This window comes from Thiothrix fructosivorans, from assembly GCF_017349355.1.
Lineage (GTDB): Bacteria > Pseudomonadota > Gammaproteobacteria > Thiotrichales > Thiotrichaceae > Thiothrix > Thiothrix fructosivorans.
Window position 1 is genome coordinate 922129 of sequence record NZ_JAFMPM010000008.1, and the last position, 230686, is coordinate 1152814.

Below are 230686 nucleotides of genomic sequence, written 5' to 3' on the forward strand. Positions count from 1 at the left end.
CAATAACCTAGTCGAAAACAATGTTCAGCGGGTACGTAATGGCATGACCGCTTACGGTTTGTTGTTGAAACTGCGCTCAGGTACGGCGACTGATGCCGAGAAAGCAACGTTTGCTGAACTCCGCACAGATTTGGGTTACGGCTTATTGCTGAAGCGTTATACGCAGAATGTGACCGATGCGAGCGAAGCGCAAATCCAGCAAGCCGCTAAAGATACAGTGCCGAACGTTGCATCGCTGTTCTGGACATTCCGTGTAATGGTGGCAGCGGGTGCTGCTATGTTGCTCATTTTTGCCTTGTCGTTCTTCTACACCGCGAAAAAGACTGCGTATGAGAAGCGTTGGTTGATGCGCTTGGCGGTCTTGGGTTTGCCGTTGCCGTGGATTGCGATTGAGTGCGGTTGGTTTGTGGCGGAAACCGGGCGTCAACCGTGGGCAATTGGTGAAATATTACCGACCTTCATGGGGACTTCGACGCTGACCGAGTGGGATTTGATCGGGTCAATTGCTGGGTTTGTGTTCTTCTACACCGTCTTGTTGGTGGTGGAAATGTACTTGATGATCAAGTTTGCAAGGCAAGGGCCTAGCAGTTTGCACACCGGACGCTATCACTTTGAGAAGCACGGTGGCGGTCATGCTGGCGCGGTTTACGCTGACAAAATGAACGATCAGGTCTAAGGAGCAAACCATGATTTTTGATTACGAAACGTTTAAGTTGATCTGGTGGGCATTGGTCGGCGTGCTGTTTATTGGCTTTGCTTTGACCGATGGCTTCGATATGGGCGTGGGCGCGTTATTGCGCTATGTCGGCAGAAATGACGAGGAGCGCCGCGTGGCGATTAATGCGATTGCACCGCATTGGGATGGCAATCAGGTGTGGTTGATTCTGGCGGCAGGGGCGATTTTTGCGGCTTGGCCGATTACCTTTGGTGCGTCGTTTTCGACATTCTATTGGGCGTTGGTGTTGACCTTGTTCTCGCTGTTTTTCCGTCCGGTAGGGTTTGATTACCGTTCCAAGATTGCGGATATGCGCTGGCGGAATACGTGGGATTGGGGCTTGGTCATTGCGGGGGTTGTGCCGCCTTTGGTCATCGGCGTGGCGTTTGGCAATTTGTTGCTGGGCGTGCCGTTTGCGTTTGATGAGTTCCTGCGGATTTCGACCTATGGCTCATTCTTTAAGCTGTTCCATCCGTTTGCGGTGTTGGTGGGCTTGGTGAGTTTGCTGATGTTTACCATGCAGGGTGCGACCTATTTGATGCTGCGTACCGATGAAGCGGTGTATGCGCGTTCACGCAAAGCAGCGCAATGGACGGCGGCTGGGGTGATTATCACCTTCGGGCTGGCGGGTATTTGGCTGTGGCTGGGGATTGATGGGTATGCGATTACGCAGGAACCACCGCATGATTCCTTGCCGAATCCGATTGCGAAAACGGTTGTGCCGATGGTGGGCGCGTGGTTGACGAATTACAGCACCTATCCACTGGCGATTATGGCACCGATTGCGGGTTTCCTTGGCGCATTTGGTGTGTTGCTTTTGGCGGGGAAAGATCGTCCGGTATTGAGTTTTCTGAATAGCTCCTTGTGCTTGATTGGGGTGATTATGACGGCAGGTGTTTCCCTGTTCCCGTTCGTGATGCCTTCCAGCTTGAACCCGAACCACAGTTTGACGATTTGGGATTCGGCTTCCAGCCATTTGACGCTGGCGATTATGTTCTGGGCAGCGATGATTTTTGTCCCGATTATTCTGTTCTACACCATTTGGTGCTACAAGCAGATGTGGGGCAAAATTACCGTTAAATTCATCCGTGAAAACGATCACTCAGTCTATTAAGGAGATTTTACCATGTGGTATTTTGCTTGGTTACTCGGCGTATTGCTGGCGTGTTCCTTCGGTATCATCAACGTGATGTGGCTGGAGTTTCATGGTGGGTTGGACGCAGATGATTAATAGACTATTCTAGGGACGTATTCTATACGCCATCGTTAAAAGGGGAGTGCTGTATGCGCTCCCTTTTTCGTTACGCTCGAGGATCAATAACATGGAACAAGCCCTGCATTTACAACCCATCCTTATCCTGTTGCTTATCGGCATTCTGGCGGTGGTGTTGATGCGCCCTCTGCACATGAGCCCGATTGTTGGCTACCTGCTGGCCGGGATGCTGATTGGGGAACACGGGTTCGGTTTGATTGCGGAAAGCGAAACGACCCAATTGCTGGCGGAGCTTGGGGTCGTGTTCCTGCTGTTCGACATCGGACTTCATTTTTCCATTGCACATATCTGGGACGCGCGGCGTGACATCCTTGGGCTGGGGCCGTTGCAAATCGTGCTGACGGCAATTTTTCTGGCATTGTTTGCGGTGTTGTTTGCGGGTGTCAGCCTGGAAATTGCGATTGTGGTGGGGGCAACGCTGGCACTGTCCTCAACAGCAGTCGCCGCACAAATACTGGCAGACAATCAGCAGAACAGTTGCCCTGTATCGGTTTCTGCCACTGCTGTGCTGATTTTTCAGGATATTTGTGCGATCTTCCTGCTGATTCTGGTCAATTCTATGGGGGGCAATGAGGCTGCACTGCTCAGTACCATCGGTATGGCAGCACTAAAAGCTTTCGCCGCGTTCGCCGCTGCCATTCTGATGGGGCGCTTCCTGATTAGTCCGTTGTTCCAGTGGATTGCCAGTTACAAGGATGATGAGATTTTCACGGCTACCGCTCTGCTCATTGTTTTGGCAACCGCTGCTGCCACCGGAATGCTGGGGCTTTCCCTGACGCTGGGTGCGTTTCTGGCGGGCATGATTATTGCGGAAACCCGTTATCGGCATCTTATCCAGACGGAGGTTAAACCATTTCGGGGACTGTTACTGGGGTTCTTTTTCGTCACGGTGGGGATGACGCTGAATCTTGATGTGCTGTTTGGGCATTGGGTGGAAATTATCCTGATTGCCCTTGGCTTGGTGGCGCTTAAAGCTGTGCTGATTTTTATGGCAGCAAGGTTGTTGGGTACTCCGGCACGTAGCGCCCTGCAAATGGGCATTTTGCTGTCACAGGGCAGCGAGTTTGCTTTCGTCATTTTTGCCATACCCGTTGTCAAGCAGGGATTGGGCGCTGAATATGCCGCTATTCTGATTATCAGTGTTGCCTTGAGCATGGCGCTTACCCCCAGTTTGGTGAGGTTGGGCAGAAAGCTTGCCCGCAAGTGGGCTGACGAGGATTGGAATAACAGCCGTACTCAGGTCGACAATACAACTACTGATACGCCTGTCATTATTGTTGGTATGGCCGAGGTAGGTCGGCGGGTTGCTAGTGCACTGGATGCCCATGACTTGCCCTACCGTTCCATTGAGGTCAATCATGACTGTTTCATGGATGCCTGTACTAATGGCTATAACGTCGGTTTCGGCGATGCTACCGATTTGCGCTTGATGGATACCATCAAGATGTCACACGCCCGGACCATTGTGATTACCTTCAGCGATTACGAAGTTGCCCACCAGTTGGCACCGCTGGTACTGGAAAAATACCCCGGTCTGAATCTTATGGTGGCAGTAAAAGATGACGCTGCAAAAATACGCTTCGATGCCCTTGGTATGCAGGCGGTTATACAACGGAGTTTTCCGCGCGGCTTGGATATGGCAATGGCGGTACTGGCGAGGCATGAGGTTGAGCCGAAGAAAATCCATAACTGGATGCGGCGTCAGCAAAGCCATGAATTGACGGATATGTTTTCGCCGTCACCGTTGGAAGTAACTGATGAGGGAAGTGTGCTGTAAGTTAACGCTTTTAAGGGCGTTGCATCTGTTTACATTAGAATATTATTATATTATTATTTTCTAATATTCAAGTGCTAGGAGCGAATGGATGAACTTTCAAGTATTGAGGTATGTGGTAGCAGCGACACAAGTCCGGCATTTTGGACAAGCGGCAGAGGTCTGCCATGTGACACAGCCGAGTTTGTCCGAGCAAATCATAAAATTTGAAGAATATTTGGGAGTGGCTCTTTTTATTCGGGCGAGAAATGGGGTTATTCCCACCCAAGCCGGGTTAAAGATCTCAGCACTTGCACAAGATGCGCTTGAAATAGAAAGAAAAATCAAGGCATTGAGTCCTCGTTTGGGAGTAGGAGGGGCTTGACTGCCTTGTTCATAGGCGTTTCCGATGGCTAAGGTTATGGCTAAAGCCTATAGTGAAGCGCAGTGTTTATTTTACCCATCATATACAGTGATTGCCCTACATTCGCTTCAGTATTTTAATATACGAATATTCAAATATATTAACATATCATAATATACTAACTTATTGAATTCTAAATGGTTTTTTGACTTTTTTCACTTGATGTGGTTTCATGCCATTCAGATAAAAAAACCGCTTTAGGAGTTGAATATGGCCCACGTTGTCGTTCTTGGTGCTGGTACAGGCGGGATGCCTGCTGCTTATGAGTTGCGTGAAATTCTTGGTAAAGGGCATGACATCACTGTCATCAATGAACGGGACTATTTCCAGTTTATTCCCTCTAACCCGTGGATTGCGGTGGGTTGGCGTACTCGTTCCGACATTTCCTTCCCGATTGAGAAATATTTGAGCCGCAAGAAAATCAAATTCATTGCCAGCCGTTGCAACAAGATTGATGCCACGGGCAGCAAGCTGCACTTGGACAATGGCGAAGTGGTCAGTTACGACTACCTGATTATTGCCACCGGCCCTAAACTGTTTTTTGATGAAGTGGAAGGCTCTGGCCCACACGGTGGTCATACCCAGTCGGTTTGCGATGTTATCCACGCTGAACAGGCTTACGAGGCTTACCAGAAATTGCTGGAAAAAGGCAGCGGTCATATCGTCGTGGGCGCGATGCCTGCCGCTAGTTGTTTTGGCCCAGCTTACGAATTTGCCTTTATCCTCGATGCCGATATGCGCAAGCGCAAGGTGCGTGACAAGTTCAAGATGACTTACGTGACGTCGGAGCCTTACATCGGGCATCTGGGGCTGGGTGGGGTAGGTGACTCGAAAGGGATGCTGGAATCCGAACTGCGTAACCATCACATCAACTGGATTACCAACGCCAAGACCCACAAGGTCGAAGCAGGCAAGCTGTTTACCACGGAACTGACTGCCAAGGGTGAAGTGGAAAAAGAGCATGAAATTGCCTTCGACTTTGCGATGATGCTGCCTGCTTTCAAAGGTGTTGAAGCCGTTGCTGCGGTGGAAGGTCTGTGCAACCCGCGTGGTTTCGTGATTGTGGATGAATTGCACCGTAGCCCGAAATACAAAAACATCTACTCTGCGGGCGTGTGTATCGCCATTCCGCCACTCGAAGCGACCCCGGTTGCTACCGGTATGCCGAAAACCGGCTATATGATTGAGTCAATGGTCACTTCTGCCGTTCATAATATTGCCGATGAAATCGCAGGCAAGGAACCGCATACCACCGGCACATGGAGTACGATCTGTCTGGCAGACTTCGGTGATAGCGGTGCTGCGTTCGTTGCCATTCCGCAAATTCCGCCACGTAACATGGTATGGGCGAAGAAAGGCAAGTGGGTGCATCTCGCCAAGATTGCCTTTGAAAAATACTTCATCCGCAAAATGAAGAAAGGCAGTTCTGAGCCGTTCTATGAAAAGTCCATCATGAAGATGCTGGGGATTACCCGCCTTAACGACTAGCCTGAGCCGGGCAGGCGGCCTGTGTTGCTTGCCCGTTATGTATTTCGGTGAAATCGTGGTGTTTTGAGGAGGGCATCGTGATGGATAGTAAAAAATCCGTGTTTATAGGGTTTGTGGGTGTGGTATTGGGTATTGGTTTACCTGCTGTTGGGCAATCTGCCGACATTATTCCCGTTGAAGTTTCCAAGACCCAAAGTCAATCAGTGCTGGGTAGTACCGTTGTGCCTTACAAGGAAGTGACCTTGACGGCACAAATACCGGGGATAGTGAAGCGGGTGGCGGGAGGCGTTGGCTCTTCTTTCGCAGCGGGCAATACCCTTGTCCAGATTGATGACTCACAGTTGCAGGCCAAGCGCAATGCCGTGGCTGCCCAGATTGGCACTGCCCAGTCCGGGGTCACGAATGCCCAAGCACAATACAATCGTGAGCAGATTTCACCCCGCAGCAAGGATATTGGTGCGATGCCGGGTTTCGGTATGCCTGCCATATTCGACAGGTTGGGGACACGCCAGTTTGCCGAGACATTCATGGGGGGGTATGACGAGCAGACCATCCGTCAGGCAGATTTGGAGAATAGCCGGTCGGCTGTTTTACAGGCACAAGGTGGCCTCCAGCAAGCCAATGCCCAGCTACAGGAACTGGATTCCGCTATCAGTAATGCAACATCAACCGCTCCGTTTGAAGGCATGATCCTGTCAAAACAGGTTGAAGTCGGCGATACCGTACAACCTGGTCAACCTCTCCTCACTTACGGTTACGTCAAAAACAAACGTCTGGAATCGGACGTACCATCTGGCTTGGTGGCAGGTTTGAAGGTGGGGATGGTTGTTGAGGCGAGGATTAACAATAGTCTCAATACAACGGCTAAAATTGCTGAAATTTACCCGCTGGCTGACCCCACCCGCCATACGGTGACAGTCAAATTTGACCTTCCGGTCGGTATTGAGGCAACCCCCGGTAATTATGCCGAAGTGCATTTGCCAGAGGGACAAAGCGGAACCAGCATTTTTATCCCCAAAACAGCCTTGTTCAAAGGCGGCACATTACCTAGCGTTCTGGTTGTCAAAGACGGCAAGTCAGAATTGCGCATGGTGCGCCTTGGAACCGATCAGAGTGGAGAAAAGCTGGAAGTGGTATCCGGTCTGGATGCCAATGAACACATCATCAATGATCCACCCGTTGGCGTCGTTTCTGGCTGGATACCACCTGCGAAATAATGCCCTTTACTGTCAGGCTCGTTACACATGAATGATTTCCCAAAAGACGCTGATCCGGCTGAAACAGAGCACCCTAATTTGGGGTTGGCAGGCGTTACGGCTAAAGCCTTTATTACCTCGCCGCTCTCCCTGTTGTTGCTACTGGCCTTTTTTGCCGTGGGTGTGTTGGGGATGTGGGTCACGCCGCGTCAGGAAGACCCACAAATATCCGTACCGATGGTGGATATTTTTGTGCGCTATCCCGGCGCGTCGGCGCAGGAAGTCGAAAACCTGATTTCCCGCCCAATGGAAAGTATCCTCTCGGAAATGACCGGGGTGGATCATGTCTACTCGGTTTCCATGCATGAACAGTCGATGGTCACGGTACAGTTTATCGTGGGTCAAGAACTGGAATCTTCACTGGTCAAGCTGTACGACAAGCTAGCCTCCAATCAAGACAAGATTCCCCAGCAAGCCTCAACGCCCAGCGTAAAACCCAAAGGGGCGGATGATGTCCCGCTGGTCACGCTGACCTTGTGGTCGAATAAAGTCGCCGATACCAACCTGCGTCTGATTGGGCTGGATGTCTTGCAAAGCCTGCGCGAAGTGGAAAACACCAGCCAAAGTTTCATGGTGGAAGGCCGTCATGAAGCATTGAAAGTTGAAATATTACCCGAACGTCTAGCGACCTTTGGGGTATCGCTGGAACAGGTAGCCAATGCTATCCGCATGGCGAATTCGGAACGCAGCACTGGCACGGTTGAACCTAACCAAAAAGTCTTCAAGATCTACAGCGGTATTTTCCTCAATTCTGCCGCCGACATTCAGCGTCTGATTGTCACGGTGGCGGGGGGCAGGCCGGTCTATGTACGTGATGTCGCGACGGTGACGGAAGAGGCGATGGAAGCAGATCATGCTGTTGCTTACTTTACTGGCCCTGCGGCACAGGATGTGCAGGAAACTGCCGATAATGCCGCTGCGGTCACGCTGGCGATTGCCAAGAAAAAGAACACCAATGGCGTCGATGTGGCTAATGCGATACTGGCGAAACTGGAAGTGCTCAAAGGCCGCATTATTCCCGACAACGTGCATGTCGAAGTGACCCGCAATTACGGGGAAACCGCCAAAGAAAAGGTCAATGAGCTGATCTTCAAGCTGTTTGTTGCCACCGGTATCGTGACGCTGCTGGTGTGGTTCTTCCTCGGCTGGCGGGCGGCGACGGTGGTGCTGATTGTGATTCCGGCGGTGATTACTACCACGGTGTTTGCTGCTTGGCTGATGGGCATGACGATTGACCGGGTGAGTCTGTTTGCGCTGATCTTCTCCATTGGTATTCTGGTCGATGATGCTATTGTGGTGGTGGAAAATATTTACCGGCGCTGGTTAATGGACAGCAGTACTAAAATCAGTGTGGCGGTTGATGCAGTGCGTGAGGTGGGCAACCCGACTATTCTGGCAACGGGTACGGTGATTGCGGCCTTGCTGCCCATGGGATTTGTCAGTGGCATGATGGGGCCTTATATGCGCCCGATTCCAGTACTGGGTTCGGTGGCAATGGTGATTTCTTTGTTTGCAGCGTTTGCCTTTACTCCCTGGCTGACGAATCGCTTTAGACCTTCCCTGAAAAGTTTGCAGGCGGCGGCGGAGAAAGAACACAAGCAAGCGGCGATGATGGAAAAGTTCTTCCGTGGCGTCATCACACCCTTGGTTAATAGTCGTCTGAAGGGCTTTACTTTTCTGGTGGGCATTATCGCGACCTTCTTCGTGTTTATGCTGATGTTCTACCCGTTCACGGGCGTCAGGGTGAAAATGCTGCCGCTGGATAACAAGCCGGAATTCAATGTGGTGGTCAATATGCCGGAAGGCACGGCAATTCCCGTGACCGCTAATCTGGTGTATCAACTGGCGGGCAAGCTCAAAACCTTGCCGGAAGTGACTGCTCTGCAAACCTATACTGGCACAGCCTCGCCTTTCAATTTCAACGGGTTGGTGCGCCACTATTATTTACGCCAGCAACCTTGGCAGGCGGATATACAGGTACAGCTTTCCCCCAAACACGATCGTAAACGCAGCAGCCACGAGATTGCGGTGGAGGCGCGGGAAATCCTGCAACCTTTGCTGGGCAATACCGGTGCGAAACTTCAGGTTGTCGAAATGCCGCCGGGACCACCCGTACTGCAATCTGTAGTCGCCGAGATTTATGGGCCGGATGCGAATACCCGCCGTCAGGTCGCGGCTGATCTAACCCGTTTCTTTGGGCAGGCGGAAAACCTTGGGGACGTGGATAACCTGATGGAAGACGATCATGAGGTACTGCACTTCATCGTGGATTCGGACAAGGCGCAACGTAATGGCATTACCGCCGAAGCCATCAATCGCACACTGGAAATGGCGATGGGTGGTTATGTGTTGGGTGACATCAAGAAAAACGCCCTGATCGACCCGACCCGTATTGTCATGCAGATTCCGCTGGAAGCCCGTTCGCAAATTTACCGCTTGTCACAATTGCCCGTGACCAACCCGACAGGGCAGACTGTGCCGTTGCAGGAATTAGGCACCTTCGTGTTCGAGAAGCAGGACAAGCCGATTTACCGCAAGGATTTGCGCCCGGTTGAATTTGTGACGGCTGAAACCACCGGGCGTTTGGCTGCGCCGGTTTATGGGCAAAGTCAGGTGGAAAATTTGCTGAAGGCTGCCAACAATGGCGAAGGCTATCGCAGCCCGGATGGCACGTTGTTACATGAACAGGCTTACTGGCTCAAGACCCCGCAAGGTGTTGAGAGTAAATCCGCTTTCGAGTGGGGCGGCGAATGGACAGTAACGTGGGAAACCTTCCGCGACATGGGGATTGCGTTTGCCGCAGCACTGGTATTGATTTACATGCTGATCGTGGCGCAGTTCGGTAATTTCATCCTGCCTGCCATCATCATGGCACCGATTCCGCTGACGCTGATTGGCATTGTGCCGGGGCATTGGCTGATGAATGCAGAGTTTACCGCAACGTCGATGATCGGTTTCATTGCACTGGCGGGGATTATTGTGCGCAATTCCATCCTGCTGGTGGACTTTGCCCGAGGTGAAGTGGTTAAAGGTATGCCGGTGCTGGATGCGGTTATCCATTCCTGTGAAGCGCGTACCCGACCGATTTTAATTACAGCATTGGCCTTGTTTGGTGGCTCGATGGTGATTCTCTCTGACCCGATTTTTCAGGGGATGGCGGTATCACTGATCTTTGGCGGTGCTGTGGCAACCTTATTGACCCTGCTGATTATTCCGCTGGGTTGCATCAGTGCCGGAAAGTCACTGTGAGTAGACTCCTTCTATTTATCCTAACGTAGAAGGTTTTTTGGCTCCGTGTCTTGTGTACGGAGCTATTTTTTATTGGTAAGGAGGTGGTTGGATAAAAATTGTATCGAACGATAAACGCTAAATATCTTAGAGAGGATGGATGAAAATGAAACTACCTATTATGGTTTTCGCCAGTCTGTTGGCCTTGTCAACAGCGGCATCGGCTGAGTTTTTCGATGGCTTTAATAATGGTTCAGGAACCGGCAGTGGTCAGGGCTCTGGTGCTGCCAATACCTCTGGAACCGGGCAAGGTTATGGCACAGGTACTGGTGATGCCAATGGCTGGGGACGTGGCCAGGGCACGGCTGATGGTGATGTTGATTTCACCATATCACTCAAAGGCAAAGGCAAGACCGATATGGCTTCTGATGCTGCCGGTAGCGGTCGTGGGAATACTGCCAGCAACCTGCAAGGTAATGGTTATGGTTACGGTAATGGCTATAACAATATGCAGGGTTACAGCAATGCATCAGGCGCTAATGGTGGCAACCCATGGGGTGGTAACAGTAGTCCTTGGGGTGGTTTCCCGTGGGGTAACAATAACGGCGGTGGTTTTCCGTGGGGCAACAATAATGGTGGGGGTATGCCCAACATGCAGATGCCGATGATGCCACAGCAGAATTACTACGGTATGCCCAATATGCAGCAGATGCCAATGCAACAGCCAACGATGATGGTGCCTCCGGGTTATATGCTGGTGCCAATACCCGCAGCAGCTCCGGCAGCTAACGCCAGTGCAAGTAATACCGCTCAACCAGCAGCACCAGCAGCACCAGCAGCATCCAGTGCCGCAGCACCGGCAAAGAGCCAGTAAAAGACCGTCATGCAACATCTTCTGTAGGAGCTTGCCTGCAAGCGATTCGCCAGCAGGCTGGCTCCTACAAAGATCGAAATCTATAAAGATTGGTGGTAGCTTGTGAAAAATTACCAAAATATTGGCAAAATCCTGGAGCAGCTGGGCAATCTGGCTGTCGAGGCGTTTCATATTCTGGGGTTGTTCGTGATTGGTGGGACTATTGTCTGGTCGGCAATCCATACCTATCAGCACGAGATAATGGCAAAGCCTTATGCAACCCTAGATGACATTCTCCTGCTGTTCATTTACCTGGAACTGGGGGCAATGGTCGGGATCTTTTTTCGCACGCACCGCTTGCCGGTCATCTTTCTCCTGTTCATTTCCATGACGGCATTGACACGTTATCTGGCCATAGACCTCAAGGATTTCGACAATATGAAAATCCTGACAATTGTTTCGGCTATTCTGATACTGTCATTGTCGGCTGTGGTATTACGTTTTTCTGAAAGCCGCTTTACTAATTCTGACGAAAACTGTTCAAAGCGCCAAGAAGAAAGTGATCACGAGAAGGTAAGCATTTCCTAGGTTTTGATTTCAAAACTTGTATTAGTGTTTGATTTTTTGAATGTTTTAGGGAGGTAACATGATTACGGATGAAGTCGTCGATCTATCGAGGTTGCAATTTGCAACCGTCGCCCTTTACCATTTTTTGTTTGTCCCGCTAACGCTGGGTATGACTTTTATGCTGGCCATTATGGAATCAGTGTATGTCATGACTGGCAAGCAGATTTACAAGGATATGGTGAAGTTCTGGGGTAAGTTGTTTGGTATCAACTTTGCGCTCGGTGTCACCACCGGTCTGACGATGGAATTTCAGTTCGGCACGAACTGGGCTTATTACTCACACTATGTCGGTGACGTGTTTGGCGCACCGCTCGCGATTGAAGGTTTAATGGCCTTCTTCCTCGAATCGACCTTCGTCGGCTTGTTCTTCTTCGGTTGGGATCGTTTAAGCAAAGTGCAACATTTGTCTGTCACTTGGTTGATGGCGATTGGCACGAACCTGTCTGCCTTATGGATTCTGATTGCGAATGGTTGGATGCAAAACCCCATCGGTGCCGAATTCAGCTATGAAACCATGCGCATGGAAATGGTGGATTTCGCCGCCGTGTTGCTGAATCCAGTCGCACAGGTGAAGTTTATTCACACCGTGGCGGCGGGTTACGTGACAGGTGCAATGTTCGTGTTGTCGATCAGCGCCTGGTACATCCTCAAAGGACGTGACCTTGGGTTTGCACGGCGTTCGTTCGCGGTCGCAGCGGGTTTCGGGATGGCATCTATCCTATCCGTTATCTTGTTGGGTGACGAAAGCGGTTATGAAGCCGGTGACGTGCAAAAGATGAAGCTGGCGGCGATTGAAGCAGAATGGCATACCGAACCCGCTCCGGCAGGTTTCAATGTCATTGCTTTCCCTGATCAGGAAAAGGGTGAAAACAGTTTTGCCATCAAGATTCCTTACGCGCTAGGGTTAATTGCGACGCGCTCGCTGACCGAGGAAGTCAAGGGCATCAATGACTTGGTTGCCGAAAATGTGCAGCGGATTCGCAACGGGATGACGGCTTACAGCTTGTTACTGAAATTGCGGGCAGGGACAGCGACTGAAGCGGACAAAACTGCGTTTGCAGACATACGTAAAGATTTGGGTTACGGCTTATTGCTGAAGCGTTATACCCCGAACGTGGTGGATGCGACTGAGGAACAAATCCAGCTAGCTTCTAGAGATACCGTGCCGCACGTTGCGCCATTGTTCTGGGCATTCCGTATCATGGTGGCTTCGGGTGTGGCGATGTTGTTTATTTTTGCCTTGGCGTTTTATTACACCGCGAAAAAGAGCGCGTGCAGCAAGCGTTGGTTGATGCGTTTGGCGGTACTCGGTTTGCCGTTGCCGTGGATTGCGATTGAATCCGGTTGGTTTGTGGCGGAATACGGTCGTCAACCGTGGGCGGTGGGTGAAATATTGCCGACGTTCTTGGGGACTTCCACCCTGACGGCAGGTGATTTGATCGGCAGTTTGGCTGGGTTTGTGTTCTTCTACACCATTCTCTTGATTGTGGAAATGTACTTGATGATCAAGTTTGCGAAACAAGGCCCTAGCAGCCTGCATACCGGACGCTACTACTTTGAGAAGCACGGTGGCGGTCATGCTGGCGCGGTTTACGCTGACAAAATGAACGATCAGGTCTAAGGAGCAAACCATGATTTTTGATTACGAAACGTTTAAGTTGATCTGGTGGGCATTGGTCGGCGTGCTGTTTATTGGCTTTGCTTTGACCGATGGCTTCGATATGGGCGTGGGCGCGTTATTGCGCATCGTGGGTAAAACCGATGAGGAACGCCGCGTGGCAATCAATGCGATTGCACCGCATTGGGATGGCAATCAGGTATGGTTGATCTTGGCGGCGGGGGCGATTTTTGCGGCTTGGCCGATTACCTTTGGTGCGTCGTTTTCGACGTTTTATTGGGCGTTGGTATTGACGTTGTTTTCGCTGTTTTTCCGTCCGGTAGGGTTTGACTACCGTTCCAAGATTGCGGATATGCGCTGGCGCAATACGTGGGATTGGGGCTTGGTCATTGCGGGGGTTGTGCCGCCATTGGTCATCGGTGTGGCGTTTGGCAATTTGTTGCTGGGTGTGCCGTTTGCGTTTGATGAGTTCTTGCGGATTTCGACCTATGGTTCATTCTTTAAGCTGTTCCATCCGTTTGCGGTGCTGGTGGGTTTGGTGAGTTTGCTGATGTTTACTATGCAGGGCGCGACGTATTTGATGCTGCGTACCGATGAAGCGGTGTATGCGCGTTCACGCAAAGCAGCGCAATGGACGGCGGCTGGGGTGATTATCACCTTCGGGCTGGCGGGCATTTGGTTGTGGGCGGGGATTGATGGGTATGTGATTACCCAAGCACCACCGCATGATTCCTTACCGAATCCGATTGCGAAAACGGTTGTGCCAATGGCAGGCGCGTGGTTGACGAATTACAGCACCTATCCGCTGGCGATTATGGCTCCGATTGCGGGGTTCCTTGGCGCGTTTGGCGTGTTGGTTTTGGCGGGTGGTAAAGGTCGTCCAGTATTGAGCTTTATTCACAGCTCTTTGTGCTTGATTGGGGTGATTATGACGGCTGGCGTTTCCCTGTTCCCGTTTGTGATGCCTTCTAGCTTGAACCCGAACCACAGTTTGACGATTTGGGATTCGGCTTCCAGCCATTTGACACTGGCGATTATGTTCTGGGCGGCGATGATTTTTGTCCCGATTATTCTGTTCTACACCATTTGGTGCTACAAGCAGATGTGGGGCAAGATTACTGTTAAATTCATCCGTGAAAATGATCACTCAGTCTATTAAGGAGATTTTACCATGTGGTATTTTGCTTGGTTGCTCGGCGTATTGCTGGCGTGTTCCTTCGGTATCATCAACGTGATGTGGCTGGAGTTTCATGGCGGGTTGGATACGGATGATGAGAAGTAAGGTGTAAACTGCGTCTGAGTTGAAAAAAGGGAGTGTTTTGGCACTCCCTTTGCTTATGGGGAATCCCGCTTTGAGTAATGAAAATAAATCGAAACCACACAAACCTGATCCGGCGATTACTGCCGCGCTCAAAGGCTGGAAAACCCATTCCGGTTTCTGGCTAAAAGCCGCTGTTGCGATTGGTTTGACTTCCGGTTTGCTGCTGATTGCGCAGGCGTGGTTGCTGGCAAATATCGTCAATGCCGTAGTATTTGCCAAAGCCGCTTTGGCGGATGTGATGCCCAGTCTGTGGGGCTTGCTGGCACTGTTTCTGCTGCGGGCAGGTTTGGCGTGGGCATCCGAACAAGCCGCGTTTCATGCTGCCGTGCAGGTCAAGCTCGCCATTCGCGCCCAGCTTTACCAAAAAGTGCAGCAACTCGGCCCCGCATGGCTGACGGGTGAGCGCAGTGGCGATTTGCTCAATACCCTCAGCGATGGGGTGGAGGCACTCGAAGCCTATTACGCCCGCTACATTCCCGCGATGTCGCTGATGGCACTCGTGCCGTTGGCGATATTGGTGTTCGTGCTCGCTAATGATTGGCTTTCGGCAGTGGTGATGCTAGTGACAGCCCCGCTGATTCCGGCGTTCATGATCCTGATCGGCAAAGGCACGGAAAAGCGTAACCAGCAGCAATGGCAACAACTGGCGCGGATGAGTGCGCATTTTCTCGACGTGATTCAAGGTTTAACTACCCTGAAACTGTTCAATGCCAGCCGCCGCGAAGCGCAAGTGGTGGCGCAAATTTCCGACCAATACCGCCAAAGTACCATGTCGGTATTGCGGGTCGCGTTCCTGTCTTCGTTTGTGCTGGAATTTTTTGGCACGGTTAGCATTGCCATTATTGCGGTGTTGATCGGCTTCCGCCTGTTCTGGGGCGAACTGGATTTTCTGTACGGCTTCTTTGTACTGCTGCTTGCGCCCGAATTCTACCTGCCGCTACGGAATATGGGGACGCAGTATCATGCGCGGATGGCGGCGATAGGGGCGGCGGAGAAGATGGTGGGGATATTGGAAGAGAAGGGAGGGGAGGAGGGAGAGGTAATGTGTGTGCCGGAGTTGCGTACTCATTCCCTTGTTCTGCAAAATCTTTCCTTCACCTACCCCGACGCTAGAACCGCCCTAACCAACTTTTCGCTGGACATCCACCCCAACGAAACCTTAGCTATCGTCGGCGCAAGTGGCGCAGGCAAAACTACGCTAATCAATCTGCTAATGGGTTTCCTGCAACCCCAAAGCGGACAAATTCTCATCGGTGATACCCCGCTAACCGCCATTGCCCCCGACGCATGGCGCAAGCAATTGGCATGGCTACCGCAAAAGCCGCAATTGTTCCCCGGCACGGTTGCCGACAATATCCGCCTCGGCAACCCCAGTGCGACGCTGGAACAAGTGCAAGCCGCTGCTGAACAAGCCTACGCCGCCGAATTCATCGTCAAATTACCGCAAGGTTACGACACGTTGATTGGCGAAGCGGGGCAGGGGCTTTCCGGTGGGCAAGTGCAACGTATTGCATTGGCACGGGCGTTCCTCAAGGATGCGCCGTTGGTGATCCTCGACGAAGCCACCGCCAACCTTGATCGTGCCAGCGAAACCTTGGTGCAAGCCGGAGTCGAACGTTTGGCGCAAGGGCGCACGCTGGTGATGATTGCGCATCGTCTACGCACCGTGCAAACCGCTGACCGGATTGTGGTGCTGGATCAGGGGACGGTGAGCGCTATCGGAGCGCACGCCGAATTGCTGGTCAGTTCCCCGCTCTACCAGCAAATGCAAGCGGCTTACGGGGGTGAAGCATGAACGATTTACTGCGATTATTGCGCTTGTTCAAGCCGTATTGGGGCTGGGCAGCGTTGGGCATGGGCTTGTCATTCATCACCTTGCTGGCCAATGTGGGGCTGATGGCGGTGTCGGGCTGGTTCATTACCGCGATGGCAATGGCGGGTGTCGCGGGGGTGTCGATGAATTATTTCACCCCGGCGGCGTTGATTCGGCTGGCGGCAATTGTGCGCACGGCGGGGCGTTATGGTGAACGCTTGGTCACGCACGAAGCTACGTTTCGGATGTTGGCGGAATTGCGGGTGTGGTTTTATGAGCGTATCGAGCCGCTGGCTCCGGCGGTGTTGGAACAATATCGCAGCGGCGACGTGTTGAGCCGCATCCGCGCTGACATTGATACGCTGAATAATGTGTACTTGCGCCTGCTAGTGCCGGTGGTAGTGGCAGGGTTGGCGACGCTGGTATTCGTGGTGGCATTGCTGTTTTATCACCCGTTGTTGGCGTTGCTGGAGTTGAGCTTGTTGTTGGTGGCAGGCATGCTGATTCCCTGGTTGATGAACCGTTTGGGGCATGACGCAGGACAGCAATCGGTGGAAACTGCCGCGCAATTGCGCTCGGCTTTGGTGAATGATTTGCAGGGCATGGGCGAATTGCTGGTGTATGGTGCGGCGGATGCTCATGCCGCGCACGTTCAACAGTTGTCGCAAACCTTGGCGGCACAACAGCAAACCCTAAGCCGCTTGAATGGCGTGGCGCAAGGCGCGTTGGGGTTGTGTGCGAATCTGGCGATGTGGGGCATGTTGGTGCTGGCGATTCCGTTGGTGCGTGATCATGCGATAGCCCCGCCGGAATTGGCGATGTTGGCATTGTTCGCGCTGGCAAGTTTTGAAGCGGTGTTGCCCTTGCCGCTGGCGTTCCAGTCCTTGGGAGAAACCTTGGCGGCGGCGCGGCGTATTTTTAGCCTTGCGGATCAGGCGGCGGCGGTGAGTGAGCCAGCGCATCCGTTGCCTGTGCCGGAGCGTTTGGATTTTGCATTGCGGGAAGTGGGGTTTCGCTATCAGTTGCAGGGCGATGCGGTATTGGAGGGGTTGACGCTGGATTTCCCGCAAGGTCACAAGCTCGCTATTGTCGGCGTAACGGGCGCGGGCAAAAGTACCCTGACCAGTTTGCTGCTACGTTTCCGCGAACCGAGCAGTGGTGAATTGCTATTGGGTGGTCAAACTATTGCTCAATACAGTGGTGAAACTTTGCGTCAGCACATCGCGGTTGTGCCGCAGCAAACGCATTTGTTTAATACCACCTTGCGCGAAAACCTGTTGCTGGCAAAACGTGATGCGACGGATGCGGAGCTGGAGGCGGTGTGCCGCACTGCGCTGATCCACGACTTCATTACGCAACAGCCGGAAGGCTATGCAACGTGGGTGGGCGAAACTGGGGTGCGTTTGTCCGGCGGGCAAGCCAAGCGCGTGGCGATTGCGCGTGCCTTGCTGAAACCCGCGCGGCTGTTGATTCTCGATGAACCTACCGAAGGGCTAGACCCAGAAACCGCAACACAAGTGATGGCGAATATCCTCGCACATGTGGAACATAATGGGCAAAGTTTGTTGCTGATTACCCACCGATCGCATGGCTTGGAAGCGATGGATCAGGTGCTGCATCTGCCTTGAGGGATGCGGTATGATGGCGGCGATTTTTAACCATAAACAGGAAATGCACCATGACAATCACTCGTGTAGCAGGCAACGGCGGCTTGCCAATGATCAACGTTAGCAACGACCATGCCGATGCCGTGATTTCGGTTTACGCAGGGCAAGTCTTGTCTTTCACCCCCAAAGGCGCGGCGGATGTGCTGTTTGTCAGCGACAAAGCCTATTACGCCGAAGGCAAGGCAATCAAAGGCGGCGTACCGATTTGCTGGCCTTGGTTTGGCGCAGACCCCGAAGGCAAAGGCCGCCCCGCGCACGGTTTCATGCGCAACCGCATGTGGAGCGAGTGGGAAACCCGCGACAATGCCGATGGTTCAACCACGGTAATTTTGGGCGTGGAATCCTCCCCCGAAACCTTGGCTATCTGGCCTAATGCCTTCCGTTTGGCGATGGAAATTACCGTTGGCAAAACCTTGCAGCTAGCACTGGTGACGCGTAATACCGGTGATGCAGCGTTCACTATTACCCAAGCCTTGCACACCTATTTTGCGGTGGGCGATATTGCGCAAACCACCGTGACAGGCTTGGAAGGCACGCAATACCTCGATAAAGCGGCAGATGGCAATGGCGCAACCAAGCAGCAAGACGGTGCCATCAGCATTGCGAGCGAAGTTGACCGCATTTACCTTGGCGTTCCGGCGGAACAAGCGATTGTCGATGGCGCGTTGAATCGCACGATTCGCATTACGTCCAGCGGTAATAAAACGGCAGTGGTGTGGAATCCGTGGGCAAAAATCGCGGCAGGTATGGCGGATTTGCAGGACGATGATTACACCCGTTTCGTGTGCGTGGAAACGACTAACGCGGCGGATGATGTGGTCAGTGTTGCAGCAGGCAGCGAATTTCGCTTGACCGCAGAGTACAGTGTGTAGCTTAGGTTTTCAGCATTGCCCGTGTGATTGCGCACGGGCAATGTGCGATTCGCACAAAATCAGTGCCACCCCCCGCCTTTTTTGGGTTATCGTTTGCCAACTGTAAATTCAACCGGCATAGGTAGCTTTTCATGCAAATTCAGGTCAGTCAACTCATCGTTAAATTCCTGCAACAGTTGGGGGTGGAAACGATTTTCGGAATGCCCGGTGCGCACATTTTGCCGGTGTATGACGACCTCTACGATTCCGGTATCCAGACCGTATTGGTCAAACACGAGCAAGGCGCGGCCTTTATGGCGGGCGGTTATGCGCGGGTTAGTGGGCGCATTGGTGCGTGCATTACCACCGCAGGCCCCGGCGCAAGCAACCTGATTACTGGTATTGCCAATGCCTACGCCGACAAATTGCCGATGCTGGTGATTACCGGCGAAGCGCCCACCCACATTTTCGGGCGCGGCGGTTTGCAGGAAAGTTCGGGGGAGGGCGGTAGCATCAACCAGACGGCGTTATTTTCCGGCGTGACCCGTTATCACAAGCTGATTGAACGTACCGATTACCTCGTGAATGTGCTGAATCAGGCAGCACGCCACTTGAGGGCGGATGTGCCCGGCCCCGTGGTATTGAGTATTCCGGTGAATGTGCAAAAAGAGTTGGTGGATGTGGCAATCCTCAGCAAATTACCATGCCTGAACCCGTTGCCCAAATTGAAAATTACCCCGCAAATGTTGGAGCAATGCGGCGAGATGATCCGCGCCGCCGAACGCCCGGTGGTATTGGCGGGTTATGGCTGTATTCAATCCGCGCAAGCTCACGAGATATTGTGCGAATTGAGTGACCGTTTGAATATGCCAGTGGCCTCCAGTTTAAAAGGCAAGGGCGCTATTGATGAACGTCTGGATTTATCGCTGGGCAGTTTGGGGGTAACGTCGGGCGGTTATGCCCTGCATTATCTGTTGCACGAAGCTGATCTGATTATTATGCTCGGTGCTGGTTTCAATGAACGTACCAGTTATGTGTGGAAAACTGACCTGTTAGAGGGCAAAAAGATTATTCAGGTTGACCGTAATGTAGCGCAACTCGAAAAGGTATTTAAAGCCGATTTAGCGATTCAATCTGATCTTGGGGATTTTTTGGAGTCGATTAATAACTATTGTGTGCAGAAATGGGTTGAACCTAAAGTTTGCCAAGATTTGACACTCTACAAGCGCAGCATCGACCGCCAACTCGAAAAAGACAATGCGGTGATCTTCGGTGAAAAATTCAATTTGGTAAAACGGTTTTTTACCTTGCTGGAACAACAGTTCGACGATGGCATTGTGTTGGTGGATGATAATATTATTTTCTCGCAGAACTTTTATCGGGTTACCAGTCACGACCATTTTGTGCCGAATACCGGGGTTTCATCGTTGGGTCATGCGATACCGGCGGCGATTGGTTCACGTTTTGTCGTGGATAAACCAACCTTTGCTATACTGGGAGATGGTGGTTTCCAAATGTGCTGCATGGAAATCATGACGGCAGTGAATTACAACATTCCGCTGAATATTGTGTTGTTCAACAACCAGACCTTGGGGTTGATCCGCAAAAACCAGCATCAGCAATATCAGGAACGCTTTTTGGATTGTGATTTCAAAAACCCGGATTATGCGTTGCTGGCACAATCGTTTGGTATTACGCATTTTAAGATTGCGTCGCTTGAGGATTGTCGGCAAGTGTTTGATCAAGCGGATTTTTATCATGGCATTAACCTGATCGAACTGATGATTGATCGGGATGCTTACCCTAATTATTCTTCACGGCGTTGAGATGTCCATGCAGAGTGAGGGGTATGCTATGATAACCAATAAGTTTGTGATCCATCTGGATTGATAGGAGAAGCCATGCTGGAACGCTTAAGTGTTGAAAATTTTACTGTTTTTTCCAAAGCCAGCTTTGAGTTCGCAGCGGGTCTGAACGTCATCGTCGGCGAAAATGGCACGGGTAAAACGCATGTGTTGAAGCTGGCGTATGCCGTAATTGCTGAGAATCGCTCACAAGCTAATAAACAGAAAAGTGTGGTGGATGTTGCTGCTGAAATACAATCAAGAGCAAATGATTATGTTATTAAAATAGTAGATGTCTTCAAAGCTGAATCAATAGATAATTTCATAAAAAACAAAGCTTATGGTGCTAATGAAGTGGGTTTTCAGTTTGAGTTAAGTGGTAATAACCCTTCGTTTTTATTCAATTCAAAATACAGTGCTAATGGTTTGGAAACTAAATTCCCTAAGCCCTTAAAAGGTCATCAATCAGCTAAAGCTGTTTTTTTACCGGCTCGTGAGTTACTAACGATCTATCCGGGTTTTGTTTCTTTGTATGAAGGGCGTTATCTTGAGTTTGACGAAACCTACCGCGACACTTGTTTGTTATTGGGAGAACCACTTTTAAAAAAACCAATGACCGACTTGTTGCTTGTTTTAGAAGAGGCAATGGGTGGTAAGGTTTTGCTGGAGAGAGGGCGTTTTTACCTTGTTTGTGATTTTGGAAAAGTAGAAATGCCAATGGTGGCAGAAGGTATTCGCAAGCTGGCGATGTTGGCACAACTGATTGCTGTGGGGGCATTACAAAAAGGTAGTTATTTGTTCTGGGATGAACCAGAAGCTAACTTAAATCCACGTCTGGTCAAAGTTGTTGCGCGTGTGATTCTGCAATTGGCAAAGACAGGAATTCAAATATTTGTCGCTACTCACTCCCTATTTCTATTACGTGAATTTGAAGTGCTGCAAACCGCAGAGAAAAAGCCAGTGCCACAACGCTACTTTGCTTTGAAGCAGGGTGCTGACGGAGTTGAAGTTGAGCAGGGCAATGCCATTGATGACCTGAAAACCTTAGTATTGCTGGATGAAGAATTGCTGCAATCTGATCGTTATATGGCTTTGGAGTCGTAACGATGCCGCAAGTCATTACCGAAGATCGTTTGTGCTTCACTTTTCCTGATAATACTGTCGCTAGCAAATATGATGAATGGACATTTTATCGTAAACGTTTCAACAATGCGTTTTGTGGTACAAAAGCGGTTGATATTGTGCATGTGGATACCCATAAAACGGCATGGTTGATCGAAGTAAAAGATTATCGCACCAATCGCCGTACCAAGCCGTCTGATTTGGGGGATGAGATTGCTCTCAAAGTTCGGGATACGCTAGCAGGTCTGGCTACTGCTTGTTTTGGGGCAGAGGATGCTACTGAGAAAAGTACCGCCAAAAAGTTCTTGCAGGCTAAGCATCTGAAAGTGGTACTGCATCTGGAGCAACCGCAAAAAAACAGCCGATTATTTCCACAAGTCGTCAATCCTGCCGATCTTAAGTTGCGTCTGAAAATGTTATTGAAAGCAGTGGATGCTCACCCGCAGGTTGTGAACCGCAACACTCTTAAATCCACCATGAGTTGGTCGGTGGAATGAATCAGCAAAGCTTTAATACCATGCCTGATACCTTTGATTTCATCCTTAGTATCCCCGTCGCCGATCGCCCGCCGCATTTGCGTAACTGTCTGGAAAGTATTTACCATCAGCAAGTACGTTATAACTACGGTGGCAAACTCACTATTGTGGTTGCTGAAGATAGCCGCGAGCCGCAACATATTGAGGCGCATAAAGCCTTGGTGGCGGAATATTGCGGTAAAGGGCTGGCGGTTATTCATTTCGACTTGCCCGAACAATATCAGGTATTGCAAAGCATCCCCGCCGCGCAACGCGAAGCGTTGGGGAATTTGCTTACTACGCAACCTGCCGAGCGTTTTTACCGTAAAGGGCAGGCGGCTAACCGCAATCTCAGCTACCTGAAAATGTTGCAACTGACGCAGAATAAAGACCGCACTTTGTATTATTTGGTGGATAGCGACCAGTTGTTTTTGCCGGAACTGGATTACTTTCATCACATTAATCAGCTTTTCCAAACCCACGACATTACGATGTTGACGGGGAAATTAGTGGGTGATCCGCCGGTATCGCCTTCGGTGATGGCCGCTAATTTTCTGGATGATGTGAGCGCGTTTTTGCATGAAATTGCGGGTTATGATGCGCATGGGGCGTGTCAATTTCACCGGGATACGCCGTTGCCGGGGGATGCGGCGTATCATGATATGGCGAAAATGTTTGGCTTTGAGCAACAGGTGACGCATTTTGATTACCGTTGCCCTTTAGTGGGGGAACATGATCATGCGGCTTGTCTGGCGCATTTTAGCGAGCGTTTGGCGTCGTTTTTTTCCGGCGAACATTTGACGCGCAAGACGGCATTTCAAGCCGATACGGATGTGCTAAAACTGACACCTGCCCGCACGATTTATCCCGGTAATTACATCGTGAATTTCGATGGGTTGAAATACATTATTCCGTTTGGGCATTTACGGCTGCGCATGTCGGGGCCGACGGCGGGGCGGTTGATTCAGGCGGAAATTGGTGAACGTTTTGCGTCGGCGAATCTGCCGATGTTGCACAAACGTACCACCGATGAAGAAGACGGTTTTCGCCCCGGTGTCGAGCAAACGCAGGATGCGGCGATTGATATTTCGGACGAATTCGAGCGCCAGTTTTTCGGCGATTTGATGTTGTTTTCGGTGGTGGAATGGCTCAAGCACTACGATTTGGCGCAATTGACGGATGCAGAACGCTTGCAGCAGGTAGTGGATAAGGTGGAAGCCGAGATGCTGACGTTGTATCAGGCGAAACACGCCGCAGTGAACCAGCGTCGCCACGCGCTTGAGACTTGGCTTGCGTCACAACAGGCTTGGGCTGCAACAGCGGCTTGGCAGCAAATCACGCAATTTCTGCGAAATATCGAGCGGAATTTTGGTGAAGAAGCGACGGCATGGCAGCAAATACAATCTGCTGCTCACCGTGAAAGACGCAAGCAGCAGATTATCGTAGCGTTGACGCATTATCGCGGGGAGCGCGAGGTGTGGGATCAATTATTCACGCGTTAAGGGTGTCAATTTGTTGAACGAGTTCTCGATATTGGGTTTCGGTAATACCTAAACGCTTTAACCAATTACGGAAATATTGGGCAAGAATTGCTGAGTTTTGGTGGGAGTCTAAGTGATGAATCTCAAAATCTTTGCGGTTCTGTACCTTGTCGGCAATTAGCATGTCGTTCACTTCTTTAGACACGCTTAAATCAATGTGGTCATCTGCACTTTGAAAATGGTGTGACAGATAGGCATTGGCAACGTGTCGGTACTCCATTGCGACCAGCACAGTTGAGGGATTTAGTGCCCATTTGTTGAAGACTGAATTATGTTCAAGTGATTCACTGAGTGCCGTATCATCTTGGAGCATCGGATGAATGCAGAATGCCTCCTTAGCTCTGGTAGAACTACTAATCGCATCCAATATTTGTAACCCTTCGTTGATGTGAGCAATCAAAGGCACTTGAGAACGTTTGGCACACTGCGTGCCGTAGAATTCCGAAATCGCGAGATAGTGTTTGTTGTTACGCATATCGTTACCTAATGGCTTTATTAAATTAGGGCGTGAAAAGTCGATTAGCCATGTTGCTTGGCGTATTGCAGCAATAAAGCACGGCTGCTTTGATAAGCCTGTTCTGCCTGTTGTAATAACGCCGCATCCAGTTCCACATCATCCAGCGCTTCCTGAAAATTAGGTAATATTTTGCCGGTGTGAATGAGCGGTGAGGTATCCCCCGCACCGGCTACGCCTGTTTTGGCAAAGCTACCGTATTCACGCGATAACGGTTCAGCCACGCCTATCCATTGCTGTAACTGGCTTAATAAACCGTCGGTGTCAGTACAGACTTTTTCGGTATCAAAATAGTAATAACGTTGTGGGTGTTGCTGGGCGAAGTCGCTAAGGGTTTGCAGCCGTTCAAGGTAATAGTTGGTTGCCCCAGTGGGTTGCGCATACAAATCATCGGTGGATTTTTGCCGAAATAACTTAATGATGCTTTTAATGGTTGGCTCAGGTTGGCGCAACGCAATAAAAATGACAGCATCTTGTAATGCGGGCAGGCTTAAATTCAGCCGATAATCGTTGTGCAGCAGTTTATCAAACTGATAGTGACTGTCGGGTTTTAAGCTATCGTGTTGGCTGTAATCCGCGATTTGCTGGGCTAAATCAGCGTCGCTGAGGTAGCTTTGGTGCATTTCGTAATAGCCATTGATATGTGGGTGTGAGCCGATAATATGCCCTAGCAAACTGCTGTAGGCTCGCATGTGGCTGAGTAGGAAGATTCGGGAATAGGGTTGATTCATGAGTTAGGTGTTCCAATCAAATTTTCGTGGGATTTACCTGATTTGCTTAATCCGGTAGTCCAGTGGATTAAGGGTTTCTGTCCGCTTAACTGACTGCGTTCGGCTTTGATTAAGCGGTTTTATAGCTCCAACATCGAGGTGACGGACGCGGCTGGGAGTAATCAAATCGGAGTCGTAGTCTGTCACTGCGTCCGTCGTCGAGAATCTTGTTAATATTTTTAGATTCAATGCTAATGTATTTAATTCTTGTTATTTAAGCTTTGGTATAACGGGCTGGTATAGTAATTCCGAATTTTCTTTTGAATTGAAAATTTCTGCCAAAGTATCACGTTTTTCATGAAAACATATTGCAACTGGCTCAGAGCTTCCGCTGATAGCTTTTTTTACTTGATCGTTTGACCATTTCCGAAAAACCTCTAAGCTATTATCATACTTAATTTTTCCTTCCTTTATTAAATGATTAGCTAGTTGGAACTTTCCATATCTATCACATAGTTGTGCTTCTATATATAGAGCTTTTGGCAATAAGTTAAACATTAATGTAACAAAGTCTAGCATATGTGATAAATGCTTATTAGTTAAGTTGTGGGAATAACCAATTAGATTATCCATTAAAGACATAATCTCATTTCGTTTGATTGATAATGCTACTATAAGTTGATTTGATATTTCGGTTGTTTCATTGACTAACGCTTTATCTAAAAGCAGCGTTCTTGATGCTTCTACAATCCCAAAATATTCAGATAGCTTCCCCATAAAATAAATAATATTTTGCGAGTTAATATCCTGAGAAACCATGTCGATTTTTTCTTGAAGCTTATCAATTTTTCTAGATAAATATACAGTTTGTATTATTATTGCTCCAAGTATGATGCTTGTACTCAAACCAATAGCAGCCAATTGAGTTGCATGAGCTGTCTGAGTTAACTTTATTAAATCTGTTACTTTTTCTGGGTCAAAATCTAAATTCTTTAATGGCATATGCTGAAGTATGCCTTTTTTCCCAGAGCCTTCCGCCCAATACGCTACACCATCACGTATTGTAACAGTTCCATTCTTTAAACCATTTATTACTTCAGGAATTACTTTTCCCCAATCGAAAGTAAAAACTGTATCCATTTATCACCTCAAAAATAATCTTTTTCTAACATTTGTTGTCTAATTGCTGAAATTTGAATCACACATGGCAAAGTTACTCTGAAAGCTGGACCTGATATTGCTGGAATAGTCAATAATCCAACAATAGCCCACCCTATTGGTCCAGTAAATATTCCCAGTAAGCGAGTAGCTCCAATCTCTGCCGCAGTAGAAAAACTTGTACCTATAAGTGCCTGAGCAACCGCTCTAGCAAGTAGTAACGATATTTCTCGTGATATTATCCCTGACGATATTGATGCAAGTATGGAAGCGAGAAGTGCTCCACCCGTAAGTGTTGGATCAATCCCTAATCTATTCTTGATGTCATCTTTTTCTTGTTGAGACATTTCAGACCATGCTTTTTCAAAAAGTTTAGATAATAAATTCTGTTCTATATTTATGGTTGTCTGTGAATCATTAAGCTCAACATTTATTTTTTTACAAACATCTATTAGTATCTCTCTGTAAAGAATACCTGAGCCTCTAAATAGGTTTACAAATGTGTCTCCTCCAAAGTATTGGAGTTCTGCGGCTATTTCTTTCCATGCTTGTTTAAAATCGCCATTGGATTTTTTAAAATTTTCGTTGTCTAGTAATTCTTCAGTTAAGCGAATATTTCCATTTTCATCTTTAGTCAGATATGCCACAAGGAATTTAAGCATTTCATTATCAGCATATCTAAGTATTTCAAGATCCTTATCTTCTCTATATTTATTTGCCATATTTATCTCTATTTTTCAGTATATGATCTTTTATTAACCCTAACAGGATATTAAGCTATCTATGCTACGTAGCAACTAGTTGTCATCATGGTACATTTCCCCATTTGCTAATCAATTGCACAGGATTATACAGCCGACGAACGGTATGCGCATTATTTTTTATGGGCATCGTCTTCGTTGGTGGCAACGCCGCCCGACTCACTGCAATATGCTATCATCTGCCACATCACCACCGTGCAGGACGTGCCATGAAAATCCCCTACGGCTTGAGCAATTTCAAGAAAGTCATCACCGAAGGCTTTGTCTATGTCGATAAAACCGCCTACATCGCCGCGTTAGAAACCGATGGGCAGTACCACTTTCTGTTGCGCCCGCGCCGTTTCGGTAAAAGCCTGTTCATCTCGGCACTGGAGTATTACTACGACGTAAAACACCAAGCGGATTTCGCCGCGATTTTTTCCCAACTCCACATCGGGCAACACCCCACCCCGACGCGCAGCAGCTATCAGGTGCTGTTCATGGAGTTCAGCGGGATTGCCACGGATAGCGCGGAATCGGTCGAGCGTTCGTTTACGCATAAAGTCGATGTGGCTTTGAAAAGTACGCTGGAACGCTACGCTTACCCAGCCGCAGCTATCGCCAGCGTTGATAAAAGCTATTCTTCCTACGAAAAAATGGAAGCCTTTTTCAGTGCGACCCGTGGGCAAAAAATATTCCTGTTGATCGACGAATACGATCATTTCGCCAATTCGATGCTGGCGGATGACCCGAAGCTGTTTCAAAGCGTGATGGGGAAGGGCGGTTTCGTGCGCAGTTTTTACGAAACTATCAAGGCAGCCACTCAGCGCGGCACAGTAGACCGTTTGTTCATCACAGGTGTTACCCCGTTGATGCTCGACAGCATGACCAGCGGGTTCAATATCGCCAGAAACCTGTCGCTGCACCGGGATTTCAACGCTGCAATGGGCTTCACTCAAACAGAAGTCGCGGCTTTGATTCAGCCATTGATTGAAACCTGCCAGTTGGATACCAACGTTTTGTTGGATGACATGGCACACTGGTACAACGGCTACCGTTTTCACCCCAAAGCAACCGAAACGGTATACAACGCCAATATGGTGCTGTATTTCCTTGATAATTTCCGCTTGGAAGAATGCGCTTACCCTGAACAAATGCTGGACGAGAATATCGCCTCCGATTACCGCAAAATCATGGCATTGTTTGGCATCGGCGATCGTGAAGCTAACTACCAAGTGCTGGATGAGTTGGTCACGACTGGCACGGTAAAAGCCCAACAGCAACGCAAGTTTGAGCTGGATAAAAACTTCAGCCGTGACGATTTCATCAGCCTGCTGGCTTACATGGGGTTTGTGACCATTAGCGGCAGCACCCTGACGCAGACGGTGTTTGCCATTCCCAACCATGTGATCCGCGAACTCTATTTCCACTACTTCAAGGTAGAACTGGAACGCCGCAACCAAATCAGCATTCCCAACCAATCCTTGACGCAAGCCATTGAACTGTTGGCATTGCAAGACGACATCCAGCCATTGCTGAATGAAATGCAGCGCGTACTACAAGTGCTTTCCAACCGCGATTTCATGAAGATGGATGAAAAGCACATTAAAACCTTGCTGCTGACGCTGCTCTACCATTCTCCGGTGTATTTCATCCAGAGCGAGCGCGAAATGAATCACCGTTACCCTGACATCCTGCTGTTGGAACGCAGCCCGTATGCCGTGCCACACCAGCATCTGATCGAACTGAAATACGCCAAAAAATCTGAGGGTGTAAAAGGCTGGGAAGCCAAGCGGGAAGAGGGTATCACGCAAGTGCAAGGCTATTTGTCTGTGCCCGAAATCGCCGCATTGCCCAAACTCAGCGCGTGGGTGGTGCTGACGGATAGCGAGCAACTTGACGTGGTGAAAGTACAATAAAGCCATTCGTTTTTATGCTATGATAAAAACCTCTATTTCAGTGGAATCCAGTAATTATTACGTACAACGGGCAACGCCGTTTGCCCTAACGACCACCCATTAATTACCTCGGAGTACAAGATCATGAGTAAAGAACAAAAAAGTAATAAAGAAACCAAAAAGCAGCCTGTTATGACCGCCAAAGAGAGAAAAGTGGCGAAGCAGGTCAAAAAAGAGACCAAAGGTTTGCTAACACCGAATATGTAGCATTACCTTGATAAAGCGCAATGCTTCTGTATCAGCTATCTCTAATACTGGAGGCTGATACAGAAAGGATTGAATCATGGAATCACCGCACAGCAATGGGGCGCTCAAATCATGCCCCATTCACGAATTCCCTGCTTTTGCCGCGTTGGGTGAAAAACTCACCTCTGCCTTGAAAGCAGTGGAAAGCGATACCGTCGAATACACGGCGGCCGACACCATCTACACGGCTGGTGTAAACGCGCAACACATTTATTTATTGCGTGAAGGTCACGTTAAGCTCTTCAAAACGACACCCGCAGGCAAAGATCAGATCATCCGCATCGTTAAAGCGGGCGAGATTTTCGGCTTCGATGGGCTAGTCGACATCCGCTATAATCACAGTGCCTTGCCGTTGAAACAAGCATCCGTCTGCCGCATTGCGGTCGAAAAACTGGCTGCCTTGGGTGAACGTCGCCCCGAAGTCGAACGGCTCATCATGGTACGTTGCATCAAAGAATTGCAACACGCCGATGAACGTTTGTTGGAACTCGGCGCAAAACGGTCAGGCGAACGCCTCGCCTCGTTTTTACTCGCATGGTGTTGTGACGCACAGACGTGGACACCGTTGGTGCTTTCCCGCCTTGAAATCGCGCAATTGTTAGGGCTAACCATCGAAACGGTTAGCCGTTTGTTTGCGCAATGGAAACGCGACGGCTTGGTACAAGAAAAGCGCCAAGCCATCCAAATCATGGATCGCAAGCAGATGGTCACGGTAGCGGGTAGCCACTGTTAACGTTGGGGGTGGCGTTACGCGCCATAGCCTCCGCCGCCCGGCGTAGCGACCGTTAGCACATCACCCGCCTTTACTTCCACTTGCGCGACGCCTGCCAGCGTTTCCAGATAGCCATCGGCTCGCAACACGCGATTCACCCCGCATTGCCCATTGCGCCCACCCGCCATGCCATACGGCGCAACCTTGCGATGCCCTGACACAAGGCTGACCGTCATCGGTTCGAGGAAGCGGGTTTTGCGCACCACGCCATCACCGCCGCGCTGTTTGCCTTTGCCGCCGGAATGCGGGCGGATGTGGAATGCTTCCAGCCGTACCGGAAAGCGCGTTTCGAGGATTTCGGGGTCGGTCAAACGCGAATTGGTCATGTGGGTATGTACCGCACTTGCGCCATTCGCCTGTGCCGTTGCTCCCGCGCCGCCGCACAGGGTTTCGTAATACTGGTGTTGCGCATTGCCCCACGTCACGTTGTTCATTGTGCCTTGCGCTGCGCCCATGATGCCGAGTGCGCCGAACAGCGCGTCTACCACGTACTGCGAGGTTTCCACATTGCCTGCCACCACGGCTGCCGGATATTGCGGGTTCAACATCGAGCCGGGTGGAATAATGATGTGCAAGGGCTTGAGGCAACCTTCGTTGAGCGGGATGTTGTCCGCTACCAAACAGCGGAACACGTACAGCACGGCAGCGCGAGTAATCGCGGTGGGCGCATTCAAATTACCCGCGTGTTGTGAGCTAGTTCCCGTGAAATCCAACGTGGCGGCACGTTGCGCCGTATCCACCGTAATCGTTACGCAAATCCGGCTACCATCGTCCATGTCATATTGGAAACTGCCATCTTTGAGGCTGCTAATCACACGGCGCACGGAAGCCTCCGCGTTGTCTTGGACGTGGCGCATATAGGCTTGCACCGTTGTCAGTCCCATTTGCGCAATCATGCGGGTGAGTTCGGTTTCGCCTCGCGTACAAGCGGCAAGTTGTGCTTTTAAATCGGCAATGTTGTAGTCGATATTCCGCGCAGGGTACACGCCTGATGCCAGTAACGCCCGCATTTCAGCTTCACGAAAACGCCCGCGTTCCACCAGTTTAACATTAGTGAGCAAGATGCCTTCTTCAGCAATCGTGCGGCTTTGTGGGGGAATCGAGCCGGGGGTAATGCCGCCTATATCCGCATGATGCCCCCGCGTGGCGACGTAGAAAATGATGCTATTGCCCGCATCGTCAAACACGGGTTTGACCACGGTAATGTCGGGTAAATGCGTGCCGCCGTGGTAGGGGTCGTTAAGCACATACACATCACCTGCCTGCATCTGCCCCGCGTTAGCATGGATCACCGCTTTGATACTTTCACTCATGCTGCCCAGATGCACGGGCATGTGCGGCGCATTCGCCACCAGATTGCCTTCGGGATCGAAGATGGCGCAGGAAAAGTCCAAGCGTTCCTTGATATTCACCGACACGGCGGTTTGTTCCAGCACAAAACCCATTTGCTCAGCGATGGACATGAACAGGTTATTGAAGATTTCTAGGCGGATGGGATCGGGGGAGGCTGCCGTCTCCTTACCCCCCATCCCCGACCCTTCCCCCGCAAGGGGTGAAGGGAGTGAAGATGAAGAGGGGAGTTGTTCCATCACCAAATTGCCCTGATCGGTCAGTTGGACTTTCCAATCCGGTTCAATGACCACTGTCCCGGTACTTTCCAGAATAACCGCAGGGCCGGTAATTGTTTGTCCAACAGCTAAACCATCCCGCTGATAAAACGGCGTATCCCACCATTCCCCGCGCATAAACACCGGATGCCGCGTTTCCCCCTCTTCGCTCCCTTCACCCCTTGCGGGGGAAGGGCTGGGGATGGGGGGAAGTCGGGCTGAAGCCCGACCTACAGCAATCCCCTCCACCTCAACACTAGCAACAACAACCCCTTTTTCCGCCGTCACAAACCCAAAGCGCTGCCGATGCACTCCCTCAAACGCCACCCGAATTCCCGCCGCATCTTCCCCAGCCCAAGCCAGCAGCAAGCTCGAATCCGATCCCGTATAACGACAATGCAAGCGTGTTTCATACCGCATGTGTGCCGTACTGACACCTTGGTTACGAATATGTGCCGCCGTTTCTGCGACCAGTTTTGCCTGTTGTTGCTGCAAACTTACCAGCAACGCATCATCCAACGCCACCTCCACACTGCGTGTCACAATATGGCGCACATCCGCCAACCCCATTCCATACGCCGACAGCACCCCCGCGAACGGATGCAAAAATACCTTGCGCATCCCCAACGCTTCCGCCACCAGACACGCATGTTGCCCACTCGCGCCGCCAAAGCAGCACAGCGCATACTCACTCACATCATAGCCGCGCTGCACCGAAATCTTTTTGATCGCATTCGCCATATTCTCGACGGCAACGCTGATAAAACCTTCGGCGACTTGTTCAGGGGTGAGGTTTCGGCTGCGCTCAGCTAACGCGGTGAATTTTTCCCGCACCACCTCCACATCCAACGGCTCATTCCCCTCACCCCCGAAAATGGCAGGGAAATAATCCGCCTGCAATTTCCCCAGCAAGACATTGCAATCAGTGATCGTTAGTTCACCGCCACGCCGATACGCCGCAGGCCCTGGATTCGCTCCGGCAGAATCAGGCCCCACCCGAAAACGTTGCCCATCAAAATGCAGGATTGAGCCACCACCCGCCGCCACGGTATGAATCAACATCATTGGCGCACGAATCCGCGCCCCAGCAATGTGGCTTTCCAGCGTGCGTTCGTATTCACCCGCAAAATGGCACACATCAGTTGACGTGCCACCCATATCAAAGCCAATCAACTTGTCGAAACCCGCTGCCAGCGCGGTTTGCACCATGCCGACCACGCCACCGGCGGGCCCTGACAGAATCGCATCCTTACCCGCAAAGTGATTCGCGTGCGTCAAACCGCCGTTGGATTGCATGAAAAACAGCTTGGTATTCGGCAGTTCCCGTGCCACTTGCTCGACATAACGGCGCAATACGGGCGAGAGATACGCATCCACCGCCGTGGTATCGCCGCGCCCGACGAATTTGATCAGTGGGCTAACCGCGTGGCTGGTAGAAATCTGGGTGAAACCCACTTCGCGGGCAATGTCTGCGACCAGCATTTCGTGTTGCGGGTAGCGATAAGCGTGCATGAACAAAATGGCTACCGAGCGCAAACCTTTAGCGTAAGCGGCTTGCAGGGCAGGGCGAATGTGATCTGCATCGGGCGCTTGCAAAATTTCACCATCCGCTGCAATACGTTCCTCCACTTCCAACACATCGCTGTACAGCATCTGCGGCAATTCGATGTCGAGCGCGAACAGATAGGGGCGTTGCTGGTAGCCAATCCGCAAGGCATCGCCGAAACCGTGCGTTGTCACCAGCAATACGGGTGCACCTTTGTGTTCCAGCAAGGCGTTGGTGGCGACGGTTGTACCCATACGTACCGTGTCGATGCATTCGGTGGGAAGCGCTTGCCCCGTCGCTATACCGAGCAGATCACGGATGCCTTGTAATGCCGCGTCGGGATAGCGTTCTGGGTTTTCCGACAGCAATTTGTGAGTGTGTAGCGTGCCGTCGGGGGCTTGCGCCACGATGTCCGTGAACGTGCCGCCTCGGTCGATCCAGAATTGCCAGCGTGCTTGTTTATTCATCCCAATTGTAACCGTTGTCGTTGCAGAGTTTTTCGCAGAGGGCTTCGAGTGCGGCGAGGAAGGCTTCTTCATCGTCTGGGGTGACTTCAAAGGTAGAAAAATCGACGTAAGTGCCGTTTTCGTCCTCGCTTTCTTCCCATTCGATGCTGTAGTCGTCATCGGTGGTGTGTTTGGAACACAACTTTTCGATTTTTGCCGCAACGGCTTCCGTATCGTCGGTATAAACGTAAAAACCGGTTAGTGTGACCGTGGCCGTTTCCGTATCATCTTCTTCAGTTTCGTCGTCTTCAGCTTCGGCGTCATCATAGCCTTCTACGCTGTAGTCGTAGTTTTCATCTTCTGCCCATTCGTTGCACAGCGCATCAAGTGCTTCCATAAACGCATCCGGCTCATCCAGTGATAGGTCGAAGTTGGTAATGCTGGCGTAAGTCATGCCGTCTTCTTCGCTTTCTTCGTAATCAAAATAGAACGAGTCTTCGTTTTCGTACTCTTCACACAAGGCTTCGAGGGACGTGGCAAAACCTTCTACGTCATCGGTGGCAACATAGAAATCAAATAACTGGATCGAACCTTCAGCGGCAAAGTAAGAGCTATCATCCTCGGATTCGAGGTCAGCACTGAAATCCAAATCTTCCACCGCTTTCACCACCCAAGTATCGTGCCCATTGAGTTCATCATGAATCACGTATTTGTAAGGGATGTAGCAGTAACCTTGGTCGCCCCACGCGTTTCCCCACGAATTGCGCACAATAAACATCTGATCTTTATCCAAATAACCGACGCACAGCATGGCGTGCCAGCCGTGTTCTTCGCGCACTTGTTCGGCTTTTTTCGGGATGGGCACGCGCCCACGGTTATCCGTGGCATCATCAAACGAGGTGAAGGTATTCAAGCAAAACGCGATAGGGTAGCCATCCGCCAAGGTGTGGCGATATAAATCCAGCTCGGTGGCGACGTATTCTGCCTCGGCAATTTTGAAACGGGCGGCGTGTTCGTAAGCGCTGCTATCGGGTTCGGTGGTAATCGCGTCTTCGTCGTTAGGCCATAAATCTTCATGGCACGCACCGTATTTTTTCAAACCTTCAATCGCAGCTTGCATACTCGTGCCTGCGTCTTCGTCCGCATCGCCTTCTTCGTACCGTGCATTGAAATAGATAAACAGGCGGCTGACATCGCCCGCTTCTTCGCCCAATTGGCGCTTGGCAAGGTATTCATACGCACCCGCGCAAGCATTCGCCACGCAGCTAGAGCCGACTTGTTCTTCGACTGCGGTTAGATACGGGCGTAAATCGACTTTGGGGGGCAACGGTTTTGCGGCGGAACGCCCGATTTTGCGCCGTGGTGCATCCGCAGGAACAGCGCCAACGCGACAGCCGCCAATTTTGTTATTACGTGATTGCATTATGAAGCACCGATTAATGTTATGAGGCATGAATGTGCTTGAATGTATGAGAGCAGCGTGGGGTGGTCAAGTAAAACCGAGGCTGTTTGTGTTTGCAGCAACACCTGCTTATGATCAGGTGCATTTGGAAAACGTTAGTCAGGGATGCCGATGAATACACCACCGCGTTTGATACCTGTTGATTTGCTGCAACATCAGCAGGCGTTACGCCAATGCACGCTGTGTCCGCAGATGATTCGCCCCGTCATTACAGGCGATCCCGTGTTATCGCCCGTCATGTCCATCGGGCAAGCGCCGGGGATTCACGAAGCCAAAGTCATGCGCCCGTTTGGTTGGACAGCCGGTAAAACCTTGTTCAAATGGTTTGAGGGTATTGGTTTGGATGAGGAGGCGTTTCGCCAACGGGTGTACATGTCTGCCGTCTGTCGATCGCTGCCGCATCCGTCTGGTTTATCAACGTGGCCTCGTACCGAACCGGGCAAAACTTTGTTGCAAGATGCACTGCAAGCGATGGCAGCGCATCCCGCATGGCAGCGTTTGTTAGAGACTGAACGCCGAGAGTAAGCCGTTTTTGCCCAAGGTATACACCGTGTTGCCGTCTTTGACGGGGGCAACAGTGTAACCGGCTTTGTCACCTTGTACGCGTGCGGCAATTTGCCCATTGCTGGTATTGACCCAATGCACATAGCCTTGGTAATCACCGATCACGAGGTATTGCCCCAGCAAGGTTGGGGCGGTGGGCTGACGGCGTTGTAGATCGTCCATTTTCCAGACAGGTGTGCCGCTGAGGGGGGCAAGTTTCCACAAATCCCCCGTATCGCTGCTGGTGTATAACCCGTTCGGATCAGCATCCACGCCGGTATAGCTAGAGTAGGGCGCTGCCCACGCCATTTCACCGTTACGCATATTGATGCCAGCAATACGCCCGTTGTAGCTGGTGGCAAACAGGGCTTCACCCAAGGCTTTCATTTCGCCATCCACGTCGGTCATGCGGTCAAGATCACTCTTGCCACGCGGTTCGGATAGGGTAATTTCCCACAGACCTTTACCGGATTGCATATCAAAAGCGGTGACGACCCCGCTGTCAAAGCCTGCAATCACCATGCCGCCAACCACTAGCGGGGTGCTTGCACCGCGTAAGGAGAGCGTGGGGTTTTTGCGTTCTTGCTGCCAGATGACTTGCCCACTTTGCAGCGCTAAGCCGTGCAAACCGCCGTTGCTGGTGCGGAAGACGACGATCCCGTTTTTGGGTGGGGAAACGGCTAAGACTTCGCTACCCAGCGGGGTTTTCCAGACGATTTTGCCGGTTTGGCGATCCAGTGCGAGGGCGTTGCCCTTGCCTGTGCCAAGAAAGACACCGCCTTCACCACTGCTGACACCGCCCGTGACATCGCCATCCAACGCGGTTTTCCAGAGAAGACTGCCGTTGACTTTGCTCCATGCACTGGCGGCGCTGCCTCCAGCAACCAAGACTGCACTGGCATCCACTTGTGGGTGAATGCGCACGTAGTCTTTGCCTGCGCCGCTGCCCGTGCTGACTTGCCAGAGAGTGCGTACCGTTGCGGTGGGCTTGAGGTCTTTCAAGGTTTTGGGCAGCGTAGCACTGTCGGTTTTAGTCGGCATGACGGCTGACGTCATTTGCGAGAAGGTGCTGCACCCCGTGAGGGCAACAGCAATCAGTACGGCGGCAGTGGTATTTTTCATGGCATCCTTGATTAAGTTCCCGTACCGAGGTTGTCACGCTTCAGCTTGATCACCTCGCTGGCGTTACCCGCCGCGCCGACCATGGCTTTGTCATAAGCGGCGCGTGCTTCGGTAGGTTTATTTTGAGCGACATAAATATCGCCTTGCAATTCGTCAAGCAGCGCTTGATAAGCGGCTGGATAGGTTTGCTTGGTGAGCGTCAGGGCTTCGTCGACTTTTTTCATCGCCAGCAGCACGCGTGCTAAACGAATACTCGCCAAGTGTTTGTAATCGTCTTCCTTGCTGTTGTCGATAACCCAGCGCAAAGCAGTGGCAGCAGGTTCGTATTCACCTTTTTCTGCGTATTGCTGGGCTGCTTTTAGGCTAGCAATCGCTGCATACGGAGTGGATGCGTAGTCGTTTTGCAGCGTCTGGATGTTGATTTTGGCTTGATCCATTGACGTTGCACTGGCTTTATCGACTTTAGCATACAGTGCTGAGGCTTCTGTAGCGGTATTGGCTTGATAATCTTGCCAATATTGCCAGCCAAACAGCCCGCCAATCGCGAGTGCAATCCCCGCCATGACGGAGGTGCCGTTTTCTTTCCACCAATTTTTAAGGTCTTCGACTTTTTCGTCGTCGGTTTTGTAATCAGACATCAGTTTGCCCCTGAGTGAGAGTATTTAAGGTTAATTTATTGTGTTTTTTCAAGCAAAACGGCAAGTTGCTGCGCTACTTGGTTGAGGGAAAGGGTAATCTGCTCACTGCCATCGCGCAAGGGTTTGAGACCGATTTCACCCCGTTCCACTTCGTTTTCGCCCAGAATCAGCGCGAAACGGGCAGTGGATTTGTCGGCGCGTTTCATTTGTGTTTTGAAACTGCCTTCGCCGCCATTGCTGATCAAGCGTAAGTTTGGCAACGCATCCCGCACGGTTTCAGCGAGTGCCAAACCCGCTTGAATGGCGGTTTTGCCAGCCATAATGAGGAACACATCTGGTGCGGTAACAGGAATGGCAATGCCTTGGGTTTCCAGCAATAGAATCAAGCGTTCCATGCCCATGCCGAAGCCGACACCGGGGGTGGGTTTGCCGCCGAGTTGTTCTACCAAGCCATCGTAACGCCCGCCAGCACACACGGTGCTTTGTGCGCCAAGATCATCTGTTACCCACTCGAACACCATGTGAGTGTAATAATCCAGCCCACGTACCAGCCGTTGGTTGACTTCATAAGCAATGCCCATGCTATCCAACAACGAACGCAAGGTCGCAAAATGTTCGCGGGAAACCGCATCCAGATGATCGTGCAAGCTCGGTGCGCCTGCCACGATGTCTTTCAGATCGGGGTTTTTGGTATCCAAAATGCGCAGCGGATTGGTGTGCAAGCGGCGTTTGGAATCGTCATCCAAATGCGCTTCATGCGCCGTGAAATAGTCCACCAGTAATGCACGGTAGGCGTGGCGTGATTCGGGCGTGCCGAGTGTGTTCAGTTCCAAGCGTAGGTTGCGGATACCGAGGGTTTTCCACAAGCGAGCGGTCATGGCGATGAGCTCAGCATCAATATCGGGACCAGCCATACCGAACGCTTCCACACCGATTTGGTGGAATTGACGGTAACGCCCTTTTTGCGGACGTTCGTGGCGGAACATAGGGCCGGTATACCACAGGCGTTGCTGTTGGTTGTGGAAAAGTCCGTGCTGAATACCTGCGCGAATGCAACCGGCTGTGCCTTCCGGGCGCAAGCTCAAGCTGTCGTCGTTACGGTCGGCAAAGGTGTACATTTCCTTTTCGACAATATCGGTGACTTCGCCGACGGCGCGTGAAAACAGGTCAGTTTGCTCGACGATGGGCATCCGAATTTCGCTGTAGCCGTAGCGGTTCAGCAAGGTGCGGGCGGTATTTTCAAGGTATTGCCATGCGGGCGTAGCCTCCGGAAGAATGTCATTCATGCCTCGGATGGATTGGATATTTTTGCTCATGCTTACTCGACTCGGAAACGGGCAACACTGCCTTTGGTGTGAGGGGCTAAATCAAAGGGCTGACCGTTGACGAAAATTTTCACGCCGGGTGCATTGCCGATTTTCACATTCAATGGCGGAGTGGCTTTGAATTCTTTGATATTGCCTGAAGTGTTGAGTGATTCAAACAGGGTTTTTTTATCATCACCTTTGATCTGCATCCATACTTCTTCAGTAAATTCCATTTTAATGCTGATTTCACCCGCCACTAGCGGAGCAGCCGCATCCGCCGCAGCGGTTGCCACCGTCGCGGGTGGAGTGGTGGTGGTAGCGCTTGGTGTCGCCGTTGTTTCTGGTGTTGTCGCAGCAGGTGTCGTGGCTGCTGTTGCAGGTGGTGTTACGCTGTTTGCCACAGGAGCGCTGGTCGGGGTGACAACCGTGGTATCCGCTGTTGGGGTTGCTGCAACGTCAGTGCTAGGTGTTGCAGCGGTTTTGGTTTCCACAGTGGCTTTTTCTGCTTCAGGTGTTGCCACGGTAGGTGCTACGGGCGCAGCAACAGGCGGAGTTACTAACGTTGGTGTTGCCGGTGTCGCTGCCGCCAGTGTTGCGGCTTGCTGTTGTTGGAGTTGTTGCGCGGCTTGATCTTTTTCGCGTTCCATTGCTTCTTTTTGCGCAACGTAAGCATCCATTGCCGACGGTGGACGCGGTACATCGGGCGGGTTGGTTTGTGCCGAGAACGCTGACCAAGTGTGGTTAGCCCAGTCACGTACCCCCGGAATCATGGAAAATAGCCCCAGCAATAACACCAATGCCCCAAAGCCAATGAACTTCAGGGTCGAGCTGGACATCGCTGGCTGTGCCACTTTGTTCAACGGGCGGGCAGGCGCAAAGTGATGTGCAATTTCATCCGGTTTTGCACCGCGCAAGGCTTCATAGACACGAATCAACTCTTTCGCGTCAATATCCGCCAGTTTGGAATAGCCGCGCAGATAGCCGCGCACATACGGTGGCTCTGGCAAATGGGCAAAGTCTTCGGCTTCTAATGCCCGCAAAATATGGGTGGACAGGTGCAATTCTTCCGCTGCCTGTTCGATGTCAAGCCCCGCTTTTTCACGGCATTGCACGAGTTGTGCAGTCAAATCGCCGGGCTGTACCGTTGAAGATGTCCTTTCTTCGACTGAGGTGGCTGTCTCTGTCACATGTCCTCCAATTTTTTATCAATCAATTTGGCTGGCGGCAGGGCTGTCTGGAAATTTTGCCCGTAGCTCGGTCGCACAGGCATCCGCTTTTTCCGTTTCATTTAAACGCGTTTGCACCTGATAACACAGCCATAGGCTGTCCGGCGTTGCTGGTGCATTGTCATTATAGCGGTAAAGGAAGGCTTCTGCTTTGGCAGACTCACCTTTTTCATGGTGGAGTTTGCCCATCTGGTAGAGGGCTTCCGAGAAACGGTTATTTTTTTCCAATGCTTGCCGGAAATAGGTTTCGGCTTGCACAATATTGCCCGCTTTTTTGGTGCAAATACCGGCATTGGTGTAGGCAAATTCGGGCGTTTTATACAGCGGGTCGCGCACCGCTGCCATAAATGCCTTATCCGCGTCGGCGTATTTGCCAGTACGGCACAGGTAAGAGCCGTAATTATTCAGCAAATCCGAATCTTGCGGGGTCAGGCTCATGGCTTCACGGAAGTGCTTGCCCGCTTTAGCATCGTTACCTAAACGCTCTTGCAGCAAAGCGTAATAGTGGTGCGCAGGTGCTGAACTGTCATCTTGCGCGAGGGCTTTTTCCAGATTCATATTGGCTAAATCCAAACGCCCTTTTTGCAAATAGCCGACACCAAGCTGGGTGTAATAACTCCCTGCTTTGTCGCTTTCAGATGAGGATGTCGTGGAGCAGCCCCCTATAATGCTGCTCATTAACAGGAGAAAAAACGTCTGTTTTATTGTTTTCATTGCTATTATCTACCGTTCTATGCGGGCGAAATGAATCTCTCTGCGGCTTTTGTCGTTGACTTGACCGGCCAGTTGGCCACAGGCAGCGTCAATATCGTCGCCGCGTGTTTTTCTGGTGATTACAGTATAACCAGCTTCGGACAGAATATCACGGAAGCGGTGTATCCGGTTGTTACTAGAGCGTTTATAGCGCGTTTCAGGAAACGGGTTGAACGGAATCAGGTTGATTTTCGAGGGAATGCCCTTGAGTATTTTTGCCAGTTGAATGGCATGTTCGTCACGGTCGTTGATGCCATCCAGCATCACGTATTCCCACGTAATGTGATTGCGCTCGGTGGTTTTTTTGTCCAAGAACTGGCGGCACATGGCGAGCAAGTCCTTGATCGGGTATTTGCGGTTCAGCGGAACCAGTTGGTCACGCAATGCGTCATTCGGTGCGTGCAAGGAAACGGCGAGTGAAACATCCAGCGTATCGGCTAATCGATCCAATGCAGGTAATACGCCAGAGGTGCTGAGGGTGACACGGCGTTTGCTCAGACCGTAAGCATTATCATCCATCATCAGGCGCAAGGCATTGATGACGTTATCGAAATTCAGCAAGGGTTCGCCCATGCCCATCATCACCACATTGCTGACGACGCGAGCGCCTTTGGGATCAGCTTGCAAGGTGCGTTTGGCAACCCACAATTGCCCGATGATTTCCGCCGTCGTTAAATTACGGTTGAAACCTTGGCGAGCGGTGGAGCAGAAGGTGCAATCCAGCGCACAACCGACTTGCGAGGAAATGCATAGCGTTCCCCGGTCGTCTTCTGGGATGAATACGGTTTCAATGGCATTGCCATCGTCCAGCCGCAGTAGCCACTTGTGTGTGCCATCAGCGGATTGTTGATCCATCACGATTTCCGGGGCGCGAATCACGGCATTATCCGTTAAAAATTGGCGCAGCGGTTTGCTGATATTGGTCATCTGGTCAACACTGTCGACATTAAGCTGGTGCAGCCATTTGATGATTTGTGTGGCACGAAACGGCTTTTCACCGATGGAGGTGAAATACGCTTTCAGCCCTTCATGGCTAAAATCCAGCAGATTGACTTTCTTAACAGTGTCAGACACAGATGACGTTTACCTTAAATTAACGAGTACGTGGGCACAGACCGTCTGTACCGAAGAAGTAAGCGATTTCAATCGCAGCATTTTCTGCGCTGTCAGAACCGTGAACGGCATTTTCGTCAATGGAATCAGCGAAGTCTGCACGGATTGTACCAGCGTCTGCATTCTTAGGGTTAGTAGCACCCATCAATTCGCGGTTTTTAGTGACAGCGTTTTCGCCTTCCAGTACTTGTACCATAACAGGGCCAGACGTCATGAATGCAACCAAATCACCAAAGAAAGGGCGCTCTTTGTGTACCGCGTAGAAACCTTCAGCGCGTTCTTGGCTCAGGTGAACCATTTTCGCAGCAACGATTTTCAGACCAGCGTTTTCAAAACGGCTGTAGATCTGACCGATCACGTTTTTAGCTACTGCGTCAGGTTTGATAATGGAAATAGTTTGTTCAACTGCCATGCGGAATACTCCAATAAAAGGTTAAGGCTATAATGAGGGCGCAATTGTAATGGGTGTGCATCATGCAGGCAAAGCATATTCATCGCATCCTGCGTAAACCCCGTGCTAGACTCCCTATCTACTGGTAAATCACAAGCAAAAATTGACTAAAGGACTAACTATGCTGGCTAAATTGACCCAATTGGTCGTGATGGGCGGAATTCTGTCGTTAGGTGTTAGCGGCTGCGGTACACCGACAGGCAAGACGGCAACGGATACGGCAGGCAGCGCGTCAACCACGACGTTAGCCGCCAGAGGCGCATTATCAACCAATAACGCCGCCTCACCCATCGGTATGAATACCAATGAAGTAATGGAAAGCGACGCGAGTATGCCGTTTATCGACCTGATGCGTGCGGCAATGCCGTTTGAAGAAGCCAGCCCGTGGTTGACCAAGGGCAATGTCACGTATGATGCAAACGGTTGGCCTAGTAATCTGAATGGCGGTCAAGCCGGTACGCGTTTCCTCTCCAATCTGCCCGCCGCAGTAATTCCCGAAGGCACGTATACCGTGCTCTATGACGGCGAAGGCGAAATTCAGTACATGAACGATGCCACGCTGGTCGAGCGCAAAGCAGGCGTTGATACCATTACCATCGCTGCGGGTAGCGACAATATGCTGAATACCTCGCTGCTGATTACTCGCAGTAACCCGCAAAATTACGTGCGTAATATTCGCATTTTGCCCCCTGGCGGTATTTGCTCCAGCAACCCGTTCCAGCGTGTTGCCTCAGCCGCAGCCTGTGGTGGCAATTACCAATCATTCGTGGAAAACGCGGGCAGCATCGTATTTAACCCCGATTTCATGAACTTCATGAAAGATTTCCGTGCCATCCGTTTCATGAACATGAGCGGTGTGACGCGCAGTACCGAGCGTGCATGGTCAGACCGCAACACCCTCAGTAAAGCCGCGTGGGGTGGTAAAGAAGGTTCACGCGGTGCGCCGTTGGAAATTCAAGTTGAATTGGCGAACCGTTTGAACGCTGATCCGTGGTTCACACTGCCTCATGCTGCCGATGATAATTACGTGCGCGAATTTGCGTCTTACGTGAAGCAGCATTTGAATAGCAACCTCAAGCCGCATATCGAATACAGCAACGAAGCGTGGAACACGATTTTCACTCAAGCCAACTACATGATCGACATGGGTATGAAACTGGGGCTGGATACCAACGCCCAACGTGCTGGCAATCGTTATTACTCGCAACGTTCGGTCGAGATTTTCACTATTTGGGAAGGTGTTTACGGCGGTTCACAGCGTTTGGTGCGTATCCTCGCGGGCTGGACGGTGAATGATAAACTGAGTGAAACCCTTTTGACGCACAAAGATGCCTACAAGCATGTGGATGCCTTGGCGATTGGCCCGTATGTGTTTGGGGGTCATGCGGAATTACGCACGGTGGGCAGCGTTGATCAGGCGTTTGATTTGATCAATAACCCCGTTTACCGTCATTCTCTTGAGAAAGAATTGGGGTATGTACGGATGCAAAAGGCGATTACCGATAAATACGGGATTCGCTTGATTGCGTATGAAGCAGGTCAAGGTTTGGCGGATTTCAAAACCAAAACGGATGAAGAAATGCCGAACCCGATGTTATTTGCGGCGAATCGTGACCCACGGATGCGTGATGTTTACGCCCGTTTGTTGAGCGGTTGGAAGGCTGAAGGCGGTACATTATTCATGCACTACACTGCACCGCGCACGTTTACCAAGCATGGCCCGTGGGGTACGAAGGAATACATTACCCAACCCGCTAGCCAAGCACCGAAGTATCAGGCATTGCTGGACTTCATCGGTAGCACGCCGTGCTGGTGGGATGGTTGCAAGCGTTAAGGGGAACGCCATGTTTACACAAGAAAAACCAGAAAACTCAGTGGGTATTTACCCGCTGATGCCACAGACGTGGGAAGCCGTCAGGGTTTCCCTGCCTGATGCTGAACGGGAATGGGCAAAATTGCACGATTTCAACGCGAAAGCAGGGCAGCTTTGCCTGTTACCGAATGGGCAGGGTGGAATTAGCAAAGTGCTGGCGGGTTACGATGCCGCTGAGGGGGTGCGTTGGGCAGTGGCAGCATTGCCTAACAAATTGCCGCGTGGGCATTACCACCTGTGCAGCGATTGGTCAGATGCCGAGGTGTTGCAAGCCAGTATTGGTTGGGGGTTAGGGTATTACCGCTTTGAGCATTACACCAAGCCGGATAATAAAGCTCGCCCCGTGTTGTATTTGGCAAGCGCCCAGCAAGAACGTGCCAAAGCCTTCGTGCAAGCGGTGGCGTTGGTGCGTGATTTGATCAATCAGCCTGCGAATCACATGATGCCGGAGCAATTGTCCGTTGCGACGGCACATTTGGCGCGTGCTTTTGACGCTGATTTCAGCGAGGTTGTCGGGGATGACTTGCTGGCGCAAAACTACCCCGCAATTCATGCCGTCGGGCGGGCTAGTGCGCATGTGCCGCGCTTACTGACACTGCGTTGGGGAAATCCCGATCACCCAGCGGTGACGTTGGTGGGCAAAGGCGTGTGTTTTGATACGGGCGGGTTGGATATTAAACCCTCACAATTCATGCGTCTGATGAAAAAGGACATGGGCGGCGCGGCGCACGTCTTGGGTTTGGCGCAATTGATTATGCAGTTGCAACTGCCGGTGCAGTTACGCGTACTGATTGCGGCGGTGGATAATGCCATTGGTGGGGATGCGTTCCGTCCCGGTGATATTTTAGCGACACGGGCAGGCAAGTCTGTCGAAGTGGATAACACCGATGCGGAAGGGCGTTTGGTATTGTGCGATGCGCTTGCCGAAGCAGCGACACATAAACCTGATGTGTTGATGGATTTTGCCACGTTAACGGGTGCAGCACGGGTGGCACTGGGGACGGAAATTCCGGTGTTTTTCAGCAATAACAAGGCATTGACGGTGAAACTTCAAGAGGCTTCAGCAAGCTCGGAAGAGTTGATCTGGAATTTGCCGCTGCATCGCGCTTACTTCGAGCAATTAAACAGCCGTTGCGCGGACTTCACCAACAGTGGCGGTAGCTACGGTGGGGCGATCACCGCAGCCTTGTTCCTCAATGAATTCGTGCCGGACACGATTCCTTGGGTGCATTTCGATGTGATGGCATGGAATAACCGTGATCGTGCGGGTCGTCCAACTGGTGGGGAGGCGATGGGATTGTTTGCCGTTTACGACTATTTAGATACCGTTTATCGGAGCAAGTGAGCTTTATGACGCACTCTCGTTCAGTTTCAATTCATTTTTCTTATTGTGGTCTATAATCAAAATATTCGAGTGTTAGAAAGGTTGGAACTGAAATGCAACGATGGTTCGAGGCAAAGCACCCTATTGCCCGTCATTTTGCCCTAGGCATTGCGCTAACAGGGTTGATGCTGACATTGTTGGCAGCCACCCTGTTGGTGTTCCCCTACAAATTGGCAGCCAACCCCGAAGTACAGGGCGAGTTACTGTACGATGTGTTAGGGAATCTAGAATACAGCGCCAATGGTCGCTTCGAGCCAATTGACGATCCGGTGCTACGGCAACGCTTAGCTGACTTGGTGGTGGAAAATCGTTTGAATGGTCGTGGCGGCATGGCGTATATCGTGAATCTTCGGGATGGCGTAACGGTGTGGAGCGCAGCGATGGCAATGTCATTCGGTGTCGATATGCCGAAGGTGCGTGATGGTTATACGATGCAATTCCTCCAAACGGCTACCCACCAATTGGCGGTGCAGAATTTTTGGCTAAAAGATGCGGGTAACGCTCGTCTGGAATTCAGAATGGTCGTGGCGTTGCCAGTGCATTGATTGACACTGGGAATCCACGTTCATGGTCGATTTTTACGACGAACTGACTTACGAAACCAATCCTTTTCCTGAAACCCATCCCAGTAATCTGGCTGCCTTAGGGCGTTTGTTTGGCATCCAAACCACCTCACCGCAACACTGTCGGGTGCTGGAACTCGGTTCTGCCACTGGCGGAAATCTCATTCCGATGGCGTGGCATTTACCGCACAGCGAATTTGTCGGGGTAGAGCTTTCTGCACCACAAGTTAGCATTGGTCAGCAAGTGGTGAGTGCCTTGAACTTGACTAATATCCGGCTCGACGTAGGCGACATCCTTGCGCTGCAAGCGGCGGACATTGGGCAATTTGATTACATCATTGCGCATGGGGTGTATTCGTGGGTGCCGATGGTCGTTCGTGAAAAAATCCTGCAACTGGCGCGACAGTGTTTGACCCCGCATGGGCTGGCTTACATCAGTTACAATTTGTTGCCCGGTTGGCGAATGCGCGGCAGTTTGCGCGATTTATTGCTACACGCGACCCGCGACGTTGCTGGTGCTGAAGCGAAATACCGCACCGCGATAGCAGCGTTGGAACGTTTGCAACACGCCTTGCAAGGTGCAGCAGCAGATAGCCAGCATTACGTGCAAAAAGAAATCACCTATTTGCTTGGTTCGCACCCCAGCTATTTGTTGCACGAATATTTGGCGGGTGAAAACAACGCGTTTCTGTTCAGTGAGTTTTTGGCGGATGCGCAACGGCATGACTTGCAGTATGTGTGTGAAACCGATTTGTATACCTTGTTTGATACCACCTTGAGTACGCCTGCACAAACGGCTTTGGCGGATATTGATGACCCCTTAGAGCATGAACAGTGGATGGATTTTGTGCAGATGCGGGCATTCCGCAAGAGCGTATTGTGCCGTGCGGATGTGCCGTTGGAACGAGCGGTGGATGTGGATGTGTTTACTACGTTTTTTTACAGCGCAAACCTGCGACTCAAGGGCAAAGAAAACCTCAATAACCTCAAGCCAGTGATTTTTTTGACTCCCGATAATACGGAGTTGAATGTGGTACACCCCTTAAGCAAGGCGGCATTGCTGTATTTGCAGGAAGTACACCCGTACACCCCGAATTTTGACGAATTGTATGCCCATGCCGCTGCCCGCGTGGCACAAGCGGGTGGCAAAGCCTTTGCGCAAGCTCGTAGCGAATTCGTGAGCGAGTTATTCAGTCTGTACAGTTATCGCGGTGTTTATGGGCATTTGTCTCCTTGTTTGCAACGTCCAACGGTGTCCGAGCGTCCGCAAGCGAATGCCTTGGCGCGTTTACAAGCCGAGCAAGGTTGGGAAAGTGTTGCCAGTATTCGTCATCAGGCGTTGAGTTTGGACCGTTTTTCCAGCCGCTTGCTGCGTGAATTAGATGGCAGTCGTACCGTGTCGGCGTTGGTGGCGTATTTGTGCGCCGAAGTCAGCGTCGGAAACGTCACGATTCCCAGTGGTAAACAAGCACAAGCGACGGGTAAAGGTTTGGAAGCCGAAATCAGCAAGAACGTTAAGCACTTGCTGACGGTCTTTGCTCGCCACGGTTTGTTAGTGCAGGTTTAACAAGCTATTTAGTAGCCACGGTGACGGCGGTGTTTCTTGCAGCGGGTGGAAAATCCCTTGTTTATCCGCTGGCTTAGCTTTCAGATTACGTGCTTCGCTCCAACTGCGTCCCCAGTCGTTGGTGGCGTATTGATACCAGTGTTTCACTTCGGCATTGCCAGCAGGGACATTGGCAGCGGTAATCAGCGTGCCGCGTCCTTGCGTATCCATATTAAAATCGTGCAAACCGGGGTAGCGGTTGCTCCAATCGGGGCGATCTAATTCGGCGGGAAAATGCACGGTTGCACAACCAAACTCACTGAGCTGATTTTTGCCTTGCAGCACGAGGTAATCATTGCCCAGCCCTTCGCGCCCGCCTGTGGCAAACAATGTGATGCGGTTGAAAGCCGATGTGCTGTATGCGGCTAATACCACGCTGCCATCGGCAATCGGGTACGCCTGCCAGATACCGTCATGCTTGGCGAATAAGATTGCGCCCGATTGCTCAGGATTTTGCCCCAGCAAAATAGGCAGCGGCACACCGTTTAAAGCATAGCCCTGCAAGGTATGACTGTTGGCTAAATGACGCACAAAATCGGGATTCACCCGCGTTGCTTGTCCACATGCCCAGCCCGGTTGCCACAGTGTGGCGAAAGTATTCGCTGGCGCTGGTGTGGGTTTGCCTGCGGCGTAACTGCACGCTGGTAATAAACTGACCATTGCTAGCAGCCCTGCTAACACGGTGTGATGGAATAAGCGCATAGAGTGTTCCCCTGTTGTTATGCCTGATGTTATCGCCCTAGTATCAGACTGTTATGGGTGTGAAATGTTCAGTGCCGTGCTGCTTGTAATAATTCTCGTGTGTACGGGTGTTGTGGTTGCTGGAAAATACGCAGCATTTCCCCCATTTCCACGATATTGCCATGCCGCATCACTGCCACGCGATCACACAAACCACCCGCGAGTGGCAGGTCATGCGTAATCAGCACCACTGCCATGTCGCGTTCAGCGCGAATAACGTTCAATAACGCCATGATTTCCGATTGCACGGTCACGTCTAAGGCAGTGGTCGGCTCATCCGCAATCAAGAGCGCCGGTTCACACAGCAATGCCATTGCAATCATGACGCGTTGGCGCATTCCCCCCGATAATTCGTGCGGGTAACTGTGTAAACGGCGCGGCGCATCGGGAATACGTACCTGTTCTAGCATGGCGATAGTGCGGCTTTGTGCGGTTTGGCTGCTCATGCCTTGATGCACTTCCAGCACTTCGGTGAGTTGTCGCCCGATGGTGAGTAACGGGTTCAATGCCGTCATCGGGTCTTGGAAAATCATCGCCATACGTTTGCCGCGAAACTGGTTGAGTACGTGCGGTGCTTGTTTCAGTAATTCCGTACCCGCGAATTGTACCGAACCGCTGGTGTGGGCATTGCGTGGCAATAAACCCATCACCGCGTGGAATAATTGGCTTTTGCCTGCACCGGATTCGCCCACGACGGCGAGGGTTTCGCCAGCGGCTAGCTGCAAGTCCACACCACGCACGGCTTCTACCTGACCTTCGGGGGTGTGAAAAGCGACGTGCAGGGCTTGGATGGATAATAACGGCATCACGGAATGTTGGTGTCCACTAGGCTATAATCAGATCATCATAACCTGTGGGGCGTAATAACATGAATACTGATGATCGACAAAGTGGCTTGGGTGCATTTTTAAATATGCGTCAAGAAGCGATTTCGGGGGTGACAGAACCGGCGTTAAAACGCTTGACCGAAGCGGCGAGTGGTGACGTGAAGGAAATTGCTGCCTCGCAAATTGAATTGCTGTCGCGCTTCTATGATTTGTCGTTATCGCAGGCGGGGCGCAGTTTTCGTTGGGCATTGATTGCTAGCGTAATCGGCTTATTGTTTTTCCTCGCTGCGATTGGATTTATGGTGAGCCAGCAAGGGGATGTGGCGCTGATCAGCGTGATTGGTGGGGCGATGGTGCAATTCATTGCTGGGGTGAATTTTTTCCTGTACGGCAAAACGCTGTCACAACTCACGTTGTTTCAGGGGCGGTTGGAAGTGACGCAACGCTTTTTGCTGGCGAATAGCTTGTGCGAAAGTCTGGAAGGCAAAGTTAAACATTACACTCGCGCTCGCCTGATTGGGGCATTAGCGGGCGTGACCGGTAGCGACATTACCAAGGATTTGGTGGGTGTCGATTTGGGGCAAATGCCGCCAGTGTTTGAGCAGCCGCAGGAAGTGCCGCAAACGACACTACCGGAAGCGGATCACCAAGCCGAGGTGGCGGGGCGTTAAACCCACCGATACCACTTCTCCATCCCCAGATTCCTAGCCCACGAGTCAATCAAGGCGCGGTCAGTCGTGCCGTCGAAAATCTGCTGCATACATGGCTCAAGCAATAGGGCGGCAGCGGCTTCCATGCCCACCGTGCGGTACGGATCGAACAAACCCTGCATGTCGAATAATTCCGCGACCAGCAGCGCTTGTGCCGCATTCATGACCTGATTGGCTCGCACCAAAGTACGTGGAAACATCTCTGGGGTCAGTTGCAAGCAAGCGATGTGTTCCACGACTTGCTGGGTCAGCGATTTTTGCTGGACAGCGTGCAGTTCTGCGTATTCGCGGTGTAGCTGAATATCAATCAGTAGCCCAACGGGTACAGAGCGTAATTGCGTCAAGACACCGCCGATGACGTGATCGGTGAAGGCTTCGCGTTGTGACAGGGGAATGCTGGGGTGCATCGACAGTAGTTCATTTTTGACGCTGGCAAGGTAAGCCGCATTCGGTTGCAAATTGGTGCGTTCGGTTTCGGGTGTACGGTACTGATGCAGCACGAATGCCGCTTGCCACGCGATCAGGTAGTTGTTTTCATCACCCGGTTGGCGCAGCACAATTTCATGATGGTCACGCCCTTCGCGTCCACCCATGCGCACGCTGGAATCCACGGGGGAATTGGCATCAAACACAATGTCGAAACCACGTCCGGTAAAGGTCGTCGCTTCGTCAAGTAGGCTTTGAGTACTGGCGGGATAAAGTAGCACGGGGCAGTCCTTGTGGGGTAATAGGGTAAATATTATATACTTTTCGGGTCTAACGCATCCCGTAAGCCATCGCCTAAAAAGTTGAGGCAAAATAACGTGACTGCTAAAAATCCGGCGGGGAACAGCAACATCCACGGCGCAGTTTCCATTTGCGCAGCCCCTTCTGCAATCAGCACGCCCCAACTGGTCAGCGGTTCTTGCACACCCAGCCCCAAAAAGCTCAGGAATGACTCAAACAAAATCACCTGAGGCACGGTCAACGTCGCATACACAATCACCGACCCCAGCGTATTCGGCACAATATGACGGCGAATAATCCCGAAATGACGCACCCCGCTGACCTGTGCTGCTTCTACAAAGCTGCGTCCTTTCAACGATAAGGCTTGCCCGCGCACAATCCGCGCCATCGTCAGCCATTCCACCGCACCAATCGCTACGAAGATCAGAAAAATGCTGCGTCCGAAATATACCATCAATAAAATTACGAAAAACATAAAGGGCAGGGCATACAACACATCCACGAAACGCATCATGAAAGCATCAGTGCGCCCACCTAGATACCCAGCGGTTGCGCCATACAAGACGCCGATCAACAAACTCACCGAAGTAGCTGCCAACCCGACCATCAGAGAAATCTGTCCGCCCATCAAAGTGCGCACGAATAAATCGCGCCCATTCGCATCCGTGCCGAACCAGAAACCTTGTGCCGCATCTGGTGGTATGCCCATTGCGTCCCAGTAAATTTCATCGTAAGGATGCGGGCTGAATAATGGCCCTAGTACACACAGCACGGTGATTGCCAGCAATACCAACGCACTGCCAACCGCCATTTTATTGCGTAACAACCGTCGCCACGCTTTGCCCCACAAACTATTCATAGCTAACCCTTGGGTCTAACAGCCCGTAAATCACATCCACCAACAAATTCATCAAAATAATCAACGCGCCGTAAAACACCACCACACCCATGACCAGCGTGTAATCGCGATTCAACGCACCTTGCACAAAATGCCGCCCGATGCCTGGAATTCCAAAAATCTGCTCAATCACCACCGAGCCAGTAATAATTGCCGCCGTTGCAGGCCCTAGCCACGAAATAATGGGCAGCAACGCCGCTTTCAATACATGCCGCCGTAAGATCAACGGCAACGGCAAGCCTTTCGCAAATGCCGTGCGGATATGCGGGCTGGACAGCGTTTCCAGCATACTGGCACGCATCAGCCGTGCTGCATACGCGATTTGTGGCAAGGCCAACGCAATCACGGGTAACACCGCTGATTTCCAACCTGCATCCCAACCCGCCACGGGTAGCCAATGCAAAAACACCCCAAACACCAACGCAAGCAGCGGTGCCATCACAAAATTGGGCACAGTAATCCCCGTCATCGCAATCGCCATGACTGCATGATCCAACGGGCGATTTTGATGTAAGGCTGCCAGCATTCCCGCCGGAATCCCGATCAGCAATGCCAACATCATCGCGAATAGTCCCAATTGCAGGGATACTGGAAAACCTTGCGCAATTAACCCGCTAACGCTGTGATCTTTGTACTTGAACGAGGGGCCAAAATCCCCCTGCACCACGTTGAGCAGATAATAGCCGTACTGTATCGGCAAGGGCTGGTCGAGGTGGTAAGCGCGTTCCATATTGGCAGCGATTTCCGGTGGCATCGGGCGTTCTGTATCAAAAGGGCCTCCGGGGGCAAGCCTGATTAAAAAGAACGCTAGTGTAATGATCACGAGCAAGGTGGGCAGCGCACCCAGCAAGCGTTTGATGACATACTGCAACATACGAAATGTTATTTTTCCTGAATTAAAGGTGACAAACTGCCTGAAAGCTCATACACTTCAGAGTATTATAATATGCTAATTAACTTTATTTGACCCGCTAGTCATACTTCTGGAACTAACCTAGGTAGGGTTAAACATGCACGATCAACATCATAACATCACCGTTAACGGTGTACCGATACAAGAAGCCGACATCGAACTGGCGAGCCGTTCCCTCAAAGCTGCTTCTCATCCATTACGTTTAAAAATCATGTGCTTATTGCAAAGCAATGAAATGACAGTGCATGAGATTGTCGAGCGCGTGGGCACAACTCAAAGTAATATCTCGCAGCATTTAGGCTTGATGCGCGATAAGGGTTTATTGTCCTCTCACCGCGTGGCTAACCGCGTTTATTACCGTCTGGCTGAATCCCGCCTCGCTCTGTTGCAAGTCTGTTCCTCCTTAAGATAAGGTCTCTTTATCGTTTTTCTGTGTCAATTCGTCTTGATGATGATTGTCGATGAATATGTGTGCAATTCAAAATATGCGCTACACTCAGATAAATATGTATGACCCGTTTTACATAATTAAGGAAAATAATGGATACCTCTTATTTAGCACTTGCCGGTCTCGGCAGAAATCACTGGTTGCGTTATGTACTTGGCATGGTACTGATTGTGGTTTTCTGGCAATTGCTAGGCGGAATTCCGTTATTAATGATGGTGTTATTCTTGATTGAAGATGGTGATCCGAACACCAATGTGGATTTAACAACGTTGCAATTCAGTGGGGTCGATAATCTCTGGCCGTATTTGGGTATCAATTTTACGCTGTTGGCGATGTTGTTAGGGGTGTTCTTAGCGGTGCGGTTTGTACACAAGCGAACGTTCACCAGCGTCATAACCACCTTAGCCATGATCAGTTGGAAGCGTATCTTGGAAGGCTTTGCCGTCTTTTTTATGCTGATTGCGGGCGCAACGCTGGTAGAGGCCGCCTTCAAACCGGGGGAATATCAAGTAATGTTTGATCCCAAGCAATTCTTGATCTTTTTGCCGATTGCGTTGTTAGTGACGCCCTTGCAGGCGGCGGCGGAAGAAATCTTGTTCCGAGGTTACTTAATGCAAGGCATGGGCTTGTGGACGCGCTATGCGGCGATTCCAGTGCTAGGGTCTTCGCTGTTGTTTATGGCAGCGCATCTCACTAATCCAGAAATGGGTGAGAATATGTACTTAATGCCGTTGCTGTATTTATTGATGGGACTGTTTTTAGCCTTCATTACTGTGAAAAGCAATTCGCTAGAATTGGCGATTGGCGCTCATGCCGCGAACAATCTTTTTGCGGTGCTGATTATGAATTACGCTAATTCGGCGTTGCCTGCGCCGTCGCTGTTCATGGCTAATAGGATTGATCCGGTGGCGAGCCTGATCAGTTTTGTTTTGGTGGCAGCGGCGTTTTATTGGATCGTGTTTATGTGGCGTAAAGCCCCTCAGTAGGGGCAACCCATGACGGTTGCCCCCTAGCGGGTGCTAGACTTTTTTCGGTTTGGTAGGCTTTTTAGCAGGTGCTTTCTTTGCCTTAGGTGTAGCAGCGACTGGCGTGGCTTCAGCTTCCATGACTAATGGTGTAGCGTCTGGCGTTGCCTCAGTAATCACGGGTGTAGCTTCTGGTGTGGCTTCTACCACGATAGCAGGGGCAAGCGTTTCTGGTGCAGCCACTTCCGGTGCAGCTTCCGGTAGCACGGTGGTTTCCAGCACTGGTGTGGATTCGCCCAGACGGGATTTGACGTAAGTACCCGGTGCATTTTCAATCGCTGCCAGTTTGCCCGCGCCGGGGTGACGTGCATCCACCTGTTCATTGTTAGCCAGCGCACGTACCCAACTATCCCATTCTGGCCACCAAGAACCACTGGTGGCTTGAGTATTCGCTAACCATGCGTCTGGATTTTCCGGCAACTCATTGCTGATGCGGTAGTTGTATTTGTTGGCGGCTGGCGGGTTAATAATGCCCGCAATATGCCCAGAACCACCGAGGATGAAGCGTACATCCCCACCAAACAAGCGTGCGCCGGAGTACGTGGATTTCCATGGCGCAATGTGGTCTTCAATCGTTGAGATGAAGCAAGCAGGTACGTCAATTGTGCCCAAATCCAGTTCCACACCGTCCACGCTTAGCGCTTTAGGCTGGCACAGTTTGTTGTCTTTGTAGAGGTTACGCAAATACCACGAGTGCATTTTGGCAGGCATCCGCGTGGAATCGGAGTTCCAATACAGCAAGTCAAACGGACGTGGGTCATTACCCAGCAGGTAGTTATTGACGTAGAACGACCAGATCAAGTCATTGGCACGCAATAAATTGAATGCGCCTGACATGGTGCTGCCGTCTAAGTAGCCTTGCGCGTTCATTTGCGTTTCGAGTGCGCTGATTTGCGCTTCGTCGATGAACAGACCCAACTCGCCCGGTTCAGCGAAGTCCAGCATGGTGGTGAAGAACGTAGCACTTTTGACGCGCTGATCACCTTTGGCTTTCAAGTACGCAAGGGTGGACGACAGCAAAGTGCCGCCGATGCAATAGCCGATCAGGTTCATCTCAGCTTCGCCTGTTTCGTATTCCACCACATCCATCGCCTTGATGACCGCGTGCAGGTAATCGTCAAAGCCGGTGTCAGCATAGGTTTCATCGGGGTTGACCCATGAAATCACGTTGACGGTGTGACCTTGATCGACCAACCATTTCAGCATGGAGTTTTTCGGTTGCAAGTCGAGGATGTAAAATTTGTTGATCCACGGTGGTACGATCAGTAACGGACGCTTCAGGACTTTTTCAGTACTGGGTGTGTACTGAATCAATTGGAACATATTGTTTTGGAATAGCACTTTGCCCGGTGTTGCTGCGACATTTTCCCCTAGTTTAAATGCGTTGGTATCGGTCATGCGAATGCGTAATTGACCTTTACCCGCTTCCAAATCTTCCAGCATGTTTTTCAGACCGTGTACCAGATTTGCACCTTTGGTCTCGCGAATTTTTTCCAGTACTGCCGGATTGGTCAGAGCGAAATTGGTGGGTGACATCGCATCCAGCCCGCGTTCGGTGAAGAACTTGACGCGTTCAGCGGTGCGTTCATCCAACCCTTCTGCCGAAGCAACCAGTTTGCGTGTCCAATCTGATACTAGCAGGTAGGATTGTTTGATCACGTCGAAAGCCGGTTTGTCGTTCCAGTCTGCATGGCTGAAACGGCGGTCGGATTTGGCAGGTTCGACCAGTTTCTCACTGGGTTGCCCGCTCATGAAACTTTGCATGGCAAGTTGCGTCAGTTCCATTGATTTCTGCCAGAAAGCCAGATTGGTTTCGATGACCTTTTCGGGATTTTTGACAACCGCTTCCATCCAATCGCTGTAAGCCGTTTTCAGGTTGAAGGGGTCAAGATTCATGTGCTCGTTGGATTTGTTGAAACCCGACATGATTTCTTCAACTTGCTTGAAATTTTCCTGCATCTCTTTTGCCACGGAGGCAAAGCCTAGCGCATTGATGCTAGCTTGTGCATCCGCAGCCGTTTTGTTGTCAGACATTAGTGTGTGTCTCCTTGGATAATAATCTTTAGATTTTTTGTGGTGCTGCGCTTTTCTTGAAATAAAGCATTATTTTAGTGGGATTTTACGGGTAATTTCTATTTTGGGAAGTTATTTCACTCTTTCACGCTCAAGTATTGGCTGGGATGAACATCCATCACGTTATTTTCCCAGCCGCTAATTTGGGGGCTAACCAAGTGTTGCGTGGTGTTGTAGTAAATCGGGATGATTGGCGTATCGGCAAGTAGGATGCGTTCGGCTTGTTCCATTGCCTCTTGACGCTTTTTGGCGTCAGTTTGCGTTTCCGCTTCTGCCATTAAACGGTCGAATTCGGGATTTTTGTAACCGGAGGTGTTCATTTCGCCGACATCGGACTTGAACAGGCTGAGGAAGGTGTGTGCGTCGTTATAATCGCCAATCCAACTGGAACGCACCACTTGGAACTGCTTTTGCTTGCGCGAGCTGAGGTAGACTTTCCATTCTTCATTGCGCAGGTTGGTTTTTACGCCTAAGGTTTGTTTCCACATCGCCGCGACCGCAATCGCGAGTTTTTTATTGTTGTCGCTGGTATTGTAGAGCACTTCCAGCTCCAGCGGTTTGTCAGCACCGTAGCCACTTTCGGCGTACAGCGATTGCGCCAGTTTGGTGCGGGCAGCTTTATCCAGCGCCTTTTCTTCCATGTTTTGCTGGGTGTAATGGTCGACGGGTGGAACCCAACCCCACGCAGGAATTTCGCCCGCTTGGGTAATTTTTTCGGTGAGAATGTCGCGATCTAACGCCAGCGAGAGGGCGCGGCGCACTTTGGGATTTCCCTTGAATGCCGGATTTTCCAGATTGAGGGCGTAATAGTACGTGCCAATGTACGGCGTACTGCGGAATTCAGCGGGGAAATCTTGTGCCACCGTTTTAATCTGATCAGACGGTACGTCGTAAGTAATGTCGATTTCCCCAGCACGGTAGCGTTTGAGTTCGCTGTTCTGATCTTCGGTAGGAATGTAATACACGCTGTCGATTTTTACTTCAGCGGCACGCCGGTAATGCGGGTTTTTTACCAACTTGACGTGGGCTTGCGGTGTCCATTCGCTTAGGCAGTACGCGCCGTTACAGCGGATGCTTTCGGGTTTGATCCAATCCTTGCCCGCTTTTTCCAGTGCTTGTTTGGGAACGGGAAACGCCATCGGGTGCATTAACATGCCAAGAAAATAGGAGGTGGGCGCTTTGAGGGTGATTTCCAAGGTTTGCGGGTCAAGGGCTTTTACGCCAATGCTGGTGGGGTCTTTCTGCTCGCCTTTGTTAAAGGCTTCTGCGCCTGCAATTGGCCAGAGGATGAAGGCGTAGTCCGAAGCCGTTTCTGGAGCAAGCGCCCGCTGGTAGGCGTACACAAAATCGTCAGCCGTCAACGCCGTGCCATCTGACCATTGGCTGTCTTTGCGCAAGTGGAAGGTGTAGCGCTTACCGTCGTTGCTGATTTCCCATTTTTCTGCCACACCGGGTTGCAGCTTGCCAAACGCATCTTCTGTGACTAAGCCTTCAAACATATCGCGTTGAATATTCGCCTCAGACACGCCGGAGGATTGGTGAATATCCAGCGTTTCCGGTTCAGTGCCATTGCCGCGCTTCAACACGGTTTCGGCAAGGGCAAACGGGGCGTAGGTTAAACAGAGAGCGAGGAACAAGCGTGGCAGTTTGCGCATGGTTTTTTCCGATTAAGTGGGTAGGAAGCACTATAACACAGGCTATTCGCCTAGTGCCCGCGAGCGCATCAAAGCACGCATGAGCGGAAACCCTAGGGACGCGGTGAGGTGTTCGGCGGTGTCTTTCAAGGCACGGGTTGTTTGAAAGTCAGGCACTTTGCCCGCGAGGATCACCCAGTTTTTGCTGCCCGTCAGCACGGTGCGAATGTCGGTAAAGTGTGCACGTAAAGCATCGCGTAACAACGGGTCTTCGCGGTGTTCTGTCCAGCAATTCAGCACCAGCCAGCCGTCTTCCTTGAGATTGGCAGCACAGCGGGCGACAAAATCGGCACGTAATTGCACTTGATCGACACCATCGCCGTGGTACAGATCGGCGAATACTACGTCAACCTTGCGTAATTCTGCGTTACTCAGAAAGTCGTCGGCATCTTGCTGGATAATTTGCAGGCGTTTGCTGCGCGGCATTTGGAAAAAGCGGTGGGCGATGTCGATGACGGTGGCGCGTAATTCCACGGCGGTGATGTGAATGCCGGGAATGTGGCGATGCAAAGCGGTGACTAAGCTGCCGCCGCCTAAGCCCAGAATCAGCACGCGCTTGGGTTGGCAAAACAGCAATACCAGCAACATCGCTTGGGTGTATTCGTATTGCAAAACGTGCGGGGTAGCTTTCAGGCAACGGCTTTGTTCGTCGTTGGGGGCGAAGGCGAGAATGCGGCATTCGCCATCATCCAGCACGGTGATTGTGCCGAATTCGTCTTCGCTGTGGTGTAAGGTTTGGATGTTTACTTGCATAATCCCGAAAGTATCACAAAACAGGAAAGCGTATGCACCCGCCAGAAGCCGAAGGCGTTATTAAATTTACCTTGTCATACATTGCGAGTGACGCAGGAGTGGATTGCCCCGATTTTGATGCGCTCAATCACAGCCGTAGTTTGTTGTGGCAATGGGGTGTGGTCGGGCAGGATGATCAGCGGTACGGCGGTTTGGGTTACGGCAATGTCAGTGTGCGCACGGTGGAGCGTGAATCAACAGGCGCGTTTGTGATTACGGGGACGCAAACGGGGCATTTGCCAGCCTTGACCGCACAACACTATGCGCAAGTGCTTGCTTACGATGTCCAGCGCCATTGGTTACAGGCGGTTGGGACGCGGAAACCGTCGTCGGAAGCCATGACCCATGCGGCGATTTACCAGTGTCTGCCGACGGCTCACGCCATTATTCACGGGCATCATCCCCAGCTTTGGCAGCAAGCGCAGGCATTGGGATTGACGTGTACGGCGACAGATATTCCCTACGGCACGCCGCAAATGGCGCAGGCGATGCAAACCTTGTTGCGAGATACGCCACCGCCGCGTAATACGATTGTGATGCTGGGGCATGAGGATGGTTTTATAACATGGGGCGAAAATCTTGCCGAAGCGGTTGCACTGGTGCGTCAGTTGTTACAGGATGCGGCGCAGATTCAATAGCCAATAGAAGGAGCAAGCCTGATGTCATTGGGGCCAGTCATGCTGGATGTAGCCGGTACGGAATTGAGTACCGCAGACCGTGAATTGTTGCAACATCCCGCCGTGGGGGGCGTGATCTTGTTTGCGCGTAATTACCAGAATCCGGCGCAATTGGCGGCATTGACAGCGGCGATTCGTGCGGTGCGTGAGCCACATTTGCTGGTGGCGGTGGATCAGGAAGGCGGGCGGGTACAACGGTTTCGGGAAGGTTTCCATCGTTTGCCGCCAGCGGGGTATTACGCGGCGTTGTACCAACACTCACCGGACGTTGCCAAGCACGCGGCGCAACGCATGGGCTGGTTGATGGCATCTGAATTGCAAGCGGTGGGCGTGGATTTTAGCTTTGCGCCTGTGTTGGATATTGATCGCGGGTTAAGTCGGGTGATTGGTGATCGTGCCTTTGGGCAAGACACGCAAACAGTGATGACGTTGACAGGGGCGTGGATGCAGGGTGCACGTTTGGCAGGCATGGTGTCGGTCGGCAAGCATTTTCCCGGTCATGGTGGTGTTACGGCAGATTCGCACGAAGCCTTACCGTGTGATGAGCGTAGCTGGGAAACGTTGTGGGTGGAAGACATTGCCCCATTCGGGCATTTGATTGCACAAGGGCTGGAGGCGGTGATGCCCTCGCACGTCGTGTATCCGTGCGTGGATGATGCGCCCGCAGGGTTTTCACCGCGCTGGTTGCGAGGCATTTTGCGCGGGCAAATGGGCTTTCAGGGTGCAATTTTTAGCGATGCCTTGGATATGGCGGCGGCAGCAGCTGCAGGCGATTTTGTGGGGCGAGCCAAAGTAGCGTTGGCGGCAGGTTGTGATCAATTGTTGATGTGCAATAACCGTGCGGCAGCCGTATCGGTGGTGGAAGCCTTGGCGGATTATCGCGATCCGGCAGCGCAAGCACGCTTGTCGCGCTTGTACAGCCGCCATTTCACGCCGTTGCAACATGCTCAGCAACAGCCGTATTGGGCTGAAGCGGAGGCGGTGTTGGCACAATTTGTGGCGGATACCACGTCTGGCATGACACTGGCGTATGACCCGACCACACGCGGCGGCACGGTGCTGTAGGGGCTATTCCTTGAGCTTAATGAGCAAATGCCCTTCTTCAACGTGGATGTCTTCGACACCAGCAGCGAAGGATTGCCAGAAACCGGCATTGCCACCAAATTCGTTGACCAGATCTACGTTTTTCAAGTTGCCCAGCCATGCGTTGGGCACGGGTACACCCCAAACGCTTACGCCTTTGAGCTTGATAATGGGGTTGTTGTTGGCGTAAGCCAATTCCATGCCCGCATTCACTTTGAGCGTTTTGCCGCCGATAAACGGGAATTCGGAGTCAAGTGGCAGCAGAATTTTGGCACTAGCAAGGTTATCGGCAAGGTCGATGACTGCCGTTTCCGCCATAGTCGTATTTTTTGCCAGCAAGGCATTCAGCTCTTTCTCAGACAACGAAATTTCACGCGGTGCACCGACTTCGGTATACGGTTCGGGGGTTAAATCCGCTACCGAGGGTAAACCGATTTGCTGAAGTTTGCGTTCCAGCACAGCATTTTCCTGTGCATCCAGCGCCACGGGTTTGAAAGGCTTGGGGAATAGAAAATATTGAAGCACCCAAAATGTTACACTGACAGAGATGAATACAGTCAGTAAAACCAGCCCAATAATGTGCAAATACCCAATCTTTTGTTGTGAACTTGTATCCATTTATGCTCCAGCAAGAATAATGTATAGCAAGAGCTATTCCATTGGTAGCATTTAGCATAAAACATCTGGCTGGGTTTGTTGAAATCTGCCAGAGTTTATTATTTAGCGATTAACGGGCAGTAGTATGTCGGAATTTGATCTAATCCGCGAATATTTTTGTGGCAACCCGTGCCGGATGACGTGCGGATTAGCGTGGGTGATGATGCAGCGGTTTTGCGGATAGCGTCGGGTAAAGAGTTGGTGGTTTCGGTGGATACGTCCAATGCGGGAATTCATTTTCCGCTGGAAACGCCACCTCATGCGATTGGTTACAAGTCATTGGCGGTTAATCTGAGCGATTTGGCGGCGATGGGAGCCGCCCCAGCGTGGTTTACCTTGGCATTATCGTTGCCCACGGCAGATAACGCGTGGGTCAGTGAATTTGCACGAGGGGTGCGTGAATTGGCGGAGCAGCATGGTATTTTCCTGATTGGCGGCGATACTACGCGGGGGGCGTTGAGCATCACGATTCAGGTGATGGGTTGGGCAGAACCGGGTAAAGCGCTGTTGCGTAGTGGGGCGCAATCCGGCGATTTGATTTGTGTTTCTGGCACATTGGGTGACGCAGCCGCAGGTTTGGCGGTGGTGCAACAGCGTTTGGTCTTATCGCCAGAGGCGGCGGTGTTTTGTGTGCAACGCTTGAATTACCCCACACCGCGTTTGGCACTCGCCAGTCTGTTGCGGGGCAGGGCGACGGCTTGCATGGATATTTCAGATGGTTTGCTGGCGGATCTTGGGCATTTGCTCAAAGCCTCAGGGGTTGGCGCACAGTTACAACATGGCTTGCTGCCGCTTTCCTCGGCGTTGGCACAACTGCCTTTGGCGCAACGTCTCGGCTTTGCGCTCAGTGGCGGAGATGACTATGAGTTATTGTTTACGTTGCCAAAAGCACACTGGGAGGATGTGAAAAGTCAGGCTGAAGCCCAGCAAATTCAGGTTACAGTCATCGGAAAAGTGGATGCTAAACAACAGAATTTGCAGATTGATTATACCTTGCCAGACCAACGGTGGGGTTATGAACATTTTTCTTGAGAATGGTGCTTGTCTGGGAAACTTTTGGCAATAGACCATTGTCTATCAAAACAACAATCACTTAGGGCTTATATTATGGCAAACAAATTGAAAGTGGGAGCTGCCGTGCTGACTCTGGCAGTATTGATGTCTGGTTGCGCACCGACTCCTGCAACGAATGCACAAGCGGGTGCAACTACGGGTGGTGATTACGGTGCTGGTTCTTACGGTAGCACTACCACCGGGGCTGACTACGGCTATAACAGCACTGGAACAGCGGCCAATACGGGCGGCACGACGAATGCCTCTTACTATGATTATGGTACGGGCGGTGCGGCAACGGGTGGCTCTGGTTACACGGGTACAACGTCTGGTTACGGTACAACTAGCGGTACGTCTGGCAGCTACTACGACTATACCGCTCCGGGTGGTGCTAGCACGGGTGGGGCAGGTTCTTATGCCAATACAGCGGGTGGTTCTTACGCGGTACAAGTCGTGGCAAGCCAAAGCAGCAGTGCGGCTGAATCCATGCGTAGTCGGATGCAATCCATGGGCTTTAACGCGATTGTTGAGCAAATAGGCGGTCTCTACAAAGTACGCGTCCCGTTCAGCAGCGAAAGCGAAGCTAAAGCCAATCTGGGACGTATCCGTTCCAGCGTACCCGATGCTTTCTACACGGTTCGTTAAATTTTAATCTACCACACTGCCCCCACGTTGGGGCAGTGTGCGTTTCGTAGTGACAATACCCCCGCTCTTCCGCTTCCCCCGCGCTTTTCCGCGCCGCAAATGCTAAAAATCTACGTATAAGGATGATACGAGGTTTTTATGCGCTACATCACATTGATTGCATTACTGCTACTGGCTAATGTTGCACAGGCAGGCTTATACCGTTGGGTGGATGACGCAGGTGTAGTGCATTATTCCGATGTCGTGCCAGCCACGGTTGAAAAGCACGGTCATAGTGAGCTCAATGCCCAAGGCATGACACTAAAAACGTTTCCATCTGCACCCACTGAAGCAGAAATCGCTGCTAGCAAACGCCAAGAAACCTTAGCACAGTTACGCAATGCCTTAGAAAACAAGCAGCAAGAGCAGGATAATCATCTACTCGCAAATTACACCGATATTGCCGAGTTAGAGGCCGTCTTTCAGAGCAAGTTAGCGGTTTTGGCAAAGAATACGCAGTCGATTGCCGAGCGGCGTGATTCTTTAGCCAGTAAATTAGCCGCCGTGCAAGCGCAAGCACCCAATGTTGAAAACGCGGCGCAACGTGAAAAACTCAATGGCTATGTGTTGGAGGCGGAGAAAACGCTGGCGACTTACGACTATGCCTTGCAGGAAAATCAGACCGAGCAAGAGCGCCTTCGCCAGCGTTACGAAAAAGACCGCGAACGTTTAAGCAAGCTGCTTAACGCGTCACCATCGTCCCGACACCCTGATCCGTCAAAAGCTCCAGCAATACTGCGTGCGGCACTCGACCATCAATAATGCTGGCACTTTTTGCTCCGGCGGCAATCGCATCGGTGGCACACGTCAGTTTCGGCAACATGCCGCCCTGAATCGTGCCATCCGCGATTAAATCTTGAATGTCTTGTTGGCTTAATACTTCCAACAATGTCCCTGCTTTATTGAGTACACCCGGTGTATTAGTCAGTAGCAGCAAGCGTTCCGCGTTCAGCACTTCTGCCATTTTACCCGCCACGATGTCGGCGTTGATATTGTAACTCGTGCCATCTTTGCCAACGCCAATCGGGGCGATGACGGGGATAAAGCGGTCTTCTTCCAGCATTTTTACCACGCTAGCATCAATTTCGGTCACTTCGCCGACATGCCCTAGGTCAACCGTGGCGTGCTCTAGTTTGCGGGCAATAATCATATTACCGTCTTTGCCGGTCAAACCAATCGCCCGTCCACCGGCTTGGTTGATCATATTGACGATTTGCTTGTTGACCAAACCGCCTAAGACCATTTGCACCACATCCATCGTTTCGGCATCGGTGACGCGCATCCCATCGACGAAATGGCTTTCCTTACCGATTTTCTTGAGCAAATCGCCGATTTGCGGGCCGCCGCCGTGGATAACCACCGGATTAATCCCAACTTGTTTCAACAACACGATGTCGCGTGCGAAGCTTTGTTGCAGGGCAGGTTCAGTCATGGCATTGCCGCCGTATTTGACAACAATGGTTTTACCAGAATATTTCTGGATGTAAGGCAGCGCCTCCATTAGGATAGAGGCGGTATTACGTGGGTGACTGCTCATGGTTTTGCTCGGTTCTTAGAAAAATGAGTCATTATATCGCAGTTAGCGCTGGTCTTTTTTACTTCGGAGGAGAAAATTATTATGAGTAGAGATGTTGTTGTATTGAGTGCAGTGCGTTCTGCGATTGGTGCTTTTGGTGGTTCATTGGCAGACATGGATGCCAGCGAACTGGCGGGCGTGGTTATGAAGGAGTCGATTGCACGTTCGGGTGTCGATCCTCAGGAAATTAGCTACGTTACTGTGGGGAACTGCATCCCGACCGATTCCCGTTATGCGTATGTGTCACGCGTTGCGTCGATTCAGGCAGGTTTGCCGATGGAATCGGTGGCGATGCAAGTGAGCCGTCTGTGTTCATCGGGTTTGCAGGGCATTGTGACGACCGCGCAAAACATTATGTTGGGCGATGCCGATTACGGTATCGGCGGCGGTGTTGAAGTGATGTCCAAAGGCGCTTATATGCTGCCAGCGCTGCGTTCTGGCGCACGCATGGGCGATACCACCGCGTTTGATAGCATGGTGGCGGTGCTGACTGACCCGTTTGGCGTGGGTCACATGGGGATTACGGCGGAAAACTTGGCGACTAAGTGGAATATCAGCCGTGAAGACCAAGATGCTTTCGCGCTGGAATCCCAACGTCGCGCCGCAGCGGCGCAAGCAGACGGTCGTTTTGCCTCACAAATCGTGCCTATCGTGAAGAAAACCCGCAAAGGCGAGGTGATTTTTGATACGGATGAACACCTCAAACCGAGCACGACGCTGGAATCATTGGCGAAAATGCGCCCTGCCTTCAAAAAAGACGGCACAGTAACAGCCGGTAATGCGTCGGGTATCAATGATGGCGCGGCGTTCTTCGTCTTGGCAGCGGCAGATGTAGCGCTGAATGCAGGTCACAAGCCGATTGCCCGTTTGGTGTCTTACGCATTGGCGGGTGTGCCGAATGACCTCATGGGTGAAGGCCCGATTCCTGCCTCGAAACTGGCGCTGAAAAAAGCCGGTTTGAAGCTGGATCAAATGGATGTGATCGAATCTAACGAAGCGTTTGCGGCACAAGCATTGTCGGTGGCGAAAGGGTTGGAGTTGGATCTGGAAAAAACCAACCCGAACGGTGGCGCGATTGCCTTGGGTCATCCGGTCGGTTGTTCGGGGGCATTCATTGCCACTAAAGCGGTGTATGAACTGCAACGTACCAATGGCAGGTACGCACTGGTGACGATGTGTATCGGTGGTGGTCAAGGCATTGCGGCGATCTTTGAACGCCTCTAAGCCTTAACGGAGCTGTAAAAAGCCACAGGCAATGCTTGTGGCTTTTTTTTGTCGTGGGGTTAAGCGATTAAGCTTCTTCGTCAGGATGCTTGATGTAAACCTTGTAGTTATCCTTGAAGTCACGCAGGTTGTCGCCGAGCATGTGGCGGAATTGCTTGCTCAAATAATCCATCGTGTCATCCGCGTCTTCGATGAATTCTTTGCGATCAATGGATGACGCGGCAACCACGAAGGTATTGAAACGGGCGGCAGCGTATAGCATTGCAGCACCAACTTTACCTAAATCGCTGGTTTCGACCGACGTGTTCGCCAGTTCAATGAATTGTTCAGCAAGATCCCAGAATTCTGGGTCATTATCTTGCGGATTAGCGGGTTTTTTGCTCATGTGGTGCGAATCCTTGGGTGTAAGGGGTGCAAGGTTAAAACGGCAGTGCCGCCGTGGTCAATTGCAGCCGTTGAATATCGGCACGGAACACAGCGCGAATCGCTTCCAGCCGTTCCGCCGTATCCGCTTCAAAGCGCAAGGTAATCGATGGGCTGGTGTTGGAAGCACGCGCCAAACCCCAGCCATCGGCGTATTCGGCACGCATTCCATCCAGCGTAATCAGGCGTTGCGCGTGCAATTGCTGATGCTGCATCCAGATTGCCATTGCCGCCGTGGCAGCGTCGTAGGAGGCAAAGCGCAGCTTGTGTTCGGGCGTGCTAAAACCTTCGGGGATACGCGCAAAAATTGTCGCAGGGCTAGCCGTTTCCTGCGCAAGGATTTCCAGCAAACGGGCGGCGATGTACATACCGTCGTCGTATTCCATGCCCCGATCCCGCAGCACAATATGCCCACTGAATTCACCGCCGAGAACAGCGTCATGGTCGCGGACATATTTTTTCAGCAAGGAATGTCCACTGATGCACATGCCGGGAATACCACCTGCATCACGGATGGCTTTATCCAACCGATACGTGCATTTCACATCATAAGCGACGATGCGCCCCGGTTGTTCGCGTAGGACGTTTTGCGCCAGCAGGGTGAGAATGCGGTCAGGCCAGAGAATATGCCCGTTGCCATCCACTGCAATCAGGCGGTCGCCGTCGCCATCAAACGCAATGCCAATATCCAACGCTTGTTCGCGCACTAGCGTTTGCAAGCTGCGTAAATTGGCAGGCTGGGTGGGGTCGGGCGAATGGTTGGGGAAATTGCCATCGACTTCGCAAAATAGCGGGTGGACTTCGCAACCGATGTCGCGGAATAGTTGTTTCGCCAACAGCGCGGTTGCGCCATTGCCGCAATCCAGCCCAATGCGCAGACGGCGTTGCAGATGAATTTGCTGGCAAACGGTTTGTAAGTAGTTGGGGAGAATATGCGCCGTTTGCAATTTACCCGCTTGTGGTTCGTGCCAAAGTTCGCCGCGCATAATGCGTTCGTACAAGCGTTGGATTTGCTCGTTGTACTGGCATTCGCTGTTGATGACGATTTTAATGCCGTTTTCATTGGGCGGATTGTGGCTGCCAGTGATCATAACACCATGCGCGGCAAGACCGGATTGCACCGCGAAATACAGTACAGGTGTAGGCAACATGCCCAGATCAGTGACGTGGCAACCGGCTTGCAACAAACCTTGTGCCGCAGCGTGCGCTAGGGCGGGGCTGGACAAGCGTCCGTCACGGCCTAGCACGACGGACTGCGTACCAAGATCACGCAATTGCGAACCAATCGCTTGCCCGATCAGGTACGCGCTGTGTTCGGTGAGATTGTCAGCATACACGCCGCGCACATCATAGGCACGGAACAATGAATGCGCGATAGTGTTGTGGGGAATGGTCATCACTTAGTGCTTGCCTGAATGCCCAAAACCACCTTCACCGCGCTGCGATTGGTCGAAATCATCGACCTGTTGCAAGGCCACTTGTACCACGGGTACGAAGACTAATTGCGCAATGCGTTCACCGGGGGTGATGGTGAAGCTGTCGTTACCGCGATTCCAGCACGAAATGAGCAATTGCCCTTGGTAGTCGGAGTCGATCAAACCGACCAAATTGCCTAGCACAATGCCGTGTTTATGCCCCAGCCCAGAACGTGGCAAGATTACCGCCGCCAAACTAGGGTCGCCAATGTGAATAGCAAGACCCGTCGGAATCAGGGTGGTGTCACCGGGATTTAACACAAGGGCGGCATCCAAACACGCCCGCAAATCCATGCCTGCCGAACCTGTGGTGGCGTATGCGGGGAGGGGGAATTCTGTACCGATGCGTGCGTCGAGGATTTTGTATTCAATCGTTGTCATGTTGAGCGAGTTTCCGTTGGTTGTATTGCGCCGCCACCAATTGCATCAAGGCTTCGGCAAGTTGTTGTTTATCCATTTCCGGCAACGAGGTGTGACCGTTTTTCCACACCACTTCTAAGGCATTGGTGGGTTGGTCGAAGGCTTTACCGCCTGCGACGGAATTGGCAGCAATCATATCAATGTTTTTGCGTTCCAATTTGCTGCGGGCATAGGTCATCAAATCGTGGGTTTCTGCGGCAAAGCCGACCGTGAACAGGTGCGGGTATTCCTGTTTGATTGTAGCCAAAATATCCGTGGTACGTTTCATTTCAAGATGGAGCGTGGCGGCATTTTTCTTGATTTTGCGATCCGCGACATCCACGGGGGTGTAATCGGCAACGGCGGCGGTGGCGATGAAGAGATCCGCTTGCTTGGCGTGTTCGCAGGTGGCGTAGAGCATATCGGCGGCGGATTCTGTGATGACGCGGCGTACTCCAACAGGACAGTCGAGCGCTACATGCCCAGACACTAGCATCACTTCTGCACCCATTTGCGCGGCAGCACGGGCGACGGCGTAGCCCATTTTGCCGGAACTGCGGTTGGTGAGAAAGCGCACGGGGTCGATAGGTTCGCGGGTGGGGCCTGCGGTGATGAGTACCTTCAAACCGTGCAGCAAGGCACTGCTGGTGCAGCCATTTTCTAATTCACGCACGATGTCGGCAGGTTCGAGCATTCGCCCAAAGCCCGTATCGCCGCACGCTTGTACACCTTCGGCAGGGCCCAATACTGTGACGCCGCGTTCTTTTAGCGTATTGACGTTGTGCTGGGTAGCGACGTTTTTCCACATTTGCTGATTCATCGCCGGTGCAATGATTAAGCGGGCGGTCGAAGCAAGGCACACGGTACTCAGCAAATCATCCGCCATGCCCCACGTCAGGCGTGCCAAGGTATTGGCGGTCGCGGGGGCGATCAAAATCACCTCTGCCCAACGTGCCAGCTCAATATGCCCCATGCCTAGTTCGGCTTGCGGGTCGAGCAGGGTGGTATGCACTGGATTGCCGGATAAGGCTTGCATGGTGAGCGGGGTGATGAATTCCTGTGCGGAAGCCGTCATGCACACGCGCACGTTTGCACCCTGTTTTACCAGCAGGCGTAGCAGCTCGGCGGATTTGTAGGCTGCGATGCCGCCACTTATCCCTAAAAGAATGTTTTTACCGGAGAGGAATGACATAAGATTTACGTTCTAACCCATACCTAAAAAAGCGGAAAAAAATGGCAATTACCGACTGGCCTCTGGAAGAACGTCCACGCGAAAAACTCATGTTACGCGGCGCACAAGCTTTGTCGGATGCCGAATTGCTGGCGATTTTCCTGCGGGTAGGTGTCAAAGGTAAAACCGCTGTCGACCTCTCGCGGGAGATGTTGCAAACGTTTGGTAGTTTACGGCAATTATTTGATGCAGACGCACAAAACTTTTGTGCAACGCACGGTATGGGGGAAGCCAAATACGTGCAACTGCAAGCTGTGCTGGAAATGTCACGACGTTACCTGAGCGAAAAAATGCGCCGAGGTGACCCGTTATCAGACCCCGATGCAGTACGTTTTTACCTCACCTCCAAATTGCGTGACTACCGTTTCGAGGTGTTCGCGTGCTTGTTCATGGATACGCGGCATCGGGTAATCCAATACGAAGAGCTGTTTCGCGGCACCATCGACGGGGCAAGTGTACACCCGCGTGAAGTGGTGCGCCGTGCGTTGCATCACAATGCGGCGGCCGTTATTTTTGCGCATAATCACCCTTCCGGCGTGGCTGAACCCAGTCAAGCCGATGAACGTATTACCCAAAAACTTAAAGATGCCTTGCAGTTGATTGATGTACGCGTGCTAGACCACTTTGTGATCGGTGATCAAGTTGTGTCGTTTGCAGAACGCGGTTTGTTGTAGAATAATCGTTTACCACCCCCCAAAAAAAGGATTTCACCGTGATTACAGCGGAACAGGAAAAACAAGTCAGCGGAACAATGGAACTGCTGAGTGCTTATATTGCCAACCCCCCGTGGGAAGAATGGATGGTCGAAGTCTTCTCCGATGCCATTGCTTATGCTGCCGAAATGTTGGAATTATCCGGCGACGAAGTATTGGACTATTTGGACGAAGAACCGTTAGGGCAAATGCTGCATTCCCACGTTTTCGAGCATTTTGTTACCACCGAAACCAACGAAGACGGTGAAACAGTCTTGCAAGAATTCATGCGGACACGCGTGCAGCAAGAAGAAAAGTCGTTTGCTTGCCAGTATTTGGAAGCGTTTTCCCATTCTGAACTCGCGTTGTGGGAAGTCGTTGGCAAAGTGGGCAAAAAAGTCGAAGTGCGTCGTTTGGGTTCGGATGAACCGACCGTGTTAGCACAATTGGATGCGACCAACGTGCCCAACAATATCTGCATTGCGTCGCGTTTGTTGAGCTTGCCGAATAACCAGCATATTTTCAGTTTTGGTATGTTGCCGATTGAAAAGACTGAGGCGGAAGAAATTATCGCTTACTTGGCGCAAGTACGCACGGAAATGCTGGAAACAGCACAAACCGAAGAAGGTCAATCCCATGAGGCGGCGGACATTGATGCGGCTATCGTGGAAGAGTTAACCGATGTCATGTTCCACGAAACGCTGACGGCGTGGATTGGACAAGGTTTCGAGAATTAAGCACAAAAAAAAAGAGCCACATTATGTGGCTCTGAGTTTATCTTTTAATTCTGTGTTGTGCTGTTATTTAGTACGTTATCACAACTGTTGAAAAGTGCTTGTATTCCTCCTAGCTGGCGTCTAATGCGCTCTCCAGTACAAGCACTGGGGAATAGTATACCGACTCGATTTACCCTTGCCTACTGGCATGAATGGCAGCTTAAGCAAGGGTATGCCCTAGATGTCCCTCAAAAGGTTAGTTGCCACCCTTAGTACTTCATGTTCTCCCTGTTTGTAATGGCGTTTTAATCATTACAATCCCGGCTGGAACATAGTGGAGAACCAATCTTGGACATTAATTTGCTGTTGATATTGCTGGCATTGGGTGCTGTCGTGGGGGGGGTTGCTGGGTTATTCGGTGTCGGTGGTGGTGGTATTATGGTTCCAGCCCTGACGACCTTGTTTGTCGGCAAAGGCTTTCCCCCGGATCAGGTGGTGCATTTGGCGTTGGGGACATCAATGGCAGCCATTGTCATGACTTCCTTTTCCAGTATGCGGGCGCACCATGCCAGAGGTGTCGTGTTGTGGGCAGTAGTACGCCACATGACACCCGGTATCCTGCTGGGAACATTTGCCGCAACTTTTTTGGCAATCTACCTGTCTTCACAACATTTGGCGATTTTCTTTGCCTGTTTCATGGGTTATGTCGCTTTGCAGATGATCCTGAACGTCAAGCCAAAACCGCATCGGGAATTGCCGGGGGCATTGGGGCTGGCATCAGTCGGCACGGGGATCGGCGTGGTTTCGGCGCTGGTGGCTATCGGTGGTGGTTCGTTGTCCGTGCCTTACCTGACTTGGTGCAATGTCAATATCCGCCATGCGATTGCTACCTCCGCTGCCCTTGGCTTACCGATTGCGCTGGCGGGGACGCTAGGGTATTTGTTTAATGGCTGGGGGCAAGTCGGCTTGCCGGAATACACGCTGGGTTTCATCTACTGGCCTGCGGTCATCGTGATTTCACTGGTCAGTTATTTTACAACCCCGTATGGGGCGCATCTGGCGCATTCACTGCCGATACCGACGTTGAAGAAAGGCTTTGCGGTGTTGCTGGTGCTGTTGAGCCTGAAAATGCTGTATTCGGTGTTGTAATTTAATGAAATGGAGTCCTGCCTTTTTACGTTCCATCGCCAGCCTGTTGTTGTTGGGGATGGCTATCAGCAGTTTGTTGCACTTGTTGTATCCATCATTGCCTGCTTGGGTCAGTGGCTTGTGTGCGTGGCTGGGATTGGGTGCATTGTTGTTGTCGGCACATCCTCGCAGCTTCCAGCAGTTTTTCATGCTGGCGGGGGTAGGGCTGGTGTTCTTGCTGTGGGGGTGGGGGCGTGGGGCAAGCATTTCCCTGAATGATATTCTGCTACAAAATAATGGTTTGATGGTGATGCTGTACAGCGTCGGCTTCCTACGGTTGGTGGCGACATCAGCACAGGCCGATAATGAGCCATTACCCCAAGGGCGGCGTGCATTTGTGAATACCTTGCTGGGTGTGCATGTGTTGGGTGCGGTGATCAATATTTCTATCCTGATTCTGGTGGCGGAACGTTTGAAATCGCAGCAGGCATTGGGCAAGCAAACGGTAACCGTCATTGGGCGGGCGTTTTCGATGGCAGCGTTCTGGTCGCCCTTTTTTGCGGCGATGGCAGTGGCGCTGACGTATGCGCCGGGCGCTGAATTGCATCCGGTGATCCTGACAGGATTGGGGTTAACGGTTTTGGCGATGCTGGTGACGGTGCTGGAAATGGGCGGTAGTGGTTTGCACAAGGTGCAGGCATTTCGGGGGTATCCCATGCACGCGGGCAGTTTGCTGATCCCGGTGCTGCTGGCTGTTACTGTGATGGTGTTGCACCCGTTGTTACCCAATGTGCCAGTGTTGATGGTAGTCAGTACCACGGCAGTGACGCTGGCGGTGGTATTCCTGTCCCTGCGCCAGCCGGGGACAGCTAAAGCAGGGCTGAAGCAGCATGTGTGGAACAGTGCGCCACGTTTGGCGCGGGAACTGGGTCTATTCATGGGAGCTGGTCTGCTGACCGTGGGTGTACAGGCTGTGAGCCAGAGCTTTAGCGGTTTCCAGCCGTTTGCGGCCTTGGATGGCTTGGAATTGAGCCTGTTATTGGGTGGGGCGATTGTGGTTTCCTTGCTGGGGGTGCATCCGGTGGTCAGCGTGGCCGTGATTGGCCCGTTGGTGCAACCCTTGCACCCGGACGCGAATGTGCTGGCGATGTTGTTTTTGTGCATTTGGAGTCTGGGGGTGGTTGCCAGCCCGTTTTCTGGCCTGAATGCCATCATGCGTAGCCAGTTTGAGGTGTCGGGGCGTGACATCCTGCGCTGGAATATTGGGTATGTTGTGGTGATGTGGGCGGTGGTTTCAGCGGCGTTTTTCTTGATTGAATCTTGACCTACATGCCCTTTATGGCAAGCGGTTTCTACATCTCTGATTCAGGGGCGTACCCCGGAACAAAAGAACGCTTTTTTCGCACAAGTCACCGCCGTTGCGGCTGAAACGCTGGGTGTGAAACCGGAACACAGGTGCGTGTCGTCATCAACGCAGTACCAGCGGAACACTGGTGTATTGGCGGCGTCAGTAAAGCCGTGATCGACGCTCGTAACGCAGCCAAAGGATAAGCCATTAGCTGCAAAAAGACCTCTTGATTCTTTATAGAAAAAAGAGGTCTTTTTTTAAGGGTTAGAACGGGATGTCGTCGTCGAAATCTTCAAAGTTGTTGGAACTGTTGTTGCTACCGCTAGCCGTAGGGGCTGGTGAGCCACCACCGCCACTATAACCGCCGCCAGAGTAGCCACCGCTACCACCATTGCCGCCCTGATTACTGCGTGGTGTCGCGCTTTCGTAGTTACCGGATTCCATGCCGCCACCAGGGCGACCACCCAGCATTTGCATGTCAGAAGCAACGATTTCAGTCGCATAATGTTTCTGACCGTCTTTTTCCCATGAACGAGTTTTCAAGCTACCTTCGATGTAAACTTGCTGACCTTTACGCAGGTATTTGCCTGCAATGTCGGCTAACTGGCGGAAAAAGACGACGCGATGCCACTCGGTGATTTCTTTCTTCTCACCGGTGTTTTTATCTTTCCACGAATCATTCGTCGCCACGCTGATGTTGGCGATAGCGTCACCGCTCGGCATGTACTTCATTTCGGGGTCTTTACCCACGGTGCCGACCAGAATGACCTTGTTAATACCTCGTGCCATGTTCGTTCCTTGTATCAATATTGCTGTGAGATTTTACGCTGATGGCGGCGAGAAAGCATCTAAGGCAGCCTCGTCCAGCGTGGTCTTGTCGATTTTCAGATAAGCGATGCATTCAGTCGCTGCAATCGCCACTTCTTGCACGCCGTTGACGCTCATTAGCTCATCATGCAGGCGTTGCGGATCAGAAAATAGCAGCGGGTCAAGTTTGAGTATCCGACTAGTATAGAAGGTCGGTTGCGGTAATTGCAGTGCAATCAAAAACCAGCCCAACACCACCACAGCGCTGAACACAAAGACACCGGTTGTCCCCCACGTATGGTTGATCATGCCGCCCAACGAGCCACCCGCAAAAATACCGAGAAATTGTGAGCTGCTGAAAATCCCCATTGCCGTGCCTTTAATGCTGACATCGGAGTATTTTGCGACCAGCGACGGCTGTACTGCTTCCAAAAAGTTGAAGCTCACAAAAAACAGGAAGAAGGCTGCCAGCAACCAGTCGATGTGCGTATGCCCCAGCGCCATGCCAGCTTCGGCGAGAAGCAGCGCAAGGGTGCTACCCAGTAACAGGGTGCGGATTTGCTGCTTTTTTTCCGCAAGAATAATCAGGGGGATAGCCAGCACAAACGAACCTGCAAACACGGGCAAATACACCTGCCAGTGTTCGGCTCGCGGCAGATGGAGTTCGTGTTCAAAAATCGCAGGCAAGACCAGAAAGTTTGCGGTCATCACCAGATGAATAATGAAGACCCCCGCATTCATGCGCAATAGCGCGATATTGCGAAGTGCTATGCCTAGATAGCTTTTGATGATCCCCGCATCACGGTGTTGGGTGCTGTGCACAGGTGTAGGCACAGCCAGGACAACTAAGGCAATGCCCACTAAGGCTAGCAACAGGGTGAACCAGAAAATGCCTGGTACACCTATACTGTGGAATTGGCTGATGACGGGACCCAAAATCATCCCACCCATGAAGGATAAACCAATGGTCATCCCAATCACTGCCATGATACGGGTGCGGTTTTCCTCGCGGGTTAAGTCGGCTGCCAATGCCATTGTCGGCCCCGCAATTGCCCCCATGCCTTGAATAGCGCGTCCGATAATAATCAGCCACATGGAATGCGCGAGTGCCGCCAGGATACTTCCCAAGGCAAACACTAACAAGCCGCCAATAATCACTGGCTTGCGCCCAATTTTATCGGAAAGGATGCCCAGCGGAATTTGGAACACGGCTTGCGATAAGCCGTAAATACCAATGGCTAGCCCTGCCAGAAATGGGGTGGAGTCTGGCAAGGTTTCAGCATACAACGCGAAGACGGGCAAGATCATAAACAGACCCAGCATCCGTACCGCGTAAATGGCAGCAAGCGAGGCGGTGACGCGCCATTCCAAACTATTCATGGTTTACCGACACCCCTTACAACAGCTTCGCCTTGAATTTACGCCCTTTGATCTTGCCATCCAGCAAGCAGTTTAGCGCTTGCTTGGCGGCACTGCGTTCGACCGCGACATAGGCGGCGTAATCCAGCACGTCGATTTTACCGACGGATTTGCCGTTAATGCCCCCTTCGCCAGTCAATGCGCCGAGGATGTCGCCGGGGCGCACTTTTTCCTTGCGTCCGGCAGCAATGCACAGCGTGACATTGTTGGGTTGCGTCGGGCTGAGGCTGGCTTTGGGTAGCGCGGAAATCACTTCGTAATCCAGTTCGGTTTTTTGCGCAATGCCGATGTCGGCGAGTTTGTGGCGTTCGGCATCGGTGAGTAGATTGAGTGCCATGCCTTCTTTGCCTGCGCGTCCGGTACGCCCAATGCGGTGGATGTAAATGTCAGCATCGTGCGGCAGTTCGTAATTGATAACGCACGGCAGGTCTTCGATGTCCAAGCCGCGTGCTGCTACGTCTGTCGCGACTAGCAGGTTGAAACTGTTGTGCTTGAATTGCACGAATACTTCGTCACGGTCGCGCTGTTCCATTTCGCCGTGCAGGGCTTTCACGCTGAAACCGAGTTGGCTCAAGTGTTCCGTGATTTCGCGTACCCCGACTTTCATATTGCAGAAAATCACCGCCGAACGCGGTTTGAAATGCGCCAGCAGGGTATCGAGCGCTTGCAAGCGTTCGGTTTTATTACACAGGTACGAGTATTGGTTGATCACGCCAGCCGTGTGCAGGGCTTCGGCTTTGACTTCGACGGGGTTGCGCTGGAATTGCGCACTCAGGCGTTTAATGTCGTCGGGGTAGGTCGCAGAAAACAGCAGCGTTTGACGGTGTTTGGGGGTGAGGCTGATGATACGGGCAATGTCTTCCATAAAGCCCATTTCCAACATGCGATCGGCTTCGTCGAGCACCAGCGTGTGAACTTGGCTGAGGTCGATGGTGCGTTTGCCGATGTGATCACCAATGCGCCCCGGTGTGCCGACGATGACGTGTGCGCCGTGTTCTAAGGAGGTGGCTTGCGGGGCGAGGGGTTGCCCGCCGGTCAAGGTGACGACTTTGATATTGGGTTGGTAACGCGCTAAACGGCGGATTTCGGTGGCAACTTGCGCACTGAGTTCGCGAGTCGGGCACATCACCAGCGCTTGTGCGGCAAAGTTTTGCGGGTCAAGTTTGGCGAGCAAGGTAATCGCGAACACGGCAGTTTTGCCGCTGCCGGTTTTGGCTTGCCCGATGATGTCAGAGCCTTGTAAGGCAGGGGGGAGGGCTTTGGCTTGGATGCCCGTCATCAGTTTGTAACCCAAATTGCCAAGATTGGCGAGTTGTTGGGCAGGCAGATTCAGATTGGAAAAAGAAGCGGGCATGGAGTGGCTCTTGGGTAATGGGGCTAACCGTGCATGATAGCGGGTTTTGGGGCGGAGTGCTTATCAAATCCCTGAGGGGTGTTAACCTTCATTCCCAAGGGTTGATTAATAAAACACCTGTTGGAGAAAAATCATCGACATTGCGCGTCATCACATGCAAACCGTAGCGGATGGCGGTTGCGGCAATCAAACCATCAGCCGCTGCGACTATTTTGCCTGATCGTTGGGCATTGGCGGTGATTTCACCCCAAATACGCACGGTTTCGAGATCGACGGGTAGGATGCGCTCGCCGTATTCCTGCTCCAGTGTTTCCAACCAGTCACGTAAAGCGCGTTTCCGTTTGCTGTCATCTAATAGCGCAATGCCTTTGGCAATTTCACCCAGAGAAATGACGCTGACGAATAGCTCATCGTCTTCCAGACGTTCTATTGCTGCACGTACTTGTGGTGGGCAATTTTGCTTGCGTAATTCGGATAACACGCACGTATCCAGCAATACTCTCACAGGTCTACCTCGCGCATCGGTGACTTGTCACGGGATAGATCTAGCCCTTCCAGACTGGGCGAATGATCCAGTAGGAAACGCTTGAAACTGGTACGTTTGCCTGTCAACCGTTGATATTCCTGAAGGGATATGACTACCACGGAACTGTCACGGCGGGAAACCTGTTGTGGTCCTTCGTGCAATGCCCGATTGACCACCTCGCTGAATCTGTTTTTCGCATCTGCTAAACGCCATTGCATCATGTTGCTCACCTTTATATCTAGCCAATCTAGCTTGAATTATTCTCGGTTATGTGGGGGATGGCAAGTCTGATAGTTCCGAAGCCTGCAAAATCCCCTATGAATTCAGTGTATAGAACAAGAGTAATGCAGATGATGGCATTGGCAAGACAACTGGCTTACCTGAGCGTTGAGGCGTATCTCGCGGGGGAGCACCGTTACCCCCGATGTTGTGGTGGTGTGCGATGAACAATTTCTGGATGACTATTCGACCGAATCCCCGGTGCTGATTGTGGAAGTGTTGTTCAAAGCTACCCGCCAGCGTGATCGGCAAGTTAAACGGCTGGAGTATTTGCAGTTGCCCAGTTTGCAGGAATACATGCTGATTGAGCAGGATACGGTAGAGGTCGAAGTTTTCCGCCGTAGCGATAGCTGGCGACCTTCGTATTATTATTGGGGGGATATGGTGGTGCTGGAATCGGTTGGGTTGAGTTTGAGTGTGGAAAGTATTTATCAGTAATCGCGTAAAACCTCGTCCTTCAGGACGGGGATATAAGCGTCTTCGGCTACCTCTGATGAAGAGTCATCCATTCAGTAGTTTTTTGCCGTAATACCGCTACAATCTACCTCATGAAACCCATCATCGCCACCCTGAAAACGCTCAAAGTCCGCATCCGCGACAAACACGCGCCCGTGCTAAAGCAGTGGGCGTTCGAGTGTAATCAGGTATGGAACGAAGCCAACGCTATTACGGCAGAATACAGCTACATAGCAGTGCCAGAAGTCGGCTACCTCAGAAATAATTTCACCGACTTCGACCTCGCCAAGAGCCAAGCGGCATTCAAGAAAGCACGCGGCTTCACTCTCCACTCGCAAACCGTCCAAGAAGTGACCGAAGCCCACGCCAAAGCGCGAAAGCAATTCAAGAAAGATAAGCTACGCTGGCGGGTGTCTGGCGGTAGTCGGCGCTCGTTGGGCTGGATTCCGTTCAAATCCGGTGCAGCCGTTTGGAAAGATGGGCAAGTTCGCTACAACAAGCACTATTTCAAGGTGTGGGATAGCTACGGCTTGTCACAATACGCCTTCCGTTCCGGCTCATTCACCGAGGATTCCCGTGGGCGCTGGTATTTCAATGTGGTGGTACAAGTCCCCGTTGTTGAAGCCATCGGGCGCGGTGAAGTCGGCATTGACCTTGGCTTAAAAGACTACGCCACCTGTAGCAATGGCGAGAAACTTCAAGCAAATCAATTCTACCGCAACGCCCAAAAACAATTGGGTATTGCCCAACGTGCCAACAAAAAACGGCGCGTCAAGGCTATCCATGCCAAAGTCAAAAACCGTAGAGCCGATGCTATCCACCAGTTCACCACCAAATTGGTGCGTGAGCATTCATTAATCGTTGTCGGCAACGTCAGCAGTAAAGCCTTAATCAAAACCAAAATGGCGAAAAGCGTCTTGGACGCAGGCTGGTTCATGCTGAAAACACAACTTGATGCAAAATCGAAAGCGATGCAAGGCGTGTTTCTGGAAGTCAACGAAGCGTACAGTACCCAAGCCTGTTCGTGTTGCGGAAGTATTTCTGTCAACAGTCCGAAAGGTAGAGTAGGACTTGGAATAAGAGAATGGACTTGTCCCGACTGTGGGTCATTGCATGACAGAGATGTCAATGCAGCTAAGAACATTCTCGCGGCAGGACATTGCCGTCTCGCAGGAGGAATCCCCGTCTTTTAGGGCGGGGAGGATGTCAAGAGCGGGTGCGGAATGAGGATGTTGGGCGTTTGTTGAGTGGGGAATGAATGTGTTAATAAAGCCTATTGATTCTTCGTGCATGGTTCTTTGTTTTGCTTGATAATTGACCCCCACCGATTCCTAGGATGCCATCATGCAGATCATTAAACCCTATGGGCGCAGTTTTACCGAAACTAACCAACGTGTATTGCTAGACAAGCATCGGGATAAACACGATGTTCCCCCATTTGCTGCAAGTCATGAAAAGCTGGTAATTGCGCAGTGGGTTTCTGTCATCGACAAAATTATTTGCAAACCCAATCCAAAAGCCAAAATTAGCCTGCCAACACCACAACAATATCAATTGCGGGAAACCTTGGGTAAAGCGGCATGGCTAGAACTCAACAAACGTTTGCCCTGTTCGGATCATGCCGTATTTTGGCGTTCAAAGATTCATCCCTATGGTGATGCGAAAGAACAAGAGCCTGCCCCGTTATTGCAAGGGCGTTGGTATCAGCGTTTTGTCGGTGATATTGAACCCACCGCCATCACAGAAAATGTTGCCCAAATCATCGTTGAGCGCATCGCCAGCCATTTGTATGAGGCTGAATTGCGCTTGAGTCCAGAAGCCGAGCCGCGTCGTAAAGGTAAAATCCAAGCGCAAGCGGAAAGCATCAAAGAAAATATTCTGCTCCAATCAAAGTCTTTAGCAACGTGGTGTGATGCCGATTGGACAGCCTACAACCGCCATGATGTCGCAGAGCGTATCTATCTAGTAGCCAAAGATCGGCTAAAACAAAAACAAGAAGCCCGTAAAAACAAACAGCCTATGCAACCTGAATGGCGTATTGACAGCAGTCTGGCGGGCAAAATGCTGTTTGAACATTGGGCGAAGGTTTACTCTGGCACAGATGGTAAATCACGCATCACTGAGGCAAAGCAGGAGAAACCGGGCTTGTTTCACCTCCACATGGCGGTCAAGGATTTTTATACCCGCTTGTTTGACAGTGATAGAAGAGATGAGACCTTGGTGGAATTTCTGTTACCCCGCAAGAAAAAAGCGTTACGGGAGAAGTTGGAGCATAAATCCAAAAATACCGATTTGGCAGCATCTATTCGCTTGGGCAAAATCTTGTATTACCGTGAAGCGGAAAGCGAAACTGTGCCATTGGCTAATAGCCGTTTTTGGGGCAGTGACGGGCAGGCAGAAATTAAACGAGCCGAAGCTTTTGTGCGTGTTTGGCGGCATGTTTTGGGGCAGGCAAATCTGACTTTGGCAAATTGGGCTTCGTTAGCGTCCCCTGATGAGTTATGGGAAAAAGACAGTTTTGACAGTAAATTCCTTGATCATGTGGAGAAATTATTTGAAAAAGATGCCGGATTAGATAGTCGCCTCGCCATCTTTAACCAAAACCTTCACCTGTTGTTTGGTACTTCCGCTAGCCTATTCCAAACCGATGATGGAATAACGCAGAAGGCAAGCATTCTGTTAGCGTACCAAGGCGGGAGTGCATTGCGCCATGCCGCTTTCCATTTCAAAGGGCGCGACAAGTTTCTGGAAGTATTGGATGAGGAGTTATCGGAAAAAGGACGCTCCAGTGGCTTGCTAACACCGTTAGGCGCGTTGTGGGATAAAACACAGGAAAAGCAAGATGAACGTTTGCTGGCAACGCTGGAAGGGGCGCATGTCTTTCAAGTCTGCACACAAGCGCAGGTACAGCAGTTGGTCAATGGTGTATGTGCAATACCAACAGGAGATTTGCCACTGCCGCGTTTTGGGCGTGTTATCGAACGTAACCACAATGCTGGGCTGAAAACAGGTTTACCGCCACGGGTCAATCGTCAGGCAATGGAACAAAATCCAGCACAGAAATGCCAATACGTGGTGCTGAAAATGTTATACGAACGTCCTTTCCGTGTTTGGTTGGAGGGGGCTACTGATGCAATGCTTAGTACGTGGTTAACGACGGCATTGAATCGCAGCACCACGGCGGCTCGTAATAACCCAGATGTGCGCAGAAAGTCGGAAGCTGAACGTGAGCTGGTCACGGCACGCGCTGCCAAATTGCCGATTGCTATTGGTGGTAAAGACGGGCAGGGTAAGAATAAAAGCATCCGTCAGTTCTTCCACGATTTGTCCGCAGCGACAGCCAGTGAGATGCGTGTCCAGCGTGGTTATGCCAGCGATGCTGAAAAAGCACGAGAGCAGGCGGAATACATTGATGAGCTGTTGCGTGATGTAGTGGCGTTGGCATTTAAGGACTTTTTGGATGGCAAGGGTTTATGTTGGCTGTTGGACATTGATCCCAAGCAAGCATTGCAGCCAATCCGTTGCTGCCCAACAGAGAATATTCAACTGCCTGCAAGTACTTTGCAAATCGTTAACTGGCAACCCGTGCTGTATTTCTTGCTGCATTTGATGCCTGTTGGCGAAGTGTCACAATTACTGCACCAATTGGCAAAGTGGGAAATTCTTGCCAAACCCGAACAGGCGCGGAATGACACAGAAGGAACACGCATCAAAGCATTGCAGCATACGCTCAAGTTGTATTTGGATATGCACGACAGTCAATACACGGGCGATGATGCCATGCCCACAGTGGAACGCGACGTATTGACGGCTTTTAGCAGTTTCTATGAGAACCCGCGTGTTTTTGCTCAAGTCTTTGAGAATCAAGGCAATGGGCGCGAACGTGCGCAATATTTGCCACAGCGGGGTTTGCGGGAAATCCGCCGTTTTGGGCATACCCCCGTGTTACAGACATTGGTGAAGAAAAAAATCACAGCGGAAGACGTAAGCCGTTGTCTGACGGCGGAAGCACCCCTCAAGAATGGCATATATTCAGTCGTGGCGGAGGCGCAATCTCAACGCGAGGCACTACATGCGCAATGGGTGAAGGAACGCAAGCAGTTTGAAGGGTATCAGGGTTATGCTGCGGCGTTAAAAAAGGTGGTGGCACATCGACAAGACTCCAACCACATTCGATTGGTGGATCATGTGGCAGCTCACCGGATTGTTATGAAAGTGCTGGCGCGGTTGGCGGATTTTTCCGGTTTGTTTGAGCGTGATTTGACGTTTGTAACGTTGGCTACATTGCATGAGTATCAGTTAAAATCGGAAGATTTTTTTGTCACTGATAACCCGCCTAAGTACAACAAAAAAGGTAAAATGGAAGACGATGGTTTGACCTTGTTCAAGAAGGGGCAAATTATCGAAGCGATGGGGAAAGTACAGGTGAGTCAGAATGCCGTAAAACAGGCTATTGTTGGTCGAGTCAATCTTGATCTGTATCGTTCTATCCGTAATGATTTTGCTCATTTTAATATGTTGTATGGCAAGCAACGCACTATGCAAATCATTTCTGGCAAAAAAGAGTTACGGTGTCCAGATATGGGGTTAACGTGTTGGGTGAATTGTGCGCGTGATCTTATGTCCTACGATCGCAAACTGAAAAATGCTGTGAGCCAATCCATCATGGAATTGCTGGAGCGCGAGGGGTTCATCCTCAAGTGGGAAATGAATAGCCACCACCAATTGTGTAATGCCACGATTGAATCGCGTGTTGTCCATCATTTGGGCGATAAAACATTTCCACTGAAAGCGGACAAGCGAGCGTTTTGTCGCATCACCGAAAGTTTGCACTCTGATGCATTTGTCAAGATGTTAGCAGCCGCGTTTGGCGGTGCGGCACATCCGAATCAAGACATCGGCACACTGGATTTGCAAACGGTGAATTGGGAAGGAGCGAAAGCAAAATGGGCGGGTAGTCAGTGAATGGCATTTGCTGTAGAGTGCGGCTTGCATGTTAGATGCTGAGGTGGCTTTTTAGGCAACATGCAGATTGTTTTTCGCACAAAAAGTACCATTGCTAATGCTAACTTCTAAATGCCATTTTGATGTTAAAATTTATACACCCCAAGCTGTTGAAACTAAAACGTTTCTGACGAACAAGCGGGGTTTGAATACCACCCCCAAATGACGGGGGACTACAACATTGTTTCATGGACGCATGTACATAACGCAATGCGTTTGAATACCACCCCCAAATGACGGGGGACTACAACAAACAATATGGTATGCTACCAACCAACACACTAATGTTTGAATACCACCCCCAAATGACGGGGGACTACAACGCGTCAGTGTGGTTGAATACAGCACCAGGTACAGTTTGAATACCACCCCCAAATGACGGGGGACTACAACTCAAATTGCTGAGCAAATTGCATTTGTGAATTGTTTGAATACCACCCCCAAATGACGGGGGACTACAACTCTAATGTCTGAAGCAATAGGTAATCAAAACCTAGTTTGAATACCACCCCCAAATGACGGGGGACTACAACGGATCGAGAAGCTGTTTGAGATACCGCTCTTCAGTTTGAATACCACCCCCAAATGACGGGGGACTACAACGCCAGGATAACTCCCAGTAACACCGCGTCGTCCGCGTTTGAATACCACCCCCAAATGACGGGGGACTACAACGTTTGTTATTCACCCAATGCGACTCGTGTTTGGGGGTTTGAATACCACCCCCAAATGACGGGGGACTACAACCCGGTACACGAAAGCTCCCTATCTTTATTCCTCGTTTGAATACCACCCCCAAATGACGGGGGACTACAACGTGAATTGGAGATCCACTTCGGGAAGAAGATGGTGTTTGAATACCACCCCCAAATGACGGGGGACTACAACACTTAGAACCGTGGAACGATTGAGTTATATCCTGCGTTTGAATACCACCCCCAAATGACGGGGGACTACAACTCAATGATTCTCTTGCATACGTGCGAAAACTAGGTTTGAATACCACCCCCAAATGACGGGGGACTACAACTGCCTTGTATTTCGAGTTCCATTCAGCCGCTACGTTTGAATACCACCCCCAAATGACGGGGTAGCATCATAAAATAGGGAAATCTCCCTTCCCGCCAAAACCTGCTAAACTTCGTTTTTTGTTCGGCACGAGCTTGCACACCCCATGGAAAAATTCATCCGCATTCGCGGCGCACGCACCCACAACCTGAAAAACATCGACCTTGACCTGCCGCGTGACAAGCTGATCGTGATCACGGGCTTGTCGGGTTCGGGCAAGTCGTCGCTGGCGTTTGACACGATCTTTGCGGAAGGGCAGCGGCGTTACGTCGAGTCGCTGTCCGCCTACGCCCGCCAGTTTTTGTCGATGATGGAAAAGCCGGATATTGACCACATCGAAGGGCTTTCCCCGGCGATCTCCATCGAGCAGAAAACCACCTCGCACAACCCGCGTTCCACCGTCGGCACGATCACCGAGATTTACGACTACCTGCGCCTGCTGTATGCGCGGGCGGGTGTGCCGCGTTGCCCGACGCATCACGTTGATTTGCAAGTGCAAACCGTCAGTCAGATGGTCGATCAGGTGTTAAGTTTGCCCGAAGGCAGCAAGTTGATGTTGCTTGCCCCGGTGGTGCGCGAACGCAAGGGCGAGCATGTGCAACTGTTTGATTCGTTGCGGGCGCAAGGCTATTTGCGGGCGCGGGTGAATGGTGTGGTCTACGAACTGGACGTGCCGCCAACGCTGGAATTGCGCAAGAAACACACCATCGAAGTGGTGATTGACCGTTTCAAAGTGCGCGACGACATGCAATTGCGCCTCGCCGAATCGTTTGAAACCGCGCTGAAACTCGCCAACGGGCTGGCAACAGTGGCGTGGATGGACGGTGACGGCGACGACATGATTTTTTCCGCCAACTACGCCTGCCCGCATTGCGGCTGGTCGTTGACCGAACTCGAACCGCGCTTGTTCTCGTTCAACGCACCCGCTGGCGCGTGCCAGACCTGCGACGGTTTGGGCGTGGAACAGTTTTTCGACCCGCAACGGGTGGTGGCAAATCCGTCGATGAGCCTAGCGGGTGGTGCGGTGCGCGGCTGGGATCGGCGTAACGCCTACTACTTCCAAATGCTCACCTCGCTTGCCGAACATTTCAACTTTGACGTGGAACAGCCGTGGGACGAGTTGCCCGTGTCTGTCCACAAATTGATCTTGCACGGCAGCGGTTTGGAGGAGGTGGAATTCACCTATGTCGGGCAAAAAGGGCAAATTTACACCCGTTCGCACACCTTTGAAGGCGTGTTGAACAACCTCAAACGCCGTTACCGCGAAACCGATTCGAGTGCGGTGCGCGAAGAATTGGCGAAATACCTCGCCAGCCGTGCCTGCCCGGATTGCGGCGGCACACGCTTGAACGAACAGGCGCGGAACGTGTTTATCGCGGGGCGCAATTTGCCTGCGATCACGCATTTGCCGATTGGCGAAAGCCATGCGTTTTTCCGCAGCCTGAATTTGCTGGGGACGCAGGGGCAAATTGCCGACAAGATTTTGCGAGAAATTGCCTTGCGTCTGGAATTTCTGGTCAACGTCGGGCTGGATTATTTGACCCTGAGCCGCAGCGCGGAAACGCTCTCCGGCGGCGAAGCACAACGCATCCGCCTCGCCTCGCAGATTGGTGCGGGGCTGGTCGGGGTGATGTACGTGCTGGATGAGCCGTCCATCGGTTTGCACCAGCGCGACAACGCCCGCTTGCTGAAAACGCTGTTCCGCCTGCGTGACCTTGGCAACACCGTGATCGTGGTCGAACATGACGAAGACGCGATCCGTTCCGCCGATCATGTGCTGGATATTGGCCCCGGCGCGGGCGTGCATGGCGGCTACATTATTGCGCAAGGCACACCGGAAGAAGTGTTTGCCACGCCGGATTCGGTGACGGGGCAATTCATGTCCGGGCGGCGCAAAATCACCATGCCCGCGCAACGCACCCCGTTCAACCCCGAACGCACCATCAAACTGATCGGCGCGACTGGCAATAACCTCAATGACGTGACGCTGGAAATTCCGTTGGGGCTGCTGACCTGCATTACGGGCGTGTCGGGGTCGGGCAAATCGACGCTGATCAACCGCACGCTGTACCCGTTTCTGGCGCGGCATTTGCACGATAGCAGCGTGGAAGTTGCCTCGGTGCGCGAAGTATTGGGCGTAGAGCAAATCGACAAAATCATCGACATCGACCAAAGCCCGATTGGGCGCACCCCGCGTTCCAACCCCGCGACCTACACGGGCGTGTTTACCGCGATCCGCGATATGTTTGCGGCGACGCAAGAAGCGCGTTCACGCGGGTATTTGCCGGGGCGGTTTTCGTTCAACGTCAAGGGCGGACGCTGCGAAGCCTGTTCCGGCGACGGTTTGATCAAGGTCGAAATGCACTTTTTGCCGGACGTGTACGTGACCTGCGAAGTGTGCGACGGCAAGCGTTACAACCGCGAAACCCTCGACATCCGCTACAAGGGCAAGAATATCAGCGAAGTGCTGGCGATGACGGTGGAAGATGCCTGCGAATTTTTCGCCGCCGTGCCGTCGATCCATACCAAACTGCAAACGCTGATGGACGTGGGGCTGTCGTACATCACGCTGGGGCAAAACGCGACTACGCTTTCGGGCGGCGAAGCGCAGCGCGTTAAGTTGGCGAAAGAGCTGTCCAAACGCGGCACGGGCAAGACCATTTATATTCTGGATGAGCCGACCACGGGGCTGCATTTCCACGACGTTGACCAGTTGCTGCAAGTGCTGCACCGCTTGCGTGACGGCGGCAATACCGTGGTGGTGATCGAGCATAATCTGGATGTGATCAAGACGGCGGATTGGGTGGTGGATTTGGGGCCGGAAGGCGGGAGTCGGGGGGGCATATTATTGCGGTGGGTACGCCGGAAGATGTGGCTGAAACCGAGGGGTCATTTACGGGGGAGTTCCTGAAACGCATGTTGTGATACAGTACCAATCATGTAAAAAATCATTGTCGTCATGAGGTTAGCCATGAATACACAAACGGTGATGGAGGGATTTTCTTCCCTTCCTCCTGATGCGCAACAGCAAGTTGCCGATTTCATTGATTTTCTGAAAGTCCGTTACCAAAAAGCGAAGCCTGCAAAAAAGAAAGTTGCCCGTGAAGCCTTAGCGCAAGAGGCATTCATCGGCATGTGGCGCGAACGTAAGGACATGCAGGATAGTAGCCAGTGGGTGCGCGAGTTACGCCGTAAGGAATGGGGCTAAGGATGGCTGAGTGGACGTTAGTTGATACGGATATTCTGATTGATGCGGCGCACAAAGATGAGATGGCAGTTACCGTATTGCAAAATCTCGAATCAACTTCCGGTCTTGCTGTCAGCATTGTGACCCAAATGGAGTTGGTGGTCGGTTGCCGCAACAAAACTGAGCAGCGCGAACTTGCCAAATTCTTGCGGCGTTTTCAGGTTATCCATTTGTCGGCAAGTATTTCACAGCGGGGGTTGGAACTGTTGCAACAATACCGCTTGAGCCACGGTTTGCTGATTCCTGACGGGTTGATTGCCGCTACTGCGATAGAAGCAGGTATCCCATTAATCAGCAAGAACCAGAAAGATTACCGTTTCATTGAGGTTTTGCAGCTTTTGCCTTATCCACCCTGAGCAGGGCGGCAGACTACGGCGGCGTGGTAAGTAAGCCACCATAGGCGGCAGTCGTGGGAGGATGTGGAACATAGAAGGAAGTCGCTGAAACTGAAGAGTCATTTACTGGGCAGTTCCTCAAGCGGATACTATAAGGGTTCTTCTGAGTCTTCAATCAATGAAAGTGACACATCCATTGCTGGCATGATAGAAAAAAAAGCATTAGCTTTGCTTGCAACTTCAGCGATGGATGTGGTGCGAAATACTTCTGTGTGAAGTTGCTCGCAGCCATTTGTTACGCAATCTATGGCAGCTTTTTCCCAAGTACGGCGACAAGGCCAATCCTGTAAATATTGGGCAAAAGGTGCGGAGCATCGGTGCTTTCTGAGACGACCATCAGGTGATGTTGTAAACCCGACCTTGAACCGACCGGAGTCATATTCCGGTTCTAATTGGATCAAATAGAATATCCCAACGTCATCAGCGCAAAAAGTCGTACTGTTTTCATCTGATTGATTTGGCTGCTTCGATCCAGTGGTGCGGCGCAGTTCATCCCGAATTGCAGAAGCTTCGCTTGATGTTATCGTCGCAACATTTTGGTTTCTACGACTGATTTCGCGACGCATGACTGTTTGAATTCCTATGCGTTTCAATACCTTAAAAAGGGTCTGTTTGCGAACTTGGAGTTCATCTGCCAAGTCGCTGATGATAATTCTTTCGTCAATCATTATGGATTCTTAAATCGTAGTTATTAGTCGTTGCGTGGTAATGGTATGGTACAACTGCTTTCCTCAATTGCGACATTTCGATATGGACATCGGTCTGTTAGCCGACTATAGCAGATTGGCAAGTCTGCTATAATGAGTCTGTACGTACTCCACCGGATTTACCGCCATGCGCTTCCTTGACGTAAAAACAGATTTCGCCTTCAAAAAAGTGTTCGGCAGCGAACAGAGCAAGCCGATCCTGATCAGTTTCCTCAATGCACTGCTGGACTACCACGATGGTGATGAAATCACTGACCTGACCATCATCGACCCATACCAAGCCCCGAAAATCCTTGGTATGAAAGATACTTACGTCGATGTCAAGGCGGTTTGTGCCAATGGCAGCACCGTCATCATCGAGATGCAGGTGTTGAATGTGGAAGGTTTTGAAAAGCGCGTGCTCTACAACGCTGCCAAAGCCTATTCCGCGCAACTCGGCAAAGGTGAAAAATACCACCTACTGAACCCCGTCATCGCCCTGACTCTGACCGACTTCGTGATGTTCCCCGACCAACCGGATATGTTCAGCCATTACCGACTGATCGAAAAGCAAACGTTAGCGCACTACAGCGGTGATTTGGAGCTGGTTTTTATCGAACTACCCAAGTTCGTGAAGGAACTGGATGAGCTGACGACAATCAGCGAAAAATGGGTCTACTTCGTTAAAAATGCGGGTAAGTTGGACTATGTTCCCGATACGCTCAAAATCGAACCCCAGATATTGGATGCCTTCGGCATAGCGAATCATGCGGGTTTAACAGAAGAAGAGCTGGAAGCACAGGAAAAACGCTACGATTTTTTACGTGTGCAGCGTGCATTGCAGGATGGGTTGAAAGCCGCTGAAGAGGGCTTGAAGGAAGCTGAAATACGGGTGGCTCAAGCAGAGCAGAAAACGGCTGAGGCAGAAAAACAAATGGCTCAAGCAGAGCAGAAAACGGCTGAAGCAGAACAGAAAATGCTTGAATTACAAGAGCAAGCCATTGCTGCGATGCATACCAAATCATTGGACATTGCCCGCCAATTGCTAGATGTTTTGGATGATGCAACGATCGCTCTGAAAACAGGTTTAACAGTGGAAGAAGTCGGCGCATTGCGATGATGAAAAAAGTCAGCCTGTTCGTCGATGTACAAAACATCTACTACACCACGCGCTCTGCCTACGGGCGCAGTTTCGACTACAACCGCTTTTGGGCGGAAGCCACCGCTGGGCGTGAAGTGGTGCAAGCTAATGCTTACGCCATCGGGCGCGGCGACGAAAAGCAGATGCAGTTCCAAAATATCCTGCGAGCGATTGGTTTTGAGGTGAAACTCAAACCCTACATTCAACGCAGCGACGGTTCTGCCAAAGGCGATTGGGACGTGGGTATCACCCTCGATGTGATCGAAGCCGCCGCGCATACCGACATTATTGTGCTGGCTTCTGGTGACGGCGATTTCGATATGCTGTTGAAGCGAGCCTATCAACGTTACGGCGTGGAAACCGAAGTGTATGGCGTACCCAATCTGACCGCCAATTCCTTGATCAATGCCGCGAGCCGCTACGTGCCTATAGGGGAAACCCTGTTAATGCGCTCGAAATAAACCCCTTCACTCATTCCGTTTATGGGCTAGAGTCGAGGAGCGGTATTCACCGTTTGTCGAAAAAGAATGTCCATTCATCATGATGCGAGGGTTTACGCCATGCCTACTTTTGACACGAACTTAGTCAATGCGCACTTACGCGCCTTTCGAGCCAATCCCGTTGAAACCATGCAGACCATTCCGCCCAAGCAAAATGCCAGCGGTGAAATGGTATCGACCAGCCCGTTTGCAGCAGAAGACGCAGCCACTCACGCCTACAGCGCAGGGCGTGATCAATTGCGTACCAACATGCTCCAGAAAGGCGTTACGACCCGCGCTGCGATTGAGGCGAATGACGACCCACGCAAATTAGCCGATACCTTCAAATACGACAGTTTGCCTGCCATTGAAGCAGCAGGTTTGCGCACGGCAAAACTGGCGGTGCAACCGTGGAGTGGCGATTATTGGGCAACCGCCAGTGGTGGCTTGGGGAATCGTTATGCAGGTTGTGGTGGTATGGGGGGCGGATGGGATATGAATTACGAATATACCCGCACCCATCCTTCCAAAGTCATCCTCAACAGCGGCAGCGAAGTGTGGGTCAACGAGCTTTCCCCCTCTGAAAAATACGACGCACTGGTGGGCGATGCGGCTGAAACCCTCACGCGCATGTCGTGGTTGGATGGCAAGAAATACTTCGATGTCCACAAAGAAGTGCCCGGCTGGTTTGGTATTTGCCACGGCTGGGCACCTGCTGCTTTCATGTTTCCACGCCCTGCCAAAAGCGTGAAATTGCTTACCCCCAATAAACAAACGCTGACCTTCTACCCTTGTGAAATCAAAGCATTGGCATCGTTGCTGTGGGCGCGATCCAATCCGACCACGCGCTTTATCGGCGGGCGTTGCAATGTTGAAAAGCCTACCATTGACCCCGCGACAGGGCGCGTGATTACCTTGTATAACCCGTACATCGCGGCAGATTACGGTACGGATCAGCCACTTGAACCTAGTCAACCGCGTCCGGGTGAAACTGAAGTCTCACTTTCCAGCGAAACGTGGAGCGAGGATGGCACAACCGGCAGGGAAGGCGGTCGTCCCACGCAAAGCCAGTGTTTCGACACCAATCCCGGCGCGTGGCACTTGGCGGTGGTCAACCAGCTTGGCGTGTCCAAACGCAGCATGATTATGGATGCCAGCTTCGACTATCAGGTGTGGAATCAGCCATTGCTGGGTTACCAATACACCTATTTCAACCCGCAAACCCTCAAGCAAACCGAGAAACTGGCAGAAGCGACCACGACCAAAACTGCGTTTACTGCGGATATTTTCAAGAAATACCGTAGCCCCAAAGCGGTGTCCTTTGTCGGTATCGTGATGCGCGTTACTTACATGGGCGAAAACGGCAACAGTCAGGAACACACCGATACGTCAGACAATGATTCCATCGCGACGGTCGATTACTACTACGATCTGGAACTGGATGCAGCGGGCAAGATCATCGGCGGCGAATGGTATAGCAATTCCCACCCCGACTTTTTGTGGACTCCGCCGAAAGACGGGCGTGCCGTCAGCCGCTACGAAGCCTTGGCAACGGGGACGTGGGCAGCCGGAAAACCGATGCCGGATAGTTGGCGAGCAGCGGCGGCAAAAGCCTCAGCGGATATGACTCCGCTGGCGGCGATTGTTGAGTATATGGTCAAGTTAGCGAAGTAGATGTGGGGGCTATATTCACTGCATCACTCCGAACACTCCCCCATCCCCAACCCCTTCCCCCGCAAGGGGTGAAGGGGCTAAGAAGTATAGTGCTCCTCTTGCCCCCTTCACCCCTTGCGGGGGAAGGGTTGGGGATGGGGGTAATTATGGGAGAGGGGTTGGGGTGAGGGTCTTCCCCTGTGTTTGTTTCAACAATGAAAACACTTCGCTGTCGGTGGACAGGATCAAATTGGTATCCGGTGTCAGAATCGCTTGGTACGCATCCATCGTGCGCGTAAACGCATAAAAGTCCGCCGCCGCTGGGGTTTTGTTGTACGCATTGGCGTAGATTTCGGCGGCTTTGGCATCGCCTTCGCCGCGTGTTTCTTCCACTTTGCGGTAGGCTTCGGACTGAATACGGTTCAGGTCGCGGGTCATATTGCCGCGTATGCGTGCCGCTTCGCCGTTGCCTTCGGAGCGGAAACGTTCGGCAATCTGGCGACGTTCGCTAATCATGCGTTCGTAGATTTTCGGTTCGACGCTGGCATTGTAATTGATGCGCTTGAAGCGGATGTCGAGCAATTCCACCCCGAATACTTTCACTTTTTCGGCGGCGGCTTTGAAGATTTCCTGTTCGACTAGCACGCGCCCTTTGTGGATGGGGACGAGCGTGCCGACGGCTGAATTGTCATCGGCAACGTCGCCGGTTTCCGTCAATACGGGGTCTTTGAGCGGTACGCGGTTTTTGGTGGTGCGCACGATTTCAATCAGTTCGTGTTTGGCAACGGCGTTGCGGGTTTCGCTGCCGAGGATGTCATCCAGTCGTGACAGGGCGCTGCGTTCATCGCGTAAGCGCAGGAAATACGCGAGTGGATCGATAATGCGCCAGCGGGCAAACAGGTCAACCGAGATGTAGAGTTTGTCCTTGGTGGGCATGTCGGAGGGGCTGCCGTCCCATTCGAGGATGCGTTTGTCGATGCGGTTCACTTCCTGAATGAACGGCACTTTCATTTTTAAACCGGCGGCGGTGACGGGTGCGCCCACGGGTTTGCCGAATTGGGTGAGGATGACTTGCTGGGCTTCGCCTACGGTGTAAAACGCGTTGAAGAGGACGAACGCCAGCAACCCGGCAACGATAATGAGCAAGCGATTCATGGTTTGGCCTCCGCTGGGGTTTTCTGGTTGAGGTTGAGCAGGGGCAGGAGATTTTTCATGTCTTCATCAACCACGGTTTTGTTCTGAATGCCGGGGAGAATGGCTTGCATGGTTTCCAGATACAGCCGCCGTTGCGTGATGTCGGGGGCTTTTTGGTATTCCGTGAAGACGGCGTTGAAGCGTGCTACATCGCCTTCGGCTTCGTTAATGCGTTTGAGGCGGTAGCCCTCGGCTTCGCGAATACGCTGGTCTTTTTCACCTTCTGCCAGCGGAATGACTTTGTTGTAGTCGCGGCGGGCTTCGTTGATCAGCTTTTCCTTTTCCTGCTGCGCTTGGTTGACCTCGTTGAAGGATTCTTGCACGGGGGCGGGCGGGTTGATGTTTTTGAGTTGCACTTGGTCGATGCTCACGCCCATGGTGTAGCGGGTGGCGAGTTGCTGCATTTTGAGCAAGGCTTCGGTTTCGATTTCTTGCCGCCCGATGGTAAGCACTTCATCCACGGTGCGGTCGCCGACCACTTCGCGCATCACCGATTCGGAGACGTCGCGCAAGGTTGCGCCGGGTTCACGCACTGCAAACAGGTATTGAGTCGGTTCGGAAATACGGAATTGCACCACCCATTCGACCAGCCCGACGTTGAGATCACCGGTGACCATGGGCGATTCTTCTTCGGGCGTGTCGGAATACTGGTCGGCATTAGTAGCACCCGCCGTGCCGAAGCCGAATTCCTGTTTCAACTGACGCTTGACGGGCAGGATGGTGACAACATCCACCCCCAACGGAATTTTGAAGTGCAAACCGGGTTGGACTTCCGACTGAAGTTTGCCAAAGCGTTGCAGGATAGCGACGGAATCACTGGGGACGGTGTACCACGATGACCACGCGGTAATACCGAGCAGTACGAGGATAATGGGGGCGGCACTGAGATTGCGCAGGGATGGCAAGTTCAGCGCGGATGACACAGATAGTTTCAACGGGGTTTCCTCCGATCGTAATCTTTATTATAGGAATCACTGTACGCCGGATTGTGCGGTTTGGCGATAGCGGCGGGAAGAACGGCGGAAGAAAGCGATGGTTTCCTCTCTGCCTAAATTCTGCTATTAATCCATCAGGAATTTTGAACAGGGGATTTCCTTGCTTATGTCTCACACACCACCCGTTTTTATCAGCTACCCGCAAGATGGTGCGGCTGGGCAGGCTTTGGCAAACGAATTGTTCCAGCGTTTGCAGGCTGAAGGCATTACCGCATTTCTGGATACGGAAAGTATCCGCTTGGGCGAACGCTGGATTCAGGCATTGGGCAATGGGGTAAAGCAATGCCGGGTGGTGTTGTCGGTGGTGTCGTCTGCTTCACATGACCGCCCGTGGGTAGAAAAGGAATACATTGAAGCCAATAAGTTGCGAATCCCGATCATTCCAGTGTTGGCAACTGCGGGTGATGTACCGTTCCAGATGAATGATGTGCAGGTTGCCCGACTGTATGGCGACTACAAGGAAAAGGATTGGCAGCGGTTGCTTGCCCGCATTCGCGAGTATTTGCCTGATGGAAACACGGACAATGACCTCGAAACCCGTGTCGATGCCTACCTCGACTGGGTGCAAAACACCTTTCTGCGTGACATGGATGCCTATACGGCGATGGATGGCAAAAAGCGGGTGCGGGCACAGCCACAGGTTCGCCGCAAGCGCTTCATTGTGGATGAGGATTTTGCCGAACTGGTAGGTTTGCGGGCAGGTTGTGGGGAAAAGCAGGTACTGGAAGAAAAGACCTTCGACAATATCCTTGATGCCTTGGGTGAAACCGGGCAGGGCGTGTTTCTTGGCAAGCCGGGGGCGGGTAAGACCACCACTTTATGGAAGCTGGCGGACGACGAAATTAGGGCAAACGCCCAGCGAGAACGTGGGAAACGTATCGTTCCGGTTATTTTACGCCTTGGTTTTTGGACGAAATCAGATCAGTTATTATTGGATTTTGTTCTTGCCCAAACCAACATTGAGGGGCAAAAGCTGGGTGATGCCTTTTCCACGCTGTTGGAACAAAACCGCATTCTGCTGGTGCTGGATGGTTTGAACGAAATGCCCGTCATGTGGCAGAAGGATAAAGGCCGCCAAATTCGTGAATTTCTCGCGGTAAATACACTCTTGCGGGCGTATGCCTCTTGCCGGGAAGATGACTACTGTGATGATGTGCGTCAACCTTTACCGGAATTGCAGATTCAGCCCTTGAGCATTTCCCGTATCCAGCAATTTATCCATCAGTATCTGGTAGCCGATCAGGTTGAACAGGCAGGGCAGGAAGCTGAAAATCTGTTTTGGGCAATCGCTGGCGGGCAGGATGTGCGTGAGGTTTGGGCATTATGGGAAAAAGTGGGTGCTACCCAAGAACAATTCTGGACAGGTACGGAAATTCCGCAAGAAAACCCGAATGTTTACGGCGCGACAACAACCAAACATGACCAAATCTGGCAAAGCAAAATCCGTGATAACCCCCATAACTTGATCAGGCTAGCGCGTAACCCCTATTTGTTGGCCATGCTGATGGCTATTTGCGAACCGGGCGAGGCATTTCCTGCCAATCGGGGTGCACTGCTGGCAGGCTTCTACCGACAGTTGGTCAAGCGGGAAATCCAACGGCAGCAAGACAAAGCCAACCTGTTGCAGGATGGCGGCAAACAATTGGAAGCCCTGATTGGCAAACTGGCGTGGACAATGGCGGAGCAAACCCAAACCAGTTCCCCGCGTTATGAAACCCTGAGCATCATGGGGCATGATGAACAATGGTTGAAACTCGCTATCCGCTGCAATGTGCTGGAACAGATTGGTGACAATATTCGTTTCAGTCATCAGCTACTACAGGATTATTTTATTGCCATCGGGATGCAGCAGCGCTTGGATGCAGGGGAATTGCCCGCTGAACATTTTTGGCAACAAACTGGCGAATGGTGGGAGCCAACGGGCTGGGAAGAACCTGTCGTATTGCTGGCGGGCTTGTATCAGGATGACTGCACGTCTGTTATTCGCTGGCTGGAGCAGGCGAACCCTAAATTGGCGGCACGTTGTATCGGTGAGAGTGGTGTGCCGTGCGTCGATGTTACCAAAGCCCATGTACAGTCGCTTTGGGTAGAGCGTTTGAGCAATCTTGAAACCGATCCTAACCCTCATGCCCGTGCTGCTATTGGTACAGCCTTGGCGAGTGTAGATATGCATGGTCGTCCGCTGGATCAGCGTAAAGGGGTAGGGTTGGATGCCAAAGGTTTGCCTGACATCGACTGGGTAGCAATTGACGGCTACAAAATGAGCCGCTACCCAGTCACAAACGCCCAATTTCAGGCATTTGTCGCAGATGCTGGTTATGAAACAGATGAGTGGTGGGAAGGACTGCAACGGTCTGAGTCAAAACCAGATCATTATTGGAAAGAAAGCAACCACCCAGTGGAAGGTGTGAGTTGGTACGATGCAATGGCTTTTTGTCGTTGGTTATCTACCGCAACAGGCCAAGAAATCCGTTTGCCGACGGAACAGGAATGGGAAAAGGCAGCGTGTGGTACGGATGGGCGGGAATACCCGTGGGGTAAAGACTACAAAACAGGCTATGCTAATATCAACGAAACGTATGGTGAAACTGGAATATATAATTTACAAAAAACTTCTGCTGTGGGTATTTATCCCCAAGGTCAGTCACCCTACGGCCTGATGGATATGTCCGGGAACGTCTGGGAGTGGTGTCTTAATAAATATAAAGAGTCTCAAGTTACTCTCGACCTTTCTGGCTGTGTTCGTGTGGTTCGAGGGGGGGCTTGGTATCACTATACCGAGTCTTGTCGATTTTCTTCCGATAATAGACCTCCTCATGATCGCTACTACGATCAGGGTTTTCGATTGTTGCTTCGTTGCTGTTAGTTTACATTTTTATGAACTCTTTAATTTTATCACATATTTTTAAGTCTTGTTTTTTTAGTATTATCTCTGGGGGTATATCCACCTTATTGTTAAAAGCAGTTAGTATTTTCATCTTTTCTTGTGTCAGTGTGGTTTTGGATTGAAGGTAAACTTGTAAGGCAAGTCCACATATGGTTTCTTTTTCTTGTAGGGATTTGTATTTTCCTGTTACTTTATCATCGTCCCAGAAATCTGTAAACTCTTCCAGTTCTTTAGGAACTGGCATAAAGAGATCTATTAGGAAATAATTGTCAGCATGAGGATCTATTTTGGGGATATGACGAATAAAATCTCTCACTGCATTCGTGCCGATGTAAGATATAAAAGTTACTTTATCAAAAAGGCACTTTTCCATCATGAGTTCATGACGATCTTCATCATCAATCCAGTATAATTTTTTCTTTACCATCTTGTTAATCTCCTGCTATTGGAATTTTTAGGGTGAATGTTTGTTGCCAAATACCTTCTTCTATTAATACAGGTGTTTCGGCATCACATTTCATGTTGGCTTTGTTGCATAGAATATCAACAATAGCTAATCCCAATCCATAACCGGATGCTGGGCCAGCACCAATGATTTTATAACCTAGTGCAAATATCCATTTGAGTTGTTCTTTTGACATTTCCTTGATGGTGGGATTGCTTATTCTGCATACTAATTGGTTGTATTCACGACTTATATCAATTGTGATGCATGGATTTTTAGTATTGTCATCAGCAAATTTGAAGGCATTACTGAATAGATTGAACATTACTTGTCTTAATGTATCTTTAGATACGGCTAATTCTATTTTATTATAATCATTGTCATATTTTGTAAATATAGCACGTTTTCTTTTGGCAAGAGTATTGGCAATTCGATGTACATCCAAAATTTCAGTAAGTCGAGTTGTCATCATTGTATTTGAATTGGGTTCTTGGTATAAGTGGCTCATGTTTTTTATGACCGCTTCGAGAAACTCGAAGTTATCAATGGCTCGAGTTTTTATTTCTGATTCTGGTATCTCATTAAGGGTTTGTTTGGCTACACTCAATGGAGTATTTAGTTCATGATTGAGCATTTTTAACAAAATAGTTTGTAAGTTAACAGAATCTCCCCATAGTAGGAATGGAGCAAGCCGCAATGCTACAGTTCTAAGTAATTTAGTACGGCGAGTAGTGAAATAGTTTTCAGTGTCGGCATGTACGACCATTAGGTAGCTATTTCGACCTGCTTTAATAGGAAATCCTGCCCATGCTTTTATGTTATGAAGATATTTTTCATAATCGGGAGTTTGCTTAATTTGGTTTTGAATGTACTCCCTACTCTTCTGTTTGTTTTGTCTTCCTAGCCACTTGGGGAAATCTTGGATGAGGTAGTTACCATACTTGTTTGCATTATCAATGGCATCACGAAATGGCCTGACCTTTTGTGAGTGTCTGATTGAATAATGTTCAGCCATTGAGCCATAGCCACCGATGCCCAGAACGGATTCCCCCAGATCCTCCTTAAGAAAATACCAGTTAATAATATGTTTATGTTTTGTGGCTGGAGGTTTCTTTGGGATGTCTTCAAGCAAAGGCTCATCGTCAACAAACTCCCACCAATCGATGAGGCGATTTAGAAACAAATTAATAATTTGATTGGATGTGAAATTGCCATCATTTTCATTTATTAATGATAATAAGTGTCGAATGGTTTCTGTAAATGCCTCATGCCAGAGTTTTAATTGGTTGGCTTTGTCTTTGCTACGGTGTTTTTGAATTTCTGTTATAACTGCATTGAAGAAGATCTCCATGGTGTCAAGGTCTTTTTTTTCTATTTTTCCAGGACTATCTGTATCACCAGCCATGTCAAATTTTGCTTTCCACCATAAATAGTCGTTGACTAACCTGTCTTTGCGTATATGATCATAACGTCTATCAAAGCTAGTAGTCCTACAGGTTCTCTTTTTTTCTTTTTATTTGGTTTTGTAATAAAAATGGGGATTTCTATCCGAGTTATTTTATAGGGTGGCCATCCGAGGTGTTTATCACAGAGACTTTCAATCTCTCCTGGTTTATCTGTTTCATGATACCAGCCACCTGAAGGTAAATGAAATGCGTTTTTGGTATCTAAAGAACTTTGAGTTGTAAGCTTGTCTTCTTTGAACCAATCGGCTTTTTTTGTTTTGAATCCACCGTTTGTACTAAAATAAGGGATGAGTGCATAATCAAATTTATTTCTCTTTTTTGTATCATCATAAAATTGACGGACTTTGTAAAAACGTAAGCGAGTAATTCCCCATTGTTTCATTACTTCTGCAACATCCTTAAGGAAATCGGCTAGATTATTTCGATCTTGTCTAAAGAATTGTGGGGTTTCTTTTGCATCTCGATATTCACGAACAAACCAATAATATTTTTCACCTAAGTGGTATAGTCTGAAAAATGTCCATTGTCTTTTATCTGTATTCCATTCTTCACGCCTAACAAAAGTATCATCTCTTAAATTTAAATCATGAAGCATAAATCGCAATGAAAGTTTGTCACTATCTCCAATAGGCATGTTATCGTAATTATTGTTTTTCCAAATGATGGTTTTTGTAATATCTGTTTCTTGCCTTTGTGTGTCTTCTGGGTCAAACAAGTGAATGCTAATGGCTGGTTTCAGTTGCTTGGCAAGTCTCTCGAATTCTTGGGGATTTAATAATTGATACGGTGTTTGAGGTGCATCTGGTTTAATTAAGCTGGGAATTATAGTGAGACGAAAGGGTTTGCCTATAATGCTAGCAATGAGATAGCCATTCTGATTGAGTGATTCTATAGTGGGTAGGGTTGCTGTATCTACGTCACTTGCAACCCGCCCCAGAGTAACATGAGTACGTTTGATATAGTTTTGTTGATCAAGGATTTTCAGCCATTGATGCAAACTTTTTGAATTATCTAGCAATATTAAGTTGGGATCATGCTCTTGGAGTGTGTCTAGCAGCTTGTCCAGCTCTGATATATCTAACCACTCTGCTTGCCACTTGGAAATGTCAGCATATAGACGAAAATGTTCGGCAAACGCCCTATCATCATCGATCAGTAATACTCGTACTTTTTGTTTTGTACTCATGCTGGTTTTGCTCTTATCCTAAAGTCAACGGGATACGCAAGGTGAAACAAGTCCCCATGCCGCGTAAATTTTGTGTCAAGGTAATGTCACCACCCACTTTTCGGGCTAGTGAACGTGCTAGCCATAGTCCGATGCCATGACGTTCACTTGTTTGCCGTGCGAAGGATATGCCCGGCTGGAATAGTCGCCCGACTTGGTGGGAGGGTATGCCGTTACCATTATCGCGTACCTGAAACTCTAGCCAGAAGTTGCCATTGTCATGCAGAATCTGGGTTAACAGGCTTACCTTGCATTCCTGATGGCTAGTATGGTGTTTGATGGCATTGCTAACCAAGTTGCCAAGTGGAATGCTGATATTGGCGGAATCAATACCGAGTGTCAGTTTGGGGTTGTTGATGATACGGAAATGAACCCCACATTCTTTTGCATAGGGCTTCAACATTATACTTAGAGTGTTCAGTAAATCTGATACGGATGCTGGTTCTGTACGTTGAGCTTGCCCTTTGAGTAAAACATCGGCCAATGTTTCCATAGGCAATACGGATTCTTCCCGTAGTTTGGTTGTAATATTCGTTAGCGTTTCAGTTGTCTGATTACTAAGACCCTTTTCTAAAGTATCCAGTCCAGCCAGTAGTTGATGCAGGTAATTGCGGTATTCATGGACAAGGCTGTGGGCGGCAATTCCGCTGCTGATAAAGTTGGCGTTGTGCTTGACCCAAGCGTGCAATTCGAGGTTGGCGTATTTTTCCCGTATACCATCTTGCAAGGTACGGGCTAACGTTGGGTGTTCGGTACTTCTCCAGCCTAACCCGACTAGTCGGGCGAGTGAGCCATCGTGCGATATAACGCTGAACCAGTGATATTCGGCAAGCTGGCTACCTAATAATCTGGTATCCGCATGGTCGCCGCGTTGGAGGGTGGTACTCTCCACACGTTGCTCCATCAAAAGATGTAAATCACTTTCTTGTATCGTTTTGGCAAGATCACTGGTGGGGAATGGCGTTATTCCTGCGCCATATTCCCAGCGTAGTTGACCTTGTTCTAGCGCAATAATGGTTACGGAGTCAATTACTTTGTCTTGTACCAGCCTCATACAGTAAATGTGGATGTTTTGTTGCTGTGGCAAGTTAGGATGTGTATCCAGAAACTGAATGCTTTCAGACCAAACTACCTTGCCTTCATACAAGTCAATGATTTGCTGGGGCAACAAAGGCCGCATCAATGCTCCTCGAAGAAAAGGAGCCTGTTGCCGGATGTACTGGATATCCTCTGGCAGAAACAGGCTGGAAACTAATGCGCAAGGGGGGGGGATACTTCCTCTGCTTGTGCAAATAGTTGCTGGGCGAGTCGTAAGCCATCGTTAGGTTGCGGCAAAGCATTATCTATCAGGATTAGATTTGGTTGAAACTCTTGGATGCGAGCCTTAAGTATTTGTACTAGATCATCTGGGTGCAGGCTTGGTGTGTGCTGTATGGTTTGGGTTTGTGCTCCGTTGCTGTTTAATATTTGCTGTAAACGGTACAAACTGTCTTCTCTGTCATCTACTAAAAGGATCCGGCAGCCTTTCAGCAACGCGTATTCATCCTCTGTGTCAATGCCGGTTGCTTGTAAAATGTGCCGTATATGTAGACGCTCTTTGATTGAGGCTCCTCGTGCAGTCGTGTAGGCATCGCTCCAGAAACTCACATTTTGATGCTGGATGCTGCGTATCACGCTAGCGACAGGATAACGTGGCAAGCGGTGAATTTCCGTGATGGTGGCTTGTACTTGATCATTGGATTCCAGTAATAGGTGTTGGAATCCCTCTTGAGGTGGTGTATGACCAATGCTGCCATCTGCCCACGGTAAAGTATCGAGTGGAATATAAATTGGAATATCAGGTTGAAATGGGTTATTGGGGTTTTGGTTAAGGTAAACGGTGGGGTTGAGTTGGATAAGGTAGCCTTTGAGAATGTTCTGTTCACTGTGGACAGATCTTATGACCTTGCCTTGTACCCTGTCTCCGTACTGTAACGGCAAATTTTCCCATGGATTATTTTCAGCCCACCGTTCATTGGCGTAATACAAAGCATTTTTGCCGTCCATGCGCCGATGGGTAATCATAAAACGGCATTTTTTTCGTTCAGCATATTGCGGAATGTCTTTCATCAACCGACTATCGGTGGCGGCATGACTATCATGTTGGTAAAGACGCACACGCTCTCCATCATCCAGACGGAAATCACAACTGTCTACATGGCGACTTATGACGGTCGCTGTGAATACCTCTCCGATCAATGAGCTAGGAGGTTGTTTGAGTTCATAGGGCGGCATAGGGAAGACCATCCATGAAAATTATGACAGTTCCATTGTAGAGGATGTTTAAGGTTTGTGCATTCCTACTGAATCATAATTTTCTAGAAGACGGGATGAATCTGATGTGAATGCAGGTATGAGGGACAGTCCTACCAACAATTATGGATTCGATCCACTGCCACACCTAATTACTCTGGCTTTTTCAATATAGGCAATTCAATCCATATAGCAGGCAGAATCTTCAAGTCTTTGAAATGCTTGTCAGCCGAAACAAGATGCTGGCACTGATGATGGAGCGCTAGTGACAGATGTCGCTGTGCTAGATTTATTCATGGTTTCCAAAAAACACATACCCTAAATCAATCCCCGTTTCCTCGAACGGCGGTATTCGCGCTGCCTTCACCTGTTCCGCAGTGGCGCATTCTACCGAAAACACCACATGGTAATGTTCCCCCACCAACTGGTAAGCGATCAGTGTGCGATCTTCCGGCGAGATCACCCAGTAAAACGGTACTTGGTAGCGTTGCAGTGCCATGAAGTTGGTGAATAGGTCTTTGCGCTCATGCCCCGGCGAAGTGATTTCACACACCCAATCGGGCAAGGTTTCCATGATGCCTGTCGGGCGGGTAGGACCCCGCTCTTTACGCCCACTGCCATTAAGTTAAGGATTGTGGCGAGCTGTAGGTCGGGCTTCAGCCCGACAATTTCCTCAAAAAACCTAGAGAATGTCGGACTAAAGTCCGACCTACTGGGCTTAATGGCAGTGACTCTTTACGCCAACCCGCCAAATCGTGAGTAGGGCAATGGTTTTCGGTATAACGGACGCTGATTTCAGTCATGATCCACCAGCCGCCGCTGCCACTTTTGCGTTTAAATGGCAGGGTTTCATCTGACAAGCCCGATTGCACCAGCGCATGTTCTGAGCGTGCCATTGGACGTTTAATCAGTTCCCCGTTCATCAATTCGATGCGTTCTGAACTGGCAGCAAGCAAGTCATCGACGGTTTTGAGTTTGAGAGCTTCCACGGCGGGCTTCCTGTTAGTGGCTTTTATCAAATCTAGCATGGTATTGATGTATAGAGAAAGTGATAATAAAAATTAACACTTTTTCACAAAGTCACCCATAATTATAAACGATTCGGCGATGATTGACAGGCATTCGGTCGGGAGCACCACCACATGATTAAAATCCTTCAAGAAATACTCTTAGATTTTCAAGATCTTGAGCTTTTTTCTGGCATACCGCGTCGTTTGGATGTCACGCCCGTCCACGGCAAAGCCACTGTCTGTATCGGTGTGCGCCGAAGCGGCAAGTCAACCTTCATGTCGCAACTGATACAAAAACTGCTAGATGGCGGTGTCTCGCGCCAAAATATCCTTTACCTGAACTTCTTCGATGACCGTCTGCACGGGCTTCAGCAAAGCGGTTTGGGCGTGATTTTGGATGCGTATTACACGCTCTACCCCGCTAAGAAAAACAGCGAAAAGGTGTACTGTTTTTTCGACGAAATTCAGGCGATTGAAGGCTGGGAACCGTTTGTGGATCGGCTGATGCGTACCGAAAACTGTGAGGTGTACATCACGGGTTCGTCAGCGCGAATGCTTTCCAAGGAAATTGCCACCCAAATGCGCGGTAGGGCGTTGTCGTGGGAAGTCTTCCCCTTTTCCTTCCGCGAATATCTCGATTATGTGGGAGTGGAAGCGGGTGACGGGCAGCTTTCTACCAAGCAGCGCTTGTTCGTGCAAAATGCTTTCGAGCAATATTGGGCAGCAGGTGGTTTCCCCGAAGTCGCGGGTTTGGAGAGGCGCTTGCGGGTCAAGATTCATCAGGAATATTTCCATGCAGTGCTGTTCCGTGATCTGGTGGAACGCCATGATATTTCCCACCCCAAAGCGGTGACGGATTTGGCGCATTGGCTAATTGACAATACTGCCTCTCTTTATTCCTTGAACAAGCTAACAGCGTATTTAAAATCGTTAGGGCATAAAGCCCCTCAGTCAGCAGTGGCTGATTACTTGGAATGGTTTGAAGACGCTTATTTTCTGTTTACCGTGCGGCTGTTTGATGCCTCGTTGAGCCGTGCGAACGCTAACCCGAAAAAGATTTATTGTATCGACCATGCCATGGTCACGTCGGTCGCATCGGGGATTTTGGTTAATGCGGGGCATTTGCTCGAAAATCTGGTGTTCATCACGCTGCGCCGCCTGACCCCCGACATTTTCTACTACAAAACCAAAAGCGGGCGCGAAGTGGATTTCATTGCCCAGTGGCGAGACCATGCTCGGTTATTGGTACAAGTGTGTGAATCACTGGCAAGCCCGACAACCCGCAAGCGTGAAATCGCAGCACTGGAAGAGGCAATGGCAGAACTGAATTTGCCCAATGGTATTATCGTGACACGCCATGAAGAGGAACGTATCGTACTTAATGTAGGCACTATCGAGGTCATCCCCGCATGGCGGTTTCTATTGTGTAACCCCCCGTTTTGTACTAAATAGTAAACACGCCGAAAAATAATGCGGGGGAACGCATGGAATCGATCAAGATCAGTGGCAAGTTAACCGGGCAAGACTTTCCACACAACATCGCCAACGAATACGCCGACATCCTCAAAATCACCTGCCAGCAAGAAGTCACGCTGGAAGCGGTGCGCAGCGGCGGTAAAACCGTCGAACTCAAGGATGTTGCCGCCGAAACGCTCGTCGAACTCGAATTCGAGGGCGGTTTCAAACGCTGGATTCGTGCCAGCGACCTCAAAGCGCAAACCACCCAGCAAACCTCACGCTCTGCCAGCGCTGAATTCGTGCTGACACCCGCCAGCTTTGAGCAAAGCGGCAAGCGCGGTGCGGTGAGTCTTGTGCTGAAATGCTTACGCTTGTTACAAATTGATCCAGTGATGGATGCCAGCCAAGCGCTCGCCGATCTACTCATTGCCAAGCTGGAAACGCGCAAAATCGCCGCTCCGGGGCTGTACCGTTGTGCCAATCCCGACCAGCTCGTGTTGCAACCGATCACCCAATCCGGCGACATCGACGCCACCAAGCCGGTGCTGCTATTCCTGCATGGCACGTTTTCCGATACCGATGGCAGCTTTGGCGAATTGTGGGAATCGCGCCAAGGTTACAACGCGCCTGCGTGGTTGCAACGCCTGTTTACGCCGTATTGCCAGCAAGTGTTCGCACTGGAACACCACACGCTGACGGTCAGCCCAGTGCAGAATGCGCTGCAAGTCTTGCGTCTGTTGCCGCCGCATACGCGCTTGCACCTGATCAGCCATTCACGCGGTGGGTTGGTCGGGGAATTGCTCTGCCAAGGCGTGTTGAAACGCAAAACCCGTGAATCTGGCGACCAGTTTTTGGTGAGCGATGAAGTGTTTACCGATGCTGATCTTCAGATGTTTAGTGCGGCAGCGCGGCGCAGCGACTTTGAAGCCTTGCAGGAAATCGCTACCTTGCTGCAAGACAAGCAGATTCGCGTGGAACGCTTTGCGCGGGTCGCGTGTCCGGGGCGCGGCACGGTATTAGCGTCGGAACGGCTCGAAGATAACCTCTCGGTGATTTTCAATGTGTTGAGTTTTATCCCTGCGCCGCGCTTCCAACTGTTGGCGGAATTTGTGCGCATGGTGTTGATGGCGACTGCTCGCAAGCGCACCGACCCTGAAGAATTGCCGGGGATCGAGGCGATGATGCCCGGTTCGCCGTTGATTCGCTTGCTGAATCGCCCCGATGTGCAACTCGATTCCGACATCACTGTGATTGCGGGGACGATGAAAGCCTCCAGCCTGTTAGGGCATTTTAAAGAATGGGTGATGCAACGCTTTTTCGGCGAAGACAACGATTTCGTGGTGAATACGGCGGGCATGTACGGCGGGGCGCGGCGCTTGCAGGGGATGCGTTTTTATTTGGATCAAGGCGATGATAGCAGCCATTTTGGGTATTTTCGCAAGGGCGATGTGCGCGAACGCCTGATTAATTCGCTGACACATCCCGATAACGATTTGCGGCTGCGTCCGTTGTTGCCGGAAGCACCTGCACCACGTCCGGCGGCACGTTCGAGTCGGGCGCAGGAAAAAGCCAAAGCCAAGCGCAGCACGGTGTATTTCCTGCCCGGTTTTATGGGGTCAAAATTGCAAGCGAATGGCGTGGCGGTGTGGCTGGATATGTCAGCACTCGGCTGGGGCGATTTTTCGCGGTTGGACATCGACAGTGCAGGCGTGCAACCAGCGGGTGTGCTGGAAACGCCGTACCGTGCCTTGCTGGATATGCTTGATGACAGCCATACTTTGGTGGAATTTGATTACGATTGGCGACGTTCGTTTGCGGAAGCAGGGCGGCGGCTGGGCGATGCGCTCGAACAGGCATTGGATACCGCAAAAGCGGCGGGCAACAAATTGGTGCTGCGTTTATTGGCGCATTCCAGTGGCGGTTTGGTCGCCTTGGCGATGATGAGCGAAGCACCGAATGTGTGGCAGCGCTTGCGTGCGGAAGCCGATTGCCGCGTGGTGCTGTTGGGTACGCCCTTGCAAGGCACGTATGCAGCGGTGCAAATCCTGCTGGGGCAACACCGTTTGGTGAGCCTGTTGAACTTGCTGGATGGGCATCTGGATGAGGCGGAAAGCAAGCGGCTGGCAGCACAATTTGCACGTTATCCCGGTGTATTGGAGCTGTTGCCAGCGGCGTATTTGCAGGAAGCGCGTTGGCAAACCTTGCTGGGGGCGGATTTTGATACGTGGGGTGGGCGGGGTTTACTGGGCAGTGCTTTGCAGGTGCGTGAACAATTACGTGCGGTGGAGTTGGATACGCAACGCTTGATTTACCTGCATGGCAGAGCCGCGCTTACGCCGGATGAGGTCGGGGAAATCGACGGGCAATGGCGTTTTCATGCCAGTGGTGCAGGTGATGGCGTGACCTTGTGGATGAGTTTGCCGGAACAGTTGCCGACGTGGTTTATGCCGGTGGAACACGGGCGCATGGCGAGCCACAGCGAGTATTTTCAGACACTGCAATATTTGCTGGATGATGGCGTATCGCGTCAGTTGGAGCAAAAACCGCCTGCGATTGGTAAAGCAGCGGAGCAGTGGTTGCCGGAAATTCGCCGCGAATTGTTCCCCGATGAAGCGGAATTGCTGGCAGCAGCGTTGGGTTATCACACCAGCATGACGCAGGAAGAAGTGCGCCCACCTGTGGAGGTGTGCGTGGTGCATGGCAATCTGGAACAGGTCGCGCACCCCGTGGTGGTCGGACATTACGAAGGCGATTCCATTATCAGTGCCGAAGCCTTGCTGGATAAGTGTCTGGATGGGCGCATGAGCGAATTGCACCGCATGGGGCTGTATCCGGGTGAACAAGGCACGTCGCATGTGTTCCTGCAACCGGGCTGCAAACCGGGCGGGGCGGTGATTGTCGGGTTAGGCGAGGTCGGCAAGCTGACGGCGGGGGAACTTACCGCCAGTTTTACGCGGGCGATGATGGATTATGCCCTGAAAATCCGCGAGGTGTTGGAGCGCAACCCGACTAGCGACGTGATGGCGTTGCCGGTGGCGGAAGGCGAGGTGGTGCCGTTGCACGTTGCTACGTTGTTGATCGGTACGGTGGGCGGCGGCAGCGTGACGCTGGCGGATTCGATTACGGCGATTTTACGCGCCATTACTCACGCGAATCAGGCGTTGAACAAGAGTGAGCGCGGCTTGCGCTTGCGTTTGCAGACCGTGGAATTCATTGAGTTGTACGAAGATCGGGCGGTGGAAGCGGCGCGATTGGTGCAGGATTTTGTCTTGCTGCCGGAATTCCGCAGCGATTTTGCGGTGAAAAGTTTGATGCAGTGCTTGCCCGGTAAACGCCGTCGGGTGATGTACAACGATCCTCCAGGGTGGTGGCGACGTATCCAAGTGGAAGCCAGCGACAGCGGTTTGAAATACACCGCGCTGACCGATAAAGCGCGGGCGGAGCTGGTATTGCAGCCGACGCAACGTAAATTGGTCGATCAGTTTATTGCCAAGGCGATTGCTTCCAATGCGGATGACCCCGATACCGGCAAAATCCTGTTTGAATTACTGTTGCCAGCGGCGATGAAGGAACAAGCGCCGAGTGCGGAAAATCTGGTGATGGTGCTGGATAGTGCGTCGTCGGTGTATCCGTGGGAATTGCTTTACAACCGCTTGGATAATGAGTCGCAACCGTTGTCGGTACGTTTTGGCATGGTGCGCCAGTTGCAGGTGGCGCAATACCGCCAACGCGTGGTGAATCCGGTGGATCGTTCTGCGTTGGTGATTGGCGACCCGCCAGTGGGGGGCGAGTTCGTGCGCTTGCCCTCGGCGCGGCAAGAGGCGGAAACCGTGGCGAATTTGTTGGAAGCGGGCGGTTTCAGCACAGTGAGCCGCGAGATTGGCACTGACCCGCAATCCATTCTCAAGGCGTTGAATATTGCCGATTACCGCGTGCTGCATTTGGCGGGGCATGGGGTGTACCGCTATCGCCCCGACAAAGACAGTGAGCTGGAAGTGAGCGGCATGGTGCTGGGCGATGGTATTTTCCTGACGCCTGTGGAAATTGGGCAGATGCGCAAAGTACCGGAATTGGCGTTCATTAATTGTTGTCATCTGGCGCAAATGGATTTCATGGAGGCCGATGTGCAAGCCGCGCTGACCCAAGACCGCAGCAAGTTGGCAGCGAGTTTGGCAGAAGAATTAATTCGCATGGGTGTGAGAGCTATCATAGCGGCAGGCTGGGCGATTGATGATAATGCCGCCAAGGTGTTTGCGGAACAATGCTACAACGCGCTGTTACAGGGCTATCCCTTCGGGATGGCGGTATTAATGGCGCGGCGGGAAACGTGGCTGCAATACCCGCACAGTAATACGTGGGGGGCTTACCAGTGTTACGGCGACCCTGACTACAAATTGTTGAGCCGCCAACCGCATAATAGCGGCGAAGACAAAACGGTGGATAGCTGGCGTTTTGTGGCGGAAGTCGAAGTCGTGGCGGAATTGCAAAACCTGATCAATGCTGCCGATACCGCCAAGGCGGGGGATGTGGCGTGGTTGCAAGAACGTTTGCCGCAATTGCATCGGGCAATTCCGGCGGAATGGTTGGGTCATGCGGACATCTTGTACGCGCTGGGACGGGCTTACGGCAAGCTGGATATGTTTGCGCCTGCGTTGGATGCGTATGAGGCGGCGTTGGATTCGCCCCAAGCCGATTATCCGGTGGTGTTGCTGGAAGATAAGGTCAGCCTGCAAACTGCGTGGGCGTTGGCATGGGCGCAGGGCAGGGCGGATGCACCCGATCCGCATTTTGCGGCTTCCCCGGCGGAGATGATGGCGCAGAGTTTGAAAACCCTTGAATTGTTGGATGGTTTGGGCAATAGCCTGCAACGTTTCGAGGAGGTCGGCAAATTCTGGAAACGTCAGGCGATGCTGGTGACGGGCGAAGCGCGTGCCGATGCGTTGCGCGATATGGAGCAGGCGTATAAGCGTGCGCATGAATTCGCGTTGCAGGAAACGCATACGGTGGCGGGGTATCCGCTGATTAATTGGTTGACGTGCAAAGTGGTGCGCTATTTGCGCGGGCATGTGAAGCAGTTGGATCGGCAAGACTTGAAGCACTGGCTGGATCAGGCGCGGCAAGCGGTGGAGGTGACAGATAAGAGTCTCGCATCGTTTGGTTCGGGGGTGACGCGGGCGGAATACAGTTTGCTGCATTACCTGATCGGGGCGCGGCTGAATGAGGCAACGCAGGTGCAGAAAGTGGTGGGGGATTATGCGTTGGCGGTTGGGCGTGGGGCAGCGCCTCGGCACTTACGCTTTGTGACGGAGCACTTGGGTTTCTTGCGGGTGATGTTGGGCGAGTTTCAGGATAACAAGCCGCCATTGCAGCCAGTGGTCATGGCGATACTGACCATTGAGGAAAAATTAAATGTTTAAAAAATAGCCATTTCGGAGTGTCAGCGGTAACATATCCCCGAAATGCGAGGTGTTTATGTTAAAGACTACAACGAAAGCGACAGCAGTAAAGGGCTTACTGATGGCGGGGATGCTGTTGAGTGTGACGGCTTGTGGCACGGTGTCTGCGCCGTTGCCGTATGATTCTATTCGGTTGATTGCTAAACCGTTGGCGTTGCGTGCGGGCGATATGCAGTTGGAGCAACGTCAGTGTGTGAATAGTAATGTGCTGATGCGCGATTGCGAGATGGTGGCGCGGCGCGAATTTCGCCTTGATGAGAACGTGCGCGAGAATGTGTTCGATAACTTGTCGGATCGGTTGTTTGCGAATGGGCATTCCAACCATAAGACGCGCTGGCGGCTGAAGCGGGATCGGGTGGAATGGCAATACCGCTTTTAGGCGTGGGCGCTGGGTTGGATGAGCAGCATGAGTAAGCCTGCGAGCAGGTAATACGCGGAGAATTGGATGGTGAGCGCCTTTTTGAATTCGTCGGGAATGTATTCTTCCACGAAGGGGAAAAAGTGGCGGATGCTGCCAATGATCAGTGTGGTGATGCCAAACAGAACGAGTATGAAGCCGATGGCTGCTAGTAGATTCATCATGGTGGTGGTGCTGTTCCCTGTGTGTTTGGTGGGGGGATGGTAGCATTTTGGCAATAATTTTTACTTTTGTGAAGCTGAATAATGGGTTATTAGTTTAGGATACTATGAAATTTGAACATCTTGCAGGAAAAAGAGCATTAGGCATTGCTTATTCAAAAGATTATGCTGACTGGGCAGAATCTTTGCTGCACGAAGATATTGAATCTGAGAATGTTGCTATTCTTGCAAGTATTGGGCTTGAAAGAAACCCTGATTCTGAAGAAATTGAAGTATATTTTAAAAAATCACTAACTGATCTTAATTTGGTATTGCCATCAGAAGTAATTAGCTTAGCGTTTTACCGCCAAAGCTCCTTTGTCATCAAATTGTATTAGGTGATGTAGATCCTGAAAAAGGGTTGGGTATTCTAGAAGCTTGTTATTCAAAGTCCGGTTACAAGACTATTTATAGCATTTGGGAGGAGCTTGCTGAAGATCTCTGGATGGTGAATGATCGAGAGCATTGTATCTTTAATACCGGTTTGACGAAAGAGAATGCCAGCGACTATATCAAGAGTGTTGCAGCACAATTTATTGTTTTGCTGGAGTCTGAGTTGCCTGAAGACTTTTTTCATCTAAGTGCTTGCCCAGAATGTGGCTATATTGGTAAAAGTGAATATAAAGCAATCAACAATCCTTGGATGCCTGCAAAATTATTCAAATTTATTTATAAGCATAGTCAAACACAGATGGCAATTTGTCTGAAGTGTAAAAAACCGTTTCCAAAAAACATGAGCGATTATGAAGGGCGAGAGCAATATCTCAATAAAATAACTAATAAATTGTCTAATAATGGAGGTGGATTAAATGCCGCATCTTTACCAGATGCTCATGCAGAATTGGATGTTATCCTTTGATCATCAATCAGTTGCAAAAAACTAAGATTGAAGAAGAACTGCTTTTTATAAATAATAAACTAAAAGGCATGTCTTATTCAGAGCTGAAGTTACTTGATGGATTCCCCTTGGCTGATGAAAAAGAAATAGAGGGGAAAATATATGAATTTTCATCATGGTCAGAGCCAGCAATAAATGCAGAAGATGGTGTGCTAGCAGTCTTAACGTAATTGATCACATCCCCACCCCTTGCGGTAAAGCGGGCAGGGCAAAGCCAGCGCGGGCAGCGGTAATAACACTGGCAAGATAAGCCAAGGCAGACTGTCCACGTTTGCGGCAAGTACCGATGATGCTGGCCAGCATGGCAAACGCACGGCTCCCCGTAGCACTCTTTGTGCCATGGTTGGTTTTGCGCAGGATCACCCAATGGCGCAACGCCCGCTCAGCCTCATTATTGGTCAAGGGAAGCCACGGGTGGTCAAGGATTCGGAAAATGGCATCCCAATCATTGATGAACTCTTTCGCCAGTGCCGCCGTCTTGTCATGGGCAGATACGGCATGGATCAAGCATAATGCCCTGAATTCCAGGAGTTTTGCCTGATGGCGTTGACGGATCACGTCGGTTTGCGTCCCCACCGTGCCGCCTGCTGCCCGCCAAGCGTAAATGTCGTCCTGTAATACCCTCAGCCAAGCGAGGGTGAAGTTGCCAAACGTCCGCCCGTCTTTGTCCAGTGATTCTGCCAGCCCACGGGCTTTGCGGATCAGGTGCGCCCAGCAACGCAAGCGTTTGGGGTGGTGGCGGTAAGCGGCATAGCCATCACTCATCAGCCAGCCCCCAAAGTGGGGGCTAATCACGTTGTCGAGCATTTCAATGGTGCGCTGCCCTACGTAGAAACAAACGCTGAGGGTGGTGACGAATGTCCATAGCCACAGGGCTTCGCCACGCTCTTTCCAAGAGGTTTCATCAATATACAGCACCCCGCCGTCAGCGGTGGCTTCTGCCAACAGCCCTTCCACCAAGGCATCTTCCAATGGAGAAGCACTCGCGGCTGCTTCCTCAAAACATTGCTGCAACACCCCGACACTTAGGGGAATGCCCAACACCTCCCGCAACAGTTCTTGTGTGCCACGCAGTGACAAGCGTGAGCGCAGCCGTAGGTGGACAATAAGTGCCGCCAGATTGCCCCCAATCAGCCGCCACTCGCCCACATCAACCTCCGGGTATAACGGGTCGGGAGCTTGGCGATGCGGGATATGGCGGCTCACATGACCGCAGGTGCATACGCTATCGTGAAGGTGGTGGCGGGTGGTGATGACGGTCAGTCCGGGGTTCCCATCCGTGCCAAACTGGATGTCCACACTGTCATAGGCGGTATAAATACGGGAGACAGCCGCATCCAGGGACCTGCCACAGGCTTCACATCGGCTGGGGTAATGGTGTTCGTCTGCATTGATGGGCGGATGCCATACCCGACCATAACCCGGTGCGCCGGGTTGTTTACCCGCTTTGCGTTTGGCTGGTTGGGCTGGCTTTGTGCCCGCCACAGCTTCTGGTTCCGGGGTTGGCTTTCCTCTGGCTGCACCCACCCCTTCTGTTTCGGGCAAAGCCACCGTTTTGGGTGACGTTTCCCACGGGAAACCGCTGCTGGGTGGTTTGGAGGAGTTGTTGGAGTTTTGGTTGATCTGTTCCCGCGCTTCTTTCAGGTCATGCAACAACTTGGTCGACAGGTGCAGCAGTTCCTCCGGCGTGAGCTTGGCAAGGTACTGGCTGTTAAGCTGTTTGAGGCTGTGGTCTTTCAGTTGTTGGGTCATCGGGGGAGTGTCGCAAATTTAGTGCGTTTGGGTAAGGGGGGACTGTTCAGTTACGTCTTAACGGACGTTTGGAAAAAACATGTTATTGGTAGTGCTCGTTACATGAGGGGTTTTCTGCTAGATCACAGTGGTAACGTTGTCGATCTAACAGAATGTGAGCTTTGGGAGTATGATTAGCATATATTATATTGACTGACATCATTTTTTATGGGAAAATCACTCAACTAAATTAGTTAATGCGAATGCAGATACGTATTTTCGTATGAGGCTCATGATTTCAGTATTTATTAAATTCAAATGTTAATGCTCTGATGAAATATTCCTTCTTTATAATTTTTATGCTGATATTATCAGTAGCATACTTTTTTCTACCATCAAAAACATCGTCTATTGGTGAATTAGGAATGCAGTTTGAGTATATGGGGTGTGTTGGTGATTGGTCTGATGATCAATCAATTAAAACAATAATCACTAAAGAAGATACTCGAAATACATCGTTTTTAGTTCAAAATCCGGCAACCTGTGGTTTTGACTCAGCTAGTCAAGCTAGCTATAAAATTGAAGGTGATACCTTAATTCTTTCATATAAATATGATGAGCTGGATGGCGCTTTAGCTGCATGTATTTGTAAGTATCAATCACGTTTTACTTTTAAGGATAGTCCTGTAAATATCAATCATGTGGAATTTCATTCGCAAGGTTCTTAAGTAATATGGAGAAATAACTTAAAGTTTATATGAAGCTGACTAAACAAAATTATGCTGAAATAATTTCAGGGTTATCTCAAGAAGATAAAGTTTCGTTTTATGAATTTCTTTCTCATAATCTGACTGTATCTTGTAGGGTAATGTGGTCAAATGAAGCGATTTCAAAAGATGAGATTATTGATTCTATGAAATGGATTAATGAGATACTGCATAGAGTTACTGCAAAAATCAGAGTTGAACGTTTGAAGCAACACGAATGGAAGGAAGAGGATGTCATTAAAATGATCTTTGGGTGTGTCAATCAATGTCCTCAGATAAACTCCGAAGTAACATGGGCATTAAGAAAAAGTTTTGAAACTTTGTTGAAAGCTCAATCTCAAAAATAATTGAGAAAATCAATCGAGTCCGCCCCTTTGATTCCACTATTTAATTCATGCCGCCAATTTCTGACGAGCATGAAGTAGATCATAAGTCATCTGCATCCGCAACCAATGTTCAGCATTCGGTTTGCCAAAAACGTTCTCCAGCTTAATGGCGGTTTCTGCCGTAATCGGAGCGTAACCGTTGACGATGCTAGAGAGCGTTTTGCGACTAATACCGAGTTTTTCGGCTGTTGCGGTAATGCTCATATTTAATTCCTTGAGAATGTCTTCCCCAAGAATTTCACCCGGATGGGCTGGGTCATATATAGGCATGGTGTTTATCCTCAGTGGTAATCTTCATGGTCGATAAGTTCAATATCCTGTTCAGTGAATCGAAACGTGATACGCCAGTTGCCATTGACTTTGACCGACCATGTTCCTTGTCGATTGCCCTGCAAAGAGTGAAGTCGATAGCTGGGAATGTCCATCAAATTGATCTTCCTCAACGAAAATCTCGCAGAAATTCTTATACTTAAAAGCTGAAAGAGTCCATCATCATACACTTAGACGATTGACGTGGAGTTTGCTCATGGCTGAAGAACCCATCAAAAAGAAGGCGTGGTATGAAATAATTGCCATACTGACACCTTTCATTATTGGTATTTGCGTCACTGGGCTTGGCACGTATTTCACGCAAGTTTATAACTTCAGGCAGCTACAAATAAATCAACTCAATCTGCTCGATAAATTTAAAGACTCACTTCTTTCGGAAGATGCTGATAAGCGTACCTTTGCATACGAATCATTTGTTACGCTGGGTTATGAAAGTCTGGCAGTCAAAATGATTGTGATTAACAAGGATTCTGCGGGTCGTTCCGTCATTCAAGAAATAAAATCCACGTAATTGATCACATCCCCACCCCTTGCGGTAAAGCGGGCAGGGCAAAGCCAGCGCGGGCAGCGGTAATAACACTGGCAAGATAAGCCAAGGCAGACTGTCCACGTTTGCGGCAAGTACCGATGATGCTGGCCAGCATGGCAAACGCACGGCTCCCCGTAGCACTCTTTGTGCCATGGTTGGTTTTGCGCAGGATCACCCAATGGCGCAACGCCCGCTCAGCCTCATTATTGGTCAAGGGAAGCCACGGGTGGTCAAGGATTCGGAAAATGGCATCCCAATCATTGATGAACTCTTTCGCCAGTGCCGCCGTCTTGTCATGGGCAGATACGGCATGGATCAAGCATAATGCCCTGAATTCCAGGAGTTTTGCCTGATGGCGTTGACGGATCACGTCGGTTTGCGTCCCCACCGTGCCGCCTGCTGCCCGCCAAGCGTAAATGTCGTCCTGTAATACCCTCAGCCAAGCGAGGGTGAAGTTGCCAAACGTCCGCCCGTCTTTGTCCAGTGATTCTGCCAGCCCACGGGCTTTGCGGATCAGGTGCGCCCAGCAACGCAAGCGTTTGGGGTGGTGGCGGTAAGCGGCATAGCCATCACTCATCAGCCAGCCCCCAAAGTGGGGGCTAATCACGTTGTCGAGCATTTCAATGGTGCGCTGCCCTACGTAGAAACAAACGCTGAGGGTGGTGACGAATGTCCATAGCCACAGGGCTTCGCCACGCTCTTTCCAAGAGGTTTCATCAATATACAGCACCCCGCCGTCAGCGGTGGCTTCTGCCAACAGCCCTTCCACCAAGGCATCTTCCAATGGAGAAGCACTCGCGGCTGCTTCCTCAAAACATTGCTGCAACACCCCGACACTTAGGGGAATGCCCAACACCTCCCGCAACAGTTCTTGTGTGCCACGCAGTGACAAGCGTGAGCGCAGCCGTAGGTGGACAATAAGTGCCGCCAGATTGCCCCCAATCAGCCGCCACTCGCCCACATCAACCTCCGGGTATAACGGGTCGGGAGCTTGGCGATGCGGGATATGGCGGCTCACATGACCGCAGGTGCATACGCTATCGTGAAGGTGGTGGCGGGTGGTGATGACGGTCAGTCCGGGGTTCCCATCCGTGCCAAACTGGATGTCCACACTGTCATAGGCGGTATAAATACGGGAGACAGCCGCATCCAGGGACCTGCCACAGGCTTCACATCGGCTGGGGTAATGGTGTTCGTCTGCATTGATGGGCGGATGCCATACCCGACCATAACCCGGTGCGCCGGGTTGTTTACCCGCTTTGCGTTTGGCTGGTTGGGCTGGCTTTGTGCCCGCCACAGCTTCTGGTTCCGGGGTTGGCTTTCCTCTGGCTGCACCCACCCCTTCTGTTTCGGGCAAAGCCACCGTTTTGGGTGACGTTTCCCACGGGAAACCGCTGCTGGGTGGTTTGGAGGAGTTGTTGGAGTTTTGGTTGATCTGTTCCCGCGCTTCTTTCAGGTCATGCAACAACTTGGTCGACAGGTGCAGCAGTTCCTCCGGCGTGAGCTTGGCAAGGTACTGGCTGTTAAGCTGTTTGAGGCTGTGGTCTTTCAGTTGTTGGGTCATCGGGGGAGTGTCGCAAATTTAGTGCGTTTGGGTAAGGGGGGACTGTTCAGTTACAAATCCACTGGTACGGCAACAACCAAAGCCGAGGCATCAGCTATTCTTCCCACGCTTCCCGCACAGGTATACATTCAAATTGCATCGGAATCTCAACGCGTTAAAGCTAATGAGATCACAACCCAGTTGCAGCAAAAAGGTTTCGTCATGCCCGGAATAGAAAATATGGCGGGTAAGGGGGCGGATATGCCCAAAAATACCAACGTTCGCTATTTCAACGACGAAGATAAACAAACCGCAGAAGCTATCGTTGCTATACTCAAAGAAGCAGGCATAACCACCGCATACGCCTATCCCGTTTCAAAATATAAAGTCAAAGCAGGGGGTCTTGAAGTATGGTTTTCAGCCGATGTACATTAGTATTACACTCGTGTTCCACTGAATAGGTGAACCGCTATGCAAATCAACCTATTGTTCAATAAAGACGAATGGGGTCGCGCATCCCTTACAGGCACAATTGCTGTCAGTGAACCATGCCACACCTTGATTTACGCTACGTACAAGGGTGACGTTTGGTGGGCGAAAAGCGCAAGTGCCCTCAGCGAAATTTCATACAGTGCTCTCTATCACCACGTACATGATGGCGAGAAACGCCAAGTCATCGTGAATTGCGGCGTAACCCTTCAGAATTTTGTCATGCCATCCGGTTACGACCCGCTACATTCTTGCGTGGTCGACATTACCCTACTGACACCAAACACCCTGTATGCGTGTCGCGAGCATGAACTGGGCATTATTTTGCTTCCAAAAAGTGCAACAAAATCCATGCGGAATAAAATCTGGAAACTCAAAGATGTGTTAATGACTGATGCGTTGCTGCCCTTCAGCGATGAACTTTCGCATGGAAGAACAGGGCACAGAACAAAATAAACGTGTTCTGGTATACTCAGCCAATACTCGGTTCAGCAGAAATGTAAAGGATTGCGGATGTCAAAACGGGATAAGTACCATGAAACGGTGAAGCAAGCCCTCATGAGGGAAGGCTGGGCGATCACGCATGACCCGTATATGTTCAAAACTGACCCAAAACTCGCTACTGATCTAGGGGCAGAGCGTTTGCTTGCGGCTGAACGTGGCTATGAACGCATTGCTGTCGAGATCAAAAGTTTTTTACGCTCATCCCAAGTAGTTGATCAGGTTGCGCGGCAAACCTCGTCCTTCAGGGCGGGGAGGATAGCGCGGGTGGCGAAGCCGCCCTATGTTCGTAGTGTTTAGTGTGGTATTTGCTGCTGCGCGATGTACAGGCGAATGACTGAAGTGTACCGATCCTCCCATTCCGTTTATCGGCTGAAACCAGCATTTACGGTGGATTCAGGCACACGAAGTAGGGATTTTAGTCTACCCTCAACACCATGCAACGACTACAAGCCTTCAAATACGAACTGATGCCAGACGGCGGTCAACAGCACACCCTGCGCCGTTACGCGGGTTCGTGTCGGTTTGTTTACAACAAGGCGTTGGCGTTGCAACAAGCCAATCATGAAGCGGGTGAAAAGTTCATCGGTTATGTGGCAATGGCAAAACACCTGACCGCATGGCGCAATGGCACAGAAACGCCTTGGCTGAAAGATGCCCCTGTCCATCCCTTGCAGCACGCCTTAAAGGATTTGGAAAAAGCCTACAAAAATTTCTTTGCCAAGCGTGCGGATTTCCCCCGCTTCAAGCGCAAAGGCAGCGGCGACAGTTTCCGCTATCCCGACCCCAAACAAATTAAGCTCGATCAAGGTAATAGCCGTATTTTCCTGCCAAAACTGGGTTGGATACGCTACCGCAACAGCCGCGAGGTGCTGGGTGAGTTACGCAATGTCACGGTATCCGGTAAAAACGGCAAGTGGTACATCAGCATCCAAATCCAACGGGAAGTGGAACAACCAACGCCCACAGCTACATCCAGCATCGGCATCGACTTAGGCATTGCCCGTTTTGCCACGCTCTCGGATGGCAGCTATATTGCCCCGCTCAACAGCTTCAAAACCCAACAAGCCAAACTCGCCAAATACCAAAGGCGCATGGCGCATAAGCAGAAATTCAGCAACAACTGGAAAAAGGCGAAAGCCAAAGTTCAAAAACTCCACACACAAATCGCCAATACCCGCCGCGATTTCCTGCACAAAGCGACGACAACAATCAGCCAAAACCACGCGGTAGTGTTCGTCGAAGATTTGCAGGTAAGTAATATGAGCCGATCAGCGGTAGGCACGGCAGAAAATCCCGGCAAGAACGTGGCGGCAAAGTCTGGCTTAAACAAAGCCATTCTCGACCAAGGTTGGGGTGAATTTCGACGGCAACTCGACTATAAACTGGCGTGGAATGGCGGTATGTTGTTCGCCGTGCCACCGCATTACACCAGCCAAGAATGCCCCGAATGTCACCACATATCAGCGGATAACCGCCAAACGCAAGCTACGTTTGTGTGCGTGAAATGTCACTATGAAAATCACGCCGATCATGTCGGCGCGATCAATGTTAAAGAGCGGGGACACCGCTTGTTAGCCTGTGGAGATGCGGTATTAAGCCGCTCGATGAAGCAGGAACTCGCCGAAGTAAGTCAGCTATTTAGCTGAATGCAGTAGGAATCCCCTTCCTTTAGGGAGGGGAGGATGTCAATTAGAGGAAGCCATTGGGCAATACGCTCTATACCAGCTTTTTTTGCGCCAGAGTGACCCAGAACGCCAACTCTATTTGGCTGTTCCTCGCCATGCACTCGATAATATTCTGAGTCGTGAGGTTGGGCGTGTGGCAATAGAAGGGCTGAAGGTCAATGTGATTGTCTATTCTTTAGCGGAAGAGAAGCCACTTCAATGGAAACCCCAGTAGCTTTTTATCAACGTTGCATCAAGCAAGTGTTAAGCGAATATGGCACGTTGAAAACAGATGACTCTGAGACACAACTCATTTTTGACGATGAGCGGATGCACTATTTAGTCATGTGGTTAGGTTGGCGCGGTCATAAACGCATCCATGAATGTGCCATCCATATCGACATTGTAAAAGATCAAATCGTGATTCAGTGGAATGACACCGAGGAATTGTTGGATGAAACGCTGATGGATATGGGTGTTCCCAAAACAGCAATTTGCTTGGGTACAATTCCCCCAGAATTCCGTGACGCTCCGCTCATGGAGGACGCTCCTCAATATCAAGAGGCTGCTTGATGAATTCGGCTAAACCGCCGCCAATTCCGTCAACGCCCAACGCGGACGCGCATTAATCACCGCCGCTTCACTCGCGCCCGCCTGCAAGCGCAACGCACCCGCATACGCAATCATTGCGCCGTTATCGGTGCAAAACGCCAAACGCGGGAAATACACTTCTGCTTTCAACTCCGCCAGCCGCGCCCGCAAGCGTCGATTCGCACCCACGCCGCCCGCCACTACCAGCCGCTTACGCCCCGCCTGTTCCAACGCCCGCCGACATTTGATAAACAGCGTATCCACCACCGCCTCCTCAAACGCCCGCGCAATATCCGCCTTATCCTGCTCCGTCTGCCCAGACTTCTGCCACGTCGTCAGTGAAAACGTCTTCAAGCCGCTGAAGCTAAAATCACAGCCCGGTCGATCCACCATCGGGCGCGGAAATTTGTAAATCCCCTCACGTCCTTGTTCCGCGAGCTTCGCCAGCAAGGGGCCACCCGGATAATCCAAGCCCATCAGTTTGGCGGTCTTGTCAAACGCCTCGCCTGCCGCATCATCCACGCTTTCGCCCAGAATGTGGTATTCGCCAATACGCGGCACATCCACCAGCATGGTATGCCCGCCCGACACCAGCAATGCCACAAACGGCAATTCCGGCGGATTTTCTTCCAGCATCGGCGCGAGCAAATGCCCTTCCATGTGATGCACGCCCACTGCTGGGATATTCAAACCCCACGCCATCGACCGCGCAATCGAAGCCCCCGTCAGCAATGCCCCGATCAGCCCAGGCCCGGCGGTGTAGGCAATGCCATCAATATCCGCCATCGTCATGTTTGCATCCACCAACGCCTCGCGCAGCAACGGCAACACGCGCCGGATATGATCCCGCGATGCCAATTCCGGCACAACGCCGCCGTATTCCGCGTGCATCGCAATTTGGCTGAACAAGCGATGCGCCAACAAGCCTTTATCGGTGTCGTACAACGCCACGCCGGTTTCATCACAAGAGCTTTCAATTCCAAGTACGCGCATGAGGGTCTTCTGGTTAAATCAAGATGAACGGCAGTATATATGCTAAAGTTGCGCGATGACAAAACAAGGTATTGGAAACATGCGATTCTTCTGGATACCCTTGCTGGCGCTTTTGCTGTTGGCACAGACACCCGTTGTATGGGCAAAAGATCGGCTGATTTTACTCGCCGGACAATCCAACATGATGGGGCGCGGCAAGGTCAGCGAACTCCCCGCCACCTACAAAACCACCCCCGCCAATGTGAAATACTTCTACCAAGGGCGCGAACACCCGCTGGCAAAATTTGCGTGGTTTGGCCCCGAAGTTAGCTTTGCGCACGATGTCGCCCGTGCTTTCCCCCACGACACCATCATCATGGTCAAGCAAGCCGCCACGGGCAGCCTGATCCAGCAATGGCAACCGGGGCAGGCGCTTTACAAAGGCTTGTTGCGCCAAGTCGGTTTTGCCACTCCCAAAGACACGACTTTGCAGGCAGATGCAATTCTGTGGATGCAGGGTGAAAGTGATGCCCAAGAATCTATCGGGGTCGCCAAACAATACGGGCAACGTTTCGCTAATCTGGTGACACATTTGCGGCAAGATTTGGACTCGCCTAACAGTGCGTTCATTTACGGGCAGGTGAATCTGGATCACCCAGAACATGCGGAAGCTATCGCGTCGGTACGCAATCAGCAGCAAGCCGCACAACGTTCGGTATCTCGCGCCGTAATGGTTTCTACCGACGGGCTGGGTAAGCAGGATGATGGCATCCACTACAACGCACAAGGGCAAATGGAATTGGGCAAACGCTTTGCAAAAGCCTACATTCAACAGATGAAATAGCGCACGAAATAATGGTATTCACACGCATTTTCGCCTACGATTGTGCGCCACAACAAAAACAGTCTCCGCCCGCAGTTGATCAACCACCAAGGGAATAGAGCCATGACCATTATTAAGCAAGACGACGTAATCGCCAGTGTAGCGGATGCGCTGCAATTCATTTCGTATTACCACCCGCTCGACTTCATCGAAGCGATGCACCAAGCGTGGGAGCGTGAAGAATCCCCTGCCGCGAAGGATTCCATCGCGCAAATCCTCGTCAATTCGCGCATGTGTGCGGAAGGGCATCGCCCGATTTGCCAAGATACCGGCATTGTCACCGTGTTCGTCAAAGTCGGCATGAATGTGCAATGGGAAGGCGATCTGAGCCTGACTGATATGATCAATGAAGGTGTGCGCCGTGCGTACATGAACCCCGATAACGTGTTGCGTGCCTCCATCCTTGCCGATCCTGCCGGGGCGCGGAAAAACACCAAAGACAATACGCCTGCGGTCATCCATTACGAAATTGTCCCCGGCGATAAAGTGTCGTTTGATGTGGCAGCGAAAGGCGGCGGTTCTGAAAACAAATCCAAAATGGTCATGCTCAACCCCTCCGACAGCATTGTGGATTGGGTGCTGAAAACCGTGCCAGAAATGGGAGCAGGTTGGTGTCCACCGGGAATGCTCGGTATCGGCATTGGCGGCACGGCAGAAAAAGCGGCTGTCATGGCAAAAGAAGTGCTGATGGAATCCATCGACATTCAAGAACTGCAAGCGCGTGGTGCACAAAACCGTGTCGAAGAATTGCGTTTGGAACTCTACGAAAAGGTTAACAACCTCGGCTTAGGTGCACAAGGCTTGGGCGGCCTAACCACGGTGCTGGATGTCAAAATCAAAGACTTCCCGACCCACGCAGCCTCTTTGCCTGTGTGCATGATCCCCAACTGTGCAGCCACCCGCCACACCCATTTCGTGCTGGATGGTTCGGGCGCAGCGCTGCAAACTCCACCAGACTTATCCAACTGGCCGCAAATCTCGCTGGAAGGCGGTGCATCAGCCACCCGCGTCAACCTCGATACTATCACCCCAGAACAAGTGCGTAACCTGAAACCGGGCGAAACCGTCTTGCTGTCGGGCAAAATGCTGACAGGGCGCGATGCGGCCCACAAGCGCATGATCGACATGCTCAACAAAGGCGAACAATTACCTGTCGATTTGAAAGGACGCTTCATTTATTATGTCGGCCCAGTTGATCCGGTACGTGATGAAGTGGTGGGTCCCGCTGGTCCTACCACGTCCACCCGTATGGATAAATTCACCCGTCAAATCCTGCAACAAACCGGCTTGTTGGGCATGATCGGTAAATCCGAACGCGGCCCGATTGCGATTGAAGCGATCAAGGAATTCGGTGCGGTGTATCTGATGGCAGTCGGTGGAGCGGCATATTTGGTTTCCAAAGCGATTACTGGCGCGAAAGTACTGGCGTTCCCCGAACTCGGCATGGAAGCGATTTACGAATTCGAGGTCAAGGATATGCCAGTCACGGTTGCAGTGGATAGCAATGGCGAATCGGTGCATAACACCGGCCCTGCGAAGTGGAAGCAAATCATCGATGCGCGAATGTTAGCGGGAAAGTGACTTCCCACCGGTTTTCTGCTACAACTAAGCCCATTTTCCCCACTATTATTCCTTGAGGCACAACCGTTGAGCAGCGACCGCAGCATCTACCGCATTTCTTTCGTCAACCAAGACAAGATTTACGAAATCTTTGCCCGTCAGGTCTACGAGTCAGACCTGTACGGCTTTGTCGTGGTGGAAGAAATCGTCTTCGGTACGCAAAGCAGCGTGGTGATTGACCCCGCTGAAGAGCGCCTCAAAACTGAGTTTGAATCCGTCAAACGCAGCTTTATCCCCATCCATTCCGTGATCCGTATCGACGAGGTGGAACACACCGGTGTCAGCAAAATTCTGGCGATGGACGGTTCGGGCGCAGCAGGCAATGTCAGCCCATTCGCACGTCCTGCGGGCAAGAAAAAAGACTAAAGTTTGTCCTTCATCAAACCTTTCCCAATATCTCTGCTATTATACGTCGATGATTTTTCGAGTGTGTGGAACGGCTGAATGAACCAGAAGTGGTTACATTGGTTGCCGATAGGATTATTGCTCGCCGTAGTGTTATTCGGTTACAGCTTCACTGTAGATACCGCGTTTGATGCATGGAAGCAGCAATTTCGTCAGGTTGCCATAGCGGAAGGTATTCACGTTGAAACCGTGGATAATGCTTTGCGCGGCCTATTGCCTGACAGTAAAGTGTTGCGTCTCGAAGCCCATCAACCCGAATTCACCAAAACCGTCTGGGAATACCTCGAAACTGCTGCATCGCCTGAACGCATCGCCAAGGGGCAAAGCCTCTTGCACGATTACGCGCCACTGTTAACCCAAATCCACGCAAAATATGGCGTACAACCCGAATACCTATTGGCGGTGTGGGGGCTAGAAAGCAATTTCGGTAACCATACGGGGCGTTACGGTATTGTGCGCTCATTAGCGACGTTGGCATATGCTGGTGAGGTTGAACGGCGGGATTTTTGGCAAAAGCAATTACTCGCAACCTTACGAATTCTGCAACAAGGCGATATGCCGCCCGTTTCTATGCAAGGGTCATGGGCAGGTGCTATTGGGCATACGCAGTTTATTCCCACCACCTTTGAGTCCTATGCGGTTGATTTTGATGGCGATGGCAGACGTGATTTGGTAAACAGCATTCCTGACGCACTGGCTTCAACCGCTAACTACTTGGCAAGTTCTGGCTGGGAACGCGATCAGCCGTGGGGTTTTGAAGTACGTTTGCCTGCGAATTTTGATTGGTCGCAAGCGGATGTGGATTTCTGGTTACCGTTAAATATCTGGGGCAAGATTGCGGGCGTCACTGCCGTCAATGGGCAGGCGTTGGATAGCAGCACGAGCAATGCGTTTGTGTTGCTGCCTGCGGGTTATCGAGGGCCAGCGTTTTTGGCGTTACGCAACTTCGATGCGATTCTCAAGTACAACAATGCGCAGAACTATGCGCTCGCCGTCGGTTATTTGGGTGATCGTATCCAAGGCAAACCGCCGCTGTTGGCAACGTGGCCTACGGAGGAGTTGCCGTTGAGCCATGATCAGAAGTCCGAGTTGCAGGCATTGCTTACCTCGGCGGGTTACAGCACGGATGGGGTAGACGGCAAATTGGGACCGAATACCCGTTCAGCATTACGGCGCTGGCAACAGGAGGCGGGTTTCCCCGCCGATGGCTACGCGACCTTGCAACAGTTGGACGTGTTACGTCAGCGCATCGCCGCCTCAACTCCCCGCTAACCGCACTGCCAGCATGTGCTCACACGGCCCTTGATTCAGCTTGTTCTGAATATAGAAATGGCAAGAACACCGTGCCTCCACCAGCCGCATATCCGCATCCAGCGTAATCTCCGGCTGGTACGTGTGCGCATTGTCGATCACTTCACCACGCACTAACTGCCGTCCGTTTTGCTGCGCTTCCCGCGCCACCACCGTTACCAAACCCGCCTTACGGAAATTATCCGCCTTGGCTTCGCGTTCATTGCTAAAACGCAGCTTATCCATCGGCAACGGGTCTTTGCTGAGTTCACGGATGCGGTACACATCCTTATCCATGTCATACAACACCCGACCGTATTGTGAATAAATCCCCAGCGCGGATTTCACCGTCAGCACATCCAAGCCCAGACGCAATGCCAGCGAAGTCGCACTTTCCTGCCAAGTGGTTTGCAAGGCTGCAAATACCTGTTCCGCCGTGACGCTATCGACCTCTCCTCGCGGAGCCATCAAATCGAAATTACCCATGCGCGAAAAGTCATTGGCACTCCAACCCGATAAGCCCAAGGTGAAGGTCATGTGTTCCATTTCCGCGACCCAGAAACTCGGTAAACCCGAACCCAACAGACTCACGCGGAAATGCTTCACGATGGGCAACAAACGTTCCAGTATAAACAAGCGCCGCCGTCCCCAAATCCGCACTTCCTGCGCCGCATTGCCCGTGTAAATACTGCGCGGACACGTCAAGGTTTCACCCCACGGATCAAACTTCACTTGAATCGGTTGATCCGGTGTCAGGCAAAACCGCAAGGAACGCGGCCCGGTTTTTTCCTTATGCCGCTTCAAAAACAGCAGGATATTGTACATATCCATCGGGTGCAGATTGAACTGCGTAAACGGTAAACTCATCGCCGAACTGACTTGCAGGAAACCGCGCACCCAACTGTCCGGCAGGTCGATTTTCTCTTCCTTGAAGTCATCACTCAGGTCAGTTTTTACCTCAAAGCCCGACGGATCAATCACAAACTCGGTGCGTTTGTAATCGCGGATTCTCTGAAATTCCTGATACAACGCGTGCGAATAGTCGATATTGGTCGTGCCGTAGGCGTGTTCGCGCACATGTTGGAACACTTCGTAGCGGCAGCTCAGTTTGCCGTAACTGGATTCGTCCTGCGAAAAGCATTCAAAGAAAATGCTATCGGGGTGAACCGTGATTACTGGATCAAGCACATACCACGCGTCAATATCGTTTTTGTATAAATACTGGAAATACTTGGAACGTGCAGTGTAGAACGGCGACAAAACGGCACTTTCGGCGTGTTGCACTTCGCGCATTTGCTGGCGTAATTCATCCAGTTGCGTTTTAATCTGCCCCTGTTTTGCCATGGCTTCTGCTAAGAACACATCCTCTTGCGCTTTCAACCACGCCTTGTAATCGGATTTGTCTGTGGGCTGAAAGCTCATATCCGACACTACCACCTGATGCAGCGCAGACATGGCTTCGCGGAAGGGAATATGTTGCCCCAAATCCGCTGCAAAAAACGTCGGGTTACGCAATGTATCCGGCACGAAGGACATAGTCGTTTCACGGCTAGTGTTCGAGACTTGCGAGTTGCCGTTATATTTTCTGGAAAACTCCATCAGAAAGCCCTCACTGCGGGTGCGATCACGCGCACTGGCGTTTGTTGGATGCCGTAGCGGTTTTGCAATTCAAACAAGGTCTTGATGTAACGCGCTTTATCGGCAATTACGCGGCTCAGGGATTGGTCGGTGAACAAGGTCGCTACCATGCGTGCCACTTGCTCATCCTTGCCGGATTCGGTGAATAGGAAGGCAATCACCCGATCTTTCACCAAACGCCCACGATTGACTTGCGACAACACGGTATTGAAATAGCCTTGTAATTTGAGGATGGTGTCGGGCTTGCCACTGGCGTATTGCTGCAAGAAATTCGACACGAACAATTGCACGTTGTTGGCAGGGTGCTGGCTGAGTTGCAGCAAATAGGTTTCGCCTTCGCCATGTTCAAAGCCACGCAACACCAGTTCGCGCCCAAATTGTTGCACATCGTGGTAGACCTGATCACACACCGCTACCACGCGTTCGCTTGTCCAAAAGTCCGTTTCAAATGCCGTAAACAGGGCAATGGCTTGAGTGCGGGTATCGTCCCAACGGTTATCCAAAATCCGCACGGCTTCGGCGAATTGCTCCGTCACCCGTGCAGGATCAGCTTGCAACGCTGCCATTGCCCACGTCCGCACTTGCAAGGTGGGAATTTTGGTCAACATCGCCAACTGCTTGATCGAAAATGCATCGGCAGGGTGGGCAGACAAAATGATTGCCCCCGCCCGTTCCGCCAATTTGCTTTTTGCGGTGAGCAACCGCCACAGTAAGTTTTGATCAATTTCGGCATGAATCGGTGCAACCGCTTGCACAATCGCCAGCATATCCTCGCTGTAACCGTCGACAGGTTCGGCTTTGAACAGCACGGGCAAAATGTGCGCGAAAATGTCCTTCTGGAAATCGGCATCTTGAACCGACAACACCGCCAGCCGCGCACCACGCCGCAATTCAGCATTTTCATCGGTCAGCGCATTGAACAGCAGTACGCGGTATTCGCGTTTTTCGGCATCGCTTAACTTGCCAATCAGTGCAATGCCCAAGACTTGCAGCGCAGGTTCGGGACGAGCCAATAACAGCGGCAACAGCGTATGGTTGTTGGGCATCGCGTACACGTAATTCTTGGCGAACAACTGCACATCATCATGCGGCGAAAGCAGCAAATCCAACAACAAATCGGGGTTTCCCGCAAAATGCGCCGGTGTCAGATTCGCCAAACCGTGATGGCGGATGGCGGCAAACTGCGCGTTCAACAGTGCGAATACCACCTCAGTTTGCGGCAAGCTATCCCGCAAATGTTCCAGTGCCAGCAGCGCGGTATTTTCGTAAGGGCGTACCACCAGTTCCAGCCACGTTGCTTGCGCTTGTTCCTGCAAGAATGCGGTTTGCGGTTGCAGGCGGCGGAAGGCGAAATCATTCACCATCGCCGCTTTGCAGTGGCGCAAAATGTAGAGCAAATCCTGACCCGCATACGCCCACAAGGTAGCAAACGCTTCTGGCTGATTGGCTTCGTTCTGGCGATTTTCCTGCAAAAACCATGCACCCTTATAGTCTTGTTCGTACAAGTGACTGTGACGGTGCAGGATGAAATTCATTGCCACCAAGTCGGGGAAATGAATCAGTTGTTTCTTCGGGGTGCGTTGTGCAACAGGTGAGGCATCGTCCGCCAACACCAAAACTTCCCGCGCCAGTTGCAAATAATCGTTGGGTGAAAACTTACCTAAGTTGCGTAAATGGCGCACGGTACGACGGCGTAAATAGCGTTTGCTTTGCTGGGTAAAACTGGGGTTTTCTTCGCGCCAGCTTTGCCGTCTGCCATCGTCGGGCGTGGTTTCCAACCGATGATTCAACACGGCTAAGGCTTCGTGATCATCCAAAAACTCTGCCATTTTGTAGAGCTTGCGGAACGATGCCGTAAACGATTGGTTGATCGGCGCATGTTGGATAGCAGTGAACGCCAGCGCACGTTTGTCCGGTTCGACACTGGCAAGCGCGTACAAACTCACCACCTGCTGGCTGTAATGTTCCAGCAATTGTTCTTTGGGTTGAAGGGCTTCTTGGCGCAAATCGGCAAAACGGTCTTGGAATAAGCGTCGCACATGGTACGCCAGTGAGGTGTCGTATTTGCTGCGAATATCAGCGGCAATGGCGTATGAGTAGCCATGAAACCAGTGATCAGCATTGAGCGTGGGAATAATGCGGTTGACCACGCCTTCATACGCATCATGGCTGCGTAAGAGGGTGTAGCATTGTTGCAAACGTTCTGCGGACACGTCTTGCTGGCGTTTGTAGTAAGCGTTAGCACTCCGGCTCTTATCCAGCAGGGCGTTATAGTGGTAACGCAATACGTCCATAATCGCGGGTTCGAGTTCCGGCACGGCGGCTTTGTTGGCTTGAATTGTGGCATAACTGGCGGCATCTACACGCAGTTGGATGAAATCCTGATCCGCATCTGCCAACACGGTTTGGCTCAATGCTTGCTCGACAGCAGCATTCAACCCGTGCCAGTGCAGTACTTGCTGGATGTATTCCCTACCTTCCTTGTTCACACGGTCGAAGGACATCGCGGCGTAGTGATCGAAGGCTTGGATGGCTTCGATGGCTTGCACGGCATCCAACGTTTGGTCGAATTCCGGCAAGCAACTTTCCGGTGGCTGCCCGATTTGCAAGCACGCAAATTGATAGAGATGCGCGGGGATTTTGTCTTGGAGCTGCTGCAATACGGCGAACGCGGCAGGGTCACGGGTGCGCCCCGCTGCCCATGCGATGCTGTAATACGTCATCGCGTCGTCTTTGGCTTTGGCAGGCAGATTGGCGAGCAGGGCTTGCAGTGCGGCGGTTAGGTCGGGAATGCGCAATTCGCCCGCTTTCCACACGCTGCGACTCAGGCGGTAGCCGTCAATCGTAATCGTGTCGCTCTCGGCGAATTTTTGCAGACGTTCGAGGATTTGCTGGTCGCGGCTTTGGGCTTTTTTGCCTTTGCAGGGTGCGGTTGTGGGTTGCGCGGCGGCACTTGCGCCGATGGTTTCGCCCGTTACGGGATTGTAGCCCATTAGCACTTGGTAGCCTTTGTTCATCTTGCTGACCAGCAGGCTATCGGCGACTTTTTTGGCTTTGGCGGAATCCACGGGCGCGGCGGTTTTGCTGCCTTCGGTCAAGGGTTTGCCGGAACGTCCGTAGCGGAAATTGACCAAATAGCTGTCATCAGCGGCTTCCACAATGTCAACTTCGTACACTTTGTCGGATGTGCCATCCTGAAAGCGTAGGGTAGTACGGCGAATCAGTTTCATGATTTACCTCCGATGATTTGTTGGACTTCGATAATCACATCGCGGTGTTGAATCGTGTCATCCAGCGTCGGTGCTGGCTTGATGGCTGCAATGCGCATCGCGTCCAGTGGCAACTTGCCTTGCGCGGCGCGTTCGCGGAATTGCGTGGTGCTGAACTTCATTGCCACATTGGGTTTGCCGTGTTTTTGCTGGATAGCGGCAATCTGTTGCAGAAATTGGCTGCCTTTTTCCGGGTTCACCATGCGCACGTAATGGGCGTAACTTTTGATGCTTGCCAGAATGTTGTAACCATTGCCCCAGCTTTTGTCGCCATAGCCGTCTTTGTCGATTTGGAATAGCAGGGCGCGAAATTGCTTGAGCTTTTTGTTATCAACCGACAGGTGTTGGTTGACCACAATGCCAGTGACTTCCTGCTTGCTGCCCTGTTTCATGATGCGGGTTTTGTCGGGGTGGACGTTGAAACCTTCCGCTGTCACCGTGGCTTTTGCGCCGTATAACAGGGCGGGAACGGCGGCAGTATCCGTGCCGGAAAAGGTCAAATCGTCGGCGTAACGGGTGTAGGCAAAACCGTGTTTGGTCGCCAATCCTTGCAAGCGCTTGTCCAGCGTGCGGCAAATCACGTTGCTCAACGCGGGGCTGGTGGGTGCGCCTTGCGGCAGGCGGCGGCTAGATGAATTCAGGTAATAGCGTTGCCCATCCATTTCCACGGTTTGCGTTTCGGGTTCGGAACACAGCAGCGCGAGCAGGGACGCGACCTCGTGGTTGTAGCCGAGTTGCGCGAATGTGCCTTTGATACGCGGGTAAGTGACGGTGGGGAAAAAGTCTTTCAGATCCATATTGATCACGACTTTTTGCGCCAGATGCGGCTGGGCATTGCTGACAATGCTGCGCCCTGTGACGAAACCGTGTGCTTGTTCGGTGAGTTCCAGCGGTTGCAGAATATTGTCTAGCACCCAGTATTGCAGGCGTTTCAGGCGCGGCATCGGCGCGGAAATCAGGCGTGTGCCGCCGGACTTTTTCTGCATCGCAAAATGTTGGTAGTGGCACACCCGCGAGACTTGGTTGCTGTAGGTCAGAAAGCGCAATTCGTTGAGAGTAATGCCCATGCCTGCCGCGAGTTCGGCGGCATTGGAATAGACGGGTAAACCTAGGCTGTTGAGGCGTTCTGCATCGGACACATCAGCGGCGGCGGAGGGTTTGAATCCGGCAGCGTCACCGAGGTAATGGATGTGGTTTTGCTGCTTTTCGTGCCAAGCCTGAGCGCGTTGGTAACGTTCGACTTCGCGTTTAACTTTGGTATCAATGCGTTGCTGGCGAGCCGCTGCCATGCGTTCTTGGTGGATGGCTTTGAGCGCGGCTTTCGGGTCGGTAATTTGCGACGATAAGGCATTGATTTGGCGTTGCAAGTCACCACGGCGTTTGATTAGGGATGCTGCCAGTGTTGGCTGTGCGTCTTCCTTCCAGTAGCCCAAGCGTTGCATCTCGCTGAGGATGTATTCATCCTTGGAGGTTTCTTTAATCTTGTCGTAGAGTTGCTGGCGGGTGAGTTGGCTCATGCAAATCCCTGATTTTTAGTTATTTTTAATGAAATAGCCGACACGAGGTCGGCTATTAGGCAGTAAATCACCTTCGTTCATCCAGAAGATCAGCTTGCTACACTCGATGCGGGGACGGCCTACTGTGCGATATTGGTTTCCTAGAAACGCAATGCAATTCGCACAGTAGGCCAGTCCCCGCCCTAGTAAAGAGCAAGCTGATGTCGCTTTGACAGGCTTTATGCGCGAACAGCGATCCACTGTTCAACAGGCAAGGGTTCATCTACTGTGGAAGTAATTTAATAGATTTTGTTTATTTGGTCAAAATCAGGCGGATGAACGGGCATTGCGCATATCCCTGACATTCTGTTCAGCCTCGTGCTGTAATGCGCTGGATAATTCAGGGTTTTCCGCTAACCATGCTTCCGGCCATTGGATTTTATCAGCAGTAAAGCGCATGGGATCAGCGGCAGTGGGGCTGAGTACATCTTCTTCAAACAGATCAAAAACACCATTATCGAACGGTAAACCACTGGCGGCTTTGCGTAAGGCGAAACGTTCGCGCACGCCATTCGATGCATTGACTAGGGAACGGTGGTAGCAATAGGGATTGTTACCGCGCCGATCAAAGAATACGTGGGCTGTCCAATTGCATGCGCCCCGGCACAATTCTGCAAAATCACAGGTTTTGCAGAAGCCCCATAGGTGATCCGTGGCTGCGGGTGTTCCGGCACTCAGGTTGAAGGTCAGTTCGTCGCGTTCGGTGAGGATGGTAGCGAGTGAAGCCTCGCGGATAGTCCCGCCAGAATAAGCAGCCGTCGGCAGCGATGGGCAACCTTTGATCGTGCCATCCGCTTCAATGCCGATAGTGCGCAAGCCTGCAAAACAGCCCTGCCAGAATGACCATTCTGTAGGTTTACCAAAACCCCGCAACATGCGCTCATACGGGCCGTAGTAACCAAAGTTATTGCCGGGTTGCACGTAAAACCCTTGTGGATAGCCGCGCTTGGCGAGGTTGGCTATCAAGGGATGGAACACTAACAGTTCGTCGGGTTGCAAGAGGATGTCAGCATTATCCGCCGCGTTGCCCATCGGTACAGTCATTTGGATTTGCCAGCCTTTCGCACCCGCATCCACTAATGCCTGAAACAGCAGCGGAAATTCGGGGGCAGACAGGCGGTTGACTTGTGTGTTTGCGCCAAACGTCAGCCCTGCTTGTTGCAAGTGCCCCATCGTTTCAAAGGCGTATTTCCACGAGCCGATTTTGCCGCGCAAACGGTCGTGGGTGTTACGCATTCCATCGACAGAAACCGATACTTGATTGATACCCGCTGCTTTCATGCGTTGTGCGGTGACTAAATTGATGCCATAACCGCCCGTGGTCATGGAGCAAATCATGCCGCACTTGACGATTTCAGCCGCAATTTCCAACCAGTCGCTGCGCAAGAAGGCTTCGCCACCAATTAGCGTGACTTCGGTGATGCCGACATCAGCCATTTGATGCACCAAATCCAGCGCTTCAGCCGTGGATAGCTCATTGACTCGTGCATCACCCGCCCGCGAGCCGCAGTGACTACAGGCAAGATTACATTTCAGGGTAATCTCCCAGACGGCGTAACAACTGCGTGTGCCGGGGGCATATTGTGTGATTGTTGGGGTGTCGGTCATGGTGTGAACCTTAGATGGTTGTTGGGGTGTCACCGGATTGCTCGGCAGGTGCTCGAATGCCGCCGTAAACCGGTTGAACGCCAGTTGGTTCGCCGGGAAGTATCACGCCGTAAACCGGTTGTACATCGGGTGGGGTCGGTTCATCGGGGACAATTGCGCCGTAGACTGGCTGTACATTCGGCGGCGTGGGTTCTTTATCAAATTGCGCGAGCAAGCGTTGGATCAGGTTCATGATATTCTGAAAAATATCTTTTGACTGATTATTGCCTTGTGGAGCGCACGATTGGTTTTTTGCCCCGTTAGAAAAATTGTCCAAATGCTGGGCGGCATTGCGCACCTGTTGGTTTTGATTGCCGCCACTTCTGGGGAGTACCGGCGAGGTGTTGGCTTTGTTTCTGTTCTGAATATCCATATCGAAAAATCTCCATAATGTTCGTAAGAGTAAGTAGAGATTTTTAGGCTGGATACTGCTGTTGTTTCTAGGTTATTCAGATTAGCGGTTATGAAAACGGGATTAGCTAAACGGCACGTACAAGCGCTGCTGAAATTCGACGAATAGCTTTTTCACATCAGCGGCTTTACCCAGCTTTTCCGGCATATCGTGGATGCCTTGGTATTAGCATTCACCGCACGGCTGATCACTTGTAATTGTGCGGCGGCGTAACCTTTTGCCTGTAAGCCATCTAGCAAGCCTTGGCGGGTTTCGGGCTGATTAGTGATCAAACGCCTCAAAAGTTTGCTGGATGTCGATGGGCTACGGGCGTACAAAGGCTCAAAACTGGCTGAGCTGTATCTACACGGCAAATTATTGTACGCCAGCCGTGCTGGAAAAGATGACGCAAAGCTGTTTTGCCAATGCCAAGCGCAAACTCGACAATCCCCGCCAACTCACCGATTGGCGACTCTGGAGAACTGTCGCGGATGACCTTAAAGCGTGTTTCCCTGTCGATGCACGCTTTGGGGATGACAACATCAAGAGTTTGAGCGAACGCCCCAGAAAGCGGATGTTGCAATGTTTGCCCAGCCCGCTTCTTGTCCTGTTGAATCAATGTCGCGAAATGGAGTTGAGTCGTGTTTAATCAAGGGGATAGGAGCTAGGGGCGGCTATTTTCGCAGTAACGCAGAAGAATAGCCATCAGCGCAGGGTAAAAGTAATTATTAATAAAAACTATCAAAAATTGATTTCAGTTTAATTATTTTATGACAATGGGATTGTTGATAATTATCATTCTTATAAGTGGATAAATCATTTATAAATAAAGCCATAAATCCAGTGAAATAAAATTCCCCTCTGGGGGTACTTTAGGAATGATTGGCTTTATTAATCTAAATTCAAAGTTTATCTATTATTCGTGATGGGAGGTTTTTATGGCCTTGTCATGCGTGTCAATGCAGCCTAAACGTTTTGCAGTGCTGCCTTCAGTCGTTCTGATGTGTTCCCTTTTCCTCTTGAGTGCCTGCGGTGGCGGCGGCGGGGGTACGGTGAGTCCCGAACCAGTAACACCGGTAACACCTGTTGCTGGAGGGGGCGATGTTGTTCCCGTAACGGTAAAAACAGCCGTGTTAGCCAAGTCAACTGGCAAGCTTAATGACACGGGTATTACCTTGTGTGCCGATTTTGCCGCTGACGGCAGTAAGCGCCACAATCTTGATTTGTCCTGCGCTTTGCTTACCGATAGTGACAGCGACCCTATACCGCCTGCCAATTCTCTTGCCCGTATCGACTGTCAGGGCAAGTCGACTGGTCAGGATGGGCATGTCGGGCGTGATGTCACGGTCAATGACGTTAGTGATGGTCATGCTGGTTTCAGTTTTACCAAAGTTGCCGCCGATGGAACGGCGTTATCTGCCAGTGCCAGCGCATGGCCTTGCGTCAAGGATAATGTCACTGGCCTGATTTGGGAGGTTAAGACAGATGACGGCGGCTTGCATGACAAGGACTGGACTTATTCGTGGTACAGCACTGATTCTACCCAGAATGGCGGTAGCCCCGGTACACCAACGGCTGGTATCTGTGGTGCACCCAGTGGCTGCGATACCGAAGCATACGTAAAAGCAGTGAATGCAGCAGGCTGGTGCGGCGCTAGTGATTGGCGGATGCCGAGCCAGAATGAGTTGCTGTCGCTTATTGATTTGTCGCGTATCGACCCGGCGATTGATACGGCGTATTTCCCGAATACGCTTGCATCTTGGTACTGGTCAGGGACATCGGCTACCGAGTTCGATCTGGCAGGAGGTGGGGCTACAGGCTCCGGCGGGCTGAGCATTGTAGCGACTCATGCATGGTATATCGGCTTCGACTACGGTTATGACGATACAGATAGCCGCAACATTGACAAGCATGTGCGTCTGGTTCGTTCCGGCAAATGAGCTGTTGAAGGGAGATGGGATTATGAATAGGCAATATTTAAGCAAATTTTTCGTGGCTGGGTTGCTGATGTGTGGTGTGGCTGATGCCCAGACGTGCTCTAACTTTAATATAATGGAAACAACTCCCACCAGTGATTTTACTTTCCATATTGACGGCACTGTGACCCATAACACCACGGGTCTGGTGTGGAAACGTTGTTTGGAAGGGGAAGTCTTTTCAGATAATGCTACACCGGATAATTTTTTGGATGATAAATGTACAGGTGCAGCGGCAACCATGAATTGGCAGGTAGCGATGGATCAGGCGAAACTTGCTAATGACAGTAACTTTGGCGGGCACTGTGACTGGCGAGTTCCTAATCTGAAAGAGCTGAAAAGTACTGTCGAGTACTGCAAAGGGCTTCGCAACAGTTCGGGACTTGTCGCCGCCAATAAGGTTGTTTTTCCAAGTCTTGTCGGGTTTCCTGTTCTCTGGAGCAGCAGTCCTGCAATTTCAGATAATGTGGTTGTTACGCCTGATTTTCCAGCCAATTCTGCTGCTTGGGCAGTTTACTTTAACTTGGGTGATGCTGGTCGTTTCCTCCGCAAAACGAATCTTGCAACGCGGTTAGTTCGTTCCGGTGAGTGAGTTCTTTAGCCTCCCCTGATAAAGGGGAGGCTGGGAGGATTTTTCAAACGTTACTTAGCGAAAGCTTGTTTCGCCGCCCGCACCGCCACACCGCTATTAATCTGCGCATTCATGCCGGACAACACCGCATCCAACGCGCCCAAGCAGTTCAGCACGTTCTTCTCATTGCTGGCAAAGCCCATCAAGCCGATGCGCCAGATTTTGCCAGCCAATGCGCCCAAGCCTGCGCCGATTTCCAGACTGTAATCGTTGAGCAACGCACTACGCACTGCGGCTTCATCTATACCTTCGGGCAAAGTGACCGAGTTCAGTTGTGGCAAACGGTAAGCCTCATCCACCACGAAACGCAAGCCCATCGCTTCGATCCCCGCTTTCAAGGCTTGATGGTTACGCGCATGACGCGCCCATGAGTTTTCCAAGCCTTCTTCTTGCAACATCACCAGCGATTCGTGCAGCGCATACAGGGTGTTGACCGCAGCAGTGTGGTGGTAAGCGCGTTTGCCCGCGCCACCCCAGTAAGCCATGACCAGATTCATGTCCATGAACCAGCTTTGCACGGTGGTTTTGCGGTTTTTGATGCGTTCAATTGCCCGATCACCGAAGCTCACTGGGGAAATGCCGGGGACGCACGACAAGCATTTTTGTGTGCCGGAATAAATCGCGTCGATTTCCCACTCATCCATTTTCAGTGGCGTACCTGCCAATGATGTCACGGCATCCACAATGGTCAAGCAATCGTAATCGTGTGCCAGTTTCACCAACGTTTGCGCGTCGGATTGCGCACCTGTGGAGGTTTCTGCATGGACAAACGCCACGACTTTGGCATCAGGATTCGCTTTCAGCGCGGCTTCGACTTTGTTGGGATCAACTGGCTTGCCCCAATCATCCATCACCATGATCGGGGTTGCGCCGCAACGCTCGACGTTCTCCTTCATGCGTCCGCCGAATACACCGTTTTGGCAAACGATGACCTTATCACCCGGCTCGACCAGATTCACAAAGCAGGTTTCCATACCCGCCGAGCCGGGCGCAGATACCGCCATCGTCAACTCGTTTTTGGTTTGGAAAGCGTATTGCAGCATCGCTTTTACTTCATCCATCATGCCGACGAACATGGGGTCAAGATGCCCCAGTGTCGGGCGAGCCATTGCGCCCAACACACGCGGGCTAACGTCGGAAGGGCCAGGTCCCATGAGGGTACGGACGGGCGGGTGGAAAGATTTCACTGTCATGCGTCAAGATTCTCTACTAAAGGGGGGTAAAACTAGCATCATACTATGGAAAAATAACAGGGCAAATGTGGGGTTGTACGTTGCTAACGGTATGCAGGTGGCAACCAAAATACGTGGCACGTTCCATGATTTGCACTGCCCAATGGTGATGCGTGGCAGGCTCACACATTGCGCCGTTAAACTGGAATACTGCTGGCATAGAATCATCTAAAATCCGTCGTGCTGCTTCGTAATCGCGGCTATCGACTTTCAAGGCTTGCTGGATCACCGCAATCTGGCTGGGGTGAATCACCGTTTTGCCCACCAAGCCGTGCAATAAATCGCGCTGGAATTCTGCCTGCAACACGCTGTGGTCTTGGAAATATTCAAATACAGGCGCGGTCAGGTTAAAACCGGCGGGCACACAATGCGTCACCAACATCGCCACCACATGCCCTAAGGGGCCATCGTACAGCGTGTGCGCATGGTGAGTACGCAGCCGCAAACACGACAATAAATCATTGCCACCAATCCGCAACGCAAGAATGCGCGACTTAATACCTTCATGTTGCAACTGTTCGCACAACTGGCGCACAGCACGTTCATCCAGCACTTGCGCCGTTTCTAGCGTGGGCATGAACATCCAATGCGGTGGGGCGTTTTGCACGACGGAATACCAATCCGCGAAGGAATGATTGTCGAATTTCGGTAGCACCAAGCCGTCGATGCTGTCAATCCCATCCAGTGTCAGTATGTCGTGCGCCATGCGTGGGTGGCGTGGGCGGATAAATACCAGCGGACGTGAATCGCGCTCGTTCGGCGGGTGTAATTCGTGCAAGCACTGCTGGAGATTATCCAGACCAGCAATGACTTCATCCTCGCGCAGGGAGTCTTCGAGGCAAATCACCATCGAGCGCAGGTCGGCAATTTTTTGGTGCAAAATCACGTCCAGCAAGTCGGGGCGTGTGGCGGGCATGTACAAAGTTGCGCCCAAACGGTAAGGGGATAGGGTTGGTGTCATGTGGTTTTCTTAATAATTGTGATGGCACGGTAGGGCGCAAGTGTGTCACCGACCGCTTGCAGGGGAATACTCCGTGCTGCGGCTAAGTGGCGTAACAAGCGGATGTTGGGGTCATCGAGGCGTTGTACCAGAATATGTTCCGGTACGCGGCGCATGACGGCACGCGTGGCTTCGGCAATCCCCGGTTTGAGGCGGTTAAGGTTGGTAATCTGATGCGTTTCTACTAAGTGCGCAATCGTGGTGTGTGACAGGGCAAGCAGTGGTTGCCGTTGTGCATTTGACCAGACGCACGGGCTGACATCCGCTTGTTGACGGCGGCAAGCATCCACGTCGCTGATGAAAGCATTGCTGACATCGTGCGCGGCTAGCTGTTGGTAGTTGACGCACGCGTGCCAGCCACCATCCTGCGTTAAGATCGAGCGCGATACCAAGCCGGAAACCGTTGTTCCCAATACGCCAAACGGAATCAGCCAATCTTCTCCCGATGCGGCAAGCCATGCTTTGCCGGTAGGGTCAGCCAATACGGCTAAGGGAATGTCGCCGTCAGGGTAACGTGAGCCTAGTGAGGCTTGCAGTTCGGTGTGAATCGCGCCTTTGCCGACCCAGCCATCTACCCACACAATGTCGGCGAAGGCGTGGCGTTGTGCAATCCAGTCCACGGCGGCGTGGTCGATGCCTTTGTCACGGATAATGCTGATGCCGTAATGGGTGCTGTCCACACCTAAATCACGTAAAGCGCGTACCAGCAACACGCCCAGCGGCACGCCTGCGCGTACAAAGCTCACCAGTACAATCGGGCGGTTGGGGCGGCGTTGCTGTAAGGTCAGCGCGAGGGCTTGAACTTCACGCGCCAAGCGTTCGCGCCCGTCATCAAGTGCTTGTTGGAACAAAGCTAAGTGTGCTGCATCGGGGGCGGATTCCACACTGAGCATTTCCGAATAATGGCGCTGCCCGCTTTGGATTAAGCGTTCTTTTTCGGCAATATCCGTGGTCGCCAACGCGACTTGCCGCAGCAAAAACGTCACATCGCTAGGCGGATACGAGCCGTGAAAAGCGTCAGCGGGGTTCATGACAACGACCTACAAATTTGCGTATTTGGTGGAAACGCCGCGAAGTCACACAAGCGCATAAAGCCCAAATCGGACACGCTATCGCCCATGCCAAACACGGGGACACGTCCCTGTTCAGCCGTGTGCCGCCGCAGAATTTCTGCCGCTGCTGCGCGTTTGTTGACGAAATCGGGCAGCAGCGCCAAGTTGTTGCCATTCATGTGGGTGTAGAAGCCTTGCAAGTTAAGAGTTTCACGTAAGCTGTGCAGCAGTTGCTGGAGGTCTGCTGTGCTGGCGGTATTGCTTTTGATCACCAGATACGCCGCCGTATCTTCTACCGATTCCAGCCAGCCACGTAAAGATAACCCCAGCGTTTCACCGATTTGCAGTGCCGTTGCCAACATGGCAGGCAAGCGGTCTTGGTAAGCAGCAAGCTGTGGTTGCATCTGTGAATGCCAGTCGGGGTCAAGTGTGCCATCCGTTTGCAGAATCGCCGCGCCGTGGACGCATACCGCGCCGTGTTGGAAGGGTAGGTGAACACGTTTGAAAGAGGCAATGCCTCGCGCCGTCACCGGAATCACCGTCATGCAATCTAGCGCCCAGTGGATGAAATCGTGTTGCCACGGGTGCATGAAGCTGCCGCTGTCGCTGGTTTTGCCTTGTGCGGCGGGGATTTTGTCCGCATCCGCTGGCATCTTTCGCGCTGTCTGGAACAGCGTGTCGTCAAGGTCGGTGAGTAACAAGGGCTTCACGGGTAGAACTCCAGACACGTTGGGTTCAAAGCAGTGATCAGTTCCTTATCCAGCAAATGCGCAGGTGGTTCGCTGCACAGCAAGATGCGGTCGTAGTCGCTTGGCACGACGTTGTAGAGGAAGTTGGCAATGCCTTGCCCGTAATTATCGTGCAAGCAATAGCGGTGTTGGATGCTATGCCCTAACGCAATCGGCGAGCGGGTGGTCGCACTGAAATGTACCGTCGCACCTTGCTGTTCTAGATATTCCGCCAACAGGTACGGCGGCCAGACGAATTCGCCTGTGCCTAATACCAGAATGCGTTCGCCAGCGGTGACGTTGATGTTGAAGGTGGAAACCCGATGCTGGCGCACGCCCAAACGTCCCCAATCATTCGCGGGGTTGGCGTGCCATTCACCCGTACCGAGCACATCGACTTGCGGCATTTCGGGTGGGGGCGCATCGTTAGCTTGCCAGTCCCAATGTCCTGACAGCAGTGAAACGGCAATAGCGCGTTTGCCCAACCGTTCAGCGGCTGCTCCGCCCGACCAGTCAGTGAGGGTCGCGGCGACAATGTGTTCAAATTGATCTAGCCCCGCGTGTTGCAAGGCTTCCAGCAGGTTGGCGAAGGTTTTGCCGGTGGAGGCTTCGTCATCGACCAACACCAAGGAGCGTGCGGTGCGTAGCAATTCGACATCGGCAGCGTGTTGCGGCAGGTGCAGCACTTGCTGAGTGGCGTGGCTGTGTTCTTCGCGGAATTCGACCAACACCGGCAAGTCCAGCGGGTGGCGCGTGGTACACAAATACAGCGTGTCGTCACGGTCACGACAAAGGGCTTGCTGCACCCCAGCACCCAAGGCAATCGCGGTTTCTGCCATGCCAATCACCACGACAGGGCCCGGTAAGTCGCGGGGGATTTGTGCGGCAAGCGTGTCAGTGGCGTTGCGCATGACCGCAGGCGATACCGGAATATGCCTTCCCAACACTTTGGAAACAAATAGAAAAGCACGTTTCGGGTTGCGGCGCTGCGCAAAGCCAAACAGCTCGTCCGGCGCGTGTGTACCGGATTCAATGGTGAGATTGAGCGTGCCCTGTTCGAGGGCAACGTTGATTTGCATGAAACTATCGTCCTTTTGTAGGTCGGACTTTAGTCCGATATAAACGTGGTTAACCCGCGCATTCGACCCGCCAAATGGCGTTTTGCGTTTGTGCCACCATTTGCGCGGCGGATAGCATTTGGGCGTTGGTTTGCAGGGTGTATTGAATACTAGCCGCTTCCATCAGTGCAATCGCCAAACTGTGACGGATGGCAAAATTCATGTTTTGCGCGTGGGTAAACGTGGATGACACCACGCCCAACACTGCACCCGTTTCATCCAGCAAAGGGCTGCCGCTCGAACCGGGTTGGATTGGTGCCGTAAATTGCAACAGGCGAATATCATTGTGCGCTCCAAACAAGCCCGAAATAACGCCTTGGGTGACTTGAATGCCACTGCCCATCAAGCCTGCCAGCGGATACCCTAACGTGGTGATGGCTTGCGCTAACCCTACGCCGCCGTTGCGAAACGTTAACGGTTGGCAGGGCGGGGTTGTGGTGATGCGTAGCAAAGCCAGATCGTTGGTGCTATCGCTGATAATGGGTTCGGCATCGAGATTGCCTTGCAAGGAGCTGAGGCGAATGCGACTTGCACCATCGGCAACATGCGCGTTGGTCATGAAGACTTGCGGGGCAACCAAAAAGGCGGTGCCTGTCCAATTGCCTGCGCGTGGTTCGGGGTTGCTTGGGGAAGTAAATGGCGAGCTTTCATCAATGTCCATGCCCATTCTGCGCCCTAGCGCTGCCAGACCATAGGCGGACGTTTCTGCCAATGCACGCACTTTCCATTGCCCCGCTCGGCGGTAAAATTCGGTCACGAGCAGGGCGGATGCCTGCATTTCACCCAAGGCAAGGGGGTGGCTAAACACCTCATCCATTTGCACCGTGACGTGGCTACCGACATCGACAGGGCCACGTGCGCCGTAACGGTATAAGGCGAGGTACACATGGCTAATGTTGGCATTGGGTAATTGGGTAACATCAAGTGTTACGGTGTAACTTGTACCCACTTCATTCAAGTGTGCGTTTGTCCACGCGGGGGCGGTGGCATGAGCCAAATAGGGTGCGCTAACTAATTGCTTTTCATCATTAACAGCCAATACTGCCAGACCTAAATCGTGGCGAATGTCGTGCGGAAAGGTGAGGGTGCTGCTCCAGCGTGTGCCGCTTAACAGCAGGTTTGCGCCTACGGGTAAATTCATCATCATTATTGTTACCGAGCTGTCTTGTTATGGCTGGCATGATAGCAAAAATGCCGCTAAAAATGCCTAAAATCTTTGCCATAGATAAGGCATACTAGCTGCCGTCATTATTATTAAAATTTTTAGACAGAGCCTACTATGCGTATTTGGTTTAACAAAACATTTTCCAGTATCAGTTCCGTGTTCCACAACCTGCGCCAAGCGCGTATTGAGGGGGGTGTAACCGTTATTTACAGCCATACCAATCCGGCAGCCTCGGCATTTCTGGCGGCAGCCGAGGCGTTCGTTGAACCCGCCGGTTTGGTGGGTTTGGCTTATGTCGAATGGTGTTTGCAATTTTGTCAGCAGCACCGTGTCGATTACTTTTGGCCTGCGAAAGAGTCGGTGTTAATCGTGCAACATCAGGCAGATTTTGCGGGCTTGGGCACGCAGCTTATTGCGGTGGCATCGCCGGAAACTTTGGCATTGCTCAATCACAAAGGGAACTTTTACCGCACCTTGCCTGCTGAGGTTGCACAGGCAATGGCTTGCCGTGCGGTGACGGATACCGCCGGTTTTGATCAAGCCATAGCGGAATTGTCGCAATACCATGCGGCGTTGTGTGTAAAGCCTGCGGTGTCCGTGTTTGGTTTGGGGTTTCGTATTCTGGATACGCAGCGTGACAGCATTACGCATCTGCTGAAGGGTGTGGAATATGAAATCCCCTTGGTGGAGCTGCGGGCGGGCATGGAACATACCTCGCAATTCCCCGAGTTGCTGGTGATGGAGCATTTGTCCGGCGTGGAATGGAGTGTGGATTGTGCGGGGCGTAATGGGCAGTTGCTGTGTGCGATTCAACGCCAGAAACATCCGCAAGCGGGTTACGGGCAAACCATCGACAATAACGCGGCGATTCAAGGCATGGTGGAGCGTTTAACCGCGCATTATGGCTTGAATGGTTTATTCAATATCCAATTTAAAGCAAATGCGGCGGGTGAACCGCGTTTATTAGAGATCAATCCGCGCCCTGCGGGTGGCTTTGGGATGGCGTGTTTGGCAGGCGTGAATGTGGCGGCGATTTTCCTGCAAAGCCTCAGCGGTGCAGCGGTGCATGTGCCACCTATCCGTTACGGCTTGCGGGTTAGTGAGGTGAGTACGCCGGTGGTATTACAACCATTAAGCTGAAATAACCCGATAATTCTAGGTGAGTGTTGCTTGCTTTGGAGGCTCTCTCTAAGATGCTGGCATTAAACAATACAAAAGGATGGAGATTCTCATGGCTGTTAGTTTAAGCAAAGGTCAACGTATTTCTTTGGAAAAAAGCGGTGGCGGTGGTCTGAGTAAAGTCCGTATGGGCTTGGGTTGGGATCCGGCAGTTGCGCCAAAGAAGAGCGGTTTTTTCGGCAGTATGTTTAGTGGCGGTGCGGCGCAAGACATCGACCTTGATGCATCTTGCTTATTGCTGGATGCGCAGAAAAACCTGTTGGATGTGGTGTGGTTTCAACAACTGCAAAGCCGTGACGGTTCAATCAAGCATTCCGGCGACAACTTGACGGGTGAAGGTTCGGGCGATGATGAAGTCGTTTTCGTTGACCTGAGCCGTTTGCCGAGTGAGGTGGCGCATTTAGCGTTTACTGTGTGTTCATTCCGTGGGCAAACCTTTAACGAAGTCGAAGGCGCGTTTTGCCGCTTAGTCGATGACACCAATAACACCGAACTGGCGAAATTTAACCTGTCTGAAAAAGGTGCGCATACCGGCGTGGTCATGGCGATTGTGAGCCGTAACGGGGCGGGCTGGCAGATGAAAGCGGTCGGTACGCCGACGGCGGGTGCAGTGGCGAAAGACATGATGCCTGCGGTATTGGCCGCCATCTAGGAGCAACGCGATGTCAGTGACACAATTGGTTGCTGGGGCAAATTGCCCTGTACCGCCTGAAAAACTTCAGGTTGAGGTCACGTTGTCGCCTGCGCAAGTCAGCGGGGCGGAGGTGGATATTTCTGCCTTCGTACTGGCAAGCACCGGCAAAGTGCGTGGCGACGATGACATGGTGTTCTACGGGCAACCCCGCCCCGGTAACGGCAGCGTAGCATTCGTTGCCAACGCAGTGGGACGCGCTGAATTCAACGTGGACATTCCGAAACTGCTTGCTGGCACGGAAAAAATTGCCTTTACCGCGACGATTCACGAAAACCGCAAAACCTTCGGTGCGTTCACCAGCTTGCAAGTGACGGTGAAAAATGCGGCGGGGCAAGCGGTGCTTGTCGCAACCTTGCCTGCCACTGGCATGGTGGAATCGGCATTGATTCTGGGCGAATTGTATTTGCGTCAAGGGCAGTGGAAATTCCGTGCCGTGGGGCAAGGCTTTGCGGGTGGTTTGAAGCCCTTAGCCGAACATTTTGGGGTGGATATTAGTGATGCACCTGCGCCCGCCGCTGCACCGCCGACTCCAGCACCTGCTGCGCCTGCGAAAAAGCCGATTTCCCTGAGCAAAGTGACCTTGGATAAAGCCAAACCCCGCGTGAGTTTGGAAAAGAAAACCGAGGGCTTTGGCGAAATCCGCATCAATCTAAATTGGAATCGTGATAACCAGCCTGCGCCTAAAAGCGGTGGATTGCTGGGCGGTCTGTTCGGTGGTGGCAATAAAGGCGTGGATTTGGATGTAGGTTGCCTATACGAACAGCGCGATGGCACGATCAGCGCGATTCAATCACTAGGCAACCGCTTCGGTTCATTCCGCAGTGACCCGTTTATTGAACTGAAAGGCGATGACCGCACGGGCGCAATTTCTGAAGGTGAATGGTTGCACATTAACGGGCAGCAATGGCAAACCTTTAAGCGTATTTTGGTGTATGCCTTCATCTACGAAGGTGCGCCCAATTGGGCAAAAACCGATGGTATCGTCACCATTTACGTGCCGAATGAACCGCCCTTGGAAATTCGTTTGACCGAAGGTGGCAATTCATTGGGCATGTGTGCGGTGGTCTTGCTGGAAAACGTCAATGGCGCATTGCAAGTCAATCGCGAAGTGCGTTATTTCAAAGGGCATCAAGAAATGGATCAAGCCTATCGCTGGGGCTTAAACTGGCGAGCTGGTTCAAAATAAGTGTTAAAATAAAAGGAGTGTGACATGGCTTTAAGTTTACAAAAAGGCGGCAATCTTTCCTTAAGCAAAACTGACCCTAGTTTAAGCAAAATCCTGATCGGTTTAGGGTGGGATGAACGTAGCACCGATGGCACAAGTTTCGACCTTGATGCTAGTGCATTTTTGCTGACCGCCAGTGGCAAAGTGCGCGGCGATGCCGATTTTATTTTCTACAACCAACTGAAATCCACCGATGGTTCAGTGGAACACACCGGCGATAACCGCACGGGGCAGGGTGATGGCGATGATGAATCCATGAAAGTGGATTTGAGCAAAGTGCCTGCCGAGATTACCAAAGTGGCGTTTACTGTGACGATTCATGATGCTGAAGCTCGTCGTCAGAATTTCGGGCAAGTCGCGAATGCGTTTATTCGTGTCGTTAATGATGCCACAGGAACGGAAATCGTGCGTTACGATTTAGCAGAAGATTATTCCACTGAAACCGCGATGGTGTTCGGTGAACTGTACCGCAATAATGCCGAATGGAAATTCCGTGCTGTTGGGCAAGGTTATGCGGGCGGTTTAAAAGCAATGTGTGACCAATACGGCATTAGCATTGGTTAATGTTTTTATTAAATGATTAAGATAAAGGATTTTTACAATGGCTGTTAGTTTACAAAAAGGTGGCAACGTTTCTTTAACTAAAGAAGCACCCGGTTTAACCGGCGTATTGGTCGGTTTGGGTTGGGATACGCGTGCAACGGACGGTGCTGGCTTTGACTTAGATGCCTCCGCTTTTATGTTGGGTGAAGACGGTAAAGTATTGTCGGATGACTCGTTTATTTTTTACAACAACAAGAAATCCGCGTGCGGCAATGTCGAACATCTGGGCGATAACAAAACCGGCGAAGGCGCTGGTGATGATGAGCAAGTGAAATTAAACCTTGCGGCGATGGGCGAAAATGTTAAGAAGCTGGTATTTGCTGTTACCATTCATGATGCGGAAGCGCGTAAGCAAAACTTTGGTCAAGTGAGCAATGCGTATATTCGTTTAGTGAATGCGGCGGACAACGTAGAAATTGCACGTTACGACCTGTCTGAAGATGCTAGCGTTGAAACGGCTATGCTGTTTGGCGAAGTATACCGCAATAATGCGGACTGGAAGTTTAAAGCAGTCGGTCAAGGTTTTGCTGGTGGTTTAGGCCCAATGGCAGCATCAATGGGTGGTAAGCGTTCACGCCCTCTATTAGGCATTCCAGCGAACTTGTAGTAAATTCACCCCATCCCAACAGCGAGTCATTTACCCCTTGTTAGCCGCCGTTCCTACCTTACCCACGACACTGGATGAAGCGCATCAGGTGATCGTGCGCCAACAGGAACGGATAACTGAGTTGGAGAAGCAAGTGGCACGGGTGGCGGTGCTGGAGCAACAAGTCGAAATGCTGCAAAAACAACTGGAAGAACTGGTTGCCAAATTCGGCAGCAGTTCGCGTAACAGTTCCAAAGCGCCGTCCTCCGACAGCCCGGAACAACGGGCGTTGCGTCCCAAACGCAAGGGGAGTAGCCGCCCACACGGTGGGCAACCGGGGCATCCGCGTCACGAACGGGCGTTATATCCTCCCGAACAAGTGACCCGTACCGAACAGTATTTCCCTGAAAGCACCTGTTCCTGTGGTGGGGCAGTGGCGATTGATTGGGGAAACCCTTACCGCCATCAGGTCACGGATATTGCTCCACCGCCGCCACCGGACGTGACGGAACACCAGTTTTATCAGGGTGTTTGCCAATCCTGCGGCATCAAGCACCACAGCCAGTGGCCGGATTGGGTGCCGAGCGGTCAAATGGGTGCAGGCGTGATCGCCTGGGTGGTGATTTTGAGTGGTCAGTTCCGCCTATCCATGCGCCAGATCCAGGTTCTGTTGTGGGAAATGTGCCACGTGCGTTTTAGCACTGGGGCTATCAGCAAGGCGCAAGGCAAAGCCATTCCGTGGATGGGGCCGCTATACCGTCAAGTAGGTCAGTATGTACGCGGACAAGCGGTATGCCACGCCGATGAAACCCGCCATTATCGCGGTACGAACACTTACTGGTTATGGGCATTGGCTGACCATAGCGTGAGTTACTTCATGACCCATTACTCACGCGGCAAGGCCGCCGCCGATGCCTTGTTGGGCAGCTTTACTGGCTATCTGGTCACCGACCACTTCAGTGGTTACGGCAACGTCCCACCCGAACGGCGGCAACTGTGTTGGGCGCATTTGATCCGCCACTTCCGCAAAATGGCGGGGCGTTGCGGCGAAGGGGGAAGCGTGGGCAAACGCCTGTTGTTACTCGCCTATACCACCGTCCGCACCCATCACCGCTGGCAACAACAACCCGATGAAGCCGCTCGCTACCAACGGCGGATACTCCGCTTGCGCCGCAGCTTCCAAGCCACGCTCAACAAAGGCTTGGCATTGGAGAATTGCAAACGCACCACCAACCAATGCAAGCATTTGCTCAAGGATGAGGCGATGTGTTGGACTTTCCTCAAGGATAGTCGCATTCCCCTCACCAATAACCGTGCCGAGCGGGTGATCAGGCCGTATGTGCAATGGCGGAAAACCAGCTTTGCCAGCCAGTCGGCACAAGGTGACAGATTCCGTCCAACGGTGATGACCGTGCTGGGGACGGCACGTCAATTGGGGATGAATATGGCGATATTGATGCGGGACATTTGCTCACAAGGCTTGGCTCATAAGTCTGTCTCGGTGCGCTTCCCTTTGGCTCAACCGTTAGCTTCTAACCCGCTACAGACGGCGTGAACGCTTACCATCAATGGGTGTTAACCTTGGCTAAATCAGTAAGGCATTGTGATTAATGCACTTGCTTTGCGACAGGCATCTTTTTGAGGATGCCTGTTTTGTCTCTACTTCATTTAATGTTAGTAAGTGATATGTTTCAAGATTTTAAATATTCGTTTTTAGTCACGCTGCTGTGTGTGGGCGTGGCTATTTGGTGGGGAGCAACCACCACAATGGGGATCGCGACTGCCGTTTTCTTGGTGCTCGTGTTGGGGGTGATGGAAGTCAGCTTGTCGTTTGACAATGCGGTAGTCAATGCGTCTATCCTCAAAGAAATGGATGCGAAATGGCAGCAATTATTCCTAACCGTGGGTATTTTGATTGCGGTCTTTGGGATGCGCTTGGTGTTCCCGATTGTCATTGTTGCGGTTGCTACAGGCTTGGGTGCATGGGATGTCATGAGCATGGCGTTGAATAGCCCAGAGGAATATTCCCGCCATTTGATGGAAAGCCATGCGGGTATCGCTGCGTTTGGTGGCATGTTCTTATTGCTAGTATTCCTGAGCTTTATGTTCGACAACGAAAAGGATGTGCATTGGATTCATGCTATCGAAGAACGCATGAGTGCAATGGGTAAGCTCGACGTGATTAGTGTGCTGTTAGCCTTAATTATGTTGTTTTTGTTGCAAGAATTCCTGCCCATTAGCGATGCAACGCGTTTAACCGTGTTAGTGGCTGGTTTAGCGGGTGTGGTGTTATACATTGCGGTTAGTAGCTTAGATGTGTTTTTTGAAGACGAAGCTGAAGGTGATGCGGTTGTTAAAAGCGTTAAACGTAATGGTTTAGCAGGCTTTTTGTACTTGGAAGTATTGGATGCGTCGTTCTCCTTTGATGGGGTAATCGGTGCATTTGCGATCACTAAAGATGTGGTTATTATTATGTTGGGTCTGGCGATTGGCGCGATGTTTGTACGTTCTCTGACGGTACATTTGGTACACAAAGGCACTTTGGATGAGTACATTTATTTGGAGCACGGTGCACATTACGGAATCGGTGCATTGGCGTTCATCATGCTGTTTAGCATTCACTACCATATTCCCGAAGTCATTACCGGCTTGATTGGTGTGGCGTTTATTGTGTTGTCGATTGTGTCATCACTGCGTCACAAAAAGAAATTATTGGCAGAAGCCTAACTTGTAAGGAGATTATGAAATGTCATTTTTTGATACGTTGAAAGAGAAAGCTAGCGAAGCGCGTGACAAATTAGTCACAGAAGTCGGTAAATTCAAAAACCGTGAATTCATGGAAGCCTGTGTAGCTGGTTGCGGTTTAGTTGCCGCTGCGGATGGCAGTATTGATTCGTCTGAAAAGCAAAAGATGATGAAGTTCATCCAGCAATCCAATGAATTAAAAGTTTTTGACACTAAAGACGTGATTGCTGTTTTCAACAAAATCACGGAAGGCTTTGAGTTTGACAATGAAATCGGTAAAGCCGAAGCTTTGAAAATGATCGGTAAATTGCGTAGCAAACCCGATGCCGCCCGTTTAATGGTGCGTGTTTGCATGGCAATCGGCAGCGCGGATGGCTCGTTTGACGACAAGGAAAAGCAAGTGGTGCGTGATATTTGCCGCGACTTGAATCTCCCTGCGGACGATTTCGGTCTGTAATCAGAGCATCGCTTTGGTGTGTAGCCAGTCCTGCGCGTGTTTGGTAATCGCCAGCACCGCAGGGTGGCTAATGCGCCGCTCCACAGAAATGGCAAAAAACTGTTCTAGTACGCCTGTCGCTTGTCCAAGGCAATGAATATCAGGTTCTTTCGTGAAAGTGTCTTCTTGTACGGACGGGGCAACAAATACCCCTGTTCCCGCAAAGCCAAACGCTCGCATCAGGGCACTGTCATCGAACTCCCCTACAATATTGGTACGTAATTGTTGCTGATGAAACCAATTCTCCAACTCGTTGCGTACCGACGTGCCTTCGCTGGGAATTAACAAGGGCGCGTTGTCTAAGCACGCCGGAAATTGCCCTTGTAATCGCACTTTGATGCTTGTATGCGCAAAGAAGCTGATGCCGCTGAAACCGAGTTGATGCGAAAAGCCTTTAATCGCCATCGTATTCGGCATGGGTTTGTCGGCAATCACCAATTCAATACGGTGCATCGCTAGCTCACTCAGTAAGTCCGGCAACGGGCCTTCGGTACAAACAATATGAATTTGCGGACTGAGCTGCATAGCGGGTTCTAGCAATTTGTACGCAATGGTTTTCGGCACAACATCCACTACGCCAACACGGAAAAGCGGTGCTTGTGTGGAAGGATGGTTGCGCACCGCCTGTTCCAAGGTGCTGCCCAGTTGGAAAATTTCATCGGCATAACGACGGGCAACGTGGCCGGCTTCGGTCAATTCCAGATTGCGCCCTTGTTTGCGGAACAGTTTGACGCCGAGCGCTTCCTCCAACAGTTGCAACTGTCCGCTGATGGTTTGTGGGGTCAGGTTGAGGCTTTCACAGGCACGGGTAATGCTGCCTAAAGTGGCGACTTCACGAAAATAGTACAAGTGTTTGTAATTCAGCATGGCCTAGTGTTCCCGAATCTTGTGTAACTCTTGCTCGCAGAGAACTTTTAACATGGACAGCGCATCGTTCAGGAGTAGCTCCCGGACTTTTTGAAGTTCTTGCTGCAAAAAAGCCCGCCCACTATCCAACAAGTGATCGCCATGTTCTTGCAGGTGATTATCCCACCACGTCGTTTTATTGCTAGGACGATAAGCCAGTTTGTCGATCTTGAGCAGGTCATAAATATTCAACCACTGATGTTCCACCAAGACCATCAGTGACGGATTGAAGACGTAATGCCCTTGGCGTAAGCGGTAAAACAATTTGCGGTTTTGTTTGTCAGCGCGGTACATCTCATTTTTGGCGAAAATACTGGAGAGGTAAGCGCGTTGCTGGCGGTGTGGGGCTAATACGCTGTCAGGGAAATGTTCGATGGCATCGAGAATATCTTGCGTGCCGAATGCGCCGCGTTTCACTAATTTAGTGGGCATGACGCGGTAAAACAGCGCAATCAATAGGTTGAGCAAGAAAAATTCCATGCTACTTTTGTCGAGTTTCACCAAGTGCCCATCGACTTGAATGCTGAGGCTATCCGGTGCTAATTGCTGGTAAATGCTGCCGAGGTGTTGTTTGGCGTATTTGTCGTCCTTGCTGGCTTGTTGCAAGGCAATTTGGAACGCGGTGAAGCCGTTATTATCCACCAAGCTGGGGTTGGCGTTGCGTTCGGCGAGTTCTTGCACCAAGGCGGGTTTGCCCAGCCACGTTGCCACCATCAACGGGGTTTGGTTGAACGGGTTGCGGAAATCGACCCCGAATTGATTGAGTTGTTGGCGCAATGCCACGGGGGTTTTGGTTTGGTAGGGCAGGTAATATTTTTGCTGAAGCTGTTTGATGCCATTGTCGGGGTGACTGGCTGGCTTAAAATTGACGCGCAATAAATCGCGGAGGCAGTGGCGGTCTTCGTGTACCAAGGCGACTTCAAACAAGGCGAGACGGGCTTTTTTGTTATTGCTGTACAGGGCTTGCTGGTGCAATTGTTGCAATGCCGCACCCGTGTAAACCGTCCAGTCGGGTTCGCGCTGTTGCAGAATTTCGTGGCGGATGCGGTCTGCTTGGGCTTGTTTGCCTTGCAATTCGAGCTTGTGGGCTTCGCGCTGCCAATCGGCGAAGCTGGAATTTTGATTGTCCAACGCGAGCGTGTCGTGGGCATCGCGTAGTTCTAGCAACTCCAGCAATGCCTGCTTGGGGTCGGCTTCGATCCAATACAGATTGCGCACCGCACGGGTGAGGGCAACGTAGAGTGCGTTAATGTAAAATTTGTAGGTTTCCAGTGACTTATCGGTTTTATTTTTGGCGCGGGCGTAGCTGAGTTCTTGCTGCAAATCGGCGTGACTCACCCCGTTGCTGATCTCGCGGAAACGCTTGCTCTCGGCGCTGAGGAAGTTGTAGAGAATAATATTGTCGTATTCCAACCCCTTGGCTTCTTGAATCGAGAACACCAGCGGCGTATTGAAATGTTGCTGCGCTTCAGCTTTTTGCGCGTCGTGCATGACGACCACGGCAAATTTGGTGGAGGTGCGCGTTTTGGCATTGAGTTCGCGGCGGATGTTGTCGCGGTCTTGCAGGAACACGACATCGCCTTGCAGATGCCCATTGCTGTGGACTAAGTAGTTGCTTTCGCGGTCAATCGAGCCGAAGCGCGCATTTTTGAGCAGCAGCAAGCGATTTGCCAACGCGGTGACTTGCGGCGAATTGCGGTAATTGGTGCTGAGAATGCAGATCAGGTCAGTGTCAGTCGTTAACTCCCCGTGGGTGTAAAACAGGCTTTTGAGCTTGCTCCACGAAAAGAAATTGGGGTGCACGATTTGGTTGGCATCACCACACAACAAAAAGCCGGTCGGGTCACGCAAGGTTTTGAGGATGAGGAAAAGTTGGATATTGGTTAAATCCTGCACTTCATCGACCACCACGCAGTCGTAGCGCGGCTCAACGCGTTTGAGGTAGCGATGGCTGAGCAAGTTAGTGTCGTAGCGGTTGGTTTCCTGCAAAAACGCGAGGTAACGGGTGAACAGGTCATAGACGGCGGGGCGTTCGTCATCCAGAAAAATGGATTGTTTAATGCCTAAATTCAGGTATGCCTCACGGCTCAGATACGCAGTTTCGACTGAAGGCCCCGTCAGTACACCTTTGAATTCTTCAAATAATTTGTGTGCGTCTTTGATCGGGGTACGCGGTAAACGGCCGAACCAGTCGGCAAAGTCTCGGAAGGTGATGGGCTTGCCGACGGGGACTTGCACGCTTTCCAGAAATTCTTGGAAGGACAGAAAATCGACTTGCTGGTGCGGATTGGCATAGTCGTGCGCGTAATACAAGTCGCGGGAATTTTTTACCAGATAGGGGGAGAGTGTGACGTAGAGCACGTCGCCGGGGCAGGCTTTGAGCTTTTCCAACGTGAGGGCGGTTTTACCGCTGCCTGCTGAACCAATAATCACCAGTGGCGGCTGAAGATCGAACACCGCTTGCTGGGTGTCGTCAAACGAGATGATTTTATCCAGCAGGTTGAAACGCCCGTGTTGCGGATTGACGTAGGCGAGGGCGGGCGTGTCATCGGGTACGTGTTCTAGCGCGGGGATTTTGTCTTCGTCGATGACCGCGCCATGGTTGAGGAAACGTGAACCGGCGTAATCGTGGCTTTTCAGGTATTCCAAGACCAATGCGTAGCGGGTGTCGGCATGGTGATAGAACGCTAACAGCAGGCGGTCACTACGGTTGAGGCGGGCGCGGTACAAATTATCGCCAATCTTTTTGACATCGGCGGATTTGAGGTCGTCGGCTTCCATGAAGGAGCGCCATTTGCTGAAGCCAGTGATGGCTTTGGGGTCGAGTTCGTTGTAGAGAAGAATTTGCATAGGCTATGGTACGTACCGCACGTCGTGTTGGCTAATACAAGCAATTTATTTGTCGAGCAAAGTTTGAATACTGCAAAGGTGTCAAGCTGTTCTATAGTATGCAGTCATTATTTAACACAACTTTACGACGAAGGAGATGACATGTTACGAAAAGCAGCATGGTTGCTTGCCAGCATGGTTATCCTGTTGAGTTCGGTCGCAGCGGCTGCCGAGACTTCAGCCAATAATAACCTGCTGGTGGCGGCGGATAGCAAAGCCAGTGGGGAATACGCGTTTACCCAATGCCGTGCCTTACAGGGTAAGCCGTTTGATACCAGTAGCACGAAGAAAAAGGCGCTGATTGTGGGGGATAGCTATGGCTGCGATTTCCTCAATAGTGTTTTAGAAAACAAGTATTTACAGGATTACCAAATCCGTTTGCGCTTTATTCCGTACAGTTGCCAGACGGTGGTGGGTGACAATTCGGACAAGTTCATTGATGCCAAAGATCGGGCATTTTGTGCGCAACCAGAACGTGCTGACAGTTTGGAGCGTGCTAAAGCGCAAATTCAGGAAGCCGATTTGGTGATCTTTTCAGCACGCTGGAAGCCAGAAATTGCGCAGGAATTGCCGCAAACCATCCATCAACTGGGCTTGAAGCCGCAACAAAAAGTGGTGGTGGTGGGCAGTAAGTTTTTTGGCAAAATCACCGTTCGTCAATATTTGCGGATGTCCGCTGAGGAGCGCAAGGCATTGCAAAATGAAGTGGATAGTGCCGAAGCGCAAAAGATCAATGCTAGTCTTGCGCAACATTTGGGGCAAAGTGTGGTGTTTGTTGACCCGCATTCTTTGGTGTGTGGTAATGATGCGAGTTGCCCTGTGTTTACCGATGACTTGAATTTGATTTCGTATGATGGGCGGCATTTGACCAAGGAAGGGGCGCGTTACGTCGGCAAAATGTTGTTTGAGCATTCGGCGCTTGGGCAGATGTGACGGCAAATCCACATTTCCTGCATGACCTTTGCACCTGATTCGGGCAGAATCGTGGCTTCTTTGCATGGAAACCAACCTGAATAATGAGCCGTTTATTGCGTTCCGGTGCTGTGATCAGTGCCATGACCATGATTTCCCGCGTGCTGGGATTGTTGCGCGATATGATCGTTGCCCGCTATTTTCCGGTAGATGGGGCAACGGATGCGTTCTATGTGGCGTTTCGGATTCCGAATTTATTGCGGCGGCTATTTGCGGAAGGGGCGTTTTCACTGGCGTTTGTGCCAGTGTTGTCGGAATACAAAACCAAGCAGGATCGTGAAACTCTCAAGGATTTGATTGACCATGTGGCGGGTTATCTAGCACTGATTCTGCTGGTGATTACCGTGATTGGAATTGTCGCCGCACCTATTGTGATGTGGGTGTTTGCACCGGGGTTTGCGAGTAAGCCGAGTGCTCGCCCCGATTTAGCCGTGGATATGCTGCGGATTACCTTCCCCTATATTTTGTTCATTTCCTTGACCGCGTTTGTGAGCGGTATCCTTAATACTTTCCATAAGTTTGCGATTCCCGCGTTGACTCCGGCGTTGCTGAATGTGGTAATGATTGCGGCGGCAGTATGGGGTGCGCCGTATTTTGATGAGCCGATCATGGCGCTGGCGTGGGGCGTGTTTTTTGCGGGGATTGCGCAATTGGTATTTCAGTTGCCAACCTTGACGCGCTTGGGCTTGTTGCCGCGTTTTCGGGTGCGCCGCAAGCATGAAGGCGTGAGTCGGATTATGACCTTGATGATTCCGACCTTGTTTGGATCGTCGATTGCGCAGTTGAATTTGCTGATCAATACGTTGCTGGCATCCTTTTTGGCGGTGGGTAGTATTTCGTGGTTGTATTATTCTGACCGCTTTGTGGAATTGCCGCTGGCGATTGTGGGCGTGGCGTTGGGTACGGTGATTTTGCCCAAGCTGTCGAGTGACCATGCCAAAGCGGATGCGACGCAATTTCGGCATACGATGGATTGGGCGTTGCGGCTAGGCTTGCTGATTTCTTTGCCTGCTACGCTGGGTTTGGTATTGCTGGCAAAGCCGATTCTGGCAACCGTGATGATGCACGGTGAATTTGCTTGGCAAGATGTGCAAATGTCATCCTTGAGCTTAATGACTTACGCGGTGGGTTTGAGCGGCTTCATTTTGGTGAAAGTGCTTGCCCCCGGTTTCTATTCGCGCCAAGACACGCGCACGCCGGTAAAAATCGGCATGATTTCGATTTTTGCGAACATGATGTTGAACGTGGTGATTGTATTGCCGTGGTATTTTTCGGGTATAGCGGGGGCGCACGCGGGTTTAGCCTTAGCAACCGCATTGGCTGGATACGTGAATGCGGGCTTATTGTTCTATCATCTGCGCAAGCAGCACATCTTTGACCCCGAAGCGGGTTGGCGCGGTTTCTTAAGCAAAATTGGCGCGGCGTGTGTGGCAATGGGTGCAGCGATTTGGTTGGTTTCGCCCAACGATGTGTGGTGGCAAACTGCAACGGTGTGGCTCAAAGTGAGTTGGCTCACGGGTTTAATTGGGTTGGCACTCGCTAGTTATTTTGTGACCTTGCGTTTACTGGGAATGCCGTTTAAGCAAATGCTGGGTCGTTGAAGCTTTTTTCTCTGATACACTGCACCGCGTGTCAGAATACCTAAAAATAGGATCACATTATGAAAAAATTAGTCACGCTGTTGTCTGTCCCCGTTGTCTTGCTGGCGGCATGGGGCGGTACTAACTGGTATGTCGGTCAACAGACTGAAACCGTTTTGAAGCAATTCATTGAACAACAAAATCAGGCAGCCGCGCAAAGTGGCCTTAAACAAGAACTGGTGAGTTACGAAAAAAGTGCGTTTGGGGCGAAAGCCGTGACCAAATTGCAGATGGAAATAGCACCGCTGAAAGATCTCGGCGAGATTCAATTCATTAGCGACATCAGTAATGGCCCGATTTTCTTGGGTGGCGGCAGCGCGGTGCAGTTTGGTTCGGCGCGTATCAATACCCGTTTGGATATGGATGCACTCACGGCGGAACAGCGCGATTGGCTGACTACCGCATTTGCAGGCAAAGCGCCGTTGGAGGGTCATACCGTGATCGGTTTTGGGGGCGGCTCAAGCTACGACTTCACCACCAATCCGCTGAAACTCGATCAAGATGGCACGACAGCGGTGGTGGATAGCATTACCTTGTCTGGCACATCCACCGCCAATATGCTCGGTGAGATTAATGTGCAAGCAGGCAAAATTGAGGTGAAAGATGCCACCACGCAATTTTCCCTGCCCTCCATGAGCGTGGATGGTAATGTGACGGGGATGATCGGCGGGCAAGCCTTGGGGACGTTTGACATCAAAATGCCGGGGGTCTCTTTCCTTGCAGAAGGCACGACTGTTCCGGTGAGTTTCGACTTGGCGATGCAGTCCGATAGCCAGCGTAACGATAATGTTTTGGCGGGCAAGGTTGCGGTGCAAGCCAGCAATATCAAAGGCGTGGAAGATGCGTTGAGCAAGGTCGATTACACCTTAGACATTACCGGTTTGGATGTGGCGGGTGTCGAAGAATTAGGTAAAATCCAAGCTGAATTGCAAAGTGCTCAAAACCAAATGGCGTGGAGCGCGGAGTCGATGGAAACGCCCGAAGGTCAGCAAAAGCAACAAGAGTTGATGACTAAGTTGACCGAGGCATCCGGTAAAATGGTCAATGTCATGTTCGGCAAAGTGCTGAAAACCGACCAAAGCCATTTGCATTCTGTCCTATTGGCAGAAAGCCCGAAGGGTAAGCTGAATGCGGATATTGACCTGACGTACACTGGCACTGGTGCGCCCGATATGATGGCACTTGCCAGCTACGGCGCGAACGACTGGGCGAAAATGATGAAGGGCAAAATCAAGCTGGATGCCGATAAAGCCTTGTTGCCGCCCGGTACAGAGATGCTGTTAACCCCGTTAACCGAACAAGGATTGATTGCAATGGACGGTGAAAAAATCAAAAGTGACCTCGACCTCGCAGGTGAAAATGTCACCTTGAATGGCAAGGCGATGACGTTCGCTGATTTTGTGGCGATGCTTGCGCCCGCAGGGATGGGTGGGGAGATGCCAGCCGGTGGCGACTCGGCGGATATGGGCATTCCCGAAGACATCTTGAAACAGATTGAAACGGAAGGTGGCATTACCCCTGAAATCATCCAGTTACTGGAAGAAAGTGATGACGTGCCCAAAGAAACGGTGGAACTCATGAAGCAATTGCAGCAGATGCAACAGCAAATGGGTGAAGGTAAACTACCGGAAACCGCACCAGCACCGCCTGCTGGGAACAACAAGGAGTAAATGATAATGGCTGATTCCCCGTATATTTTTGACGCAACGGCGCAGAATTTCCAACAGATTATGGACAGTTCATTCCAAGTCCCGATCTTGGTGGATTTTTGGGCGGATTGGTGTCAACCCTGCAAAACGCTGATGCCGATTTTGGCGAAATTGGCAAACGAATACCAAGGTGGTTTCATTCTGGTGAAGGTCAATAGCGACCAACAGCCGCAACTCGCCACCCAATTCGGGGTACGTAACTTGCCGACTGTCAAGGTCATCAAGGATGGCAGGATCGTGGATGAATTCACGGGGGTACAGCCAGAGTCGGAAATTCGTAAACTCATTGACCGTCACCGTACCCGCAAAACCGAGCCGTACCGCCAGCAAGCGCTGGAAATGTACAACAACGGTGATTTGCCGGGCGCGACCCAGTTGATGGAACAGGTGGTGCAGCACGAGCCGGATTTCTACGAAGCCGTGGTGGAATTGGCCGGAATGCTGATTCAGCAAGAACGTGCCGATGAAGCCGAAGTGTTGCTGCAAGGCATTCCGCCGGATGCCATCGACAACCAAATCCTCAGCCAACTGTTGGCAGATGTGAAACGTGCCAAATTGCAGGCGCAAGTGGTCGGTGTGGATACGTCAGCACTGGAACAGCGTTTAGCGGAAAATCCTGACGACCTCGCGACTATGCTGGAACTTGCCAAAATCCGTGTGGCGATGGATGAGGTCGAAGCGGGCTTGGAGCTGTATTTTGCTGTCCACAAAAAAGACAGTAAATTCGAGAATGGCGCAGGTAAGCAAGGGCTGTTCAATACGTTTGAATTGATCGGTTCGGGCAACCCGCTGGTGAAAAAGTATCGCAATAAACTGTTTGCGTTGCTTTATTGATATTTCCCGCCGTATTGGCGGCATTTTTCGAGTGTCGCCCTTGAAATTCCCAAACTAAACCCTACTTTCCACGGCGAAATGATTTTTATCGCCGTGGAGTAGTAACAATGAATGATCCCAAAGATAACCTGCAAGACGCAGCGACAAACGATGTAGAAGACGCTGTGATTGACGTGATGGATATTGAGTCATTAGACACTGATGCCCTGCAAATCGAACTCGATAAAGCCAAAGCGGAAGCCGCCGATAACTACGAACAATTGCTGCGTGCGCAAGCGGAACTGGCGAATCAACGCCGCCGTTCGGAAAAACAAATTGAAGACGCGCACAAATACGCTGCCCAAAAGTTCCTCGAATCTATTATTCCGGTGATCGACAGCTTGGAAATGGGAATGCAGGCGCAAGGTGACATCGAGCAAATCCGCGAAGGCATGGCGCTCACCCTCAAGCAGTTTGAAACTGTCATGGAAAAATTCAATATCACTTCGGTCGGTAAACCGGGCGATGCGTTCAACCCTGAACACCATCAAGCCATGTCGATGCAGCCGCACCCTGAGTTCGACAACAATACCTTGTCGCTGGTGATGCAAAAAGGTTACTTGCTGAACGGTCGCGTGGTACGCCCTGCGATGGTCATGGTTAGCAAAAAGTAAAGATTCTGTCACATCGGCTCTTGAAAACGGGCAGTTAACCCCACATAAACAAGCCAATTGACAACATTCGTATTAGCCCTACAAAAGCATTCTGGAGAGACACTATGGGAAAGATTATCGGTATTGACTTGGGTACAACTAACTCTTGCGTGGCGGTCATGGATGGCGACAAGCCCCGTGTTATCGAAAACGCAGAAGGTGATCGTACTACCCCGTCGATCATTGCGTTTATGGAAGATGAAGTGCTGGTGGGTCAAACCGCCAAGCGCCAAGCCGTCACTAACCCAGAAAATACCCTATACGCCATTAAGCGTTTGATCGGTCGCCGTTTCCAAGAAGATGCGGTACAAAAAGACATCAAACTCGTGCCGTACAAAATCGTTAAAGCCGACAACGGCGATGCGTGGGTTGATGTGCGCGGCAAGAAAATGGCACCACCAGAAATTTCCGCTCGCGTGTTGATGAAGATGAAGAAAACCGCCGAAGATTTCTTGGGCGAACCTGTTACTGAAGCGGTTATCACCGTTCCGGCCTACTTCAACGACTCGCAACGTCAAGCCACTAAAGACGCAGGCAAAATCGCCGGTTTGGAAGTCAAGCGTATCATCAATGAGCCAACCGCAGCGGCACTGGCTTACGGGATGGACAAATCTAAAGGCGATAGCAAAATCGCGGTCTATGACTTGGGTGGTGGTACGTTTGACGTATCCATCATCGAAATCGCCGATGTCGATGGCGAAATGCAGTTTGAAGTACTGTCTACCAACGGCGATACGTTCCTCGGTGGTGAAGACTTCGATATGCGTTTGATCGACTATCTGGCAGACGAATTCCGCAAAACCAGCGGTTTGGATCTGAAAGGCGATCCATTGGCCATGCAGCGTCTGAAAGACGCGGCAGAAAAAGCCAAGATCGAGCTGTCAACCAGCCAACAATCTGACGTGAACTTGCCGTACATCACGGCGGATGCTTCAGGCCCGAAACACATGAACATCAAGGTGAGTCGTGCCAAGTTGGAATCATTAGTGGACGACCTGATTGAACGCACCATGGCGCCGTGCAAAATGGCACTGAAAGATGCAGGTTTGTCAGCAGCACAAATCAACGATGTCATCATGGTCGGCGGTCAAACCCGTATGCCGAAAGTCCAAGAAGCGGTGAAAAACTTCTTTGGCAAAGAGCCACGTAAAGATGTCAACCCTGACGAAGCAGTGGCGGTTGGCGCGGCTATCCAAGGTGGTGTATTGGGCGGCGGTGTTAAAGACATCCTGTTGCTGGACGTTACTCCACTGTCCTTGGGTATTGAAACTCTTGGTGGCGTTATGACCAAGCTGATTCAGAAGAACACTACGATTCCAACCAAGGCATCGCAAGTGTTTTCCACCGCAGAAGACAATCAAACCGCTGTTACCGTTCATGTATTGCAAGGTGAACGTGAAATGGCGCGTGATAACAAGTCACTGGGGCGTTTCGACCTGCAAGACATTCCACCCGCACCACGTGGTATGCCACAAGTAGAAGTGACGTTTGACATCGACGCGAACGGTATCTTGAACGTTGGCGCGAAAGACAAGTCTACCGGCAAACAGCAAACTATCGTCATCAAGGCTTCTTCCGGCTTGTCCGATGCTGAAGTACAGCAAATGGTGAAGGATGCGGAAGCGCACGCGGAAGATGACCGCAAGCAACGCGAACTGGTCGATGCGCGTAACCAAGCCGATAGCATGATTCACGGCACGGAAAAGTCGCTGAAAGAATACGGTGAAAAAGTGGATGGCGCATCGCGTGCTAACCTCGAATCTCTGATCAGCGAATTGCGTGATGCGGTGAAAGGCGACAACAAAGACGTGATAGAGCGTAAGTCCGAAGCGTTGATGGAAGCGTCTGGCAAGCTGATGCAGCAAATGGCGGGTGGCGCAAATGGTGGCGTTGAACCGGGTGCAGCAGGCGCACAAGCTGGCGGCAAAGCGGGCGACGATGACATCGTTGATGCCGAGTTTGAAGAAGTTGATGGCAAGAAGTAATACACTAGCCATTTAAAGCCCCCCCACCCCAACCCTCCCCCGCAAGGGTGGAGGGAGCAAGAAGCCTATCATGGGTACTTTTTTGCTCCCTTCACCCCTTGCGGGGGAAGGGCTGGGGATGGGGGGTTATTAATTTGTGGGGATTGAATTTATGTCCAAGCGGGATTATTACGAAGTCCTTGGTGTACAAAAGAATGTCAGCGAAGATGACCTGAAAAAGGCATTCCGCCGTTTGGCGATGAAACACCATCCAGACCGCAACCCTGACAATGCCGAGTCCGAAGCCAAATTCAAAGAAGCGAAAGAGGCTTACGAAATTCTCAATGACCCGCAAAAACGGGCGGCGTATGACCAGTTCGGTCACGCAGGGGTTGATCAGGCTGCGGGTGGTTTTGGCGGCGGCGGTGGCGGCGGTCAGGGTGGCTTCGGTGACGTTTTTGAAGATATTTTCGGCGACATCTTTGGCGGTGGGCGTGGTGGTCGGGGCGGCGGCGGCGGCGGGGCAAATCGTGCCTACCGTGGCAGCGACCTGCAATACAACCTTGAGCTGAGTTTGGAAGATGCGGTGTTTGGGACAACCACCGACATTCGCGTGCCTTCCATGCAAACGTGTGATACCTGTAACGGTAGCGGCGCGAAACCGGGTACACACCCGAAAACATGCCCAACGTGTCACGGTAATGGTCAGGTACGCATTCAGCAGGGCTTCTTTGCGATTCAGCAGACCTGCCCGCATTGCCACGGCAAAGGCAAAATCATTGAAGAGCCGTGCCACGATTGCCACGGTCAAGGGCGCAAGGAAAAGCAGAAAACCTTGTCAGTGCGCATTCCCGCAGGCGTGGATAACGGTGATCGGGTACGGTTGGCTGGTGAGGGTGAAGCAGGCGTTAACGGCGGTCCCGCTGGCGATTTGTACGTGCAAGTGTTTGTCAAAGCGCATTCCTTATTCCAACGTGATGGCGATAATTTGCATTGCGAAGTGCCGATTCGGTTCACAACTGCTGCGATTGGTGGCGAGTTTGAAGTACCGACTTTGGATGGCAATCGTATTAGCCTCAAAGTGCCCGCCGAAACCCAGACCGGTAAGCAATTCCGCTTGCGTGGCAAAGGCGTGAAGTCGGTACGCAGTGCTTCCGTGGGTGATTTGATTTGTCGGGTGGTGGTGGAAACGCCGGTGAATCTGACTAAGCGTCAACGTGAATTACTGGAAGAGCTGGATGCGTCCATGCACGAAGGTGGCAAAAAACACAGCCCGCAAGAACACGGCTGGCTGGATAAAGCCAAAGGTTTCGTCAAAGACTTTTTAGGTGAAAAATAATGACACGGATTGCAGTGGTGGGCGCAGGCGGGCGTATGGGCAAGGCATTGATCGAAGTCTGCGCCCAAACGGATGGATTGGAACTGACGGTAGCAACGGAGCAGCCAGCCAGCTCGTTGATTGGCGCGGATGCAGGTGAAGTCGCGGGTATTGGCAAAAACGGCGTGATTATTGCGCCGACATTGGATGATGCGACGAACGATTTCGATGTATTGATCGACTTTACCCGCCCTGAACCGTGCTTGCTGCACCTCAATTGGTGCGTGGCACACGGTAAAAAAATCGTCATTGGTACAACAGGTTTTGACGATAACGGTAAAGCGGCGATTGCGAAAGCAGCGGAACAGGTTGCGGTGGTGTTTGCGCCCAATATGAGCGTGGGTGTAAATTTGTGCTTGAAGCTGCTGGATATGGCGGCACGTGTACTGGGCGATACGGTTGACATTGAAATCACTGAAGCACATCACCGCCACAAAGTCGATGCGCCCTCCGGCACAGCATTGCGCATGGGGGAAGTGGTTGCCAATGCTTTAGGGCGCGATTTGAAAGAATGCGCGGTCTATGGGCGTGAAGGCGTCACGGGTGAACGTGACCGTCAAACCATCGGGTTTGCGACGGTACGGGCAGGCGATGTAGTCGGTGATCACACGGTTTTGTTTGCCGACATGGGTGAACGCGTTGAAATTACCCATAAAGCCTCTAGTCGTATGACGTTTGCGAAAGGGGCGGTACGTGCATCCGGCTGGTTGGGTGATAAAACCGCTGGTCTGTTCGATATGCAGGATGTGCTGGGGCTGAAGTGATGCAAACGACACCCGTCCGCCTTTGGGATTTGCCCACTCGCCTGTTCCACTGGACATTGGTGCTGGGCATTGGCTTTTCGTGGTTTTGCGCAGAAGTTGGCGGCAATTGGACGGTGTGGCATGAGCGTAGCGGAATTTTCCTGCTGGCGTTAGTGTTGTTTCGCATCGTCTGGGGTTTTGTTGGCAGTGATACCGCACGGTTTGCGCGTTTTTTGACTTCGCCACGGCGCGCTTGGCAGCATTTACGCGAATTGACGGGGCAGGGCACGGCGTTCCATGCAGGGCATAACCCGTTGGGGGCGTGGATGGTGGTGGTGTTGTTGGCGCTAGTGCTGTTGCAAGGTATCACTGGCTTGTTTGCTACCGATGACATTATGACCGAAGGGCCGTTGATGGGGTTGGTGTCTGGTAGTACGGCGGAAACCCTGACGACTGTTCACCATGTCCTGTTCAATGGCATTCTGTTGTTAGTGGCATTGCATGTGGGGGCGGTGTTGTATTACCGCTTGGCGAAACGCACGAATTTGATTAAGGCAATGGTGGTAGGTAAGGCGGATTGGCCTGCGGCACAACCACCACCGCAGGCTTTGGCATTCAAGCCTGCGTGGTGGGGTTTAGTACTGTTTGCGTTGTGTTACGCCAGCGTTTACTTCGGCATTGCGTGGTTAGCTTAGTCTTCTTTGTATTCTTTGTGGCAAGCCTTGCAGGATTCGCCTACTTTACCAAATTGTGGCTTGATGGCTGCCATGTCGCCACCTTTGGCGATTTCAGCCAGTGAAGCAGCTTCTACTTGGAAAGTTTCCATTTTCTTTTTGAAATCTTCCGCGTTGAGTTCGATCTCAGCTTTGGCTTCGGTTTCACCGGCATAACTGCCTGCAATAAAGCCATTCATGGGAAATTTGCTTAAGGCTGCAACGGCTTCAGCATTCTTGGTGAAGTCTGCCGCGTTGTACTCCATGTCACCCTTCATCATCGCCGCCATTGGGCCAAAATGGTGTTTGATCATGGTGAATGCGCCTTGGCGGTAGTCGATGGCGGATTCTTCGGGTGATTTTTGTTCATCAGCCATGACGTTGGAGATAACGCCAATGCTGCTGATGGCTAAAGTGATGGCTAGGGTTTTTTGTAACAGGTTCATCGGTTAGCTCCTTGGATTATTGATGAGTAAACGTCGTCGTTAGACAGCGTATCATCGCAATTTGTGCCGCAACTTTTCAATAAAAGCGTAGGAAAGTGAGTAGTAATTGTAAATGGGCGTTAATGTGCCATTGAAGGTGCGCTTGAAACGGTTAATACCTTGCATACTGGGGTCGGCGGTGTGTTCCACGTAACCACCCCAGTCGTAAGTGTGGAAACCGGCGGTTTTGAAATAGCGCATCCCTTGCCAATGTAAGCAGCGGTTGGCGAATCCCATAGCGCGGCGCATGTCGGCATCTTGGTTGTAGTCTTGGGCGCTGCATGAAATCAATAGATTGGTGACGCCCGTTGCGGCAGAAATCAGGTAGAAATGGCAGATAATGGCTTTACCTGCATGATCGACACTGAGGATACGGTAGTTATCACGCCCGATATTGCTGGCATCTTGCTCACTGAACAAGGATAAGCCGCGTGCTTGCGCAAAGGCATTGTAGAGCGGAATAAACTGTGCCAACGGGGTGGCAAGATTGAGGTTAAAATGCTGTTCTTGTTCACAGCGCCGAATCTGGTTACGCGTATCTTTGGGGAAGTTCTGGAAAATTGCCGCTTCATCAGGGTTTAAGTCGGTTAGCAGGGTATGGCGGTATTCTGTGCAAAACCAACGCGGTTTTTCTGCACTGTAACAGTCCATGTACGCCGTGGGCAGCAGCGTATCCCACCAGCGCGGATGGGTGGTGTGGTCAAAGTAATATTTTTGAAAGGGAATGCCGTAGCGATAGTGTTGAACGTGCATAATATTTATTTCACCGAGTTTTGTGCCGCATTCTAAGCAATTGTGGTGGTTTAGGTCGTCGAAAGTCGATGAATGGCAGCTAAACTAAGGCTGTACTGACTAGTGGTGGAGGTGTATAATTCGCCCCTTTTTACCAACCATTAATCTGGAGCCTAGGCGAATATGTCTCTGAGTGCAGAAGTTAAGGCCGGTGTTGTTGCACAATACCGCCAATCAGACACAGATACCGGGTCCCCGGAAGTGCAAGTTGCGTTGTTAACAGCGCGTATTCAGCATCTGACGGACCATTTTGCAAATCACAAGCATGACCACCATTCCCGTCGCGGATTGTTGGCAATGGTAAGTCAGCGTCGTAAGATGTTGGATTACTTGAAGCGTAAGGATCTGGCGCGTTATCAAGCGCTGATCGCTGGTTTGGGTCTGCGCCGCTAAGTCGGTGCAACCACTACAAAACACCGCCTTTGTGCGGTGTTTTGTTATGTCGCGCAGGAAGGTTGTTGAAAAGGATTAATGATTACCCCCCCACCCCAACCCTCCCCCGCAAGGGGTGATGGTGTCAGAATCTTTTTCAACAGCCTGCCCGTGACCCCTCTCTCCATAAAATCTCTTACAAGGAACGCCCAACGTCATGGCAAAAATTACCAAGACTTTCCAATACGGTAACAATACCGTCACTATCGAAACTGGCGAAATCGCCAAACAAGCCACCGCAGCGGTCATGATCACGATGGACGACACCAGCGTGCTGGTCACCGTTGTTGGCAGCAAAGAAACTGTGCCGGGTCGCGACTTCTTCCCGATGACGGTGGATTACCAAGAAAAATTCTATGCAGCCGGGCGTATTCCTGGTGGTTTTTTCAAGCGTGAAGCACGTGCGACGGAAGAAGAAACACTGGTGGCGCGTTTGATTGACCGCCCGTTGCGTCCGCTGTTCCCTGAAGGCTTCACGCATGAAGTGCAATTGATTGCCACCGTGGTTTCCATGAACCCTTCTGTCAGTGCAGACATTCCAGCGTTGCTGGGTGCATCGGCGGTCATGGCTCTGTCGGGTATGCCATTCCAAGGCCCAATCGGTGCAGCTCGCGTGGGCTACCGTGATGGCGGCTATTTGCTGAACCCATCCAAAGAAGACTTGCTCACCTCAGATTTAGATTTGGTGATTGCGGGTACGGATGCTGCGGTGCTGATGGTTGAATCTGAAGCGAAAGAACTGAGCGAAGAAGTGATGTTGGGCGCGGTCATGTTCGGTCACGAACAAATGCAAGTTGCTATCCAAGCCATCAAAGAGCTGGCAGCAGAAGTCGCTACTCCCGCATGGAATTGGTCTGCACCTGTAGCGAACACGGCTTTGGCAGACGCAGTAGAAGCGGCTTGCGCGGCCGATTTGGTCGAAGCCTTCCAAATTGCTGACAAGCAAGCCCGTTATGCTCGTATTCATGACGTGCAAGGCGCGTTGGTTGAGAAACTGGCAGCAAAAGAAGGTCAAGAAGGCTTCTCTGCTGAAGAAATCAAAGGCGAATTCAAAAACGCTGAGAAGAAAGTTGTGCGCGGTAGCATTCTCGATGGCAAGCCACGTATCGACGGTCGTACTCTGGATACTGTGCGTAAAATTACCGTGCGCGTTGGTGTATTGCCGCGTGCGCACGGTTCAGCGCTGTTTACCCGTGGCGAAACGCAGGCGTTGGTCGTTACTACGCTGGGTACAGAGCGCGATGCACAGGTGATCGATGCGATTACTGGCGAATACAAAGACAACTTCCTGTTCAACTACAACTTCCCGCCGTATAGCGTGGGTGAAACAGGGCGTTTCGGTTCACCTAAACGTCGTGAAATTGGTCACGGACGTTTGGCAAAACGCGGCGTGAAAGCGATGGTGCCGAGCACTGACGATTTCCCTTACACCATTCGTTGCGTGTCTGAAATCACTGAATCCAACGGCTCTAGCTCAATGGCGAGTGTATGCGGTAGTTCCTTGTCGATGATGGACGCAGGTGTGCCGTTGAAAGCGCCAGTGGCGGGTATCGCGATGGGCTTGATCAAGGAAGGCGAGCGTTTTGCAGTACTGTCCGACATCCTCGGCGATGAAGATCACCTCGGCGATATGGACTTTAAAGTAGCCGGTTCTGCTGACGGTATTACCGCGCTGCAAATGGACATTAAGATCACTGGTATTACCAAAGAAATCATGCAGCAAGCCTTGGTACAAGCCAAAGCGGGGCGATTGTACATCTTGGGTGAAATGGCGAAAGGTCTGGAAGCCCCGCGTGATGAGGTATCTGAATACGCCCCACGCTATGTCACCATGAAAATCAACCCGGATAAAATCCGTGAAGTTATCGGCAAAGGTGGCGAAACTATCCGTGGTATCACTGCTGCGACGGGTGCAAGCGTTGACATCAACGATGAAGGTTTCATTAAAATTGCGGCGATTGATGCGAAAGCAGCTTACGAAGCACGCAATATGATCGAAGCGATTACGGCTGAAGTGGAACTGGATAAGGTTTACACGGGTAAAGTGGTGCGTTTGATGGATTTCGGTGCATTCGTCACCATCCTGCCAGGCAAAGACGGTCTGTTGCACATTTCCCAAATCAGCAATGATCGTGTGGAAAATGTTACCGATTACGTCAAGGTCGACGATATTGTCCGAGTCAAAGTAATCGAAATCGACCGTCAAGGTCGGATGCGTTTAAGCATGAAAGCAGTGGGCGAAGGCGAATAAAATTCCCCATTGTCGACTGATCGCAAAAGACCCTACGGGGTCTTTTGTTTTTGGTGTCGACAATCACTAGTCTATGCTATGCTTTCGTGGCGTTCTAAGCGCGAAAACACGCAATATGTCGACAATATAAGGGGCTTCTGATTGACTTTTAGCATAAAAATCCCTATAGTGTCGACAATTCGCTAGACCACCAAATAAAGCATCCGACTGGATGCCCGTTGAGATAATACCAAGAGGATGTGTGCAGATGAGCAGTGAGATTCTGACCCCGGTACTGCCGGAATCCGTCGCCGACGCTACCGTGGTAACATGGAGCAAGAAAGTCGGTGATAGTGTCAAACAGGACGAAGTACTGGTTGAAATCGAAACCGACAAAGTGGTGCTGGAAGTACCTGCTCCTGCCGATGGTGTCCTGACTGAAATTATTGAACAAGCTGGTGCGACGGTTACCAGTAGTCAATTGCTGGGTCGTATGACCATTGGCGCTGTCGCCGCTGCACCTAAAGTAGAGGCCGCTCCTGTTGCTGCTGCAACCGTTGAGCCACAAACTGCACCTGCTGCCCGTAAGCTGATGGCAGAAAACAACCTGACGGCTGCTGATGTCGACGGTTCTGGTAAGCAAGGTCGTATCCTTAAGGAAGACGTACAAGCGGCGGTTGCTGCAAAACCTGCTCCTGCACCCGTCGCCACCGCACCTACACCAACTGTTGCAGTTACTGCTTCCGGTTCCCGCATGGAACAACGCGTGCCGATGACTCGCTTACGTGCGCGTATCGCTGAACGCTTGATGTACGCCAAGCAATCCACCGCGATGCTGACCACCTTCAACGAAATCGACATGAAGCCGTTGATGGATATGCGTAACGAATACAAAGACGCATTCGAGAAAAAGCACAAAGCGAAACTGGGCTTTATGTCCCTGTTTGTGAAAGCAGCCGCTGTCGCGCTGCAACGTTTCCCTGAAATCAATGCCTCGATTGATGGCAATGATGTTGTTTACCACGGCTTCTGCGATATTGGGATCGCCGTGTCATCTGATCGCGGACTGGTCGTTCCGATCCTGCGCAACACCGAAAACATGGGTCTGGCTGACATCGAATCCGGCATTGCTGGTTACGCTGCCAAAGCCCGCGAAGGTAAGCTGGATATGAACGATCTGTCTGGTGGTACGTTCACTATAACCAACGGGGGCGTTTTTGGGTCGTTGCTATCAACCCCAATTCTAAACCCTCCTCAAAGCGCGATCCTGGGGATGCACTCGATCCAGAAGCGCCCTGTCGTTGTCAATGATCAGATTGTTATTCGCCCGATGATGTACGTGGCTCTCTCTTACGACCACCGCATTGTCGACGGTCAAGGTGCTGTTACCTTCCTCAAAACCATCAAGGAATTGGTCGAAAACCCGGTTCGCTTGGTGCTGGATGTGTGAGGTAACACGCCATGACTGATAAATATGATGTCATCGTCGTCGGGGCAGGTCCCGGCGGTTATGTCGCCGCTATCCGGTGCGCCCAACTCGGCTTGAAAACCGCGTGTGTGGAAGAATGGATTAACAAGCAGCAAAAGCCAGCCCTCGGTGGTACTTGCCTGAATGTGGGTTGCATCCCTTCCAAAGCGTTGCTGGAAAGCTCTGAACGTTACGAAGAAATCGCCAAACACAATGCTGACCACGGCATTACGGTTGACGGTTTACAAATTGACGTTGCCAAGATGATTGCTCGCAAGGACAAAATCGTCAGCCAACTGACTGGCGGTATTGAGCAATTGTTCAAAGCCAACGGTATTACGTGGTTGCAAGGTCGAGGCAAATTGTTGGCAGGCAAGCAAGTCGAAGTGACTGCGCATGATGGCACGGTTTCAACGGCGGCGGCTGATAATGTCATCATTGCAGTAGGCTCTACCCCGATTGAATTGCCGATTGCCAAATGGCTGGATACCCGCATTGTGGATTCTGCCGGTGCGCTGGATTGGGAAACCACTCCCGGCAAACTCGGCGTGATCGGTGCAGGCGTGATCGGTTTGGAAATGGGCAGCGTATGGCGCAGGCTCGGCTCTGAAGTGGTCGTCATCGAAGCAATGGACGATTTCCTCGGTGCGGCTGACCGTGACGTGGCTAAATCCGCGCAGACGCAATTCAAAAAGCAAGGGCTGGACATCCGCCTTAGCTCTAAAGTTGCCAAGGTCGAAGCAGGCGATAACGGCGTAACCGTCACTTACAATGATCCGAACGGTGAGCAAACCTTACTGGTTGATCGCTTGATCGTGGCAGTTGGGCGCAAGTCCAATACCGCTGGTGCATTCGCGGCTGATTCTGGTGTGCAACTGGATGATCGCGGTCGTGTCGTGGTTGATGGTCATCTGCAAACTGCCGTGGCGGGTGTTTACGCGATTGGTGACTGCATTGTAGGGCCAATGCTGGCACACAAAGCCTCGGAAGAGGGTGTGCTGGTTGCGGAACAGATTGCCGGTCAAAAGCCGCATATCAATTATGATGCGATTCCGTGGGTTATTTACACTCACCCGGAAATTGCGTGGGTCGGTAAAACTGAAGCCGAACTCAAAGCCGTTGGTGTCGAATACAAGGCTGGCAGCTTCCCGTTTGCTGCAAACGGTCGTGCTAAGGCGATGGATCAAGCAGATGGTCTGGTGAAAGTGCTGGCTGATGCCAAAACGGATCGGATTCTGGGCGTGCATTTTGTCGGACCATTGGCTTCTGAATTGGTGGGTCAGGCGGTGATCGCTATCGAAACAGAATGCTCATCGGAAGATTTAGCACGTATGACGTTTGCGCACCCGACTGTATCGGAAGCCATTCATGAAGCCATGTTGGCAGTCGATGGGCGGGCACTTCATGCCGTTGGCAAAAAGCGTAAGTAAGCCGACTTTCTAACAAAATACGCTTAACGCCACGGTCTGCTGTACGGCAGATACGTGGCGTTTGTACGACTATAACCCGCGTTTTAGCGGTGAACTACCAAAGGAAGACTGAGGATGAATTTACACGAATATCAGGCCAAAGCTGTATTTAGCCAATACGGTATGCCTGTGCCAACTGGCAAAGTGGCTTCCACAGCGGCGGAAGCAGAAGCGGCCGCCGCCTCTCTGAGCACGCCGACTGTTGTGGTCAAGGCGCAAGTTCATGCTGGTGGGCGTGGCAAAGCTGGTGGCGTGAAACTGGTGAAGACGCCAGCCGAAGCGGGCGCATTTGCTGCTAGCTTGCTGGGTACAAACTTGGTGACGTACCAGACGGACAAACACGGTCAACCGGTTAACACCATTTTGGTGGAAGAAACTTGCAATATCGCGCGTGAACTGTACCTCGGCGCAGTACTGGATCGTTCTACGCGCCGTATCGTGATCATGGCTTCCACCGAAGGTGGCATGGAAATCGAGAAAGTTGCGCACGAAACGCCCGAAAAAATCCTCAAAGCAATGGTTGATCCACTGGTCGGCGTGATGCCTTATCAAGGTCGTGAACTGGCATTCGGTTTAGGCTTGCAAGGTGCGCAGATTGCACAATTCACCAAACTGCTGGTTGGCTTGGGCAAAATGTTCAAGGAAAAAGACCTGTCATTGGTTGAAATCAACCCATTGGTTGTGACCGCAGAAGGCAACTTGTTGTGCTTGGATGGCAAAGTGAATGTCGACAGCAATGCGCTGTATCGCCAGCAAGAACTGGTAGCAATGCGTGACAAATCCCAAGAAGATGCGCGTGAAATCGAAGCAGACGAATGGGAACTGAACTACGTTGCTCTCGAAGGCAACATCGGTTGCATGGTGAACGGCGCAGGCTTGGCGATGGCGACGATGGATATTATCAAATTGTCCGGTGGTCAACCTGCTAACTTCCTCGACGTAGGCGGCACGGCGACTGCTGAACGCGTGGCGGCGGCGTTCAAAATCATTTTGTCGGATAGCAATGTTAAAGGCATTCTGGTCAATATTTTTGGCGGTATCGTGCGTTGCGATCTGATCGCAGAAGGCATTATCAAAGCGGTGCAGGAAGTGAATGTGTCTGTCCCCGTTGTGGTGCGCTTGGAAGGTAATAACGCCGAAAAAGGGCTGGAATTGCTGGATAAAAGTGGTTTGGCGGTGATTACTGCCCATGACTTGGGCGATGCTGCCCTGAAAATCGTTGCTGCCGTAGGAGATGTCGCATGAGCGTATTAATCAATAAAGACACCAAAGTCATCTGCCAAGGTTTCACCGGCAAACAAGGTACTTTCCACTCTGAGCAAGCGATTGCTTACGGTACCAACATGGTCGGTGGGATTACGCCGGGTAAAGGCGGCACAATGCATTTGGGCTTGCCAGTATTCAATACTGTGCGTGAAGCGGTTGAAGCAACTGGCGCGGATGCTAGCGTGATCTACGTCCCTGCTGCGTTCTGTAAAGATTCCATCATTGAAGCAGCTTACGCGGGTATCAAGCTGATCGTGTGCATTACCGAAGGCGTTCCTGCGCTGGATATGCTGGATGTGAAAGTAGTCGTGGATAGCTTAGGCGTGCGTTTGATCGGGCCTAACTGCCCAGGCGTGATTACACCGGGCGAATGCAAAATCGGTATCATGCCGGGTCACATTCATAAGCCGGGTAGCGTTGGTATCGTTTCCCGTTCCGGCACATTGACCTATGAAGCGGTTAAACAAACCAACCAATGGGGTCAAAGCACCTGTATCGGTATCGGTGGCGACCCAATTCCAGGCACAAGCTTTATCGATGCACTGACATTGTTCCAAGCTGACCCACAAACGGAAGTTATCCTCATGTGCGGTGAAATCGGTGGTTCTGCTGAAGAAGAAGCAGCCGCGTTCATCAAAGCCAATGTGACTAAACCCGTTGTGTCTTACATCGCGGGCGTGACTGCGCCGAAGGGCAAGCGTATGGGTCATGCTGGTGCGATTATTGCAGGCGGCAAAGGCACTGCGGATGAGAAGTTCGCAGCACTGGAAGAAGCTGGCGTCATTACAGTGCGTTCACCAGCGGAATTAGGGAAGGGCGTTGCTGCTGCTTTTGCGAAACTCGCTGGCTAATGCTACCTTTTGCAACCCGCAAGCTTTCTGATTTTCTTTTTTGATTTTTGTTTCGGAGTGCCCTCATGACCAAACAGACCGTTACGCTTACGGATAATGCTACTGGCAAACAAATTGAGCTGGATGTATTGCATCCCGCTGTGGGGCCGAAGTGCATCGACATCCGCAAGTTGCATAAGGAACTGGGTTATTTCACTTATGACCCCGGTTTCATGTCAACCGCAAGTTGTTCCAGTCAGATTACGTATCTAGATGGGGATGAGGGCACATTGCTCTACCGTGGTTATCCGATAGAGCAGTTAGCGGAAAGTAGCACCTTCTTAGAAGTGTGCTATTTGCTGCTGAATGGTAATTTACCGACAATGACGGAAATGACTGATTTTGAACATGTTATTACGCGTCACACGCTATTACATGATCAAGTCCAAGGTTTCTTCCGTGGTTTCCGTCGGGATGCTCACCCGATGGCAACGATGGTCGGTGTGGTTGGGGCGTTGTCTGCGTTCTACCACGATGATTTGAATATTCACGATCCAGAACAGCGTAAGCGTTCTGCACACCGTTTGATTGCGAAAATGCCGACGATTGCGGCATGGAGCTATCGTTACTCAATGGGTCTGCCGTTTAACTACCCGCAGAACCGTTTGAAATATTCTGAAGATTTCCTACATCTGATGTTTGCTGTGCCGACTGAGCCTTACGTGGTTGACCCACTGATGGCGCGTGCGCTGGATGTCATCATGATTTTGCACGCGGATCACGAGCAAAATGCTTCCACGTCTACTGTGCGTTTGGCTGGCTCTTCTGAAGCAAACCCGTTTGCAGCAGTGGCGGCTGGTATTGCTTCTTTGTGGGGGCCTGCACACGGTGGTGCAAACGAAGCCGTGATTACCATGTTGCGCGAAATCGAGAAGTCTGGTCAGCCGCTCTCGCATTGGGTGGCACGGGCTAAAGACAAGAACGACCGTTTCCGTTTGATGGGTTTTGGGCATCGCGTTTACAAAAACTACGACCCACGCGCCAAAATCATTCGCACGCTGGCGAACCAAATTTTGGACAAATTGCCGCCTGACAATCCAAACCAAAAACTGTTCGACATTGCGCGTGAACTGGAGCAGGTTGCACTGAATGATGAATACTTCCAATCACGGAATCTCTACCCGAATGTGGATTTCTATTCTGGTGTGATTTTCCTGAGCATGGGCATTCCAGTCAGTATGTTTACGGTCATGTTCGCGTTGGCACGTACCATCGGTTGGATTTCCCAGTGGAATGAGATGATGGGTGATGAAGAGTCGCGCATTGGTCGCCCACGCCAGTTATACATGGGTGCGGAACGTCGCGATTACGTACCTGTGGATAAGCGTTAAGTTTTGTTGTTTTGAGGAGTCGATAGAAAATGTTGCAAGAATACCGTCAACACGTTGCTGAACGCGCCGCCCAAGGCGTTCCTCCCAAGCCACTGGATGCTGCACAAACTGCCGCACTGGTGGATTTGCTGAAGAACCCACCGGCTGGTGAAGAAGCATTTTTGGTTGACCTGTTGGAAAACCGCGTCCCTGCGGGTGTGGATGAAGCGGCTTATGTCAAAGCCGCTTTCCTCGCAGCAGTCTCTAAAGGTGATATTAGCTGTGCATTAGTTAGCCAAGTTCGCGCTGTTGAAGTGCTGGGCATGATGCTGGGTGGCTACAACGTACAACCGTTGATTGCGGCGCTCGACAGCGATGTGACCGCAGCAGCAGCCGCTACAGCACTGTCACATACCCTGCTGATGTTTGATGCATTCCACGATGTGGAAGAAAAAGCGAAAGCGGGTAATGCAGCCGCACAGCAAGTCATGGCATCGTGGGCGGCAGGCGAGTGGTTTACTTCTAAGCCGGAAGTGGCACAGAAAATCACCGTTACCGTTTTCAAAGTTCCCGGCGAAACCAATACTGACGATTTGTCGCCTGCACCGGATGCGTGGTCACGCCCTGACATCCCACTCCATGCTAACGCGATGCTGAAAATGGCGCGTGACGGTATCGAGCCAGAAACGCAAGGCAGCGTCGGCCCTTTGAAGCAAATCGAAGCGGTCAAAGCGCAAGGTTTCCCAGTTGCTTACGTCGGTGACGTGGTAGGTACAGGTTCTTCACGTAAGTCTGCGACCAACTCCGTGCTGTGGTTCTTCGGCGATGATATGCCGGGGATTCCTAACAAGCGTGCAGGTGGTTACTGCTTCGGTAGCAAGATTGCCCCGATCTTCTTCAACACGATGGAAGACGCGGGTGCACTGCCGATTGAGATGGACGTTGCTCAAATGAACATGGGTGATGTGGTTGATGTATATCCTTACGAAGGCGTTGCCAAGCGTCACGGTACGGATGAAGTCATTTCCACTTTCGGTCTGAAAACCCAAGTATTGTTGGACGAAGCCCGTGCAGGTGGTCGTATCAACTTGATCATCGGGCGTGGTTTGACGGCTAAGGCGCGTGAATCGCTCGGTCTGCCAGCGGTTGATTTGTTCCGCACTCCTGAGCAGCCTGCTGACACTGGCAAAGGCTTCACACTGGCGCAGAAAATGGTCGGTAAGGCTTGTGGCATGACGGGTGTACGCCCTGGCATGTATTGCGAACCGAAAATGACGACGGTTGGTTCGCAAGATACCACCGGGCCGATGACGCGTGACGAGCTGAAAGATTTGGCTTGTTTGGGCTTCTCAGCGGATTTGGTGATGCAGTCTTTCTGCCATACCGCTGCTTATCCGAAACCTGTGGATGTAGTGACTCATCACACGCTGCCTGATTTTATCATGACCCGTGGCGGTGTATCACTGCGCCCCGGTGACGGTGTCATCCACTCGTGGTTGAACCGCATGTTGTTGCCGGATACCGTTGGTACGGGCGGCGACTCTCACACCCGTTTCCCGATTGGTATTTCCTTCCCAGCGGGTTCTGGTCTGGTGGCATTTGCGGCTGCGACGGGCGTTATGCCATTGGATATGCCGGAATCGGTGTTGGTACGTTTCACTGGCAAAATGCAACCGGGCATCACGCTGCGTGATCTCGTGCATTCCATTCCACATAAAGCGATCCAAATGGGTCTGCTGACGGTTGAAAAGAAAGGCAAGAAGAACGTTTTCAACGGCACAGTGTTGGAAATCGAAGGTCTGGATCACCTGACTGTCGAACAAGCCTTTGAACTGTCGGATGCTTCTGCGGAACGTTCTGCAGCAGGTTGTACGGTTGCGCTGTCGGAAGCATCGGTTGCGGAATACCTGCGTTCTAATATCGTGATGTTGCAATGGATGCTGGCGGAAGGCTATGGCGACCCACGCACTATTGAACGTCGTATCAAAGGCATGGAAGCATGGTTGGCTAACCCAAGCCTGATGCGTGCTGACGCGGATGCGGAATACTCGGCTGTGATCGAAATCAATATGGATGAGATCAAAGAGCCTATCCTGTGTGCGCCGAATGACCCCGATGATGCACGTCCGTTGTCTGAAGTCGCGGGTCGCAAGATTGATGAAGTCTTCATCGGTTCTTGTATGACCAACATCGGTCACTTCCGTGCCGCAGGTAAGTTGTTGGATGCTACCAGCAAGCAAATCCCAACGCGCATGTGGATCACTCCACCGACGAAGATGGATGCTTCCCAGTTGAGTGACGAAGGTTACTACAACATTTTCGGTCGTGCCGGTGCGCGTATGGAAATGCCGGGTTGCTCACTGTGCATGGGGAATCAGGCACGTATCGCTGAAAACTCCACGGCGGTGTCTACTTCTACGCGTAACTTCCCGAACCGTTTGGGTACTGGCGCGGATGTGTTCTTGGCATCTGCTGAGTTGGCTTCTGTGGCAGCGATCATGGGCAAATTGCCTACGGTTGCGGAGTACATGGAATACGCGAAGAAGATCGACAGCATGGCAGGTGACATTTACCGTTACCTGAACTTCGATAAGATGGAGCATTACCAGAAGGCGGCGCAGAAGCTTGTGCCGATTCCGGTAGTCGCGCGCTAAGACCCACTCCCTAAAAAAGCCCCGCATTGTCGGGGCTTTTTTTTGTCTAAAAATTCTATCTATAGATGCGTTGATAACCACTATTCTCAAGCGTACTATCCAATTGACTTATCTCAACAAATCAGCAGATTTTTTATCCCCAGTTGCGAGGGGGCAGGGAGTGTTACCTTTATGCAGAATCCTATCATTTTGAAAGCCGTGCTATGCAGCGCGGTGTTGGCGAGTACGGTTGCGCCGACCTTGGCAACGGCTGGGGTAGAGCCATTCGGTGAGTCGTTTGACGGCTGGAAATTCACGCAGGAAAATGTTGGGCAGAGCATTTTGTGCCGCGCCGTTCACAATAATCAGTACGTGCTGGGCAAACAGACGAATCGGCGCGTGCATATCAGTTTCCCCAACAACACCTTCAACGGTACGGATACCCAAGCCAGCCTCGCTGTCGGCAATGATTCGGAAATAATCACCGCATCGGGTAATGGCACGCGCCTGATCCTTTCCAATATCCCCGAAGCAGTGTTTGATACGATTGGTCCCGAACGCGGTTTCACATGGCGGGCAGCAAGCAAGGGTAACGTTCAGCAAGGCATCGTCAAACTGAATGATTCAACCACCTCCGCGATTGAGCGCTTGGATGAGTGCCTTGATGCAAACAGCAGCAAAGCAACCGCAACGGCAGTGAGCAGCAGCCAAGATTGGCGCAAAGGCGCAGTAGGTCGCGAAGTGGCTTGCTCACTCAAGGTCAAAGGCAAAACTTACCTCAATGGGACGTGCAGATACGATGCCGATAAAGACGGTTCTTTCCGCTTGTTTGGGGACAAATATTTCGTTTACTTGACGATGTTAGACAAGGGTTTCGCAGGTGCTGCGTGGAATGCCAGCCCTGACAGTTCCCACGCGCAAGCCCTCTTGGGTGAAGATTTCAAACGCAAAGGCGGCTGTTGGATCGGTAAATCCGCTGAAATTTGCGCATGGAATAAAACAGAGGTTAAGAAGCCACAAACCCCTAGCAGCACAACGCCAACGCGTATCAAATTTGCCAAGGGCGCAATTAGTGCAACCGTGACGGGTAAATTGGCAGGCTTTGAAAGCCAACAAAGCTACGTCATTGCGGTAGGCAAAGGGCAAACTATGACCGTGGAACAGCTTAATCCCGCCAACCAACGCACGACTTTAGGTATCACAGCACCCAATGGTGCTGACGTGAGTGATATGGATTTGTCCTGCAACAACAGCAAGAAAGTGTCGCCAACAATTGCGGGTGATTACACTATCCGTGTGAGTGAGTGCATGAAGGCTGATGCGTGGAAGGGCGGTTATAAGTTGAAAGTGACGGTGAAGTGATTTATTTAGCCGTGCATGTTTATTAAACGATTGGGGAATGATTATGATGAAAACTGTTATTAGCACCGCTTTGGTGCTGTTGTTGTCCGCTACTACCGTTATTGCTGGGGACATTAAATGCAATCCCGAAGGTAATCAGGCTGAATTGAACCAATGTTCTTTCAATGATTATAAAGCGGCAGATAAAAAGCTGAATGATACATGGAAAAAGCTGATGGCGAAGTTCAAGTCTGACAAAACCGCCACCACCAAGCTGAAAGCGGCGCAAAACGCATGGATTGCCTTCCGCGATGCCGAACTGGAAGCACAGTTTGCCTGTGACGCGAAAGATGCACCGTGCTGGGGCAGTATGGAGCCGATGTTGCGCAACGGAGTGATGCAAGAGCTGACCGAGGCTCGCACCGAGCGCTTGCAGAAATACATCGACGACGGTTTGGGCGTACCGATGAACTAATACTGATGCGGGGAATGGGTGCATAACGCTACAATCGTTGCCTTATGAACCACCCTGTTGTATCCATGTTACCCAACACGCCCCACGTTCAGTTCGTCATTCCCGGCTTATGGCAGCCCTTGGCATTGTGGCGGAAGGACTTCAACTTCCGCCCTGTTGCACCGAGTTTGCTGCGTTTATGTGCGGATCACCGTCCCGCACCGCTTGCTGCGCAAGGGTTGGAAAACACCTTGTTTCACCTGAAGGGTCATACGGTGACGACCGAGATTCCCTTTGCGTATCACCGTTATCGGCTGGATTTTGGTGTACCGCCCGCGTTACCGTTATTGTGTGCCGACCCCGTTTTTCTGAAGAGCGGTTTGGATAGCGTGGTCATGCAGCCTGCTTTGCCGTTGCTGCCAGCGGATGAATTGGCAACATTATTAGCGCTATTGAATCACCATTTGGCAGAGGATGGCTTGCAACTGGTGGCAAAGCATCCGCAACGTTGGTATCTCATGGGGGAGCGTGTGCAAGGCGATGTACCCTTACAGACAGTGCCGCTGTCACAAGCCTTGGGGCAAAGTATTTTTCCGCTGCTGCCGCAAGGAGATAAACGGTATTGGCATCGGCTGCTCAATGAAATCCAGATGTTGCTGCATACCCGTGAGAATCCTGCGGTGAATGCGCTGTGGTTGTGGGGTGCGGCGTATCCTGCGTCATTGCCAGCGTTGCAAATGGATGAACAACAGACGTTTGTGGGGGAAAGTGTCACTGCGCAAGTCATGGCACTTGCCACGGCTGTCCGCTATCAAGCTGCTACACAGTTTGCCGATGTGCCGTTGACAACAGGGCATTACACCGTTGTGTTGGAGGAGCTGCATCCGTGTAGTGTTGCGGATGATTTGCAGGGTTGGCAACAAGCATTGGCGCAGTTGGAAACTGCTTGGTTTGCCCCCGCGCTCCGTGCCATGCAGTCCGGCCAGTGTTCGATCAGTGTGACGGCATGTGACGGGCGGCTACTGCATTGCCAGCGCCCATCTCCGTGGAAGTTTTGGGGAACGCCTTCGGCAACGTGGGAGCAGCTTAGCTGAGCTTGGTGACGATGCTCTCAAATTGACCTTGTTTGAGCTGGGTGATGAGCGTTTGCCCCAGCCGTAACGTGGCGGTGCTGCGTATCACTTGTCCCGTTTCACCGACACGGGTAATCCCAAAGCCGCGTTCTAATACCGCTAATGGGCTGAGCGCGTGCAACTTGCCTGCTTGCATTTGCACCTTATCTTGCTGGCGTAGCAAGTAACGTTGCGTGGCTGCACGGAGACGCATGTCCAGTTCATCCAGTCGTTGCGCTTTTTGCTGTAAGCGATTGGTGGGGCGTTGATTTTCCAAACGGCGTTGCAAGCGGCGTAAGTGTTCGCCTGCTAATTGCGTGCGGCGTTGCTGATGGCGTTGCAGTTGGGAAAACAGTCGTTGTACGTGCGCTTGCAACGCTGCCATATCGGGACTGACCAGTTCTGCGGCAGCGGAGGGGGTAGGGGCGCGAATATCCGCCACGAAATCCGCAATGGTGAAATCAATTTCATGCCCCACGCCGCTAATAATCGGCAGCTTACAGGCATGGATGGCGTGTGCGACCACCGCTTCATTGAACGACCACAAGTCTTCAATCGAACCGCCGCCGCGAGCCAGAATCAAAACATCGCAATGTTGTTCGCGATCCGCTTGGCGAATAGCGTTAACAATCTGTTCCTTCGAGCCTTCACCCTGTACCAACACGGGGTAGACCATGACCGGAATTTGTGGGCAACGCCGTTTCAATACATTGAGAATATCGCGAATCGCTGCCCCTGTCGGTGACGTAATGACCCCAATACAGCGAGGAAACGTGGGCAGGGTTTGCTTGTGTTCGAGGGCGAATAAGCCTTGCGCTTGAAGCTGCTGTTTGAGTTCCTCGAACTGGCGCTGTAAGACACCGATTCCGGCATCTTCGAGGTGTTCAATAATGAATTGGTATTCGCCACGCGGTTCGTACAAGGCAACTTTGCCGCGTACCAGCACTTTTAAACCATTCTTGGGGGCAAGTTTTAAGGTCGAGGCACGACCTTTGAACATGGCGCAGCGCACTTGAGCGCCTGCATCTTTCAGGCTGAAATACAGATGACCGGATGAGGCACGGACAAAGTTGGAGATTTCGCCTTCGACCCATAAAGCGGGGAAGCCGTGCGCAAGAAGCTGACCCACTTCGGCATTGAGTTGCGAAACGCTGAGAGTGAGGCGTTCAGTTTGCATGATGTCCCTTTATGCAAGACGAAAAAAATCCGAGACCAATAGAGTCGATCTCGGATTCTCTCACGGCTAGCCGATACGTCAATATAGATTTATCGGGGCAACACGCGAGTCGGTCTGATTACTTTGCAGGAGCAGCCGGTGCAACCGCAGGTGCAGCCGGTGCGGCTGGAGCAGTGGTGGTGGCAGCAGCGGCAGGTGCTGGAGCAGCAACCGGGGCAGCAGCTTTGGCTGCATCAGCCGCTTTTTGCTGTTGTGCTGCCATCGCTTGACGCTGTTCTTCGACTTTCTTGAAGAACGCATCCGCTTGCGCACGCTGCATTTCCATTTGCTTTTGGATTTGCTCGAAGCTAGGCGCTTGTGGCATTGCGTAAGGTGCTGCCATCATCATCGGCATTTGACCTTGTGCAGGTGCTTGCATCATCGGCATTTGCTGCATCATGTTAGGCATCGCGTAACCGCCCCACGGGTTGTTGTTACCGTAACCGTTTTTGGCAGTGTTGCTGTAGCCTTGCAGGTTGTTGTAGCCATTGCCATAGCCATAGCCGCTCCCTTGCAGGTTGCTAGCGCCGTCGCCACGACCTTGACCCGCAACGTCAGAATCCATCGCGGTATTGCCTTTGCCTTTGAAGGTGATGGTGAAATCCACTTCACCGTCTGCGTCGCCTTTGCCACGACCCCAGCCGTTTACATCAGAAGCGCCCGTGCCGTAGCCTTGACCTTGACCACTGGTGTTTGCTTGACCTTGGTTATTACCTTGACCTTGCATATTGCCGTTGTCGAAGCCATCGAAGAATTCAGCAGAAGCAACGCCGGAAGTAGCGAGCAGCGCGATCAATAGTGCGATTTTTGTGTGTTTCATAATATATAACCTCTAGCGGAGTAATGCGCCCGGCGGCGCGGAAAACGGGTTTAATTAATATAAGCAAATCATAATATTCTGATTGTCTAAAAGCAAGCACCAGTCATCCTATTTTGCATTTTTTCATGATGATTTTTTGATTTACGTTAGAATAAGGCACTGTTTGAAGAATGGATGAACACATGATTACATCGGAAGAAGCGATGCGGGTAATGGCAGAGGCAGACCTGCTGCATTCAGCGGAAGACGTCGCGGCAATGCTGGATCGCATGGCAGTCGAAATCACCGCCACACTGGGTGATAAAACCCCGTTGGTGCTGTGTGTGATGACGGGCGGCGTGATCGTCACGGGGCATTTGCTGACGCGCCTTAACTTCCCGCTGGAGCAAGATTATTTGCACGCCACCCGTTACCGTGGTGCAACCAGTGGCAGCAAAACCATTACGTGGTTACACAAGCCCGAAGCGGCGTTGGTAGGGCGGCATGTGTTGCTGGTGGATGATATTCTCGATGAAGGTTATACCTTGCGTGAAGTGGCGCGGTGGTGTCGGGAACAGGGCGCGGCATCGGTACACATCGCGGTGTTGGCGGATAAGCAGCACGACCGCCGTGTGGAAGGCATTTGGTGCGACTTTCCCGCGATTGAACTAGTCGACCGCTACGTGTTCGGTTTTGGGATGGATTATAAAGAATACTGGCGCAACGCTAACGGTATCTACGCAGTAAAAGGACTTTAAAGATGACAATTGAATTTGCGGTGATCGGCGGCACAGGCTTGACCGAAATCGAAGGTTTGGAAGTAATTCACCGTGAAGTGGTGCATACGCCTTACGGTGAGCCGTCGGGGCCTGTGACGCATGGCATGATTGCGGGCAAGCGCATCGTGTTTTTGGCACGGCATGGTTACACGCATAATATTCCACCGCATAAGGTTAATTACCGTGCAAATCTGTGGGCGCTGAAAAGTTTGGGCGTGGAAAAAGTCGTGGCAATGGCAGCGGTGGGCGGCATTACCCCTGAAATGAAGCCGATGCGCTTGGTGATTCCTGACCAGATTATCGACTACACCTACGGGCGTCCGCATACCTTTTTCGAGGAAGGGTTGACGGATGTGACCCATATCGACTTTTCATGGCCGTATTGCCCTGAGGTGCGCAATGCCTTGCTGGCTGCGGCAGAATGCGCCCAGTTGGATGTGGTGCCGCGTGGTACTTACGCCGCTACACAAGGGCCACGGCTGGAAACAGTGGCAGAAATTGCGCGGCTGGAACGTGACGGTTGTGATTTGGTGGGTATGACGGCGATGCCGGAAGCCTCACTCGCCCGCGAATTGGGGTTGTGTTATGCCAGTTGTGCCGTGGTAGCAAACTGGGCAGCAGGCAAAGACAGCGACGAAATCACGATGGAAGAAATTCAGGAAAATCTGCTGGTGGGCATGGCGAATGCGCGTGCGTTGTTACGTGCGTTGATCTGCTAAGCCTTGGTGGAAGCGCAACCGCCGTTATATTTGCAGCCAGTGGCTTCGCGGCAACTGGCTGTTTTTTTGGTGGGAACGCATCTACTGGCGGCTGTTGTGGTGGGGTTGATGCCTGCGTTGGCGGTTTGGGCAAAGAGTTTGTTGTTGCTGCCGATTGTGTTGTCGTTGCGTTATTACTGGCGCTTGCATATTAGTCGGGTTGCGCCGAATGCGGTGCAGGAAGTGCGCTTTTATCAGGTGGATAATGCGTTGGTGCGTACTGCTTCTGCTGGATTTTTGGCGCGGCTGGATGACAGCAGTTTTTTGCATCCATGGCTGTGTGTGCTGAATTGGCGGGCGCAGAGCGGCACGTTGTATACGTTGATCTTAATGCCGGATAGTGTGCCTGATGATGTACTAAGGCAGTTGCGGGTGCGGGTGAAGTTTTATGGTTGATAATGTGCCAGCCAATTATTTTCCACTCCATGTATTTTTTGAGCGCCTGAATCGGGCGGGTATTGTGGTCAGTATCCGTGACTATCGGCGGATTAGCCGTGTGTTGGCGGCAGAGGGTGACTGGACATTACAGCGGCTGGAACGGGTGCTGGGCAATCTGTTAGTGCGTGATCGGGATGAGCGTTTGCTGTTTCAGCATGAATTTCGGGGATTTTTTGCCGTAGCAGAGGGCGAGCCGTTAGCGGTGGATGTGCAGCGTTGGCGCGACGACATGGCACGGTTATTGGCTGAATCACCCCCATCAGTAACTTCCCCTGCAAGCGATTCTCCCGATTCCATTCCAGAAGAAGAATCGCTTGCAGGGCAAGCTCCTACAAAGCCAGTGCGTTCAAAGAGGTGGTGGCGTTGGTTGTTGTTGGTTGTGGGGGTGTTGGGTGCTGTTTGGTATGTCTACTTTTCCCCGCCGCCTACGGTTGCGCCGCCTCCAACGCCAGACAAGCCAAATGTCACTCAAACCGATACCCTCAGCGGCAAACCGCCAATTTCTGACATGATCAAGGTGCAGGTAGCGCAACAGCCGCTTGAACCCGTGTCAGACAAACGTATCCTGACGGATTTATGGCTACCGGGGGCGATCGTTGCAGCGTTGTTGGCTGCGGGTTTGTTGGGGGTGTGGTGGACACAGTATCGCCCGCCCAACATTCGCCAGAAAATCCCGTGTGACCCGACGTTACCCGCGCAGTATTTTGATGATGCCAGTGTGGGCGGGGCAATGCCGCCGTGGTTGGCGGAGGCGGATGCTGACCATCTGGCGTATCAGTTGAGCTACATTCTCACCGATCAGTACACCCGCGAACTCGATATTCCTGCCAGTATCCGTGCCACGTCTGAGGCGGGCAGCGTGCCGGTATTGCGGTTTCAGAAACGGCGCGATTTGCAGCGTATCCTCATCCTCACGGATCAGCTTGTGCCACAACAGGGTTGGCATCAGTTGCCTGTTGAATTGGTGCAAGCCTTGCAAGGGCGAGGTGTTCACCTCACCTTTGGGCGATTTAACCGTAGCCCAGAACGTTTCATGGATCAGCACGGTTGGGCGCAATGGCTGGAGGATTGGGAAGAATACCGTCATCACCTGTTACTGCTGATTTTTGCCGATACCCATCAGACGGAAGGTTTGCAGGATTTCCCGTGGCGGGACTGGCCGGATGCGCGGCTGTTGACGCGGCAAGAACAGCGGGATTGGGATTTTCGCGAACAGGGTTTGCAGGCGCAAGGGGTACGCTTGTTGCAGGCCGATGCGGCGGGTATCCAGCAAGCATGGGGTGCAGCGACGTGGCGACCAGCGGCCTTGGAGGCGACGCGGTGGGAAGTGGCGGGGCAAAAGCCTGAGGAAAGTGACGCAGCATTTTTGGAGCGGGTGCTGGGGGCGGCGTTGCCGTGGGCGCAAGCATTGGCGTATTACCCCGGTGCGTGGTCATTGGTGGCGGCGGAACGCTTGCGGGAAGCATTGTTTGCAGATGTGCCGCGTTTGGCGTTACAGCGTTTGTTGGGCTTGCCGGGGATGTGGGCGGCGGCGGATTTGGCGGCGTTTGCGCCACGCTTGCGGGTGGTGTTGCTTACAGGATTTATGCGGCGCACGCGGGCGGAACAGATGGCGGTGATTGAGGTTTGTTTGAGGATGATGAAGGAGGAAATCCCCGCTCCGACTTCTTTAGCATGGGCAATCTGGCTCTGGAAGTGCATTCGGTTGGGGTGGGTACTTGACCCAGATAAGGCGGCGGCAGAGCTGCATGCGTTGGTGGTGTCTGTGCCTGCGTTGTGTGAGGCTATCCGCGAGGAAATGGAGCAGATGCCGGAGGATGTGGCAAGCGCGGCGTTGCTGGTGCCAGCGACGCGCACTGGGCGGCGGCATTTGTTGGCAGTGGGGAAGGCTTGTGGGCTGAAACAGGCGGTGGTGTATGCGGCTACGCGGTGGTTAAAGACGGTGGTGTATGCGGCTGCGCGGTGGTTAAAGACGGTGGTGTATGCGGCTGCGCGGTGGTTGAGGAATGTCGGGCTGGTGAGTTTTGCGGCTGCGCGGTGGTTAAAGACGGTGGTGTATGCGGCTGCGCGGTGGTTGAGGAATGTCGGGTTGGTGAGTTTTGCGTTGGCGATTGTACTGTTGGGGGTTGGGGGTTGGGGGTTGGGGGGAATACATTTGTAAGAGAAATACCCTTCATTCCCCCTTCTCTTGTTTCGTTTTTTGCACAGGATGGAGAGCAAACATCCAATAATGTGATAAATAAGTTGTCAAAAGCTTCTCAGCAATCGCAACCAACGACAGTAACCCCAACAATGGTTAAAATCAATGGTGGTAAGTTTACAATGGGCTGCGACTCTGAACGTGAAGATGGCTGCTTGGCTAACGAAAAGCCCGCGCATGAAGTCAATGTATTGACCTTTTGGATGAGTAAAACCGAAGTGACGGTTAGGCAGTATATGGTCTGTGTGAATACGGGTGCTTGTCCTAAACCGCAATGGCAGGAAAAGAATGCGCCCAGTTATTACAAGGCTATGGGTGAGGCTCTCATTGGTGATAATTACCCGATTGTGGGTGTTAGTCAGCCAAATGCCATAGCTTATGTGCAATGGTTGAGTCAGCAAACCACCAAAAAATACCGTCTGCCGACAGAAGCTGAATGGGAATATGCAGCACGAGCAGGTACGAATACTGCCTACTCGTGGGGCAACGGGATAGGCAAAAATAATGCAAATTGTTCTGGGGACTTGTGCGGCGATAAATTTAACTATACTTCTCCTGTTGGTAGTTTTGCAGAAAACCCATTTGGTTTGTATGACATGCACGGTAACGTGAATGAGTGGATGGAAGATTGTTGGAAGGATAATTACAATGATGCCCCTGTCGATGGTAATGCTCGTCAGGGGTGTCGCATGAATGCCTCTGGTGTGTTACGGGGGGGCGCGTGGTTTTACGAACCTCAGTGGTTGCGTTCTGCTTCCCGCAACGGTTATCCGCTAGATTTTCGTATCAATTTTGTTGGATTTCGTATTGCTAGTACTAATTAACAGGTTAAATTAACTTTTTCCTTCATTATCAATGCGCAAATCCTAAGCGTGTTGAATATGTGACACTGTTTGTTATAAGCTCAGTAAATGATCGTTAGTTGGGGGGATCTTGTGCTGAATTTCGACCTCGTTATCCAATCGGCTGCTACGGGCTATGCGTGGGGCTTGTACCCGCAAGGGCAGCCAGCGCCCTGTTTGCAGGGCAATTTCCAGTTGGATACGGTAGAACTCAAAGGCAAGCCGGTAAAGCTGAGTATGCTGGATGATGCCTTTATCCATTTCAAAAAAGACATTCTGAGTGCATTTGACGAAGCTGCCCAGTTGCAATTGGGGCAATACCTTTACCAATTAATTTTTGCTGCTGCGTCCGCCAATCTTTTTCCCCCGCAAGAAGCCGTGCTATTACGGGTAGTGTCGGATGATGCCTTTATCCAGCGTATCCCGTGGAATTTATTGACCTGCCATAACACTTTTCTGGTGATGGAAGACTGGCATGTCACAGTGGCAACCCAAGCGAATGCGCCGAGGCGTGCCGTGCAGTTTGCCGATGTCCCCAAAGTCTTGCTGGTGTGTCAGGAACCGCGTGACCAAACCGCGACGGGGGCTGGGGAACACGGCAACGATTTACTGCAATATTTGCGGGGGCGGCGTTACGGCTATTTCCTCAACTCGCACGCCTTGGCAGTCGCGGCGGATTGGGATAGTTTTCGCCGTAAGCTGGATGAACAGTCGTGGGATGTCATCTATTACTACGGGCATGGCATGGGTGATGGTTACGGCGCATCCCTATTGTTTACTGATGCCTCCGGCAAGGCGATGGAAGTGACGATGGGCAAGCTGGCGGCGATGCTGAAAGCAGCCCCGCCGAGTTTACTGTATTTGAATGCCTGCCGCAGCGGTAGCAATGGCATTGCGGGGTCAGTGACACAATTGCAAATGATCCCCGCGCTATTGGTGAATCGTACCGATGCGCTGACTGATGCCGCCCGCGAACATGGGCGGATATTCCTCGAACGGCTGTTGCTTGACCATTACCCGCCGCATCAGGCCATTACCCATGCCTACAACAGCAAAGGGCATGGTTTAGCAGCGATTCGTTGGATGATCCCGATCCTTTACCAACATTACACCGAATGGCATTTCCCGCACAGTAATGTGCAGCGTTTTGTCGTCAAAGACATGCACTGGTATTTGAAGCTTGACCGAACCGCCCAATTCAGCCGGGTGTTTTACCACACCAGTGAGATGCTGGTGTCCGATAGCCCGACCACCTTGGCGTGTTTCTGGCACGGTACAAAAGAGCAGGGCGTCGAACGTTTTCACGAGCGCCTGCCGATTGAGTTGAAAAAACATTCGCGGGATATGGAAATGGTGACCTTTACCTTCCGTTGGCCTGCCCATTTCAACGAGTTGCATCAGGCGTTTGAACACATGGTCTGTAAAGGCTTCGGGATACGCTTTCTGGATGATTTGCCCGGTATGCTGCAAAACCTCAGCATTGGCGGCATCAGCAATCCCTTGGTGGTACATTGCCGCTTTGAAACACTGCGCAAGGGTAGCCCTATGAATCTGGGGCGCTTGGCATTCTTCCTGAAATGGTGGGAAACCGAAGTCCATGCTCGCCTGCGTTCATACGGGATACGCACTTTGTTGGCACTTGGCTATGAGTTGAAAGAGCCTGACCCACAGTTTGCAACGATTTGTCGCAATGAATTAACCAAGGTTAAACTTAAGTCCGGGATGAAGCTGGAATTGCTGGATGAGCTACAACAGGTGAGTGAACAAGACATCTTGGATTTTTTGGAGAAATTTGATGTGGAGTTGCCGGTAGTGGGGGATGACCGCTCGAAATTGATCAACGACATTGTGGTGCGTACCGAGGGGCATTACGAGAAAGTACTCAACGAATTGCAGACCATTGTTTCGCAAGCACATAAACTGTTTGAACAGCAGATGATGCCTGCCAATGTTATCACTGACCACGGATATTAAGCATGACCTACCCCTTCAACCTATTAGCACAATCTGACCCAAAAGCCGTGCTGGATGCGTTACAAAACCGCCGAATCCCCAAAGATGGTTTGAAAACCGACGCACCGCGTTTTGTTCCAGACATTGATTTGCAAGAAGCCATCAACACCGCGCTTGCTGTGGGCGAACCTTTGCTGCTGACTGGCGAACCGGGAACAGGTAAAACACAAGCAGCATACTACGCCGCATGGAAATTGGGGCTAGGCGATGTGCTGCATTTTCAGGTCAAGTCCGACAGCACCGCGCAAGACCTGCTCTACCATTTCGACAGTGTGCGCTATTTCCACGATGCCCATTTGCGGGCGGGTGTGACCCTGAGCAAAATGGATTACGTGGAAGAACGCCCCTTGTGGGAAGCGCTGACCTCCGACAAACCACGGGTGCTCTTGATCGACGAAATCGACAAAGCTCCACGTGATTTCCCCAACGACTTGTTGCATGAACTTGATCAAATGAGTTTTACCGTCAAAGAAACCGGGGGAGTGGTAACGGTGCAAGACCATAACCGCCCTTTGGTCTTTATCACCTCCAACAGCGAACGCCGTTTGCCGGAAGCGTTTTTACGCCGCTGCGTGTTTCACCACATCGACTTCAAGCGTGATTTGTTGAAAACCGTGCTGGCAAGTCATCAGGCTTCGTTTAGCCGCTTCTCTGACGGTTTTCTGGAACTGGCGGTTAATCGCTTCATGCTGCTGCGTAAAGAACGGCTGCGCAAGATACCCGCCACGGGTGAACTGCTGGTATGGCTGAAAACAATGGCATTGGATGCCGGTACGTCCAGCCAACGTCTGGATGAATTGTTCCGGCAACTCGACAATGCTCAGAAAAAGCCGCCTTATCTCGGCACACTGCTGAAAGACCGCGAAGATCTCAAAGCCATGCAACAGCGTTATCCAACCTGATTGCCGCTTTCTTAATCCAACAAGGAATATGTCCATGAAAGAATTACCTGTTATCTTTTCTCAAGAAACCCAAGCAGCCTCAGGCAATGCTACCGGTGGCTTCGATAGCTTGGGTGGCGGACGCTTGAGTTCTAGTAACAGCAATGGTGGTTTGCGTAACTTACCGACCGAAAAGCTGGCAGCTTCCCTGAGTAGTATCAAAGATAGCCTTGATGATATTTTTGCTTCCATCAAGCAAGTGGGTAATTTTGAATTGAATGAAGTACAACTTACCTTGGAAATTACTGCTGAAGGTGGGTTTGCTTTGGTCGGTCTGGCAAAAGCCGGTGCAACCGGCGGTATTACCCTGACATTTGCACCACCCAAATAAAAAACCCTCCGGGGAGGGAGGGTTGAATGCATTAAGGGCTGTGAATTTTTATTCATGTACTAGTTTTGGGGACTCTTGGGCTTAGAGTTCAGTATGTATAACGATTAAGCTCCGGTTCGGTTGACACCCTAATGAAATTTTTTGAAAACAGTCATGCAAACACTTAACGCCAAAACCGTTGCCCTCACTGGCACAAACCTAATCGAAGCCAGTGCCGGAACCGGCAAAACGTGGACGATTTCATGGTTATACCTGCGCCTCGTCGCCGTCTATGACCTGAAAGTCGACACGATTCTAGTAGTAACGTACACCGAAGCGGCAACCGCCGAATTACGTGATCGTATCCGCAAACGCCTCGCCGATGCCTTGGCGTATTTGGAAGAGCGCCCGCACGAAGAAACCTACGCTGAATTGCTGATTGAAACCCCGTTACACGACTGCATTCAACGCCTGCAACTTGCCTTGGTGAGCTTTGATGAAGCCGCCGTTTTCACCATTCATGGCTTCTGCAAACGCGTGCTCTCGGAAAATGCGTTTGAAGCCCGTTTGCCGTTTGAAAGCGAATTGGTGGCAAACGAAGACGCTTTGCTGACCGAATTAACCGATAAATTTTGGTATCAGCATTTTCTCAAACCCGACCCGCTGCATTTGATGCTGCTGCAAAAACGTGGTGTAACCCCGGATAGTTTGCTAGCGGATGTGCGTAACTTTATCGGCAAACCGTATTTGCAAGAAGAGCACGTCACCGTCACATCAGCGGATTTCACGGCGGTTAACACGGCATTACTGGCACAATTAAGCGTATGCAGCACCATCTGGCAGGCAGACGGTGCAACCATTCGTCAACTGCTGCGCGATGCGTTGGCTGCTAAGGTATTAAATGGGGCTAGTTACAAAGCGGATAAACTCAACGACTGGTTTGCGTTGTTGGATGCGCTGTTCGCCAATGGTTTTACGGGAAAAGGCGAAGAAACCACCTTAGAAAAATTCACGACCAGTTACCTGAAGGTCAAAATCAATAAGGGCAAACAGCCGCCTGCCCATCGCTTTTTTGACAGCAGCGAACAACTCTTGGCATTGCGCCAGCCCGTTGAAGACATGTTGCCGTTAGCGTTGGAACAAGTGCGCTTAGCCTTATTGCACCACTTGCGGCACGAATTACCCATCCGCAAACAGCAATTGGGCTTGCTGACCTTCGACGACTTGCTGCTGCATTTGCGCGAAGCCGTGACGCAACACCCCGCACTGGCGGCACGTTTAGCGACAAAATACCAAGCGGCGCTGATCGACGAATTCCAAGACACTGACCCGATTCAATACGAAATTTTTGAGCGCATTTACCGCAACAGCCCCGATCAACCCGTATTCTACGTGGGCGACCCCAAGCAAGCCATTTACGGTTTTCGTGGCGCGGATATTTACACCTACCTGAAAGCGGCACAAGCCACCTGTTACCACCATACGCTGAAACACAATTTCCGCTCACACCCCGCGTTGTTGACTGCGCTCAACCACCTGTTCGCCCAGTCTGACCAACCCTTCCGCAGCGACATCAGCTACGAAGCCGTCGCAGCAGGCAAGCCGCAGTCCGATTTGCTGGTCGCACCACCGCTATCCCCCATCCGTCTATGGGACTGGGATTCCCTCGATGAAGGCAACAATAGCACGACCGTGCAAGCAGGCATCGCCAGCGCCGTCGCCAACGACATTGCCCGCTTACTCAATGCTGCCCGTCAAGGCGCAGCACGTATCGGCGAGCGCCCCGTGTGCAGCAGTGACATCGCCGTCTTAGTCCGCGAAAACCGCCAAGGCGAACTGGTCAAGCAAGCCCTGTTGGAACGTGGCATTGCCAGCGTGCAAAAGTCCCGCGATAGCATTTTTTGCACCCGCGAAGCCAGCGAATTCCGTGCCGTGCTCCGCGCTATTGCCGAACCGGGCAATGAATCTGCCTTGAAACAAGCGCTCGTCACCGAGTTATTCGGCTTTACCGCGCAACGTTTGTTTGAATTGGATGAAAATCCCACCTTGCTGGAACGCGAACTCGAAGCCTTTCACCGCTGGCATAAAACCTGGCACACACAGGGCTTTATGCCGATGTTCCGCCAGTGGATGCTGCAACGCGGGCATTACGCACACTTGCTGGCCTTGGTGGATGGCGAACGTCGCCTCACCAACTTATTGCATCTTGCCGAACTCATCCACACGGAAAGTCGCTTGCAAGGGCATGGGATGCACGCGCTAATCCGCTGGCTGCAACAAAAAGCCGAGGCTGCTGAAAAAGACGAAGCCCACGAATTGCGTCTAGAAAGTGACGAAAATCTGGTGCAAATCACCACCATCCACAAAAGCAAGGGGCTGGAATACGGCATCGTGTATTGCCCGTATTTGTGGCTAGAGCGTGACCCCAAGGCGAGTACGTGGTTCAGTTGGTATGACGCGGATACGGAGGAAGGCGTATCGCGTTTGCAAGCAGAAGCCTTTGCCAGTGATGCCGCTCGCCAGCGTTTCCGTGAGGCGGAACAGGCGGAAAACTTGCGCCTCCTGTACGTGGCAGTGACTCGCGCCAAATACCATTGCACTATTGCACTGGTGAGCGGGCGTATTCCTGCTCCCTTTAGCTATTATTCGGCACTGGGGTGGCTGTTATTCGGTAAACTGGCGCAGGGGCATGAGATTCTCAGTAAATTGCGCAAAGACGGAATGCAGCCGGATGTGCGCCAAGCCTTGATGCACGCGCAACTCCAGCAGGTCGTGAAACAATCCGACGGTTGTATTAGCCACGAATCCATGCCTGTTGATGATGCGTTGATTAGCTATCAGCCAGAAACAGGTGAGTGGCAATCCAGCATTCGGCGTTATCAGCCGCGTTATACACCCGTACCCAAAGTCGGCAGTTTCAGCGGTCTGGCATCCGGCAAGGAAGACGAACGCCCCGACTACGATACCCTCGCGTGGCAAACGCCCGTGGTGCATGAAACGTTGCGCACTGCGTTTCCGCGTGGTGCAAAAGCGGGTAGTTGCTTACACAAAATGCTGGAAGAGTTGGATTTTACCCAGCCGCTTGCTGAGCAACGCGATAAGGTGTTGCTGCCTGCACTAAAACGGCATGGTTTACCAGAACGCTGGCGTGAAGCAGGCGAGCAATTATTGGAAAAGACATTGCATACGTCACTGGGGGCAATCGTGCTGTGTCTTGCGGATCTTCCCAAAACACAACGTCTTGACGAGCTGGAATTTTATTTCCCCGTAGAACGTTTGCGCCTAAAGCCTCTGCAAGCCTTGCTGCACCAGCATTTGCCCGCCGAATGGACGCTGATTCACGCCGCCGTCGACAAGTTAAAATTCAATGATTTAACAGGGTATCTGAAAGGCTACATCGACTTGGTATTCGCCGCTGATGGTCAGTATTTCGTGGTGGACTATAAATCGAACGAACTAGGCACGACCCCAGCAGACTACACGCATGAGGCGATGCAGCAAGCAATGGCGGAACACCATTATTACCTGCAATACCTGATTTACTGCTTGGCATTGCACCGCTATTTGCAGCAACGCCAGCCGCACTATGCTTGGGAGAAGCATGTCGGCGGGGCGTTGTATTTGTTCTTGCGTGGCATGACACCGGAACAAGCGGGTTCAGGGGTGTTTTTCCACAAACCCGACTGGCAACTGATTGAGGTGTTGGATCATTTGATCCAATAAACCACGGCGACCACTATCCCGATGCTCACGACTAGCCAGCGTAGGGTATTCGGGTTAACGTTGCTGGCAAGTTTGCCGCCTAATACGCCGCCTGCGAGTGCGCCGATCGCCATGACAAAGGCAAGCGACCAGACCACTTTGCCAGAGAATAGGAAAAAGCCTGCCGCCGCGATATTGACTCCAAACGCAACCGCTTGTTTGAGCGCATTCAGCCGCGTCAGGGAGTCATCCAGAATCAACGCCAGTGCAGCCAGTACGATAACGCTTAGCCCCGCCCCGAAGTAACCACCGTACACGGCGGCTAGCAAGATTAACGGGATGACCCAAACGACTGGGATGCCTTGCGCACGGTGTGCCTGTAAGCGGCGGTTGAGCCATGCTCGCAACGGCGTCTGGATAGCCAATAACAGTGCTGCCAACAAAATCAGGAATGGCACGAGTGCTTGGAACACTTTTTCCTCAGTATGCAGCAGTAAGACCCCACCGATAATCCCACCCGCGAGTGCTGCCGGTAATACCAACCACAAACGTTGCGACTGGCTGCGAATATCCTTGAGCTGTGCCAGTGTTGCGCCGAAATAGCCGGGGCAAAGCGCTACCGTGCTGGTGACATTGGCAACGACAGGCGGGATACCCAGTGCTAGTAAGGTTGGGAACGTAATCAGTGTGCCGCCGCCTGCCAGTGCATTAATTGCACCCGCTGCCATTGCCGCGAGGGCTGCGAGTAAATAAGCCATCCAATCCAGCATGAAGTTTGGTTTCCGAAAAAGTTAATGCGGTAAGTCGTTGGCATAAGCGAGTAGCGCGGTTTCCAAGCGTGCAAACGCTTCGGGTTTTTTGCTAGCGCCCGGAAAATGTTGGTAGACCAGTTTTTTGCTTGTGCCGTCAATACTGACTTCAAGGCGTTGGTCGTAATGGCGTTGCCCCGCTTTTGCGTCGCCAAAGGTAGCGCGTTTCAGGGTTAAAATGCCACTGTCTTTGACGACGGCGTATAAGTTATCGAGATCTTCGGTGGTGAGTGCCATGCTGATGGTTTTGAGGTCGCTTTGTTGCCAGCAAGGGCTGCTTTTTACCCATTGGGCGCAACGTCCGGTGGTGTCCTCGAAGTAGGTGTAGCTGAGAATGCCGTTTGCCAAGGCAATTTCGGTGTAGAAACTTTCGCCCGTGGCTAGAAAGCGTAGTGCAAGCGTATTATCCGGCGTGGCTTGTTGCGCAAAGTTGGGAATTTTTAGCGTATTGGGTTTGTCCGGCGGCTTGGTGGGCATGGCGTTTTGCTCCGGCGGGTGCGTCTGCACAACCGTGGAATGATCGGGTTGCAATTTGTCCGCTTCGGGAATGATGACGGGTTCTGCCGCTATCGATTCGGCGGGGGGCATTGGTGGAGGGGGGGCACGTTGTTCGCAGCCACTCAAAAGCAGCAACGTTAACAGAAGCAGGGAGTAGGCAGCAGTGGCGAGGTTAGGCTGTTTCATCCCCTGATTTTAGTCTATCAGGGGATTTGCGGGGGATTAACGATTCGCCATGATCGGGTGCAGGCGTTTAATCATTTCTTTGAAGACTTTTGGGTTCGCTGCAACGACATCGCCGGTTTTTAGGAAAGTATTGTCGCCTTTCATGTCACCGATCAAACCACCGGCTTCTTGCACCAGCAATACGCCAGCAGCAATGTCCCATTCATTCAGACCAAATTCCCAGAAACCGTCAAAACGTCCGCTGGCAACATAAGCCAAGTCGAGTGCCGCAGAACCGGGGCGGCGCACGCCTGCGGTATCCGGCAACATGGCTTTCAGCGTTTGCAGGTACAGGTCGAGGTTTTGGTTGGCGCGGAAGGGGATACCTGTACCTAACAGAGCACTTTGCATGGTACTGCGTTCCGATACACGGATGCGGCGACCGTTCAAGGTTGCACCACCGCCCCGTGATGCTGCAAAGGTTTCATCGCGCAAGGGGTCGTATACCACGCCGACCAATAAACGTCCGTTATGTTTTAGGGCAACCGATACCGAGTATTGCGGGATGCCGTAGAGGAAATTGGTTGTGCCATCTAACGGGTCAATGATCCATTCGTAATCACTGTCGGGACCGTGTTTGCCGCTTTCTTCACCTAAGAAGGCATGGTCTGGGTAGGCGCGTTGCAACAGGCGCACAATGATTTGCTCGGCTTCCCGATCGACATTGCTGACAAAATCATTGTGGGCTTTGTTTTCAACATCCAGCTTGTGTACTTTGTTGGCATGGTGGCGGATCGATTCGCCTGCTTCGCGGGCGGCTTCAATGGCTTTTCTGAGCATCGGATGCATCAACAAACTCCGGTATTGGGGAATATTACGGGGCGCTAGGATAGCACAGGCAGCGGTGTTTCTGCACGGTGTTACGTTAGAGAAAGAAAGTTCCAACAGTTTTTTTATTTTGCTTATAAAAAAAATCGAATTGTATTTTTAGCGAACTAAATTACTCTTATTGGGTGTAACAATAATGTTACCTAATCATAAATACAGCAAAGAGGTATATAAAATGGTAGGTACGACAGTTCGGAAAGGGTTAGCAACCATATCGCTGGTTTTTTTATCATTAATTTCGCTGCAATCCTATAGTGCACCGATTAATGGAGTCGCGGCTGCGGATACAACTTTGTCAAAAGTTTTACTGATGGCTACGTTAAATAACGGTCCCGCCATGAAACCTTATACGTGGACAGTATACCGTTTGGATAATGGCAAGTCGGTGTTAGAAACTTCGCTGACTCGGCATTCTGCCAATATTGAGCTTGCGCCGGGTTTGTATCGGGCAGATGTAACCTCCGAAGATGGCACTGTTAGCCGGTCAAGAACATTTGATTTGCGCACGGTTAGCAGTAGTGACGTTATTATCGCGATGGATTAAATGATGCAAACATTGAATTAAGGGCGCATAGAATAATGCGCCCTTGTTTTTTCGGTGAGTGTTTTTTGATTTAGTGAGTAATGCGTGCTTTACCGTCTTGGCTAGTTAATACTTTAACTTGTTCACCCACGGTAAACGGTTCGTCTGCTAATTGCGCAATCGCAACTGTGCGGTTATCGTCCATGCGCACGGTGATTTCTACACCTTGTTTGGTTTGAATACTCCGATCCAGCGCGATACCGACCGTGCCGCCGATGACTGCACCCGCGACACTGCCAATGATTTGACCTTTGCCTTGCCCGACATCACTGCCGACTGTGCCACCGATCACGCCACCGGCGACTTTGCCCGTTTCAGCATTGTCTTCGCGGATCATCACATTGCGCACTCCTAGTACCGTGCCGTATTTGACTTCTTGCAGTGTGCCTGCTTGCGCGGTGGTGTAGGTGTTGCTGGAGGGCGTAATGGAGCAAGCGCCCAGTGCCAATGGGAGTAATAAGATTCCCGCGTAAAAGCCCGATTTCATTGTTTTACCTCATCGTTTGTGTTGTAAGCATTCAAGATACGCTGCTTCATCCGGTGCTGTCTGGTGGCGTTGTGCCAGCCAGATGCTTTCTGCCAGACAATCCATCATACGGTGTTCAGCGGCGTTGTTGCCGTATTGGATCACCAATTGCTGGTAAAGTTCGCGGATTCCGGTCGGACGGTTAGTCGCCACTTGCTCACGAATCCCCAGATGTAAGCCCATGTGTAAGAACGGATTGGTATCCCCCTGTTCCGGCAGGTAGTCACGTTGCAGGGTTTTGTCGTGATGTTCAAGCAAAGCGTGGTATTCAGGGTGTTCCGCCACCACGCTGGCAATCTGTGTTTCCAGCGCATCCAGCGGTTGTTTTTGTTTGAACTTCTGCCAGCATTGCAGGTAGTAGCGGCGCATACTGTCGCGGTCATTACCAAACATTAGACGGTTTTCTCCTTGAAATCACACAGGTCAGCAATGATACAGTGTTTGCACTTAGGCGTGCGTGCTACGCAGGTATAACGCCCGTGCAAGATTAGCCAATGGTGTGCATCCAGCAGGTATTCCTTGGGAATGTTTTTGAGCAAACCTTTTTCGACTTCCAATACGTTTTTGCCGGGAGCAATGCCGGTACGGTTGGCGACGCGGAAGATGTGCGTATCCACCGCCATCGTCGGTTGGTGAAATGCCGTGTTCAACACCACGTTGGCGGTTTTGCGCCCTACACCGGGTAAGGCTTCCAATGCAGCGCGATCTTGCGGCACTGCCGAGCCGTGTTTGTCGATGAGCATTCGGCAGGTTGCGATAATATTCTTGGCTTTGCTGTTAAACAGACCAATGGTTTTGATGTAATCCTTCAAGCCCTCTTCGCCCAGCGCAACAATCGCCTCAGGGGTATGCGCGGCAGGAAATAGGTTTGCCGTGGCTTTATTCACGCCCTTGTCGGTGGATTGCGCCGACAAAATCACCGCAATCAGCAATTCAAACGTGCTGGCATATACCAGCTCAGTGGTCGGGTTTGGATTTGCATCGCGCAGGCGATGGAAGATTTCCTCCCGCTTGACCTTGTTCACGCGCTCTCACCAGCGGGCGTAATCCGTACTATCGGTTGCGCTTGCGGGGTTTTAACGGTTTGCGCCTTGCGCTTGTCAACGTAGTTTTTCAGCGCTACCAAAAAGCCCAGCCCGATAAATGCACCGGGGGGCAGGGCAGCAAGCAACATGCCTTTGTAGTCTGCACCGAGACTGAGGGTTAAACCGCGAGCCGCTTCACCAAACATCAAGTGTGCTTGATCAAACAATGTGCCATTACCGACCAGTTCGCGCATTCCGCCCAGCACGACTAATACCAGCGTAAAACCAATTCCCATCATCAAACTGTCAAAACCTGCTTGCAGCGGTGGATTTTTCGAGGCATACGCTTCAGAACGTCCAATCACGATGCAGTTGGTGACAATCAGCGGGATGAAAATCCCCAAAATGCCATACAGCTCATGGAAATACGCCTTCATCAGCATTTCGATCAAGGTGACGTTGGCAGCAATAATCATGACGAAGGCGGGGATGCGGATTTCTTCCCGCACTAAATGGCGCACAATCGAAATCGCCAGATTCGAGGCAACCAAGGCAACAGTCGTCGCAATGCCCAACCCCAAGCCGTTCACGAAATTGGTCGTGACTGCCATCAGCGGGCATAGCCCCAGCAATTGCACCAAGCCGGGGTTGCTTTTCCACAAGCCGTTGATGCTGATGTCGCGGTAGACCGCCCAATCGACTTTGTTCATGGCTTTGCCTCCTGCTTAAAAAGTGTGCTGAAATGCTGTTGTGACCACGCAAGCGTATTTTTCACCGCTTTGACGATGGCGCGTGGGGTGATGGTTGCGCCCGTAAACTGGTCAAATTCACCGCCATCTTTGCGGACTGCCCAACCTGTGTCTGTAGGATTTTGCAGCGATTTGCCGTTGAAACCCAACATCCAGTCGCTTTTTTCTACTTCGATTTTGTCACCTAAGCCAGGGGTTTCCTTATGACCCAGCACGCGCACGCCTGCAAGGGTTTGATCGGCGTTGACCCCGACAATCAGACGGATACGCCCACTGTAACCATCCGGTGCAGTTACGGTGAATAACGCCGCAACGGGTACGCCTTGCTTGCGGGCGCGGTAGACCGTGACCTTATCCGCACTGCCAAATTCCGCCGCAGGCAAGTCTACTGTGTCCGCCAGCAAGTCATTGTCATAGGTTTGGTGATCCACCAGCGCATTCAAGCGGCTCAAGGTGGCAGCACGTTCATTCGCCGCAATTTGGTCTTTGGTCAAGTCAAACGCCAATGCCAGCGCAATCGTCCCGAACAGCGCGAAACCCGCCAAAATAGCGCCCGGTTGTTCCAACAATTTCTCGTAGATACGTTTCATCCCAGCCACCCCCGTTTTGTGCCATAAACCCGTGGTTGGGTGTAGTAATCAATCAAAGGGACTGCCATATTCATAATCAATACCGCAAATGCAATGGCATCGGGGTAGCCACCCCAAGTACGGATAATGTAGGTAAACAGTCCAATCCCCGCCGCGTAAATCAGCTTACCCATTGGCGTGGTGCTAGCCGATACGGGGTCGGTTGCAATGAAAAAAGCCCCCAACATCGCCGCACCGCCCAACAAATGGAACAGCGGTGACGCATACAGTTGTGGGTTTACCAGCCAGAAGATGGTTGCTATGCCGCCCAAACCTGCCAGCAGTGCGACAGGGATATGCCAACTGATGACTTTGCGTTGGATCATCCATAGCCCGCCTGCTAACCACGCAAGGTTAATCCACGCCCACGCATCCCCGCCGAATAGCCCGAAATGACCGCTAGCGTAGATTTCTTCCAAGGTTTTGTGCAGACCTAAATTCACTTTGACAGCATCCAGCGGGGTCGCACCACTAAGCGCATCCCAGCCTGTATTGATGCCCCAAAAGACTTTCTGGAAGGCTTGGTCTGCGCCAATGTGCGCAAAGCTGAAATGCACGGGTTCAGGCCAAATCGTCATTTGCACCGGGTAAGACACCAGCATCGCGGCATAGCCCACCATCGCGGGATTAAACGGGTTATACCCCAAGCCACCGTACAAATGCTTGGCAATCACAATCGCAAACAGCATGGCTACCGCAATCAACCACCACGGCGAAAACGCAGGCATGGCGACGGCTAATAGCCACGCCGTCAGCACGGCGCTGTAATCCATCAAGAACGGTTCGATAGGGCGTTGGCGCAATTTGAGCATAATCGCTTCAAATAACAGCGCAAAGCCAATGGCGAGTACCCAGTTGGTGATCATGCCCCAGCCGAAAAACCACACGAGCAGCAGCGTGCCGGGGATAAGGGCATACAGCACTTGCTGCATCAGCGTGCTGACATCCGCTTTGCCCGTGGCGACGGGGGATGTACGTTTGTTGAATATCATGCGGCAGTATCCCCGCTAGTGGTGGAGGCGGCTGCTTCGGCTTTTTTCGCTTTGGCACGTTCGAGTGCGGCTTGAATGGCTGCTTTTTTGCCGTCATCTGTGTTGGTTTGCGCCTGTTCTTTGTGCTTTGCCAGCTTTTCGGCTTTTTCGCGTTTGGCACGTTCGAGGCGTTCTTGATGGAATTCGTGACGTTCGCGGGCAAGATCAGCTTTGACTTTGGCTTCACGTTCAGTACGGATTTCGGCTTTAGCAAAGCGGTAATAATCCACCAGCGGAATGTGGCTGGGGCAGACGTATTCACAACAGCCGCATTCGATGCAGTCGGAGAGGTGATGCGTTTTGGCTTTGTCGAATTCCTTGGCACGCGCAAACCAATACAGTTGTTGCGGTAGCAAGCTGGTCGGGCAAGCATCAGTGCAGCGTCCGCAGCGGATGCAGGGCATGGCGGGTTGGGTATTTTCCAGTTCGTCATTCACCAGCAAGCAGTTCATGGCTTTGACGACAGGGGTTGCCGCGTCGTGCAAGGTAATGCCCATCATGGGGCCTCCCATGCGCCAGCGTTTGGCTTGCGGGGTTGTACCTCCGGCGTGGGCGGCAACGTGGCTGATCGGTGTGCCGAAGGGAATCTCAAGGTTGCACGGTTGCGCAATGCCATTGCCGGTGACGGTGACGTAGCGGCTTAAGGATGGTTCGCCGTGGACGACCGCGTGGTAAATGGCGCGTGCGGTGGCGACGTTATTGCACAATACGCCGATGTCGGAGGAACGTCCGCCGCTGGGAACTTCCTTGCCCGTCAAAATAAAGGTGAGTTGTTTTGCGCCGCCGCTGGGGTAAATCGTGGGGACGGCGACGACTTGGATGCGGCTATCTTGCGCGGCAGTGATCGCGGCTTGCATCGCCGCAATGGCTAAAGGTTTGTTGTCTTCCACCCCGATCAAGCATTCTTGCGGCTTGACGATATGCATCATGACTTGCGCACCCGCGACAATTTCAGCGGCTTGTTCGCGCATTAACATGTCGTCGCAAGTGATATATGGCTCGCATTCTGCGCCGTTCAAAATCAGGGTGCGGATGGGTTTGTCGGGGCGCACATTCAGCTTTACCGCCGAAGGGAAAACTGCGCCACCCATACCAACTACGCCCGCCGCTTTGACTTGCTGACGCAGAATGGCGGGGTCGATCTCGGTGTAATTTGGGTAAGTGGGCAGGCGGGCATCACCCCAATCGTCTTTACCATCGGGAATCAGTACTACACATAGATCATGCAAGCCGGAGGGATGTGCGACTGGACGTGGTTCAATCGCGCTAATCGTGCCGGAGGTGGTGGCGTGGACATTGACGCTGTTATTGCTTTGCGCCACCGCCAGTGTTTGCCCTTTGTAAACGTAAGCCCCTACGTTGGCGACCACTTTGGGTTTGTCACCTGCGTGTTGCAGCAGGGGAATCACCAGTTGCGCGGCTAACGGAATCTGGCGCGACGGGCATTGGGTAGAAACGTCTTTATTTTCATCCAGATGCAGACCGCCGGGGTTACGCCACAGTTTGCGTAAAGTTTGGATCATGGAGTCACCTTCAAGTTAAACACGGGGTACGGCCATTTCCAATTCGTCGGTTCAATTTTGATCGGGACCATTGCGATGCAATCCACGGGGCAGGGCGGTAGGCACAATTTGCAGCCGGTGCATTCGCTGGCAATGATGGTGTGCATGTGTTTGGCAGCGCCAACAATCGCATCCACAGGGCAGGCTTGAATGCAGAGTGTGCAGCCGATGCAGGTGTTTTCGTCGATGATGGCAACCAGCGGCATGTCGGTGTGTTCGCCGCTGTCGGCATCGAGGGGTTTGGCTTCCACCCCCAACAATTCTGCCAGCGCTTTGATGACTGCTTCGCCACCGGGGGGGCAACGGTTAATGTCGGCTTCGCCTTTAGCCATTGCTTCGGCATACGGGTGGCAACCGACGAAACCGCATTGTCCGCACTGGGTTTGCGGCAGGATGGCATCAATTTTTTGTGCCAGTGGGTTGCCTTCCACTTTGAAACGGATGGCAGCATAGCCCAGCAACAAGCCAAACACCGCCGCCATACCGACTACCACGAGAATCGCTGCAATCATTAGCTTTTTACCAACCCTGAGAAGCCCATGAATGCCAATGCCATCAAGCCTGCGGTGATCAGACCGATGGCATTGCCTTGGAAAATACCGGGTACGTCACCGACATTGATACGTTCGCGGATACCCGCAAATAACACCAGCACCATCGAAAAGCCGAGGGCTGCGCCGAAACCGTACAGGGCGGATTCAATAAAATCGTGCGCTTCTTGCACATTCAGCAACGCCACCCCCAGCACAATGCAGTTGGTGGTAATCAGTGGCAGGTAAATCCCCAGCACGTTGTACAACACCGGGCTGGTTTTGCGGATAACCATTTCGGTAAAGCCCACAATCGCCGCAATCACGAGAATAAAGCTAATGGTACGTAGATATTCCAAGCCAAACGGCACGAGTAGGTATGTGTCGGCGAGATAGCTGCTGACGGAGGACAAGGTAAGCACAAAGGTCGTAGCAAAACCCATGCCCATCGCGGTTTCGAGCTTGCGCGATACGCCCATGAACGGGCATAGACCTAAGAAGTGTGAAAGCACAAAATTGTTGACCCACACAGTGCCAACAATAATCAGTAGGTAATCTGTCATAAATAAAGGCTTCGGGAGTGGTTTCCAGTGAATAACTGAGCGGCGCATTCTGCCATATCTTGGGTGTTATAACCTACAGCAAAGCCGCTGCCTATGATAATTGTCAGAAAGATCGTACCAGTATTTTCGTGTTACCATTTAGGCATTGCATACCGTGAGGAATTTGGTTTGGACACGATGAATACGATTACCGCTTACATGCAAGGTGTTGGTCAGCAAGCGAAGCAAGCTGCTCAGATCCTTGCGAACACTGAGACTAGCACTAAAAACAAGGCATTGCTGTGCATTGCTGAGGCTTTGCTAGAACGTGCTGACTGGTTGAAAGCTGAAAACGCCAAGGATTTGGCGGCTGGGCGTGACAAAGGCTTGGATGCAGCGATGCTGGATCGCTTGACGCTGACCGATAAGACGATTGCAGGGATGGCGGAAGGCGTGCGCCAAGTGGCGACGCTGGCTGATCCGATTGGCACGATTACCGATATGAGCTACCGTCCTTCAGGGATTCAGGTTGGCAAAATGCGCGTGCCGTTGGGTGTTGTGGGCATTATTTACGAATCGCGCCCGAATGTGACGGTGGATGCGGCGGTGTTGTGCTTGAAGTCCGGTAATGCCACGATTTTGCGTGGTGGGTCGGAGGCGATTCATTCCAATCAGGCGATTGCGGCTTGTGTGCGGGCAGGCTTGGAAGCGGTGGGTTTGCCAGCGGCGTGTGTGCAAGTGGTGGAAACCACGGATCGGGCGGCGGTCGGCGAATTGCTGCGCATGGCGCAATACGTGGATGTGATTGTGCCGCGTGGGGGCAAAGGTTTGATCGAGCGGGTGAGTGCCGAGTCGCGCATTCCGGTAATCAAGCACTTGGACGGGATTTGTCATGTGTACATTGATGATCAGGCCGATCTTGAGAAAGCGGTTAAGGTGGCGGTGAATGCCAAGACGCACCGTTACGGCGTGTGCAATGCGATGGAAACTTTGCTGGTAGCGGAAGGTGTGGCGGCGCAAGTGTTGCCAGTGTTGGCGGCAGAATACGCGGCGAAGGGCGTGGAATTGCGTGGTTGTGAGCAGACGCGAGCGCTGTTGCCTGCGTGTGTGGTGGCGACGGAAGAGGATTGGAGCACCGAATACCTTGCGCCGATTTTGTCCATCAAGGTGGTGGCGGATATGGTGGCGGCAATTACGCACATTAATCACTATGGGTCGCAACATACCGACGCGATTATTACCGAGAATTACACGCGGGCGCGGGCATTCTTGCGGCAGGTGGATTCGAGTTCGGTAATGGTGAATGCGTCAACGCGCTTTGCCGATGGCTTTGAATATGGGCTGGGGGCGGAGATTGGGATTAGTACCGACAAGATTCATGCGCGGGGACCAGTGGGGTTGGAAGGGTTGACTTCGCAGAAGTATGTGGTGTTGGGGGATGGGCATATTCGGGTGTAATGTGAGTGAACGCCTTCGCTCCCCGCAACGAAGGCGTTTGCGTCAGGTGTGGATTAGTTGACCGCGTAGCCTGTGTGGGGGCGCACGGATTCTGGTAGAAATCCTAAGACAATGCAATATGAAAAACTGCATTCACAAGGTAAGTACAGGATCCTATGATTATGTCGGCACTATCAGAACGCATCAATCTACGCACCAACGCTGAAACCAAGAGCCTGTTAACGCGATCCGCTTCTTTCCGTGGCTTGTCGTTGAGTAATTTTTTGTTGGAAGCTGCCCAGCGCATGGCGCAAGAAGTGTTGAAAGGGCAGGAGCAAATCCTGTTATCCCAACGGGATTGGGAGCGGTTTGCGCTGATTCTTGATGATGATTCAGTGCCAAACGCGAAGTTACAAAAAGCCATGAATAAGTTTAAGGCTACCCAAGCATGAATCGTTGGGTAATTGAACCGTTCCATAAGCATGTGGGGTGTGATGGGTTTGCGTGCGGTGAGCCTGCGCTGGATGCTTATTGACTCGATAATGCTGTCGAGCAGGAAACACTGTGATGCCCAGTTGGGTTGCCAAGTTTGCAAGGCGTTTGTCTTTGGTCAGAAGACCGCAAGCATGGCGACGTGCTAACACGATATACAGCATGTCGTAAACGGGGTGGTTGTGTAGACTTGCCAGCGAAAGGGCTTCAACTGCCAATGATTGATCATCGACGATTTCATTGGGCAAACTCATCAGCTCTTCAAGCCGCCCGACGGATTGCTCCGTATCCAATAATGAATGGCTGACATACTTCCATAAGGCGTTAGCACATTCGGCAAAGTACAAGTGAGGGACAATGACGGGCTCACTGTTTTCCAATATATCCAATAATGGCACTGCATCTGGTTGGCGCATCAGTTTGCAGAGCATACCGCCCGAACAACGTTGAATAATAGGAATACCGCCGATGTACCTACCCAAACACTTTGAAGAGCACGACCAAACCGAAATCTTGCGTTTCATCGAAGCCCACGCTTTCGGCACGCTAGTCACGGTTGACGCAGGCGTTCCCTTTGCCAGCCACATCCCGTTTCTGTTGGAGCAGGGCGAAACGCTCATGCTGTCTGGGCATCTTGCCAAAGCCAACCCGCAATGGCAGCACCTCGCGGCAAACTCGCAGGTGTTGGCAATGTTCCAAGGCGCACACGCCTACGTTTCACCGACATGGTACGAAGGCGCAGGCGTACCCACTTGGAATTACACCGCAGTGCATGTCTACGGCAAAGTGCGCGTCATTCACGATGCTGACTGGCTACGCGAAAAAGTCGAACGCCTGAGTGCGCAATACGAAGGCAGCAGTGAAACCGCATGGCTTCCCAGCTACCCCGCTAAAATGCTGGAAGCCATCGTTGGTTTTGAAATCACCATCGAATCGCTGCAAGCCAAATACAAACTCAGCCAGAATCGCAGTGCGGCAGATCAGCGTAATGTCATGCAAGCGTTGGATGCCAGCGAGGGGGAAAACGAGCGGGGTGTCGCGGCATTGATGGCGAAATATCAGAAGTAAGTACGCATAGCGTGCCTCTCGCAGTTAAGCGGGTTGTGTGGCTTGCATCGCAGGGCGTTCACGGAATGACGTATACCACGCTAACGTTTGCGGGCAAGTAGCGGCTTGCAACAGGTGCGGCAAGCGAAATTCCAAATAGCCGATGGCTGCACCCAACGCCAGATGCGCCAGTGTGAGGCGTTTGCCCAAGGTGTCGAGGCGGGTTTCAATGTGTTTCAAGGTGCGGGTGATTTCCGTTTCCCAACGTGTCATCGCGGCGGGGGAACGCTCGTGTTCGGGGCGGCTGCGTTCTTCCATTACACGGTTGTAGGCAGCATCCATCACGCCGTCGGCGAGGGCTTCCCAACGCAGTATTTCCCAATGTTGCCAGCCGGATGGCGGCAGTAGCGTGTGACCGCTGAGGCTGTCGAGATAGCGACAAATCACAGGGCTATCGAACAAGGCTTCGCCGTTTGCTAGCACTAGCGCGGGGACTTTGCCGAGTGGATTGGCGGCGAAAAGTTCGGGTTGTTCCTGTGCGACGTTGACCGATATAACGTCGATTTGTGCCGCTAAGCCGGTTTCAATGGCGACCATACGCACTTTGCGAGCGTAGGGTGAAGTGGGGGAGTAGAACAGTTTCATCGTGTGTTTATGCTCTCGTTATTGCTTAGAGTGATTGTAGAAGGATGATGCCGATGCTGCACCAATCCTGCCAAAACTCGGCCGAAAAAGCACAACATAAGTGCATTCTAATGAACTGTGGGGTGGGTAGAGTACCCGCGCAACCCACCAATCTCGCTACAACTCCATTATTTTTATACTTGGCACATCCCTTGCATTGTAATCATCAAGCAGTCAACGGCGACTGCATTGATTCAAGTAACTCCTCCTCCTAACCGTGCGACGTAGTACGGCATTTGGGTAAAGCTGCCCTGACCCCCTGTTGGTTCCTCCTCCCCAACAGGCGCGTCAGGGCTTTTTTTTGTCTACACGAAATGAATTTGAGGTTTTTATGAGCGATACCAAAAAACCGGATACGTCCGTTACCAACCCTAGCCGCCGCGATTTCTTGCTGAAAAGTGGTTTGTTGATGGCTGCGGGTTCGATCATGACCATGGTTCCGGTAGGCGTGCGCAATGCCGCATGGGCAGCGGGTTCGGATGCACCGGAAAAACCCAATATCAATGTCGGTTTCATCCCGCTCACCGACTGCGCCAGCGTGGTGATGGCGAATTTGAAGGGTTTCGACAAAAAGTACGGTTTAACTATTACCCCGACCAAAGAAGCCTCATGGGCAGCGGTGCGCGATAAACTCACCAATGGCGAATTGGATGCAGCGCACGTTCTGTACGGCTTGATCTACGGTGTACAAATGGGCATCGGTGGGCCGCAAAAAGACATGGCTAACCTGATGACCCTCAACAACAATGGGCAGGCGATTACGTTGTCCAGCCAGTTGCACGACAAAGGTGTGACCGATGGCGCATCCCTTGCCAAATTCATGAAAGACAACCCGCGTGAATACACCTTCGCACAAACCTTCCCGACGGGTACGCACGCCATGTGGCTCTACTACTGGTTGGGCAGCTTAGGCGTGAACCCGATGAAGGACGTAAAAACCATCACCGTGCCGCCACCACAAATGGTTGCCAATATGCGTATCGGTAACATGGACGGCTACTGCGTCGGTGAACCGTGGAATGCACGGGCGATTGCCGACAAGATCGGTTTCACCGCCGTGACTACCCAAGACATCTGGAAAGATCACCCGGAAAAAATCCTCGGCACCACTGCTGAGTGGGTGAAAGCCAACCCGAATACAGCGCGTGCTTTGACCGCTGCGGTGTTGGAAGCCTCCAAATACATCGACGACATGGCAAACCGTGGCGAAGTTGCCACCGCCATTGCTGCCAAAGCCTACGTCAACACTGAAGCCAGCGTCATCGAAGGCCGTATGAAAGGCGAATACGACAACGGTATTGGCAAAACCTGGAAGGACGACAACTACATGAAGTTCTGCAACGACGGCGCGGTGAACTTCCCGTATCTGTCCGATGGCATGTGGTTCTTGACCCAGCACAAACGTTGGGGCTTGCTGAAAGACCACCCTGACTATCTGGAAACCGCGAAAAAGGTCAACCAGATCGACATTTACAAGCAAGCGGCAGAACTGGCGAAAGTCACTATCCCTGCTAGCGACATGCGCGAATCGACGCTGATTGACGGCGTGAAATGGGATGGCAAAGACCCGAAAGCGTATGCAGATGGGTTCGCAGTAAAAGTGTAACGGTGTAGGGGCGTATTGCATACGCCCTTCCCCTAAGGAGTTTCGTATGTGGAAAGAACGTTCGTTGGGGCTACTCGCCCCGTTCCTTGGACTACTCGGCTTTGTGCTGCTGTGGTCATTGGTATCCGCCACCAACCCGCAATTGCCGGGGCCGGTGTCAACATGGGCATCCGCCGTGGAGTTGTTCAAAGACCCGTTTTACCAAAATGGCCCGAATGATCAGGGCATCGGTTGGAATATCCTCAATTCGTTGGCGCGGGTGGGGATTGGTTTCGGGATGGCGGCGTTGGTGGGGATTCCGGTGGGTTTTATTATCGGGCGGGTGAAGTTTTTCAACGATATGCTTGCGCCGATCATTAGCTTGTTGCGTCCGGTGTCGCCGTTGGCGTGGTTGCCGATTGGTTTGCTGGTGTTTCAGAAGGCTGAACCGGCGGCGATTTGGGTGATTTTCATCTCGTCGATCTGGCCGATGATTATTAATACGGCTGTGGGCGTGTCACGGATTCCGCAGGATTACTTGAACGTGGCACGGGTGTTGAACCTGTCGTCGTGGAAGATGTTTACCAAGATTTTGTTGCCTGCAACCTTGCCGTATGTAATGACCGGGGTGCGCTTGGCTATTGGCGTGGCGTGGCTGGTGATTGTGGCGGCGGAAATGTTGACGGGCGGGGTCGGTCTGGGTTTCTGGGTGTGGGATGAGTGGAACAACTTGAATGTTGAACACATCATTATTGCGATTTTTGTGGTGGGGCTGATTGGTCTGTTGTTAGAACAATTTTTGTTGCTGCTTGCCAGCCGTTTGCGAACCGAGTGAGGTGGTTATGGATTCCAGCAAATACGTGCAGCTTGAACACGTCGATATGGTGTTTAGCACCAAGAAAGGCCCGTTTCAGGCGTTGCAAGAGGTGAATTTGAACATCGCGGCAGGCGAGTTTATTACCCTGATTGGGCATTCTGGCTGCGGTAAATCGACCGTGCTGAATATCGTGGCGGGGCTGCTGAACCATACCAGTGGGGTGGCGTTGTGTGCGGATCGCGAAATCAGAGGGCCGGGGCCGGATCGTGGTGTGGTGTTCCAGAACCATTCGTTGCTGCCCTGGCTGACGTGCTTTGATAATGTGTACCTCGCGGTGGATCGGGTGTTTGCGGCAACGGAATCCAAGGCGCAGCTCAAGCAACGTACTCAGGAAGCCTTGGCAATGGTGGGGCTAACTCATGCGGAACATAAGTTTCCAAACGAGATTTCCGGCGGGATGAAGCAGCGGGTGGGGATTGCACGAGCGTTGGCGATGGATCCGAAAGTGTTGCTGATGGATGAGCCGTTTGGCGCGTTGGATGCCTTGACCCGTGCGCATTTGCAGGATGAGCTGATGAAAATCACTGCCGCCACTCACAAGACCGTGATTATGGTGACGCACGATGTGGATGAGGCGGTGTTGCTGTCGGATCGGATTGTGATGATGACCAATGGGCCATCAGCGACGGTGGGGGAAATTCTGAAAGTGGATTTGCCGCGCCCGCGCAATCGGCTGGCATTGGCGGATAACCCTACGTACAACCATTACCGTGCCGACGTGTTGCGTTTCTTGTATGAGAAACATACACACAAAGAGGCGGCATAATCCGTTTGTTTGGCAGATAATGCCGCGATGGATTATCTGCTGCTGTTCACGTCGGCGTTACTCGCCGCTACCTTGATTCCCGCGCAATCGGAAGCCGTGCTCGTTGGGTTATTGCTCAACGGGCAGAGTGCGTTTTGGCTGTTGATTGCGGTGGCGACGTTAGGCAATACGCTGGGGTCGGTGATTAACTGGTGGCTGGGGCGTTATCTGGAACACTTTCAGGATAAACGCTGGTTTCCGGTGAAAGCGGCAAGCTTGGCACGGGCGCAACAGTGGTTTCAGCGTTACGGGTGGGGGGTGTTGTTGTTGAGTTGGTTGCCGATCATCGGTGATCCGCTGACGGTGGTGGCGGGGGTGATGCGGATGCGCTTGCTGCCGTTTGTGCTGGTGGTGGCAGTGGCGAAGGGCGGGCGGTATGGGGTGTTGGCGTGGGTGGTGATGGGGTAATCCACCCACTCATGCTAAACTTACTTCACTCCAATGATTTCTGTGGCAGCCATGAATAAACATTTCACCACCTCCGGTCCTGTTGTCCCTGCCGAGCATTATTGTATCGACCCGATGCAACGCCTCGATTGGGAAGAAATCCACTACCTGATTGCAGCCAAAAAATACTTCGTGCTGCACGCCCCGCGCCAGACAGGCAAAACCAGCACCTTGCTGGCGATGATGGAGGTATTGAACCGCAGCGGCGAATACAACACTCTCTACGTCAATATCGAAGGAGCGCAAGTCGCCCGCGAAGATGCGCACTGGGGCATGACACTGGTGTGCCAAAGCATTGCGGCACGGGCGCGAGACTACGGCATTGAACCGGGTTTGCCCGCCTTGGCAAAGTCCGTGCTGGCGGATACCGATTCGGCTAATGCGGTCACGGAATTGCTATCTCGCTGGGCGCAAATCAGCCCCAAGCCCATCGTGCTGATGCTGGATGAGGTAGATACCCTGATCGGCGATACCTTGATTTCCCTCTTGCGGCAAATTCGGGCAGGCTATGCGCAACGTCCTCGCGCTTTCCCGCAAAGCATCATCCTCTGCGGGGTACGTGATGTGCGTGACTATCGTATCGAGAATGCACACAAAGAAACGATTACCGGCGGCAGTGCTTTCAATATCAAGGCAAAATCCCTTGTGATGGGCAGTTTCAACCGTGCCGAAGTGGAAGCCTTATACGCACAACACACCACCGCTACCGGACAAGTGTTTGCGGCTGAGATTTTTCCCGAATTGTGGGAAGACACCCACGGTCAACCATGGCTAGTGAATGCACTGGGCAATGAAATGACGTGGGAGGATAAAACTGCTCGTGACCGCAGTACGCCTATTACGATGGAACGTTACCAAGCTGCCCGCGAACGCCTGATCCGTTCCCGTGCCACTCACCTTGACCAATTAACGAACCAGCTCAAGGAACGCCGCGTTCATGCCGTCGTTGCCGCATTATTGGCGGGTGAAAGCCGGATTGCTAATTTGCAGAATGATGACCTGCAATACGTGGAAGATTTGGGGCTGATCAGAACAAGCCCGCAGATTGCCCTCAGTAACCGCATCTATCAGGAAATCATCCCACGTGAAATTACTTGGCAATGGCAAGCGACCATCACCCACCAGCAAGCATGGTATCTGACCCCGGAGCGCCGTTTGGATATGGTGAAATTGTTGACGGCTTTTCAGCAGTTTTTCCGTGAGAATTCAGATGTGTGGCTGCAAGGTTTACCCTACAAGGAAGCAGGGCCGCATTTGATCTTGCAAGCGTTTTTGCAGCGTATCGTGAATGGGGGCGGGCGCATCCACCGTGAATACGCTTTGGGGCGCAAGTACACCGACCTGTACCTTGAATGGCCACTGGATGAGGTCAAAGGGTTTTACGGCGAAGTGCAGCGCGTGGTATTAGAGCTAAAAATCCTCTACGCCAATCTGGATAAAACCATCACGGATGGGCTTAGCCAAGTCAGCAGCTACGCCCGCCACTGTGGAGCAACAGAAGCCCATCTAGTGATCTTCAATCGCAACCAGGAAGTCAGTTGGGACGAAAAGATTTGGCATGAGGTGCGCCATGATGCGGCGTTGCAGGTGGATGTGTGGGGGGCGTGATTGCGGTGGTGACTAAGCGGGTTTTTGGAGAAATGGTGTAGAGAATTTGCGCCATTTATTTTCAGGATTTTTCTATAACGCCCGCTTAAGGGGCAGCCAACGCTACTACCAAGCTTCTGCATAACACCGTAATCACAAAAACCAACGCATAGTAAAAATGCCACGCGTTGGCTGTCCCTCTTGAAGCGTTTGTTATGTGTTTGAACTTAAAGGGATCTCCATTTCAACCAACCCTTTTACTTCAGATCTTCTCACGAATCCTTTGGACTCATACAGATTGATCGCTGGATTTTCACTAAACACACGCAGAACTAGCTTATTGGATTGACAGTTGACAGCATGTCCAACAACTAAATCAAGACTCTTAGATCCAATTCCTCGGCCTTGAAACTCAGGCAAAATTTGCAAGTCTCTAAGGAAAGTAGTATCACCACTATAGCTAAAACGCAGCACGCCAACACGGGTTTTATCTAGGTAAATTTCGTAGTTATCTAGTGCTTCCCAACTGTTTAGATACTGATTGTGATCCCAGATAATCCCACGAGTTTGGTAATAACTTGCCATATTTGTCTTGGTTAAAGACTCTGCAAATAAGGGGTCACGACCTACTTGAAGCTGAACTTCCATGCCTTTTCCTCTGGTTACACATAACGAGGGTGTAGAAAAACCCGAATCTGATCATCCTATCCAGATCGGGCAGTCATTTTTTTGAACACCCCACACGACTGGGCGTTTTTTTCAGCGTTGCCGACTTCCTGCTTCCCAATAACGCCCTGAATGCCACCTGATACGCTTAATACGGTGCATTTTTGCGTGTTTGGCTGCATCATTCCCCCCTTCATGCGGCATACCCGTGATGTGCCAGCTTTTCGAGGTTGTGCATCAGGCAAAACAGTTTCCATTGCCCGTCCACTTTGGCTTTGCTGCGCAAGGTGAAGCGGTGCAGGCGTTTGTTGCCGCGCAAGTTTCCAAACACGGGTTCGACGGTGGCGAAGCGTTGAGTGATCATGCGCTTGCCGAGGTCTGAATCGATTTTTGGCTTCATCAAATCGGTGTAGCTGGGGGTGTCATCGCGCTTGCCTTGCAGGAAAGTGACTTGCCGTGCGCGGGTTTTTGCCGGGTCTTTCAGACATTGGGGACGCTGGGTACAGGGTTCACAGTCACGCAACGCGCCTTGGAAACGTACCGAAGCATAGCCATTCAGGGTGCAATTCTTGCCGGTACGGTAAAGGCGTTTTCCCGCCGGGCAAAGACAATGACTGAGGTCAGCGGCTAATTGGAAGTCGGCGGGTTTATAGGTTTTGGCTTTGCTGGGCGTGGGGCTTTTGTTCCACAAGGAGTCAGGTTTTTGCTGATGCACGCTCTGATCGGCATAGCGTTCATCGCGTTGCCGGTAATCCTTGTCGGGGATGTAGGCATCAATCCCAGCCTCCGCCAAGGCTTTGAGATTGGCTTCACTGTGGTAGCCGTTGTCGGCAGCGATTACCGTTTCGGGGGTGCGCATGGGGGCAGTGGCATTGACCACCGGCATCAGCAGTTCTTGTTCCGACCCCGTGCCGTGGGCTTGGGCTTCGACAATGATTTGGTAATGGCAATCCACGGCTGCCACGCCGGTATAGCCCTGCACCACGCCTTTGCTGGTTGCCATTTTGGCAGATTCGTTATCAGTGCGGTTGGACAGGCGGATACTGCCTTTGGAGCCTTGGCGGTCTTTGGGGTTGTCTGCCAGCCAGTCACGTAACTGTTTGGCTTCGCGTTGCAGGCGTTCCAATTGTTTGGCTTCGCGTTTGGCTGCGACTTCATCCACGTTGCTGGCATCGGCTTGTTGGTGTTTGCCGATGATCTTGGCGGCGGCTTTTTCCATGCGTTCTGCTTGGCGCAGGAAGTCAGCGCGGGTGCCGGACTTTTCTTTGCTGGCATTGGATGGCAACTTCACCCCGTCGATGGCAAACAGCTCTTTGCCGATTAACCCTTGGCGGTCACAAATCAGCAGCACTTGGGCAAACAGTTTGGCAATCAGCTCCCCGGCATTGGCAATGAAGGCCGCCAGCGTGGTGAAATGCGGCTGGCTGTCACCGGAAACCGCAATGAACAGCATATTCTCGCGGCACGCTGCTTCGATTTTACGGCTGCTGATAATGCCACGGCTGTAGGCCAATAGGATGATTTTCAGTAATGCGGCTGGGTTAAAGGCGGCTGCGCCCTGCACATCATTCTTATAACGTTGATGGAAGCCTTCAAGGTCGAGTTCGTTATCCACCAAATGGCGCAGCGCGTATTCAAACGTACCGGGCAGGATTTGCCGGTCAAAGTCCAGTGCCAACAGTTTTAAGCCTTGATGGATCGGTTTGTAGCGTGCCATGCCTGCCTACTCGTTCGGGTGCTTGCGATGCCTGATTATCCCACAAAATGGCGAAAAAGAGGATTTTTCTACAGCCTCAACGTATTAGTTCTCCATTCCAGCCTTGGCTGGATATGGAGCAACATCTTGTTAAATGCCTCTGTGTCAAGGCAATCTGTTATCACAAATCCAGTGGAGACCTACAGCCGTTAGCACTAATGTTAGCAACATGTAGATAGACAGAAGTCGTGCTAATGTCAGCATGACCCATTAGTTCCTGTAAAGACCTAATGTCATAGCCTGCTTCGAGTAGTGCTGTAGCAAAGGAATGTCTAAGGCAATGTGGATACACACCCTTAGTTATCCCAGCTTTGAGACCTGCACTACGGAGTGTTTTCTGAACCATAGTTTCATGAATATGATGTCTAAAGCATTCATTAGAATCCTTATCAACATATATCTTAGAAGCTGGAAACAAAAACTGATAACCTAATTCAATCTGTCTGGCTTTAAGTTTAGAACCTTTAATCCAAGGTATAACAACTTTACCCCATCCATTAGATAAATCTTTCTGATGTAAATGAGCTACCTCATCAATATGAGTCTTTAACTCAATAGCAATAGATTTAGGTAGCATCAAGATTCTATCTTTGCCACCTTTACCAGAATGAACATGTATTTCACCTCTATGAAAGTCTATGTCTCTAATTCTTAGAGTCATACACTCCATTAGCCTCATGCCTGTTCCATATAATAACTTAGCAATTAATAACTGTGTTCCAGATAATTCATTAAACAATTTACTTACCTCCTCCTTATTCAGAACAGTAGGCAACTTAACTTGTTTAGAAGATAACTTCATATAAGACATATCATCTAATTTGATACCAAGGAACTTGTTATACAAAAACATTACAGCATTAAATGCCTGTCTCTGTGTAGCCACAGCAACCTTATTAACATTAACAATGTGATTAATATATAACTCTATATTCAAATGATTAAGTTTCTTAGGATGCTTATTACCATTAAACTCGATATACTTAGAGACCCATAATAAATATGCCTTCTCAGTCTTACGAGAATAACCCTTAAGCCTCATAAACTCCCGTAGCCTTATGACCATAGCTTCAATACTTTCAACCTTAACAGGGACAATAGGAACAAGATTTGAGGTATCTACATTCCTACTGAAATCAGTTCTGATAGGTTCAAATACTTCAGCTAATAAATTATTAATCGCAATGTTATACTTGAATGCTAATTGTTGAGCTTCAATAAAAGCAGACTCAAAGTTTTCATTAGCATAAGCGATATTCATAATTCTTCGTTTCAATGAAGCCAGATACTTATTAGCCTTAGCTAAATAATTCTCAGACAAATTAAACTCAGAAACAAAAACAACGTCAGTCATTACAGACTGCCATAATTCAATAGAACAGATAGCCATATCATTTACCTCATGAATAGATTGATATTAAAGAATGTGCTTGCTGTGAATAGGGGTGCGGGCATGTTGGGGAAGACGCCCGCACTCTCCTCAGACACAGACATCCAAACACCAGGTCTATGTTCAAAAGATATTTGTATCTATTTATGTCATATGGTGGGGGCAACAATTGAAGGTTGGAAAGTTATTCTGAAGGCACTGTCAAAAATAATATTATTTTAAAATTCAAAATGCCTATAGAATATTTTTTAAATATCTGTTAAATAATAATGCAAGGAGATACACAATGGATACACTTACAACTTTTTATAAAGAGCAATTAGCCAAAAGGACTAAGCAAATAGAATCAGATACCGGACTTACTGTTTCAAGTAAACACTATACGATAAAACAGTTTCTCTATGTCCTGAATCAGAATAACAAATTGCCGCTCAATTATATTACAAAAGGTAAAATTAAAGCCTTAAGTTCTATGGCTAGAAAATTATGTATTCAAAACAATTACTACTATGTAAAAACTAAAAGTTTAAAATACAGCCATAGGAATAGTATTTCAGCATACCCAATAGAAATACTTAAACAATTATATTTTCAGGAAATAAAAATAAATGAATAGTCGTCGCAGACGCATATATCAGATGATTAAAAAAAGGATTAAATAAATGAGTAATAACAATTTTGACTTTATGCAATTAGGTAGAGAGCAACTAAGATTCTGCTTCCTACAGACAGAGAACAAATGGTTCGTTTCCTTAGCTAATGTTGAAGACATTACCAGAAGTAAACTACCAGAAGGCGCTAAAGTGATTAACAGCCTCGTCCCAAGTGGTGAGTATACCTATATGCCATGTCAATTGATTAGTGTCTCAGACGCTATTCAGTTTAATTTGAATAGCAATAATCCTAACAGCAACTTAAACTTGTTACTTGAAGATAGATTAAAATATCCAGTTAAAAAAGCAGCTTAATAAATGGATGTGGATTTAACATATCTTGAACAAGTGATACTCTACTCGACATTTAAGTTAAGAGATTATTTTGTCTTTGCAACTAAACCACTGAAAGAATCTAATTCAGTCCCCTATCGTATTGAGCAAACGATTGAAGGTATTGAAAACAAAGTTGGTAAGAAACTTGTTGTTCCCAAACCTAAAAGTATTCACGAGGAGGGAAGTTCATTTGATTCATTCGGCAATAAAAATATTGAGAAGTATTTAGGTCGCAGGTATGCAGGTCAAAGGTGATTAACAGTTATGGTTAGAAATCCTCACCATTAATGCCATTGACAGAATACCTAAAAAAGTTATTCTTAAATTGCAGACAATAAAAATCCCTAAGTCCGAGGTACTGAACATAGGGATAATAGAAAAATAATTTTTATATTATACGAGAAGATTAATAAGTCCTACGCATAATGGAATAAACTGGAGAACCTACTATGGAAATGATACAAACAAATAATAATTCAAGTCAACCTGATTATCTGATTGCTCGTAATGAGCAACTTAAACAATATCGTGATGACCAAAATAAGATTATAGCATTAGCTTCAAGACCAGATGTCTCTACTAAAGTTAATGTTAATAACTTAATTCTTAAAGCTAAACAATTACTAAATGAAATTACAGCTTTGAATATCTCTAATCTAAACTTACCAGTGGGTACTACAATTAGCGCCCAGATTAATAATTCAATAGATGCAAAAACAACAGAACTATTTATCCTCCTCAAAGATATTAAGGATACAAACAAGTTCTCTGGCAAGATTTGGAGTTAATATGAAAGCAAGATTAGCCTTCATGTTTAGAAAATACTGGACATTATTTTTTATATCTCTAATTCGTGCTCCAGTGCTCTCAGTTAAAGACTTCTTAGAATCTGATACAACCATAGCAGTAAAGATAATTGGCGCTCCTATCGTCTTCGTAGTCGCTCTGATCGCTATTATCTACTACCAGCTACGCTTCATAATTTATGGATAACCTTCACTTACACAATTGTTAAAACAAAATGTGGCTACAGCTATAGTTCTTAGCAGACTACATATTACGCACCAGATAGATGAGTCTAAAAATTATACTAACAAAGTAAACTTTACTACGATATAATGTTTCAGACAATAAAAAAGCCTCTATAGAGCTACCAACTCCAAGAGGCTAAACAATATAGATAATAATTTCCCGACCAAAGGAATCAAATCACTATGAATATATTATATAACGATACCAATAAGATTTTCAATAACAATTTAGACGCTAATAACTTATTAAAACCAATAATTTTAAAGCACTTATTAGGTTCTAAATATCAATATCTAAATGCTACAGATGCTATCTCCCCTGTAATGATAGATAGAATACATTGCCTAGTTAATATTGGCGAACATACTCCTATAGCCAATTCATTCCTAATTGAATTAGATGAATTCGGTGAGGTTCTAAGAGCTACTAACAAAAGTATTAAGCTCAATTCTGAGCCTGACTCTAAAGAACAGAGTATGCTTATAAGAAGCATTAATAATAATACTGTTATTGAAGTTATAACCTCTCCAAATAAATATCTATATGGGCATAATCTCTATGGCAGTTCAGATATATCATTTCTGATTACTGAAACACTTACCAAGGCATTAACTCAAATAGAGCGTATAGACCTACTGCCTCTAATTCAAATGTCTCAAATCGAATTACACGGCGTAGATATAAACTCAATGTTAACTACTACACAAGTATCACATTATTTGTTATCATTACCCAGTAGATTAAATGTAAATAAGATTATAACCCCTATGCCTAATACTGTGTATGTTGGCAATTATAAAAAGTCAGACTATGCCTTTAGAATCTATGATAAGTTCGTAGAGCGTAAAAACAAAAAGCTATTAGCCGAATTACAGGCAGATGAAATAAACTATCTAGAAGATAAACTTCGTATTGAACTAATCCTTCATAGACGCGAATTACAGAATTTAGAACTAATAAATCCGACTGATTGGAATATCAATACAGCATATAAAGTTTATAATGATTACCGAGGTAAATTAAAAATAATGAGAGATAAATCAGAAGACTTAAGTCTATTAGACCATGTTGAGCGTGGTATTTATTTTGATTGGAAGTATTCTGGCGACCCAATAGAGTTAAGAATACCTAATACTAAGACTAGAACTAAATACCGTAAAAGCCTCAAAGAAAAAATGGGAATAGACATCTACAAACCTTATGTTAATGAGTCTATTAATCCCCTATTAGGAATGATAGAGCCATATCAATTACTACAAAATGGCATACCTGATACTGATGCTATAGTTCCAGCCTCTAAATTAGAATTATTACTACAGGAACAGCCGTTAGTCAGAACAACTTTACTAAAAGATTTGCTCTGTGCTACATAAGCAGCCTTATGTAATAACTAATCAAAAGGAAGTAGCAGCATGACATATCCCAATAGTCCTTTCACACTTAACGATGGATCAAATAACAATCAAGATGATAAACAAGTAAGCAATAAGAAGCCTAAAGGTGTCAAGAAAACCTACTTAGATATTACAAAAGCTCTATTGATTAATGACTTTAATCTATCGAAGCTATCAATTGAAGAGTATTGCACCCAAGAAGATAAACCTTCAGCAGCAACACTACGGAAATGGTTAAAGGCTAACAAGCCAGAATGTCCAGAATGTAATTCTCTTAAGCTCGAAGTCGTAGCATTAAAAGCAAAGCTATCAGTCTACGAAAGAAATTCTTAAACCAGCTCTTCCAACACCAGCAATATCAGAATCTACGCTCCTGAAATTTCGGGAGCATACTCCTAGGTCTCCGTTTACTGGTAATATTTACGATTTTCCAGTGATAGTCTCCAGTCCATTACCATGCTTATCCTTCAGGTCTCCGTTTACTGGTAATATTTACGATATTAGACACTGCCTCCCCTCGTGTGATACTCTCAAGATTACTCCAGCGTTATATCCAGCATGACAAGACAAGACAAGCCAGCATAACCAGAACACCACACACAATCTCCCAGCGATTGATAAGATGGTCGTTTATTCAATGAACAATGTGCAACAAATACACATTTAATCGCCCCAGTTTATTCCAGCTTAGAAAACTTTTGAAGATAATCGCCCCTTGAAATACCCTATCGGTAGACGAGAGCTAACATAGTTAGCGAGCTATAGGATAATCCAAGGAACGAAACAAAACAAAGCAAAGCAACAGAAACAAAGCGGCGAGAACAGGCAAGCGCCAGCGAAGCCCAAAACAAAAAGCCTCATTACCAAAAAGCACCAAACAAAAAAAAGGACACATAGAAAAGTTCCATATGCCCTCAATTAGATACCAAATCTAGATTACGATACTAAAATATTTTTAGATACCCACTGTCACAGTGGTTGTTTGGAATGTTTAACTTTATCAGTTAGCACAAAAGACTATGAGGGCGTAGAGATTGCGTAAGCAATATCTATGACCGAAGGGTTCGGAGTGATTACTCTTAATGCTCAACAAAAACACCAAAAGTGTTTAAATACTAGAACCTATAATTCTATAGATTCCAAATATCAGATAATCTTTCAATTACCTAATGTGAATTCCTAATGTGATATTAGAACGAGCGAAGCGAAGTTCTGTAAGCGAAGCTTGTTATAGGTCTTAGCGTAAGCAATAGATTTAATTTCTGAATTGACGGGCGTGGCGTGTAGTAAATCGTTAAGGCTATCACCGCACCCGTCGTCGAGGAGATATTCTGGTTAGGTCTTTTTATCGCATGTATTTATAGTCCATTAATGCTTTGTTTTCTCGCAAAGTTCTTCCATGCTCTAATTTATTTGAACTGAGTTCTTCCTCTAATTCTTTTAGTCCGGCTTGAGCTTGCTTTAATTTTTTTTCTCTTTCTACTGCTACTTCTATTTTTTTCTCATCAGTATCTTCTTCATCCTCATAAAATAGCACTCCACTAAATTCAATACTTGAAATTTCTCTATTTTTTCTTTCTATTTTTTCATTAATTTCTTTTTCTTTAGACTTTAATTTAGTTATGTATTCAATGTTTTTGGAAATATCTGAATCTAACTGCGATTGTTTTTGGGGATAACTTGGTCGTTTGGTTTCTTTAAAAATCTGAACTGATTTATAAGCTTCAATAATATCTTTAGTAGAAGCCCTTCTTGTTATGCTTCCATGTCTTATAAAGACATCATATTCCTTATAATCTGCTATGCTTTTTGAAAATTCATAAGGCTTCTCTTTGGAATCTATTTGTAAAATAACTATTTTTTTATTATCAATTTCACGTTCTGAATAGGTAATCTTTACTTTTGGTCTTGTATAGTCACAACACAACTGCTGTATAGTTTCTTCGTGATTACCATTAACCCCTATAATGGTTCTATTGTCATCAACACCAACGATGATATAACCATGATACTCTGAGCTATTGGCAATCGCCATTATAGTTCTTAGCAATTTTCCTTTTTGACTCTTATCAGACAGATTCAGTTCTCTTTTGAAATCTAAGCTTTCATTTTCAGGAAATTGTAAAAAATCTTCATTCATATATTTTACCTAGCGTGTTACTTCGCACTAATTTAACAGAGGGAGGAGCGAAAGCAATTAACAGTTTATTAGGCGGCGTTCTGGAATATCAGGATAGGAAGCCTGCGCTCAATCGGTGAGCACACGCCGCCTATCTGGTTCGTACAGTCTTCCGCATAGTCTGGCATTATCATAAATCGTGTCCCCAAAATTCAGTTAATGTTAATGGATAAGAAGCATACACGAAGCCCCGCAGCACCGGCAACCTCGTATTCCCATGAGTTCTGGGAAAATTACACGCTTTTTCTTGTTAAACAAGGCATTAGTCATAAGTATGTGACGTGGTATGTGCTGCGTACCAAGCAGTACATTGCCTACTTTCCCGACGATCACATACGTATCCATACCCCCCAACAAGTAGAGGAATATCTCACCAAAGTAGGGCGTGAAGTCAATCTGAAAGCGTGGCAATTTGGTCAAGTCGTCGATGCTATACGGATTCTGTTTTGTCTGGCATTGAAAAAAAGTTGGGCAAATGATTTCGATTGGGAATACTGGTCAGTGTCAGCGAAAAAGTTAGATGCCAATCATGCTACGGTCGCTCGCGATTACACGAATGCTCTCGATGGTCTAGAAGGGTTGGAAATGCTTGAGGGTGAAGAGCGTTGTTCTAATGAGCTTTACCAACGTTACCAGCCAGCCTTAGCGGAAGTGGTCAAAGTGGTGCGTCTCAAAAACTACGCGATGCGCACCGAACAAACCTATCGCGGTTGGATTGCCCGTTTTTTCTATTTCCACAAACCCAATGATGTGCATGATTTGGGGAGTAAAGAGGTCAAACAATACCTCGAATACCTTGTGCTTAAACGCAATGTGTCGGTTTCCACCCAAAAGCAGGCATTAAATGCGCTTGCGTTCCTGTTTAATCAGGTGTGGAAAAAGCCACTGGATGATTTGGGCGACTTTATTGGTTCAAAACGCCCACGTAAATTGCCAGTGGTGTTGTCCCGTGATGAAGTGCGCCGCGTATTCCAACATCTGAAAGGCACGCATCACTTAATGACAGGCTTACTCTACGGTGGTGGTTTGCGCCTCATGGAGTGCGTGACCCTGCGGATTCTGGATGTGGATTTCGATTACAACCAATTGCTGATCCGCAATGCTAAGGGCTTTAAAGATCGGATTGTGCCGCTGCCCGAACGTTTCAAAGATGCCCTCAAACAACAAATTGCCTTCGTTGAACGTCAACATCAGATGGACTTAAAAAACGGGTTTGGCGAGGTGTATTTACCCGATGCTTTGGGGCGAAAATACCAAAATGCGGCTAAAGAATTACGCTGGCAATATGTGTTTCCGTCCAGTGGTGTCGCTGCCGACCCGCGTTCGGGTGTGGTGCGCCGTCATCATTTGCATGAAACCAGTTTGCAGAAGATTATCCGTCGTGCGGTGAAACAGGCGGGGATCACCAAACATGCCACTACGCACACCTTCCGCCATTCCTTCGCCACCCATTTGCTGGAATCCGGTTACGACATCCGCACCGTTCAGGAACTGCTGGGGCATTCGGATGTATCCACTACGATGATTTATACCCATGTTCTGAATACGCCCGGAATCAGTGTCCGCAGTCCTGCTGATATGATGTAGCCAAGCTAAAGACGCTACCGCCCTGATCTGCGCTGACCCAAGAGCCTATAATTTACACTTGATCGAAGCGAATTACAAAAATTAATCGCACATTAAGCCTCATTACATGCAACTATTCGCGTTTGTTTGCACGCGTACAGGTGTGAAATGCTCGAATTCTGGAACACCATCCTGTTTTCCCTATCGGTCACGGGGCCGATCTTTATTTTGCTGGCATTGGGTGCATGGCTGCGTCAGCGGCAGTCGCTCAACGATGCGTTTATTGAAGTGGGTTCACGTTTGGTGTTTACGTGGGCATTGCCTGCGCTGCTGTTTGTCAGCATTGCGAAAACCCACATTGATGCCACCACCAACTTCCAACTGATCGCCTACGGCTTGGTGGCGATGAGCATCTTGTTTGTGTTGACGGAAATCCTAGCGCATTTCACGGTACAGCCGCCGGAAGATCGTGGCGTGGTGGTGCAGAGCATTTTCCGTTCCAATATGGCGATTATCGGGCTGGCGTATTGTGTGAATGCCTATGGTGAAGTGGCGTTGGTGGCAGCGTCATTGTACGTGGGGATTTTGAGCATCCTGTTCAATATCCTCGGCGTGATCACCCTGAGCCGTTCCCTGCATAAGCAGCAAGGCATTGGCGGTATCCTGCGCAATATCGTTTCCAACCCTTTGATTATCGCAATTGTATTGGCATTGCCGTTTGCATGGTGGGATGTGCGTCCGCCAGAATTGCTGATGAAAGCAGGGAAAACACTGGCGGATATGACTTTGCCGCTGGCGTTGCTGTGTACCGGCGCATCGTTGGATTTTCACACGCTGAAACAGGAAATGAATAAAACCTTGCTGGCAACCTTCAGCAAGCTAGTGCTGATCCCCGTGTTGTTTACGGCGGGTGGTTGGTGGTTCGGCTTTCGCGGCATGGACTTGGGGATTTTGCTGCTGATGTCCTCCGCACCCACGGCGGCAGCAAGTTACGTGATGGCGCGGGCAATGGGGGGCAATGCAACGCTGGCGGCAAATACCGTGGTGTTGACCACGCTGGGTTCGTTGCTGACCACGAGTTTGGGTGTGATGGTGTTACAAAGTAGAGGATTAATGTGATGTGTGAAGTGCCCGTTGCGCGAGTGGATTGCCGTTCCTTTGCGGCATTTTGTCAGGGGCATCATGCTCATGCCTGTTCAATTCCCGTGGATGAATTACCCACCCGAATGCACGAACTCCCCAAAACCAGCGAACCACTGGCCTTATATGCGAACGCTGAAGATTTGCAAAAAGCCGCCGCATTCCTCACCAGCAAAGGCTATCAAGTGGCGCAAGCCATCGAATGGACGTTGAAACTGGAGGCAACCTTACAAGCCGCTGGCTTATGGCAAAGCGGTGAGCAATCGCAGCGTTTGTGGCAACCCGCCCCCTTACTGGCGCGATTCGTCACAGAATTCATGCCCGCCCACCAGATTCAGCCGGAGCAGGGCTTGGATATTGGCTGTGGGGCAGGGCGCGATATGGTCTACCTTGCCATGCACGGTTGGCAAATGACGGGGATCGACTACATTCCCGGCGCATTGCAACGGGCGCAGCAATTGGCAAGCAGCCAACACGTCACGGTCACAACCCTGCAACTGGATTTGGAAACGGGGCAAGACCCGTTCGGGGCGTTTGCTGATGGGCAATTCGCGCTGATTTGCGTGGCACGTTATTTACACCGCCCGCTATTTCCGTGGCTGAAGCGCTTGCTGAAACCCGGTGGTGTCGTGATTTACCAAACCTTCATGCAAGGGTCGGAAAAATTCGGCAGCCCGCGCAACCCGAACTTTTTGTTGAAAGCAGGCGAGTTGGCGGAAGTGTTTGCGGGTGCAGACATCCTGCTCAATGCAGTGGAAATACTGGACGATGGTCGCCCAGTGTCTGCCTTTATCGCACGTTATTGATTGGTGGCGGGTGGCAAATCTTTGATGGTATCCAGCGGTAATTCCATCAGATTGGGTACGTCGGGTGTAAATGTATTGCCGTTGGGATTGGCAGCAGCATTGTCCGCATCCGTCACCGGTACTTCAAACGTAACATTATTGGCGGGTGGGGGGGGTAGCGGCGCAGGTTGTGGGGTAGGGGGCGGCGCATCCAATTGAATCGGCGGCAGTTCTGTCGTTGCGGGCACGGGGGTAATATCTTGCACAGGAATGTCTGCCGGAACACGTATCTCTTCAACAGGCGCTGAAATAACTGCTGCTGGTGCAGGCGTTGCTGCGGCGGCAGCGGCTTCGGGATTTTCGGTTTCTGGCGGAGCAAGTGCCGGTTTTGCGGTTGCTTTCGCTGGTACGGCTTTGCTCGCGGTGGTTGGTTCGGGTATTTCTTTGCCGGGAACAAACACGCCCATCGCGAGGGTTTCGCGGTAACGTTTTTCCAGCGCAATCTGTTCTTCAACTAAGCCGTCGAGTTTGTATTTGCCGATCAGGGCTTGGCTGTCGTTGAGTGCAGTACGGGCTTTGTCGGTGTCGCGTTTGCGCAGGTGTGCGAGGGCATTGTCTTGCTGTAAGGTCGCGACTTTTTCCAGTAATTTCAGGGCATCGGGTTGATCGGGTGTCTTTTCCAATAAGGTACTTAAGTAAGCAACGGCACTTTCGCCGCGATCATCGCCGGTATTGAGATTGCCGAAGCTAATGGCGCGTTGGGCGCGTTCTAAGTACTGGCGGGCATCATCGTCGATGGCGAGGGGGCTTGGCGTGGTGCTGCTACTGGGAGTATCCGCTGCTATGGCAGGTGGGGTGCTGTCAGGGGGAGCGGTGACGCTGGTTTCTTGTGTCAGTGCTTGTTTGCGTTTGGCTTGTTCGACTTCGGTTTCTAAGCTGACTTGGCGTTTTAAACCATCGGCAAAGGTGAATTCGGTAATCAAACGATCCGCTGTCCCCAATAAGGTGCTGGCTTCATCCAGTTTGCCTGCACTGAGTAAGGCTTCGGCTTCGGTGTGCTGGTCGTTGATTAATTGTGCGAGTAACTGTTGGGTTTTGGTATCGTCTGCGTTCAGGGCGATGGCTTTGCGTAGGTAATCCACGGCGGCGGGTTGTGCCGAGTCGGTGCTGAACAAATTGCCTTTGCGGATAGCATCGGCAGCATTGTCTTGCAAAGTGCTGAGATCATTGTCTGCGGCTAATTCGGCTTGCGCGGTAGCAGCAGTAGCGGCAGCGAGGCGTTCGGCTTCAGCACGGGTGTTAGCAGCCGTTTCAGCGGCGAGTTTATCCGCTTGGGCTTGTACGCTGTCTTGATCCAGCGCGGGCGGCAGACTGGTTTCACCGACCAACGCGGCTGAATCGGTGGGGGGCTGACTGCTTGCTACCGTGCTAGGGGTTGCCGTTACGCCTGTCACCGCTGTTTCTGACGGATTGGTGGGTTGATTGTCACGGCTGGAGAGTAGTTGGTATGTGGTCATGGCGACCGCACCCGCTGCGACCAATGCCGCCAGTGGCAGCAGCAACTTTTTTTGCTGTTTGCGTTGTAAGGTGCGTAACAAAGCCGTGGGATTCTTATGGCGATTGGCACGTTTGAGGTCTAAGCCTTGCCGTAAAACTGCCCATGCTTCAGGGCGCAATTTGCGGATGCTGGTCGGGGATAGGTTGCGCACGGTGGCTTCCAACGCACTTTGCTTGCCGAATGGGGCTTCGCCTTGCAGTAAATGGTAGGCGAGGCTGGCAATCGAAAACGTGTCATCAGCAGTGGTCGGTGTGTCACCTAACAAGACTTCTGGGCTGATGTAGCCAGAATGCAGCGTTTGGCGGGAACGTTCGTTCGGAGTGCTGTTATACGTGGCACGTAAGGCGGCAGCAACGGGCGAGGTGAGCAAGCAAGGCAGTTTATCACCTAGCAATACCGTATCGGGTTCGAGGTAACCGAAGATGCCATCAGGGCGCTGGTTGGCAATGGCGTTACTGAGACTATCCAGCAATTCGAGGGCTTCGGGAACGGGCATTCCACGATCATCAAGTTCCGCCAGTCGCTCGGTAAGCAACATGCCGCCACTATTGCGAATAATGATCCAGCGTAAACCATTTGCCGTTTTGCCATCGTCAATAATGTGCGGCATTCCCGGCGTGGGTTTCTGATAACCATGCAGCACATGCCCGAAGGCCTGTTCAAATACAGGGTTTTGTGCCAGCGCGGGGAGTAGGGTAAACACCAAAACGTTCGTTTGCTCACCGTTCCCTTGGGTTTGTTTCAGATCTTGCGCCCAATAGAGCTTGCCGAGCGCGGTATCCGCCATGCAGCGCCGCAGGGCATAGCGCTCCTGTAGGGTTGGCAAGGTTTGCACGGTCTGAGCATCCAGAGAAGGTCGATGTGAAAATGGCATAACGCAAAAGCTCCTGCGAATTACCGCCGGTAGTCACTAAAAGGCGGTGATTTTGACATCCTCCTCTCCCTAAAGGAAGGGGATTCCTACTGCACTCAGCTAGATAGCTGATTTACTTCGGCGAGTTCCTGCTTCATCGAGCGACTGAATGCCGCATCTCCACAGGCTAACAAGCGGTGTCCCCGCTCTTTAACATTGATCGCACCGACATGATCGGCGTGATTTTCATAGTGACATTTTACACACACAAACCGTACTTGCGTTTGGCGGTTATCCGTTGATACGTGGTGGCACTCAGGGCATTCTTGACTGGTGTAATGCGCAGGAACGGCGAACAACATGCCGCCATTCCATGCCAGTTTGTAGTCGAGTTGCCGCCGGAATTCACCCCAGCCTTGGTCGAGAATGGCTTTGTTTAAGCCAGACTTTGCCGCCACGTTCTTGCCGGGATTTTCTCCTGTACCTGCCGCTGATCGGCTCATATTGCTTACCTGCAAATCTTCGACGAATACGAGCGCGTGGTTTTGGCTGATCGTGGTCGTTGCTTTGTGCAGGAAATCGTGGCGGGCGTTGGCGATGGTGGTGTGGAGTTTTTGAATTTTGGCTTTCGCCTTTTTCCAGTTGTTGCTGAATTTCTGTTTATGCGCCATGCGCCGTTGGTATTTGGCGAACTTGGCTTGTTGGGTCTTGAAGCTGTTGAGCGGGGCAATATAGCTGCCATCCGAGAACGTGGCAAAACGGGCTATACCCAAGTCGATGCCGGTGCTTGTAGTAGCGGTGGAGGTGGGTTGCTCTACTTCTCGCTGAGTTTGAATGCTAATGTACCACTTGCCGTTTTTGCCGGACACCGTGATATTGCGCAATTTACCCAACACCTCGCGGCTGTTGCGGTAGCGTATCCAACCTAGTTTGGGCAGGAAAATGCGGTTGTTACGCTGATCGAGCTTGATTTGTTTGGCATCGCGAAACCTTGTTCTCGTTTCCAAACGGGAAGCCATGCCGCCATCGCTACATAGTTGATGAACTTTTCACCCGCCGCATGGTTAGCCTGTTGCAACGCTAACGCCTTGTTGTAAACAAGCCGACACAAACCCGCATAACGGCGTAGATTGCGCCGTTGCTCGCCGTTGGGTTTCAGCTCGTATTTAAAGGCTTGGAGTCGTTGCATGGTGTTAAAGATAGACTAAAATCCCTATTTTATGCGCCTGAATCCACTGTAAATGTGGATTTCAGCCGACAAACGGAAGAGAGGGGCGGCAATACCGCCCTCGCTCTGAAGGACGAGGTTTTACGCGAAAGAAGGATAAAGGATTACTTCGCTTTGAGCACATCTTCATGGAATAACTGACCAACGGCTTCCATTGCGATTAATTCATCAGCATCACCTTGAATGGAGAGAATCATGTGTGGCGGTACAAATGCGCCAGCACCCAAGGCTTTGGGGGCAACGATTTGATGCGCGGCTTGCAATTCCGGCAGAATGGCGGCACGGAATGCCTCATACGAAGCGTAATTGCGGCGTACTTTGGCTACTAGCGTGTCAAACAGCATCACTAACGGTGGCGGCGGTGGGCTGGCACGGGTAAAGCCGAGTGAGTGGAAAATGCCCGGTTTCAACCACAGCAGCAATTCGGCTTGCGCGTTGGAGACATCCCATGTTTCCCGCCCTTTGCGCGGAATGGCGGTTTTGATGAAATGATCAATCATGTCCGCCGTATCCCACGGTTGGAACACCAAGCCGCCGCCCGCGAGTGGTCTGCCGGGCAGACGCTCTTTCAGCGGTAATAACCACACGGGAGCGGGTTCAAGCTCGACGGGGCGGTTGAGTTCGGCATTTTGCACGTAACCATCCGTGCCGTTGCCGTAGTAATCCAAGTGTTTGCCATTCTGCCAAAAGGCTTCGCCTTCGTTGAGCATGGCGCTGACTTTCGCCCATTTATCTGCCCCGAACAGGGCGCTGACGCTGGCTTGATTCAGCGGCGCATTCAGACCGAGGTTGAGCGCAAGGTGCATCCCCGCTTCGGAGCAATACACTTGCTCGGCTTGGCTATGCAGGGTGGCGAGTGCGCTGCTGCTGCCGAGAACAGCATTGAGGACATTGCTGCCAAATTCCATCACCTTGGCGTAGGTATTGGTCATCAAATTGTCATTGCCGTTGTAATCGGGTGGAAATTTGGTCACTTTCTGCAAGAGCATCGACCAAGTACGCACATTATTGACGTAGGCGCGTTGTTCAGCGGGTGAAATATCGCCAAGGAAACGAATTCGCCACAGCAGGGATGGGTAATCTTTCGGATTCACATGCCCAGCAGAGTGTTGGTTGGCGTAGCTGCGCGGGCTATCCGTGGCAACCATGCCGCTGGCGACACCGATGTAATTGCGAATGTGGGTAATGCTGAATTTGAGCATTTCCAGCCCTTTTTCTTCATCATAGAAAACGGACTGGATAATATCGCGATTACCTGGGTTGTGGTGTGATGAGCCGAGATACCATTCGCCCGGTTGGATGTAACGCAATAAGTCGCGCTGTTTGGCTTTCCAGACATTCTGGTAGGCAATCAGGCGTAAATCGTTGTCGCTGTGTAT

At 51.1% G+C, this 230686-nt stretch carries 215 protein-coding genes, 2 pseudogenes and 1 CRISPR repeat array (2 of these 218 running past the window's edge); of the genes and pseudogenes, 129 read left to right on the forward strand and 88 right to left on the reverse strand.

Going from position 1 to position 230686, the window contains the following annotated elements; all coding sequences use genetic code 11:
- The 20 genes from J1836_RS18735 to J1836_RS18830 form a co-directional block, all read left to right on the forward strand.
- On the forward strand, positions 1-676 hold the final stretch of the coding sequence (locus J1836_RS18735; RefSeq protein ID WP_207252623.1) for a cytochrome ubiquinol oxidase subunit I. Its footprint begins 926 nt before the window's first position; the window shows 676 of its 1602 coding nt (coding positions 927-1602); its start codon lies beyond the left edge, outside the window; it ends in the stop codon at positions 674-676.
- Positions 677-686: 10 nt separating this feature from the next.
- Positions 687-1829 (forward strand): cytochrome d ubiquinol oxidase subunit II, encoded by a 1143-nt coding sequence (gene cydB, locus J1836_RS18740; protein WP_307792590.1) that lies wholly within the window; start codon positions 687-689, stop codon positions 1827-1829.
- Positions 1830-1841: 12 nt separating this feature from the next.
- Positions 1842-1946, forward strand: a complete 105-nt coding sequence (gene cydX / locus J1836_RS18745; RefSeq protein ID WP_207252624.1) for a cytochrome bd-I oxidase subunit CydX — start codon at positions 1842-1844, stop codon at positions 1944-1946.
- Positions 1947-2037: 91 nt separating this feature from the next.
- The gene (locus J1836_RS18750) at positions 2038-3765 is read left to right on the forward strand and encodes a cation:proton antiporter domain-containing protein (protein ID WP_207252625.1); all 1728 of its coding nucleotides are present in this window, start codon (positions 2038-2040) and stop codon (positions 3763-3765) included.
- Between the two features lie 88 nt (positions 3766-3853).
- Positions 3854-4126 carry a LysR family transcriptional regulator gene (locus tag J1836_RS21855; RefSeq protein ID WP_207252626.1) on the forward strand — a complete coding sequence of 91 codons (273 nt, stop codon included), beginning with the start codon at positions 3854-3856 and terminating at the stop codon, positions 4124-4126.
- Between the two features lie 249 nt (positions 4127-4375).
- The gene (locus J1836_RS18760) at positions 4376-5653 is read left to right on the forward strand and encodes an NAD(P)/FAD-dependent oxidoreductase (protein ID WP_207252627.1); all 1278 of its coding nucleotides are present in this window, start codon (positions 4376-4378) and stop codon (positions 5651-5653) included.
- A gap of 80 nt (positions 5654-5733) precedes the next feature.
- Positions 5734-6870, forward strand: coding sequence for an efflux RND transporter periplasmic adaptor subunit (locus J1836_RS18765; RefSeq protein ID WP_207253217.1), 1137 nt, complete (start codon positions 5734-5736; stop codon positions 6868-6870).
- A 27-nt stretch (positions 6871-6897) separates the two neighbouring features.
- The gene (locus J1836_RS18770) at positions 6898-10158 is read left to right on the forward strand and encodes an efflux RND transporter permease subunit (RefSeq protein ID WP_207252628.1); all 3261 of its coding nucleotides are present in this window, start codon (positions 6898-6900) and stop codon (positions 10156-10158) included.
- 145 nt (positions 10159-10303) lie between these two features.
- Positions 10304-11011: a hypothetical protein gene (locus J1836_RS18775; protein ID WP_207252629.1), complete on the forward strand. Its 708-nt coding sequence runs from the start codon at positions 10304-10306 to the stop codon at positions 11009-11011.
- Between the two features lie 102 nt (positions 11012-11113).
- On the forward strand, positions 11114-11578 hold the full coding sequence (locus J1836_RS18780) for a phosphate-starvation-inducible protein PsiE (protein ID WP_207252630.1): 465 nt from the start codon (positions 11114-11116) through the stop codon (positions 11576-11578).
- 58 nt (positions 11579-11636) lie between these two features.
- Positions 11637-13238 carry a cytochrome ubiquinol oxidase subunit I gene (locus J1836_RS18785; RefSeq protein ID WP_207252631.1) on the forward strand — a complete coding sequence of 534 codons (1602 nt, stop codon included), beginning with the start codon at positions 11637-11639 and terminating at the stop codon, positions 13236-13238.
- A 10-nt stretch (positions 13239-13248) separates the two neighbouring features.
- Positions 13249-14394 carry a cytochrome d ubiquinol oxidase subunit II gene (cydB, locus tag J1836_RS18790; protein ID WP_307792591.1) on the forward strand — a complete coding sequence of 382 codons (1146 nt, stop codon included), beginning with the start codon at positions 13249-13251 and terminating at the stop codon, positions 14392-14394.
- A 12-nt stretch (positions 14395-14406) separates the two neighbouring features.
- Complete coding sequence (gene cydX / locus J1836_RS18795) at positions 14407-14517, forward strand: cytochrome bd-I oxidase subunit CydX (protein ID WP_093066620.1); 111 nt, start codon at positions 14407-14409, stop codon at positions 14515-14517.
- Between the two features lie 70 nt (positions 14518-14587).
- Entirely contained in the window at positions 14588-16351 is a 1764-nt protein-coding gene (gene cydD / locus J1836_RS18800; RefSeq protein WP_207252632.1) for a thiol reductant ABC exporter subunit CydD, read from the forward strand.
- Positions 16348-17997 (forward strand): thiol reductant ABC exporter subunit CydC, encoded by a 1650-nt coding sequence (gene cydC, locus J1836_RS18805; protein WP_207252633.1) that lies wholly within the window; start codon positions 16348-16350, stop codon positions 17995-17997. The genes cydD and cydC overlap by 4 nt, the downstream gene beginning before the upstream one ends.
- 50 nt (positions 17998-18047) lie before the next feature.
- Positions 18048-18908 (forward strand): D-hexose-6-phosphate mutarotase, encoded by an 861-nt coding sequence (locus J1836_RS18810; RefSeq protein ID WP_207252634.1) that lies wholly within the window; start codon positions 18048-18050, stop codon positions 18906-18908.
- Between the two features lie 131 nt (positions 18909-19039).
- Complete coding sequence (locus tag J1836_RS18815; RefSeq protein WP_207252635.1) at positions 19040-20713, forward strand: thiamine pyrophosphate-binding protein; 1674 nt, start codon at positions 19040-19042, stop codon at positions 20711-20713.
- Positions 20714-20788: 75 nt separating this feature from the next.
- On the forward strand, positions 20789-21835 hold the full coding sequence (locus J1836_RS18820) for an AAA family ATPase (protein ID WP_207252636.1): 1047 nt from the start codon (positions 20789-20791) through the stop codon (positions 21833-21835).
- 2 nt (positions 21836-21837) lie between these two features.
- Complete coding sequence (locus J1836_RS18825; protein WP_207252637.1) at positions 21838-22350, forward strand: hypothetical protein; 513 nt, start codon at positions 21838-21840, stop codon at positions 22348-22350.
- Positions 22351-22370: 20 nt separating this feature from the next.
- Positions 22371-23870 carry a hypothetical protein gene (locus tag J1836_RS18830; protein WP_207252638.1) on the forward strand — a complete coding sequence of 500 codons (1500 nt, stop codon included), beginning with the start codon at positions 22371-22373 and terminating at the stop codon, positions 23868-23870.
- On the opposite strand, the gene J1836_RS18835 is transcribed toward J1836_RS18830, so the two are convergent.
- The 4 genes from J1836_RS18835 to J1836_RS18850 all read right to left on the reverse strand — a co-directional run bounded on the left by J1836_RS18835 (position 23860) and on the right by J1836_RS18850 (position 27013).
- Positions 23860-24384: a hypothetical protein gene (locus tag J1836_RS18835; RefSeq protein ID WP_207252640.1), complete on the reverse strand. Its 525-nt coding sequence runs from the start codon at positions 24382-24384 to the stop codon at positions 23860-23862. The two genes, J1836_RS18830 and J1836_RS18835, sit on opposite strands and share 11 nt — an antisense overlap.
- A gap of 44 nt (positions 24385-24428) precedes the next feature.
- On the reverse strand, positions 24429-25154 hold the full coding sequence (locus J1836_RS18840; RefSeq protein ID WP_207252642.1) for a sulfotransferase family protein: 726 nt from the start codon (positions 25152-25154) through the stop codon (positions 24429-24431).
- Between the two features lie 249 nt (positions 25155-25403).
- Positions 25404-26273 carry a hypothetical protein gene (locus J1836_RS18845; protein WP_207252643.1) on the reverse strand — a complete coding sequence of 290 codons (870 nt, stop codon included), beginning with the start codon at positions 26271-26273 and terminating at the stop codon, positions 25404-25406.
- Positions 26274-26281: 8 nt separating this feature from the next.
- Positions 26282-27013: a YaaW family protein gene (locus tag J1836_RS18850; RefSeq protein ID WP_207253219.1), complete on the reverse strand. Its 732-nt coding sequence runs from the start codon at positions 27011-27013 to the stop codon at positions 26282-26284.
- 248 nt (positions 27014-27261) lie between these two features.
- Here J1836_RS18850 and J1836_RS18855 point away from each other — a divergent pair, with 248 nt between their 5' ends.
- The 3 genes from J1836_RS18855 to J1836_RS18860 all read left to right on the forward strand — a co-directional run bounded on the left by J1836_RS18855 (position 27262) and on the right by J1836_RS18860 (position 29968).
- Complete coding sequence (locus J1836_RS18855) at positions 27262-28950, forward strand: AAA family ATPase (protein WP_207252644.1); 1689 nt, start codon at positions 27262-27264, stop codon at positions 28948-28950.
- 123 nt (positions 28951-29073) lie between these two features.
- The gene (locus J1836_RS21860) at positions 29074-29196 is read left to right on the forward strand and encodes a hypothetical protein (RefSeq protein WP_278189508.1); all 123 of its coding nucleotides are present in this window, start codon (positions 29074-29076) and stop codon (positions 29194-29196) included.
- Positions 29197-29272: 76 nt separating this feature from the next.
- The gene (locus J1836_RS18860) at positions 29273-29968 is read left to right on the forward strand and encodes a Crp/Fnr family transcriptional regulator (protein ID WP_207252646.1); all 696 of its coding nucleotides are present in this window, start codon (positions 29273-29275) and stop codon (positions 29966-29968) included.
- 14 nt (positions 29969-29982) lie between these two features.
- On the opposite strand, the gene J1836_RS18865 is transcribed toward J1836_RS18860, so the two are convergent.
- Together J1836_RS18865 and J1836_RS18870 are read right to left on the reverse strand one after the other, a co-directional pair.
- The gene (locus J1836_RS18865) at positions 29983-33627 is read right to left on the reverse strand and encodes a hydantoinase B/oxoprolinase family protein (RefSeq protein WP_207252647.1); all 3645 of its coding nucleotides are present in this window, start codon (positions 33625-33627) and stop codon (positions 29983-29985) included.
- Complete coding sequence (locus J1836_RS18870; RefSeq protein WP_207252648.1) at positions 33620-35029, reverse strand: C1 family peptidase; 1410 nt, start codon at positions 35027-35029, stop codon at positions 33620-33622. Before J1836_RS18870 ends, J1836_RS18865 begins: the two co-directional genes overlap by 8 nt.
- A gap of 150 nt (positions 35030-35179) precedes the next feature.
- On the opposite strand from J1836_RS18870, the gene J1836_RS18875 reads away from it, so the two are divergent.
- Positions 35180-35593, forward strand: a complete 414-nt coding sequence (locus J1836_RS18875; protein WP_242632921.1) for a uracil-DNA glycosylase family protein — start codon at positions 35180-35182, stop codon at positions 35591-35593.
- Here J1836_RS18875 and bamB read toward each other — a convergent pair.
- The 7 genes from bamB to ndk are packed head-to-tail and all read right to left on the reverse strand — an operon-like array spanning position 35570 to position 42182.
- Complete coding sequence (bamB, locus tag J1836_RS18880; RefSeq protein WP_207252650.1) at positions 35570-36733, reverse strand: outer membrane protein assembly factor BamB; 1164 nt, start codon at positions 36731-36733, stop codon at positions 35570-35572. The two genes, J1836_RS18875 and bamB, sit on opposite strands and share 24 nt — an antisense overlap.
- An 11-nt stretch (positions 36734-36744) precedes the next feature.
- A complete protein-coding gene (locus J1836_RS18885) occupies positions 36745-37371 on the reverse strand; it encodes a YfgM family protein (protein ID WP_207252651.1) in 627 nt (208 codons plus the stop codon).
- Between the two features lie 35 nt (positions 37372-37406).
- A complete protein-coding gene (hisS, locus tag J1836_RS18890; protein WP_207252653.1) occupies positions 37407-38687 on the reverse strand; it encodes a histidine--tRNA ligase in 1281 nt (426 codons plus the stop codon).
- Positions 38688-38689: 2 nt separating this feature from the next.
- The gene (locus tag J1836_RS18895) at positions 38690-39865 is read right to left on the reverse strand and encodes a helix-turn-helix domain-containing protein (protein ID WP_207252655.1); all 1176 of its coding nucleotides are present in this window, start codon (positions 39863-39865) and stop codon (positions 38690-38692) included.
- Positions 39866-39883: 18 nt separating this feature from the next.
- Entirely contained in the window at positions 39884-40618 is a 735-nt protein-coding gene (gene pilW, locus J1836_RS18900; protein WP_207252656.1) for a type IV pilus biogenesis/stability protein PilW, read from the reverse strand.
- Positions 40619-40627: 9 nt separating this feature from the next.
- Positions 40628-41731: a dual-specificity RNA methyltransferase RlmN gene (rlmN, locus tag J1836_RS18905; RefSeq protein WP_207252657.1), complete on the reverse strand. Its 1104-nt coding sequence runs from the start codon at positions 41729-41731 to the stop codon at positions 40628-40630.
- Positions 41732-41750: 19 nt separating this feature from the next.
- A complete protein-coding gene (gene ndk, locus J1836_RS18910) occupies positions 41751-42182 on the reverse strand; it encodes a nucleoside-diphosphate kinase (RefSeq protein ID WP_207252658.1) in 432 nt (143 codons plus the stop codon).
- A 160-nt stretch (positions 42183-42342) separates the two neighbouring features.
- Between ndk and J1836_RS18915 the strand changes: the two genes are divergently transcribed.
- From J1836_RS18915 to J1836_RS18930, 4 genes are all read left to right on the forward strand, one after another.
- The gene (locus J1836_RS18915) at positions 42343-44055 is read left to right on the forward strand and encodes a hypothetical protein (RefSeq protein WP_207252659.1); all 1713 of its coding nucleotides are present in this window, start codon (positions 42343-42345) and stop codon (positions 44053-44055) included.
- Positions 44056-44065: 10 nt separating this feature from the next.
- Positions 44066-45439, forward strand: a complete 1374-nt coding sequence (locus J1836_RS18920) for a leucyl aminopeptidase family protein (protein WP_207252660.1) — start codon at positions 44066-44068, stop codon at positions 45437-45439.
- A gap of 92 nt (positions 45440-45531) precedes the next feature.
- The gene (locus J1836_RS18925) at positions 45532-46023 is read left to right on the forward strand and encodes a hypothetical protein (RefSeq protein ID WP_207252661.1); all 492 of its coding nucleotides are present in this window, start codon (positions 45532-45534) and stop codon (positions 46021-46023) included.
- Between the two features lie 22 nt (positions 46024-46045).
- Positions 46046-47608, forward strand: a complete 1563-nt coding sequence (locus J1836_RS18930) for a methyltransferase regulatory domain-containing protein (RefSeq protein WP_207252662.1) — start codon at positions 46046-46048, stop codon at positions 47606-47608.
- Here J1836_RS18930 and J1836_RS18935 read toward each other — a convergent pair.
- Both J1836_RS18935 and J1836_RS18940 read right to left on the reverse strand, forming a co-directional pair.
- A complete protein-coding gene (locus J1836_RS18935) occupies positions 47594-48349 on the reverse strand; it encodes a hypothetical protein (RefSeq protein ID WP_207252664.1) in 756 nt (251 codons plus the stop codon). The genes J1836_RS18930 and J1836_RS18935 overlap by 15 nt on opposite strands.
- 68 nt (positions 48350-48417) lie before the next feature.
- Positions 48418-49194, reverse strand: a complete 777-nt coding sequence (locus J1836_RS18940) for an ATP-binding cassette domain-containing protein (protein WP_207252666.1) — start codon at positions 49192-49194, stop codon at positions 48418-48420.
- Positions 49195-49256: 62 nt separating this feature from the next.
- Here J1836_RS18940 and J1836_RS18945 point away from each other — a divergent pair, with 62 nt between their 5' ends.
- Positions 49257-49886 carry a TRADD-N-associated membrane domain-containing protein gene (locus tag J1836_RS18945; RefSeq protein WP_207252667.1) on the forward strand — a complete coding sequence of 210 codons (630 nt, stop codon included), beginning with the start codon at positions 49257-49259 and terminating at the stop codon, positions 49884-49886.
- Here the strand turns inward: J1836_RS18945 and J1836_RS18950 are convergent.
- From J1836_RS18950 to oppB, 3 genes are read right to left on the reverse strand one after another with little or no spacing between them, the layout of a single operon-like run.
- Positions 49883-50632, reverse strand: coding sequence for a hypothetical protein (locus tag J1836_RS18950; RefSeq protein WP_207252668.1), 750 nt, complete (start codon positions 50630-50632; stop codon positions 49883-49885). The genes J1836_RS18945 and J1836_RS18950 overlap by 4 nt on opposite strands.
- A gap of 32 nt (positions 50633-50664) precedes the next feature.
- The gene (locus tag J1836_RS18955) at positions 50665-51510 is read right to left on the reverse strand and encodes an ABC transporter permease subunit (protein WP_207252669.1); all 846 of its coding nucleotides are present in this window, start codon (positions 51508-51510) and stop codon (positions 50665-50667) included.
- Positions 51503-52423, reverse strand: a complete 921-nt coding sequence (gene oppB, locus J1836_RS18960; RefSeq protein WP_207252670.1) for an oligopeptide ABC transporter permease OppB — start codon at positions 52421-52423, stop codon at positions 51503-51505. The genes J1836_RS18955 and oppB overlap by 8 nt, the downstream gene beginning before the upstream one ends.
- 136 nt (positions 52424-52559) lie before the next feature.
- Between oppB and J1836_RS18965 the strand changes: the two genes are divergently transcribed.
- Positions 52560-52874, forward strand: a complete 315-nt coding sequence (locus J1836_RS18965; protein ID WP_207252671.1) for an ArsR/SmtB family transcription factor — start codon at positions 52560-52562, stop codon at positions 52872-52874.
- Between the two features lie 128 nt (positions 52875-53002).
- Complete coding sequence (locus J1836_RS18970; RefSeq protein ID WP_207252672.1) at positions 53003-53896, forward strand: CPBP family intramembrane glutamic endopeptidase; 894 nt, start codon at positions 53003-53005, stop codon at positions 53894-53896.
- Positions 53897-53929: 33 nt separating this feature from the next.
- On the opposite strand, the gene J1836_RS18975 is transcribed toward J1836_RS18970, so the two are convergent.
- The 3 genes from J1836_RS18975 to J1836_RS18985 form a co-directional block, all read right to left on the reverse strand.
- Positions 53930-55969, reverse strand: a complete 2040-nt coding sequence (locus J1836_RS18975; RefSeq protein ID WP_207252673.1) for a PHA/PHB synthase family protein — start codon at positions 55967-55969, stop codon at positions 53930-53932.
- A 116-nt stretch (positions 55970-56085) separates the two neighbouring features.
- Positions 56086-57663, reverse strand: coding sequence for a peptide ABC transporter substrate-binding protein (locus J1836_RS18980; RefSeq protein WP_207252675.1), 1578 nt, complete (start codon positions 57661-57663; stop codon positions 56086-56088).
- Between the two features lie 42 nt (positions 57664-57705).
- Positions 57706-58455 (reverse strand): spermidine synthase, encoded by a 750-nt coding sequence (locus J1836_RS18985; protein ID WP_207252676.1) that lies wholly within the window; start codon positions 58453-58455, stop codon positions 57706-57708.
- Positions 58456-58487: 32 nt separating this feature from the next.
- Here J1836_RS18985 and J1836_RS18990 point away from each other — a divergent pair, with 32 nt between their 5' ends.
- Entirely contained in the window at positions 58488-59132 is a 645-nt protein-coding gene (locus J1836_RS18990) for a class II aldolase/adducin family protein (RefSeq protein ID WP_207252678.1), read from the forward strand.
- A gap of 21 nt (positions 59133-59153) precedes the next feature.
- Complete coding sequence (gene nagZ / locus J1836_RS18995) at positions 59154-60236, forward strand: beta-N-acetylhexosaminidase (RefSeq protein WP_207252679.1); 1083 nt, start codon at positions 59154-59156, stop codon at positions 60234-60236.
- A gap of 3 nt (positions 60237-60239) precedes the next feature.
- Here the strand turns inward: nagZ and J1836_RS19000 are convergent, their stop codons facing one another.
- Entirely contained in the window at positions 60240-60872 is a 633-nt protein-coding gene (locus tag J1836_RS19000) for an arginine N-succinyltransferase (RefSeq protein ID WP_207252680.1), read from the reverse strand.
- Between the two features lie 156 nt (positions 60873-61028).
- On the opposite strand from J1836_RS19000, the gene thiL reads away from it, so the two are divergent.
- From thiL to J1836_RS19015, 3 genes are all read left to right on the forward strand, one after another.
- Entirely contained in the window at positions 61029-61943 is a 915-nt protein-coding gene (gene thiL, locus J1836_RS19005) for a thiamine-phosphate kinase (RefSeq protein WP_242632922.1), read from the forward strand.
- Between the two features lie 75 nt (positions 61944-62018).
- On the forward strand, positions 62019-62609 hold the full coding sequence (locus J1836_RS19010) for an SPOR domain-containing protein (RefSeq protein WP_207252681.1): 591 nt from the start codon (positions 62019-62021) through the stop codon (positions 62607-62609).
- A 138-nt stretch (positions 62610-62747) separates the two neighbouring features.
- Entirely contained in the window at positions 62748-63410 is a 663-nt protein-coding gene (locus J1836_RS19015) for a DUF4124 domain-containing protein (RefSeq protein ID WP_207252682.1), read from the forward strand.
- Here the strand turns inward: J1836_RS19015 and argB are convergent.
- Positions 63331-64185, reverse strand: coding sequence for an acetylglutamate kinase (gene argB, locus J1836_RS19020; RefSeq protein ID WP_207252683.1), 855 nt, complete (start codon positions 64183-64185; stop codon positions 63331-63333). The genes J1836_RS19015 and argB overlap by 80 nt on opposite strands.
- A gap of 81 nt (positions 64186-64266) precedes the next feature.
- Between argB and J1836_RS19025 the strand changes: the two genes are divergently transcribed.
- On the forward strand, positions 64267-65448 hold the full coding sequence (locus tag J1836_RS19025; RefSeq protein WP_207252684.1) for an acetyl-CoA C-acyltransferase family protein: 1182 nt from the start codon (positions 64267-64269) through the stop codon (positions 65446-65448).
- A gap of 67 nt (positions 65449-65515) precedes the next feature.
- On the opposite strand, the gene J1836_RS19030 is transcribed toward J1836_RS19025, so the two are convergent.
- From J1836_RS19030 to coaBC, 4 genes are read right to left on the reverse strand one after another with little or no spacing between them, the layout of a single operon-like run.
- Complete coding sequence (locus J1836_RS19030; RefSeq protein ID WP_207252685.1) at positions 65516-65833, reverse strand: DUF3144 domain-containing protein; 318 nt, start codon at positions 65831-65833, stop codon at positions 65516-65518.
- A 34-nt stretch (positions 65834-65867) separates the two neighbouring features.
- Complete coding sequence (locus J1836_RS19035; protein ID WP_207252687.1) at positions 65868-67268, reverse strand: phosphomannomutase/phosphoglucomutase; 1401 nt, start codon at positions 67266-67268, stop codon at positions 65868-65870.
- Positions 67269-67271: 3 nt separating this feature from the next.
- A complete protein-coding gene (dut, locus tag J1836_RS19040) occupies positions 67272-67727 on the reverse strand; it encodes a dUTP diphosphatase (protein ID WP_207252689.1) in 456 nt (151 codons plus the stop codon).
- Entirely contained in the window at positions 67714-68937 is a 1224-nt protein-coding gene (gene coaBC, locus J1836_RS19045) for a bifunctional phosphopantothenoylcysteine decarboxylase/phosphopantothenate--cysteine ligase CoaBC (protein WP_207252691.1), read from the reverse strand. Before coaBC ends, dut begins: the two co-directional genes overlap by 14 nt.
- A 41-nt stretch (positions 68938-68978) precedes the next feature.
- Between coaBC and radC the strand changes: the two genes are divergently transcribed.
- The 5 genes from radC to J1836_RS19070 all read left to right on the forward strand — a co-directional run bounded on the left by radC (position 68979) and on the right by J1836_RS19070 (position 73034).
- On the forward strand, positions 68979-69650 hold the full coding sequence (radC, locus tag J1836_RS19050) for a RadC family protein (RefSeq protein WP_207252692.1): 672 nt from the start codon (positions 68979-68981) through the stop codon (positions 69648-69650).
- Positions 69651-69688: 38 nt separating this feature from the next.
- A complete protein-coding gene (locus tag J1836_RS19055) occupies positions 69689-70405 on the forward strand; it encodes a hypothetical protein (protein WP_207252694.1) in 717 nt (238 codons plus the stop codon).
- 327 nt (positions 70406-70732) lie between these two features.
- Entirely contained in the window at positions 70733-71533 is an 801-nt protein-coding gene (locus J1836_RS19060; RefSeq protein ID WP_242632923.1) for a sulfite exporter TauE/SafE family protein, read from the forward strand.
- Between the two features lie 4 nt (positions 71534-71537).
- Positions 71538-72836, forward strand: coding sequence for a hypothetical protein (locus tag J1836_RS19065; protein ID WP_207252696.1), 1299 nt, complete (start codon positions 71538-71540; stop codon positions 72834-72836).
- A 39-nt stretch (positions 72837-72875) separates the two neighbouring features.
- A complete protein-coding gene (locus tag J1836_RS19070; RefSeq protein ID WP_242632973.1) occupies positions 72876-73034 on the forward strand; it encodes a tautomerase family protein in 159 nt (52 codons plus the stop codon).
- A 90-nt stretch (positions 73035-73124) separates the two neighbouring features.
- Here J1836_RS19070 and ssb read toward each other — a convergent pair whose 3' ends face one another.
- From ssb to J1836_RS19095, 5 genes are all read right to left on the reverse strand, one after another.
- Positions 73125-73649, reverse strand: coding sequence for a single-stranded DNA-binding protein (ssb, locus tag J1836_RS19075; protein ID WP_207252697.1), 525 nt, complete (start codon positions 73647-73649; stop codon positions 73125-73127).
- Positions 73650-73682: 33 nt separating this feature from the next.
- Positions 73683-75047, reverse strand: a complete 1365-nt coding sequence (locus J1836_RS19080; RefSeq protein WP_207252698.1) for an MFS transporter — start codon at positions 75045-75047, stop codon at positions 73683-73685.
- A gap of 16 nt (positions 75048-75063) precedes the next feature.
- Complete coding sequence (dbpA, locus tag J1836_RS19085; RefSeq protein ID WP_207252699.1) at positions 75064-76440, reverse strand: ATP-dependent RNA helicase DbpA; 1377 nt, start codon at positions 76438-76440, stop codon at positions 75064-75066.
- Positions 76441-76528: 88 nt separating this feature from the next.
- Complete coding sequence (locus J1836_RS19090; RefSeq protein ID WP_207252700.1) at positions 76529-76945, reverse strand: type II toxin-antitoxin system VapC family toxin; 417 nt, start codon at positions 76943-76945, stop codon at positions 76529-76531.
- Positions 76942-77187, reverse strand: a complete 246-nt coding sequence (locus J1836_RS19095; protein ID WP_207252701.1) for a type II toxin-antitoxin system prevent-host-death family antitoxin — start codon at positions 77185-77187, stop codon at positions 76942-76944. The genes J1836_RS19090 and J1836_RS19095 overlap by 4 nt, the downstream gene beginning before the upstream one ends.
- A 166-nt stretch (positions 77188-77353) precedes the next feature.
- Between J1836_RS19095 and J1836_RS19100 the strand changes: the two genes are divergently transcribed.
- From J1836_RS19100 to J1836_RS19125, 6 genes and pseudogenes are all read left to right on the forward strand, one after another.
- The gene (locus J1836_RS19100; protein ID WP_207252702.1) at positions 77354-77683 is read left to right on the forward strand and encodes a Uma2 family endonuclease; all 330 of its coding nucleotides are present in this window, start codon (positions 77354-77356) and stop codon (positions 77681-77683) included.
- A 110-nt stretch (positions 77684-77793) separates the two neighbouring features.
- Entirely contained in the window at positions 77794-78894 is a 1101-nt protein-coding gene (locus J1836_RS19105) for an RNA-guided endonuclease InsQ/TnpB family protein (protein ID WP_207252703.1), read from the forward strand.
- A gap of 151 nt (positions 78895-79045) precedes the next feature.
- Positions 79046-82666, forward strand: a complete 3621-nt coding sequence (gene cas13a, locus J1836_RS19110; RefSeq protein ID WP_207252706.1) for a type VI-A CRISPR-associated RNA-guided ribonuclease Cas13a — start codon at positions 79046-79048, stop codon at positions 82664-82666.
- A gap of 182 nt (positions 82667-82848) precedes the next feature.
- A CRISPR array of direct repeats spans positions 82849-83805; the repeat unit is 37 nt; unit sequence GTTTGAATACCACCCCCAAATGACGGGGGACTACAAC.
- Between the two features lie 74 nt (positions 83806-83879).
- Positions 83880-86698: pseudogene (gene uvrA / locus J1836_RS19115) on the forward strand (excinuclease ABC subunit UvrA).
- Between the two features lie 46 nt (positions 86699-86744).
- On the forward strand, positions 86745-86981 hold the full coding sequence (locus J1836_RS19120) for a DUF2281 domain-containing protein (RefSeq protein ID WP_207252707.1): 237 nt from the start codon (positions 86745-86747) through the stop codon (positions 86979-86981).
- A gap of 2 nt (positions 86982-86983) precedes the next feature.
- Positions 86984-87376 carry a type II toxin-antitoxin system VapC family toxin gene (locus tag J1836_RS19125; protein WP_207252708.1) on the forward strand — a complete coding sequence of 131 codons (393 nt, stop codon included), beginning with the start codon at positions 86984-86986 and terminating at the stop codon, positions 87374-87376.
- Positions 87377-87504: 128 nt separating this feature from the next.
- On the opposite strand, the gene J1836_RS19130 is transcribed toward J1836_RS19125, so the two are convergent.
- Positions 87505-88083, reverse strand: coding sequence for a hypothetical protein (locus J1836_RS19130; protein ID WP_207252709.1), 579 nt, complete (start codon positions 88081-88083; stop codon positions 87505-87507).
- 166 nt (positions 88084-88249) lie between these two features.
- On the opposite strand from J1836_RS19130, the gene J1836_RS19135 reads away from it, so the two are divergent.
- The 3 genes from J1836_RS19135 to J1836_RS19145 all read left to right on the forward strand — a co-directional run bounded on the left by J1836_RS19135 (position 88250) and on the right by J1836_RS19145 (position 91395).
- The gene (locus J1836_RS19135; RefSeq protein WP_207252710.1) at positions 88250-89221 is read left to right on the forward strand and encodes an Rpn family recombination-promoting nuclease/putative transposase; all 972 of its coding nucleotides are present in this window, start codon (positions 88250-88252) and stop codon (positions 89219-89221) included.
- Positions 89218-89703, forward strand: a complete 486-nt coding sequence (locus J1836_RS19140; protein ID WP_242632924.1) for a LabA-like NYN domain-containing protein — start codon at positions 89218-89220, stop codon at positions 89701-89703. The genes J1836_RS19135 and J1836_RS19140 overlap by 4 nt, the downstream gene beginning before the upstream one ends.
- Positions 89704-89802: 99 nt before the next feature.
- Positions 89803-91395, forward strand: a complete 1593-nt coding sequence (locus tag J1836_RS19145) for a hypothetical protein (protein WP_207252712.1) — start codon at positions 89803-89805, stop codon at positions 91393-91395.
- Positions 91396-91539: 144 nt separating this feature from the next.
- Here the strand turns inward: J1836_RS19145 and hflC are convergent, their stop codons facing one another.
- Positions 91540-92529, reverse strand: a complete 990-nt coding sequence (hflC, locus tag J1836_RS19150) for a protease modulator HflC (protein WP_207252714.1) — start codon at positions 92527-92529, stop codon at positions 91540-91542.
- Complete coding sequence (hflK, locus tag J1836_RS19155; protein ID WP_207252715.1) at positions 92526-93503, reverse strand: FtsH protease activity modulator HflK; 978 nt, start codon at positions 93501-93503, stop codon at positions 92526-92528. The genes hflC and hflK overlap by 4 nt, the downstream gene beginning before the upstream one ends.
- Positions 93504-93669: 166 nt before the next feature.
- Between hflK and J1836_RS19160 the strand changes: the two genes are divergently transcribed.
- Positions 93670-96429, forward strand: coding sequence for an SUMF1/EgtB/PvdO family nonheme iron enzyme (locus J1836_RS19160; protein WP_207252716.1), 2760 nt, complete (start codon positions 93670-93672; stop codon positions 96427-96429).
- A 1-nt stretch (position 96430) separates the two neighbouring features.
- On the opposite strand, the gene J1836_RS19165 is transcribed toward J1836_RS19160, so the two are convergent.
- The 7 genes from J1836_RS19165 to J1836_RS19195 all read right to left on the reverse strand — a co-directional run bounded on the left by J1836_RS19165 (position 96431) and on the right by J1836_RS19195 (position 102867).
- Entirely contained in the window at positions 96431-96877 is a 447-nt protein-coding gene (locus J1836_RS19165) for a hypothetical protein (protein WP_207252717.1), read from the reverse strand.
- Positions 96878-96881: 4 nt separating this feature from the next.
- Complete coding sequence (locus J1836_RS19170) at positions 96882-98300, reverse strand: sensor histidine kinase (RefSeq protein WP_207252718.1); 1419 nt, start codon at positions 98298-98300, stop codon at positions 96882-96884.
- Between the two features lie 35 nt (positions 98301-98335).
- Positions 98336-99547 (reverse strand): response regulator, encoded by a 1212-nt coding sequence (locus J1836_RS19175; RefSeq protein WP_207252719.1) that lies wholly within the window; start codon positions 99545-99547, stop codon positions 98336-98338.
- Positions 99548-99560: 13 nt separating this feature from the next.
- On the reverse strand, positions 99561-100766 hold the full coding sequence (locus J1836_RS19180) for a sensor histidine kinase (protein WP_207252720.1): 1206 nt from the start codon (positions 100764-100766) through the stop codon (positions 99561-99563).
- 71 nt (positions 100767-100837) lie between these two features.
- On the reverse strand, positions 100838-101695 hold the full coding sequence (locus J1836_RS19185) for a PleD family two-component system response regulator (protein WP_207252721.1): 858 nt from the start codon (positions 101693-101695) through the stop codon (positions 100838-100840).
- A 472-nt stretch (positions 101696-102167) separates the two neighbouring features.
- Positions 102168-102452, reverse strand: coding sequence for a Uma2 family endonuclease (locus J1836_RS19190; RefSeq protein WP_207252722.1), 285 nt, complete (start codon positions 102450-102452; stop codon positions 102168-102170).
- Between the two features lie 82 nt (positions 102453-102534).
- On the reverse strand, positions 102535-102867 hold the full coding sequence (locus tag J1836_RS19195; RefSeq protein ID WP_242632925.1) for a hypothetical protein: 333 nt from the start codon (positions 102865-102867) through the stop codon (positions 102535-102537).
- A gap of 153 nt (positions 102868-103020) precedes the next feature.
- Between J1836_RS19195 and J1836_RS19200 the strand changes: the two genes are divergently transcribed.
- Genes J1836_RS19200 through J1836_RS19210 form a run of 3 tightly spaced genes read left to right on the forward strand, consistent with a single transcriptional unit; the run spans position 103021 to position 110181 of the window.
- The gene (locus tag J1836_RS19200) at positions 103021-104340 is read left to right on the forward strand and encodes an ATP-binding protein (protein WP_207252723.1); all 1320 of its coding nucleotides are present in this window, start codon (positions 103021-103023) and stop codon (positions 104338-104340) included.
- A gap of 32 nt (positions 104341-104372) precedes the next feature.
- Positions 104373-109763: a DUF7379 domain-containing protein gene (locus J1836_RS19205; protein ID WP_207252724.1), complete on the forward strand. Its 5391-nt coding sequence runs from the start codon at positions 104373-104375 to the stop codon at positions 109761-109763.
- A 55-nt stretch (positions 109764-109818) separates the two neighbouring features.
- Entirely contained in the window at positions 109819-110181 is a 363-nt protein-coding gene (locus tag J1836_RS19210) for a hypothetical protein (RefSeq protein ID WP_207252726.1), read from the forward strand.
- On the opposite strand, the gene J1836_RS19215 is transcribed toward J1836_RS19210, so the two are convergent.
- Positions 110178-110384: a hypothetical protein gene (locus tag J1836_RS19215; RefSeq protein ID WP_242632926.1), complete on the reverse strand. Its 207-nt coding sequence runs from the start codon at positions 110382-110384 to the stop codon at positions 110178-110180. The genes J1836_RS19210 and J1836_RS19215 overlap by 4 nt on opposite strands.
- A 104-nt stretch (positions 110385-110488) precedes the next feature.
- On the opposite strand from J1836_RS19215, the gene J1836_RS19220 reads away from it, so the two are divergent.
- The 3 genes from J1836_RS19220 to J1836_RS19230 all read left to right on the forward strand — a co-directional run bounded on the left by J1836_RS19220 (position 110489) and on the right by J1836_RS19230 (position 111488).
- Positions 110489-110758 (forward strand): hypothetical protein, encoded by a 270-nt coding sequence (locus J1836_RS19220; RefSeq protein ID WP_207252727.1) that lies wholly within the window; start codon positions 110489-110491, stop codon positions 110756-110758.
- A 107-nt stretch (positions 110759-110865) separates the two neighbouring features.
- Complete coding sequence (locus J1836_RS19225; protein WP_207252729.1) at positions 110866-111279, forward strand: hypothetical protein; 414 nt, start codon at positions 110866-110868, stop codon at positions 111277-111279.
- The gene (locus tag J1836_RS19230) at positions 111276-111488 is read left to right on the forward strand and encodes a hypothetical protein (RefSeq protein ID WP_207252730.1); all 213 of its coding nucleotides are present in this window, start codon (positions 111276-111278) and stop codon (positions 111486-111488) included. Before J1836_RS19225 ends, J1836_RS19230 begins: the two co-directional genes overlap by 4 nt.
- Positions 111489-111492: 4 nt before the next feature.
- Here J1836_RS19230 and tnpC (J1836_RS19235) read toward each other — a convergent pair whose 3' ends face one another.
- Entirely contained in the window at positions 111493-113070 is a 1578-nt protein-coding gene (gene tnpC, locus J1836_RS19235; protein ID WP_242632653.1) for an IS66 family transposase, read from the reverse strand.
- Between the two features lie 311 nt (positions 113071-113381).
- Here tnpC (J1836_RS19235) and J1836_RS19240 point away from each other — a divergent pair, with 311 nt between their 5' ends.
- Both J1836_RS19240 and J1836_RS19245 read left to right on the forward strand, forming a co-directional pair.
- Entirely contained in the window at positions 113382-113777 is a 396-nt protein-coding gene (locus J1836_RS19240; RefSeq protein ID WP_207252732.1) for a hypothetical protein, read from the forward strand.
- A 29-nt stretch (positions 113778-113806) separates the two neighbouring features.
- Positions 113807-114163, forward strand: a complete 357-nt coding sequence (locus J1836_RS19245) for a hypothetical protein (protein ID WP_207252733.1) — start codon at positions 113807-113809, stop codon at positions 114161-114163.
- A 45-nt stretch (positions 114164-114208) separates the two neighbouring features.
- On the opposite strand, the gene J1836_RS19250 is transcribed toward J1836_RS19245, so the two are convergent.
- Together J1836_RS19250 and J1836_RS19255 are read right to left on the reverse strand one after the other, a co-directional pair.
- Positions 114209-114472, reverse strand: a complete 264-nt coding sequence (locus J1836_RS19250) for a HigA family addiction module antitoxin (RefSeq protein ID WP_207252734.1) — start codon at positions 114470-114472, stop codon at positions 114209-114211.
- Between the two features lie 11 nt (positions 114473-114483).
- A complete protein-coding gene (locus J1836_RS19255; RefSeq protein WP_372447687.1) occupies positions 114484-114630 on the reverse strand; it encodes a type II toxin-antitoxin system RelE/ParE family toxin in 147 nt (48 codons plus the stop codon).
- 98 nt (positions 114631-114728) lie between these two features.
- Here J1836_RS19255 and J1836_RS19260 point away from each other — a divergent pair, with 98 nt between their 5' ends.
- Positions 114729-115043, forward strand: a complete 315-nt coding sequence (locus J1836_RS19260; RefSeq protein WP_207252736.1) for a hypothetical protein — start codon at positions 114729-114731, stop codon at positions 115041-115043.
- A 4-nt stretch (positions 115044-115047) separates the two neighbouring features.
- Here J1836_RS19260 and tnpC (J1836_RS19265) read toward each other — a convergent pair whose 3' ends face one another.
- The gene (tnpC, locus tag J1836_RS19265) at positions 115048-116625 is read right to left on the reverse strand and encodes an IS66 family transposase (protein WP_242632653.1); all 1578 of its coding nucleotides are present in this window, start codon (positions 116623-116625) and stop codon (positions 115048-115050) included.
- A gap of 27 nt (positions 116626-116652) precedes the next feature.
- Here tnpC (J1836_RS19265) and J1836_RS19270 point away from each other — a divergent pair, with 27 nt between their 5' ends.
- The 6 genes and pseudogenes from J1836_RS19270 (at position 116653) to J1836_RS19295 (ending at position 119834) form a co-directional block, all read left to right on the forward strand.
- Positions 116653-117039, forward strand: coding sequence for a hypothetical protein (locus J1836_RS19270; RefSeq protein ID WP_207252737.1), 387 nt, complete (start codon positions 116653-116655; stop codon positions 117037-117039).
- Positions 117040-117075: 36 nt separating this feature from the next.
- A complete protein-coding gene (locus J1836_RS19275; protein ID WP_207252738.1) occupies positions 117076-117549 on the forward strand; it encodes a hypothetical protein in 474 nt (157 codons plus the stop codon).
- A gap of 57 nt (positions 117550-117606) precedes the next feature.
- Entirely contained in the window at positions 117607-117894 is a 288-nt protein-coding gene (locus J1836_RS19280; RefSeq protein ID WP_207252739.1) for an element excision factor XisH family protein, read from the forward strand.
- A 137-nt stretch (positions 117895-118031) separates the two neighbouring features.
- Complete coding sequence (locus tag J1836_RS19285; protein WP_207252740.1) at positions 118032-119243, forward strand: RNA-guided endonuclease InsQ/TnpB family protein; 1212 nt, start codon at positions 118032-118034, stop codon at positions 119241-119243.
- A gap of 52 nt (positions 119244-119295) precedes the next feature.
- Positions 119296-119496 (forward strand): annotated as a pseudogene (locus J1836_RS22030) (element excision factor XisH family protein); the annotation flags it as partial.
- Positions 119481-119834: a XisI protein gene (locus tag J1836_RS19295; protein WP_207252742.1), complete on the forward strand. Its 354-nt coding sequence runs from the start codon at positions 119481-119483 to the stop codon at positions 119832-119834. The pseudogene J1836_RS22030 and the gene J1836_RS19295, both read left to right, overlap by 16 nt.
- Positions 119835-119843: 9 nt before the next feature.
- Here the strand turns inward: J1836_RS19295 and tsaD are convergent, their stop codons facing one another.
- Entirely contained in the window at positions 119844-120845 is a 1002-nt protein-coding gene (gene tsaD, locus J1836_RS19300; protein WP_207252744.1) for a tRNA (adenosine(37)-N6)-threonylcarbamoyltransferase complex transferase subunit TsaD, read from the reverse strand.
- Positions 120846-120900: 55 nt separating this feature from the next.
- On the opposite strand from tsaD, the gene J1836_RS19305 reads away from it, so the two are divergent.
- The 4 genes from J1836_RS19305 to J1836_RS19320 all read left to right on the forward strand — a co-directional run bounded on the left by J1836_RS19305 (position 120901) and on the right by J1836_RS19320 (position 125004).
- The gene (locus J1836_RS19305; RefSeq protein ID WP_242632927.1) at positions 120901-121668 is read left to right on the forward strand and encodes a sialate O-acetylesterase; all 768 of its coding nucleotides are present in this window, start codon (positions 120901-120903) and stop codon (positions 121666-121668) included.
- Between the two features lie 102 nt (positions 121669-121770).
- Entirely contained in the window at positions 121771-123288 is a 1518-nt protein-coding gene (locus J1836_RS19310; RefSeq protein WP_207252746.1) for a fumarate hydratase, read from the forward strand.
- 66 nt (positions 123289-123354) lie between these two features.
- The gene (locus J1836_RS19315; RefSeq protein ID WP_207252747.1) at positions 123355-123693 is read left to right on the forward strand and encodes a DUF1820 family protein; all 339 of its coding nucleotides are present in this window, start codon (positions 123355-123357) and stop codon (positions 123691-123693) included.
- Positions 123694-123771: 78 nt separating this feature from the next.
- On the forward strand, positions 123772-125004 hold the full coding sequence (locus tag J1836_RS19320; protein WP_207252749.1) for a lytic murein transglycosylase: 1233 nt from the start codon (positions 123772-123774) through the stop codon (positions 125002-125004).
- On the opposite strand, the gene J1836_RS19325 is transcribed toward J1836_RS19320, so the two are convergent.
- The 6 genes from J1836_RS19325 to J1836_RS19350 form a co-directional block, all read right to left on the reverse strand.
- Entirely contained in the window at positions 124990-126621 is a 1632-nt protein-coding gene (locus J1836_RS19325) for an SWIM zinc finger family protein (RefSeq protein WP_207252750.1), read from the reverse strand. The two genes, J1836_RS19320 and J1836_RS19325, sit on opposite strands and share 15 nt — an antisense overlap.
- Positions 126621-129890, reverse strand: a complete 3270-nt coding sequence (locus tag J1836_RS19330; protein WP_207252751.1) for a hypothetical protein — start codon at positions 129888-129890, stop codon at positions 126621-126623. The genes J1836_RS19325 and J1836_RS19330 overlap by 1 nt, the downstream gene beginning before the upstream one ends.
- Entirely contained in the window at positions 129887-131446 is a 1560-nt protein-coding gene (locus J1836_RS19335; protein WP_207252753.1) for a reverse transcriptase family protein, read from the reverse strand. The genes J1836_RS19330 and J1836_RS19335 overlap by 4 nt, the downstream gene beginning before the upstream one ends.
- Before the next feature lie 306 nt (positions 131447-131752).
- Positions 131753-133093: a radical SAM/SPASM domain-containing protein gene (locus J1836_RS19340; protein ID WP_207252755.1), complete on the reverse strand. Its 1341-nt coding sequence runs from the start codon at positions 133091-133093 to the stop codon at positions 131753-131755.
- Between the two features lie 10 nt (positions 133094-133103).
- Complete coding sequence (locus J1836_RS19345) at positions 133104-133505, reverse strand: hypothetical protein (RefSeq protein ID WP_207252756.1); 402 nt, start codon at positions 133503-133505, stop codon at positions 133104-133106.
- A gap of 152 nt (positions 133506-133657) precedes the next feature.
- A complete protein-coding gene (locus J1836_RS19350) occupies positions 133658-133816 on the reverse strand; it encodes a hypothetical protein (protein WP_207252758.1) in 159 nt (52 codons plus the stop codon).
- Between the two features lie 20 nt (positions 133817-133836).
- On the opposite strand from J1836_RS19350, the gene J1836_RS19355 reads away from it, so the two are divergent.
- The 3 genes from J1836_RS19355 (at position 133837) to J1836_RS19365 (ending at position 136091) form a co-directional block, all read left to right on the forward strand.
- Positions 133837-134172 carry a hypothetical protein gene (locus J1836_RS19355; protein WP_207252759.1) on the forward strand — a complete coding sequence of 112 codons (336 nt, stop codon included), beginning with the start codon at positions 133837-133839 and terminating at the stop codon, positions 134170-134172.
- 352 nt (positions 134173-134524) lie between these two features.
- Positions 134525-135463 (forward strand): Lcl C-terminal domain-containing protein, encoded by a 939-nt coding sequence (locus J1836_RS19360; protein WP_207252761.1) that lies wholly within the window; start codon positions 134525-134527, stop codon positions 135461-135463.
- A gap of 22 nt (positions 135464-135485) precedes the next feature.
- The gene (locus tag J1836_RS19365) at positions 135486-136091 is read left to right on the forward strand and encodes an Lcl C-terminal domain-containing protein (protein WP_207252762.1); all 606 of its coding nucleotides are present in this window, start codon (positions 135486-135488) and stop codon (positions 136089-136091) included.
- A gap of 50 nt (positions 136092-136141) precedes the next feature.
- Here the strand turns inward: J1836_RS19365 and J1836_RS19370 are convergent, their stop codons facing one another.
- The 6 genes from J1836_RS19370 to J1836_RS19395 are packed head-to-tail and all read right to left on the reverse strand — an operon-like array spanning position 136142 to position 142407.
- Positions 136142-137323, reverse strand: coding sequence for a pyridoxal-phosphate-dependent aminotransferase family protein (locus J1836_RS19370; RefSeq protein ID WP_207252763.1), 1182 nt, complete (start codon positions 137321-137323; stop codon positions 136142-136144).
- 43 nt (positions 137324-137366) lie between these two features.
- Positions 137367-138323 carry an HpcH/HpaI aldolase/citrate lyase family protein gene (locus J1836_RS19375; protein ID WP_207252764.1) on the reverse strand — a complete coding sequence of 319 codons (957 nt, stop codon included), beginning with the start codon at positions 138321-138323 and terminating at the stop codon, positions 137367-137369.
- Positions 138320-139393 carry a cysteine protease StiP domain-containing protein gene (locus tag J1836_RS19380; protein WP_207252765.1) on the reverse strand — a complete coding sequence of 358 codons (1074 nt, stop codon included), beginning with the start codon at positions 139391-139393 and terminating at the stop codon, positions 138320-138322. Before J1836_RS19380 ends, J1836_RS19375 begins: the two co-directional genes overlap by 4 nt.
- Positions 139390-140124: an HAD family hydrolase gene (locus tag J1836_RS19385; protein WP_207252766.1), complete on the reverse strand. Its 735-nt coding sequence runs from the start codon at positions 140122-140124 to the stop codon at positions 139390-139392. The genes J1836_RS19380 and J1836_RS19385 overlap by 4 nt, the downstream gene beginning before the upstream one ends.
- Complete coding sequence (locus J1836_RS19390) at positions 140121-141221, reverse strand: phosphoribosyltransferase domain-containing protein (RefSeq protein WP_207252767.1); 1101 nt, start codon at positions 141219-141221, stop codon at positions 140121-140123. Before J1836_RS19390 ends, J1836_RS19385 begins: the two co-directional genes overlap by 4 nt.
- 49 nt (positions 141222-141270) lie before the next feature.
- On the reverse strand, positions 141271-142407 hold the full coding sequence (locus tag J1836_RS19395) for a trypsin-like peptidase domain-containing protein (RefSeq protein ID WP_242632928.1): 1137 nt from the start codon (positions 142405-142407) through the stop codon (positions 141271-141273).
- Between the two features lie 132 nt (positions 142408-142539).
- Here J1836_RS19395 and J1836_RS19400 point away from each other — a divergent pair, with 132 nt between their 5' ends.
- The 8 genes from J1836_RS19400 (at position 142540) to J1836_RS19435 (ending at position 149914) form a co-directional block, all read left to right on the forward strand.
- Positions 142540-143565, forward strand: a complete 1026-nt coding sequence (locus J1836_RS19400) for an ATP-grasp domain-containing protein (protein WP_207252768.1) — start codon at positions 142540-142542, stop codon at positions 143563-143565.
- A 91-nt stretch (positions 143566-143656) separates the two neighbouring features.
- Positions 143657-144256 carry a TerD family protein gene (locus J1836_RS19405; RefSeq protein WP_207252769.1) on the forward strand — a complete coding sequence of 200 codons (600 nt, stop codon included), beginning with the start codon at positions 143657-143659 and terminating at the stop codon, positions 144254-144256.
- Between the two features lie 10 nt (positions 144257-144266).
- Positions 144267-145484: a TerD family protein gene (locus J1836_RS19410; protein WP_207252771.1), complete on the forward strand. Its 1218-nt coding sequence runs from the start codon at positions 144267-144269 to the stop codon at positions 145482-145484.
- 24 nt (positions 145485-145508) lie between these two features.
- On the forward strand, positions 145509-146087 hold the full coding sequence (locus tag J1836_RS19415; protein ID WP_207252772.1) for a TerD family protein: 579 nt from the start codon (positions 145509-145511) through the stop codon (positions 146085-146087).
- A gap of 37 nt (positions 146088-146124) precedes the next feature.
- Positions 146125-146733, forward strand: a complete 609-nt coding sequence (locus J1836_RS19420) for a TerD family protein (RefSeq protein ID WP_207252774.1) — start codon at positions 146125-146127, stop codon at positions 146731-146733.
- Between the two features lie 37 nt (positions 146734-146770).
- Positions 146771-148267: an IS66 family transposase gene (gene tnpC / locus J1836_RS19425; protein WP_207250294.1), complete on the forward strand. Its 1497-nt coding sequence runs from the start codon at positions 146771-146773 to the stop codon at positions 148265-148267.
- A gap of 131 nt (positions 148268-148398) precedes the next feature.
- Positions 148399-149439, forward strand: coding sequence for a DUF475 domain-containing protein (locus tag J1836_RS19430; RefSeq protein ID WP_207252776.1), 1041 nt, complete (start codon positions 148399-148401; stop codon positions 149437-149439).
- 19 nt (positions 149440-149458) lie between these two features.
- A complete protein-coding gene (locus J1836_RS19435) occupies positions 149459-149914 on the forward strand; it encodes a tellurite resistance TerB family protein (RefSeq protein ID WP_207252778.1) in 456 nt (151 codons plus the stop codon).
- Here the strand turns inward: J1836_RS19435 and nhaR are convergent, their stop codons facing one another.
- Positions 149915-150820 (reverse strand): transcriptional activator NhaR, encoded by a 906-nt coding sequence (gene nhaR, locus J1836_RS19440; protein ID WP_207252779.1) that lies wholly within the window; start codon positions 150818-150820, stop codon positions 149915-149917.
- Positions 150821-150823: 3 nt separating this feature from the next.
- A complete protein-coding gene (locus tag J1836_RS19445) occupies positions 150824-153709 on the reverse strand; it encodes a UvrD-helicase domain-containing protein (protein WP_207252781.1) in 2886 nt (961 codons plus the stop codon).
- Between the two features lie 141 nt (positions 153710-153850).
- Between J1836_RS19445 and J1836_RS19450 the strand changes: the two genes are divergently transcribed.
- The 9 genes from J1836_RS19450 (at position 153851) to J1836_RS19490 (ending at position 164375) form a co-directional block, all read left to right on the forward strand.
- On the forward strand, positions 153851-154681 hold the full coding sequence (locus J1836_RS19450) for an SGNH hydrolase domain-containing protein (RefSeq protein WP_207252783.1): 831 nt from the start codon (positions 153851-153853) through the stop codon (positions 154679-154681).
- 83 nt (positions 154682-154764) lie between these two features.
- The gene (gene murJ, locus J1836_RS19455; protein WP_207252785.1) at positions 154765-156321 is read left to right on the forward strand and encodes a murein biosynthesis integral membrane protein MurJ; all 1557 of its coding nucleotides are present in this window, start codon (positions 154765-154767) and stop codon (positions 156319-156321) included.
- Positions 156322-156380: 59 nt separating this feature from the next.
- Positions 156381-158030 carry a DUF945 family protein gene (locus J1836_RS19460; protein ID WP_207252787.1) on the forward strand — a complete coding sequence of 550 codons (1650 nt, stop codon included), beginning with the start codon at positions 156381-156383 and terminating at the stop codon, positions 158028-158030.
- Between the two features lie 6 nt (positions 158031-158036).
- Positions 158037-158903 (forward strand): thioredoxin, encoded by an 867-nt coding sequence (gene trxA / locus J1836_RS19465; protein WP_207252788.1) that lies wholly within the window; start codon positions 158037-158039, stop codon positions 158901-158903.
- Positions 158904-159010: 107 nt separating this feature from the next.
- Complete coding sequence (gene grpE / locus J1836_RS19470; protein ID WP_207252789.1) at positions 159011-159556, forward strand: nucleotide exchange factor GrpE; 546 nt, start codon at positions 159011-159013, stop codon at positions 159554-159556.
- A gap of 104 nt (positions 159557-159660) precedes the next feature.
- Complete coding sequence (gene dnaK, locus J1836_RS19475; RefSeq protein ID WP_207252791.1) at positions 159661-161580, forward strand: molecular chaperone DnaK; 1920 nt, start codon at positions 159661-159663, stop codon at positions 161578-161580.
- A gap of 151 nt (positions 161581-161731) precedes the next feature.
- Complete coding sequence (dnaJ, locus tag J1836_RS19480; RefSeq protein ID WP_207252793.1) at positions 161732-162898, forward strand: molecular chaperone DnaJ; 1167 nt, start codon at positions 161732-161734, stop codon at positions 162896-162898.
- Complete coding sequence (gene dapB, locus J1836_RS19485; protein ID WP_207252794.1) at positions 162898-163701, forward strand: 4-hydroxy-tetrahydrodipicolinate reductase; 804 nt, start codon at positions 162898-162900, stop codon at positions 163699-163701. The genes dnaJ and dapB overlap by 1 nt, the downstream gene beginning before the upstream one ends.
- On the forward strand, positions 163701-164375 hold the full coding sequence (locus tag J1836_RS19490) for a cytochrome b/b6 domain-containing protein (RefSeq protein WP_207252796.1): 675 nt from the start codon (positions 163701-163703) through the stop codon (positions 164373-164375). Before dapB ends, J1836_RS19490 begins: the two co-directional genes overlap by 1 nt.
- Here J1836_RS19490 and J1836_RS19495 read toward each other — a convergent pair.
- Together J1836_RS19495 and J1836_RS19500 are read right to left on the reverse strand one after the other, a co-directional pair.
- Positions 164372-164839, reverse strand: a complete 468-nt coding sequence (locus tag J1836_RS19495; protein WP_207252798.1) for a c-type cytochrome — start codon at positions 164837-164839, stop codon at positions 164372-164374. The two genes, J1836_RS19490 and J1836_RS19495, sit on opposite strands and share 4 nt — an antisense overlap.
- Before the next feature lie 51 nt (positions 164840-164890).
- Positions 164891-165631, reverse strand: coding sequence for a GNAT family N-acetyltransferase (locus J1836_RS19500; protein WP_207252800.1), 741 nt, complete (start codon positions 165629-165631; stop codon positions 164891-164893).
- 162 nt (positions 165632-165793) lie between these two features.
- On the opposite strand from J1836_RS19500, the gene rpsO reads away from it, so the two are divergent.
- From rpsO to J1836_RS19555, 11 genes are all read left to right on the forward strand, one after another.
- Entirely contained in the window at positions 165794-166063 is a 270-nt protein-coding gene (gene rpsO, locus J1836_RS19505; RefSeq protein ID WP_207252802.1) for a 30S ribosomal protein S15, read from the forward strand.
- Between the two features lie 196 nt (positions 166064-166259).
- The gene (gene pnp / locus J1836_RS19510; protein WP_207252803.1) at positions 166260-168353 is read left to right on the forward strand and encodes a polyribonucleotide nucleotidyltransferase; all 2094 of its coding nucleotides are present in this window, start codon (positions 166260-166262) and stop codon (positions 168351-168353) included.
- A gap of 247 nt (positions 168354-168600) precedes the next feature.
- Positions 168601-169782 (forward strand): 2-oxoglutarate dehydrogenase complex dihydrolipoyllysine-residue succinyltransferase, encoded by a 1182-nt coding sequence (gene odhB, locus J1836_RS19515; protein WP_207252805.1) that lies wholly within the window; start codon positions 168601-168603, stop codon positions 169780-169782.
- 11 nt (positions 169783-169793) lie between these two features.
- The gene (lpdA, locus tag J1836_RS19520; RefSeq protein WP_207252807.1) at positions 169794-171230 is read left to right on the forward strand and encodes a dihydrolipoyl dehydrogenase; all 1437 of its coding nucleotides are present in this window, start codon (positions 169794-169796) and stop codon (positions 171228-171230) included.
- A gap of 114 nt (positions 171231-171344) precedes the next feature.
- Positions 171345-172514: an ADP-forming succinate--CoA ligase subunit beta gene (gene sucC, locus J1836_RS19525; protein ID WP_207252809.1), complete on the forward strand. Its 1170-nt coding sequence runs from the start codon at positions 171345-171347 to the stop codon at positions 172512-172514.
- Positions 172511-173386 carry a succinate--CoA ligase subunit alpha gene (gene sucD / locus J1836_RS19530; RefSeq protein ID WP_207252811.1) on the forward strand — a complete coding sequence of 292 codons (876 nt, stop codon included), beginning with the start codon at positions 172511-172513 and terminating at the stop codon, positions 173384-173386. The genes sucC and sucD overlap by 4 nt, the downstream gene beginning before the upstream one ends.
- Before the next feature lie 65 nt (positions 173387-173451).
- Positions 173452-174756 carry a citrate synthase gene (locus J1836_RS19535; protein ID WP_207252812.1) on the forward strand — a complete coding sequence of 435 codons (1305 nt, stop codon included), beginning with the start codon at positions 173452-173454 and terminating at the stop codon, positions 174754-174756.
- A 29-nt stretch (positions 174757-174785) separates the two neighbouring features.
- Positions 174786-177389: a bifunctional aconitate hydratase 2/2-methylisocitrate dehydratase gene (acnB, locus tag J1836_RS19540; RefSeq protein ID WP_207252813.1), complete on the forward strand. Its 2604-nt coding sequence runs from the start codon at positions 174786-174788 to the stop codon at positions 177387-177389.
- A 171-nt stretch (positions 177390-177560) separates the two neighbouring features.
- Positions 177561-178730 carry a hypothetical protein gene (locus J1836_RS19545; RefSeq protein WP_207252814.1) on the forward strand — a complete coding sequence of 390 codons (1170 nt, stop codon included), beginning with the start codon at positions 177561-177563 and terminating at the stop codon, positions 178728-178730.
- A 43-nt stretch (positions 178731-178773) separates the two neighbouring features.
- Positions 178774-179184, forward strand: coding sequence for a lysozyme inhibitor LprI family protein (locus J1836_RS19550; RefSeq protein WP_207252815.1), 411 nt, complete (start codon positions 178774-178776; stop codon positions 179182-179184).
- A gap of 44 nt (positions 179185-179228) precedes the next feature.
- Positions 179229-180257, forward strand: coding sequence for a hypothetical protein (locus J1836_RS19555; protein WP_207252816.1), 1029 nt, complete (start codon positions 179229-179231; stop codon positions 180255-180257).
- Here J1836_RS19555 and xseA read toward each other — a convergent pair.
- A complete protein-coding gene (gene xseA, locus J1836_RS19560; protein ID WP_207252817.1) occupies positions 180250-181452 on the reverse strand; it encodes an exodeoxyribonuclease VII large subunit in 1203 nt (400 codons plus the stop codon). The two genes, J1836_RS19555 and xseA, sit on opposite strands and share 8 nt — an antisense overlap.
- A gap of 118 nt (positions 181453-181570) precedes the next feature.
- Positions 181571-182311 (reverse strand): hypothetical protein, encoded by a 741-nt coding sequence (locus J1836_RS19565; protein ID WP_207252818.1) that lies wholly within the window; start codon positions 182309-182311, stop codon positions 181571-181573.
- 182 nt (positions 182312-182493) lie between these two features.
- On the opposite strand from J1836_RS19565, the gene J1836_RS19570 reads away from it, so the two are divergent.
- From J1836_RS19570 to recB, 9 genes are all read left to right on the forward strand, one after another.
- On the forward strand, positions 182494-183048 hold the full coding sequence (locus tag J1836_RS19570) for a hypoxanthine-guanine phosphoribosyltransferase (protein WP_242632929.1): 555 nt from the start codon (positions 182494-182496) through the stop codon (positions 183046-183048).
- 2 nt (positions 183049-183050) lie between these two features.
- On the forward strand, positions 183051-183788 hold the full coding sequence (locus J1836_RS19575; RefSeq protein ID WP_207252821.1) for an S-methyl-5'-thioinosine phosphorylase: 738 nt from the start codon (positions 183051-183053) through the stop codon (positions 183786-183788).
- 6 nt (positions 183789-183794) lie between these two features.
- Entirely contained in the window at positions 183795-184223 is a 429-nt protein-coding gene (locus tag J1836_RS19580; RefSeq protein WP_207252822.1) for a protein YgfX, read from the forward strand.
- Positions 184216-186426, forward strand: coding sequence for a hypothetical protein (locus tag J1836_RS19585; RefSeq protein ID WP_207252823.1), 2211 nt, complete (start codon positions 184216-184218; stop codon positions 186424-186426). The genes J1836_RS19580 and J1836_RS19585 overlap by 8 nt, the downstream gene beginning before the upstream one ends.
- A 71-nt stretch (positions 186427-186497) precedes the next feature.
- Positions 186498-187289 (forward strand): formylglycine-generating enzyme family protein, encoded by a 792-nt coding sequence (locus J1836_RS19590; RefSeq protein ID WP_207252824.1) that lies wholly within the window; start codon positions 186498-186500, stop codon positions 187287-187289.
- Between the two features lie 87 nt (positions 187290-187376).
- Positions 187377-189281: a CHAT domain-containing protein gene (locus tag J1836_RS19595; protein WP_207252825.1), complete on the forward strand. Its 1905-nt coding sequence runs from the start codon at positions 187377-187379 to the stop codon at positions 189279-189281.
- Positions 189282-189283: 2 nt separating this feature from the next.
- Positions 189284-190222 carry an AAA family ATPase gene (locus tag J1836_RS19600; protein ID WP_207252826.1) on the forward strand — a complete coding sequence of 313 codons (939 nt, stop codon included), beginning with the start codon at positions 189284-189286 and terminating at the stop codon, positions 190220-190222.
- Positions 190223-190256: 34 nt separating this feature from the next.
- Positions 190257-190592, forward strand: a complete 336-nt coding sequence (locus tag J1836_RS19605; protein ID WP_207252828.1) for a Pepco domain-containing protein — start codon at positions 190257-190259, stop codon at positions 190590-190592.
- Positions 190593-190745: 153 nt separating this feature from the next.
- Positions 190746-194294 (forward strand): exodeoxyribonuclease V subunit beta, encoded by a 3549-nt coding sequence (gene recB, locus J1836_RS19610; protein ID WP_207252830.1) that lies wholly within the window; start codon positions 190746-190748, stop codon positions 194292-194294.
- Here the strand turns inward: recB and J1836_RS19615 are convergent.
- Genes J1836_RS19615 through J1836_RS19625 form a run of 3 tightly spaced genes read right to left on the reverse strand, consistent with a single transcriptional unit; the run spans position 194279 to position 196594 of the window.
- Entirely contained in the window at positions 194279-195043 is a 765-nt protein-coding gene (locus J1836_RS19615) for a sulfite exporter TauE/SafE family protein (protein ID WP_207252831.1), read from the reverse strand. The genes recB and J1836_RS19615 overlap by 16 nt on opposite strands.
- A 21-nt stretch (positions 195044-195064) precedes the next feature.
- Positions 195065-195766: a hypothetical protein gene (locus J1836_RS19620; RefSeq protein WP_207252833.1), complete on the reverse strand. Its 702-nt coding sequence runs from the start codon at positions 195764-195766 to the stop codon at positions 195065-195067.
- A 36-nt stretch (positions 195767-195802) separates the two neighbouring features.
- Positions 195803-196594, reverse strand: coding sequence for an inositol monophosphatase family protein (locus J1836_RS19625; RefSeq protein ID WP_207252835.1), 792 nt, complete (start codon positions 196592-196594; stop codon positions 195803-195805).
- Between the two features lie 349 nt (positions 196595-196943).
- Between J1836_RS19625 and J1836_RS19630 the strand changes: the two genes are divergently transcribed.
- Positions 196944-197177, forward strand: a complete 234-nt coding sequence (locus tag J1836_RS19630) for a hypothetical protein (RefSeq protein WP_207252836.1) — start codon at positions 196944-196946, stop codon at positions 197175-197177.
- Positions 197178-197247: 70 nt separating this feature from the next.
- On the opposite strand, the gene J1836_RS19635 is transcribed toward J1836_RS19630, so the two are convergent.
- The 9 genes from J1836_RS19635 to rsxA are packed head-to-tail and all read right to left on the reverse strand — an operon-like array spanning position 197248 to position 203831.
- The gene (locus J1836_RS19635; protein WP_207252837.1) at positions 197248-197703 is read right to left on the reverse strand and encodes an outer membrane lipoprotein; all 456 of its coding nucleotides are present in this window, start codon (positions 197701-197703) and stop codon (positions 197248-197250) included.
- A gap of 9 nt (positions 197704-197712) precedes the next feature.
- Positions 197713-198135, reverse strand: coding sequence for a DUF1841 family protein (locus J1836_RS19640; RefSeq protein WP_207252838.1), 423 nt, complete (start codon positions 198133-198135; stop codon positions 197713-197715).
- Positions 198135-198767, reverse strand: a complete 633-nt coding sequence (gene nth / locus J1836_RS19645) for an endonuclease III (RefSeq protein WP_207252839.1) — start codon at positions 198765-198767, stop codon at positions 198135-198137. The genes J1836_RS19640 and nth overlap by 1 nt, the downstream gene beginning before the upstream one ends.
- Complete coding sequence (locus J1836_RS19650; protein ID WP_207252840.1) at positions 198764-199477, reverse strand: electron transport complex subunit E; 714 nt, start codon at positions 199475-199477, stop codon at positions 198764-198766. The genes nth and J1836_RS19650 overlap by 4 nt, the downstream gene beginning before the upstream one ends.
- Entirely contained in the window at positions 199474-200106 is a 633-nt protein-coding gene (rsxG, locus tag J1836_RS19655; RefSeq protein WP_207252841.1) for an electron transport complex subunit RsxG, read from the reverse strand. The genes J1836_RS19650 and rsxG overlap by 4 nt, the downstream gene beginning before the upstream one ends.
- A complete protein-coding gene (gene rsxD / locus J1836_RS19660) occupies positions 200103-201137 on the reverse strand; it encodes an electron transport complex subunit RsxD (RefSeq protein WP_207252842.1) in 1035 nt (344 codons plus the stop codon). Before rsxD ends, rsxG begins: the two co-directional genes overlap by 4 nt.
- Positions 201134-202699, reverse strand: coding sequence for an electron transport complex subunit RsxC (rsxC, locus tag J1836_RS19665; RefSeq protein WP_207252843.1), 1566 nt, complete (start codon positions 202697-202699; stop codon positions 201134-201136). The genes rsxD and rsxC overlap by 4 nt, the downstream gene beginning before the upstream one ends.
- A complete protein-coding gene (gene rsxB / locus J1836_RS19670) occupies positions 202696-203250 on the reverse strand; it encodes an electron transport complex subunit RsxB (RefSeq protein ID WP_207252844.1) in 555 nt (184 codons plus the stop codon). The genes rsxC and rsxB overlap by 4 nt, the downstream gene beginning before the upstream one ends.
- Complete coding sequence (rsxA, locus tag J1836_RS19675) at positions 203250-203831, reverse strand: electron transport complex subunit RsxA (RefSeq protein WP_207252845.1); 582 nt, start codon at positions 203829-203831, stop codon at positions 203250-203252. The genes rsxB and rsxA overlap by 1 nt, the downstream gene beginning before the upstream one ends.
- A 177-nt stretch (positions 203832-204008) precedes the next feature.
- Here rsxA and J1836_RS19680 point away from each other — a divergent pair, with 177 nt between their 5' ends.
- Both J1836_RS19680 and J1836_RS19685 read left to right on the forward strand, forming a co-directional pair.
- Entirely contained in the window at positions 204009-205268 is a 1260-nt protein-coding gene (locus J1836_RS19680) for a glutamate-5-semialdehyde dehydrogenase (protein ID WP_207253227.1), read from the forward strand.
- A 161-nt stretch (positions 205269-205429) separates the two neighbouring features.
- Positions 205430-205699 carry a type II toxin-antitoxin system TacA family antitoxin gene (locus J1836_RS19685; protein WP_207252846.1) on the forward strand — a complete coding sequence of 90 codons (270 nt, stop codon included), beginning with the start codon at positions 205430-205432 and terminating at the stop codon, positions 205697-205699.
- Here the strand turns inward: J1836_RS19685 and J1836_RS19690 are convergent.
- A complete protein-coding gene (locus J1836_RS19690) occupies positions 205658-206155 on the reverse strand; it encodes a type II toxin-antitoxin system VapC family toxin (protein WP_207252847.1) in 498 nt (165 codons plus the stop codon). The genes J1836_RS19685 and J1836_RS19690 overlap by 42 nt on opposite strands.
- Positions 206156-206207: 52 nt before the next feature.
- Between J1836_RS19690 and J1836_RS19695 the strand changes: the two genes are divergently transcribed.
- On the forward strand, positions 206208-206807 hold the full coding sequence (locus J1836_RS19695; protein WP_207252848.1) for an FMN-binding negative transcriptional regulator: 600 nt from the start codon (positions 206208-206210) through the stop codon (positions 206805-206807).
- A gap of 24 nt (positions 206808-206831) precedes the next feature.
- Here the strand turns inward: J1836_RS19695 and J1836_RS19700 are convergent, their stop codons facing one another.
- Positions 206832-207431 (reverse strand): glutathione S-transferase family protein, encoded by a 600-nt coding sequence (locus tag J1836_RS19700; RefSeq protein ID WP_207252849.1) that lies wholly within the window; start codon positions 207429-207431, stop codon positions 206832-206834.
- Positions 207432-207801: 370 nt separating this feature from the next.
- On the opposite strand from J1836_RS19700, the gene J1836_RS19705 reads away from it, so the two are divergent.
- Genes J1836_RS19705 through J1836_RS19725 form a run of 5 tightly spaced genes read left to right on the forward strand, consistent with a single transcriptional unit; the run spans position 207802 to position 212792 of the window.
- A complete protein-coding gene (locus tag J1836_RS19705) occupies positions 207802-209076 on the forward strand; it encodes a CmpA/NrtA family ABC transporter substrate-binding protein (protein ID WP_207252850.1) in 1275 nt (424 codons plus the stop codon).
- A gap of 46 nt (positions 209077-209122) precedes the next feature.
- On the forward strand, positions 209123-209890 hold the full coding sequence (ntrB, locus tag J1836_RS19710; protein WP_207252851.1) for a nitrate ABC transporter permease: 768 nt from the start codon (positions 209123-209125) through the stop codon (positions 209888-209890).
- Between the two features lie 7 nt (positions 209891-209897).
- The gene (locus J1836_RS19715) at positions 209898-210698 is read left to right on the forward strand and encodes an ABC transporter ATP-binding protein (RefSeq protein WP_207252852.1); all 801 of its coding nucleotides are present in this window, start codon (positions 209898-209900) and stop codon (positions 210696-210698) included.
- Between the two features lie 9 nt (positions 210699-210707).
- The gene (locus J1836_RS19720) at positions 210708-211145 is read left to right on the forward strand and encodes a YqaA family protein (protein WP_443735687.1); all 438 of its coding nucleotides are present in this window, start codon (positions 210708-210710) and stop codon (positions 211143-211145) included.
- Positions 211146-211196: 51 nt separating this feature from the next.
- Positions 211197-212792 carry an AAA-like domain-containing protein gene (locus J1836_RS19725; RefSeq protein WP_207252853.1) on the forward strand — a complete coding sequence of 532 codons (1596 nt, stop codon included), beginning with the start codon at positions 211197-211199 and terminating at the stop codon, positions 212790-212792.
- A gap of 192 nt (positions 212793-212984) precedes the next feature.
- On the opposite strand, the gene J1836_RS19735 is transcribed toward J1836_RS19725, so the two are convergent.
- The 3 genes from J1836_RS19735 to J1836_RS19745 all read right to left on the reverse strand — a co-directional run bounded on the left by J1836_RS19735 (position 212985) and on the right by J1836_RS19745 (position 216583).
- The gene (locus J1836_RS19735) at positions 212985-213419 is read right to left on the reverse strand and encodes a GNAT family N-acetyltransferase (protein ID WP_207252854.1); all 435 of its coding nucleotides are present in this window, start codon (positions 213417-213419) and stop codon (positions 212985-212987) included.
- A gap of 211 nt (positions 213420-213630) precedes the next feature.
- A complete protein-coding gene (locus J1836_RS19740) occupies positions 213631-215154 on the reverse strand; it encodes a transposase (RefSeq protein WP_207252855.1) in 1524 nt (507 codons plus the stop codon).
- 160 nt (positions 215155-215314) lie between these two features.
- The gene (locus J1836_RS19745) at positions 215315-216583 is read right to left on the reverse strand and encodes an integron integrase (protein ID WP_207252856.1); all 1269 of its coding nucleotides are present in this window, start codon (positions 216581-216583) and stop codon (positions 215315-215317) included.
- A gap of 286 nt (positions 216584-216869) precedes the next feature.
- Here J1836_RS19745 and J1836_RS19750 point away from each other — a divergent pair, with 286 nt between their 5' ends.
- The 6 genes from J1836_RS19750 (at position 216870) to J1836_RS19775 (ending at position 220331) form a co-directional block, all read left to right on the forward strand.
- Complete coding sequence (locus J1836_RS19750; protein ID WP_207252857.1) at positions 216870-217199, forward strand: hypothetical protein; 330 nt, start codon at positions 216870-216872, stop codon at positions 217197-217199.
- Between the two features lie 46 nt (positions 217200-217245).
- Positions 217246-217551, forward strand: a complete 306-nt coding sequence (locus J1836_RS19755) for a hypothetical protein (RefSeq protein ID WP_207252858.1) — start codon at positions 217246-217248, stop codon at positions 217549-217551.
- Positions 217552-217554: 3 nt separating this feature from the next.
- A complete protein-coding gene (locus tag J1836_RS19760) occupies positions 217555-217827 on the forward strand; it encodes a hypothetical protein (RefSeq protein ID WP_207252859.1) in 273 nt (90 codons plus the stop codon).
- 194 nt (positions 217828-218021) lie between these two features.
- A complete protein-coding gene (locus tag J1836_RS19765) occupies positions 218022-218360 on the forward strand; it encodes a hypothetical protein (protein WP_207252860.1) in 339 nt (112 codons plus the stop codon).
- A 426-nt stretch (positions 218361-218786) separates the two neighbouring features.
- Complete coding sequence (locus J1836_RS19770) at positions 218787-219977, forward strand: phage/plasmid replication protein, II/X family (protein WP_207252861.1); 1191 nt, start codon at positions 218787-218789, stop codon at positions 219975-219977.
- Between the two features lie 39 nt (positions 219978-220016).
- Positions 220017-220331: a hypothetical protein gene (locus J1836_RS19775; RefSeq protein WP_207252862.1), complete on the forward strand. Its 315-nt coding sequence runs from the start codon at positions 220017-220019 to the stop codon at positions 220329-220331.
- A 1012-nt stretch (positions 220332-221343) separates the two neighbouring features.
- Here J1836_RS19775 and J1836_RS19780 read toward each other — a convergent pair.
- Positions 221344-222138, reverse strand: coding sequence for an RNA-binding domain-containing protein (locus J1836_RS19780; protein ID WP_207252863.1), 795 nt, complete (start codon positions 222136-222138; stop codon positions 221344-221346).
- Between the two features lie 204 nt (positions 222139-222342).
- Here J1836_RS19780 and J1836_RS21655 point away from each other — a divergent pair, with 204 nt between their 5' ends.
- The 3 genes from J1836_RS21655 to J1836_RS19795 all read left to right on the forward strand — a co-directional run bounded on the left by J1836_RS21655 (position 222343) and on the right by J1836_RS19795 (position 225689).
- On the forward strand, positions 222343-223764 hold the full coding sequence (locus J1836_RS21655; protein WP_207252864.1) for an integron integrase: 1422 nt from the start codon (positions 222343-222345) through the stop codon (positions 223762-223764).
- Positions 223765-223911: 147 nt separating this feature from the next.
- A complete protein-coding gene (locus J1836_RS19790) occupies positions 223912-224862 on the forward strand; it encodes an AEC family transporter (RefSeq protein ID WP_207252865.1) in 951 nt (316 codons plus the stop codon).
- Positions 224862-225689: a methyltransferase domain-containing protein gene (locus tag J1836_RS19795; protein ID WP_242632930.1), complete on the forward strand. Its 828-nt coding sequence runs from the start codon at positions 224862-224864 to the stop codon at positions 225687-225689. The genes J1836_RS19790 and J1836_RS19795 overlap by 1 nt, the downstream gene beginning before the upstream one ends.
- On the opposite strand, the gene J1836_RS19800 is transcribed toward J1836_RS19795, so the two are convergent.
- The 4 genes from J1836_RS19800 to J1836_RS19815 all read right to left on the reverse strand — a co-directional run.
- Entirely contained in the window at positions 225683-228100 is a 2418-nt protein-coding gene (locus tag J1836_RS19800; protein ID WP_207252866.1) for a protein kinase family protein, read from the reverse strand. The two genes, J1836_RS19795 and J1836_RS19800, sit on opposite strands and share 7 nt — an antisense overlap.
- A 95-nt stretch (positions 228101-228195) precedes the next feature.
- On the reverse strand, positions 228196-229086 hold the full coding sequence (locus tag J1836_RS19805) for an RNA-guided endonuclease InsQ/TnpB family protein (protein WP_207252867.1): 891 nt from the start codon (positions 229084-229086) through the stop codon (positions 228196-228198).
- Positions 229005-229268 (reverse strand): helix-turn-helix domain-containing protein, encoded by a 264-nt coding sequence (locus tag J1836_RS19810; protein ID WP_207252868.1) that lies wholly within the window; start codon positions 229266-229268, stop codon positions 229005-229007. Before J1836_RS19810 ends, J1836_RS19805 begins: the two co-directional genes overlap by 82 nt.
- Positions 229269-229411: 143 nt before the next feature.
- Positions 229412-230686 carry the 3' portion of a hypothetical protein gene (locus J1836_RS19815; protein ID WP_207252869.1) on the reverse strand. The gene runs 222 nt beyond the window's last position, so 1275 of the gene's 1497 nt are visible here — the last part of the coding sequence; the start codon falls outside the window, past its right edge; its stop codon occupies positions 229412-229414.

Bases quoted from the DNA above. Each gene is read 5' to 3' on its own strand.
- cydB (WP_307792590.1), top strand. From the start codon at position 687: ATGATTTTTGATTACGAAACGTTTAAGTTGATCTGGTGGGCATTGGTC.
- cydX (WP_207252624.1), top strand. From the start codon at position 1,842: ATGTGGTATTTTGCTTGGTTACTCGGCGTATTGCTGGCGTGTTCCTTC.
- J1836_RS18750 (WP_207252625.1), top strand. From the start codon at position 2,038: ATGGAACAAGCCCTGCATTTACAACCCATCCTTATCCTGTTGCTTATC.
- J1836_RS21855 (WP_207252626.1), top strand. From the start codon at position 3,854: ATGAACTTTCAAGTATTGAGGTATGTGGTAGCAGCGACACAAGTCCGG.
- J1836_RS18760 (WP_207252627.1), top strand. From the start codon at position 4,376: ATGGCCCACGTTGTCGTTCTTGGTGCTGGTACAGGCGGGATGCCTGCT.
- J1836_RS18765 (WP_207253217.1), top strand. From the start codon at position 5,734: ATGGATAGTAAAAAATCCGTGTTTATAGGGTTTGTGGGTGTGGTATTG.
- J1836_RS18770 (WP_207252628.1), top strand. From the start codon at position 6,898: ATGAATGATTTCCCAAAAGACGCTGATCCGGCTGAAACAGAGCACCCT.
- J1836_RS18775 (WP_207252629.1), top strand. From the start codon at position 10,304: ATGAAACTACCTATTATGGTTTTCGCCAGTCTGTTGGCCTTGTCAACA.
- J1836_RS18785 (WP_207252631.1), top strand. From the start codon at position 11,637: ATGATTACGGATGAAGTCGTCGATCTATCGAGGTTGCAATTTGCAACC.
- cydB (WP_307792591.1), top strand. From the start codon at position 13,249: ATGATTTTTGATTACGAAACGTTTAAGTTGATCTGGTGGGCATTGGTC.
- cydX (WP_093066620.1), top strand. From the start codon at position 14,407: ATGTGGTATTTTGCTTGGTTGCTCGGCGTATTGCTGGCGTGTTCCTTC.
- cydC (WP_207252633.1), top strand. From the start codon at position 16,348: ATGAACGATTTACTGCGATTATTGCGCTTGTTCAAGCCGTATTGGGGC.
- J1836_RS18810 (WP_207252634.1), top strand. From the start codon at position 18,048: ATGACAATCACTCGTGTAGCAGGCAACGGCGGCTTGCCAATGATCAAC.
- J1836_RS18815 (WP_207252635.1), top strand. From the start codon at position 19,040: ATGCAAATTCAGGTCAGTCAACTCATCGTTAAATTCCTGCAACAGTTG.
- J1836_RS18820 (WP_207252636.1), top strand. From the start codon at position 20,789: ATGCTGGAACGCTTAAGTGTTGAAAATTTTACTGTTTTTTCCAAAGCC.
- J1836_RS18825 (WP_207252637.1), top strand. From the start codon at position 21,838: ATGCCGCAAGTCATTACCGAAGATCGTTTGTGCTTCACTTTTCCTGAT.
- J1836_RS18830 (WP_207252638.1), top strand. From the start codon at position 22,371: ATGCCTGATACCTTTGATTTCATCCTTAGTATCCCCGTCGCCGATCGC.
- J1836_RS18835 (WP_207252640.1), bottom strand. From the start codon at position 24,384: ATGCGTAACAACAAACACTATCTCGCGATTTCGGAATTCTACGGCACG.
- J1836_RS18840 (WP_207252642.1), bottom strand. From the start codon at position 25,154: ATGAATCAACCCTATTCCCGAATCTTCCTACTCAGCCACATGCGAGCC.
- J1836_RS18845 (WP_207252643.1), bottom strand. From the start codon at position 26,273: ATGGATACAGTTTTTACTTTCGATTGGGGAAAAGTAATTCCTGAAGTA.
- J1836_RS18850 (WP_207253219.1), bottom strand. From the start codon at position 27,013: ATGGCAAATAAATATAGAGAAGATAAGGATCTTGAAATACTTAGATAT.
- J1836_RS18855 (WP_207252644.1), top strand. From the start codon at position 27,262: ATGAAAATCCCCTACGGCTTGAGCAATTTCAAGAAAGTCATCACCGAA.
- J1836_RS21860 (WP_278189508.1), top strand. From the start codon at position 29,074: ATGAGTAAAGAACAAAAAAGTAATAAAGAAACCAAAAAGCAGCCTGTT.
- J1836_RS18860 (WP_207252646.1), top strand. From the start codon at position 29,273: ATGGAATCACCGCACAGCAATGGGGCGCTCAAATCATGCCCCATTCAC.
- J1836_RS18865 (WP_207252647.1), bottom strand. From the start codon at position 33,627: ATGAATAAACAAGCACGCTGGCAATTCTGGATCGACCGAGGCGGCACG.
- J1836_RS18870 (WP_207252648.1), bottom strand. From the start codon at position 35,029: ATGCAATCACGTAATAACAAAATTGGCGGCTGTCGCGTTGGCGCTGTT.
- J1836_RS18875 (WP_242632921.1), top strand. From the start codon at position 35,180: ATGAATACACCACCGCGTTTGATACCTGTTGATTTGCTGCAACATCAG.
- bamB (WP_207252650.1), bottom strand. From the start codon at position 36,733: ATGAAAAATACCACTGCCGCCGTACTGATTGCTGTTGCCCTCACGGGG.
- J1836_RS18885 (WP_207252651.1), bottom strand. From the start codon at position 37,371: ATGTCTGATTACAAAACCGACGACGAAAAAGTCGAAGACCTTAAAAAT.
- hisS (WP_207252653.1), bottom strand. From the start codon at position 38,687: ATGAGCAAAAATATCCAATCCATCCGAGGCATGAATGACATTCTTCCG.
- pilW (WP_207252656.1), bottom strand. From the start codon at position 40,618: ATGAAAACAATAAAACAGACGTTTTTTCTCCTGTTAATGAGCAGCATT.
- ndk (WP_207252658.1), bottom strand. From the start codon at position 42,182: ATGGCAGTTGAACAAACTATTTCCATTATCAAACCTGACGCAGTAGCT.
- J1836_RS18915 (WP_207252659.1), top strand. From the start codon at position 42,343: ATGCTGGCTAAATTGACCCAATTGGTCGTGATGGGCGGAATTCTGTCG.
- J1836_RS18920 (WP_207252660.1), top strand. From the start codon at position 44,066: ATGTTTACACAAGAAAAACCAGAAAACTCAGTGGGTATTTACCCGCTG.
- J1836_RS18925 (WP_207252661.1), top strand. From the start codon at position 45,532: ATGCAACGATGGTTCGAGGCAAAGCACCCTATTGCCCGTCATTTTGCC.
- J1836_RS18930 (WP_207252662.1), top strand. From the start codon at position 46,046: ATGGTCGATTTTTACGACGAACTGACTTACGAAACCAATCCTTTTCCT.
- J1836_RS18935 (WP_207252664.1), bottom strand. From the start codon at position 48,349: ATGCGCTTATTCCATCACACCGTGTTAGCAGGGCTGCTAGCAATGGTC.
- J1836_RS18940 (WP_207252666.1), bottom strand. From the start codon at position 49,194: ATGCCGTTATTATCCATCCAAGCCCTGCACGTCGCTTTTCACACCCCC.
- J1836_RS18945 (WP_207252667.1), top strand. From the start codon at position 49,257: ATGAATACTGATGATCGACAAAGTGGCTTGGGTGCATTTTTAAATATG.
- J1836_RS18955 (WP_207252669.1), bottom strand. From the start codon at position 51,510: ATGAATAGTTTGTGGGGCAAAGCGTGGCGACGGTTGTTACGCAATAAA.
- oppB (WP_207252670.1), bottom strand. From the start codon at position 52,423: ATGTTGCAGTATGTCATCAAACGCTTGCTGGGTGCGCTGCCCACCTTG.
- J1836_RS18965 (WP_207252671.1), top strand. From the start codon at position 52,560: ATGCACGATCAACATCATAACATCACCGTTAACGGTGTACCGATACAA.
- J1836_RS18970 (WP_207252672.1), top strand. From the start codon at position 53,003: ATGGATACCTCTTATTTAGCACTTGCCGGTCTCGGCAGAAATCACTGG.
- J1836_RS18975 (WP_207252673.1), bottom strand. From the start codon at position 55,969: ATGTCTGACAACAAAACGGCTGCGGATGCACAAGCTAGCATCAATGCG.
- J1836_RS18980 (WP_207252675.1), bottom strand. From the start codon at position 57,663: ATGCGCAAACTGCCACGCTTGTTCCTCGCTCTCTGTTTAACCTACGCC.
- J1836_RS18985 (WP_207252676.1), bottom strand. From the start codon at position 58,455: ATGCAAGTAAACATCCAAACCTTACACCACAGCGAAGACGAATTCGGC.
- J1836_RS18990 (WP_207252678.1), top strand. From the start codon at position 58,488: ATGCACCCGCCAGAAGCCGAAGGCGTTATTAAATTTACCTTGTCATAC.
- nagZ (WP_207252679.1), top strand. From the start codon at position 59,154: ATGTCATTGGGGCCAGTCATGCTGGATGTAGCCGGTACGGAATTGAGT.
- J1836_RS19000 (WP_207252680.1), bottom strand. From the start codon at position 60,872: ATGGATACAAGTTCACAACAAAAGATTGGGTATTTGCACATTATTGGG.
- J1836_RS19010 (WP_207252681.1), top strand. From the start codon at position 62,019: ATGGCAAACAAATTGAAAGTGGGAGCTGCCGTGCTGACTCTGGCAGTA.
- J1836_RS19015 (WP_207252682.1), top strand. From the start codon at position 62,748: ATGCGCTACATCACATTGATTGCATTACTGCTACTGGCTAATGTTGCA.
- argB (WP_207252683.1), bottom strand. From the start codon at position 64,185: ATGAGCAGTCACCCACGTAATACCGCCTCTATCCTAATGGAGGCGCTG.
- J1836_RS19025 (WP_207252684.1), top strand. From the start codon at position 64,267: ATGAGTAGAGATGTTGTTGTATTGAGTGCAGTGCGTTCTGCGATTGGT.
- J1836_RS19030 (WP_207252685.1), bottom strand. From the start codon at position 65,833: ATGAGCAAAAAACCCGCTAATCCGCAAGATAATGACCCAGAATTCTGG.
- J1836_RS19035 (WP_207252687.1), bottom strand. From the start codon at position 67,268: ATGACCATTCCCCACAACACTATCGCGCATTCATTGTTCCGTGCCTAT.
- dut (WP_207252689.1), bottom strand. From the start codon at position 67,727: ATGACAACGATTGAATACAAAATCCTCGACGCACGCATCGGTACAGAA.
- coaBC (WP_207252691.1), bottom strand. From the start codon at position 68,937: ATGTCATTCCTCTCCGGTAAAAACATTCTTTTAGGGATAAGTGGCGGC.
- radC (WP_207252692.1), top strand. From the start codon at position 68,979: ATGGCAATTACCGACTGGCCTCTGGAAGAACGTCCACGCGAAAAACTC.
- J1836_RS19065 (WP_207252696.1), top strand. From the start codon at position 71,538: ATGAAATGGAGTCCTGCCTTTTTACGTTCCATCGCCAGCCTGTTGTTG.
- ssb (WP_207252697.1), bottom strand. From the start codon at position 73,649: ATGGCACGAGGTATTAACAAGGTCATTCTGGTCGGCACCGTGGGTAAA.
- J1836_RS19080 (WP_207252698.1), bottom strand. From the start codon at position 75,047: ATGAATAGTTTGGAATGGCGCGTCACCGCCTCGCTTGCTGCCATTTAC.
- dbpA (WP_207252699.1), bottom strand. From the start codon at position 76,440: ATGCCCGCTTCTTTTTCCAATCTGAATCTGCCTGCCCAACAACTCGCC.
- J1836_RS19095 (WP_207252701.1), bottom strand. From the start codon at position 77,187: ATGATGCAATGGCGTTTAGCAGATGCGAAAAACAGATTCAGCGAGGTG.
- J1836_RS19105 (WP_207252703.1), top strand. From the start codon at position 77,794: ATGAAACCCATCATCGCCACCCTGAAAACGCTCAAAGTCCGCATCCGC.
- cas13a (WP_207252706.1), top strand. From the start codon at position 79,046: ATGCAGATCATTAAACCCTATGGGCGCAGTTTTACCGAAACTAACCAA.
- J1836_RS19120 (WP_207252707.1), top strand. From the start codon at position 86,745: ATGAATACACAAACGGTGATGGAGGGATTTTCTTCCCTTCCTCCTGAT.
- J1836_RS19125 (WP_207252708.1), top strand. From the start codon at position 86,984: ATGGCTGAGTGGACGTTAGTTGATACGGATATTCTGATTGATGCGGCG.
- J1836_RS19130 (WP_207252709.1), bottom strand. From the start codon at position 88,083: ATGATTGACGAAAGAATTATCATCAGCGACTTGGCAGATGAACTCCAA.
- J1836_RS19135 (WP_207252710.1), top strand. From the start codon at position 88,250: ATGCGCTTCCTTGACGTAAAAACAGATTTCGCCTTCAAAAAAGTGTTC.
- J1836_RS19140 (WP_242632924.1), top strand. From the start codon at position 89,218: ATGATGAAAAAAGTCAGCCTGTTCGTCGATGTACAAAACATCTACTAC.
- J1836_RS19145 (WP_207252712.1), top strand. From the start codon at position 89,803: ATGCCTACTTTTGACACGAACTTAGTCAATGCGCACTTACGCGCCTTT.
- hflC (WP_207252714.1), bottom strand. From the start codon at position 92,529: ATGAATCGCTTGCTCATTATCGTTGCCGGGTTGCTGGCGTTCGTCCTC.
- J1836_RS19160 (WP_207252716.1), top strand. From the start codon at position 93,670: ATGTCTCACACACCACCCGTTTTTATCAGCTACCCGCAAGATGGTGCG.
- J1836_RS19165 (WP_207252717.1), bottom strand. From the start codon at position 96,877: ATGGTAAAGAAAAAATTATACTGGATTGATGATGAAGATCGTCATGAA.
- J1836_RS19170 (WP_207252718.1), bottom strand. From the start codon at position 98,300: ATGGCTGGTGATACAGATAGTCCTGGAAAAATAGAAAAAAAAGACCTT.
- J1836_RS19175 (WP_207252719.1), bottom strand. From the start codon at position 99,547: ATGAGTACAAAACAAAAAGTACGAGTATTACTGATCGATGATGATAGG.
- J1836_RS19180 (WP_207252720.1), bottom strand. From the start codon at position 100,766: ATGCGGCCTTTGTTGCCCCAGCAAATCATTGACTTGTATGAAGGCAAG.
- J1836_RS19185 (WP_207252721.1), bottom strand. From the start codon at position 101,695: ATGAAAGACATTCCGCAATATGCTGAACGAAAAAAATGCCGTTTTATG.
- J1836_RS19190 (WP_207252722.1), bottom strand. From the start codon at position 102,452: ATGGAAACCTTGCCCGATTGGGTGTGTGAAATCACTTCGCCGGGGCAT.
- J1836_RS19200 (WP_207252723.1), top strand. From the start codon at position 103,021: ATGATTAAAATCCTTCAAGAAATACTCTTAGATTTTCAAGATCTTGAG.
- J1836_RS19205 (WP_207252724.1), top strand. From the start codon at position 104,373: ATGGAATCGATCAAGATCAGTGGCAAGTTAACCGGGCAAGACTTTCCA.
- J1836_RS19210 (WP_207252726.1), top strand. From the start codon at position 109,819: ATGTTAAAGACTACAACGAAAGCGACAGCAGTAAAGGGCTTACTGATG.
- J1836_RS19215 (WP_242632926.1), bottom strand. From the start codon at position 110,384: ATGATGAATCTACTAGCAGCCATCGGCTTCATACTCGTTCTGTTTGGC.
- J1836_RS19220 (WP_207252727.1), top strand. From the start codon at position 110,489: ATGAAATTTGAACATCTTGCAGGAAAAAGAGCATTAGGCATTGCTTAT.
- J1836_RS19225 (WP_207252729.1), top strand. From the start codon at position 110,866: ATGGTGAATGATCGAGAGCATTGTATCTTTAATACCGGTTTGACGAAA.
- tnpC (WP_242632653.1), bottom strand. From the start codon at position 113,070: ATGACCCAACAACTGAAAGACCACAGCCTCAAACAGCTTAACAGCCAG.
- J1836_RS19240 (WP_207252732.1), top strand. From the start codon at position 113,382: ATGAAATATTCCTTCTTTATAATTTTTATGCTGATATTATCAGTAGCA.
- J1836_RS19245 (WP_207252733.1), top strand. From the start codon at position 113,807: ATGAAGCTGACTAAACAAAATTATGCTGAAATAATTTCAGGGTTATCT.
- J1836_RS19250 (WP_207252734.1), bottom strand. From the start codon at position 114,472: ATGCCTATATATGACCCAGCCCATCCGGGTGAAATTCTTGGGGAAGAC.
- J1836_RS19260 (WP_207252736.1), top strand. From the start codon at position 114,729: ATGGCTGAAGAACCCATCAAAAAGAAGGCGTGGTATGAAATAATTGCC.
- tnpC (WP_242632653.1), bottom strand. From the start codon at position 116,625: ATGACCCAACAACTGAAAGACCACAGCCTCAAACAGCTTAACAGCCAG.
- J1836_RS19275 (WP_207252738.1), top strand. From the start codon at position 117,076: ATGCAAATCAACCTATTGTTCAATAAAGACGAATGGGGTCGCGCATCC.
- J1836_RS19280 (WP_207252739.1), top strand. From the start codon at position 117,607: ATGTCAAAACGGGATAAGTACCATGAAACGGTGAAGCAAGCCCTCATG.
- J1836_RS19285 (WP_207252740.1), top strand. From the start codon at position 118,032: ATGCAACGACTACAAGCCTTCAAATACGAACTGATGCCAGACGGCGGT.
- J1836_RS19295 (WP_207252742.1), top strand. From the start codon at position 119,481: ATGGAAACCCCAGTAGCTTTTTATCAACGTTGCATCAAGCAAGTGTTA.
- tsaD (WP_207252744.1), bottom strand. From the start codon at position 120,845: ATGCGCGTACTTGGAATTGAAAGCTCTTGTGATGAAACCGGCGTGGCG.
- J1836_RS19305 (WP_242632927.1), top strand. From the start codon at position 120,901: ATGACAAAACAAGGTATTGGAAACATGCGATTCTTCTGGATACCCTTG.
- J1836_RS19310 (WP_207252746.1), top strand. From the start codon at position 121,771: ATGACCATTATTAAGCAAGACGACGTAATCGCCAGTGTAGCGGATGCG.
- J1836_RS19320 (WP_207252749.1), top strand. From the start codon at position 123,772: ATGAACCAGAAGTGGTTACATTGGTTGCCGATAGGATTATTGCTCGCC.
- J1836_RS19325 (WP_207252750.1), bottom strand. From the start codon at position 126,621: ATGGAGTTTTCCAGAAAATATAACGGCAACTCGCAAGTCTCGAACACT.
- J1836_RS19330 (WP_207252751.1), bottom strand. From the start codon at position 129,890: ATGAAACTGATTCGCCGTACTACCCTACGCTTTCAGGATGGCACATCC.
- J1836_RS19335 (WP_207252753.1), bottom strand. From the start codon at position 131,446: ATGAGCCAACTCACCCGCCAGCAACTCTACGACAAGATTAAAGAAACC.
- J1836_RS19340 (WP_207252755.1), bottom strand. From the start codon at position 133,093: ATGACCGACACCCCAACAATCACACAATATGCCCCCGGCACACGCAGT.
- J1836_RS19345 (WP_207252756.1), bottom strand. From the start codon at position 133,505: ATGGATATTCAGAACAGAAACAAAGCCAACACCTCGCCGGTACTCCCC.
- J1836_RS19355 (WP_207252759.1), top strand. From the start codon at position 133,837: ATGTCGATGGGCTACGGGCGTACAAAGGCTCAAAACTGGCTGAGCTGT.
- J1836_RS19360 (WP_207252761.1), top strand. From the start codon at position 134,525: ATGTGTTCCCTTTTCCTCTTGAGTGCCTGCGGTGGCGGCGGCGGGGGT.
- J1836_RS19365 (WP_207252762.1), top strand. From the start codon at position 135,486: ATGAATAGGCAATATTTAAGCAAATTTTTCGTGGCTGGGTTGCTGATG.
- J1836_RS19370 (WP_207252763.1), bottom strand. From the start codon at position 137,323: ATGACAGTGAAATCTTTCCACCCGCCCGTCCGTACCCTCATGGGACCT.
- J1836_RS19375 (WP_207252764.1), bottom strand. From the start codon at position 138,323: ATGACACCAACCCTATCCCCTTACCGTTTGGGCGCAACTTTGTACATG.
- J1836_RS19380 (WP_207252765.1), bottom strand. From the start codon at position 139,393: ATGAACCCCGCTGACGCTTTTCACGGCTCGTATCCGCCTAGCGATGTG.
- J1836_RS19390 (WP_207252767.1), bottom strand. From the start codon at position 141,221: ATGCAAATCAACGTTGCCCTCGAACAGGGCACGCTCAATCTCACCATT.
- J1836_RS19395 (WP_242632928.1), bottom strand. From the start codon at position 142,407: ATGATGATGAATTTACCCGTAGGCGCAAACCTGCTGTTAAGCGGCACA.
- J1836_RS19400 (WP_207252768.1), top strand. From the start codon at position 142,540: ATGCGTATTTGGTTTAACAAAACATTTTCCAGTATCAGTTCCGTGTTC.
- J1836_RS19405 (WP_207252769.1), top strand. From the start codon at position 143,657: ATGGCTGTTAGTTTAAGCAAAGGTCAACGTATTTCTTTGGAAAAAAGC.
- J1836_RS19410 (WP_207252771.1), top strand. From the start codon at position 144,267: ATGTCAGTGACACAATTGGTTGCTGGGGCAAATTGCCCTGTACCGCCT.
- J1836_RS19415 (WP_207252772.1), top strand. From the start codon at position 145,509: ATGGCTTTAAGTTTACAAAAAGGCGGCAATCTTTCCTTAAGCAAAACT.
- J1836_RS19420 (WP_207252774.1), top strand. From the start codon at position 146,125: ATGGCTGTTAGTTTACAAAAAGGTGGCAACGTTTCTTTAACTAAAGAA.
- J1836_RS19430 (WP_207252776.1), top strand. From the start codon at position 148,399: ATGTTTCAAGATTTTAAATATTCGTTTTTAGTCACGCTGCTGTGTGTG.
- J1836_RS19435 (WP_207252778.1), top strand. From the start codon at position 149,459: ATGTCATTTTTTGATACGTTGAAAGAGAAAGCTAGCGAAGCGCGTGAC.
- nhaR (WP_207252779.1), bottom strand. From the start codon at position 150,820: ATGCTGAATTACAAACACTTGTACTATTTTCGTGAAGTCGCCACTTTA.
- J1836_RS19445 (WP_207252781.1), bottom strand. From the start codon at position 153,709: ATGCAAATTCTTCTCTACAACGAACTCGACCCCAAAGCCATCACTGGC.
- J1836_RS19450 (WP_207252783.1), top strand. From the start codon at position 153,851: ATGTTACGAAAAGCAGCATGGTTGCTTGCCAGCATGGTTATCCTGTTG.
- murJ (WP_207252785.1), top strand. From the start codon at position 154,765: ATGAGCCGTTTATTGCGTTCCGGTGCTGTGATCAGTGCCATGACCATG.
- J1836_RS19460 (WP_207252787.1), top strand. From the start codon at position 156,381: ATGAAAAAATTAGTCACGCTGTTGTCTGTCCCCGTTGTCTTGCTGGCG.
- trxA (WP_207252788.1), top strand. From the start codon at position 158,037: ATGGCTGATTCCCCGTATATTTTTGACGCAACGGCGCAGAATTTCCAA.
- grpE (WP_207252789.1), top strand. From the start codon at position 159,011: ATGAATGATCCCAAAGATAACCTGCAAGACGCAGCGACAAACGATGTA.
- dnaK (WP_207252791.1), top strand. From the start codon at position 159,661: ATGGGAAAGATTATCGGTATTGACTTGGGTACAACTAACTCTTGCGTG.
- dnaJ (WP_207252793.1), top strand. From the start codon at position 161,732: ATGTCCAAGCGGGATTATTACGAAGTCCTTGGTGTACAAAAGAATGTC.
- dapB (WP_207252794.1), top strand. From the start codon at position 162,898: ATGACACGGATTGCAGTGGTGGGCGCAGGCGGGCGTATGGGCAAGGCA.
- J1836_RS19490 (WP_207252796.1), top strand. From the start codon at position 163,701: ATGCAAACGACACCCGTCCGCCTTTGGGATTTGCCCACTCGCCTGTTC.
- J1836_RS19495 (WP_207252798.1), bottom strand. From the start codon at position 164,839: ATGAACCTGTTACAAAAAACCCTAGCCATCACTTTAGCCATCAGCAGC.
- J1836_RS19500 (WP_207252800.1), bottom strand. From the start codon at position 165,631: ATGCACGTTCAACACTATCGCTACGGCATTCCCTTTCAAAAATATTAC.
- rpsO (WP_207252802.1), top strand. From the start codon at position 165,794: ATGTCTCTGAGTGCAGAAGTTAAGGCCGGTGTTGTTGCACAATACCGC.
- pnp (WP_207252803.1), top strand. From the start codon at position 166,260: ATGGCAAAAATTACCAAGACTTTCCAATACGGTAACAATACCGTCACT.
- odhB (WP_207252805.1), top strand. From the start codon at position 168,601: ATGAGCAGTGAGATTCTGACCCCGGTACTGCCGGAATCCGTCGCCGAC.
- lpdA (WP_207252807.1), top strand. From the start codon at position 169,794: ATGACTGATAAATATGATGTCATCGTCGTCGGGGCAGGTCCCGGCGGT.
- sucC (WP_207252809.1), top strand. From the start codon at position 171,345: ATGAATTTACACGAATATCAGGCCAAAGCTGTATTTAGCCAATACGGT.
- sucD (WP_207252811.1), top strand. From the start codon at position 172,511: ATGAGCGTATTAATCAATAAAGACACCAAAGTCATCTGCCAAGGTTTC.
- J1836_RS19535 (WP_207252812.1), top strand. From the start codon at position 173,452: ATGACCAAACAGACCGTTACGCTTACGGATAATGCTACTGGCAAACAA.
- acnB (WP_207252813.1), top strand. From the start codon at position 174,786: ATGTTGCAAGAATACCGTCAACACGTTGCTGAACGCGCCGCCCAAGGC.
- J1836_RS19545 (WP_207252814.1), top strand. From the start codon at position 177,561: ATGCAGAATCCTATCATTTTGAAAGCCGTGCTATGCAGCGCGGTGTTG.
- J1836_RS19550 (WP_207252815.1), top strand. From the start codon at position 178,774: ATGATGAAAACTGTTATTAGCACCGCTTTGGTGCTGTTGTTGTCCGCT.
- J1836_RS19555 (WP_207252816.1), top strand. From the start codon at position 179,229: ATGAACCACCCTGTTGTATCCATGTTACCCAACACGCCCCACGTTCAG.
- xseA (WP_207252817.1), bottom strand. From the start codon at position 181,452: ATGCAAACTGAACGCCTCACTCTCAGCGTTTCGCAACTCAATGCCGAA.
- J1836_RS19565 (WP_207252818.1), bottom strand. From the start codon at position 182,311: ATGAAACACACAAAAATCGCACTATTGATCGCGCTGCTCGCTACTTCC.
- J1836_RS19570 (WP_242632929.1), top strand. From the start codon at position 182,494: ATGATTACATCGGAAGAAGCGATGCGGGTAATGGCAGAGGCAGACCTG.
- J1836_RS19575 (WP_207252821.1), top strand. From the start codon at position 183,051: ATGACAATTGAATTTGCGGTGATCGGCGGCACAGGCTTGACCGAAATC.
- J1836_RS19585 (WP_207252823.1), top strand. From the start codon at position 184,216: ATGGTTGATAATGTGCCAGCCAATTATTTTCCACTCCATGTATTTTTT.
- J1836_RS19595 (WP_207252825.1), top strand. From the start codon at position 187,377: ATGATCGTTAGTTGGGGGGATCTTGTGCTGAATTTCGACCTCGTTATC.
- J1836_RS19600 (WP_207252826.1), top strand. From the start codon at position 189,284: ATGACCTACCCCTTCAACCTATTAGCACAATCTGACCCAAAAGCCGTG.
- J1836_RS19605 (WP_207252828.1), top strand. From the start codon at position 190,257: ATGAAAGAATTACCTGTTATCTTTTCTCAAGAAACCCAAGCAGCCTCA.
- recB (WP_207252830.1), top strand. From the start codon at position 190,746: ATGCAAACACTTAACGCCAAAACCGTTGCCCTCACTGGCACAAACCTA.
- J1836_RS19615 (WP_207252831.1), bottom strand. From the start codon at position 195,043: ATGCTGGATTGGATGGCTTATTTACTCGCAGCCCTCGCGGCAATGGCA.
- J1836_RS19620 (WP_207252833.1), bottom strand. From the start codon at position 195,766: ATGAAACAGCCTAACCTCGCCACTGCTGCCTACTCCCTGCTTCTGTTA.
- J1836_RS19625 (WP_207252835.1), bottom strand. From the start codon at position 196,594: ATGCATCCGATGCTCAGAAAAGCCATTGAAGCCGCCCGCGAAGCAGGC.
- J1836_RS19630 (WP_207252836.1), top strand. From the start codon at position 196,944: ATGGCTACGTTAAATAACGGTCCCGCCATGAAACCTTATACGTGGACA.
- J1836_RS19635 (WP_207252837.1), bottom strand. From the start codon at position 197,703: ATGAAATCGGGCTTTTACGCGGGAATCTTATTACTCCCATTGGCACTG.
- J1836_RS19640 (WP_207252838.1), bottom strand. From the start codon at position 198,135: ATGTTTGGTAATGACCGCGACAGTATGCGCCGCTACTACCTGCAATGC.
- J1836_RS19650 (WP_207252840.1), bottom strand. From the start codon at position 199,477: ATGAACAAAGTCGATTGGGCGGTCTACCGCGACATCAGCATCAACGGC.
- rsxG (WP_207252841.1), bottom strand. From the start codon at position 200,106: ATGAAACGTATCTACGAGAAATTGTTGGAACAACCGGGCGCTATTTTG.
- rsxD (WP_207252842.1), bottom strand. From the start codon at position 201,137: ATGATATTCAACAAACGTACATCCCCCGTCGCCACGGGCAAAGCGGAT.
- rsxC (WP_207252843.1), bottom strand. From the start codon at position 202,699: ATGATCCAAACTTTACGCAAACTGTGGCGTAACCCCGGCGGTCTGCAT.
- rsxB (WP_207252844.1), bottom strand. From the start codon at position 203,250: ATGATTGCAGCGATTCTCGTGGTAGTCGGTATGGCGGCGGTGTTTGGC.
- rsxA (WP_207252845.1), bottom strand. From the start codon at position 203,831: ATGACAGATTACCTACTGATTATTGTTGGCACTGTGTGGGTCAACAAT.
- J1836_RS19680 (WP_207253227.1), top strand. From the start codon at position 204,009: ATGAATACGATTACCGCTTACATGCAAGGTGTTGGTCAGCAAGCGAAG.
- J1836_RS19685 (WP_207252846.1), top strand. From the start codon at position 205,430: ATGTCGGCACTATCAGAACGCATCAATCTACGCACCAACGCTGAAACC.
- J1836_RS19690 (WP_207252847.1), bottom strand. From the start codon at position 206,155: ATGCGCCAACCAGATGCAGTGCCATTATTGGATATATTGGAAAACAGT.
- J1836_RS19695 (WP_207252848.1), top strand. From the start codon at position 206,208: ATGTACCTACCCAAACACTTTGAAGAGCACGACCAAACCGAAATCTTG.
- J1836_RS19700 (WP_207252849.1), bottom strand. From the start codon at position 207,431: ATGAAACTGTTCTACTCCCCCACTTCACCCTACGCTCGCAAAGTGCGT.
- J1836_RS19705 (WP_207252850.1), top strand. From the start codon at position 207,802: ATGAGCGATACCAAAAAACCGGATACGTCCGTTACCAACCCTAGCCGC.
- ntrB (WP_207252851.1), top strand. From the start codon at position 209,123: ATGTGGAAAGAACGTTCGTTGGGGCTACTCGCCCCGTTCCTTGGACTA.
- J1836_RS19715 (WP_207252852.1), top strand. From the start codon at position 209,898: ATGGATTCCAGCAAATACGTGCAGCTTGAACACGTCGATATGGTGTTT.
- J1836_RS19725 (WP_207252853.1), top strand. From the start codon at position 211,197: ATGAATAAACATTTCACCACCTCCGGTCCTGTTGTCCCTGCCGAGCAT.
- J1836_RS19735 (WP_207252854.1), bottom strand. From the start codon at position 213,419: ATGGAAGTTCAGCTTCAAGTAGGTCGTGACCCCTTATTTGCAGAGTCT.
- J1836_RS19740 (WP_207252855.1), bottom strand. From the start codon at position 215,154: ATGGCACGCTACAAACCGATCCATCAAGGCTTAAAACTGTTGGCACTG.
- J1836_RS19745 (WP_207252856.1), bottom strand. From the start codon at position 216,583: ATGGCTATCTGTTCTATTGAATTATGGCAGTCTGTAATGACTGACGTT.
- J1836_RS19750 (WP_207252857.1), top strand. From the start codon at position 216,870: ATGGATACACTTACAACTTTTTATAAAGAGCAATTAGCCAAAAGGACT.
- J1836_RS19755 (WP_207252858.1), top strand. From the start codon at position 217,246: ATGAGTAATAACAATTTTGACTTTATGCAATTAGGTAGAGAGCAACTA.
- J1836_RS19760 (WP_207252859.1), top strand. From the start codon at position 217,555: ATGGATGTGGATTTAACATATCTTGAACAAGTGATACTCTACTCGACA.
- J1836_RS19765 (WP_207252860.1), top strand. From the start codon at position 218,022: ATGGAAATGATACAAACAAATAATAATTCAAGTCAACCTGATTATCTG.
- J1836_RS19770 (WP_207252861.1), top strand. From the start codon at position 218,787: ATGAATATATTATATAACGATACCAATAAGATTTTCAATAACAATTTA.
- J1836_RS19775 (WP_207252862.1), top strand. From the start codon at position 220,017: ATGACATATCCCAATAGTCCTTTCACACTTAACGATGGATCAAATAAC.
- J1836_RS19780 (WP_207252863.1), bottom strand. From the start codon at position 222,138: ATGAATGAAGATTTTTTACAATTTCCTGAAAATGAAAGCTTAGATTTC.
- J1836_RS21655 (WP_207252864.1), top strand. From the start codon at position 222,343: ATGGATAAGAAGCATACACGAAGCCCCGCAGCACCGGCAACCTCGTAT.
- J1836_RS19790 (WP_207252865.1), top strand. From the start codon at position 223,912: ATGCTCGAATTCTGGAACACCATCCTGTTTTCCCTATCGGTCACGGGG.
- J1836_RS19795 (WP_242632930.1), top strand. From the start codon at position 224,862: ATGTGTGAAGTGCCCGTTGCGCGAGTGGATTGCCGTTCCTTTGCGGCA.
- J1836_RS19800 (WP_207252866.1), bottom strand. From the start codon at position 228,100: ATGCCATTTTCACATCGACCTTCTCTGGATGCTCAGACCGTGCAAACC.
- J1836_RS19810 (WP_207252868.1), bottom strand. From the start codon at position 229,268: ATGCAACGACTCCAAGCCTTTAAATACGAGCTGAAACCCAACGGCGAG.